This is a genomic window from Pseudomonas sp. NFX71 (assembly GCF_048079215.1).
Lineage (GTDB): Bacteria > Pseudomonadota > Gammaproteobacteria > Pseudomonadales > Pseudomonadaceae > Aquipseudomonas > Aquipseudomonas fluorescens_B.
Genome location: NZ_CP182230.1, coordinates 6,010,775 through 6,230,956 on the forward strand (window position 1 = coordinate 6,010,775; position 220,182 = coordinate 6,230,956).

Genomic DNA, 220,182 nt, shown 5'->3' on the forward strand with positions numbered 1-220,182 from the left:
GGTGGCAATGCCGAGGACGTTTCGCGAAACCTGCCGCAATTCTCCCGGGCGTTCCCCGACCACGCCCTCTACTTGCTGCACTACCGGGGTTTTGGCGGGAGCACCGGGTCACCTTCCGAGGAGGCGATTTCACGCGATGCCATGACCTTGTTCGACAAGGTCTACGACACACATCCGCACATTGCCGTGGTGGGTCGCAGCCTCGGTTCGGGCGTCGCCGTGCGCCTCGCGAGCCAGCGCCCGGCCGCGCGACTGATCCTGATCACACCCTACAACAGCCTCGAGGATCTCGCTGTCCGCCAATACCCGATTTTCCCGGTGAAATGGCTGCTGCAGGACAAGTTCGAATCGTGGAAATACGCCGCGCATATCTCGATACCGACGCTGCTGCTGGCGGCAGAGCAGGACGAAGTGATCCCGCACTCGAGCACAGAAAAGCTCTACGAACATTTCGCCAAAGGCGTGGCGACCCTGAAAGTGATTCCAGGCGTGGGACACAATTCGATCTCCGACAGCCCCGAATACCTGAAGCTGATGGAGGACGGGTTGTAGCTCACTCGATCATTTGCGCGCCAGCTTAAAGCGCACGCAATCTTCGTAGAAACTCTGGCGCAGCGCCGCAGGCTTGATCCGCGACGGGCTGTCGTAGGTTTGTTCGGTAATCCCCATTGCCGTCATGCGCATCCACGGCTTGCTGAACTTGTAGGTCTGGAGTTTCTGCCGGGCGGCGTAGAGCGAAACGCCCGCCAGTTTGAGTTCCTGGGCTCTTGCTGCAGTGCCCGCGCCCCAGCTGCACATGTACCGGTCATTACTTTGAAGCTCTTTGGCCTGGACGGCGACGGCGATACCTGCCAAGCCCAACGAAATCAGTGAGATCCATACATTGCGCATTTAAAGCCAGCCCTAACCACCTGAAATTAAAGTGATTCTGTCTGTAACTTTCGGGCTTCGGGGCCAGCAAAATGCCTTGATTCAAACCGCCTCAGTTTCCCGAGCCCCGCTTGAGGTCGATAACGCCGCCCAGGATGACGACAATTCACAACAACCGTAGCAGCGTGGTGGAGTCACTCAGCACCGCCATCGGGCCTGCGGCTTGAAAATGCGGTTCAACGGCTAGCTGTCTACCCGGTTACGCCCATTGCGCTTGGCCTGGTAGAGCGCGTCATCGGCGCGGGTCACCAGACTGTCCAGGCTCTCACCGGATTGCGCGAAGGCCACACCGAAGGACGCCGTGATCGTGTCGAGTACCTTGCCATCGATACGCGCCTTGATCCGCAACGCCTGGATTTTCACCCGCAGTTGCTCGGCAAACACCCCGGCACTCGCCAGGTCGGCGCAGTGTTCCAGAATGACGCAGAACTCCTCGCCACCGTAACGCGCCGCCGTGGCATGGGGTGGCAGCGAACTGCGCAGTACTTGCCCGACATGTTGCAGGACACGGTCGCCCAACGGGTGGCCGTACTGGTCATTGAATTGCTTGAAGTGGTCGATATCCAGCATGACCAGCGCCACGCCCCGGTCAGGATTACTCAGCGCCTGCTCCAGCAAACGGGTGAAGGCTGTCCGGTTGAGCAGTTCGGTCAGGCCATCGAGTGTCGCCGCCAGTTGCGCACGTTCAAGTTTGCTGCGCAGGCTTTTGATCTCGCTCTGGGCCGAGTGCAACTGAGAGAGGAAGCGTTCCTGCTGGTTCTGCATGAGCTGGGTGCTCTGTTGCAGCTCGCTCAGAATATCCGGCAAACGCTCGTTGGCAGGCAACTCGAGCATCTCCAGGCAACGTCCCAGACTGCTTTGAAAGTTGAGATTGCCCTCGACGCTGCGCGAAACGTCGCGCTGCATGTCATCCACCAGATTGATTGCCTGTTGCTGCCCGGCGCGGGCCTCCGCCAGTTCGTCGCGAATGATGTAGTCGCGAAACAGCCGCGTCGCGGACTCCGGCGGAAAATAATCAAAGTCCTTGACCACCCGGTCCAGCTGACGATTGAGCTCGGGGTCCAGGCCTTTGCTGTAGGTGTACCAGAGCGCGTAATGCACCGGATTGGGCGGGATGTTGTGACGCACCATCAGCGGGATGGCTTGTTTGAGCAGCGCCGCAGCTTCGCGGGAATCTTCCGGATACAGCGCAAGGGCAGTCGCACGCGTCTCTATTTGGCTCATGTCATCACTGTGGTTGTTAATGATTGGCAAATGCAAAACGCTGCGAGCATAACCAGACGCGTGGCAAACGGCTATCTCAACATTTAACACCGACCATTGTCGGAACGCCGGTCGTGATGCTCTGAGGAAGGCATCAAAAGTAACCACTGTGAATTCCTGGCGTGCAGGAGAGTCTGGTGGTGTCTCAGGGCGTGCTGGAAATCAGCGTCAACGATGAGCGCTCCTACTTTCAATAATCGTTCTAAATGACTGAGCGATTTTTCAATCGCAGCTTATTTCAGGCAAAAAAAATCCCGGGCAGCTGATGGACGCCCGGGATTTAAAAATGCATAAACCGTGGTGGTGAACGCGGGGCGGATATTACGGAATATTTCACCGTGTAACAAGATATTTTGGCTCACAATCTGGTTACTAAATCTCCTAACCCCTTAAATATCCACACTTTTTTTAAGGTCGCGCGACGATAAGCGGTCATCTACAAGTACCAGCGATATTCACGGGCACTGATGTCGTGCAGAAATGCCAAATGGTCCTGACGCTTGTTTTCGCAATATACATTCACGAACTCAGCGCCCAATCCCTCGCGCAATTGCGCATGGCTTTGCATTGAACGCACGGCCTCCAACATCTCCAGCGGAAAATCGATGCCACTGCCCCGATCTTCGTTGAGCGGTGCGATCGGCTCACGACCGGCTTCCAGTCCTTGTTCGAGCCCCACCAGAATCGCCGCCAGTACCAAGTAAGGGTTGGCGTCAGCACCGGCGAGGCGATGTTCGATCCGCAGGTTTTTCGCATCCGACTCCGGCACTCGCAGGCACGCGTCCCGATCTTCAAAACCCCAACTGGCGCGTGTCGCGACGTTCACGGTGCCGCTCAAGCGACGCATTGCATTGTGGTTCGGCGCGAAGATCGGCATGCAATGCGGCAGCAGTTCCAGGCAACCGGCCACCGCATGGCGCAGCGGTTGTTGCCCGTTGGCCGCCAGCAGGTTGTTGCCCGCCTCGTCATACAGGCTCACATGGACATGCATGCCGCTGCCGGGGTGTTGCAAGTAAGGTTTGGCCATGAAACTGGCGCGGTAGTTGTGCTTCATGGCCACGCCCCGGGTACTGCGGCAAAACAGGGCGGCCCAGTCGGCGGCACGCAGGCCGTCATCGAGGTGGCCGAAGTTGATCTCGAACTGGCCCGGGCCCAATTCGGCGGTGATCACCGTGGTGTCGATGCCTTGCGCCTGCGCGGTCTCGACCATTTCATCGAGCACCGGTGCAAACCGCGACAATCGTTCAATGTGCATGTTCGGTTGATCGTCCGCATCGTCGGTCAGCGGATCGCGCGCGAACTGCGGCAAGCCGTCACGCAACTGGCGATCGAACAGGTAGAACTCCAGCTCGAAGGCCACCACCGGAAAAATACCTTTGCGCGCGAGACGTTCCAGCACCTGCGCCAAGACTTCCCGCGGCTCGAAGACAATCGGTTTTTCAGTGCCGCTGGAGGTGATCAGCATCTGCCCCAAGGGTTGCTTTTCCCAGTTGACGATTTTCAACGTACCCGGCACCAGACGGCGCGGCGCATCCGGATCGCCGTCGTTGAAACAGTAGTCGCCAATCTTGAACAGCCCGCCCTGGGCGCCCAGCAACACACAATTCTGCGGCAGCTTGAGCGCGCTGCCCGCGGCGACTTTTTCGAGCATCTCGATCGGGTAGCGCTTGCCATAGAAATGCCCGGGGATGTCCAGGGAAATCAGGTCCACGTAGCGCACATCCGGGAAGCGCTGGCGAAACGCGCGAACTTCAGCGACCAGATCAGAGCAGACAGCATCCATCATGTTGTTCCTTTGTTTTTATCAGGTGTAAACCCAGAGCACCCGGGTGAGCTGATCGGAGAGATTGCCGTAGCGACAATGGGTATGGCTGGCGAGCTGAAAGCTGTCCCCGGCTCCCAGGGTGACCGGTTGATCGTCATCCAGCCAAAGTGTCAGTTGCCCTTCGAGCACGTAACCGCCCTGCTCCGAGCTGTCGCTCATGTGGCGGTCGCCGCTGCTGGCGCCGGGCTCGAGCCGGCTTTCGAGCATCGAAAACGACGCGCGCATTTTCGGCGATACCAGAATGTCGGTGATGCCGTCGGCGTAATACAGGGTGCGGCGCTCGTCCGGCCGGGTTACCCAGGGCAAGGCCATGGGTTTGGGCAGGCTGTAGAAATAAGTGGTCGGCACGCCGAGGGTTTCGCTGATGGCGGTCAGGTCAGCTACCGTCGGCCGTGACAGCCCGCGCTCGACTTGCGAGAGAAAACCGACGGAGCGACCGATTTTGTCCGCCAGTTCCTTGAGCGTGTATTTTTTGTGTTTGCGCAGGTCCTGAATCAGGATCGCCAACGCCGAGATTTCTTCTTGCCTGTCCATCTGAAAGCTTCCGGAAAATGTGCGAATCAAAGGCTGTCGCGCAAGCGATACCAGGCCTTGCCGATGGCTTCCAGCGGGGCTGCCATGTACTTGCCGCCGGGGAAACTGCCATTGACCAGGCCTTGATACAAGGCCAGCTCATCCGGCGCCCCCAATATCGCGTCGGACACGGCGCGGGCCCCGGCCAGGGTCGGCAGCACACCGTGGCCAGAGTAACCCTGAAGCCAGTAGAGATCGCCCCGGCGACCGATATCAGGTGTGCGCTTGAGGGTGAGATCGATGTGCCCACCCCAGGCGAATTCCAGCTCTACATCCTTGAGCTGTGGAAACACCCGTTGCAGAAAGGGTCGGGTCGCCGCGGCGATGTCCCTCGGCATGCCCCCCAGGTAGGTGCAACCACCGCCAAACAACAGCCGGTTATCCGGCGTACGACGGAAATAATCGAGTACGAATTGATTGTCGGTGACGCAGGCATTGCTCGGCAGCAGCGCAGTCGCCTGCACTTGCGGGAGTGGCGTGGTGGCCACCTGATAGGTGCCAACCGGCAACACACAACTCGACAGCTTGGGATCAAGCCGATCCAGATACGCATTGCACGCCAGTACCAGCACATCGGCCCGAATACGACTGTGCTCAGTGGTGACCACGTAGCGGCCACCCTCTTGGCGATAGTTCAGCGCCTTGCTTTGCTCATGAATTTTCCCGCCGGCGCGCTCGATGGCGGCGGCCAGGCCGAGCGCCAGTTTCAGCGGATTCAGGTGCGCGCCTTCCGGATCGAACAGCCCGGCCTGATAGCGTTCACTGGCGACCCATTGCGGCAACTGCTCACGCGGGATGAATTGCAAACCGTCGTGGCCCCACTTGTGGCTGGCCTCGTGTTGCCATTCGGTCAGCAGACTCACCCGACGCGGCAACACCGATGTCCAGAGGTGACCGGCCTGGTAGTCGCAATCGAAATCATGGCGTTCGGGCAATGCCCGCAGTTCCTGTGCAGCCCAACGCATGCCGTCCCACAAACGCCGCGCACGTTCGTAACCCAGCGCGGCCTCCAACGGAGGCATGTCGCACGACCAACCGAGAATGGCCTGACCGCCATTGCGCCCCGACGCCGCCCATGCCACCCGACTGGCTTCCAGCAAGGTCACGCGCTTGCCAGCCAAGGCCAGTCGCAACGCCGTGTGCAAGCCACTGAAGCCGGCGCCGACGATCAATACGTCGGTGTCCTGCTCGCCCTCCAGAGCCGCACGCTCCAACAGACGATCGGCGCAAGTGTGGGCGTAGTAACTGGCGACGTGGCGGTTGGATTGCTGGAACATGCAAGCCTCGTGAAATTTTCTATTTATAATTTCATGAAAAACTACACGTTAAATTTCACCATCGCAACCATTCCGGTCGCAAAAAAAATCCCGCCCAAGAAACTTGGACGGGATTTTCCCCATCAGGCAGTGTTATCGAACAACAGGCCTCAGGCGACAGGAATCATGGGATCAGCCGCCGCCAGCGCAGCGGCACGGTCAGCAGCCGGTGGGTAGATCCACACTGTGTTGATCTGCGTCTTGAGGTTCTTGCCTTCCTGTTTGACCAGTTTGACCTGGCGGTCCCAGCCCTCGGTGTACACCGCGCCCCAGCTCCCCAGATCCAGGCAGGTTACGTACTTAGGCTGGCTGTACGGTGTCGGATCGACGCCGAGAATGTGCGCGGCCACGTTATTGCCGGCGTGACGCCCCAGGGAAATGGCGTGTTGGCAGGTCATCAATGCGTAGTTGCCAATGTCGTCGGAAGCGGCGTAGGCAACGTCGCCCGTGGCATAGATATCCTCCTGACCAATGACTTTCAGGTGGCTGTCCACGTGCAGGCGGCCGAGGTGATCGCGTTCGGCCGGGATCTGTTCGGTCAGCGAGCTGGCGCGCACGCCGGTGGTCCAGACCACGGTTTTCGCATCGATACGCTGGCCGTCGCTCAAGTTGACACCGTTGGCATCGACGGAGAGAACCGACGCCTTCAAGTGCCATTTCACGCCGGTTTCAACGCTGGCCTCTTCGATCGACTTGGCGATTTCGGCGCCCATCGACCCGCCAATTTTCTCGCCGCGGTCGACGATGATCACCTCGACATCCGTTTGATCACCCAGGATGGCACGCAGTCGCGCGGTCATCTCGGTCGCCGTTTCAATCCCGGTGAAGCCGCCACCCGCCACGACGACGGTGTTGCGGGCTTTACTTTCCGGCAGGCTGGCCAGGGATTTCAGGTGGTTTTCCAGGCGCACGGCCTCTTCAATCTGGTCAACGTCGAACGCATGTTCGACCACGCCTGCGGTAGCCGGGATGGCGAGACGGCTGCCGGTGGCCAGAACGAGTTTGTCGTAGCTGCACACTTGTTTGGCACCCGATGCATCGATGTAGCCCACGCGTTTTTGCACAACGTCGATGGTTTCTGCAGCGCCCTTGATGAACTTCACGCCGACCGCATCAAACAGCTCACCAATCGGTGCAGCCAGCTGGTGCGCATTCGGCTCATAGAAGCGCGGACGCACGCGCAGCTCGGCCTGCGGGGCCAGAACGGTCACTTCAACGTCGTTGTGACCATGAATGTCGAACAGACGCGTAGCGCTCAAAGCTGTCCACATGCCACCGAAACCTGCGCCGATTACCAGGATGTGCTTTTTCATTTTTAACTCCGAGAGAAGGCGATCATTGAATTCATCAAAGGTCATGCGCTGCCAAGGCCGACCGAACAACTGCGAATATATTGATCCTAGTTATACGGCGCAATCGATTTTTTATGATGCTTGCTATCGAAAACTTTGATCCACGGCATGGCGCTACCAGGCAAGGCAGAAAGGCAGTACTGGAAGAGATGAGCGGCGGCGGGGGCTCGTTGCTCGGCTAACGCTCTGCTGGTAACATTTACGACAACATTAGTCGGAGATCAAAATGTCTCTTTATAGCGCGGGCGTTGAGTACGGCATTCACTGCCTGCTTTTTCTGGTAGGCAATTGCGGCGACACCCGTGAGGCGAGCGTGCGCGAACTGGCGGAGCTTCAAGGCGTGCCGCAAGACTATCTGGCGAAAATTTTCACCAAACTGGCCAAGGCAAAACTGGTGGTGGCCACTGAAGGCGTGCGCGGCGGTTTCAAGCTGGCGCGTCCCTCCGACGAAATCAGCGTGCTCGATATCGTCAATGCCATCGACGGTCAGAAACTCATCTTCGATTGCCGCGAGATTCGCGGGCGTTGCGCCGTGTTCGAAGGTTCCGCACCCGCTTGGGCGCTGACAGGCCCCTGCTCGGTGCATGCGGTCATGATGACTGCGCAAAAACGCATGGAGGATGCCCTCGCCCAGCAGACCATTCTTGATCTCGCCAGGAGAGTGGGACGAAAGGCGCCGGCCGAATTCGGTGCGCAGGTGGACAACTGGATCAACGATCGCCGGGAAAAGAAAAGCAGTGCCCAGGCATCTGACGACCAGACTATCCCGGTCACCGAGATTTCCGGCTAAGCCTCACAGACAGTCGCGAACGGCCTGGCGCAATGCGCCGGACTTGGCCCAGGGCGGGCCCTGATAAAGCGATACCCGGCTGCCATCCCTGGATTTCACGATATCGACAATCTCGTCAGCCGTGATAATGCTGGGGGCTGTTATCCGGTAGCCATTGGAAATCCCCGTTTGAGTCGACGCGGGAATTTCCTTCTGCCACGCCGGCAGCACGCAGGCGGCATAGTCTTTCGGTACCTTTTCGCTGTATTTGCTGACATTCGGCTCACCCGGCACCACGGAAGCCGGCAATGAACACCCCGCCAGTAACGCCACCACGACTCCCGCCATCAATGTCCGCATGACGCTTCCTTTTTCTGAAAAAGGAAATGTAGCGCGTCATTCAGCAGACATCCATTGATTGAACAGCTCTCACTGTGGGGCGTTTTCATCTTTTTTGGGGGACCTGGCGTTCAAATAGGTCATCCACCGTTCATACGCCTCGTGCTGCCATTGGTTCACCCGCTCCCATTCCGGGCCGCTCAGTTGATGCGCAGAGATCAGCGTCATCATTTCCGTGGTCGCCGCGTCCAGATCGACGATCAGCTCATGCGCGTGAAATCTAAAATCATCAGTTGCCGTCATTTGAAGTTGCCTCGCCCTAGCGAAAGTTGACCACTTGAGTACGACACCAGATCTGTCCGTTCCCGTTCAACTTCCCGACCAAAGGCTGCATCGACTGTTCAGACGAACAAAACGCCCTGATCCACGAATCGGGACTAAAATTCGTAGCAGAGATGTTCAGGAGGTTGTCATGTGGCTTAACAAATCTGAAAACCAACTTCGGCGCGACCTGCAAAGCGTTGCATCGGACTTGAGGTGGTCGGCGGTAGACCTTCTGCGACTGGAAGTTCAGTTTCGACAGGCAGGCAATGAAGTGGACGCACAAGCGGTGCGCAGACTGCACGACCTGTTTCAGGGGGACGAACAGCGATTGACGGGGTATGCCGAAGAGGTGAAGGCCAAGGTGATTACTCGAAACAAGCCTGCCACCTGCACCAATGGCGGGATGAGTGGAGGCGGAGGTTCTCCCAAGTCATAAAAGCCCCGGAAAACCGGGGCTTGAAGCTGACTATTTAGCGGCCGGCCTCTTCGCCCGTACCTTGTAACCGGGAAGAGACGCTGCAAAGGCCAGGGCTTCCTCCCTGCTGGCAAAAGCGGCCAACCGGTCGCCTTGGGTGCATACCCGCCAGGGGCCGTTGTTTACGCTGAGTACGTCATAACCGTTCATGTGCATCTTATTCAGCATCGGAACGCTCATAAGCTACCTCCATTTCGGTACTGATTTCAGAACAGACCTGCCTACCTTACACCCACCCTTCGCACAGATGCCGACCGGACGTCGCGACAGGATGCCGGCATCCGGTTGCACTTTCAGCCCCTGAGACACCTCCAACCTTCCAGGCGTCCGCTAAATCGGCGCCGGCCTGAATATTGCATTTTTATTACCAAAATATGACAACAGGCAATCAGGTAACACATGAAAGTACGCGCCACCGTCATTTGTGAGCAGGACCGCTACATTCTCCTGGTGCGCAAGCCAAGGAGTCGCTGGACGCTGCCCGGCGGAAAAGTCGAGCCCGGTGAAACCGCTGCAGCCGCGGCCATGCGCGAACTGTGGGAAGAAACCGGGTTGGGGGTCGACGATTTGCTCTACCTGATGGAACTGGATTCGGGCGGCACCCGGCACCATGTCTACGAGGCATCGGTGCTGAACTCGAATGAGGCGCGCCCGCAAAATGAAATCTTCGATTGCATGTGGTTTCCGATGGACGCGGTGCACAATCTGAACACAAGCGACGCCACGCTGAGAATCGTCAAAGCGTTTCAGCGGCGCCTGTAATTCTCAGCGTTTTTTCAGCCCTGATCGCCACCACCCACCGGCATGATCATGCCGGTGATGTAGGACGCTTCGTCGCTGGCCAGAAACAGAATAGCGCCTGCCTGTTCATCCAGTGTGCCGTAACGTTTCATCAAACTGCTGTCGAGCGTCTGGTCGACGATCTGCTGATACCACACCTTTTCCTCAGTACTTTGTTCGGCGCTGTTGCGCGGAATCACCCGCGGCGGTGCTTCGGTGCCACCGGGCGCCGTGGCATTGACCCGAACGCCACGGCCGGCGGTTTCGAACGCCAGGCAAGCGGTCAGCGCATTCACCCCGCCCTTCGCCGCACCATACGGCACACGGTTGATGCTGCGGGTGGCGATGGACGACACGTTGACGATGGCGCCACTGCCCTGCCCCAGCATGAACGGCAATGCGGCATGGCAGCACCACAGCGTCGGGAACAGCGAGCGACGAACCTCGGCCTCTATCTGCGGTGCTTCGTAATGTTCGAAAGGCTTGGCCCAGATCGTCCCGCCGACATTATTGATGAGGATGTCGAGGCGCCCGAAACGCTCGACGGCGGTTTGCATCACGCGGCTGCATTCGGCGTACTGCTCGAGATCGGCGGTCAGCGCGAGCACCTGGGCATGCTGGCCCAATTGTTGTTGCACCTCGAACACCAACTCGGAGCGATCAACCAGAACCAACCGCGCGCCCTCCGCCGCCATCCGTTCTGCGACGCGCCGGCCGATGCCTTGCGCAGCGCCGGTGATCAGCGCGACTTTTTCGTGAAATCTGTTCATACCCACCTCGTGTTCACGCCAACCCGGTGTTGACTCAGAGAATGCTCATGCCGCGCTGGCGGCAAACTTTTCGTAGTAGAAATTCACCGGCGCGATGCCTTGATCGCGAATGTATTGGCTGACGGCCTCGACCATCGGCGGCGGGCCGCACAGGTAGACGTCGACGTCACCATCGTTCAAATGCCTCGGCTCGATGTGCTGTGTCACGTAGCCCTTGAGCGGATGCTGGCTGTCGGGACTGGCCACGCAGGCGCTGAAGCTGAAGTTCGGGATGCGCGCGGCGAAAGCTTCGAGGCGATCCATTTCCACCAGATCGAAATCGTTGGTCACGCCGTAGATCAGATGCAGCGGATGCTCACTGCCCTGCTCGGCGATTTTTTCCAGCATTGCGGTGAACGGCGCCAGGCCGGTACCGCCCGCCAGCAGCAAAAGCGGGCGACGAATGTCACGCAGATAAAAACTGCCCAGCGGCCCGGCCAGACTCATGCTGTCGCCGGCCTTGGCCATGCCGGTCAGAAAACTGCTCATCAAGCCGCCGGGCACGTTGCGAATCAGGAAACTGACCTCGCCGTCACGTTGTAACGAACTGAACGAATAGGCACGGGTCTGCTCGCTGCCGGGAATTGCGAGATTCACGTATTGCCCGGGCAGGAACGCCAGTTTGCTCAGTGCCTCACCTTTGATCGACAGCGCGATGGTGCTGTCGGACAGCTGGCGCACGGCACTGATGGTCGCGTCGTAACTGGCCTGTTGCGTGCGACAGACCTCCGAGGAAGCCGGTACGCGCACCACGCAATCGCTCTGGGCGCGCATCTGGCAAGTCAGGACAAAACCTTGCTCGGCTTCGTCCGCCGTGAGGGCGTCTTCGATGTATTCCTCACCCAGGTCGTAGCGGCCGGCCTCGGCGAAACACTTGCAAGTGCCGCAGGCGCCGTCGCGGCAATCCAGCGGAATGTTGATGCCTTGGCGGTACGCGGCATCGGCCACGGTTTCGCCAACGTTGGCGTCGATGAACCGGGTGACGCCGTCTTCGAAATTGAATGCAATGGAATGAGTCATGACGGCCGCCTCACAGGTGGTAAACATCGATGACCTGGCGAACGTAGTCGTTCTTCAGGATCACTTTCTTGGCCTTGATCAGCGGGTTCTCGCCGCGCACATCAAGGGTGTAGAAACTGCTGCCGAAATAGCTGTCGACGGTCTTGTAGCGAAAGCTCAGCGTGTGCCAGTTGAAGCGCACCTTGCAGAGGCCGTCCGCCTGTTCCAGCAGCTCGATGTTGCTGATGTTGTGCGAGGTGCGGGTGTCCGGCACGGTGGCGCTGGAGCGCTCGGTCTTGATGCGGAAGATGCGGTCTTCCAGGCCGGTGCGATTGCCGTACCAGATCAACGAGATTTCCCGCTGCGGGTCTTCGGTCAATTCGTCGTTGTCGTCCCAGGACGGCATCCAGAAGGTCGCATCCGGGGCGTACAACTCCAGCCATTCGTCCCATTGCCGTTCATCGAGGTAACGCGCTTCGCGGTAGAGAAAGTCGCGCACGCTGTCGTAGGTAATAGTCATTGCACGGCCTCCACGGCAATCAGCTTCGATTGCTCGGCGGCCAGAGCCTTGAGCATGGTCTGCTGCCAATACTTGTGCTGCAACACGAACAGGCCTTCGTCTTCGGTGCGCACACCGCTGAGCAGTGGATGCAGGTCGATTTCTTTCGCCGCTTCGTCGGCCCCTTCGATCCAGTGCTCGGCACCACGGGACATGTCGTTCCAGGCGGTCACGCTGCCCTGGTAGCTGGTCTGGCAGGAGCGGAACTCCTCCAGATCGTCCGGCGTGGCCATGCCGCTGACGTTGAAAAAGTCTTCGTACTGACGAATGCGGCTTGAACGGGCGTGGTCGCTTTCGCCTTTGGGGGCGATGCAGTAAATGGTGATTTCCGTGCGATTGACCGAGATCGGCCGGGCGATGCGGATCTGCGAGCTGAACTGATCCATCAGGTACACGTTCGGGTACAGGCACAGGTTGCGCGAGTTCTCGATCATCCAGTCGGCGCGGGCCTTGCCGAAATCCTGGGCCAGTTCATCGCGGCGCTCATACAGCGGGCGATCTTCCGGGTTGGCCCAACGGGTCCAGAGCAGCATGTGGCCCTTGTCGAAGGAATAGAAACCGCCGCCCTGCTTGGCCCAGCTGCCAGCGCTCATGGTCGGATTGCTGTCGCCGGCCTCGCGCTGTTTGCGCTGGTTCTGGGTGGCGGCGTAGTTCCAGTGCACCGAGCTGACGTGGTAACCGTCGGCGCCGTTTTCGGCGGTGAGTTTCCAGTTGCCTTCGTAGATGTAGCTGGAGGAACCGCGCAGCACTTCCAGGCCATCGGCGGACTGGTCGACGATCATGTCGATGATCTTCGCCGACTCGCCCAAGTGCTCGACCAGCGGCACGACATCAGCCTTGAGACTGCCAAACAGGAAGCCGCGATAGGATTCGAAACGGGCGACTTTGGTCAGGTCATGGGAGCCTTCGCAATTGAAGCTCGCCGGGTAACCGGCCTCGGACGGGTCTTTGACCTTCAGCAGTTTGCCGGAGTTATTGAAGGTCCAGCCGTGGAATGGGCAGGTGTACGAGCTCTTGTTGCCGGATTTGTGCCGGCAGAGCATCGCGCCACGGTGACTGCAGGCGTTGAGAAAGGCATTGAGTTCACCGTCCTTGTTGCGCGCGATGAAGATCGACTGGCGCCCCATGGTGGTGGTGTAGAAATCGTTTTTATTGGGGATCTGGCTTTCGTGCGCCAGATACAGCCAATTACCTTCGAAGATGTGTTCCATCTCGAGATCGAACAGGCGCGGATCGGTGAACATCTCGCGCTTGCAGCGATAGATTCCTTGTTCTGGATCGTCCTCGAGCAGGGAGTGAAGATATTCGGGTCGCAGGGTCATGGCCGCCGCCTCCATTGTTATTGTTCAGGCAAGGCTCATGCTAGGACGGGGCAATGGGGTGGACTATCCGCGGGGTGCAGACCTTTATCCGTTTAGTGCAAAACGTATTTTCGGAATCGGACTACATAACTGCTTACAACTTCTGCCATAGACTTCGCGCCTGACGACAAGGAGTGGTTTCCATGGCTAATCACGGTTACATGACCATAAACGGAAAAGCTCAGGGATTGATTTCAGCGGGCTGTTCAACCCAGGACTCTATTGGCAACAAGTACCAGGCTGCGCACACGGACGAGATCATGGTGCTGTCCTACAGCCACAACATGACCACTATCGGGAACCTCAACAGATCCACACACAACCCGATCATCATCACCAAAGCCGTCGACAAATCATCGCCACTACTCGCCCAAGCGCTTTCAAACAGAGAGGAAATCAACTGCACGATCAGTTTTTACCGCGTATCGCCCTCTGGCTTGCAGGAAAAGTTCTATACCGTTTCGATCAATGGCGGAGTTATTACCGACCTGACGCTCGAAATGCCTCACGCCATTCTTCAAAACGACGCCGAGCCACAAGAGCAGGTGGCGATTCGTTATCGCGACATCGCGTGGACCCACCATCTGGCTAAAACCGCCGGTTACAGTTCGTGGGGTGAAGAGGGATGAATCCGTGGGACATCAACAGCGCGGCGGGAAAACTGGTGGGGCAAGCTCGCACGCTTGGCACTCGTCATCTTGCATACGGTAGGGCGCGGGAACAGTTCAACAGAGAAGTCGCTTTTTATGCAAAGCGTATTGCTGACGATGTTGGGCGAGGCCACAAAACTCCGGAACAGGGCTTACAGGCGCTTGTGCAAGAACAACGCGACCTGCTCATCCAATCGCAAGCCCTGACGGGAAAAGCTCCGGCCGCGATCACTGAACCTATTAAAAGATTGCCGGTATCAAGGCTCACACAGCCCGTTTCAAAACCTGACCCCGTTCGTTTACTGCGCTACGTCCATGCGCAAAATCTCAAGTCGACTGCCATGAACTCGCCCGGCGCCTTGAAGGCGGCTACCTCGCCGCATCCTGCCCCGGACTTGAAGTTTTTCCCTCAGGAGCAATGGCCAACGCCGGTCCCACAAGAAGAACCCGGGTTCTATGTCGTACCGAGAAGCACGACCGCTGACAAACTGCCGGCTCAGCTTTTTACTTCAGCCTCCCCCGCCGTCATCGCCAAATTCAAGGCGCTGAACCCGAATCTGGATCAGGTGAAAGCCGGGACGATGATTGTTCTCAGCGATCCGAACAATCATCTGTGTACTTTCGAAGAAGCGTTGTTGATGCAGGCGGCGGCTAATGTAAATAGAGCCTTGGAACCGCTGAGTTCGGAAGAGGCCGATTTCATGGCGCGGCACTATGACGAGATTGCCTTCCTTATTTCCAAGGGTTCACTCGGGGCAAGTGCGGGATTGGCCATGTTCTCGAAGAACCTGCACGACGTGGATATTATTCTCCGTGACATCGAAAATTTGCATACCCGGACTTTTCAAGCCAACGGTCACCTGAAGTCCGCCGAGTTTTATGCCGAACGCAAACGTCTGCTGACTCAGTTGAATGCTCAACTGACCAGGCTTACAAAAAAAAGCATTGGGTTTCCGGACCATCCCAATCTGAAAAACGTGTTGGGGATATCGACTAAAAGCCTTGTTCATCGCTGGAGAAAAGCAGGGGCTATTGGGCAGATTCCTGGTTATGCCACACATATTGACGCTGTTTCCAAAGCGGCGAAGTACGTCAAATATGGTGGTTGGGTTGGCACTGCGGTGGGTGGTGGAGCGTCAGTCATCAAGGTTCAGGATGTTTGTGCAGAAGGGAGTGTGGAGGCGTGCGAGAAGGTGAAATTTACCGAAGCTGGAGGCTTTTTAGGAGGGATCTTGGGCGGAGTGGCAATCGGAGCAACATTATCGGCACCCGCGGTAAGCAGTCTATGCGTTGCACTTTCTATACCGACGGGTGGGACGGCCGGTCTCGTATGCGGCGTGTTAATAGTCGGTGCTGGATCTTACGTAGGTGGTTCGGCCGGGGGAATTCTCGGAGAGAGTGCAGGGGAAATAGTCTACGAGAATACAAAATGAGCACTGCTCGGTTTGTTGTAGGTTTGCTATCCGCATCTGTATTTTTATGTATGTCTGTTTGGTGCGGGGTCGCGCTTTATATGGCTTATAAAAAAATCGAAATGCTTTTACATCTATTCCCAAAAAGCGTTGGAGTAAAAACTTTGACTCCTTTAAGGCATGCAGGAATCTGGGGAAAATTGATGTTGATTGGAGGGATAACCGGTTACGTTGCTTTTCCACGACTTTATCTGAAAAATGGTCAGTTAAGCAGTGAAGACCTACAAGCCATTCCAAACTCACTGAGACTTAAATTGGCAATTATGCACTGGCTTCTCGTAACACTTGTGTTAGCGATGTTTGCACTTTGCTTTATCAGCAAATCCGGATTGTTTTATTAGCGGCATCCTAAAAATTTACGCCGGAGAAAAAATTCATGAGATCGCTAAATGAGCCAGGGAACTGTTGACGTGTTGATCGCCGGCATCGGCCTGATTTACTTTGCAGCAGCATTAGTTTGGATCACTGTCGCATTGCACATGGCTTACACCAAGATGGACTGGATGCTTGAGCAGCTTAAAAATTGTACGGCGATCATGGTGCGAGCCCCTCTCAGGCATGGTGGTCCATGGGGACGGCTAATGCTCATAGGAGGCATTTCCGGGATCGTGACTTTCCCGAACTTTTATCTGAAAAGAGGCGAATTGTGTCCGGAAGATTTGGAAAAATTTCCCGCGAATTTAAAGCGAAAATTGGCCGTTTTGCAGTGGACCTTATTGGGGCTCTTATTTGTGATGTGCTGTCTCGCAGCCATAGCCAGGTTTGACCTCGCATAAAACATGCTAATTGGCCGCATGATTCACTCCCGCCGCTTCAACGTATCCGAAGGCAACTCCCCAAACTGCTTGCGATAGTTATCCGAAAACCGCCCCAAATGCAGAAACCCATAATCCATCGCCACCTCAGTGACGTTTCGCACATTGCAGGTCGGGTCGATCAGGCATGCATTGATACGTTCCAGGCGTTTCTGCCGGATGTAGTTTTTCGGCGTGGTGCCGGCGTTGCGTTCGAACAAACCGTACAGCGAACGCAGGCTCATCCGCGCTTGTCGCGCCAGTTCTTCGCTATCGATGTCCTGCTTGAGGTTGCGGGCGATGTAGTCGGCGATCACCTCGAACGTCGCCGTCTGTGAGCCAAGGCTGATACGGCTGACATTGGTCTGCATCAGGCTGAGCATCTTGCTGACAATGATCTGCGCGTAGTGCTCCTGCACTTTTGGAATCTGCTCGGTGGCTTCGGCTTCCTGGCAAATCATCGCCAGCAGGCCGACAAAACCTTCCAGCTCATTGAGCTGATAACGGTTCTCCAGGAACCGCACGCCCTGCGCCGGATAGCGCCAGCGTTGCTCGTCGCAGACCGATTCCAGCAACGACGTCGGGACTTTGAGGATGAATTTTTCGCAATCGTCGGAGTACGTCAGGTCTACCGGATCATCGGGGTTGATCAGCAGCAATTCGCCAGGGGCGAAGTAATGTTCCTGACCGTGACCACGCCACAGGCAATTGCCGCGCAGCAAAACTTGCAGGTGATAGATGGTTTCCAGCGCGCCGGAAGTGACGCGAACGCTGCCGCCGTAGCTGATGCGGCACAGGTCGAGACTGGCGAACTTGCGGTGATTGAGACTGGCCAGCGGGTGCCCGGCGCGGGGCATCAGGATGCAATGATTACCGACATGCTGATTGACGTAGCCCGACACCGCGTACGGGTCGGCATGGTCGAATACGGAGCTGCGCTGACTCAACAGTTGCGCTTGCATCATCGGGTCACTCTCATTGTTGTTATAGGTTGCGTCGGGCCATTCTAGGGCACTGCCCGAAACACACAAAGCCACGAGATAAACGGTCGGTTATCTCGTGGCCCGGTTCGGCAGTCTAGGTGATCAGTCCTCGAGTGCGCGAACCCGCTCGTGACGTTGCTGCTCTTCAGGCTGGGCAGACGACTGCAAGGTGAAATCGAATTCGATTTCGGCAAAGCGGCCGCTCACGCCGTAGGCCGCCGCACGTGCCTGATCATCGCTGAAGGTGATCTTCGCGATCAGCTCATCACGGGTGGCGTAGGCGAAATCGTCGTGCAGGTATTGATCGCCATCGAGGTTGATCTGGGTGGTCAGGTGACGATGATCCGGTGCCGAGATGAAGAAGTGCACGTGCGCCGGACGCTGGCCGTGACGGCCCAGTTGATCGAGCAGTTGCTGGGTCGGACCGTCCGGTGGGCAACCGTAGCCCGACGGCACGATGCTGCGGAAACGGTAACGGCCTTCGGCATCGGTGACGATACGGCGACGCAGGTTGAATTCCGATTGCGTGGTATCGAAGTACGAGTAAGTGCCGCCCGTGTTGGCGTGCCAGACATCCACCACGGCGCCGGCCAACGGTTCGCCAGCGGTATTGAACACTCGGCCCTGCATGAACAGCGTCACACCCGGATCGACGCCATCATCCAGACGCGCTTCGCCCTGGGACAACGGTGCACCGGCCACGTACAGCGGCCCTTCGATGGTCCGCGGCGTGCCACCCGCCTTGCCGGCCTGCTCGTCTTCGGCGTCCATCAGCAGGTCCAGGTAATGTTCCAGACCGAGCCCGGCCACCACCAGACCCGCTTCCTGACGCGCACCCAGTACGTTGAGGTAGTTGACGGCTTTCCAGAATTCTTCCGGGGTCACGGCGAGATCTTCGATGATGTTCACCGAGTCACGCAGGATGCGGTAGATCAGTGCCTTGACCCGCGGGTTGCCGGCGTCATTGAGCAGGCCGCTGGCCTCTTCGAGAAATTTCTGGGCGCTGGCAGTGTGGGAAATCTTGACGTTCATGGTGGTTCCTCATCTTGTAATTATTAGCGTAGCGAACTGAACAGGCTGGGTTCAGCGGTCATCCTCACGGATGGAAGAAGGATGCCGGCACATCGCGGTGACTTCGATCGCCATGTACGGATACAGCGGCAATTGCATCAGCAGGTCGTGGAGCTCTTGAACGCTGTCGACATCGAACACGCTGTAATTGGCGTAAAGCCCGGCGATGCGCCACAGGTGACGCCACTTGCCTTGTTCTTGCAGGCGCTGGGCGAGCGCTTTTTCGTCAGCCTTCAATCGGGCGGCTGCTTCAGGATTCATGTCGACCGGCAGGTTCACGGTCATTTTTACGTGGAACAGCATAAGGCTCTCCTCAAGCAAGATGAATGGCAGTAGAGGTTTTGTCGCGGCGGAAGAACGCCAGGCGCTCTTCATCGAGGCTCAGGCCCAGGCCCGGGGTTTTCGGTACGTGCAGCTCGAAATCGCGATAGACCAGCGGCTCGCTGAGGATGTCTTCGGTGAGCAGCAGCGGGCCGAACAGCTCGGTGTCCCACGCCAGTTTGTTCAGCGTGACAAATGCATGGGCCGAAGCCAGTGTGCCGATGCCACCTTCAAGCATGGTGCCGCCGTACAGGCCAATGCCGGCCGCTTCGGCAATCGCGGCCGTTCGCAGCACGGCACGCGGGCCGCCGTTCTTGGCGATCTTAAGGGCGAACACCGACGCAGCGCCTTCACGCGCCAGGTTGAACGCATCTTCAACGCACTCGATGGATTCGTCGGCCATGATCGGTGCCGGGCTCATGGTGTTCAGGCGCGCCATGCCGGCGCGATTGTTGCGCGAAATCGGCTGTTCGATCAGGTCGATGCCGTTGGTGCCGAGGATCCGGCAGGCACGCAGCGCGACGGCTTCGTCCCACGCCTGATTGACATCGACCCGCACGCTGGCGCGATCACCCAGGGCTTTCTTGATCGCGATGACGTGGGCCAGGTCGCGATTGACTTCGCCGGCACCGATTTTCAGTTTGAAGATGCGATGGCGGCGCAGGTCGAGCATTTTTTCCGCTTCGGCGATGTCCTTGTCGGTGTCGCCACTGGCCAGGGTCCAGGCCACCGGCAGTGCATCGCGAACCCGCCCGCCCAACAGTTCACTGACCGGCAGGCCGAGTCGTTTGCCCTGGGCGTCGAGCAACGCGGTTTCGATACCTGACTTGGCGAAGGTGTTGCCCCGGATGCTGCGCTCCAGGCGTAACATCGCGGCGTTCACGTTGGCGCTGTCCTGGCCCAGCAACAGCGGCGCGAAGTGGCGGTCGATGTTGGTCTTGATGCTGTCCGGGCTTTCGTTGCCATACGCCAGGCCACCGATGGTGGTGGATTCGCCAATACCTTCAATGCCATCGGCGCAACGCACGCGAATGATTACCAGGGTCTGGTTCTGCATGGTGTGCATCGCCAGCTTGTGCGGGCGGATGGTCGGCAGATCGACGATGATCGTCTCGATCGATTCAATGGCAGTTTCCAGCATGGCGATACCCGTCAGGTTCTTAAAGTTCTGGAACCGATTCTGGTACGGCTTTTTTCGGGAAGCCAATATAGAATTGGTCTGACTTGATACCTTAAAGGTATGCAACTGGATTGTTTGCGGAGGCCTCATGGAACTGCGTCACCTGCGGTATTTTCAGGTGTTGGCTCAAACCCTCAACTTCACCCGCGCCGCTGAATTGCTGCACATCGCCCAGCCACCGCTGAGCCGGCAGATTCAGCAACTGGAAGACGAACTCGGGGTGTTGTTGCTGGAACGCGGCAGGCCGCTGAAGCTGACCGACGCCGGTCGGTTTTTCCATGAGCACTCCACCGCCCTGCTCGAGCAACTGGGCAAGGTCTGCGACAACACACGACGGATAGGCGTGGGCGAAAAAACCTGGCTGGGCATCGGTTTTGCGCCATCGACACTCTATGGCGTGCTGCCGGAACTGATCCGCCGTTTGCGCAGCGGCGAGCCTCTGGAGCTTGAGCTCGGGCTCTCGGAAATGACCACGCTGCAACAGGTGCAGGCGCTCAAGGCCGGTCGGATCGACATCGGTTTCGGGCGGATCCGCATCGACGACCCGGCCATTATCCAGACTGTCTTGACGGAAGACCGCCTGGTCGCCGCCCTGCCCGCCGGCCATCCATTGCTGGCCGGACCGATCAGCCTGCGCGATCTGGCGAAGGAACCCTTCGTGCTGTACCCCGGCAATCCGCGTCCCAGCTACGCCGACCATGTGATCGCGTTGTTCGAGTCGTATGGTGTGAGCATCCATGTGGCGCAATGGACCAACGAGCTGCAAACCGCCATCGGTCTCGTGGGCGCGGGAATCGGTGTCACCCTGGTGCCGGCCTCAGTGCAATTGCTGCACCGCGACGACATCGGTTTCACGCCGCTGCTGGAAGACAACGCGACTTCGCCTATCATCCTTAGCCGGCGCGTAGGCGATGTCTCGCCGGGGTTGAATCATTGTTTGCGGATGATTGATGAGTTATTGCCGAGGGACTGACCGGCGAACGCACGACCAGAATTCAGATACATTTGGTCACAACTTCCTGCCCGACCCGACTTTGTCGGCTGCAGGGAACAGGTCATCATGCCCTGCGCAGAGAATGCGGCAACACCCTGTCTCATCTTTTTGCAGTCCGAATGGAATTCGGCAGTTACGGTTTTGCGACGGTAACGTTCAAGGAGTAAGGATGCTTCGCCCATCGACATTCAAGTCATCCATTCGCCTGTATGGTCTGCTCAAAAATGTGAGCGGTGCTCAGGCCGGACTCGCGCTGACGACCCGAAACAGCCAGGGGCACCCTGCCGTCCAGGCCTTCGTTTCCAGACTGGACGCTGAAATCATGGCCCGCACGTGCGGTGATGACGATCTGCAGGTGCGGCCTCTCTCGCAATTCTTTGACCCTGACTCTTTCCTCGCCGCCAATCGTGGTTGGCTGACCCTGCATATCGGTTGCGGTTTCGCCGCTCACACCGACAGGCTGATCGAAACCGATAAACGATTACGCCCCATGGGTTGGTTCATTCACGCCGATATCGGGAAGTGGACGCCTGACCACTACGTGTGTTGGGGCGAGCAACTTTCCCGCCAGCTCCAGGCGACTTACGACGCTGCCGGCCTGCATCACTACAACTCCCTGCTCAACGAACTGGATGACGCACCGGCGTACGATCTCCAGTGGCATACCACAGAAGCCCTCAACGCTTTACCGGGCGGTGCCTGCACCACCGCTCCCCCCACACAGGTTGCACTGTTTGACGCCATCGAATGTCGATGGTGTTTCGCAAAATCGAATGCTCAAGGAAACAGCTTGCACGATACACGCGTGCTTCAAGGAGGATTGTCATGAGTGGAAAACCTGCAGCACGGGTCACCGACCCTACGGCGTGTACACTTCCGGGTCACGGTACGAACCCTATTGTCAGCGGTTCGGCGGATGTCTTTTTCGACGGACTGGCCGCCGCCCGGCAAACCGACACAACGGCCTGCGGAAGCGCACTGACGAGCAACGTCGTTCCCAATGTGCTGATCAATGGCCTGCCGGCGGTGACCATCGGGACGTTGGGTAATCACGGAAACGTTGTGGTGGGTGGATCCGGCACTGTCATCATCGGAATGAGTGGTGGCGGGGCCGCGGTATCAGCGGTCGCTTCGTTGCTCAAACTTCCGACGCTGTGCCTTCCCTGCTTGCTGGCGGCAGCCAAAAGGAACGCGAGTTTTGTTCCGCTGGAAAATCTCGGGGCCTCCCAATGATCCCGGACGACCAGACAATTCTTGTCGATCCGCAAACCCGGAATTCGTTGCAGACGATTCAGCGTGCTCGCCGAGCGAATCCCGGTCTGCGTCACTATGCATTGGTTGACGGCGCGCGCTATCTGACGCTGACCAAACGCTTCGATGAGCCCGGTGACCGGGTTCAATGGCAATGGTTGCTGGAAGGCACCGAGCTGGATGAAATCAAGCACGCAGGCCCGGCACTGGTGACCTTTACCGATGAAGACCCGCTCAGCGATCAGCTACTGCTATGGCTGATCGGCAGGGACCAGCAATCGCCCCTGGTGTCCTGGCTGTGGAGTGAACAGGGGTTCGAAACCCTCGCCGCCCACCTGAAAAGCCAGTTGTTTACCCGCCTCCCGGACGGTCGTCGTGCGTTGTTCCGCTATTACAACCCGACCGTGCGCCAGGCCCTCGAACCGGTTTTGACCGAGACGCAACAGGCGGAGCTCATGTCCGGCATCCTTTTCTGGCAAACCTGGCGACCCTTGCAGCGGGATTACCTGACCTTCAATGCACCGAAAAAAACGGAGGTTACCAGTGCTTGAACTCAGTGCAGAACAACTCGAACAACTGGATCACATCCGTCAGGACGAAGTCATCGACAAGCTCCTGCTCGAAGTTCGCCAGCAAGACCCCGCGTGGTTCGCAAAAGTAGGTGAACCCAAGGCCAGCGCGTATCTCAGACAGCTACGTGATGAGGCCGAAGCGTTTGGTATCGTGGCCCCCGAAGAAACCGAACTGTTCATGCGCTATGGGTTGTACAAGCCGGGCTTTCAGACATCGCCAGGGTTTGTGGAATGGATGCAACGCCCTGTTGCCGATACGCCGGAACAACGTTTTCGAGATTACGACAGCGTCATGCAATACATTGACTCACTAAAGGAATGGCCACGCGCCAAGTAAACCAGGGACGACAATGAGCAACCTTCTGAAAACACCCGGAACCGCAGGCTCCGGCGAACAACTCGCCCGAGGGCCGTTTCCCGTCCCTCGCGGAGGCATGCGCGGTCCTTTCGAAGGAATCAGGGTTCCACCACCCACCCGTATGCCTGCGCCACCGCCCCGCCCTGCTCCCATGCCGGCACCGCAACCGGCGCCCAAGCCGATGCCAATGCCGCAGCCGCAGGTTCAACCGAAACTTCAAACCGACCAGAAAACCGACGCACCACCGGTGACTCGCGAACAAACGCGTCAGAAAGAAGAGCAGTGCAAGAGCGAGAAAAAAGATTGCGTGGACTGCCCTCCGGACAAAGGCGTGATGGCGATCGCCAACAACGGTAAAGGTCACAGCATGTCTGACCTGTCCTCTCGCTATCAGCAATGGGTGACGAACTTTCCCTACCCGAACGAATGGCGGTGGAGCAACACCTGGTGGGACGGCTTTGACAAAAGCCGATGCACATTACTGGAGGCCAAGGCACGCTACGCCTTCATGTTCTTCCCTGTCCTGAATACCCCTCGGCCTTGGGCCAATGTCAGGGAAGAATTGATTGCCCCCGCCAGAGCACATTCACAGAAAGCCAGGCCTACGCCTCCTGTTTCGGTGGAGTGGCATTTCATGCAACGCGTGGTCTACGAATACTGTTCAGAACAATACAGCGACCTTGGCCTGACCAACCTGAGGGCGTTCTGGAACCCCCTGCCCGGTACCAAGGACCAGGAGGAATACGACGAGCTGCGCAAGGAAGAAGAGAAGCAAATGGAGGAGTACTACAGAGATAACCCGGGATTGATCGCCTAGTCCGACCCGCAACGCATTCAAGGTGTCAGCATGACCAACTTCAAAAGCTTCATCTTCACACTCAGGTTCAACAAGCAGGCCATTACGTCACTTCCCCTTGAGCTGCAGATAGAAAAAGCGGCCAGGTTTTTGCGAGAGCTCGGGGCCATCAGCCCGCTTCTGGCCAACTGGTATCTGCAAGGGAAAAGCCTTAAGGACTCGCTTGCAACCAATGTCAGTACCGACACTCAAGCGCTGATCGACAAGGTTAAACGAGCTCATGATCCCGAGCTGCCTGACCTGACCGAATTTTCGGTGTGGAACGCCATCGAGGACCCGCTTGAGGGAGGCGTCGCTTTTCATTACAGCGCACACAATCTCGACTCCGTGTCCGCCCTGTCGTTCGAGGACGCCGGTGCCCTGTTGATGAAGTTTGAACACCCGCAGGAGATGTTCACGGAAATCATCAGCCTGGCCGTGAACATCTGGCCTGAAATTGACTGGGTCACCCTCGTACCGGCCCATTACTTCAGAAAAGGACGTGTCTTCAAGGACCGACAGACGATTGGATGGATCGGCTTTTGCCCCAAGTCGTTGAACCTCGCAGACTTCCCCCAGGCACACAAACTAATTCCTGTGCCAGACCGGGGAACCCTTGTCATCAGCTGCCCTGAGGTGATGAACGAGCAAAACCTCGACCACGTTGAACGGGTTGGGGATATCGATACAAAACTGGTGGAGCTGGGTTATTTGCCGATGTTTCTGAACTGAAGCCTGGCCGACGAGCGGATCAGTTCGCGTCCGCTCCCCAGATCCAGTTCCAGATCCCCGGCAATTTCACCGGTTGTGAACTGTCGCGAACAGTACGCGCCATCGCCGCCCGTTGCAGCTCGGCTTGATCGTCATAGAACGGCTTCTGCGCCGTTTTCAAGCCGGTCGCCTGTGCGCTATCCAGCAGGATTTGCAAGTACTCGCGGGCATGCCGGGCGGTGTAGCGATTGAGGTCGTGGAAGGTCACCACCACCGGGATCACGCCGTCCACGGTGGGCAGTTCGCCCAACGCAATGCGCTCTCGCACTTCCGACAGCTGTCGCAGCATGTTGGCCCGCCGCCGGGGACTGGCATTGAAGCCCCAGATCTTGCCGTCGTTGGCACTCAAGTCGGTCAGCAACACGTGCAAGCCGTGCTTTTGATAAGCCGCGAAGACCCGTTTGTCAAAGTTCCAGAATGGCGGACGCACCAGGGTCGGTGGCGTGCCGGTGATCGCGGCAATATCGGCACTGCCCTTGGTCAGCGACTGTTCCAGTTCTTCCGGGCTCAGGGAACGGTGATTGGTGTGCCAGTGAGTGCCCGTGTGAAAACCCAGTATCTGCCCGTCGGCGTGTTCGCGGCGCATGACCTCGCGGCCGATGTCGCTATCACCCGCCCGTGGCGCGCCGGTCTGTACGAAGAACACCGCTTTGAGGTTCGGTTGCACCGGGTTCGTGGCCAGGCTGTCGAGAATGGTGATCGTCGGATTCCAGAAACTCGACGCGCTGGGACCGTCATCGAAGGTCAGCAGAAAACGGATCGGCGGTTGCGCGCGCAGCCGCTGTTCCGTCTGCGCCGTCATTTCGATGGGAGCCGCAATGCAACCCGCCAGCCCGACGGCAATGGCGAGTGCGCAGAAAACCTTGAACAGCTGTTTCATGGAGTGCCCTGGACCAGACCGTTGAGCCCGCACACATGTGCAGGCGCCGGTTGGATCAGGTTACACAGTGTTTGGTTCCAGCGCTGCCGTGCAGCGTCGGTTACTGGTTGAGGGCCTGCTGAAACGAGCTGTCGATGATCGGCACGGTTGCCAGTGCCGAAGGCAGTGCCTTGACCTTGAACAGGACGTCCGCCGTGCTCTGCAGATCCTTGGCCGCCTGCGCGTCTACCGGGCCGACGGTCATGTGCGCCTCCAGTAGGCGACTTTCCTGCCCTTGAGGTCGGCGATGGTTTTCACCGGTGAATCCTTGGCGCACGTGATCTGAGGCACGACTATGCTGAAACCTCCGACGGGAGGATTCGGTCATGTGCGGACGACTGTCGCAGTACCGGGGCATCCACGATTTTGTCGCGGTACTGAGCATTCCCGATGCGCTGATCAACCATGTCGGCGACGAGCCGTTGGCCCGCTATAACGCGGCGCCGACTCATCAACTGGCGTTGTTTCACCAGGAGGACGTTGGGCTTGTGGCTGACAAGGTGCGTTGGGGCTGGCGGCCGCATTGGGCGAAGGATCGCGCGGCGCCGATCAATGCCCGCGTCGAAAAAGTCGCCCATGGCCCGTTCTTCCGCACGATCTGGCCGCACCGCGCAATCGTACCGATTGATAACTGGTTCGAATGGGTCGATGCGGGAGACTCGACCCGACAGCCGTGGCTCATCCGTCGACGGGACCGCGCGCCGATTTTCTGTGCCGCGATTGGACGGTTTCCTACGAATAGCGTGGAAGCGCGAGACGACGACGGTTTCGTGATCATTACCGCAGACAGCGCCGGCGGCATGCTCGATATTCATGACCGCCGACCGGTGGTTCTGTCGCCAGAACTGGCAAGGGAATGGCTCGACCCCGCCACTCCCCGGGAACGCGCCGAACAGATGGCCTTGTGGCAAGGCGAAGGCAGTGAGGTATTCGAGTGGTACAAGGTCGGCAAAGCCATTGGCAACGTCAGGAACCAGGGCGCTGAGCTTATTGATGAGCAGAGATGAAACTATCAATACCGAGACAAACGCAATCGTATTTAACACCTGTCGATACAGGCTAATAACTTGAACGTTACAAAGAGTGTTTCACCCAAGAAACACTTGTAGAAGTCTGGCGATTTGATCCTTCAACCGCTTGTCTGACATCTGCATCGACGTACATACATTTAGAATGACTACGGATAGCATGCGCGCCGCATTTCCATCGGCACCGCCCAGTTGACCAAAAAGTCAACAATTAAGGAAATCCCACAACTACAAGCCTTGCAGAGAACTAAATGCGCGACGATTTTGCAATTGATCAAGTCGTTAGTCTGGAGTGCGTTTATCTTTCGATGACAGAACACTTTCGACTTAACTGTTTTATCGAACATTACATCAAGACCCGTGACCTGCGATCAGTTCCGGGGATCGACGGCATCCTGCGTTCAACCCTCGGGCACTATCCGGGCAAGCCTCCGGTGATGGTCAACGAGCTGAGTGCATGGATCGACAAGACCTTGGGCTATCGGGCTTCCCATCCCGATGTGTTGCAGCTGGACGACGCTTGAAACCACACTCGGGGACCCGTTTGGCAAAAGAACTGAACGAACCCGCCGTCGAAAGACTCTCAACAACTGAGGCTCGCTGAGCCTCATCTGTTTTCAGCCGTCTTATTTCTGCACGAAGCTCGCCCCGCAGATCTCTATGAATGTCCTGTTCGACGACTAAGCCAACGACTTGGCTGGCTTCACGAGAAATACATGAGCGAACTCGTTCCTTATGCCGTGCATTACATGTTCGACGGTGTGCGAAAGCATTTTTTCAAACTGGCGGTGCATTTTTCTGATGTCGATGCCATACATTCGGCGTCTGCGCATGCTTATCCGGAATCCGATCGAAAGATCGCCGTACATGCCACCCTTGAAACGGCACGTATCAAGGCGCAGCAATTGGGTATTACCCAGATTCGCTGGAATGTGTCGATCTGATTGGCCTATACAACAAAGCCCCGGTTGATTCGGGGCTTTGTTGTAGGTGTAGATTGGTTGGGGTTGGGGGCATATCCGTTTCTGCGGTAACGGCGGCTATTGGTTCCGCCCTTACCCCAGAGCTCAGGGCTTCAACGGAAACTCCATATCACGGTCCGGCAATTCTTTCCCGTCATCAGGGTGCTTCCAGGTCGGCGACGAACGCCTCTGGCGCTCGAGCTCTTCTTCCGTCGGTTCATCCATGTCTTCATCATCCGGATCCGGACGCTTTGGTTCAGTAGCCATGCTCACCTCTCTTCCTAAGGGATCCGTCATCAACTTTAAGCGTAGATCAGTTTCGAAAACCCGGTTCAAAGCCACCAGCGCAGCAAAAAGAAAAACCCCATGCTCAACAGCATGCTGAGCAAGGTATTGCGGGTGTACAGCACCAGCCCCACCGCCACCAGCGAACTGATCAGATACGGATTGTCCCACTGCAAATTCAGCTGCTTGTCCGGCATGAACACAATCGGCCCGCAAATCGCGGTCAGCATGCCCGGCACCGCAAAACCAAGAAACTGCCGGGCGTTGCTGCTCAGGCGCAGCGGCAGGCGCGGTTCGAGAAACACGTAGCGGTTGAGGAATACCAGAATTCCCATACCGATAATCACGGCCCAGACCATCATGTGCGTCCACCGTAGAATTTATTGCAGACGAAGCCCGCCGTCATGCCCGCCAACCCCGACAGCACCAGCGCCGAGCCCCATTGCCAATAGCTGAACAACACCGAACAGAACAGCGACACCGCCACGCAAACCACGGTCGGTACGTTGCGCACCACCGGGGTGATCAGGGCGATGAAGGTTGCGGCGATGGAGAAATCCAGACCCAGATGCTCCAGCCCCGGAATGCTGGAGCCGAGCACAATGCCAGCAAGGGTGAAGAGGTTCCAGGCGATGTAAAACGTCAGGCCGACGCCCAGCGCGTACCAGCGGTTGAACTGCTGTTTGTCATGCTGGCTGGTCAGGGCAAACAACTCGTCGGTGAGCAAAAAGCCCAACCCTGCACGCCAGCGCCCCGGCAGCGGCGAAATCACCGAGCGCATGCTCATGCCATAGAGTAAATGCTGGGAGGTCAGCAGCAACGTGGTCAGCAGAATCGAAAATATCCCGGCACCGCCCTTGAGCATCCCGATGGCCACCAGTTGCGCCGCACCGGCAAACACGATGCTCGACAACCCCTGGCCTTGCAGCGGCGTGAGGTTGGCTTCGATGGCCATGGAACCGGCCAGCAATCCCCACGGTGCGGTTGCCAGGGATAACGGCATGATCGCCGCGGCGCCGCGGAGAAACGCGCTGCGCGGCACGAGTGAATTGGACATAACGCTCTACAACCAGAGAAAGACGTCAAACTGTGCCAGCAGTCGCCGCCGATGGCTTGAACAATCTTGCGCACTGCTGCAAACGGCAGGATGCGCGCCGGGTTAGCTGATTTTCGTGATTGGCACTCCGCCCGAGTACCATGGAGCGATCGCATCACGTGTCAGGGAGTCGACATGCTTTACCGAATCGCCGCCGACGGGCTGGTGCTGTTTCACCTGTTGTTCATTCTGTTCGTGCTGTTCGGCGGGCTGCTGGTGCTCAGATGGCATCACCTGCTCTGGTTGCACCTGCCGGCTGCGGCGTGGGGCGTTTGCGTGGAGTTTTTCCATTTGTTCTGCCCGCTGACAGACTGGGAAAACCGCATGCGCCAGGCCGCCGGGCAAACCGGCTATGGCGGCGGTTTCATCGAGCATTACGTGTGGCCGGTCATTTACCCGGCGGGCCTGACACCCGCTATTCAACTGGGCCTCGGCAGCGTGGTGCTGGCGCTCAACGTGCTGGTCTATCTTAGGTTGTTCAGGCTGCGCAAGTTACGCCGGGCCGCCTGAACACTTCCCTCAAAGGATCTGCACATGTTGTCCATCGAAGACCTGGCATTGCTGCAAGCCATTCGGGAAACCGGCAGCCTGTCACGCGCGGCGGCACATCTGGGCAAGGCGCCGTCGACGGTGTCCTATGCGGCGCGGCAACTGGAAGAGCGTTTCGACGCGCTGCTGTTCGATCGGCGCCGCTACCGCCTGCAGCTCACCCCCGCCGGGGAGCTGCTGGTGAATGAAGCGGCGCGGTTGATGCAGGATGTCTCGCGCCTGACCCAACGGGTGCAGCAAGTCGCCAACGGTTGGGAGAGCCGACTGTGGATCGTCACCGACGAGCTGCTGGAGTTCGAGGCCCTGATCCCGGTGATACACGAATTCGACGCGCTGCAATCCGGTGTACCGCTGCGCATCACCCAGGAAGTATTGAAAGGTGTGTGGGAAGCCCTGCGCGAGGGCCGCGCGGACCTGATCATCGGCGCCACCAACGAACCGCCGGCGATCCCTTCCTTGCGCTGGATGCAACTGGGGGAAATGGAATGGGTGTTTGCCGTCTCGCCCAGGCATCCACTGGCCAAGGTTAAAGAACCGATTTCCCGGACAACGGTGACGCAACACCGGGCGATCGTCGTGGCAGATTCGTCCAGAGCCACCGAAGGCAGCACCTATGGCGTCTCCGGTGGGCAACCGGTGCTCGCCGTGCCGACCATGCGCGCGAAAATCCTCGCCCAGTGCGATGGCCTGGGCGTGGGCTGGCTGCCCAGACATCGGGTTGGCTCGTTGCTGAAGAACGGCACGCTGGTCGAGAAACAGATGGCCGATCCCCGGGAACCGAACATTCTGTACGCCGGCTGGCGCGGCGATCATGACGGACGCGCCCTGGGCTGGTGGCTGGAAAAACTCAAGCAGTCGTACCTGGCGACCAGGCTGGTCCAGGGCAGCGACCGGTTCGTCTGAACCGGCAGACTCAGTTGGCAATGACGCTCATGTTCCGGCCGCTGGCCTTGGCAACATAGAGCGCCTTGTCCGCTGCGCCAATCAGGTCGTCAGCCTGGGCTTGTGAGGTCGGATCGTAAGCGGCGACGCCCAGGCTGACCGTCACCATGCCTTCTGCGCCTTCGCTGTGGCGAATACCGGCATGCAGCACCGCGCGACGGATTTTTTCCGCCACCAGAAACGCCCCGACATAGTCGGTCCCAGGCAGCACCACCGCAAACTCTTCGCCGCCGTAGCGCGCCGCCAGATCTCCGGGGCGCTGGATATTTTCGGTGATGATCGCACTGATATTGCGCAAACACTCATCACCGGCCAAGTGGCCGTAGTGGTCGTTGAACAGCTTGAAGTGGTCGACATCAAGCATCAGCAATGCGAGGCCGGTCAGGCTGCGCTTGGCACGGCCGATTTCCGAGTGGATGAACAAATCGAACTGACGCCGGTTGGACAGCCCGGTCAACGCGTCTTCCAGGGCCAGCAGTTCCAGGCTGCGATTGACCTCGATCAGCGTTTCCTGGGCATCCAGCAACTGGCTCTGGATGCGGTTCTGCTGCTTCATCAGATTGATGAGGCGATAACCCAGCACGCCAAGAAAAACCAGCAGCAGCGCGACAATGCCGGCACTGAGCAATGACTCCTCACGCCAGCCGGCCAGCACTTCATCCCTGTCGAGCGCAGCGAAAACGATCAGCGGGTACCCTTCGACCCGGCGAAACCCCACCACCCGCACAACGCCGTCCAACATGGACTTGACCGTTGACGTGCCGGAATTGGCCATGGGCAACAACTGTTTGAACAGCGGGCTGCTGGCGAGACTGGTGCCGACCTCCGCGTCCTTGAACGGCCGACGAACGACGATGCTGGCGTCGTCGGCGATCAGGTTGATCACGCCGTTGCGGCCCATGTCGATGCTGTCGTACAGAGACAGAAAATGGCTGAGATAAATCGTCGCCAGCGCCACACCGGCAAAACGGCCGTCGGCGTGATTGATCCTGCGCGACACCGTCATGATCCATTCGCCGCTGGAACGACTTTTGATCGAAGGACCGATGTGCGGCCCACGGTCGGGATGATCGCGATGGTAGATGAAATACTCACGGTCGGCGTTGCTGGCATCCGGCAGGACCGCGCCGTTGGAATTGGCAACCCAGCGACCCTTCTCGTCATAGACGAACAGGCCGTGCAACTGGCTCAGCTCACTGCGCTGGGCACTGAGCAAGCGTTCCAGGTGAGGCAACAAGGCCGGTTCGAAGCCGTCGTTTTCCAGGCGCTCCACCAGCGTAAACAGCAGCGTATCGGCCTGCTTGATCGTCGCCTGTGCTTGTGAGGCCAGGGTCTGCGCAAGGTTGGACATCGCCACGCCCTTGTCATGCAGATGGTACTGGCGCGAATTCCAGGCTTCCCAGATCACGATGGCGATCATGGACAGGCACACCGCCAGAAGCAAAACCACCGCGGAGCGGACCTTGAGTTTTGCCCCGGCCTGTTCGGTGACCAGGGACACGCTGTGGCGGGATTGTTCGATTCGGTCTTTGACGGACGGATTGCCCATGACGCTCCCTGAATCTTGATGAGTGGCGACTGATCCCGTTCGCCTTTTTATTATCGTGACGCCTCAACAATACACCGGTTAGCGCGGCGTCTGTTTCAATGCCTCAAGCCACGCCGGGTTCAATTGCGTCTGATCGGTCTCGATGCCCAGCGCTTCCATCCGGGCCTTGTGCAGGTCCATTTCGCGAATCAATTGGCTGTGATCACTGGAGTTGCCGTCCAGCTCGTGCATCTGGCTCAACCCCAGGTGATAGAAGCGCAGCAGCTTCATGGCGCCGGGATCATCCTTTTCCACCGCCGCCGTGACCTGATGCATGACGTTGGTGATGCTCATCAGGCTGCGCTTGAGCTGCCAGCCGTACACGGCGGGCGCCATCCACGCCTGATGCCAGAAGGTGCCGCGCATGAGTGCCACCATCAACAGCACCGCGACAAACACACCACCCACGTTGAAGCGTAGATTGTCCCCCCCCGGCTCGCCGAACATCGCCACCGCCGCGGTCGACAGGACCATCGCCAGGGCCAGGAAAACCACGGCGATAATGATCGTGCTGCGGCGCGTCTGGCTTCGATAAATCTCGGGGTTTTGCGGCTGGATTTCGAACATCGCGACGGGTTTCCTCGGGAACATGGGCAAAAAGACTGCGGGGCATTATCGCCTCTGCGGGGGATTTAGCTATGCTGGGGCTCCTTTTCATCTTTTCATCGTCAAAGGGGAACGTGGCGATAGCGCGCAGTTCGTGCCATCTTCTTTTATGGATACATACTATTCGGATGTCATGCGTCCTCGGCGGGTGACATCGTTTTAAGGATCATTGAATGTCCCAACGTCAAGTAATCAACGCTTCGGTCAGCCCGAAAGGCAGCCTGGAAACCCTCTCTCAACGTGAAGTACAGCAACTGAGCGAAGCCGGATCCGGCAGCACCTACACCCTCTTCCGCCAGTGCGCCCTGGCCATCCTCAACACCGGCGCCCATGTCGATAACGCCAAGACCATCCTCGAAGCCTACAAGGACTTCGAAATCCGTATCCACCAGCAGGACCGCGGCGTGCGCCTGGAACTGCTGAACGCCCCCGCCGACGCCTTCGTTGATGGCGAAATGATCGCCAGCACCCGGGAAATGCTGTTCAGCGCCCTGCGCGACATCGTCTATACCGAGAATGAACTCGACGCCCAGCGCATCGACCTGAGCACTTCCCAGGGTATCAGCGACTACGTGTTCCACCTGCTGCGCAACGCCCGCACGCTTCGCCCCGGCGTCGAGCCGAAGATTGTGGTGTGCTGGGGTGGCCACTCGATCAACACCGAAGAATACAAATACACCAAGAAAGTCGGCCACGAACTGGGCCTGCGCAGCCTCGACATCTGCACCGGTTGCGGCCCTGGCGTGATGAAAGGTCCGATGAAAGGCGCGACCATCGCCCACGCCAAGCAGCGCATTCATGGCGGTCGTTACCTCGGCTTGACCGAACCCGGCATCATCGCCGCCGAAGCGCCGAACCCGATCGTCAATGAGCTGGTGATCCTGCCGGACATCGAAAAGCGTCTGGAAGCGTTCGTGCGCGTAGGCCACGGCATTATCATTTTCCCGGGTGGCGCGGGCACGGCCGAAGAGTTCCTGTACCTGCTCGGCATCCTGATGCACCCGGACAACAAGGGCCTGCCCTTCCCTGTCATCCTCACCGGGCCGAAACACGCGGCGCCGTATCTGGAGCAACTGGACGCGTTCGTCGGTGCCACCCTGGGTGAGGCGGCGAAACAACATTACGAGATCATCATCGACGACCCGGCTGAAGTGGCACGGCAGATGACCGCCGGTCTCAAAGCGGTGAAACAGTTCCGCCGCGAGCGCAACGACGCGTTCCATTTCAACTGGCTGCTGAAGATCGACGAAGGCTTCCAGCGCCCGTTCGATCCGACCCACGAAAACATGGCCAACCTGAAACTGAGCCGCAGCCTGCCCGCCCACGAACTGGCCGCCAACCTGCGTCGCGCGTTCTCCGGCATCGTCGCCGGCAACGTCAAGGACAAGGGCATCCGCCTGATCGAAGAGCACGGGCCGTATCAGATTCGCGGTGATGCGGCGGTGATGCAGCCGCTGGATCAACTGCTCAAAGCCTTCGTTGCCCAGCACCGGATGAAATTACCGGGTGGCGCGGCGTATGTGCCGTGTTATCGCGTGGTTGCGTAACCCGGATAGAGTGTGAGCAAGCCGATGTGGCGAGGGAGCTTGGGTCGCGAAGCGGCCCCAAAAGCTTTTGCGACTGCTTCGCAGCCGAGCGGGAGCAAGCTCCCTCGCCACAAAGGTCGGTTCACACAGGTATCAGTATCCGACTTCCAGGCGATCAACCACCCTGGTTGCCGCATTCGGCAAACTTGCTGTAATCCAGCACTTTCTGCGTACCGCTGGAGTCCAGGTACGTCATCCGCGCATTGACGATCCCGCATTGGCTGCCGCCATTTTCTACCGTTGAAATAACCTTCTTGATGTCCAGATGGGAGCCAGCAGCGTGGGTCTGCGATGGGCTCTGGACATCGGCGTGGGCGGAAAACGCAGCGACGTTCAGAACGGCAAGGAAGCTGGCAGCGACGAGTTTGTTCCGGTTCATGGTGATGTCCTCAAGGTTTCAATGGGTAGTGGTGTGAGGCAAGTTGTCTTGTCTCGATGGAACCCATTCAATCGTCCCGAGGTATCTGCCATGTGTCGTAGCACCGGGCCTTTTAACGCGTAAGGTGTCATACGGGGCGCTCGATACACTTCGATACACCCGCCCCCGAAAAAAGCTGCCGTGTATACCAGTGTATCTATTACATCCTCAGATACAGTGAGATACAAAGGCCGGCAGGCAGCGGCGACGTGGCTCCTTAGAATGCGCAACGTGCGAATAAAAAGAGGGTTGAGTGATGGAACATGTGAACCACATCCTGATCGTCGACGACGATCGCGAGATCCGCGAGCTGGTCGGCAACTACCTGAAGAAAAACGGTCTGCGCACCACGGTGGTTGCCGATGGCCGGCAGATGCGCAGTTTTCTGGAAACCAATCAGGTGGACCTGATCGTGCTGGACATCATGATGCCCGGCGATGACGGCCTGCTGCTGTGCCGCGAGTTGCGCTCGGGCAAGCACAAGGCCACGCCGATTTTGATGCTCACCGCACGCAACGACGAAACCGACCGCATCCTCGGCCTCGAAATGGGTGCCGACGACTACCTGACCAAACCCTTCGCCGCCCGCGAACTGCTGGCGCGGATCAACGCGGTGCTGCGCCGCACCCGGATGCTGCCGCCCAACCTGCTGATCACCGAAAGCGGTCGATTGCTGGGTTTCGGTCGCTGGCGCCTGGACACCACCGCCCGGCACCTGCTGGACGAGGACGGCACCATGGTCGCCCTCAGCGGCGCCGAATATCGACTGCTGCGCGTGTTTCTCGATCATCCGCAACGGGTGCTCAGCCGCGACCAGCTGCTGAACCTGACTCAGGGACGCGATGCCGACCTGTTCGACCGTTCCATTGATTTGCTGGTGAGCCGCCTGCGACAGCGCCTGATGGATGACTCGCGGGAATCGACCTACATCAAAACCGTACGCAGCGAAGGCTACGTGTTTTCCTACCCGGTGGAATTGCTCGGCGCCGAGTCATGAAACTCGCCCTGTCCTGGCCCCCAACACTTATGCGGTGCACCTGGACGAAAAAAGGCCCGACCGAGGTCGCTCATGCGGCCAAGGTGTTCAATGCCATGCAGACACGCATTGCGGCCTATCTTAATGAGCGCATGCAACCGCTGGCAGCGATTTCCCATGACCTGCAAACACCGACATAGAGCGCTGTCCTTGATGATCTCACTATCCGATCTGCTGCGATTTTGCGCAGCGCTGCTGCTGGCCGCAACGCTCTGTGTCAGCCTTGACACCAGCGGCGCCATGGCCGCGGAACCGGGCGTGGCGCCACTGGAACTGGTGGTGCTCGGCTCGGGCGGACCAGGCGCCGGCGGCCGTGCCGGTGCCGGTTACGTGTTGCTGGTGGATGGCACGCCGCGAATCCTGCTGGATGCCGGACCGGGAACATTCGTGCGGCTCGGTGAAGCGAAGCTCGACATCCGCCGCCTGGACATCGTGCTGCTGACTCATTTGCACGTGGACCACGTGGCGGAACTGCCGGGCATCGTCAAGGCACGGGCCGTGGCTTCTCGTTCGGACATCACCTTTACAGTGTTCGGACCGGGTGCCGCGCAACCCTATCCTTCCACTCGTCACTACATCGACCTGATGTTCGGCAAGGACGGGGCCTTCAGCTATGTGCAGGACTTCGCCGGCACCGTGAGTTTCAACACCACTGACCTCGATCACCTCACTGCACCCAAAACCCTCCTCAGCCAGGACGGCCTGGTGATCAGCGCGGTGACCGGACACCACCGCGACGCGCCGGCGGTGATTTACCGCGTCGATTACCGGGGTAAAAGCATCACCTTCAGTGGCGATATCGATGCACAGGGCCATGCCGCGCTGACACACATCGCCAGGGGCTCCGACCTGCTGGTGTTCAACGCCCCGGTCCTCGATCCGCCCGACGCCCCACCCGCGCTCTACAACCTGCACACTGCGCCCGGCGACATCGGGAAGATCAGCGCCGCAGCACAAGTGTCGAGCCTGCTGCTTAGCCATCTGTCCCGAGACATCGACGAATCCCGCGATGCGGTCACGCAGTCGATCCACCGTGCTTACCAGGGCCCGGTGCAGTTCGCCGAGGATGGTTTGCACATTCGGCCCTGAACGCAAACGGCTGGTTCAGGCAGGCATCGCGGCTTTTTCATGGGGATTTGTATCCTTGTGTATAGGAGGCCACGACAGATACGCAAAAGCCGATTTCGCCCCGTTCAGGCACACATCTGCGATACACCCGAGCGTTTAACTGTGTTCACCGGATAGCAGCCGCTACCGCCTCACTCAAACACAAGCGCACGGAGAATCAATCATGTTCAACTTCTCGAAAGTCTCGTCCCTGGCACTCGGTCTGGCACTGGTAGGCGGTCTTGGCCTGTCAAACCTGGCCTCGGCCAACACCGCGAGCACCGCGTCCCACAGCCAGGTTCAGCAACTGCTGGTGGAAGGTGGTTCGGACCGCCTGCTACAGAATCGTGTGGCTGAAGGTGGTGCTGATCGTCTGCAAGAGCTGCGTGAACGTGTGGCTGAAGGCGGCTCTGATCGCCTGATCGAGAATCGCGTCGCTGAAGGCGGTGCCGATCGTCTGCAAGAACTGCGTGAACGTGTTGCGCTGGTCAGCCCGAAGAACGCCGTACAAGGGGGTGTGGTGGTTGCGGAAAACCGCGCCGAGTTCGGTTCGAAATATCAGCGGTATTGATTACAGGTTAATCCGCAACACCCCAAGCCCGGAGACCCCGGGCTTTTTTTTGCCTCATCGTTCCCACCGGGACGAGCGATACGCATAAATCCTCAGTTCTGACGCAAAAGCCCGACGATTGCGCGGGACAGTCGCAGCAGGCGCGTACTAAGATTTGCGCTTCATTTCATCAAGGACGATTCATGAAGCGCTTGGCCGGCTGTCTGCTGTCTTTCCTGACATTTACTGCGGTCGCGGCAGACCTGAACATGCTCACCGACAACCATCCGCCCCTGCATTTTCAGCAGGGCAACGCGATGGTGGGGTTCGGCGTGGATGTGGTGCAGGCGCTGGCCGACACTGCCGGCGATCAGGTGCACTTTCAACAGGTGCCGTTGCTGCGTGCCTTGCGCGTGGCGAGCACTGAGCCTGCCACCGGGGTATTCACCGTGTTGCGCACCGCCGAGCGTGACAGCCAGTATCAGTGGGTCGGCCCCTTGATGGAGGTGGAAACCGCACTGTTCTCCACGGACAGCAACCGGCAACGGGTGCGCAGTTTGCTGGAGGCCAGCCGTCAGGGTCGAATTGCCGTTCCACGGAAATGGCTGGTCTACGGCTACTTGCAGAAACAGGACCTGAGCAATCTGTACGGCGTGCAAACACCCGAACAAATGATGCGTCTGGCACGGCTGGGCCGTACCGAATTCGTGGTGGCCGACACGCTGTCCGTCACCCGCATGGCCCGTGAGGAAGGTGTACCACCCGAGCAGTTGCACTATCAGATCCCGTTGATGAAGCAAGCCACCTACATCGCCTTTTCACCGCGGACCGATGCGCGCCAGATCGCGCGCTGGCAGCAGACGCTGGATGAGATGAGCCGGGACGGGCGCCTGGAAAAACTCAAGCAGCGCTGGCTGGTGGATCGCACGCCGCGCTGACGATGGATCAACGTTCTCGATAACGACTATGCGTCAGGGTGTTTTTTCATTCTGAAGCTCCAGCACTACAGTGGGCCCATCTTCTTCCCACGCTTCTGGAGTTACATCATGAAAAGCATTATCGGTCTTGGTTTCGCCCTGTCGGTTCTTGGTGCTACGTCGGCCATTGCTGCACCTCACGCTACTTTGCCAGTGGTTGCGGCGGCAGCGAAGGTGAGTCAGCCGGCTACTTTGAATGTGAATACGGTGGGTGTTGATCAAAAAGACAGCCAGGCGAGCACACTTTACGTGGCTGAAAACCGTCCTGAGTTTGGGTCGAAGTATCAGCGTTATTGATTTGCCGGTTTGTACTGCTGGAAACAGGAACCCCCGGGAAGATTTGGTCTTTCCGGGGGTTCTTTTGTTTGTTCGGGTACATATCCGTTTCTGCGGTAACGGCGCCTTATGGTCCTGCCGCCCGCAGCCATCGGCCATCCTTGGCCGGGGGCGGCCTGTCATTTGAAGCGTACGCGTTCCCCCTGTGGGAGCTAGCTGTGTAAACCCACCACGTTGTTCACGGATGCTATTCGGCTAATTGGTGGCAAATAACTCAGGCTGGCAGTGGGCAACCCGCGGAGCGAGGGTATGGCTAGACACCCCCGTACGCCAGGGGCGAAATGCCCGCTACCTCGACCCCGCCAGACGCAGAGCCAGAGCCTTCGCCTGACTAGCCACATCAGTCACCGCCGTACTCTCCCACCACATCCCCCGCAACGGCGGCCCCATGGCAAACAACCGACCGACAACCCGCCCATCTCCCCCCAGCACCGCGCCATCGACCGTCGCCGCAATACCCAGCGCCAGCGGCCCCGGTCGCACCAGACCGCGCGCCAGCAACTGTTGCGGCAACGGTCGCGCCACTCGCCGCCAGTCGTACTCGATGCCACTGGAATTGATCAACGCTGCCCCGCTGACAACCACCGTTTCAGCTTCACCACGACGGCGAATCCGAATGCTCACCTGATCACACGAAGAAGGCTCAAGCCCCCTGTACGAAGCCGCCTGGATCCGCAACCGCCCTTCCCCGTGCAACCGCGCCACCAACTCCGCACTCAACGGCGGCGAACGGTGGTGATGACTCTCCCACCACGGCCGCACATGCCGTACAAACTGCCGACGCTGCACGTCCGTTGCCTGATGCCACAAACGGCCGATGTGCGCCCGCACCGTATCCAGCGGCGCCTGCCAGTCGATACCCTGCGCAATGGCATCCCGGCAATGCCGGCGCAGTTCGCGCACCAACTGTCGCGGCGTGCGAATGCTGTGATCCTCGGCCAGAAAATCCGCCCAGGCCGGCGGTTGCCGACGCACATGCGGCAGCAGCCCATGCCGGGAAAACACTTCGATCGGCCCGCGATGCCCGGCCTGTTCCAGCGACACCACGGCATCGACCATGGTCAGGCCCGATCCAATGATCAGCACCGTCGATTGCGGGTCGAGCTGACGCATGGCCGCGACATCCCAGGGATCGAGTGCCGCAGCGTTCAAACCGCTGGATTCTGTCTGCGGCGTACGAGCAGCAGGGAACATTCCCGTGGCCAGCACCGCATACCCACCCTGCAACCGCTGGCCGTCGCTCAAGCTCAGCCGCACCGAATCGTCCAGCGCTTGCAGGTCAACCACCTCGGCCCGTACATGTTCGACGGTCGAGCCATTCAAGGCGCCCCCCGCTTGCGCCTCGGCCAGGCGCTGCTGCACGTACAAACCGAAAATCCCCCGTGGCGGAAACAGTTCGCTGACCGGCACATGCTGCTCATCGGACTCCGGCCAGCCTCCGGCCACGATGTACTCGGTCAGCCACTGAGTCAGGTCATCGGCATTGTCCGGGTCGACACTCATGCGCGCCGCGTTGCCGTTGAGCGTATGGCCCAACTCGACCGCGCTGTACGCCTCGCCCCGGCCGAGTTCGGCGCGGGGCTCGATCACCAACAACGAGCGCTTGCCGGGCAAACGCAACAACTGCGCCGCGAGCATCGCGCCACTGAGGCCGCCGCCGATGATCAGGATGTCTGCGTGGCGGATGACGTCGGTCGTCTGTCCGCTTCGGGTTTCAGTCATGGCGTTCTCAATGTTCAGTGTTTACCTGGATAGAAGTCATGCAGATCGCCCCGCGCCAGCAACGCTTCGCGGCTGCCGGACAACACCACCCGGCCGGTATCGAGGACATAGTCCTGTGACGCGCACTTGAGCGCCACATTAATGTTTTGCTCGGCAATCAGGAAGCTCACCTGCTCGTCGCGATTGAGCTGGGCGACGATCTCGAAAATCTCCTGGACGATAATAGGCGCCAATCCCATGGAAGGTTCATCAAGCGCGACCGCGAAACTCAATCACCCCGCGATAGACCTCCACCCGCTCGGCCCGCACCAGCCCGGAAATCGCCTTCGTTCCACAGTGGCGAGCTCTTGCTCCAGCGGTTGAGCCGTTGCGGGGTTTCCACCGGTCTGTGCAAGTCGTTGAAACTGAGCAGGGATGGCCCTGAGCGAGCCAGAGTTGCTGCGCCAGACAAACCAAGAGGTTGTCATGGGCCGACTCCGGAATTCTGTTGAGTGGCGCCAGGGCTTTCCGCAGGAGTCATGTCTGAAAGTAATGACGTTTAATTTCAGCAGGTTGATGAGTTATTCGAGAAATCCGCGCAGCTTCAAACCAGCAATATGTCCATCCTTGATCGGCGAACAGTTAGATCACCACGTTTCTCACGAATCGTGCAGCCACCGGCCCATCGTTGCGATAGGCGTGCGGCTGGTTGCTGGCAAACATATAGAACTCACCAGCGGAAATGTTGTGGGGCGTATCGCCGAGCATCAGGGTCAGGCAGCCTTCAAAGACATAAATCTGCTCGCTCCAGCCATCGGCATCCGGTTGCGACGGGTAAATCTCGCCCGGTTGCAGGCACCATTCCCATTGTTCCACTTCGCGGGTGGCGGTGGCTTTGGACAGCAACACGGCCTTGCTGCCGGGAATCGTCCCCGCCCAGGCCACTTCGTTGATGCGGCTCGGGTCGCGGGCATCCGGGGCCTGGATCAGGTCGCTGAACGCGACGTCGAGCGCTTCGGCTACGCGGTCGAGGGTGGTCAGGCTGACGTTCTTCTCGCCGGCCTCGATGGCCACCAGCATGCGGCGACTGACCCCGGACTTTTCCGCCAGCGCAGTCTGGCTCATGTCGGCCGCGTGGCGCAGGCGCCGAACGTTCAGGCTGACGTGCTGAAGGACCGAAGCCCGCTGCGTTGAATCTTTGTGCACTATATTGCTCACTCGATGGGGTTGGGCAGTATACTGCGCAACATTCGGCGCATTGTGCGTCGCCCTCAGGTAGCGCGCAAGGTCATGACGTCGTTGAACTCCTCCCCGGCTTCTTCCCGATTCTCCCGGTTCAGCAAGGCCGAGTGCGTGCTGGTGCTGATTACCATGGTCTGGGGCGGCACCTTTTTGCTGGTGCAGCACGCCATGACCGTCAGCGGCCCGATGTTCTTCGTCGGCCTGCGCTTTGCGGCGGCGGCGATTATCGTCTCGTTGTTTTCCTGGCGTCATCTGCGGGAACTGACCCTGTTCGAACTCAAGGCCGGCGCCTTTATCGGTGTGGCGATCATGCTGGGTTATGGCTTGCAGACGGTCGGGTTGCAGAGCATCCCCAGCAGCCAGTCGGCCTTCATTACCGCGTTGTATGTGCCCTTCGTGCCGTTGCTGCAATGGCTGGTGCTGGGACGGCGTCCGGGGTTGATGCCGAGCATCGGCATCATGCTGGCGTTTACCGGGCTGATGCTGTTGTCGGGACCGGCCGGCGCGTCGTTCAACTTCAGCCCTGGTGAAATCGCCACGTTGATCAGCGCCATTGCGATTGCCGCTGAAATTATCCTGATCAGCACTTACGCCGGCCAGGTCGATGTGCGGCGGGTCACGGTGGTGCAACTGGCGACCACGTCGGTGTTGGCATTTTTGATGGTGGTGCCGACCCAGGAAGTCATTCCCGACTTCTCATGGTTCCTGCTGTGCAGCGCCCTCGGCCTGGGTGCAGCGAGTGCGGCGATTCAGGTGGCGATGAACTGGGCGCAGAAAAGCGTTTCGCCAACCCGGGCGACGTTGATTTATGCCGGTGAGCCTGTGTGGGCCGGGATTGTCGGACGGATCGCCGGGGAGCGGTTACCGGCGATTGCGTTGCTGGGGGCTGGGTTGATTGTCGCGGCGGTGATTGTGAGTGAGTTGAAGACCAAGGGTAAGGATCGTGAGGCAATTGAGGGGGAGCTGGAAAGCGAGCCTGTCGATTCAAATAAATGAAAATCTCGATCGACGTTCAAGCCTCCAACTCCCGACACACACCTATTCTGAATTTACTCTGGTAATGACCGGATAATGTCCGCGAGATCGTCCCGAGTAATTTCGTTCGATTTTATGGCGGCCACGACATCTTCCTTGGAAAGCGGGAAGCGTTTGAAGATTTCCTTTAGGGTATCTACATCAATGTTTGAAATCCAAAGAGGATCGATAAACGATCCCCCGTACTCCGGCTTCGTCGACACTTCATCATGTGCTATCGCACCTTTATGATTCAAATAAACGACATAGCGGTCATGTCCTTCGGGGAAGCTCTTGTCGTGATAGAGCGTGGTACCGAGTGGCAGTACATAGTAGTTTTCATCGCCATTCGGCCCTTCAATCAGCAATGGCTCTTTAGTCTTAATCATTTTCACATCATGTGACCTCGAACCGTTATTAATCACAACAAATGTCAAAACGGCTGCATAAATCAAAACCAGCCCGACCAACCAAAAAGCAATCCATTTATTAATAAACATTCTTTTTGTCATAACGCGCCTCGGTATTTCCTTCGAGCATAGCCTGCAAGTCTGCCGGCATAAAAATACCGTCCTGTGTCCATTTCTGCGTGCGAGCCGCCTGCCTCTCGGCCCAGGAAAGACCTCTCATCTCTCGATACTGTGCAGGGCTCAGCCTTGGAGCGCTCCAGATTATAAACAAAACCAGTCGTTGTTCGCCCGAGGCTATTCTTTCCGGAAATGTAAGTTTTGAAAGAGGTCCAGACGTTTAAAACGCCCTCACCTTCGCTATCAAAGGTTCCCCAGGTTTTACCATATCGTCCAAAATCGTATGTAATGTCTTTACTGCCAACGACCACACGCAGCGCCGCATGACCAAAAAGGTGCTCCTCTTTGTCACGGGTGTAAGGACCACCAACCAGTAACTCCATATAAGCACCAGAAACCACCAATTGATTGGTCTTGGTTGTTTTGCCTGGCGCCCCAGTTGTTTTGCAGCCTGCGTCGTGCCCGACGCCTTAGTAGACTCAGCCATTAAAGATGTTCCATATCTTCAAGTTATGGGAACTTATTGAAACCCGACAAACGTCTTTTCTTGCAGAAGTTTGCGGAAAACACTGCTGGCACCGCTGGAGCCGGTATTACCGACTAACGTGTCTGGAGAACCCACTATCGTCCCGGAGCGCGAGAAAATTCAGCGCCAGCGGGATTTTCGATCATTTGACGACCCGATCAAGGCTTGAGATCCCATCGATTTAAAGATCGTCTTCGCGAGCAAGTCAAAGGGGCCAGACTCGCTGAACACATCCCTCTGAAACAATGTGAACCAGGCCTTTTCCATCTACCGTGTAGGATTCTGCGACAGCTTGCCGTTTGGCGATCCGGGGAGTGGCACGTATGATGCTTCACAAACTTCCGCAGATTAGAAGCCTATGTCCCTGATAGTTCTACTGCTTCTGCCTTTTATCGGCAGCTGTGTTGCGGCTTTGCTGCCGCACAACGCGCGTAACACCGAATCGCTGTTGGCGGGTCTGGTTGCCTTGATCGGCACCATTCAGGTCGCTCTCCTGTATCCGCAGATCGCCCATGGCGGCGTCATTCGCGAAGAATTTTTCTGGTTGCCCAGCCTTGGCCTGAACTTCGTTCTGCGCATGGACGGGTTTGCCTGGCTGTTCTCGATGCTGGTGCTGGGCATCGGCACGCTGGTGTCGCTGTACGCCCGTTACTACATGTCGCCGGACGATCCGGTGCCACGGTTCTTCGCGTTTTTCCTGGCGTTCATGGGCGCCATGCTCGGGCTGGTGATTTCCGGCAACCTGATCCAGATCGTGTTTTTCTGGGAGCTCACCAGCCTCTTTTCTTTCCTGTTGATCGGCTACTGGCACCACCGCGCCGATGCGCGACGCGGCGCCTACATGGCGCTGATGGTCACGGGTGCGGGCGGCTTGTGCTTACTGGCGGGGGTCATGCTGCTTGGCCATGTGGTCGGCAGCTATGACCTGGACAAGGTCCTGGCCGCCGGCGATCTGATTCGCGCACATGCCCTCTACCCTATTTTGTTACCCCTGATTCTGATCGGCGCCCTGAGCAAAAGCGCGCAGTTTCCCTTCCATTTCTGGCTGCCCCACGCGATGGCGGCGCCGACTCCGGTCTCGGCGTATCTGCACTCGGCGACCATGGTCAAAGCCGGGGTATTTCTGTTGGCGCGCCTTTGGCCATCACTGTCCGGCAGTGAAGAATGGTTCTACATCGTCAGCGGCGCCGGCGCGTGCACCTTGTTGCTCGGCGCGTATTGCGCGATGTTCCAGAACGACCTCAAGGGTCTGCTCGCCTACTCGACCATCAGCCACCTCGGCCTGATCACCCTGCTGCTGGGCCTGAACAGTCCGCTGGCTGCCGTCGCCGCCGTGTTCCATATTCTCAACCACGCCACCTTCAAGGCCTCGCTGTTCATGGCCGCCGGGATCATCGACCACGAAAGCGGCACCCGCGACATTCGCAAACTCAGCGGTCTGATCAAGCTGATTCCGTTCACCGCCACCCTCGCGATGGTCGCCAGCGCCTCCATGGCCGGTGTGCCGCTGCTCAACGGCTTCCTGTCGAAAGAGATGTTCTTCGCCGAAACCGTGTTCATCAATGCGACCGCCTGGGTCGAGATGACCCTGCCGATCGTCGCGACTATCGCCGGCACGTTCAGCGTCGCTTACTCACTGCGCTTCACGGTCGACGTGTTTTTCGGTCCGACCGCCACCGACCTGCCGCACACCCCGCACGAGCCGCCACGCTGGATGCGCGCGCCGGTGGAGTTGCTGGTGTTCACCTGCCTGATCGTGGGGATTTTCCCGGCCCAAGTGGTCGGCTCGTTACTGGCCGCCGCGGCCCTGCCCGTCGTCGGTGGCACGCTGCCGGAGTACAGCCTGGCGATCTGGCACGGCTGGAACGCGCCGATGATCATGAGCCTGATCGCCATGTCCGGCGGCATCGTGCTGTACCTGCTGCTGCGCAATCAGCTCAAGCGCGGACGCTTCAAATACCCGCCGATCATTGGCCTGTTCAACGGCAAGCGCCTGTTCGAGCGCAGCCTGGTGATCATGATGCGCCTGGCCCGTCGCCTGGAGCGGCGGATCAGCACCAAGCGCTTGCAAACCCAGCTGTTCCTGATGGTGCTCGCCGCCGTGCTGGCCGGGCTGATTCCGATGCTCCACAGCAGCCTGAGCTGGGGTGACCGGCCGAAGATTCCGGGCTCGATCGTGTTCGTGACCCTCTGGCTGCTGGCGATTGCCTGTGCGCTGGGTGCGGCGTGGCAAGCCAAGTATCACCGGCTCGCGGCCCTGACCATGGTCAGTGTCTGCGGCTTGATGACGTGCATCACGTTTGTCTGGTTCTCCGCACCGGACCTGGCGCTGACGCAACTGGTGGTAGAGGTGGTGACCACGGTGCTGATCCTGCTGGGCCTGCGCTGGTTGCCGCGACGGATCGAAGAGGTCTCGCCGCTGCCAAGCACCCTGCGCAAGGCGCGCATCCGGCGTCTGCGCGACTTGCTGCTGTCGATTGCCGTCGGTGGCGGCATGGCGCTGCTGTCGTACGCCATGCTGACGCGCCAGACGCCCAATGATATTTCCTCGTTCTACCTGAGCCGCGCCCTGCCGGAAGGCGGCGGCAGCAACGTGGTCAACGTGATGCTGGTGGACTTCCGCGGCTTCGACACCCTCGGCGAAATCACCGTGCTGGTGGCCGTGGCGTTGACCGTGTTCGCCCTGCTGCGACGCTTCCGCCCACCAAAAGAAAGCCTGCAACTGCCCGCTCAACAGCGTTTGCTCGCGCCGGACGTGGTCACCGATCTGGTCAACCCGCGTCACGCCAGCGACACCGCGCTGGGTTTCATGATGGTGCCGGCGGTGCTGGTGCGCCTGCTGCTGCCGATCGCGTTCGTGGTGTCGATCTACCTGTTCATGCGCGGGCACAACCAGCCGGGCGGCGGTTTTGTCGCGGGGCTGGTGATGTCGGTGGCGTTCATTCTTCAATACATGGTCGCCGGCACGCAGTGGGTCGAAGCACAAATGAACCTGCGACCGCTGCGCTGGATGGGCACGGGCCTGTTGTTCGCCACGGTCACCGGGCTCGGGGCGATGGCGGTCGGTTACCCGTTCCTGACCACCCACACCTGGCATTTCGAACTGCCGCTGCTTGGTGACATTCACATCGCCAGCGCGCTGTTCTTCGACATTGGCGTGTATTCGGTGGTGGTCGGCTCGACGCTGTTGATCCTCACCGCCCTCGCCCACCAATCGGTACGCGGCCACAAAACTGCGGCCCTGCCCAGATCCGTCGCCACGAAAGGAGCCGTCTGATGGAAGAAGTCATCGCAATCGCCATCGGCGTGCTGGCCGCGTCCGGCGTCTGGCTGGTGCTGCGGCCACGGACATTCCAGGTGGTCATGGGCCTGTGCCTGCTGTCGTATGGCGTCAACCTGTTCATCTTCAGCATGGGCAGTCTGTTCATCGGCAAGGAGCCGATCATCAAGGACGGTGTGCCCCAGGATCTGTTGCATTACACCGACCCGCTGCCGCAAGCGCTGGTGCTGACCGCCATCGTGATCAGTTTCGCCATGACTGCCCTGTTTCTTGTGGTGCTGCTGGCTTCGCGCGGTCTCACCGGCACCGACCACGTGGATGGCCGGGAGCCTAAAGAATGAATGCGATGACACACCTGATCGCCGCACCGATTCTGCTGCCGCTGCTGACCGCCGCCGTCATGCTGATGCTGGGCGAGAAACATCGCCCGCTGAAGGCCAAAATCAACGTGTTCTCCAGCCTGCTCGGCCTAGGGATCTCCGTGCTGTTGCTGCAATGGACGCAAACCACCGGCGTGCCCGGTTCCATCGGGGTATACCTGCCGGGCAACTGGCAAGCGCCGTTCGGTATCGTACTGGTGGTCGATCGTTTGTCCGCGCTGATGCTGGTGCTGACCGGAATCATCGGCGTCAGTGCCCTGCTGTTCGCCATGGCCCGCTGGGACGGCGCCGGTTCGAGTTTCCACGCGCTGTTCCAGATTCAGATGATGGGCCTGTATGGCGCATTCCTGACGGCGGACCTGTTCAACCTGTTCGTGTTTTTCGAGGTGCTGCTGGCGGCCTCCTACGGCCTGATGCTCCACGGTTCGGGTCGGGCACGGGTGTCATCGGGGCTGCATTACATCTCGATCAACCTGTTGGCCTCGTCGCTGTTCCTGATTGGCGCGGCGTTGATCTACGGCGTCACCGGCACCCTGAACATGGCCGACCTGGCCCTGAAAATTCCGTTGGTGCCGGAAGCCGATCGCGGCCTGTTGCATGCCGGCGCGGCGATTCTTGCGGTGGCGTTCCTGGCCAAGGCCGGCATGTGGCCGCTGAATTTCTGGCTGGTGCCGGCCTATTCCTCGGCCAGCGCACCGGTGGCGGCGATGTTCGCGATCATGACCAAGGTCGGCGTCTACACCTTGCTGCGCCTGTGGACCTTGCTGTTCTCCGGTCAGGCCGGCGCTTCGGCGTACTTTGGCGGCGACTGGCTGATCTACGGCGGCATGGCGACCATCGTCTGCGCGGCGGTGGCGATCCTCGCCGCGCAACGGCTGGAGCGCATGGCCAGCCTGAGCATTCTGGTGTCGGCGGGTATTCTGCTGTCGGCCATCGGTTTCGCCCAGCCGAACCTGATCGGCGCGGCGCTGTTCTATCTGGTCAGCTCGACCCTGGCGTTAAGCGCGTTGTTCCTGCTGGCCGAGTTGATCGAGCGTTCGCGTTCGGCCAATGAAATGCCGCTGTTCGATGACGGCGACCTGATCGCCCGGCCGCTGGAGTCCCTGCAACCGCCCAAAGGCATCAACCTCGACGACGAACAGAAAGCCGTGGTCGGTCAGGTGATTCCCTGGACCATGGCGTTTCTCGGTTTGAGCTTCATCGCTTGCGCGTTGTTGATCATCGGCATGCCGCCGTTGTCCGGGTTCATCGGCAAACTGGGCTTGCTCAGTGCGTTGCTCAACCCGCTGGGCTTGGGCAACGGGACAGATGAACCGGTGTCGAACGCCGCGTGGGGCTTGCTGGCATTGCTGATTCTCTCCGGGCTGGCGTCGCTGATTGCCTTTTCGCGTTTGGGTATCCAGCGCTTCTGGACGCCTGAGGAACGCCCCTCGCCGTTGCTGCGACGGTTCGAATGCGTGCCAATTATCGCGCTGTTGGGCCTGAGCATCCTGCTGACCTTCAAGGCCGAGCCCCTATTGCGCTACACCCAGGCCGCCGCTCAAACCTTGAACAATCCGCAGCAGTACGTGATGGCGGTGCTCGGCACCCGGGCGGTCCCGAGTCCGGAAGCCAAAGGTGCAGTCGCGGAGGTGCAACCATGAAACGCCTGTTTCCTGCGCCGTGGCTGTCGCTTGCGCTGTGGTTGTTGTGGCTGCTGCTGAACCTGTCGATGAGCCCCGGCAATCTGCTGCTGGGCGCCGTACTCGGGTTTTGTGCGCCGTTGATGATGCGCAAGTTGCGGCCACTGCCAATCCGCATTCGGCGTCCCGGCGTGATCCTGCGGTTGTTCTTCATCGTCGGGCGTGACGTGCTGGTGTCCAACCTTGCCGTGGCCTGGAGTGTTTTGAACGCCACTCGGCGCCCGCCGCGCTCAAGGTTCATCAAAGTGCCGATGGATTTGCGCGACGCCAACGGCCTGGCTGCACTGGCGATGATCTGCACCGTGGTGCCCGGCACGGTCTGGTCGGAACTGGCGCTGGATCGCAGCATTCTGTTGCTGCACGTCTTCGATCTGGATGACGAAGCGCTGTTCATCCAGCACTTCAAGGCGACCTACGAGCGCCCCTTGATGGAGATCTTCGAATGAGCCCGATACTGTCGAATGCGGTTCTGCTGAGCCTTTTCTTTTTTTCGCTGGCGATGGTTCTGACGCTGATCCGCCTGTTCAAGGGGCCATCGGCCCAGGACCGGGTTCTGGCGCTGGATTACCTGTACATCGTCGCGATGCTGATGATGCTGACCCTGGGCATTCGTTATGCCAGTGACACGTACTTCGAAGCGGCGCTGCTGATCGCGCTGTTTGGCTTTGTCGGCTCGTTTGCCCTGGCAAAATTCCTGCTGCGTGGCGAGGTGATCGAATGAACGCAGAACTGTCTCTGTGGGTGGAAATCCCGGTGGCGATCCTGCTGGTGCTCAGCAGTGTTTTCGCATTGATCGGCGCGATCGGGCTGGTGCGTATGAAGGATTACTTCCAACGCATGCACCCGCCGGCACTGGCCTCGACATTGGGTGCGTGGTGCGTGGCGCTGGGATCGATCATCTACTTTTCCGCGCTCAAGTCCGGGCCGGTGTTGCATGCCTGGCTGATCCCGATTCTGTTGGCGATTACCGTACCGGTCACGACGTTGCTACTGGCGCGGGCAGCGTTGTTCCGCAAGCGTATGGCGGGGGATGATGTGCCGGCTGAGGTGAGTAGCCGGCGGACCGAGAGCGGAAGTTAGGTTTAGAGATTTGTGTTGATTGGCAGGGCCTCATCGCTAGCAGGCCAGCCCCACATTGGGATCTTCAGCGTTTACACGATTCCAGTGGGAGCGGGCTTGCCCGCGAAGGCGTCAGTCGAGGCAACTCACACCCAGGCAACGGCCAACAATCCCGCCCCCAACATCACACACAACGGCGAATAGACCCACGTGTCCAGCCGGGCAAATTTCGAGTCTTTGACGTCTTTGAAAAAGCCCACCAGGTTCGAATCGCCGATCGCCCGGGCGAACATCAGCATCGCGATGGCGCTGATCACCCATTGCAGCGACTGATGGGTCACCGCCGGCATCCACCAGCCGACCCGCAAACACACCAGCACAGCGATCAGCAGCAATCCTAAAGCCACCAGCAACGTCAGCCACCCCGAAGGCTTGAACGCGGGCCGCGATCTCGCGCCGTTCTCCCCCGGCACCTGCGGCACCGCCGCCACGGCAGCCCACTGGCCACCCAGCGCCCAGTAGACATGTATCAGGCTGATCACCGCGAAGATGGTCACCAGCCATTGAGCCAACACAAACGTCATGTCGAGGATCCTTGAAAGGCATTTAACAGAATCATCCTAGTCGGCATTTTTAGAAGTGCGCGGATGATCAACGGTGATAAAGTGCCGCCCCATGAAACTCGCCCGGACCGATCGCTCACTCATTGCCTGGATGCTGTATTGCTGCGTCCTGTTCAATGTGTTCGCCTGCAGCATCGGTCACGGGCAAATGGTCGGGATGCAGCTCAACGGCCTCGGCGGCCAGTTCTGTACGGTCGATCCGGCCACCCAGGCCCCGGTCGCCTCGAACACCTCCGAAGACAAACTGCCGACCCTCTCGAAGGCCTTCGGTTGCCCATTATGCTCCACCGGTGGCATGGGCCCGGCGCTCAATTCCAGCCTGACCCTGGCGATCCTCCCGGAACAACACAGCCCGCCCCTGACGGTCGTGGTCAACGCTGACCTCCCCGCTCGCTACACCTGGCCTTCGGCCAACCCCCGCGCCCCGCCGCTCGCCTGAATTCCTTCGCCTTTCAATCAGCTCACTTCGCCAACGCGAGGCGTTCGCCTGTGCGCTGCTTCCTAGTCAAGTCTTCAGGATTCATCGATGAAAACCATCTCTTTGCTGGCCAGCCTGTGCGGCTGCCTGTCCGTTAACACCTGGGCACATGCCACGGTGGACCTCGCACCGATCACCATTGACGGCCAAGCTACAGCCGAGCCGGGCCTGAGCCTGGATCAATCCAGCGGCATGGCCTCACGCCTTGGGCTGAGCGTGCGTGACACTCCGGCCTCGGTGGCGATCGCCAACCGCAACGACATCGAACGTCACGGTGCACAGAATTTCCAGGACGCTGCCAACACCCTGCCCGGCGTCAATGCCAGCGCGCCGCCGGGGTTCGGCGGGTTCGTTTCCTATCGAGGTTTCACCAGCAGCCAGATCACCCAGATGTTCAATGGCGTCAACGTCTCCGGTGGCCTTGCCCGGCCCGTGGATGCGTGGATCTATGACCGGGTGGAGCTGGTGGGCGGCCCGTCATCGCTGATCAATGGCGCCGGCTCGGTAGGAGGTTCGCTGAACTACGTGACCAGACTGGCGACCCGTGAAGAGCAAGCAGTCGAAGGTCGGGTCAGCTACGGCACTTACGACACCACCGAAACCGCATTCGGCCTCAACCATGCCCTCAGTGAAGCCGGTGCGGACGTGCAGCATTACGCCCGGCTCGACGTCAGCCACAACACCGGCAATGGCTACATCGATCGGCAGGAACGCGATGCGTGGAGCGTGGCGTTTTCGCTGCTCAGTGACCTGACGCCGAACCTGTCCCACACCCTGGCCCTGGAGTATCAGGATGAACACGAAGACAGCCCTTACTGGGGTACGCCGGTGCTCAACCCCAAGGCCGGTGAACTGAAGATCGACAAACACAACCGCTTCAACAACTACAACGTCGAGGATGGTCGCTACGAACAACGCACGATCTGGGTGCGCTCGATCATCGACTACCGGATCAACGACAGTACCACCCTGCGCAACACCCTTTACCATCTCGACAGTCAGCGTGACTACCGCAACCTGGAAACCTACCAGTACAGCGCTGACAACCGGGCAGTGAATCGCTCCACGGCGTATCAGGTCCGGCATCAGGGCGAGCAGAACGGCAACCAGTTCGAACTGCGTCACGACAACACGCTGTTTGGCCTCGATACGACCTGGTCCGGCGGCTTCGAGTACAAGGTCAACCAGACCACCAACTCACCGCTGAACGTCAAAGGCGCCAGCACGGTCGATCCGAACAACTTTCAGCCCGGGCACTTCTACGACATTCCGGGCACTCGACCGGGCTTTGTCAGCGACAAGACCAACGAAGTCACCACCCGGGCACTGTTCGTCGAGAACCGCCTGGCACTGACCGACAAGCTGTCGTTGCTGACCGGCCTGCGTTACGACGACATAGACCTGGACGTGACCAACCACCGGCAGGTGACCGCCAGCAATCCACGTCATCTCAAACGCAGTTGGGAACCGCTGACCGGCCGCGCCGGCCTGACCTGGCAGTTCATCCCTGACGCCAACGTCTATGTGCAATACAGCACCGCCGCTGAACAGCCCAATGGCACGCAGGATTTTGATGTCTCCACCGGCAAGCAATGGGAGGTCGGCAGCAAATTCGATTATCTGGGTGGTCGCGGTTCGGCGACAGTGGCGGCTTACACGATCGAGCGCAAAGACTTCGCAGTCACTGATCCGCTGGACCCGACCCTGAGCATTCCCGTGGGTCAGCAGACATCCAAGGGAATCGAACTGGCGAGTTCGCTGCGGATCACCGACAAGCTGTTGGCCGAAGGTAACTTTGCCTGGGTTGACGCTCAGTACGACGCGTTCACCGAGAAGAATGCAGCGGGTGTGGTGGTGTCACGCGAGGGCAACACGCCGACCAACGTGCCGGAGCGGGTCGGCAATCTGTGGCTGACCTATGACTTCGCGCCGCAATGGCAAGGTGGTGTCGATGCGCGATATGTGGCGTCGGTGTTTGCCGATAGCGCCAACACGATGACCGTGCCGTCTTACACGCTGTACGGCACGTTTCTCAGCTACAAGGTCGATCGGCACACCACCGTTACCGGCCGGGTGCGCAACCTGACCAATGAGGTGTATGCCGAGTTTGCACATGTGTCGCCGGCGTATTACCTGGGGACGCCGCGCACCTTCGAACTGGCTGTGCAGACCCGGTTTTAGTCGTAGCACCGGCTCCCTGTAGGCGCTGCCGCAGGCTGCGATCTTTTGATCCTGCCGTAACAAGCAAAATCAAAAGATCGCAGGCTTCGCCAGCGCTTACAGTCCAGCAGACACTTTATCCGCCACATCCTTCGGCACCCACGCCTGCCATACCTCCGGGTGCGCCTTCATGAACGCCTCCGCCGCCTGCCGTGGCGGGGTGTGTTTCTCGCTCATTTCAGCCAGCGCCTTGTTCAACGGGTCGATGGGAAAATCGACCTTGGCAAAGAACTCGGCAATCTGCGGGTACTGTTTCTGGAACGGAGTGGACACGCCAATCGACAGTTTCGAGGGCAATGAACGGGTCGGTTTAGGATTCGGGTTATCAGCGTCGGTCAGGGTCTTCCAGGCTTCGGCGTCAAACGGCGGCTCTTCCAGCTGAACCAGTTTGAAACGCCCGAGCAAGGGGGTCGGCGACCAGTAATAGAAAAGAACCGGCTTGCCACGACGAATCGACGAACTGATTTCCGCATCCAGCGCCGCCCCGGAGCCGCTGCGGAAATTCACATAGCTGTCATCCAGGCCATACGCCTTGAGCTTCTGCTTGTTGACCACCTCCGACGTCCAGCCGATCGGGCTGTTGAGGAACCGCCCCTTGCCCGGGGTTTCCGGGTCGTTGAACACGCCCTTGTATTTGGGCAGGTCGCTGACGCTGCGCAGGTCCGGCGCCAGCGGCTTGATGCCTTTCGCCGGATCGCCCTTGATCACATATTCAGGCACCCACCACCCTTCGGTGGCGCCCTTCACCGTATCGCCGAGGCTGACGACCTTGCCTTCGGCCTCGGCCTTGACCCAGACCGGACTGCGACCAGCCCATTCTTCGCCAATGACCTGGATGTCATCTTTGGCCAAGGCGGTCTCCAGCGTGATGGTCGTCCCCGGCAAGGTATCGGTCGGCAGCCCGTAACCCTTCTCGACGATGATCCGCAGGATATCGGTGATCAGGCTGCCGCTTTCCCAGTTCAGGTCGGCGAAGTGGGTGGGCGCCTGGGCGGCGAATACCGGAACGGGCGAACCCCACATACCGAAAGCGACCAGGACAGCGGTCAGCAACCGTCGAAATCCGTTCATGCTTTTGCACCTCGTGCTGTTCACAGCAATAGCAGGATGGCCTGATAAAGACCGCAAGCCTCAAAATACTCAGTCAACTGACTGTAGTAGAGGTTCCTGCTTTCGAGGGGTGAGGATTAAATTTCGGAAAGTTCCTGCAAGCCCGAAGCCATTACTCGCTCGCTTTGAACGTCACCAGTTCACCCTTGCGCCACTTGGCGGCCTTGGCCGTCACGGCTTTCAGGGTTTTGGTCAGGCCTTCCTGCAACTGTTGGTGAGCGGCAAACACCATCACCACGCTGTGACCTTCCTTGAACACGATCCCGTGACCGTCAGCCGTGGTCACGAACGCGTAATCGCCGAGGCCGTAGACCGTCAGTTTGATTTCGCGGAACTTGATCTCCAGTTTGCCGCCTTCACGGCTGGGCAATACCGATGCACTGAAATGATCGCCAACCTTGAGTTTCAGGCCGGGCTTGTCGTCCACCACCAGTGCTGATTCGGTGTCGAGTTCGGCAATGTAAATGCCTTCAGCGTTCTGTTCGGTGATGTAAACAAAACGTGACTGGAACTGTTTAACCAGCTTTGCGCGCAAATCACCCAGCACGAACAAAGCATGCATATCGAGATTACTTACTGCCAAGGAAACATCCCCACATCTGAAATGATGCTGCACGCTGACAGACAGCGCACAGCAGAAAAAAGCGGCAATGCCGAAAGTTGTAGCCAAGGGGCCCGGGTCGAGTCCGGAAACGAGCAGAGTGCTCATCCATCGCGAGGCGTGAGAAGACTACTGGAATGTCACTCGCGTCGTCTTGTCTGGCGTTCGTCAGAAGTTGAAGGAAAACGCACTTCTGTCCGCCAGAAAAACAGGATTACCCACCTTAGGGAAAAAACGCTGCAAAAAAAGCATTTTTCCGACATATCGCCCGTAAAAAATTGCTTTAGATGAGCAGCAATCGCCAACCCGTGACGGTGATTCTAGAGCAGCGATGCTCATCGAGACTACCCAAAACGACGTACACACGTCGGCAAAACCATGAAAAGGACTTCATATGTGCACCCCGACACACTTTATTTCTCACACACACCCTCTGTCCACGCTGTCTCCGGCGCTGTTCCCGCATACTGCGTTTGTCCGAGCAGAGCCTGCCACGCTGCGCTTCCAGGTGGTATTGGCCGGCACTGCTTTCTTCCATATCAAGGAAATTTCCACGGGCCACGTAAGAGGTTTCCGCAGTAACCATAACGCGGCCTGCGCGCTTGCCCGCGCGCTCGAGTTGCGGTGCTGAACGTTCTGCCTCACGCCTATAGACGTTTCGTCACGCCGACGAGTTAACTCAGCCGTCGGCAGGCAACTACTGCCATACTGCCGAACCAATGAAACCCGTTCCCAAGCCGGACGGCGTTCAACACAACAGAATATTTCCAAGGGAAGGCTGCTACGTGACGGAATTTGATATCGGTGAATTTTTTATCCGGGGCGAAGCCAGAGAAGTCGAGGGCGAATTCCAGGCGGTCATTATCATGCGCGCCAAACCGCCACTGACTACAGTGACGTATCACCAGGTCGAGAAAGATCGCTGGTTCAAAACCCCGGACGTCGCCGCCATCGCCGCTCAGGAAGCCGCCAAGGCCCTGAAGCTTGCCGTCGATGAAGGTGCGTTGAAAGCCTGATCAGCCGGTTCGCAGTCTATGCTCATTCCTGCTTTCGAACATCGCTATCGAACTCCTGAAGTGCGGCCGCCTCAGATGCTATGCAGCCGCACCTCAGATCTCGCACCCGTGCGACCAGCAAGGAGATGAAGATGGATTCACCTACACACGATTTGAAAGGCTTGTTCGACCAGCTCGGCCTGGATTCCAGCGAAAAGGCCATCGACGATTTCATCGCCAGCCATTCCCCGCTGCCCGATGATAAAAAGCTCATCGATGCCGAATTCTGGACTCCGCAACAAGCTGGCTTCCTGAAAGAGCGATTGCGTGAAGATGCCGATTGGGCGCGGGTGGTCGACGACCTGAACCTGCGTATGCATCAGGTTCACTAGTCAATGCAGGCTGTCGGGTGCTTCGGCGTTTAATTGCGCCAACCAGGCAGCCTTGCACTCTTGCGCTTCTTCACGACTGGAGAATGCCGTCCCCCGGCGTTCGCCGTTCAGCAACACGACCCAGCAGACACTTTGCCCCGCCGCACGCAAACTGGCGGGCACGCCGCTGCCAATCATGACCGCGACATCAACTTTGGTTTGCATGCTGACCTCTTGAGCTTCATTAACTACCTAACCGTAGACAGCGTAATGAGTTCATTGGCGAGGAAAAAGCGACTGCGCTGCATAGATTAATTGCCAGAATCGCAACAATGCCGTGATGCACATTGCTTGAAAAAATGGCTGCGGTTCAGTTCCCACAGGAGATCGGGGTACGGCTGTTGCTTTCACCACTCTTCAGGCCGAGCATTAGCTCGCCTGCAGCTTTTGATCTTGCGGTGTACGCCCCCTCACGCCCTGAGCCTGTCCGTCAACTTGTGAGCGCCTCCATCGGCGCTTCTCCAAGTGACTCGCCGTAAGGGCGAAACCAATAGCCGCCGTTACCGCAGAAACGGATATGTCCCCACCCCCAAATACCCAGCCGCTCAACGAGCACTCTCCGGCTTATACCCCAAACGCAACCCACCCCAATGCCGCCCCTTGACCATGATCGGCACCGAAAGGTCGTGCATCAGCTCTCCGGTATCCCGCGTATAGGTCTGCAACAGCACAGCCTGTTGATGGCTGCCACAACGAATCCCCGTCCGGTCGGCAAACTTGCGTTTGGTGCGGTTCTGCAACGTATCAACCTGCACATCCCCCGTCAGCGGCTGGCTGAACACCGTGTTATGGGTCGGCACATACCCCTGCTGCGTACAGGCGATGGCAAACACCAGGCCTTCATGACGCGGCAACAACGGTTCCTGAATCGCCGGCAAAACCTTATCGGTGTAACGGTCGAAACGCGTCTGAAACTTCGCCGGGCTCGTATTGGGGATGGCCTGATAACTGCGATCAAACAAATCATCAAGACTGACAACGCCCTGGTCGATATCAGCTTCGAAACGCGCCGCAATCTGACGCGCGCCTTCACGGGCCAGGTCATAAATCCGCTGGTGATAGTCATCCAGCCCGACCTCGGCGAGTCGCTCACTGATGGTTTCGGCCTGCCCTTCCATCTGCACCGCCGCCTGGGCCAGGCGCTGGGTCTGTTGATCACTGATCGCCAGGTCGCTGCGCATCTGCTCGATCGCGTGAAACAAGCTGTCGAGTTGCTCGCGATTGGTCTCCGCGCCCTTGGCAATTTCGCCGACCTGACTTTCGACACCGGCCGCCAGGCGCGCAATGTTTTCCAGGTGCTGACCGGTGTGCTCGACCTGTTCGACACCGATGTCGAGGTCGCTGGACAACTGGCGAATCTGCTCAACTACCTGCGCGGTGCGCTGCTGGATATCGGCAACCATCTCGCCGACTTCGCCCGTTGCCGTTGCCGTACGCGCCGCCAGACCGCGAACTTCATCGGCGACCACCGCAAACCCGCGTCCGTGTTCACCGGCCCGCGCCGCTTCAATGGCCGCGTTCAACGCCAGCAGGTTGGTCTGGCTGGCGATGGACTGGATCACCAGCGTGACCCGCTGGATGTCGTCGCTGCGCAGGCTCAGGGCTTCGATCAGCTCACGGCTGTTGCTGGCGCGCTGACTGAGTTGATGCATGCGATTGATGGATTCGATCAGCTCCGTGCGCCCTGCTGCGCTGCTCTGGTGAGCTTCACTGGCAGCACTGAGGGCGGTTCGACTGAGTGTCGAGGTGGCGTGTTCGGTGGCGATCATCACTTCGGCGTTGCTGACAATCTGTGCCGCGGCACCGAGTTGTGATTGCAGTTTGTCCGCCAGCTGCTTGACCGAATAGGCCACGCCAGCGGCTGACAGAGCGTTGTGACTGGTGGTGTAGGAAAGATCGCGAGTCAGCTCGGCGATGGCATTGGAACTGTCTGCGGAGGATGCTTCGGGGATGGCTCGGGAACGTAGCCGAGGCAGCCAGATAATCAGGACGGCCAGCGGCAGGCCGAGATAAAGCGACCAGCCCCCGAGCGTCATGCCGCACAGCAAGAGCATCACGGCGATGCTTTGCAGTGTGGGCGTCAACCAAAGGTTTTTCGGCGAAAGCACGGGTGCAGGCACTGCCCCGACCAGAGATCCGTCCCGCGTCATATCTTCACCCCACGCACTTCTAATTGTTGTACCCGCATTTAACGCCACTACAAGGCCATTATCCATGGTCCATTAGTAGTGGGCGTTGCAGCAGATCAATAGAAGTGCCCGCTGTTTTGCGCAGACGAAAAAAAGCATCGCGGGCCAGAGCCTTGCTCCTTCAGGAGTGAGGCTGGCCCGCGATGCGGGGCGCTACGAAATCAGGCCTGACGCTGGTGCTTGTCGATCTGTTCGTGACGCTCTTGAGCTTCGATGCAGTACTTGGTGGTCGGGCTGATCAGCAGGCGTTTCAGGCCAATGGCCTCGCCGCTGTCGTCGCACCAGCCGAAGCTGTCTTCCTTGATGCGTTCCAGCGCCTGTTCCAACTGAGGCAGCATGCGCTGGTCGCGATCGATCGCGTTCACCAGCCAAGTGCGCTCTTCTTCGACAGACGCCGCGTCAGCCGGATCGGCCGGGGTGTCCAGGCTCTCGATGGCGATGCGGTTCTGCTCGATGCGCTCATGGGTTTCGACTTTCATGTTCTGCAACAGCTCAGAGAAAAAAGCATGTTGCTCGGCATTCATGTAGTCATCCGCCGGCATGGCCAGCAACTTGTCCTTTGTCATTGATATCTCTATAAAAAAACGTGCATTAAGGCGAATTAGGGAGCGTTCCGGCGGACCTGGTCTGGCCATCGGAACGGCGCCGTTTATTCCAAGCGCCACCCGGCACTCAATTTACGAGGGGCGGCAGTCTAAGGCCGACTTGAGGCCCCAGCAACTGAAAAGTCAGCGAATTTGTCCGACAAAGCCCTGAAAGTGCTCTATGGCAGCCTTTGCGGTGGTTATCGGAGTGCGTTTATAGCAAGAAATTCAATCGAGCGGCTGTATATAGAAGACAAACGGCTGCGACAGTAGGGGTTATCGACCGCATTTGCCGGTTGATGAGCCGCCGGTGCAACACGTTTGCAGCGCGGGCAACCTCGGCTAAGGTTATCCATCCCGAAACGACCATCTGAGGAGCGGTGCAATGAAACTGATCGGCATGCTGAATTCGCCTTACGTACGGCGGGTCGCCATTACTGCCAAACGCCTGGGCATCGACCTTGATCACCAATCGGTTTCGGTGTTTCGGCACTTCGAGCAGTTCCAGCAGATCAACCCGGTGGTCAAGGCGCCGACGCTGGTACTGGATGACGGCGAGGTGCTGATCGACTCGACGTTGATCATCGATTACCTGGAAGCGCTGGCGCCAACGGGTAAAAGTCTGATGCCTGGCGAGCTGGATCAACGCCTGCGTTCGTTACGCCTGATCGGCCTGGCGCTGGCAGCGTGCGAGAAGTCCGTGCAGCTTTATTACGAACGCAACCTGCGCCCTGCGGAAATCCAGTTTGAGCCCTGGGTGGAACGGGTCGAAGGGCAATTGGCGGCGGCGTATTCGGCGCTGGAGCGGGAATTGGAAATGCAGCCACTGAAGACTGACGGTTCGATCGATCAGGACGGGATTACGCTGGCGGTGGCCTGGAGCTTCACCCATCTGGTGGTGCCGGATCAGGTGGATGATCAGCACTTTCCCCAGATCAGTGCCTTCACAGCGTATGCCGAAGGGCTTGATGAGTTTTTGAGCACGCCGATTGAGTAGACAGATGTGTTGTGACAGATCCCCCGTCAAAACAAAAACGCCGCGTCCACCAGAGGCAGAAGCGGCGCAGGCATGAGCCTCAGCGGATCAGTGCATGAACAGGGCGATCAGGATGATGATCGGGATCGGTACACCGAGAAAGAACAGCAGTAATGAGCGCATGATGATTCTCCAGGGTTAGCGAACAGGTGCAGTGGTCACATAAGCGTCGGATTCCAGATACACCACGGCATCCCGACGACGACCGCCGAATGTGGCGGCGAAGCTGGCGAAGAAAGCGCCGATCAGCAGCGCGATGAACATCCACAGCGACGTCCATGCCGCGACTTTGGCGGCGGTGTCCGCAGCTTGTTGGGCGGCCAGTTTCGCGTCGGCTACGGCTTTTTGGGTACGGGCATAGACTTCATCGACACGACGTTCAGCGTCCGCTTGCGTGAGGTTGGTCCGTTGCGCCACCAGTTGTGCCAGATACGTGCGGTCTTCGGCGGCCAGTTGACCGTCGTTGCCCAGCGAGCGCACGAAGATGCGGGTGACAGTGCCGCGGGCGGCGTCATCACTGACGGCAGCCGGGCGATCGTCGCGGAACAGGCTGTCGACGAAATAGCCGTACGGGTCGCTGTTGGTATTACCGGCTGCGGTTCCGGCCGCTTGCGTCGCGGCACTTGCGGCACCACCCATCACATTGGCACCGGCCTGCACACCGCCGCTGACGATGCTGCTGACTGAGCCGACCACCAGCGTCGCAGTCACCAGCGTCGCCACGCACCAGGCCAGGAAGCCATGGGCCGTGTCGCGGAAGTAGACTTCATCGCCATGCATGTTCGCCCATTTCACCCGCAGGCGGCCGGCGATGTAACCACCGAGCCCCGAAGCGACGATTTGTGTGGCGGCCAGCCAGATAATCGTTGAAATGCCCAGGCCCTTGGCGCTGACGCCTTCGTTGGCCCATGGGGAAACCGCCGAGAAACCCAGGCCGAAACCGAGCAGTACCAGGATCAACGACAACGCCGCCGCAGCAGCGGCCCCGGCGAAAATCGCACCCCAGGAAACGCCCGACAGCGTGCTTGACTCTTCTGCGGCAGGATAGAAACCATCAGAGGATCTATTCATTATTATGTCGCTCCAGGCAGGAAAGATGTTGTTACAACTCGTCAAAAGAGGAATTGCAGTCAACGTGCCAGTCGCCAATCCTAGATAAGTTGTTGAATTTCAATCACATAGAAAATCTGAACTTAAATTTCTCATGCAAATTGCAAGAAACCGGCAATATCAGCGGGTTTTCTGCATGCCACGGGAAGCACCGCCAAATGAAGTTTTATTTAAAAAGGTTGCAGCCATTTATTGGCAAAATGCCGCACATCGCTGTGAACCTTTAATCAGGCCAACCTATGACCCGCATCTTGACCATCGAAGACGACGCCGTGACCGCCCGGGAAATCGTCGCCGAACTGAGCAGCCACGGCCTCGACGTGGATTGGGTCGACAACGGCCGCGAAGGTCTTGAGCGCGCGGTCAGCGGCAACTATGACCTGATCACGCTGGACCGCATGCTGCCCGAGCTCGATGGCCTGGCGATTGTCACGACGCTGCGGACCATGGGCGTGTCGACGCCGATCCTGATGATCAGTGCCCTCTCCGATGTCGATGAGCGCGTGCGTGGCTTGCGTGCCGGCGGGGACGATTACCTGACCAAACCCTTTGCCACGGATGAAATGGCCGCGCGGGTCGAAGTGTTGCTGCGCCGGCAGAACACCGTGACCGCCCAGGCCACCACGCTGCGGGTGGCCGATCTGGAACTGAACCTGATCAGCCACGAAGCCAGCCGAGACGGTCAGTTGCTGACGCTGTTGCCCACCGAATACAAATTGCTGGAATTCCTGATGCGCAACACCGGGCAGATTCTGTCGCGAATGATGATTTTCGAAGAGGTCTGGGGCTATCACTTCGACCCTGGCACCAACCTGATCGACGTGCACATCGGCCGCCTGCGCAAAAAGATCGACCCGCCCGGCAACGTCCCCCTGATTCGGACCGTGCGAGGCTCGGGTTATGTCATTGCCGAACCCCTCTAAAGGCTGGCGTTCTTCCATCAGTCGCTTGCTGGCGCTCTACAGTTCGCTGTTCGTGCTCTGGAGCGGGATTCTCATGGGGGTCATGTACTACGAGGTGTCCGCCTACCTGGATAACCTGGCCAAGCACTCGCTGATGCAACGTCAGCATTTGTTCTCGCGCTTTTCCGGCGAACAACTGGTGGACGCCCTCGCCGTCAGCATGACCTTCGACATTCGTGGCATCGACGCCTACGGCCTGTTCGATGCCGAGCATCGCTACCTCAGCGGCGCCCTGCGCCACATACCCGCAGGCCTGCCACTGGACGGCAGGATTCACATGCTCAGCGACTGCGCCGACTCCGATGATCCGACCTTGCCCAGCGACAGTTGCGATGCGGTGGCGACCCAGACGCGTGATGGTCGCTGGCTGATACTGGTGCGCGACAACGGCTCGCTGTTCGCCGTGACCCGGATCATCCTCCACGCGCTGTTCTGGGGCGTGACCCTGACCATTTTGCCGGGCATCGTCGGATGGCACCTGCTGCGCCGTCGACCGCTGCGGCGCATTCGCGGGATTCAGGCCAGTGCCGAGGCGATTGTGGCCGGGGATCTGACCCGACGCCTGCCGCTGTCCAATCGCCGCGACGAACTGGACATGCTCGCCGCCATCGTCAATGCCATGCTCGAACGCATCGAACGCTTGATGAACGAGGTCAAGGGTGTGTGCGACAACATTGCCCACGACTTGCGCACGCCGCTGACCCGCTTGCGGGCGCAGTTGTACCGCATGCAGCAACAGGCGGGCGAAGGTTCCCAGGAAGCCGCGCAACTGGATTCCGTGTTGAGTGAAGCGGACACGCTGATGGCGCGCTTTCGCGGTTTGCTGCGCATTTCCGAGCTGGAAGACCGGCAGCGGCGCTCCGGTTTTGTGCAACTCGACCCGGTGCCGTTGTTGCAGGAACTGCACGACTTTTACCTGCCGCTGGCGGAGGAAGACGAGCTGGTTTTCAAGCTGCAATTGCCCGAATCATTGCCGGCGCTGAAGGGCGATCGGGCGCTGCTGTTCGAAGCCGTGGCAAATCTGTTGAGCAATTCGATCAAATTCACACCGCCGGGTGGCGAGGTGATTTTGCGCGGGGTCAATGAGGGTGGGCATACGCGGATCGAAGTGCTCGACTCCGGACCGGGCATCCCTGCAGCCGAACGCGAAGCCGTGTTCCAGCGTTTCTACCGCGCCGAAGGTGGCAATCAGCAAAGCGGGTTCGGGCTGGGGCTGTCGATCGTGGCGGCGATTGTCAGCCTGCATGGGTTTACGCTGGAAGTGGGTGACAGCGAATGCGGTGGCGCGCGGTTGGTGCTGGATTGTCGGCAGAGCCTCATTCCCCAGACCTGACGCAAATCTGCTGAACTGACACATGACCTGTGGGAGCGGCTTGTCCGCTACCACAGGTCATGTGTCGATCAGTCAGGCCGGGTAGTTGGCTCGAAGGGCTTCGAGTCCACCCTGGTAGATCCCGCCAAACAACGCCGTCACCTCCTCCTCACTCACCCCGACCGGCGCAAACCGACCCGACCAGGTCACCCGCGTACTCTCACCCTGCGCTTCAACGCGAATGGTCGCCAGATAATCAGTCGCCGGGAACGGCGCCTGCAAAATCGAGTAGCTGTATGTCTTCCCGGCGTTATCAAACGCCTCCAGCCGCTCAATCACTACGGCGCCATCCGCGGTTTGCAGACTGCGCACGCGCCCGCCTTCGCTCAGCTCGCTTTTGGGAATAAACGGCAGCCAGTCCGGCAGCGAATTGAAGCCACCGATCAAATGCCAGACCTGGTCGGCCGAAGCCGGGATGTCGATAAACGCTGATGCCGTTGCCATGTAATGTTCTCTCTCATTCAAAAATTTCAGATCGCCATGCTGTCGACGACGCCGCCGTCAACTCTAAGGGCTGCACCGGTTGTTGCCGACGACAGCGGCGACGCGATGTAGGCCACCAGGTTGGCGACTTCCTCGACATTCGCCACGCGCTGGATAATCGATGTCGGCCGGGCCTTGCGCACGAAGGCGTCGGCTTCTTCCCGGACACTGCGCCCCGATTCGGTCGTGGCGTCCTTGAGCATCTGCTCCAGGCCATCGGTCAACGTCGGGCCGGGCAGGATCGCGTTGACGGTCACGCCAGTGCCCGCCAGCCGCTTGGCCAGCCCGTGGGACACGGCGAGGTTAGCGCTTTTGGTCACACCATAGTTGAGCATGTCGGCCGGGATCGCGATCCCGGATTCCGAGGACAGGAAGATCACCCGCCCCCAGCCCTGCTTGACCATGTCCGGCACGTAATGCCGTGACAGGCGTACACCGGAGATCACGTTGACCTCGTAGAAGCGCGTCCACTCGCTGTCCGGGGTGTCGAAGAAATCCACTTCGTTAAAGATGCCGAGGTTGTTGACCAGGATGTCGGCACGCGGCTCGGCGGCGAACAATTGCTCGGCGCCTTCGGCGGTACCGAGGTCGGCGGTCAGGCCTCGCAGTTGCGCACCCAGCACGCTCTGGCGAATGCTCGCCAGCGCTTGCTCGACCTTGGCGGTTTCGCGTCCGATCACCACCACCGTGGCGCCGGACTCGGCCAGTGCCTTGCTGATGCCCAGGCCAATGCCGGCGGTGCTACCGCTGACAATGGCGAGTTTTCCAGTCAGATCGATCTTCATGTTCAAACTCCTGTGGCAGGCAATGGAGCGCGTTCAGACACCAGCTTCGCTTCGCGCATCGCTTGCCAGAACGCAGCGGGAATGACTGCCGACAACGCAGCCACATCTTCAGCAATCCGGTCCGGACGGCTGGACCCCGGAATCACCGCCGCGACGGCAGGATTGGCCAGGGAGAATTGCAATGCAGCGGCCTTGATGTCGACGCCGTGGGCCGCCGCGATGCGTTTGATCTGCTCGACTTTCTGGATGATCGCCGGGCTGGCCTTCTGGTATTCGAAGTGCGCGCCGCCGGCCAGAATGCCCGAGCTGTAAGGGCCACCGACCACGATCTCGACATTCTGTGCCAAGGCAGCGTCCATCAAACGTTGCAGGGCACGATCGTGATCCAGCAGCGTATAGCGCCCCGCCAGCAGAAAACCGTCCGGTTGGGCTTCCGTCAGATCAAGGGTCAGTTCGCACGGCTCGACCTTGTTCACGCCCAGGCCCCAGCCTTTGATTACGCCTTCTTCACGCAAACGGGTCAGTACCTTGAAAGCGCCGGTGCGGGCCTGGTTGAAGTATTCCAGCCATTGATCGCCGTAGAAATCCTGCGCGATATCATGCACCCAGACGATGTCCAGGCGATCGGTTTGCAGACGCTCGAGGCTGTCTTCGATGGAACGCATCGTCGCGTCGGCGCTGTAGTCGTTGACGATCCTGTTCGGGCGACCGTGCTCGAACACCCCGCTCTTCTCGCCCAGATCCCGGGCAGCGGCGTCTTCGATTTCGTCGAGAATCACCCGGCCGACCTTGCTGCTCAGTACGTAGTCGTCACGGTTGTAGCGAGCCAGCGCGGCGCCGAGGCGAATCTCCGACAGGCCCGAGCCGTAAAACGGCGCGGTATCGAAATAACGCACGCCAGCATCCCAGGCGGCGTGTACGGTGGCCATCGCCTCTTCTTCCGGGATGGCGCGGAACATATTGCCCAGGGGGGCAGTGCCGAAACCCAGCGCGCCGGGCAGTTTGTCTTTCAAGCTCATGGATGATTCCTCTCGATGTCAGTGGTCAGTCAGGTGACCGATGAGCCAATCCTAGATTGCGAGGATCGGACCGTCCAAGACATAATGCGCAGCACTTGAGTCCCTATAGGTCTGACATGATCGACATCCGCCAATTGCGCTACTTCGTGGCCGTCGCCGAGGAAGAACACGTCGGTCGCGCCGCCGAGCGCCTGCACATTTCCCAGTCGCCCCTGAGCCGGCAGATCGCCCAGCTCGAAGAACGGCTGGGCCTGACCCTGTTCGAGCGCAGCCAGCAACGCATTCGGCTGACCCGCGACGGCCAGACCTTTCTCGCCGAAACCCGCGCCCTGCTGACCCACGCCAATCGCCTGGAATCCCTCGGCAAACGCCTCGGTCGTGGCGAAGAAGGCGGCCTGTGCATCGGCTACATCGAAAACGCCATGCACGCCGGCGTCCTGCCGAATGCCTTGCGGGTGTTGCGGGTGGACCGGCCCAACGTGCACGTCGCGCTGTACAACCTCAGCTCCGCCGAACAACTCGAAGGCCTGCGTCAGCGTAGCCTCGATATCGCGTTGGTCAGCGAACCGCCCGTCGCCGACGATCCGGACTTGCTGGGTTTTCAGGTGCTCGACGACCCGATGCTGTTGGCGCTGCCCGAGCATCATCCCCTCGCCCATCAAGCGACGCTGGGCCCGGAAGACCTGTCCGACCAGGAATGGATCGGTGTGCAACACCGACAGAACTGCGCCAGCCGCGAAGACTTCGTCAGTGCCTGCATCCGCGCCGGTTTCACCCCGGACATCCGCATGGAGGCCACTGAACCCTTCACCGCACTGGGGCTGGTGGCGTCGGGGCTGGGCATCGCGATGATTCAGAAAGGCTTGAGCCGCAATGCGCCACCGGGCGTGGTGCTGCGGGAAGTGCCGTGGATTGCGTTCACCACGCCGCTGTGGGCAGCGTGGCACCGGATCAATTTGCGGCCGTTGGTGGAGACGTTCCGGAAGGTGCTGACCGAGCCCGTCAGCTAAACCACCATCCGTGTGGCGAGGGAGCTTGCTCCCGCTGGGTCGCGAAGCGGCCCCAATCAGGCGACGATGGTCAGTTCTGACAAACCGCGCATGCAGGTTTTACGACTGCTGCGCAGCCGAGCGGGAGCAAGCTCCCTCGCCACAGGAATCCTGTCATGACAAAGGTGTGCGGCTCCTGCCCCGGGAGTTCGGTGCTTTACTGAATAAACCCCGAAGCCCTGCGAGTAGCCCCGCCATGAATCGCAACGACCTGCGCCGCGTGGACATGAACCTGCTGGTGATTTTCGAAACCCTGATGTTCGAAAAGAACCTGACCCGGGCCGGGGAAAAGCTGTTCCTCGGCCAACCTGCCGTCAGTGCTTCACTGGCCAAGTTGCGCGATCTGTTCGATGACCCGCTGCTGGTGCGCAACGGTCGTGTGCTGGAACCGACCCAGCGCGCGCTGCAGATTCTCAAGGAATTGCAGCCGGCGATGGACACCATCTCCGGTGCGGTCAGCCGGGCCAAGGATTTCGACCCGGCCACCAGCCGCGACGTGTTCCGCATCGGCCTGTCCGACGACGCCGAGTTCGGCCTGTTTCCGCCGCTGCTCAAGCAAATCCGCGAAGAGGCGCAGAACGTTGTGGTCGTCGTGCGGCGAGTGAATTTCCTGCTGATGTCGTCGATGCTCGCCAGCGGCGAGATTTCCGTCGGGATCAGCTACACCACGGAACTGCCGGCCAACGCCAAACGCAAGAAACTGCGCGATCTGAGCGTGAAGATCCTGCGCGGCGACAACCGTCCCGGCGCCCTGACGCTGGATGACTACTGTGACCGGCCGCATGCGCTGGTGTCGTTTTCCGGGGACCTGACCGGCGCGATCGACAACGATCTGGCGCGTATTGGCCGCTCACGCCGCGTGGTGCTGGCGGTGCCGCAGTTCGCCGGCCTGCGCGCCCTGCTGGCCGGCACTGACATGCTCGCCACGGTGCCGGACTACGCCGCCTGTGCGTTGATCGAAGGCAGCAGCCAGTTGCGGGCAGATGACCCGCCGTTTGACATCAACCTGTCCGAGTTGTCGATGGTGTGGAACGGGGTCAACGATAACGATCCGGCAGAACGTTGGTTGCGCTCGAGAATTGCCCAACACATGTCGGCGCCACTGCCGGGGCATTGACCGCGTTGAAGCCCGGGTCGGTCTCGCGCAGAAAAATCGGCAGGTCTGTCATCGGCGGCATGGCCGGAATGTCGAAGTACATCTGGATCACCCAGCCACGGTGATAGCTGGCGTGATTGACCACGTGCAGCAACATCGCGCCAGCGCTCATGGTCCCGCTTTCGCCCGAGACAAACGTGAACTCGACAGGTTTATCCAGCGACGCCTCGGTTTGCCGGTCGCTCCAGTTGCAGTACCAATGATCGATGTCCTTTTGCGCCATGCGCAGGTCGGCAAGGTCGGGATGCAGCAGATCGTGGGAAGTCTTGAAGCCGTGCCCCCGGCCTTCGAGGTGAGCCTGCCAGATGCAGTCCACCACGTAGATGTGGTTGAGGGTACCGATCATGTTCTTGAACACCGAGACCCGCGCTTTGTTGACCTCGCCCGGCGGCAAATCGGCCAGGCTGTCAAAGAGGCGCTGATTGGCCCAGCGTTTGTAATCGGCCAGCATGCGGGCCGTGCGTACGTTGATCATCGCAGGTCTCCCATTGCAATGGGCGCACTGCAAAGCATAGCCCTCATCTCGCGGGGGCAGCTCAAACGCTGATCATCGGTCGCTCAGAGCTTGCGTTACCCGCCTGGCCAGCGCCAGGCAACTGGTCAGCCCCGGTGATTCGATGCCGAACAGATTGACCAGTCCGGGCACGCCATGGTCGTCGGAGCCGCTGATGATGAAGTCGGCGGCGGGTTCTGTCGGGCCGGTGATTTTCGGGCGGATGCCGCTGTAGGCCGGTTGCAGCCTGTCATCGGGCAGGGCTGGCCAGTAACGCCGGATGGCCTCGTAGAAACCCTCGGCACGGCGCGGATCGACGCGGTAATCGATGTGGTCGATCCACTCCACATCCGGTCCGAAACGCGCCTGACCGCCAAGATCGAGGGTCATGTGCACCCCCAGCCCGGCACTTTCCGGTGCCGGATAAACCAGACGCCGGAACGGCGCGCGACCGCTGAAACTGAAATAACTGCCCTTGCACAAACGAGCCAATGGAACGTGCAGCGACGACAAGCCTTCAATGCGGCTCGCCACTTCCGGTGCGGACAACCCGGCGCAGTTGATCAACTCACGACAGCTCAAGGTCATCGGCTGGACGCCCCCCATGTGCAATTGGAAACCGTGTTCACTGCACCGCGCCGATGCCAGCGGCGTATGAAATGCCATCGAGGCTCCGGCGGCCTCGGCGTCCGCCTGAAGCGCCAGCATCAGGGCATGGGAATCGACGATTCCGGTGGAAGGCGACCAGAGCGCGGCGACGCAGGACAGCGCCGGTTCAAGTTCGCGAGCCTGATTGGCGTCCAGCCATTGCAAGTCATCGACACCGTTGCGGACGCCCTGCTCCAGCAACTTCTGCAACGCCCCGCGCTGGTGATCATCAGTGGCGACGATGAGCTTGCCCAGTCGCTGATAGCCGACGCCGCGATCATCACAAAAGGCATATAGACGTTGTTTGCCTTCCACGCACAATTGCGCCTTGAGGCTGTCGCTCGGGTAATAGATGCCGGCGTGGATCACTTCCGAGTTGCGCGAACTGATGCCCACGCCGATGCCTTCGCCGGCTTCGACCAGCATCACTTCGCGCCCGCTCCGGGCCAACGCTCTGGCCACCGCCAGCCCGACCACGCCGGCCCCGACCACGACGCATTCGATATCGACGCTCACCTGCCCTGCGCTCCTTTGCAACGATCAAAACGTGCCGGGATAACTGCCGCCGTCCAGCAACAGGTTTTGCCCGGTGAGAAAACCCGCCTGGGCGCTGCAAATGAACGCGCAATAGGCGCCGAACTCATCGGGCTGGCCAAAGCGTTGGGCTGGCACGTTTTTGCGCCGCTGCGCACTGATGTGCTCGACGCTGGCGCCATTGGCCTCGGCGGCAGCACTCAGGGTCTTGTGCAGGCGCTCGGTCTCGAACGGGCCGGGCAGCAGATTGTTGATCGTGACGTTGTTCCCCGCCAGCCGCGACTGACGCGCGAGTCCGGCGATGAAACCGGTCAGGCCGCTGCGGGCGCCGTTGGACAGACCGAGCACATCGATCGGCGCCTTCACCGCGCCGGAGGTGATGTTGACGACGCGTCCGAAACCGCGCTCGGCCATGCCATCGACGCAAGCCTTGATCAGCTCGATGGGCGTGAGCATGTTGGCATCCAGCGCCTTCAACCAGTCCTCACGTTGCCAGTCACGGAAGTCACCCGGCGGTGGGCCACCCGCGTTGTTGATCAGGATGTCCACTTGCGGACACGCCGCCAATACTTGCTCACGCACGGCCGGCTCGCTGATGTCGCCGGCGACCGTGCGCACTTCGATGGTCGGCGCCAGGCTGCGCAATTCAACGGCGGCAGCCTGCAAAGTGTCGTTGCCGCGAGCGTTGATCACCAGGTTCACGCCCTCTTTCGCCAAGGCACGCGCACAGGCCAGCCCCAAGCCCTTGCTGGCGGCGCAGACGATCGCCCAGCGACCCGATATTCCCAATTCCATGACGATGCTCCCGACGGTTCGAGCGCCCTACGTTACCACCGTGCGCGGGACGGAGCCGAGGGGAAACAGCCCTGCCCCGGCAATTCAATTGTTCCGGATTATCACGAGTGGAAACGGGGGCAACGCGCAGGCAAAAAAACACCGGTTGTCCCGCGACAGAACGGCAGTAAGCCACCGCGCACACTGCCAAGCCTCGCGGGTCAAAGACTGCGAGATCGGGCGTGCCCTTGTCGACGCGGAGACTGTTCATGCGGGTTGAATAACATGCCATTACTGACACAAATGACAGGTAACGCTAATGAAGGCAGCACCTTGGAGCTTAGTGATGGGGTACGCCTCATGTTTCAGCACAGACCGAGGGTTCACCGCGGGAATATTGGAAGCGGTTTTCGCGATGAGCGAAAAGTCTGGGGCAAACTGACTTCATTCGAATATGGCTATTTCAGAGCACCATGTTTGCGCCGCTGATGTCGATTCCTGTCGCTGGAAACCGCAAAACACATATAGCAACTCGAACAGTCATAAGGCTTTTCCAGGGTGTGTTTTCGTCTGTGGCGCGTCAAAGAAGTACTTTCCGAAAAACTTTGATGGCAAAACTCGCAGACGTACGGCTTTTCTCCGGTGTGAGTTCGTCTGTGGCGCGTCAAAGCACCATTTGCTGCAAAACCTTGATGGCAAAACTCGCAGACGTACGGCTTTTCTCCGGTGTGAGTTCGTCTGTGGCTCGTCAAAGCATCGTTTCGCGCAAAATCTTTGCCGCAAGTCTCACAGTGGTACGGCTTTTCTCCGGTGTGGCTTAGCATATGTCTCGTCAAATTCATGCTGAACGCAAAACTTTTTTTGCAAACCAAGCAATTGAAAGGCTTTTCTCCCGTGTGGGTTTGCATGTGCCTATCAAAACCATGTTTTCCCTCAAACCCTTTCGGGCAATGCTGACAGCTGAACCGTATATTCCCGTCGTGCGCCTGCTCCGCGCCGGTCCCATATGCCGTACCGGGAAGGGCAGATGCAGATACGTATCCCGGGAACTGAACAGGCAATGCCTGCGTTTGGGAGGCCGCTTGCCCGGAGCGGCTCAGCTCCTCGGCAAGGCTTCTCACCCGAGGCCCATCGTCCGCAGGGTTGCTCGTTAACGTTTGGAGAAATGCGCTTGGATCGATCACGTTCTCGCTCACGTGCCCAGATAACCCCACCACAAGTTCCATCACCGTTTGGTCATCTCCCCCGGGGTTGTATTTCAAATTACTGATGAATTGATCCAAGGTGTCATCCATCATCCGCCCATCAGCATCGGCATATCGCATCGGCGAGTTCCCGACAAAACAGTACCGGTTCAACCCGTCCACCTCTCCCGCCGGGTCCGGGTTGAGCCAGCCGTGTTGCCACGGCGCGTAATAGCGATAACCGTAGTAACTCAACCCGGTCACGTCGCATTCCTTGCCCGAGTAACCCGTGGTCTTGTACGACGCCTTGGCGGCGTGATGGGCCACCCACCACGCCCGACCACCAAACGGCAAATAGCCTTCCTCACTGATCACTGCACCCTCTTCGTCAAGTTCCAGTTGGCTGGAACGCAGGTGATCGCTGACGCTGTAACTCAAATGGTTGTTGTCGACGCCAGTCGGGGGAGTGCCGACCCAATGCCGCAGCCGCACCGTGTTGCGCCCGGCCTCGATCTCCAGCACATGCCGTTCGGCGCCATTGGCGGCGCGGTGGATTTCCAGCCCCGGCAAGTAACGTACGTCGGCGATCAAGCTGCGGTGTGAGGCCAGTGCGCAACGTACCTTGCGCAGGCGCTTGCCACCGCCGCCGTAGCGATACAGTTCACAGTCGTCCGGGCCGTCTTCACGGGTGACCGGGGACACCTGGCTCAGCTGGTTGCGCGCATCCCAACCCATCGCTTGCCCCCGCAGCAAATGAAGCTGGTTGCCGTTACCGTCGAATTCGCGGGGGAAATCCGGCGCTGAATCGCCGTCGTACGCGATCACCCGACGGTTGCTGGCCGCGTCCACCGCCCAACGCCGGGTGAAGGGTTGCGCACCGAGGTGCCGCAGTTCCAGCAGGTTGCCGCTGGCGTCGTAATCGTATTCTTCGCGGTAGTTGACCAGCGCGTTCGGGTCGTTGGCGGCGCGGTAGACTTCGCGGCCGGTGGCGCGGGTCAGGCGGTACAGGCTGTCATAGATGTAGGTGCTGACGGGGTCGATGCGCTGGTTTTTGAAATGGGTGGTGGCTTTGGCCTGGTCGTCGATTTTCAGCGGGTTGCCAACCGGGTCGTAGGTGTAAAGCAGGTTTTGCAGCAAGGGTTGGTTGGGCAGGCCGGCGCTCAAGCGCAGCAGACGCGCGTCGTCCGGACTGAACTCGGCACGGGTAATCACGCCGTTGCCTGCCGTTTCCTGCTCGACCAGCCCCCCGGCGCTGTAGCCGAGATCGCTGACCAGCGTCACCTCGCCTGCACCTTGGCGCTGCAAGGAAACGGCGCGCAATTGCCCGGCGCAGGTGCGGCTGAACCGCCGGCGATTGAGCATGGCATCGGTTTGCGTCGCAACCTCGCCCAAGGCGTCGTAGGTCCAGCGACTGTCGAGGCCGGGCGCCGGTTCGAGCAAGGCATTGCGCGCGTCGATCTCCAGCGGCCAGTGCAACGGATCCAGCGACGTCAGAAAGTGGCTGCTCTCCAGCAACGGTTGGCCGCGCAGATCATAGTCGAGCATGTGCCGGGTAGTGCTCGGGTCGTCGTGGCGGATCAACTTGCCGCACTGGTTGCGAGTGCTGCCGCCGGGGCCGCCGTACTGGAAGCGTTCGACCACCCGCGGGGTTTCGTCTTCGAGTTGTTCGGTGACGGCGACCGGACGTAATTGCACATCGTAGTCGCGTTGCTGGCTGCTGCGACTGTTCCAGCGTTGCAGCCACTGCCCCGCCGGTCCGAACTGCAACAGAGTCCAGCCCGAATCAACGCTGACGTTGAGCAACTCGGTGCTAGACAATGCGCGGACGGAGGTTCGATTCGGCCCACGCTGCTCGGCCCACAATCGCGGATCGAAGCGCTCGACTTCACGGCCCAACGGGTCGAACACCCGCCGGGTGATCTGCGGCTGCACCGGTTGTCCCGCGACCGAACGGCAGTAAGCCACCGCGCACACTGCCAAGCCTCGCGGGTCAAAGACCGCGAGATCGGGCGTGCCATTGTCGATGCGGAGGCTGTTCATGCCTATTGAATAACATGCGGCGTTGATGGCGGCTACTGACACAAATGACAGGTCTTTCAACTGGGCGCGCCTGCTTCGGTTGATGCCCTGCTGTTGCGCTTTCTCAATGAATGCCGGGCTTCGCGTTGCGCCGTTCGCTGGGCATTGCGCAGCAGGTGTTGAACGCCGCGGATGTCGAACAACTTGAGCCCGAGTTGGCCAGCATAGCCTTGGCCGGGACTCTGTTTCCCGAGCCGTCGCATATGGATGTCCCGCGCGTGCGGCGAGGTCCGGCTCGCGGATCCAAGGCTGCTGGTTGAAGTGATAGTTTGTGCTGCAAGGAACTCCTGACCGTCGCTGCATATCCTAAACTGTGTGGTACTTCCTTTACGCTTCACGCTTTCGGAGGACACCGTCATGCGCCGTCTGATCATCATCTCTTCCCTTGTGTTGTGCTTACCCTTCGGCTCGGCTTTCGCGAAAGTGGATGCGGGCGATGTCGCCACCTCCGCCGGGGTTTCCGCTTCGCTGTACTCGACCTTCAAGGACGACAAACTCATGATTCCCGCCCGGGATGACGCCTCCAGCTTCGTGGCCAGCGGCGGTGCGATTCGAGGCGTGTATCTGGAATCGGTCATGAAGCAGATTCGCCAGGACAATCCCGGGCTGAACGCCAGTGACGAAGACCTCGCCAGAGCCATTCTGATCCAGGACAGTGCCGCTGCCGGGCAATGAGGGCTGAAACGGGCGCGGTGGGGCCTGTAACACCTGGACAGGTGTTAACGGCCCTGCTTTGCGGCTACTTTGCGCTTGTAGCGGATGAACGTGCCCATCCGGCAACGAGTTGTACGCTGACGCTGATGCCACCACACACCACGATCACCACATCATGGGCATCGGCGATTGCCGGGTGGTCCAGATAGCCGATGGCCAATGAAACACCGCACGCCGGCTCCACCAGCTGACGCAGGTCATTGGCGTAACGCACCACGCCCATGATCGCTTCGTCATCGCCGAGCACCACGCATTGGTGAGGGAAATCGAGGATGTGCTGCACCGGCCAGGCGGCCACTTGAGCGGCGCCGAGGGAGGTCGCCACGGTGTCGATGCGCGAAAGCCTGACGGGATGTCCGGCCTTGATCGCCGCCGAAAAAGACGCCGCTCCCGCGGTTTCGCAGGCGACGATACGGCAATCCAGGCGGTCATGCCGAGTCAATCCCGTGAGCAGGCCCGCCAGCAAACCACCACCCCCCACCGACGTCACCAGCGTATCGACTTGAGGGCAGTCCTCGAGAATCTCATCGATCATCGTGCTGTGCCCTTCCCACAACACCGGATGATCGAAGGCCGGCACGTATTCGGTGTCCGCCGCTTGTGAAAGCTCCTTCGCCCGTTGATTGGCGTCGTCCCAGACCTTGCCGTGAACGATTACTTCGGCACCGGTTTTGCGAATCCTCGCGCGGGTGCTTTCCGGGGTGGTGTGCGGCACCACGATGCAGGCTTGCAACCCCAGGCTGGCCGCCGCGACGCCGGTGGCGAAACCGGCGTTGCCCCCCGAAGGACAGACCACCTTGCGCTTGCCCTGGGCCTTTGCCTGGCTGCACAACAACCCCATGCCACGCAGCTTGAACGAACCGCTGGGTTGCAGGTTTTCCAGCTTGAGCCAGATCCGCCGAGTGGGGGTCGACAAGCCCGGGTGCAGGATAAGGGGAGTTCTGATGTGAAGCATGTTGGGCTCCTCGGTCGCACACCGACTTGTCGAGTGGTTCAACGAATCGGTGTGGAGCGCAATGCTGTTCACTTAAGCGCGCTCTTGGATCGTGCATACCTTTGTGGCGAGCGAGCTTGCTCGCGCTGGGCTGCGTAGCGGCCCCAAAAATCTGACAACTATTGCCGAGTTTTGTGATTGCTACGCACTCAAGCGGGAGCAAGCTCCCTCGCCACAAGTTTCCTTTGATTCAAGACACTCTTAAGTGAACAATATTGCGGTGTTGTACGGTCCTTATCCAAGCTTAGTTCACCGCGGCCCGAGCTTGCCGTTTCAACGATAACGCGGTGCCGCCATGGAGTTGCCGAACAAGCCCGACAGGGTTTGGCGCTGGGCTTCGTGACGGTCCCATTGCGAGCCGTCGTGCAGACCCGGAATAGTCACCACCTCTCCATTCGCGAGCCCTGCCAGCGCCGCATCGACCATGTCCTCGGCGGTCATGACGATTTCCTGCGGCAGGTTTTCCACCGGGTTGCCGGCCTCGCTCCAGAAATCGGTGGCGGTGGCGCCAGGCAATACGGCCTGAATACGAATGCCTTTGTCAGCCAGTTCATGGTGCATGGATTGGCTCAACCCCAGAACGAACGCCTTGGTCCCGCCATACACGCCATTAAGAATCTCGGGGGCAATCGCCACGATCGAGGAGATGTTGATCACGGTGCCGTTGCCACGGGCGACGAACCCGGGCGCTACCGCGTAGGCCAAACGCATCAGTGCGGTGACATTCAGGGTGATCATGTCTTCCATGTCATCCACCGGGCTCCCCAGCAGCGGCATGACAGCACCGACCCCGGCGTTGTTGACCAGCAAGGTGATGCTCGCGTCGGTGCGCAGAATCCCTTCGACCCGGCGCAGATCGGCCTTGTCTTTCAGATCGGCAGCGACGACTTCCACGGCGCGACCGGTTTCGTTGCTCAAGTGATTGGCCAAGGCGTTCAGCCTGGCCTGGCTGCGGGCGACCAGAATCAGATCGTAACCCTGACGCGCGAGACGATCGGCATAGACCGCGCCGATGCCGGAAGAGGCGCCCGTGATGAGGGCGGTGCCTTTGGATGAGAGAGCCATGTTCAGTGTCCTTCACAGTGAGGCGAGAGGTTCGCCGGATGTGACCGTTATAAATTGACTGACCTCCGTCTCAAATGACGTTTAAAGTACGCTTTTAGGACATGTCCATTGAGGGCCTATCGATGACTTCCGTGGCGTTTGTAGTGTTTGAGGGTTTTCAGACCATGGCGCTGGCGGCCATGCCGGTGTTCGAGTACGCCAACTTCAGCGCCGGCGAAGCGCTTTACGACGTCAGCGTACTGTCCGAGGACGGCCGTACCTTGCGTGCTTCCGGCGGTTTGAGTGTCGGCACCCAGGCGTTCGATGAGCGGGTGTTCGATACGGTGATCGTGGTCGGCGGCGATGCCATCCTCGAACAGGCGCCCGAGGGTGTGCTGGATTACCTGCGCGCCAGCGTTAAAACCGCGCGGCGCACGGCGTCGATTTGCTCCGGGGCGTTTGTCCTGGCCCAGGCCGGTTTGCTCGAGGGGCGTCGGGCGACCACGCACTGGGCTTATGCAAGGGAACTGCAAGCACGGTTTCCGTCGATCAAGGTGGAAGAGGACCGCATTTACGTGATTGACGGTTCGATCTGGACTTCAGCCGGGATGACGGCCGGTATCGACCTGGCGCTGGCGATGGTCGAGAAGGATCACGGCCCGCTGCTCGCGCGCTCCGTGGCACAGAAACTGGTGATGTACCACCGGCGGGCGGGCGGCCAGTCCCAGCATTCGGCGCTGTTGGAACTGGAGCCGAAATCCGACCGCATCCAGACCGTGCTCGGTTACGCCCGGGAACACCTCGCCGAGGCGTTGTCGGTGGAACAACTGGCGGACGTGGCGCGCCTCAGCCCGCGCCAGTTCAGCCGGGCGTTCCGGGCAGAAACGGGACAATCGCCGGCCAAGGCCATCGAAAACCTGCGCCTGGAAGCGGCGCGACAGATGCTGGAGCGCGGGCGACTGAACCTCGATCAGATCGCTGCCGAATCCGGCTTCAGTGATCGCCGGCGCATGCGCGAAGCGTTTCTTCGGGCGTTCGGGCAGCCACCCCAGGTGATTCGGCGCAACGCCCGTTCGGCCTGAAGCGTTTATCCGCGCAGCCTGCGGCAGCTCCTACAATGAGGGGGCAGGTTCGCGTGTGGAGGTACGGATGAACATCTCGGCCAGACTGGCGTTTTTCGCCATCGTGAGCACCCTCGCCTACCTTGGGTTCGCCGTGTGGGGGATGGGCTCGTTCGCGGCGTTTTTCTCTCATTCGGCGTTGGTGGTCGTTGCCTTGGCGACCCTGGTGATGGCGATCGCGGCGCTGTTCTCCGAGGTCAATCTCAGCTCCGGCGAACGGGAAGACCGGGCCAATCGCTGGGTGCTGCCGGCCTTCGGGGTGATCGGGACAGTGAGCGCTTTTCTACCGGCCTACACCGACCGGATCGACGTTTGGACCTTCGGCGGTGAAGGCGTGCGCTGGCTCGGGGCGTTGCTGTTCATCGTCGGCGGTGTATTGCGCCTGTGGCCGGTGTTTGTCCTGGGCAAGCGTTTCAGCGGGCTGGTGGCGATTCAACCGGGGCACCGGCTGGTCACCGACGGGATTTATCGAACGTTGCGCAACCCCAGTTATCTGGGGATGTTAGTCAATGCCGTGGGTTGGGCGCTGGCGTTTCGTTCAGGCGTTGGCCTGTTGCTGGCAGCGCTGACGGTGATCCCGCTGATCGCCCGCATTCACGCCGAAGAAGCGCTGCTGCGGGCGCAGTTTGGCAGTGAATATGAGGCGTATTGCAGCCGCAGCTGGCGGTTGATACCCGGTGTGTACTGAACAAACCCATTCCAACATGGGGGGGGATTACGAATATCGCAGACGGATCCGGCCATCGCCGTCGACACCGCAGGCGATCGCTTCATAACTGACCATCGTCGCATGCGGCGTCTCGAGCGGATGTTCATGGGTCGAGGTGATGATCACAAGGTCTGCCCCCGCCGCCTCCGCCGCGAGAATGCCCACCGTGGCATCTTCGAAAATCAGGCAATCGGTCACTTCGACGCCCAACCGCCTGGCCGCCAATCGATACCCCGCAGGATCGGGTTTACCCGCGCTGACATCTTCCGCCGTGACCATCACCGCAGGCTCCGGAATCCCCGCCGCCGCCATCCGTCGCAGCGCCAGTGCCCTGGGCGCAGACGTCACGATCGCCCACTGACCGGCCGGCAGCGACGTCAGGAACTCCGCCGCCCTGCCTACCTCGACAATCCCCTCGACGTCCTCGATTTCCGCCTGGGTAATCCACGCCGCCTCAGCTTCAGCATCGACACCCGGCAAGGCCTGGCGGTTGACCGTGTCGATGGCCCGGGCGCCATGAATGGTCGGCAGAAAAGCGTCGACATCTACCCCGTGGCGCAAGGCCCAGGTGGTCCAGATGCGCTCGGCGGCGGCGATGGAGTTGAGGACGGTGCCGTCCATATCAAACAGAAAGGCACGATAAGGCTTGTTGAAAACCGAATGTTGAGCTGACAAGGATGAGCGTCCTTTTACAAGAGCCAGGCGAGTTTTGCCGAGCAATGTAGCATTTGCGAGAGGGTTGGGCTCAACCGCGCGCTGATGTTCAGCCCACCGTCTTCGGCTTAAATGCAGCTGCCACGCCATCGAGCAATTGCCCCAGCGCCCAAGGCTTCTTGATAAAGGACACCTGATGCCTCACCCCGGACGATTCCGGCGTTTCGAAGCCGGACATGATCATGATCGGCTTGTCCGGCCAGCGGTCGCCAAACAGATTAGCCAGATCCGCGCCATTGAGTTTGCCGGGCATGGTGATGTCCGTGAGCAACAACCGTACCTCATCGGCGTGCTGCTCCAGGTAATTGGCGGCTGCATCCGCGCTGACCTGTGGTTCAACGACGAAACCCTCCTCCTGAAGAATTTCGCAGAGAAACTCCAGGATCAACGGGTCATCCTCAACCACAAGAATCAACCCGCCAGGAAGGTGCTCGCCCGCCATCGATTCTGGACACATGACTTTGCCACTCCCTGATCGCCTAATGATTTCGCGGGCTCAAACCCGCTGCTTACAGGTATGAGCAGCGGGCTCGGCGGAAATTCATTTTTGATACAGGCAAGTGAAAAAATCAGGCGTCCTGCAGAATCAGATCGGCGCCCTTCTCCGCCACCATCAGCACCGCTGCATGGGTATTGCCGGACGTCACGTTAGGGAAAATCGACGCATCGACAATGCGCAACCCGTCAATACCGTGGACTTTCAAACGCTTGTCCACCACCGAAGTCCGTTCATCCGCACCCATCGCGCAGGAACCGCACAGGTGATAGATCGAACCGCTGTTTTCACGGAAATACTGCAGCATCTGCTCGTCGGTTTCGACCACCGGGCCCGGCAGCACTTCTTCGACCGTGATGCCTTTGAGCGCCGGTGCCTGCATGATCTTGCGCATCAGCCGGCTGCCCTGGATCACCTCGTCGATGTCCTTTTGCGTACTCAGGTAATTCGGGTCGATCAAGGCCGCGTCACGGGGATTTTTCGACGCGATCTCGATGTGCCCGCGACTGGTCGGCCGGCACGGGTTGAAGCACAGCAGGAAGCCTGAATATGGTTCGGGCTTGAGGCTGGCCTTGTTGTTTTTCGGGATCTGGTACGACAGTGGGTTGAAGTACAGCTGCAGGTTCGGATGGCTCTGCTGCTCGCTACCCCGAAAGAAGCCGCCGGCCTGATTGACGCTCATCGCCAGTGCGCCCTTGCGGGTGAACAGGTATTTGAGGCCGAGTTTGAATTGCCCGAACAGCGAGCTCAGTTGATCGTTGAGTGTCGGGATGTTGGCCTTGTAGTAATAACTGGCGCACAGGTGATCCTGCAGATTCTGCCCCACCGCCGGCAGGTGTTTGACCAGCGCGATATTGTGCCTGGCCAGCAGCGCCTGATCGGCGACACCGGACAGTTGCAGAATCTTGGGTGTGTCCACGGCACCGGCACACAGAATGACTTCCTTGCTGGCGGTGAAGGTGCGCACCACGCCGTGCTGGGTCACCGATATACCGGTCGCCCGGCCGTTGTCGAACAGCACCCGATCCACCAGGGCGAAATGCTCGACGGTCAGGTTCGGCCGGCTCAAGGCCGGGTGCAGATGCGCAAAGCTGCTGGAACAGCGCTGGCCATTTTTGGTGTTGACGTCGTAGATCCCCGAACCTTCGAATGCCGGTCCGTTGAAGTCGTCGCTGTGCGGGTAGCCGAGTTCGTCGCAGCCCTTGATAAACACGTCGCAGATCGGATGGGTCTGGCCTTTCATCGGCGTGATGCTGATCGGGCCGCTGCCGCCGTGGTATTCGCTGTCGCCCAGGGGATGGTTTTCCAGTTTGCGGAAGTAGGGCAGCACGTCCTTGAAGCCCCAGCCCTCGTTGCCGTTGGCCGCCCAGTCATCGAAGTCATGGGCCTGGCCGCGGACGTAGATCATCGCGTTGATCGAACCCGAACCGCCCTGGACCTTGCCGCGCGGGGCATAGATTTCGCGGTTGTTCAGCTGCTTTTGCGGCTGGCTGTAGTACATCCAGTTGAACGTCGGGTTGTAATACATTTTGGCAAAACCGACCGGGACCTTGAACCACAGGGAACTGTCCTTGCCGCCCGCTTCCAGCAGGAGCACCGAATGTTTGCCCGAAGCCGAGAGCCGATTGGCGAGGATGCAACCTGCGGCGCCAGCGCCAGCGATGATGTAGTCGTATGTCATGCAGGGTTACCGCGTAAGTCGTTGTACAAAAAAACCGCCCGGCAGGTATGGCGTAAAACCTGTGGGGGCGAGCTTGCTCCCACAGGGACTGGGTTCACCCGCAGTGCCTGCCATGGGCGGCAAATCTTCAGCCTCGGGCTGGCGACGAGTCTTTGACGTCAGCCGGGGTCGGCGCCATTTGCAGGTGCAAACGCTCACCGGTGTACGGCGAATGCTTGCGCACCACGTCCATGTTCAGCTCTACGCCAAGCCCCGGTTCGGTGGACGGAATGATGTAGCCGTCCTCCCACTGCAACGGCTTGGTCAGGACTTCGGCGTGGAAACCGCCCCAGGTCATGATGCTTTCCTGGATCAGGAAGTTCGGCGTGCAGGTGGCCAGCTGGAAACTTGCCGCCGCGCCAATCGGCCCGTTGTAGAGGTGCGGTGCGATCTGCGCGTAATAGGCCTCGGCCATGCTGGCGATCTTTTTCGCTTCCAGCAGACCGCCGCAACGGGCGACGTTCATCTGCAGGATCGACGCACCGCCCGCCTGCAACAGCTTGAAGAATTCGTATTTGGTGGTCAGCCGCTCGCCGGTGGCAATCGGGATGCTGGTCTTGGCCGCGACTTGCGCCATGGCCTCTTCCTGGCCCGGTGGCACCGGCTCTTCGAACCACAGCGGATCGTATTTTTCCAGGCGCTTGGCGAGGCGAATCGCCGAGGACGGCACCATTTGCCCGTGGGTGCCGAACAGCAAATCGCACTTGTCGCCCACCGCTTCGCGGATCTTGCGACAGAAGGTTTCGCAGCGATCCAGCACCTCCAGCGAGATCTGGTGCCCGGAGTACGCCGTATATGGCCCGGCCGGGTCGAACTTCACGGCGGTGAAGCCTTTGTTCATGTTCTCGATGGCGCATTCGGCCGCCAGGTCCGGGTCGTCGTAGTCGTACTCACCCTTGCTGTTGACCGGGTACAGGTAGGTATAGGAACGCAGCCTTTCGTGGACCTTGCCACCCAGCAGTTCATACACCGGCTTGTTCGCCGCTTTGCCGATGATGTCCCAGCACGCCATCTCCAGACCGCTGACCACGCCCATCATGGTCAGGTCCGGACGTTGGGTGAAACCGCTTGAATAGGCCTGACGGAAGAAGCGTTCGATGTGGTGCGGATCGTGGTTGAGCAGGTAGCGTTCGAACACGTCTTCGATGATCGGCAGCATGGCTTTCGGGCCGAAGGTCGCAGCGTAGATTTCGCCCACGCCTTCGATGCCGCAATCGGTCTTGAGTTTGACGAACAGCCAGTACATGCCGCCGACGTGCGGTGGCGGTACAGCAACGATATGGGTTTCAAGGGCGACGATTTTCATCTCAGGCACCTGTCTTATTGAAAGTTTTACGATTGATACGAGCGCGCAGAGTCAGGGCCGCCAGGGTACCGAGCAGGCCGACGAAGGCGATGTAGCCGAAATACAGCTTGTAACCAAAGGCGCCGGGGAAATGCTCGGTGAGGTAGCCGTTGATCAAGGGAATGAACGCGTCGGGCATATAACCGACCACCGAGACAATGCCGATTGCCAGGCCGGTGATGCGCAGCGGGATGTTGCAGGTGTCGAGGATCGCCCAGTACAAACCGCGAATGGCGTAGGTCATCAGGCCGATGAAAATCACCGTGCCGATCAACAGGCCCATGCTGTTGAGTGCCGGGAACACGATCAGGCCGACCATCGCCAATGTCGCGAGGAACAGCGCCACGATCAGCACCGAAATGTTGGAAAACCTGTCACCGAGCCAGCCACCGCCGATCCCGCCAATCGGGCGCATCCACAACTTGATAGTCGTGATGGTGCCGGCCATGACGGCGGTCATGCCGCCGCCCTGCAGATAATCGGAGAAACTGTAGGTGGCCCAGAAGATGTGATAACCGCAGAACACGATGGCCGTCACCAGCCACAACTCGGGGATTTTCACCAGCGTGGCCAGGTCGCTGAGCAGGTTGTATTTGCCCTTCTCCACCGCCGCGGTGTTGTCCATCGACTTCGGGTCCTTGATCAGCACCAGCACACAGCCGATGGCGATACAGGTGAAGGCATAGAGGTAAACCACGTGCTTGAAGCCTTGCGCCGCCGACTCGCCACGGGTTTCGGTGGCGAAGGCAAACAACCCCAGCGCAACGGTCGCCAGCAACGCTTCGACCAGGCCGCGACCGCCATCAAGGATGCCGAAGAACCGGCCTTGCTCGGTGTGATGGGCGATCATCTTCACGCGCTTGAGCACCGAGGCCCAGAACGTCAGGCCGGTGGTCAGCCCCCAGCAACCGAAGATGATCATCAGCCCGGTCAGCGACGGCGCAGTGGAATACCAAAGGCCCAATGCACCGGTAGCAACCAGCGAGAAGAAAATCAGAAAACGCGGGGCGATACGGTCGGCCAGCCAACCGCTCGGCAAGTAGCTCAGGAGGAAAATCGTACCGAGCATCGAGTACAGATAACCCAGCTCGCTGTGGTTGATCTGGAACACCTCGAGCATGGTGGTCTGGTAGACCTGACGCAGGTACAGGATCGGGTAGATCGCACCGGCGGCCAGCACCAGGAGCATCAGTTGGACATAGCGACTTCCCTTGTCACTGTGGCTTTTTGAACCCGCGTTCGAACCCTGAACAGCGGCAGCAGTGGATGCATGCTTGGACATTGATGTGACCTCGGGCAGCCCGGTGACCGGGCGCCCCTGATAATTGTTTTTATGGGTGCAGCGTGAGGCGTTTTACCGGTGGATCAATACTTCATGACCACAAGCCGGGTCTGAGTGAATTCGAGCATGCCGTGCTTGCCGTCATCGCCGCCCAGGCCCGAGCGTTTCCACCCGGCGTGAAAGCCCTGGTACGGGTCCGCCGGGGTGCGATTGACGTACAACTCGCCGGCTTCAATGGCGTTGGCGACTTTCATCGTGGTGCGGTAGTTCTCGGTGTACAGCACCGACGACAGGCCAAACTGATGGTCGTTGGCCAAGGCCAGCGCTTCGTCGATGTCGCGGTACTTGAGCACCGGCAGCACCGGACCGAAGACTTCTTCCTGGACGATTTCCATGTCCTGACGGCAGCCACTGAGCAGGGTCGGCGGGTAGAAGTGACCTTTGCCCTGCGGAATAAATCCACCCGTTTCCAGTACAGCACCGGCGGCGACGGCGCGCTCGACCATGGCGTGGATGTTCTGCTGCGCACTGGCGTTGACCAATGGCCCCATCCGACTGGCGTCGGTGGCGCGGTCGCCGAATTTCACGGCACTGATTTTACTTTTGAGCAAGGCGAGGAATGGCTCGTAGATGCTTTCCTGCACGTAGACCCGCTCCACCGCCGTGCACAACTGACCGCAGTGGGTGGTCTTGGAGGCAACAATCGCTGTGGCGGCGGCTTCAAGGTCAGCATCGGCTTCGATGATCGCCGGGGTCTTGCCGCCCAGTTCCAGCGACGGCTTGGCGATGTTGGCCTTGCAGTAATCGAGCACGATACGCCCGGCGTTGACGCTGCCGGTCAGGGTGATCAAGCCGACGGCCTTGTGCGTGCAAACGGCAGCGGCGGTGGCGTGGTCCATGGTCAGGATGTTGATCACGCCCGCAGGCATTGTGGATTGCTGCACAGCCTTGGCGATTTCGAACGCGGACGTCGGTGTGTTGTTGCTTGGACGCACGACCACGGTGTTGCCGGCAATCAGCGCCGGGGCAATTTTGCGCAGCAACGTATAGACCGGGTAGTTGAACGGAATCAGGCACGCGACTACGCCAATCGGCTCGCGGTGCAGGAACAGGCTTTCGTTCGGGGCGTCGCTGGGAATGATCTCGCCTTCGATACGACGCGCCCATTCGGCGTGGTAGCGGGTGATCTGCGCGGCGTAACGGGCTTCGTTGCTGGCGTCAGCGACGCTCTTGCCGGATTCGGCGGCCAAGGCTTTACCGATGTTCTCGGCACCGGCATCGAGTGCATCGGCAAGCGAACGCAGGTGTTCGGCACGCTCGATGCTGGTGAGTGTGGCCCAGGCTTTTTGTGCCGCAGCGGCCGCTTCGACTGCGGCGGTGGCTTCATCGGCATTGGCCGCTGAAACATGGCCCACCAGCGCTTCGGTCGCGGGGTTGTACACCGCGATCAGCGCTTCGCTGGCGGGTTCGATGAAGTGGCCATTAACAAAATTTCGCTCGAGTCGCATGTGCATCGCCCATCGTTGTTTTTATCCAGTGAGATGCAGTCTTGGCATCTGACCGGCATTGAACAAACGATTTATTGAGCGATGTAACATTCAAAAAAAGAATGTTATATCCAGGTCGACGCAGAACCCTGCGGGAGAGGGCTTGCCCGCGATGGCGGCGGCACATCAGCCTCTTTTTGACTGACAGATCGTTACCGCGGGCAAGGGTGATCAGAGAGCAGCGGTCGAGGGTTCAAGCTGCCGTTGCGCCAACCAGATCTCCTCCTGCAACCACTGACTGAACACCTGCAATTGCGGCATCTGCGTCTGCTCCGGCCGGGTCACCAGCCAGTAGGACTGGTGGCCTTCGACATGCACGTTGAGCACCTGGGTCAACTGCCCGCTGGCCAGTTCCGGGGCGACCATGTGCCAGTCGGCAATAGTGATGCCCAACCCGTCGGTGGCCGCGCGGATCGCCAGGTCCAGCAAGTCGAACTCGTAGCCGCCCTGGGTATCGACGCCGGTGATTCGCGCCGCGTCCAGCCAGTGTTTCCAGGTCAGGTAGCGCTGGTCTTCCCGGGCGAGCACGTGCAGCAGCGTCAGGCGATTGAGGTCGATGCCCTGCTCGCTCCATTCCCGCGCATACAAGGTCGGTGCGCACACCGCGATATGCCGCTCCTGAATCAGCAGGGAGCTGTCCATGCCATCCCATTCCCCGTCGCCGAACCGGATCGCGCAATCCAGCGTGCTGGTTTCCGCAAGGCTGTCCTGCAAGCGCGTGGTGATGCTCAGTTCCAGCTCCGGATGCTTCTCGCGCAACCGGCCCAGACGCGGCATCAGCCAGCGATTGGTAAAGGTCGGCGGCGCGTTGATGTGCAGGCGATTGGAATGGGTTTTCTGCTGGATGCTGCGTACCGTCAGCTCGATCTTGTCGAAGGACTGATGCAGCGCCCGCAGCAGAATGCGCCCGGCGCTGGTCAGTTCAAGGTGATGGTGACGGCGCTCCAGCAAGCTTTCGTCGAGCTGTTCCTCCAGTTGCCGCACCTGGCGACTGACCGCACTCTGAGTCACGTTCAACAGTTCGGCGGCGCGGGTGAAGCTGCCCGTGCTGCCGGCCACTTCAAAGGCTTTCAGCGCGTTGAGGCCGGGCATTTTGCGTTTCATGGAAGGCTCTCAAGGTGGATGACAAGGCGTAAAGCATCCCACGCCGACGATGAATTGTCCTACAGGATTTTCCCAGTAACATGCGTTTGATGAAGGTTTCGACGCATTTTTTATCGTTTGTTCAACGCAGCGCTGATGGCAAGACTGGCCAGCATCTCTAATAAAAATAAACGAGAGCTGACCCATGCCCCTCCCTGCTTCCCTGCGCCTTAGTCCGTCGTACCTCGCTCTGCTCTGCACCTTTGCCGCGCCCGCCATGGCGGTACAAGTCACCGACAACCTCGACCTCGGCGGCGCCGTTCGCGCACGCTGGGATTACGACCCCGACCGCGACATCCAGAAGTTCGGCCTGGACACCGTGTTCCTTAGCGCCAAGTACAACTCCGACAGCTGGATCGGTGAGGCTCAGTACCGTTTCTACGGACGCTCCTACCCGTACCAGTACACCAAGGACTACGGTGATATTCAGTTCGCCAAGTTTGCGTGGGCCGGTTACAAGTTCAACCCCGACCAGCAAGTACAGGTAGGCCTGAACACAGTGCCATTCGGTTTGCAGCCCTATTTCGGCAGCACCTTCTACGAAACCCTGGGCAACGTCATCGGCCTTGAGGATGTGCAGCAGATCGGCGCCAAGTACATCCAGCAAAGTGGCGACTGGAACGTCCAGGCCGGCTATTACCTGCGCCCGGCGTGGCAAGGCAAAGGCACCAGCAAGGGCGTGACCTACTCCAGCGTGGTGTCCGGGGCCGACAGCTACGTCGGCGATGGCAGCGACAACCAGGAACGCAACACCGTGGTGCTGCGGGTGGCCAAGTCGCTGGACCTGGGGCCCTGGAAATCGGAAGTCGGGATCTCCGGCCTGACCTCGACCCTGGAAAACAAGGACACCGACAACGACGGCCGACGCAACGCCGTGGCCGTGCACTACCTGGGCAAGAACGGTCCGTGGGGCGTGCAATTGCAAGCGGCGCGGCAACAGATGTCGCCGCGCAACGCCGGCACTGATGAAGTGGTAACGCTGGGTGGTTATGACGGCACCTACAACGTCGCCAGTCGCGGCAACCTGTACGTGGCGGACCTGAGTTATGACGTGGCCGGCAAGTACCTGTTCGACCAGATCAGCGGCGTGAAGCTGTACGCCAACTACAGCGCCTTCGACAAATCCGCCGACGAGTTCAAGACCTCGCAACGGATGATTCTCGGTACCTCGTTTTCCTTCAGCAAACTGTGGATCGCGACTGAGTGGCTGTATGGCAAGAATGATCCGTACATTGGTGGCAGCAGCTACACCCAGAGCCTGGGCGCTGGCGGGACTGATCATTGGGAGAATCAGTTGTACATGAACATTGGGTATTACTTCTGATCCAGGATTTTTGTCGCCTCTAAGTACGCCATCGCGGGCAAGCCCGCTTCCACAGGTTCGGTGATCCTTGTGGGAGCGGGCTTGCCCGCGAAGACGTCCGCCCGAACACCACTTGCACCAGCCCCTTGCTAATAGTCAGATAGGCATTACAAAACCATCCAAAAACAACAAATCAGGCCTCTGCCATGCGTCAACTGCCCTCGCTCAACATGCTGCGCGTTTTCGAAGAGGTCGCGCGGCATCGCAGTTTCAGCCAGGCGGCACTCGGTCTGAACGTCACCCAGGGTGCGGTGAGTCGTCAGATCAAACAGCTCGAAGACTACCTCGGCGTCGCACTCTTCATCCGCACACCCCAGGGCCTGTCCCTGACCGAAACCGGCAGCGCCCTCTCCCCACACCTCGCGGAAGCCTTCGACCACATCGAACGCGCCCTGCAAGCCGTGCGCGTGCCCAACCTGCGTCAACGCCTGCGCATCCTCGCGCCACCGACCTGGGCCACGCGCTGGTTGTCGGCGCATTTGCGCGTGTTTTGCCAGCGCTACCCGGACATCAGCCTGAGCGTGACCAACCAGGCGAGCCACGACAGCCTCGCCGAAATCGACTGCCACATCCGCTTCGGCCTCGAAGCAGCCACCCACTGCAGCAGCCAATTGCTCGTGATGGAACGGCATATCGCCGTGGCCAGCCCGGAGCTGTTCAACGATGGCCAGCCACCGGATCTGCGGCAGTTTCCGTTGCTGCACATCCTGCATGACGGCAAGCGCCTGAAGGTCTGGGAAAACTGGCTGGCGGCGATGGGCCGGGATGATGTCGATGCGGACCAAGGGCTGGAATTCAGCACGCTGGATCAGGTGATCCACACCGCGCTGGCGGGCGGTGGCCTGGCGGTGATCGACCGGCAGATGATCGAGAAGGAACTGGCCAATGGCAGTTTGTTGCCGATCACCCCCGTGGAAGTGATCGGGCCGTATGGCTATTGGCTGGATGTGGCGAACGACAAACAGGGGTTGTCGAAAGTGCGGTTGTTTACGGACTGGCTGGGGTTGGTCAGTAATCCCTGAAACAGTGATATTCCCCCTGTGGGAGCGAGCCTGCTCGCGATGAGGGCATTACATTCAACATTGATGTTGACTGATCCACCGCCATCGCGAGCAGGCTCGCTCCCACATTTGATCCGTCGTAAACCTTTAGACCGGTGTCGCGACTTTTGCTGCCAGCGGAACGCCCGCTTCGACCGGACTCTGCGCCTTGCACGCCTGGCTCAACGTCAACGATTTGGTCTCCGGCGCCCAGGCCCAGGACAACAACGCGCCCAGAGCCAGAATCGCCGCCAGTATCCCCATGGTCGGACTCAAGCCAATTCCCGCCACACTCACCGGCAACAGGAACGTGCTGACCGCCGAGCCCAAACGACTCACTGCCGTCGCCAGGCCGATCCCGCTGGCCCGCACTTCGGTCGGGAAGCTCTCGGCCGGGAACACGCCCACCAGATTGCTCACCGCCGACAACACCAGGGTGAACAGTCCGAACACCAGCACCATCAGGAACGCTGCGCTACTCGGCAACACGGCCAACATGAACAACGCCACCGCCAGGATGATGAACGAGTTGATCAGGAACCCGCGTCGCGAGAACTTGATGGTGCACCAGATCCCGATCAACGCGCCGAGGATCAGCAACAGGTTCAGCATCAGCTCGGTGCCGAAGCCTTCGGCCAGGCCCATCTTCTGCAGGATCGACGGCAAGAAGGTGTAGATGGCGAAATACGGCATCACGATGCACACGAAGAACAGGCAGTTGAACGCGGTACGCTTGCGGTATTCGCGACTGAACAACACCGCATAGCCAGAACGGGTTTCGGTGGACTGGGTTTCGTCGAGCTCGACGTTGGCACCCAGGTGTTTTTTGACGATGGCTCGGGCCTCGGCAATCCGGCCCTGATTGACCAACCAGCGCGGAGACTCTGGCGTGCCGATGCGGGCGATCAGAATCAACGCCGCCGGGATCGCCGACGAGGCCAGCATCCAGCGCCAGGCATCGTCGCCAAGGCTGAGCATGGCGGTGCCGACGAAAGTTGCGGCGACATAACCGAAGGTCCAGATCACGCTGAACGAACCCAGCAATACACCCCGGTGTTTCTTCGGCGCGAACTCGGCGAGCATGGCGTGGCCGACACTGAAGTCACCACCCAGGCCGATACCGATCAGCACCCGACAGAGAAACAGGCCCATGGCCGTTTCAGCGTAGAACTGCATGACCGAGGCGATGGTGATCAACACGAAGCTGACCAGGAAAATTTTCTGCCGGCCGACCTTGTCGGAAATCCAGCCGAAAAACAGGCTGCCGAGAAACAGCCCGATCAGCGCCGATGCGCCGATCAGCCCCTGCCAAAATGCATCCAGCTGCATCTGTGGGCTCAGCAGGGTGAAGGCGATACCGATCAGGCCGAGAATGTAGCCGTCGGTGAAATGTGCACCGAAGGTCAGGCCGGCGATCTTGAGATGGAAGCGCCCGATGGGCAAGTCGTCGATTTTTACCGGTTGTACGGACATGTAAGTCTCCAATTGTTGTTATTGACGGAGAAATGAAACCGATCGTTTTTGCTGTGTGCGGACTGGTGTGGCGAGGGGATTTGTCCCCTCGCCACAAAAGCGCGTTCCTACAGGTGATGGGGTTAGAGACCACCCATCAACAGGTATTTGATTTCCAGGTAATCATCCAGGCCGTACTTCGAACCCTCTCGACCGAGGCCCGATTCCTTGACGCCGCCGAACGGCGCCACCTCCGTGGAAATGATCCCTTCGTTGATCCCGACCATGCCCGCTTCCAAGCCTTCGGCCATGCGCCACACTCGGCCGATGTCGCGGCTGTAGAAGTAGGCCGACAAGCCATACGGCGTGTCGTTGGCCTTTTGCAGCACTTCGGCTTCGTCCTTGAAGCGGAAGCAAGCGGCAACCGGACCGAAGGTCTCGTCCTGAGCAATCAACATGTCGCTGTTGGCTTCGGCGAGGATGGTAGGTTCATAAAACGTGCCGCCGAGTGCGTGGCGACGGCCGCCGCACAATAGCTTGGCGCCCTTCCCCAATGCGTCGCTGACATGCAGCTCGACCTTGGCCAGCGCCGCCGCGTTGATCAGCGGACCTTGCTCGGTTTCACCGTCCAGCGCACTGCCGACCCGCATCGCCGCCACGGCTTCGGCGAGCTTGCCGGTGAAGGCCTCGTAGACGCCGTCCTGAATGAAGAAGCGGTTCACGCAAACGCAGGTTTGCCCGGTGTTGCGGAATTTCGAGGCCATTGCGCCTTTGACGGCGGCGTCCAGATCGGCATCGTCGAAGACAATGAACGGCGCGTTGCCGCCCAGTTCCAGCGAGACTTTTTTCAGGGTGTCGGCCGCCTGACGCATCAGCAATTTGCCGGTGCGCGTGGAGCCGGTAAACGACAGCTTGCGCACGATGCCGGAAGCTTGCAGCGCCCCACCAATCGCCACCGCATCACCTGAAACGATGTTGAACACGCCCGCCGGAATCCCGGCCTGCTCGGCCAGTACCGCCAGGGCAAACGCCGACAGCGGGGTTTCTTCCGAAGGCTTGAGAATCATCGTGCAACCCGCCGCCAATGCCGGGCCGACCTTGCGCGTGACCATCGCCAGCGGGAAGTTCCATGGTGTGATCGCAGCGACCACGCCGATGGCTTCCTTGACCACGATGATCCGCGCATCCGCCTTGTGGCTCGGGATCACGTCGCCATAGGCGCGCTTGGCTTCTTCGGCAAACCACTCCAGAAAACTCGCGGCGTAGACCACTTCGCCCATGGCTTCGGCCAGCGGCTTGCCCTGCTCGCGGCTGAGCAGCGTCGCCAGCTCCTTCTGGTTGCTCAGCATCAGCTCGCCCCAGCGCTTGAGCTTCTGGCTGCGTTCCTTGGCGGTCAACTTGCGCCAGGCCGGCAAGGCACGGTTGGCGGCGTCGATTGCAAGGCTGGTTTGTTCGGCGCCGGCCTTTTGCACGTCGGCGATCAGTTCGCCATTGGCCGGGTTCAGCACCGGGTAAGTGACACCACCGCTGGACCATTGGCCATCGATGAAATTGCCGTGACGGATCAACGCGCTCATGCCACAGCCTCGGTCAGGTTGAAACGTTCCAGACCCGGGCGGGCCGAACGCAGGATACGTTTACCGGCGGTGTAATCGTTGATCACGTCGCACGGGGTGTAGTTGCGTTCCAGCTCATGCAGCTCTTCGGCATCGAGTCGGGTTTCCAGCGCGGCCAGGGCGCTGTCGAACTGCTGGGTGGTGTCGGCGCCGACCAGCATGCAATCCACGCCGGGATGATTGGCGACCCAGGCCTGGGCGATCTGCGCGTTGGATACGCCGCGAGCACGGGCCACACGCTGTACCGAATGCGCGATCTCGAACGAGGCTTCGTCGCTGTACATCTGCTGGGTGAAAAAGTCAGTCTGGTTGCGGGTCGATTGCACGTCGCCGGTCAACAGACCTCGGGCCAGCGGGCTGAAAACCGAGACGCCCAACCCCTGGTCGCGGCAGAACGGAATCATCTCGCGCTCTTCTTCGCGGTAGGCGCAGTTCAGTTGCAGTTGCATGTTGATCGGTTTGACCCAACCGTTGCGCTCGCAGGCCATGAGTATCTTCGCCAGCTGCCCGGTGAGCATGGTCGACACGCCGATGTAACGCGCCTTGCCGGACCGCACGATGTCGTTCATCGCGCTCATGGTTTCTTCGACCGGAGTGTTCACGTCGAAGTAATGCAGCATGAACACATCGACGTAATCCATGTTCAGTCGCTTCAGCGACGCGTCGATGCTGTCCATGATGTGCTTGCGCGAATGGCCGCTGGCGTTGATGCCGGCGCGGGTGCCATAGCCGACTTTGGTGGTGATCACCAGGTCTTCGCGGCGGGCCAGGCGCTTGACGATGCGCCCCACGACTTCCTCGCCGACACCGGCGGAATAGAAGTCCGCGAGGTCGATGAAATTCACGCCGTTGTCCAGCGCGTGCGCGACGATCGGCTCGCTTTTCTTCTCATCGAAAATCCAGGGTTTCCAGTCCGGGGTGCCCATGTTCATGGTGCCCAGGCACAGACGGGAGACTTGCAGGCCGGAGTTGCCCAAACGAATGTATTGCATGGTTCGGACCTCAGGCTTTTGGCGTGTAGAAAGGGTTGCTGATGTGATTGACCACATCCGCCAGTTGCGCGGTTTCCGGTTTGCCGGTCAGCGCGGCACGGATCGCCGTGCGGCAGGCGTTGTAGTTGTTCAGGTAGACCGCATCGAGGTCATCGCACGCCGGGTTGACCCAGTTCGCGGTGACGATGGCCCACTCGTCTTCGGCCTCCGGCGGCAAGGTGCCGTCGAGCAAGGCTTCCAGCACCGCCTTGGCGATCCCGGCCTGGGACGCGCCCCAGGTTGCGTTGCCGTGCAGGTCACTGCCGATCGCGGCTTTGTTCACGTAAAGGGTCATCGGCTTGACCGGAATGTTCGGCTGGGCGATCACCATGAACGGGCAATGGCCCTGGCTCGGCGATGCCAGACTATTGGCGAACGCCTGCCCTGCCGGGCCGTTGCGCGGGCCGATCAACATGTTGATGTGCGCGGCGTTCACGCCCGGGCCTTCGAAGCCTTCACCGATATACAGGTCGAGTTCTTTCATGAGTCGTTACTCTTCAGGGATTTGGGGTGATCAGAAATGCACGCAGACCGTGGCGGTCGCGTGGCAAATGTCGGGAGTCGAAGAGCGCGGGTCGTGGCGGAGAGAATCAGTCATGAGTGCAAACGCTCTTTTTTGTTGTTGATGAGCTGTGTTTGCGATTTTTTAACACTGGGGGTTGGCGGGGCTGTAACCATTAAAAGTCATGGGGGCATGACTTCAAGTCATACCCTGATAAATCTGCAGGAGCGAGCTCTTGTGGCGAGGGAGCTTGCTCCCGCTGGTTCGCGGAGCGGACCCAGAAAATGGGCCTGCTGCGCAGTCCAGCGGGAACAAGCTCCCTCGCCACAAGAGCTCGCTCCTGCAGGGGTCGCGCTGTGTTGGCTTATTGCGACATGTTGTCTTTCTTCATGGCGTCCTTGGACATCGCATCTTTCTTCATCCCGTCCTTGCTCATCGAATCCTTGGACATGGCATCTTTCTTCATCGTGTCCTTGCTCATGTCATCCTTTTTCATCGTGTCTTTCTTCATGGCGTCCTTGGACATCGAATCCTTGCTCATGCTGTCATTGCTCATGCCGTTGGTTGCTTCAGCGGCAAATACACTGGCAGCACCCATGGCGAGGCACATGGACAGAACGACGGTGGTCAACTTTTTCATGATGAAACTCCTTGAAGCACAGGTTGCGGGTGAGTGAAGTTGTCGGGCGCCATCAGCTGCCACCGAACCAGTTGTAGCCCTGGTCTTCCCAGTAGCCGCCGCTGTAGGTGTTGCTGACGAAAATCGCCTGGATGTGTTTGGGGTTTTTGTAGCCGAGCTTGGTGGGCATGCGCAGCTTCATCGGGAAGCCGTATTCACGAGGCAGCACCGCGCCGTCATAGGTCAGCGCCAGCAGGGTCTGCGAGTGCAGCGCGGTGGCCATGTCGATGCTGGTGTAGTAGTCGTCGGCGCATTTGAAGCCGACATATCTGGCATCGGTGTCAGCACCGACTCGTTTCAGGAAATCGCTGAACCGTACGCCGCCCCAACGCCCGATCGCGCTCCAGCCTTCGACGCAGATATGCCGGGTGATCTGCTCGTTCTGCGCCATCGCGCGCAGCTCTTCGAGGCGCCAGCTGCGTTTGTCGGCCACCAGCCCGGTGACTTCCAGTCGATAGCTTTCTTCCTCGACGGTGGGTGCCTCGTCGATGCCGTAAAAGGCATTGAACGGAAACGGCCGGGTGATCATCGACGCCGGATAGGTCGGCGCCAGTGCGTTGGGATTGAACAACCAGCCCTGCACCCGATCGTTGAACCGCGACATGGAGGACAACGCCGTCTCGACGCTTTCGTTGTCGGTGATGTTGCAGCCGGACAACATGGCCACGCCACCGAGGGTCAGCCCACGCATCAGGAACGAGCGGCGTGAGCGGTCCTCGATCTGCGGTGCAATGATTTTCCGGGCGTCTTTCAGGATGGACGACTCGTCCAGACCCTCGATGCGCTTTTTCATACGGACTCCTTGCGACCGACAATCATGGCCAGCAACGTTTTGGGAACGAGCGCGACCATCGCCAGATGCACCGCCACAAAGGCCATCAACAGCGCCATCGCGATGAAATGCACATGCCGCGCCGCTTCGTAGCCGCCCAGCAATTCACGCAACAGCGGAAACTGGACGGACTTCCACAACACCAACCCGGAGATCACCAGCAGCGTGATATCGACCATCACGAACAGGTAGGCCAGCCGTTGCACCTGGTTGTAATGACTCAGGTCGGCATGCCCCAGACGCCCGCGCAATGCAGCCCACAGGTCGTGCACAACACCTTTGGGTGACACCGGGAAAAAGCGCCGTGACAGACGACCGCTGGCGAGGTTGATGACCAGGTAAACGAGCCCGTTGATGGCGAGGAACCACATCGCGGCGAAATGCCATTGCAATGCACCGCCGAGCCATCCGCCCAAGGTGATGCCTTTGGGAAAACTGAAGTCGTAAAGCGGGGAAGCGTTGTAGATGCGCCAACCGCTGGTGACCATGACCAGCACCGCCAGCGCGTTCAGCCAGTGGGTGAGCCGGAGCCAGCGCGGATGGGATGAAGCAGGTATCGGCGACATGATGGGCTCCCGGCGGTGTTGTTATTCGTTGGAGCCGAGTATGGGAGCCGACAGATCGCCAAATCCTCACGTAAAGTTAAATTATTTGTGATAACTCCAAGGGCCAGAGCCGCTTGTTTTGTCCCGTGAGTTAATCATCGACACGATGTTTAGCTAGCTCCGCCTCAAAATCTTCTATCTTAGGGCCTAGAGATAAAAATCTATTCACGCTGTCCTCATAGAGTCTAAACGCCTCCTCTGCCCCTACAGTGCTTCTCGCTTCCGGAATGTCCATATGAGTTTTTTCGACCTGGACCAAATCAATATCTGATAGCTCTGGAGTATACTCACTCCTCAAGTCCAATATCTCCTGGTTTATATCAGCCGAAGTAATTGGCCCGCTACTAAAGGAACGACTCAAGCTACTCGATGAGCTGTAACCAGAATCAGAACTGTCAGTGCTGCTGGTGCGTTCCAAAGGCTTGTCGACATGGGTTTCCGGCAAACTTCTTTGCACGCTCCGCTGGCTATTTTCTTGCTCTTGTTTTCGCCTCTCACTACTTAGGTGTGCCTGATAAGTTTGCGACCGTCCAATTCCAGCAAGTACATTAGTCCACTCACGCCCCCTGACTGCGCGGGCATTCAGATAGTTTGTCTGTTTTTCTGCTTGCCCCCGACTCAGCATATCTTGGCGCTCATTCTCCTCTCGATCACGCTTATTCAAACTGGTTTGATAAGCCTGGGCACCCGCACGGACTGAAAATTTCGCCAGTTCAGCATCGTGCTGTTTGCGCTCTTGTTTCTTTCGCGCCACCTCATTTGCCTCATCGGCTATTCGACGGTTATCCGCTGCAATTCTTTCCTGGCGCTGCTCCCTGGTCCCTATCAATAAACTTATCTCGTGAACTGCCTGATCCTGCCTCCTGGGGTCGGCAAATATGTTGACGGACCCGGCTTGAGGACGCTCAAAGCCTGGAAACTTTCGAGCCAGAAAACCTCGTGCACGTTCCTCACTCAATGTCCCATTGCTTACACAGTTATTCAGAGACTGCATCAAACTCTTCGCTATTTGCCCAGGCACCCAACTTGCTTTCGACCCCAAGAGGCGACCATTGAAATACGAGACCGGAATTCTGAACAGTTCATCTGCTCGCTTAAAAAGATTCAAATCAATGACCGAGGCTTGTACGACAGGTGAAGACTTCGCCAGCAAAATGGCAAATTCCAACATCCGTTCAATTTGCACCGCCTTGATTTCTTCTCCTGAGTTCAAAGCCATTGTCAATTTATGTTGTAGTTCAACGCTAGCAGGACCAACAGTATCCAGCGATTTGCTCACTGGAGCAGTGGGCGGGGTCATTGCATTGGCAGAACCGGATGGCCTATCTGGCTTTGCGTCATCCTCACTATCGCTGTCAGATAAAATATCTGTTCGGTGAGGTGCCGAGAATGCCCCCGCACCGGCTCCGCCGTTATCAGAATCATCGTCACGAGGCTTCTTTTCCATAGCATTGAATACAGGAGCGCAGACGCCTTCCGATGTTTTTCGATCGGCTGCGCCCCCTCCTCTCAAACCCGTTTTTTTACGCTGGGCAATGAAGGCGGCGTTTTCATCGTCTTCGCTCAGACTGTCATCGCCATCATCTGAAACATCCTCTAATTCCTTCGGAATTATTTTATGCCTCTCCAGCGCCTGTATTTCCGTTCCAGTCAATTTATCGTGGTCCCGAAAACAGTCTTCCGGGAGTAGGCGTTTAGTCAAATCTGTGAGATTGCTAAAGCGGTGCTCGGCGTGAGGCTTATAATGGCCACTACCATTTGTCCAGAATTTTATTTTTCCTTCTTCAAATAGAATCTCGCCCGCAAAGAGTGTTGGCTTGCCGCCGCTTAACGAACTGTGACCGTCGACAAAGAACGGGTCTTTATATCGATGATTGTTGAGCTTTCCGTTTGAACTTCTTTCGTAATTTCTCGAACCGCAAATAATATGGTCAGGCTCCTCGGCAAGTATCACAAACGCGAGCACACCTTCCAGATCATACCTTTCCCCATTGTCTTGCCGAACAAACTCATATTCATTTTTGTCGTTTTTTCTGAGGTGAAAAACTTGATCAGGATAAGCTGGTTTCTGCATTTGACCATTGGGATCCTCCCTGAGCACTACTCGGCTTTTCTCCAGAACACTTGGGACTTCAAATGTTGACATTGCAGAAGCATTCAATGTCGTACCCGACGATGCCACACCGGGTGGAACTGTTTCTTTCGCGGGTACATAGCGAGCCCACAATTCTGGATCCTGCTCCCACGGCGAGGGTTCCGGCATGTTGTTTTTATAGAACCTGACGGTATCGCCCAGTTGCGCTCTGCATCGATACAAATGGCGCAGTTCTTCCGCCGTTATTCCGTTTGCTTCCAGCTCTTTATTATCAACCACATCAACCATCTGAATATCATCCAGCAGAACATGGAGGCAGGCCGTTGACACACCTTCACTTTTTTGCTGAATAAACTCATCGATCATACGTTTACTTATATTAGAAAAGAGGTAGGTGGCCGATTTATGAATCCGTTGCCATGCTTCTCCCCTGGTAAATTTTTCCCGTCCTTCTTCTGCATCGAGGAGGCCGTATGCATGAGCATAACCAGGATGCTTGCACAGATCTGAAAACAACTTATCCAGTTTATTGCTTGTACTATCCGGAATGTCTGAAAAAGCATTGTTAACACCTCCACTCTCTTGTGCTCTCTCTTCCAACTCGACAACACAATCAAAAAAACCGGTCACAAAATCTATAACACAATCCACGGGTACACTGGGTGTAACATCCGACAAAGCAACCTTGCCATCCTTGGCATTGTTATTGCCAAACGAATTATTATCCCTACTTGGCTTTTTTCGTTGTTTCTCTGCCGTCACGACAACTGCCAGCGCGTCTTCCACGTCGATTATCGTAGTAGGTTTGTCGTTTACCTCTGTGCCTGGCAGACTTTCAAAATTATAGGCTTCAGGCTGCTCAGCCATTATATTAAATGCAACCCTCAGACTTTCCAGGAGACGGACAGGCGTCCATGTAGAATTTTCCTTGCTGGTGATCGAAGACAGACCTAGTACGCGATCTCCTCTAGCTTCAGAAAAAGAAGAGCAGAAATACTGTTTGGATGCTGCTGTTGCAGAGGCTGTTTCGCTAACTTTCTGTCGAACACTTTGAGTGCTTAACAAGCTTGAAGAACCGCAAGAAGAGAACATGCTATTTGTTTCTACCGTCAATGTATGCAGGGGTCTAACGCTGCGAAATGGTTTGTCGCGCAGTTTGAACGTCCAGGCAATTACAGCAACGCCGGCATCGTAACTAAATATTTGATGGCTGCCACCTGTGTTGACTTTGATGAAAAGCCAGGCGGATACAAGCCAGCCCTGTATCTGGGAGTAGGACCTCCAAGCATAGAAACTCCCACATTGATTGCGTCATCCGCTCATTCGCTGCAATTGTGGTTAAAATGCCGCCCCCTCAAATCGCCGATCCGACCCGATGAACTCAGAAGCGCTGACCACCCTCCACGACCATCTGCTGACAGCCCTGGCAACGGCCCCCGCAGAAACCCGCCGGCTGTTCCACGGTCGCGGTCGCTGCTGGCCGGGTCTGGAGCAACTGACCGTCGACTGGCTGCAGGGCGTGGTGCTGGTGTCACTGTTCAAGGAACCTGAAGCAGCGCAACTGGATGCGTTGAAACAGCGGCTGATGGCGATCACCCGGTCACCCGAGTGGACGCAATCCGGCGCACATACCCTGGCGCTGCAGCATCGTTACCTGCTGCAAAGCACCACCGAATGGCTGGTCGGGGATGTGATCGAGGACATGACCATCACCGAGGGTGGCCTGCGCTATCGCGTGGACCTGGGCCGCAAGCAGAACACCGGTTTGTTCCTCGACATGCGCTACGGCCGCGATTGGGTGCGCGCCAATGCACAGGGCAAGCGGGTGTTGAACCTGTTCGCCTACACCTGCGGTTTTTCGGTGGCGGCCATCGAGGGTGGCGCTGAACACGTGGTCAATCTGGACATGTCCAGCCCGGCCCTGAGCCGTGGCCGCGACAATCACCGGCTCAACGGGCACGACTTGAGCAAGGTGAGTTTTCTCGGCCACGACCTGTTCAAGTCCTGGGGCAAGGTGATCGGCAAAGGTCCGTATGACCTGGTGATCATCGACCCGCCCTCCTTTCAGAAAGGCAGCTTTTTGCTGACCAAGGATTACCAGCGCGTGCTGCGGCGGTTGCCGGAATTGCTCAGCCCGCAAGGCACGGTGCTGGCCTGCATGAATGACCCGGCGTTTGGCGCGGACTTCCTTATCGAGGGCGTGATGCGTGAAGCGCCGAGCCTGCGGTTCGAGCGACGGCTGGAGAACCCGCCGGAGTTTCCGGATGCGGATGTCGAGTGTGGGTTGAAGGCGTTGGTGTTTACGCTCGGCTAACTAAAGATCTTTTGAAGTTGATATCAACGCGGCCGCAATACCAACGCGAACAACTCGCCATGCCCGTTCACATTGAGCTTGTGATAGACGTTGCGCCGATGCACCTTCACCGTTTCCGGCGAAATCCCCAGTTGCTGGGCAATCGCCTTGCTGGAGAAGCCCTGAAGAATCAGGCGCGCCGTTTCGATTTCCCTCACCGTCAAGCGCGCATCAAAGCGATCCAGCAGGGTCGCCAAATCCCCGGCCACAGCCTCGGTGGCCGGGCCTTCCGGCGGCATCAATTGCAGGTGACGACGCATCGCGGCCAACACCCAGTCACGCACACAGAGCAGACGGCCCTGCTCTTCCAGGGTAAAGCACGTCGAGCGACCCAGTGACAGACCGAGCAGGGCACCCTCGGCGTTGATCATGAACTGCAACTCATCACTGCCCACCACCGAGCGGAAGTAGCTCAGGTAATACTCGCTCTGCTGAAACTGGTCGGGGGCTACCGAATCGAGGCTGTGCAAACCGTCAGCGATACCGGCACAGGCCGCCTGATAAAACGGATCGAGCAGGTACATGCCGGCGCTGTAGCCGGCCAGTTCGTCAGGGTCGTCGCCGCTGCCCCTGGTGTCGAAATCAATCAGCAGGCGCGGCACTCGGCCAGGCGTCATCACCGCGACCAAGGCATTGTCCAGCGGCACCAGCAGTCGCAGCGTATCGAGCAGCGCACGCCAGAAACCGTCCTGCCCCAACGCGCCAAACACCCGCGCCAGGCCCTGGTGCACCGGCAACTCTTTCAGCAACGCATCCACGCTCTACCCCTTTCGAGTAACCCATGATGGGAATGGGTGAGTTCCCGGCCTGCCGATACGCTGCAAGCACCTGTTCATCACCGGCCTGCAGCAGGCTAGGAGTGCCGCATCATGAGTCGTCCCCGTCAACAGATCAATCTTGGGTTGAGCGCCTGTCTGTGCGTTTCGCTGGCGGCGGTGGCTGCCGAGGGCCCGACGGTTCACGTCTACAACTGGTATGACTACATCGGCCCCACGACCCTGCACGACTTCAAACGCGACACCGGCATCTCACCGGTTTACGACACGTTCGACAGCGCCGAAGTGCTGGAAGGAAAACTGCTGACCAGCCGCAGCGGTTATGACGTGGTGGTGGCCAGTAACTTCAGCCTGCCGACCTTGATCAAGGCTGGCGCACTCGCGCCCCTGCCCCATGCAAAGATGCCTGACTTCAAAAACATGGACGCTGATCTGTTGGCGAAACTGGCCAACAACGACCCAGGCAATCAGTACGCCGTGCCGTACCTGTGGGGCACCAACGGCATCGGCTACAACGTCGACAAGGTTCGCGCCGCGCTGGGCGACAAGGCGCCGGTGGATTCCTGGGAGCTGGTGTTCAACGAAGCCAACCTGGCCAAGCTCGGCCAGTGCGGCGTGGCCATGCTCGACTCGCCGTCCGAGATGCTGCCGGTCGCCCTGCACTACCTCGGTCTGCCGCCCAACAGCACCAACCCCGAGGACTACAAGAAGGCGGAAGCGCTGCTGCTGAAACTGCGTCCGCACATCGCCTACTTCAACTCGTCGAAGTTCATCAGCGACCTGGCCAACGGCAACATTTGCGTGGCGGTGGGCTGGTCGGGCGCGATGCTCGAAGCCAAGACCAACGCCGAGCAGGCCAACAACGGCGTGAAGATCGCCTACAGCCTGCCCAAGGAAGGCGCGCCGGTGTGGTTCGACACCCTCGTGTTGCTCAAGGATGCACCGCACCCGGAGCAAGGGCTGGCGTTCATCGATTACTTGATGCGCCCTGATGTGATTGCCCCGGTCAGTGACCACCTCAACTACCCCAACGGCAACCGCAGCGCCACGCCACTGGTGGCCGAAGCGACCCGCAACAATCCGGCGGTGTACCCGTCCGCCGAAGCCTTGGCCACGTTGTTCACCCTTCAGCCGCTGCCGCCGGCCACCGAGCGGGTGCGGACGCGGATCTGGAGCAAAGTCAAAAACGGTCAGTAATTGCGCCGCTCCCGCAGGGTCTGCGTCTAGCCCAGCCACTTTTTTCTGCCACGAATTGAAGATGAGAGAATCGATGAAACCACGTGCCCGCGACCTGAACCTCCAGTTCGGCCAACTGCAGCCTGGCCCGCTCAATGCCATCACCGATGTACCCGGCGTCCGGGTCGGCCACAGCAATGTGCGGGGCCGCAGCGCGCATGGCCGCGATATCCTGACCGGGGTCACCGTGATCGAGCCGCGAGCCGGTTCCACCAGCCAGCACCCGTGCTTCGCCGGTGTCCATGTGCTCAACGGCAACGGCGATGCGACCGGTCTTGAGTGGATTCGCGAAGCGGGTCTGTTGACCAGCCCGGTCGCCTTCACCAACACCCACAGCCTGGGTGTGGTTCGTGATGCGTTGATTGTCCTGGACCGTGAACAGCAACCCGACGACGGACGCCTTTACTGGAATATGCCGGTGGTGCTGGAAACCTTCGACGGTTTGCTCAATGACATCAATGGCTTTCACGTGAAGCCCGAACATGTGGCTGAGGCCCTGCGCACCGCAACGGGCGGGCCCGTGACCGAAGGCTCGGTCGGCGGTGGCAGCGGCATGATCTGTCACGAATTCAAGGGCGGCATCGGCACCGCTTCGCGACGTCTGAACAGTGCCCAGGGCGGCTGGACCGTTGGCGCCATCGTCCAGGCCAACCACGGCATCCGCAATGAATTGCGCGTCGACGGTTACCCGGTCGGGCGCTCCATGGAAAAAGCTGACTCGCCATTTCTCAAGGCCTCGTTGCCCCATCCGGGCATGGGCTCGATTGTCGTTTGCCTGGCCACCGATGCGCCGCTGTTGCCGCATCAATGCACCCGCCTCGCCCAACGCGCCAGCCTCGGCCTGGCACGCACCGGCGGCGGTAACGAAGACCATAGCGGCGACATCTTCATCGCGTTCGCCACCGGCAACGACGTCCCACCCGCGGCTTATGAAAGCAAGAAGGCGCCGACTACAGACCACCTGCGCATGGTCAACAACGACCACATCAGCGAGTTGTTCCTGGCCGCCACCGAAGCCGTGGAAGAAGCGATCATCAACGCCCTGCTGGCCTCCGACACCGCCGAAGGCAATGGCCATGCGGTGCCGGGGCTGGACGCCGAAACGCTGCTCAAAGCCTTGCGTCGGGCAGGCTGGCCGGGCGAACAGGCGTAACGGGATCGACCTGTGCCGAAGCCGCAAGGAGGCGGCGACCCAAGGCGCTAGCGGCCTCCAGATGCACCGTCGGGTTCTGGCTTTCCGACTCGAGGAACAGCTCGGACGTCAGCACCCGAGCACCGCAGTAATCGAAAATGCCGTGGTCGATCTGCGTTCTCATCGCCTCAGTGAAACCGTGTCGATCAAACGTGCCCGCATCGGCACCACCGACACCGATGAGGTGAACCCGCAGGTGACCCAGTTTTTTCTCCAGGCTGTCCGCCGTGTAATCGAACGCCCAGCCGTTGGTGAACACTCGATCGATCCAGCCCTTGAGAATCGCCGGCATTGACCACCAGTAGACCGGATAGACCAGCACCAAATGGTCGGCGCGGTCGATTCGTGCCTGTTCGGCGATCACATCGGCGGGCGGTGACGCTTCCCGGTGATGCACCGCAAAATCCGCGGCGCCGAACCTCGGTTCGAATCCTTGGGCGAACAGATCGGCAAATTCCACGGTGTTGGCGGGATCGCTGGCGGTCAGGCCTTCAGCGATCCGGACCGCGAGGCTGTGGGTAAGCGAATCGGGATTGTGATGAGCGACAACGATGAGGGTATGCATGATGGAAACTCCTGGTTGAGAGCACAAGGCGGACCTTATATACTCTTGGTAAGTTACGATCAGTAAGTTACTTTTGGTACATAGCCATGTCAACCTCCAAAACAATCGCGCAAGATTCCACCCCGCAACCACGACGACGCCTCTCCCGGGAGGACCGCCTGCGCCAGTTGCTGGACGTCGCCTGGCAACTCGTTCGGGAAGAAGGCACCGACGCGCTGACGCTGGGGCGGCTCGCCGAACAGGCCGGGATCACCAAACCGGTGGTGTACGACCACTTCACGACGCGCCCCGGCTTGCTGGCGGCGCTCTACCAAGACTTTGATGCGCGCCAGACTGCCGTCATGGATACGGCACTGCAGAACAGCGAACCGACGCTGGTCGGCACCGCCAGGGTGATTGCCTCGTCGTACGTGGACTGTGTGTTGCTGCAGGGCAACGAAATCCCGGGCGTGATTGCCGCGTTGGCCAGTTCGCCGGAATTGGAGAAGATCAAGCGCGAGTACGAGGCGATCTTCCTGAACAAATGCCGATCCGCCCTCGCCCCCTTCGCGGGCACGGGCGAGATCACGGCAGCGGGTTTGCGGGCGATGCTCGGTGCGGCGGAAGCCTTGTCCCAGGCTGCCGCGACGGGTGAAATCAGCGCCGTACAGGCGCAGGACGAGCTATTCGAAACCATCGTCGCAATGGTTGAAAGAGGCGCGCGTGGCAGGACTGGCACAGAGGCGACTAGCGGTACTTGAGTGCCAAACCTCATCTTCCTACGATGATTCTACGCAGCCGTTTGTTTGCTCAACTCAGCGGTTGCGTAGGTGGTGAGTGATCTGAACCCCTACCAAGCTCGCCGCTTGTTTCACGTGCATCTTGAGCCTCGAGAGCTCTACTTCCTCCCCATCAAAGAGCCTTGAGGCTCTTTTTCAAGTGCACGCATTCCAGACAGGAAAAAGCCCGGCTTCTGACCGCAATGTTGTTCACTTAAGAGTGTCTTGAATCAAAGGAAACTTGTGGCGAGGGAGCTTGCTCCCGCTTGAGTGCGTAGCACTCACAAAACTCGGCAATAGTTGTCAGATTTTTGGGGCCGCTACGCAGCCCAGCGCGAGCAAGCTCGCTCGCCACAAAGGTATGCACGATCCAAGAGCGCGCTTAAGTGAACAGCATTGGGCTTCTGACCGGGCTTTTTGCTGTTCAATCGCCGGAAACCGATCGCCACGCCGCGTGTGCAAGCGTGTCCCGGTACACCTTCGGACTGCCCTTTACCCGGCCCGACAGCCATGCCCTGCAATAGCTGTCTGCCTGGCCAATGATCAGCGACAGCAGCAACTCGGCCGGAGTGCCTTTCAACTCATCGCCTCTGGCCGAAGCCGACAGCCATTCCAGCAGTTGCTTGTTGCGCGCCTTGTTGCGGGTCGTCAGTTCGTCCTTGAAAGGCCCTTTGGTGACGGCAAATCGCGCGTGGTACTGGAAGCGCGCCCACTCGGGTTGGCTGTCGACCCAATCCACGTAACTGTGCACCAGCGCGTATACGCCTTCTTGCGTGGTTTTCGCGTCGCTCAAATAGCTGTCGCGCAACCTGGCCTGATCGTCCAGGGCGGTGAAAAACAGCGCGGCCACCAGACCTTCCTTGTTCCCGAAGTGGTGATAAATCGCGCCCACGCTGGTGTCGCATTCGGCGCGGATCATTTCAATGGTCGTGGCCTCGATCCCCTGCTCATTGAACAGTGTGAGGGCCTTTCGAAAAATATCGCGCTTGAGTTCAGCGCGTCTTCCGGGGTAGCAGCGCTCGAGTAAATCTGACGTTTCCATGTTTAACACAGACCCAAAAAACCAAGAGTGAAGGCAGGTGATCGCCATCGAACAAGGTTGACAGATTTCCCGCTGACAGAATACTGTTCCGTCACAGAACATTATTCTGTTACGGAACAACATTCTGTTAATCCGATCATCAATGAGGTTTCAAAATGAGTCAGTTCCTCAGCCTGTTTAACAGCGTGGGCCCGCAAGCCTTCAGCACAATGGTCTGCCAGGTGGCGCCCTACTTCAGCACCATCAACCCGCTGGTCACGGAGTTGCGCAAAGGCTCTGCGACGGTGCAGGTGCCGTTCGCCAAGGAAATCACCAACCACCTGGGCACCGTGCACGCCATCGCGATGTGCAATGCGGCTGAACTGGCGGCGGGGATGATGACCGACGTGTCGATTCCCGAAGGGGCACGCTGGATTCCAAAAGGCATGACGGTCGAGTACCTGGCGAAGGCAAAGACCGACGTCACGGCGGTGGCCGATGGGGGCGACGTCGACTGGACCACGGGAGGCGACAAAATCGTGCCGGTGGACATACTCGACGTTGAAGGCAGGAAGGTGTTCACGGCGCGGATCACCATGAATGTGAAGCTTTCTTAAACCCTGATTGGGTCTAATGTGGGAATGGGCTTTTTGTGGCGAGGGGATTTATCCCCGTCCGGCTGCGCAGCAGTCGTAAACCCTGTACATGCGGTTTAACAAGGAAATGCTGGGGCCGCTGCGCAGCCCAACGGGGATAAATCCCCTCGCCACAAAAGCTCGCTTGTACATTTAGAGCGCGGTTACTCGCCCAACCGCTCGCGGACAAACTCATTGGCCTTGTACGTCAGCTGGTCCAGATGCCGGTCACGCTGTTTCTCCGCATCGAGCATCGCGCGCTTGCCGTGTTTTTGCAGCAAGTAGGTATGAATCTGCCGCACCTCCAGCGAGCTGTAGATCGACGCCACATCCAGCAATCCCATCAAGCCGCCGGAACGATGATCGCGGGTGTTCATCAGCACCTGATTACCGCGCACGCCCACCACCTGAAAGCCCATCGACTCAAACCACGGTACCTTGGCAACCGCGCAGGTCAGCTCGGCATGCGGGTAGCGACCGACCATTTCCCGCAGCATCTTGCGCGCCACGCCCTGGCGCCGATGACCGGCCTGGACCGCCATGTACGCCACGCCGCACGCCTCGGGATCATCCTGGAACGGCAAGTACAGCAAGAAACCGATAACCGTTTCCGGATCGTCCACGTCCGTGGCGACGATCAACTCCACTGCAACCCCTTTCGACCCGTTCAACGCCTCCAGATAGAGGTGCACTTCGTAGCCGATCGCGTATTGGTACACGTTGTACAACAGGTTGCTCGGCGGGATGGCGACCATGCTGATGTCGGTCAGGTTGTCGACGACCATCTGCAGGATCTGGCTGGAGAGGTGCTCAGGGCACGGGGTCTTGAAGTGGGTGATCTGGGGCATTGAGGCTCTGGACTCTGGGAACGGACGGGCGTGCGTATCATAACGTGCTGGCGGGACCGAAGGGGGGAGCGGTGCTGGTTGTTCGGGCCTTGGCGCCGGCAAGCCGCGACGTGCACCCTACTGCTGCGGCGCAACCATGCGAAATCTGATGTTGATGTCGTCGGAAACCACCGTGTCCGCCCACTCGCCCTCACCTATGTTGAAGTCGCTGCGCTTGAGCGTCAGTTCGCCATCGAAGATGCCGATGGCGTTCTCGGCTTTCAGTTGCACGGGCACTTCCACCTCGCGGGTGATGCCCCTGAGCGTGAGTTGGCCGGTGATCGAATAGCGGTCGTTGCCCACTGATTTCACAGCGGTCGACTCAAACGTCGCCACCGGCGAGTTCGCGGTGTCGAACCAGGCGGGCTTTTTCAGTTCTTCGTTGGCGTCAATGCTGCCGGCATCGATGCTGTCGAGCTGGATGGTGAGCGCGGCATGGGCCGCTGAAGGGTTTGCGGTGTCGAAATCCAGCCTGCCTTCGAATTGGCTGAACGTGCCGTAAACCCGAGAGCTGAACTGGTTATAAGTGAAGGAAAGCGTGCTGGCGGTTGTATTGACTTGCGTGTATTCGGCGGCATCGGCGCCAGACAAGGCGCCAAAGGTGAGCGCAACAACCCATGCGGCGAAAGGTGGCAATCGAGGATTCATGGGACTCTCCGGGCGAGGCTCCCACTGATTTGATCAGGTTGTTGCACCGTTTCACCACCGTTTTTTTTTGCAACGGCGTGAACTCGTCCGGCGCCCGCCCGTGGCGCCGTCGAGTCCTGTCGCATCACTCGGTGATGACGTTCAGTGCCACGTCGATGTTGCCGCGGGTGGCTTTCGAGTACGGGCAGATCTGGTCGGCCGTGTGCGCCAGCTTCGTTGCAATCTCGTTCGACAGGCCTGGCACACGCAAGGTCAATCGAGCCTGCAGGAAGTACGCCTGACCGGTCTGGCCCAGATCGACCTCGATGTCCACGGACGTCTCCGCCGGCAGTGCCACGTTCAGGTCCTTGGCCACCAGCCCGACCGCTGCGGTGTAGCAGGCGGACCAGGCGCCGGCGAACAGTTGCTCGGCCGTCGGGTGCGGTTGAGTGTTCGAAAACACATGTGCCGGTGTGGCGCTGCCGGGCGACGACAGCACGATGTCGAGGCTGCCGCTATGTCCGCGCGAGGTCTTGCCAGCGGCGCTGACGGTGGTGTGGGTTTTGCCGGTGGCCAGTACTTTATCGATCTTGCTCATGATGATTCCCTTAAGATTTGTATTCGTATGCGCTTTTATCGCACGCGATATATATGAAATAAAAAAAGATTTAAACGGTGAGGACATTCAGCGCCACGTCGATGTTGCCGCGAGTCGCTTTCGAGTACGGGCAAATCTGGTCAGCGGTATGCGCCAGGGTCGTTGCAATGTCCTGCGACAGGCCAGGTACACGCAAAGTCAGCCGAGCCTGAAGGAAGTACTCCGCACCGCCCTGCCCCAGATCGACTTCGATGTCGACCGACAGATCCGCCGGCAGCACCACGTTCAAGTCGTTGGCCACCAGACCGACCGCGGCGGTGTAGCAAGCCGACCATGCACCGGCGAACAGTTGCTCGGCCGTCGGGTGCGGCTGGGTCGCGGCGAATACGTGGGCTGGCTTGGCAGTGCCCGGCGTCGACAAGGTGATGTCGAGGCTGCCGTTGTGACCGCGTGAGGTGTTGCCGGCAGCGCTGGCGGTGGTGTGGGTTTTGCCGGTGGCCAGGACTTTGTCGATCTTGCTCATGGGGTGAATCCTCTACGGTGCAATGGGGTTTGATTTCTTGTCGCGTTCGATTGTGTCGTGTGCGATGGATTAATATTCACTCAGGCACGCACCTGTGTCAATAGGTCGTAGCGCACATCGCTGACGAACGGTATTTATCGCCCCGGCTTCCCCCTGGCTTACATCCACGTCACACTTGCACCAAGGCCTGAAGCAATCGGCCCCGCTACGCTTCGTCTAACCTCACAAAGCGCCTTGCCGTCACCTGCGTGTGCCCGGCGCACCTCTATAGTGTTCCGTAAATGCACCGGAGAATTTCCATGTTCAAGCGTACCCTGGCATTGACTGCCGGCCTGGCCCTGTCTTTTTGCACCCTGCTCTCGCAGGCCGCCGACACCTTGAAGGTCAGTGCGATTCCCGATGAAGCGCCCACCGAACTGTTGCGAAAATTCAAGCCGCTGGGCGGCTACCTGGAACAGCAATTGGGCATGAAGGTCGAGTTCGTGCCCGTCAGCGATTACCCGGCCGTGGTCGAGGCGCTGGCCACCGACCGGATCGATATGGCCTGGCTGGGCGGCTTCACGTTCGTGCAGGCACGCCTGAAAACCGGCAACGCGATTCCGCTGGTACAGCGCGAACAGGATGCGCAGTTCACCAGCAAATTCATCACCGCCGACCCCGCCGTCAAATCCCTCGCCGACCTCAAGGGTAAGACCTTTGCCTTCGGCTCGGTGTCTTCCACGTCGGGCAGCCTCATGCCGCGCTACTTCATGCTCAAGGACGGCATCAAACCGGAAACCTACTTCAGCCGCGTCGGCTACTCCGGCGCCCATGACGCCACGGTCGCCTGGGTCCAGGCCGGCAAGGTCGACGCCGGGGTGTTGAACGCCAGCGTGTGGGAAAAACTGGTCGCGGCCGGCAAGGTCGACACCAACAAGGTCAAGGTGTTTGCCACCACCCCGGCCTACTTCGACTACAACTGGACGGTACGCGGGACCCTCGACCCGGCACTGGCGGCCAAGATCAAAGCCGCGTTCCTCGCACTCGACCCGGCGAATCCGAAGGACAAGGAAATTCTCGATTTGCAGGCCGCCAGCCGATTCATCGAAACCAGCCCGGAAAACTACAAGGGCATCGAGGAAGCCGCACGCGCCGCCGAACTGCTCAAATGACGTTGCATCTGACCCAGGTCAGCCTTACCCACGCCAACGGCGTTCACGCGCTGCGTGGCGTGGACCTGCACATCGAAGCCCACGAACAGGTCGCCATTATCGGCCCGTCCGGTGCCGGCAAATCGAGCCTGCTCAACCTGCTGGCCACCGCCCTGCGACCGGGCGCCGGCGAGCTGCAAGTGCTCGGCGAGCGAGCCTGGCAGTTGTCGGCCGGTCAGCGTCAGCGCTTGCGCGCACGCATCGGTTTGATCCATCAAGCGCCGCCGTTGCCACCGCGCCAGCGTGTGGTCACGGCGGTTCTGGCCGGCAAGCTGGGTCAATGGGGATTGGGCAAGAGCCTGCTGAATTTGCTCTATCCGCTGGACATTCCGGGCGCGCGAGCGGCCTTGGCCAGGCTGGACCTGAGCGACAAACTGTTCACCCGATGCCAGCAGTTGTCCGGCGGACAGTTGCAGCGCGTGGGCATTGCCCGGGTGTTGTACCAAGCGCCCGAGGTGTTGCTGGCCGATGAACCGGTCTCGGCCATGGACCCGGTGCTGGCCGAGCACACGCTGTCGGTGCTCTGCCGTCATGCCCGGGAGCAAAACGTCACACTGGTCGCCAGCCTGCACGCGGTGGAGCTGGCCCTGGCGCATTTTTCGCGGATCATTGGCCTGCGTGACGGGCAGATTCTGTTCGACCTGCCCGCCAGCGCCGTCGACCGTGAGCAGCTCGACGCGCTCTACGCCAACGAGCAACTGGAACGCTCGCCGGTGCCTCCCGCTCACTTGAGTGTGCAGATTCCCCGATGCTGACGTCCGACACCCGCGATCCGGCCACCCTGCCGCGCCTGCTGCTCAGCCTGCTGGCCATCGCCCTGCTGTGGCCGGGCATCCACTACAGCGAGCTGGACCTCGGTGTGCTGGTCGCAAGTGACAGCCAGAGTGAAATCGGCCGGTTCGTGTCCGCCTTCTGGCCCCCGGCCCATGACGCGGCGTTCATCGAGCTGTTGCTGCAAGCCACCCTGCAAACCCTGGCGATCGCCACGGCGGGCATGGCCCTGGCGTTGCTGTTGGCGATTCCCGCCAGCCTGCTGGCCAGTCGTGCGCTGTCGTTGTCGGCGGCGTCGCGTGCGGGGCGCCCGAGTTATGGGGGCCAACTGCTGCGCTGGCCGGTGCGCGGGCTGCTGATTTTCCTGCGCAGCGTGCCGGAAATCGTCTGGGCCCTGCTGTTCGTGCGGGCTGTCGGCCTCGGCCCGACTGCCGGCGTGCTGGCCATCGCCATTACCTACAGCGGCATGCTGGGCAAGGTCTACGCGGAAATTTTCGAATCGGTTGATCAACGTCCGGCCCATGCATTGCTGCAATCCGGCAGCGGTCGGCTGGCGGCGTTTTTCTACGGAATCCTGCCCAATGTCTCGGCAGAACTACTGTCGTACACGGTGTATCGCTGGGAATGCGCGATACGGGCCTCGGTGGTGATGGGTTTTGTCGGCGCCGGCGGGTTGGGTCAGCAGATGGACCTGTCGTTGCGCATGTTCGCCGGCGGAGAAGTGGCCAGTCTGCTGCTGACCTTCCTGGTTCTGGTGCTGCTCGCCGACCAACTCAGCCGCCTGCTGCGCTGGAGGCTGGCATGAACCGTCTGTTCAACCTGGCCCTGCTGCTCGGCATCGGCGCCGCCGTCATCGCCTCGTTCATCTACCTCGGCATCGACCTCAGCGAACTCGGCAGCACCGGCAACCTGAACCAGATGGGCGCTTATGCGCAGCGCTTTTTCAGCCCGGACCTGAGCCCCAATCACCTGCAAGCCATCGCCCATGGCGCCCTCGAAACCATCGCCATGTCCGCCCTCGGCACCTTGCTCGCGGCGGTGTTCGGCTTGCTGTTGGCATTGCCCGCGGCCGGGCGTTTCGGCTGGCCGTTGCAGAGCGCCTCACGACTGCTGCTCAACGCGTTACGCGCCGTGCCGGAACTGGTGTGGGCCGCGCTGATGGTGCTCGCCGCCGGCCTCGGCCCCAACGCCGGCACGCTGGCGCTGGCGCTGCACACCACCGGCGTGCTCGGCCGGTTGTTCGCCGAAGCGCTGGAAAACACCCCGTCGGAACCGGCCGATGCCATCCGGTTGCAGGGCGGCAACGCTGTGTGTGCCTTCTGTTACGGCACCCTGCCCAACCTGTTTCCGCAGCTGCTGGCCTACATCCTGTACCGCTGGGAAAACAACATCCGCATGGCCAGTGTGCTCGGCTTCGTCGGCGCCGGTGGCCTGGGGCAAATGCTCTATGTCAGCCTCAGCCTGTTTCAGGAAGCGCAAGCCAGCACAGTGATTCTGGCGATGCTGATCCTGGTCTTCGCCGTCGATACCTTGAGCAGTTGGAGTCGGCAACGCTGGGTCCAGGCCTGAGGTCAATCACGCACCGCACGCACCTTGCCGCTGAAGACGCGGAAGCCGTAGGTGTTGTAGATCAGCGTCACCGGTATCAGCACGGCAAAACCAATCAGCATGAATGTCTGACTGGTCGGGCTGGACGCCGCCGCTTGCAGGGTCAGGTGCGGCGGAACGATCAGCGGATAAAGCGCCACGATCATCAAGGCAAACGCCAACACGAAAACGCCCAATGCCGCGAACAGTGGCAACGCATGAAGGCGACTTCGAAAGCCCAGCACAAAGCCGGTCAGCAGCGCGACGAGCAACGTCACCGCCGGCATCCACACCCGCCAATCGGCCAGCCGTTGCGCATAACGAGTGTCCAGCGTCGCGGTCCAGGCCACCAACACGATCAACAACAGCACGGTGGCCCAGGCCAGCGCCTTCGCTTGAAAAGCCGAGCGCCGCTGGAGTTCGTCTTCAGTGCGCCAGTAAAGCCAACAAGCCCCCAACCACGTGTAGCCCACCACAAGCACGGCGCCACAAAACAGCGGAAACATATCCCGCCATTCCGAGCCGTCACCGCTGTACTGCCCGCCCTGTTCAGGTATGCCTTGAACCAGCGTGCCCAGCACCACCCCCTGGGTTGCACCAGCCAGCACCGAACCGCACATCAGCAAGCCATCGACCGCACGCTTGATGGCGGCATTGGGCGCGTAGTCGCGAAACTCCAACGCCACCACTCGCAGGATCAACGCCAAAAACATCAGGATAAACGGCAGATAAAGCGCCGGCAGCAGGATGGCGTAAGCCAGCGGAAACAGCGCCAGCAGACCGCCACCCCCGAGCACCAGCCACGTTTCGTTGGCGTCCCAGATCGGCAGGATCGTCACCGCCATGGTGCGGCGTTGCCGGCTGCATCGCGTAACGCCCATCAGCACACCGACGCCGAGGTCCGTGCCATCGAGCAGCACATAGTTCATGACCGAGAACGCCAGGGCCGCCGCCGACAGCAGTGTGATCCAGTCAGTGTCCATCAGGGTTCACCCGTCTCGTCCGCCAACGTCGGCTGCGGCCCGGGCTCGTCCTTATGCGGTGGCTCGCGCAGTAGGCGAAGCAGCACCCACAGCCCGATGCCGAAGATCAGCAGGTAAAACATCAGAATCAACCAGGTCGAGCCGACCACCTGCTGGCGAGACACCGACGACACACTGTCCGCCGTGCGCAGCAATCCATACACGGTAAAGGGTTGCCGTCCCACCTCGGTCACGACCCAGCCACTGAGCATCGCGAGCGAACCCGCCGGGGCCATCAGCACGCACACCCGCAGCATCCAGCGCGCTGCGTACAACCGGCCGCGCCAGCGCAACACCAGACTGGTCAGCCCCTGCCCCAGCATCAACAGACCCAGGCCGACCATCAAGCGAAACGCGAAAAACACCGCCGGCACCGGCGGGATGTCCTCAGCCGGGAACTCGTCCAGCGCGGCGATGGTGCCGCTCAGGTCGTGGGTCAGGTACAGCGAACCGATGCGCGGAATCGCCACCTCCCAATGATTGCGCCGCTGCGCCATGTCCGGAATCGCAAACAAGCGCAGCGGTTCGCCCGCGCCCTCCGGCGGTCGCGTCCACGAACCTTCGATGGCCGCCACCTTCTGTGGCTGCACCTTGAGGCTGTGCTGACCATGCAGGTCACCCACCACGATTTGCAGGGGCGTCAGCACGACAATCGTCCACAGCGCCATGGACAATTGCAGACGCGCGCGCGGGTTGTGCGGCGCCTTCAACAGTTGCCAGGCGCCGGCACCCGCCACCAGGGTCGCCGTGCCGAGCAACGCGGCCAGCGTCATGTGCGCCAGCCGATAAGGAAACGACGGATTGAAAATGATCGCCCACCAGTTCTCGGCCATGAAACGGCCATCGGCGCCAATGGCGTAACCGGCGGGTGTCTGCATCCAGGAATTGGCCGACAGGATCCAGAACGCGCTGATCAACGAGCCAATGGCCACCGCGCAGGTGGCGAAAAAATGCAGACGAGGGCCGACCTTTTTCAGGCCGAACAGCATGATGCCGAGGAAGCCCGCCTCCAGAAAAAACGCCGCCAGCACTTCGTAGAACATCAACGGGCCGAGGATATCGCCGGCCTGAACCGAGAGCCGCGACCAGTTGAGCCCGAACTGGTACTCCAGAATCAGCCCCGACGCCGTGCCCACCGCCACGTTGAGGGCGAATATTTTCAGCCAGTAACGGTAAACGTCCAGATAGCGTTGTTGGCCACGCCACAGCCAAAGCGCTTCAAGCACCATCAGAAAATTGGCCAGGCCGATGGTGAGCGCGGCCAGCACAATATGGAAACTGATGGTGAGCGCAAACTGCATGCGTGCGGCCATCAGCGCCGACTCACCCGCGTCCATACGGGTCCTGATGCTCGCGCACGTTGATGGAAATGCGGCAATGGCTAGGCATGACGACTGTCCGAAGGTGGCCTTACTGGTTGACCCCTTCGCTACGGGTTCATTCCGTGAGAGTGCAGCGTCACGCCTGTCGGTTTGCATCACCCTCGATTGCCAGGCTGAAGGAGGCCCACGACCAGCCCACCCTCTTACCCGAAACCCTGCTTTATTTTCCTGTTGTCTTCACGTGCCTGCCGAGGAAATCCCCCACCAATCGCGCAATGTCATCAGGCTTCTCATCCAGCGCAAAATGCCCCGCCTCCAGCACATGAATCTCGGCGTTGGGCAAATCCCGGCGATAAGCCTCCGCTTCCGCCACCTCGAACGACGGATCGAACTTGCCCCACACCACCAGCGTCGGCGGTTGATGCTCGCGCAGCCACGCTTGCCACTTCGGATAGCTGGCGACGTTGTTGCGGTAGTCATAGAACAGGTCGCTCTGGATATCTGCCTGCCCCGGCTGGTTGAGGAAATTGAATTCGTCGGTCCACAGGTCCGGGTTGAACACCTCGATCTGCGGGTTGGCGCCGACATGCCGTTGTCGGGTCGTCGCCAACGAGAAAAAGCTCGCTCTCAACCCCGCCTCGTTGGCAGCCCGGTTGGCCCAGAATTCACGACGCTTTTGCCACAGCGGCCCCAGGCCCGCCTCATGGGACACCGCATTCTGCACAATCAGCGCCTGCACGCGTTCGGGGTGGGCGAGCATCATCCGCATGCCAACGGGGCCGCCGTAGTCCTGCACATACAGCGAGTAATGATTCAGGCCGAGGGCTTCGGTGAAATGCTCCATCACACTGGCCAGATGATCGAACGTGTAGGCAAACGCCTTGGCCTCCGGCGCATCGCTATGGCCGAACCCCGGATAGTCCGGCGCCACCAGATGATAGTGCTGCGCCAACCGCGCCAACAGCGGGTCATACATGCGTGAAGAACTGGGAAAACCGTGCAGCAGCAGCAAGGTGGGCGCATCCACACGACCGGCTTCACGATAGAAAATGCTAAGGCCATCGACCTTGACACTGCGGTAGGCCACCGCCAACTGATCCGAGGAATAACCTGCCGGTTCGGCGGCTTGGGAAGTATTGACCAGTGACAGACCCAACGTGCAACCAAGGGCCAACGCAGACAGCAATTTATTCATCGGGGGCTCCGACTGAAGGGTGGAAAGGAGGTATGGGCAAACCTTGCCACCTCGATGTATCCCCCACGTATCGGTTTTGTAATGGCCTGTATCTCTCGCGGCCAATCTTACTTAGCGATACGTCTTCGTGCGCAGCCGTCCCCGGAACAGCGCCTACACCAACCGCTCAATCTTCTGATGCTTCCACACCAGCTTGTAATACAGCGTCTGCAACACCAGCATCCCCAGATACGCCACCGGAAACGCCATCCACACCCCCTGCAACCCGAACTGCCCGTCCAGCGCATACGCCACCGGCAACTGCACGCCCACCACACACACAATCGAAATCGCCATCGGCACCAACACCGTGCTGCTGGCGCGCATGATCCCGCCGATGATCGCCTGGAAGCCAAACAACAGCAGGCTCCAGAGCATGATGTGCAACAGATGCTCAGCCTTCGCCCGCGTCGAATCGTCCGTCAGAAACAGCCCCAGCAACCAGTGCGACAACAGGTAACCCAACAGCACCAAGCCACCGGTCAGGCACACGTTAATCAACAACCCGGTACGCAAAATCGGCCCGATCCGCTCCACCCGCGCCGCCCCAATCGCCTGCGCCCCAAGAATCGACGCGGTGATCGCAATCGACAACGCCGGAAACTGCACATAATTGACGATCTGCGTTACCGCCCCATACGCCGCCGTCGCCTGCGAACCGTGCTGATTCACCAGCGCCAGAATCACCAGCTCCGACACCGACAACACCACCATCTGCAACCCGGTCGGCAAGCCGATGCGCAACACCTTGCCGAGAATCACCCGATCCAGCCGCATTGCCGCAAACATCTCCCGATCCGGCGCCAACGGATGCCCCTTGCTGATCAACCGCCACGCCAGCCACCCCATCGCCGACAGGTTACCCACCAACCCCGCATACGCCGCACTCTGAATCCCCAACATCGGCAAGCCGAACCAACCGCGAATCAACGCCGGCGTCAGCGCCAACCCGATACAGGTCGACACCACCAACGCAATCAGCGGCGACACCGTATCGCTCACCCCGCGCAGCAGTTGGGTGAACAGCACGTAGACCAGCAGCGACGGCATGATCCACATCATCACGTGGGCGTAGGACACGGCGTCGTCGAGTACGTCGGCCGGGGTGCCCAAACCCTGCAAGGCTGACCTCGCGAACACGCTGCCCAGCACCGCCGCCGTCAGACCGATGATTGCGCCCAACAGCAAGGTAGTGGCAGCGATGGTTTTCACCAGATGCGGCTCCCGTGCGCCCCAGGCTTGGCCAATGAGCACCCCCGCCCCCGCGCCGAGGCCGATGACCAGGGCGATGAAGAAGAACACGATGGGGAACATGCCGGAAACGGCGGCCAGGGCTTGGGTGCCGAGCATTTGGCCGATGTAGATGCTGTTGACGGTGCCCGACATGGATTGGAGGAAATTGGAGAGGACCATGGGGGCGAGGAAAAGGAGGTAGGTTTTCCAGAGGGGGTGTTGGGTGGTGGGGGTTTGCATTGGGTGGAGGTCCGTCTCGGGGTGGGGGCTCGAGCTCTGAAAATTCTACGCTAGGGAGCTAGGTACCACGATCCAATTTCGCAGATTTGGTTAGCATGAGTAATGTCCGCTTTCGGCTGTAGATCCAACCGATCGATGGCAACACGCAGCTGCGCCTACAAGGTTAGAAGCGATTTAAGTTGATATAGATTTAGTGATGAATGGACATCCTAGAGGAACACAAGGAATATGGCACATCCAGCCCAACCCTTTTCTTAAAAGGAATTAGTTGTGATCACCATGCACACGGCGCGTACCAATCTAGAAAATCTAATCACCGAAGAGCGCGTTAAGCAGGTATCTCCAGATAGGAATGAGGCGGAGACCAGATTTCATATCATCGACTACATTATCGAGCATTGCCTAGATTGGAGTCGATCAGAAATCGAGGTGGAGCGTCATGAACGAGGGAAATTCACAGACTATGAGTTGGGATCACCCCGAATTGCAATTCTCGAAGCTAAGCGCGAAGGCATCGTATTTGAGATTCCTGCTGGAACAAATAAACTTAAAGTTGACATGCCATCGCTTTGTGCTATGAGCCCAGAGGCGAAGGAAGCTATCGTTCAAGCTCAAGAGTACTGCGGAAAACGAGGAGTACCGATCGGCATCGTATCCAATGGACACCAATTCATAGCATTCTTAGCGTCAAGGCAAGATGGTATATCCGTCTTAGATGCTGATGCGGTTCTTTTTAAAAGCCTAGATCATCTGTTAGAAAATTTCTCAGTCGCCTGGCAGCTTTTATCAAAAGAAGGTCTTAAAGAAAAAAACATTGTTAGGTATCTTTCCACAGGGGAAAACGTAATCCCTCACAAACTTTCCGCCAGACTTGTTGACTTCCCAAAGATTAGGTATGCGAGCGACATACAAGCCACGCTAAAGCAACTATCAGAACTATTAATACAAGACGTTCTGGAGACACAAGAGGTTGAAGCCCTATTCTTCAAGGAGTGTTATTGCGAAAGCGGTGCCTTATCAAAATATGCACTTCTCAGCAGAAATATTTTGGACGCACGCTATGCATCGATGTTCAGTACATCAGAACCACACCCGCATACTGCTTCAGTCAAAAACAAAAAGAAAGATACATTTGCATCCGACGTCATTGCAGAAGCGCTTTCCAGGCGACCAATTGTTCTAATCGGAGACGTAGGTGTAGGCAAAACTTCCTTCGTTAAAAACCTGGTTTACAACAGTGCCCATGAAGAATTTAAGAACTCATTATATATCTATATAGACCTTGGTTCAAAAGGTGCACTTACATCAGATCTTAAAACATTTGTATTGGAAGAAATAGAGCGCCAACTATTCTCTAACTACGACGTTGATCTTCACGAAGACGGCTTCGTTAGAGGTGTTTATCACCAAGAGATTTCACGCTTTGCTAATAGTGTATGGGGAAAAGCATACAAAGATGATCCTACAAAGTACGAGGAAGCACTTCTAACTGATCTGTCCAAAAAAATCGGAAGTAACGACCAGCACTTGAAAGCTTCAATTTTGCATATTTCCAAAGCAAGAAAAAAGCAAATAATAATTTTTCTAGACAATGCAGATCAGCGAGACTTTTTGATTCAGCAAGATGCTTTTATCATATCCCAAGAACTTGCCAATAGTTGGGCAGCAACGGTATTTATTGCAGTACGACCTCAAACCTTTTACAAATCCAAGCGCTCAGGAGCTTTAACCGCCTACCCTCATAAGATATTCACAATATCACCTCCCAGAGTAGATGTAGTAATCGATAAGCGACTTAAGTTCGCTCTTGATATGGCAGAAGGACAGATACCACTAGAGACTTTAGATTTTGTGCGAGTTAATGCCAGAAGCCTAGCATACTTTCTAAAAGCCTTAATAGTTTCGTTAGATCAAAGCGAGGCACTTCAGGAATTTCTAGTAAATATAACCGGGGGAAACATTCGAGCCGTTATCGAGTTTGTTACTGGCTTCATTGGAAGCCCCAATGTAGATGCAGAGAAAATAATAAAACACATGGAGGATCAAGGCTCATATGTTGTGCCAATACATGAGTTCACAAAAAGCGCCTTGCTGGGTGATTTCTCTCACTACAATGCCGACACTTCGCTAGCAATGAACGTGTTTGACGTGTCATCACCAGACAGGAGGGAGCACTTCCTCATTCTCATCATGCTATCTTTCTTAAATAATGACGGACCGCACAAAGACAGAGATGGATTCTGCGCAACCGGAAAACTAGTTAGCGAATTGCAAAACTTTGGATTTACTAACAATCAAGTTGAAGTGGCGTTAAGAAAGACCACAAATAAGAAATTGATCGAAACGTCTCAGAGACTCACATTCGAAGAAGACGAGAGTGGCCTAATAGGCGAAATGCCTTCAAGCTTCCGCATAACAAGTGTAGGAGCCTACCATCTTAAAAGATGGTGTGGGACTTTTACATATCTCGACGCAATGGTATTTGACACACCCATATTCGACAACGAGATTTTTAACTCCATGTTGCGAAAAGTTGAATCTTTGCGAATTGAAGACCGTTACGACAGATCGACCCTATTCAAAAGTTATCTTCTTCGTGTTTGGAGGGATTTTTCGTCGCCACCGACATACTTTAATTTCTCCGACTATGTACAACAGGAAAACTCAACATTTGAAAGAGTACGAACGGCTATTGTCAAAAATGGGGCTAAAGACTCTGGCTTTTGATTTTACTCAGATATAGCTGTGAGCGATGCGAAAAAACTCTTAAACAAACCTTGGATTCTTAAACTAGTGAAAAACGAGACATTTTTTTCGATCTATTTATACTTCGGGCTGTGACCACCGATAGTAAATATTGATACAAATAAATTGATCCCTTCTAGAACTTAAATCATAACTACCATACTGGAGAGCGCGCAAGCGCTCTCCAGCACATATCAAAACTAATCTGCAATTCTTTTTGAGTTAGAGATAAAATGAGTTCTTGATAGCGGGGACTCATAATAGTCCTCATCTAAGAACCGTAAAAGCCGTCGAAGCTCTGTACGATTTGTTGGAACCTGAATCCTTCCATCTTCGCTGAGATTTATAGCGAATTGAAATGTCGTAGCAACCGAGACAATTTCTTGAACTGTGAAGTTTTCCAAAACCGCAGACTGACTGATTAACGATATCTTCTTACGGACTTGCGGCCCTGCCAGCTCTAAAAAGCTTGCCACATCGCTCACTTCGAGCTTTTCATGCTCAGCAAAGCTCGCAACTTCTTCATTCGTAGCCTCTTTAAAGTACTCACTCAACTCAAAAACTCTGCGCGCGAAATGAAAGCTTTGAAACTTTAAAGTATCGCCCTCTATAACAGCCAAAATCTTTGTATCCAAAGACAGACCCGAATCTGTCATTTTCTGGAATTGATTACCTGCAAAGAACATCGCCAATCCACTACGAGCAATTAATCTTCGCCTTTCGAACAACTGTATAAGAATCTGGGGATTGTTCTGGAACACTCTCCCCATAAATAGCGCCTTCACAGAATCCAAACTATGAAACTCGGGATCATATTGATCAATAGCTAAAGGGTTAGCGACGGCATTTGACAAACCATCTACATCAACAAAATCATTAATTAAAAGTAATTCCCCCTCTTCAGGAACGTAGCGTCCATCGAAGGGAACAATTGTGTCTATACCTTCGAAAAAAGCATTTCCCTGACTTTCAAAAATTGCTGATATTTCATCTCTTAAATCTGCAGAGAGGGGAAACCTAATGATTCGAGATCCAGCAACATCAGTAAGAGCAAAAAGATTCATAACCTATCCCTTATGTCAGATTCTAATATTCCATATTCGGTTAGCTGAACAACTTTCTTTATACTAGTAACGTTATTTATTGTTCGCTTACTAATCAGCAAATACGTCACCCCCTCCTGAGTTTCCACCTCATAAAAATGAAAGCCCAACATACCTAAAACCGGGTTAACCTGCAGCGCATGAGTTGTCCATAGCACAAACACCAACATCAGAGATGCCAAAAGCCATGCGCCTACGTCGGCGTCAGCTTGACCTTTAAATATCAAAGGTAGCGCGTACGCAACAAAAAAACCCACAACTTCTTTGTCCGCGCTTTTTGCTTTCTTTATAACTATCGGCAACTGCTCAAATTTTGCAGAGGCTGAACTTATAATCCAACTTGAAATTATCCCGAGCAGGACACAGCCACATAGCGCCCATATTGCCATCAACCAATTATGGTCTCGAGTTGCGAAAACATATGCCAACGAAACTGACAACGGTGCTATCGCTGTGAGTGCTAGCACCACCCTAGTTGGTCTTCCTAACATTCCGTCTCCTTTGCATCTAGCTTCAATCATAGCTGAAGGAGCCCGTTCTGCCGCTGAGACGTATGCATTTACGTGAAAGCAAGGTGAACGGACAAAAAAATGAATTCAAAACTGTACATCCATACAGCATTTGAGGCTAATGCATTCGACGATTGGTAAAGTACTCGTAACACGCGTACGACCTACAAGCGTAAACGACGGCGACTAAGGTACGGCTAATTTTCAAAAATGCTGACTGCATGACACCATTCAAGCCTTTAGTATCCGTCCTACACAGATATCAGAATCGCCTGCCTATTTTCTCTTCAGCAGCAAAGCGTATAGTCCTTCCCGTCCCCCAAGGACCAGGTTTGGCGACCTGCAGATCGGGTCAGTTTTCATAAATCTGATTCGGAGTTCACCTATGGAAAGATACATGCCCCTCACCGGAATCGACCTGATCCCGGCCTCCCTGCTCATCGACACCGAAGCGCCACTCGACGTATTGCAAGCCGCTGCTGACTACCGAATTCGCGCAGTTACTCAGGTGCTGGAGAACATAGCCTTTCGCGCCGAGATCGGATGCGACACGGTGGTGTTGTCGGACTTCTCCAAGCTGCTGGCCATTCCGTTGCGCGACGGTTGTGACTTGATGGATGTGATCGGCCGACGATTGCGCGCCCAAGCAAAGGAATAAACAAAAACGGGCGCCTTGTAGGTGCCCGTTCCTCTGCGAGGTATAACGCGAGTCGGCCCCACCCTCGATGCGATTCGGTCGACTCAAAACTTACTGCTAATTGATATTGAGTCCGAACCGCCGTGTAAGCAGTTTCTCCTTCCACTCCCCTTCTCTGGCTATGATTTCTGTTTCTCCCGCAGCGGATGAAGACACCTCAAGTATTGCGACTTGAAAATCGTGATCTTCCAGCACCTTCAGCCCAATATTTCCGCCATGGCCGGTCGCAAAATAATCCTGCCAGCGGCCCCAAAAACCGTCCGAGCCGTACGCAGAGCCCACATAAAGTCGACCGGTTTTAAGGCACGTCAACGCATACACACCCCGAACCACTGATAGTGCAGTGCGCCAAGAGATAGGGATAGAACTCAGCTCTCGAACCGGCCAACGAAACGAGCCAAATCCCGGGAATGGAGGTTCGATCGCAACTCGACGCATTTCCAACACTTTTTTATCCTGGTTATCAGCTCGCTGCACCCAACTCCGCAAACCAGGTCCCCATTCAATCACCAGTCGTCCTATGTAATCGCAAAGACTTTCATCGGACTGCATGTCATACAGGTGCAATCCGCTGACATCTTCGCCACTCACTGGATCTTTCGTCTCCATCGGGACAGTGGATTGACCGACAACCCGATATAGCCCCACAAAAAGCGTTTCGTTAAGCGGAGTAGCGACAAACGCTGCCACCCAGTCAGCATTGCTAAAAACATCTCTTGATTGAATCGATTGGTATTCGTCAAATCGCCCATCACCCGCGACCCAGAGGTCGTAAGGTGTCTTACCGCGCGATGCGCGCTGATCCTGATGCCGTACAAGACGTACCCTTGATAAATCCAAACCTACGCTGTTCAAGAAAAAGTTGAATGTGACCACGCTAGATCTCTTTTTATGTGCGATTGGGGCCAATACGTATTGCTGACCAAACAGCTTTTTAGCGTATTCGGAATGCTCAGGCGACTCATCGCCAAATGATTCTCGCGGCGATAATTTCAACGACGTGCTTCTTACCCATTGTGCGTTTTCGCCAATAACTTTTTCTTTTTACGCCTCACCAGATCGGTTCTCACCATCAAACCTCCCCCGCGCAGCCCGAAAACCATCCGCATTCTCCAACAACCAACTCCACAACGGCACCATCCGCGCCAAAAAACTCCGCCCCAACGGCGTCAACTCATAATCAACCCTCGGCGGCACCTCGCCGTAATCAAAACGCACAATCAATCCATCACGCTCCAGTTGCCGCAAACTCCGAGTCAGCATGCGTTGCGTAACCCCCTCCAAGCGCCTTCCAATTTCAGCGTGACGCAATTTCCCCGCGCTCCCCAGGGTATGAACGATGCCCAGCGACCAGCGATTGCCCGCATGGGTCAACACTTCGCGCTTGAGTCCGTCGTCCTCGGCGCTGAGCGCATCGCACGCGGCTTGGGACTGGCGGATCACCTCTTCTTCACTCATTTCGTCATGCGGTATCACGCGTGTGCCTTCTTCTGAACGTTCGCCAAGGGTGACAGGATAGAAAAACAATCGTTGCCGATCATTCATTGGGAGTTGTCGATGCACCCGCTCAATCCTGCAATAACCGAAAACATTCTGGTACTCGGTGCCGGCGAGCTTGGCATGGCCGTCCTGCGAGAACTGGCTGCTCGGCCGGAGGCTCGCGTCACGGTGATGCTGCGGCCGTCGGCCATCGATAACACGCCCGCGCACAAACGCCAAACGCTCGAAGAACTGGACACGCTGGGTATCGAGGTGCTGCCGGGCGATGCGGCGAACGATTCCTTAGAGCAACTGGCCGCGCAGTTCAGCGGTTTCGATACGCTGATCAGTTGCCTCGGCTTCGTCGCCGGTAGCGGGACGCAAGTCAAACTCGCCCGTGCTGCGTTGCAGTCGGAGGTGAAGCGGTATGTGCCGTGGCAGTTCGGTGTGGATTACGACGTGATCGGCCGGGGCAGCCCGCAAGATCTGTTTGACGAGCAGCTGGATGTGCGCCAATTGCTGCGCGCTCAATCGCGGCTGCAATGGCTGATCATTTCGACCGGCATGTTTACCAGTTTCCTGTTCGAGCCCGCGTTCGGCGTGGTCGATCTGGCGCAGAACACCGTCCGCGCCCTGGGCAGTTGGAACACTGCCGTGACGGTCACCACGCCGGAGGACATTGGCCGGCTGACCGCCGTTATCCTGTTCGATCCAGAGCGGGTGAATCAGGTTGTCTACGTCACCGGTGACACCCTCACCTACGGGCAATTGGCCGACACTGTCGACCGCGTGCTGAACCGCACAGTCGAGCGTGTCGAATGGACAGTGCCCGCGCTCATGGCCGATCTGGCTGGCGCACCCGATGATCCGATGCGCAAGTACCGGGCGGTGTTTGCCGAGGGTAAAGGTGTCGCGTGGGCCAAGGCGCAGAGTTTCAACGGCGAACGGCAACTCGAAACCACCACCGTTGCACAGTGGATGGAGCGGCATTTGCCATCTCACCCTCGCCTTTGATCCGGCCTCCCCTTCAGAAGATCAACGCACCAACTGATAGGTAGACTGCACGAGCCCCGAAGGAAAGCACCGACTGGTGACCAGCTTCAAAGCAATGTCCTGCGTAAGAGCCCCGAACAATGGTCTTCCCGACCCGATCAGCACGGGAACGGTGGTGATCACCATATCGGCGACTAACCCGTCACGCAGGAATGATTGCACTAACTGCCCGCCATCGACATAGACTCGACGCACACCTTGGCTGGCCATTTCCGCCAACAGGTCTGAAGGCGTGAGGTTGGAAAAACGCACCTTGCCCTCTAGCGCCTCAGGCACCTGCGAGCCGGCCAACTGTTGAGACAACACCACCACTGGCCGGTCGTAGAACCAGGTGTCGAAGGTCAGCACTTTCTCATAGCTCCCCCGCCCCATCACGATCGCATCCTTGTCGGCGATGAAGGCCAGGTAGCCGTGATCCTCGCTCTGATCATCGCGCTGCAAAAGCCAGTCAATGTCACCGTCGGGTCGGGCGATGAAGCCATCCAGGCTGGTGGCGATGAAAACATGTGCAGTGGTCATCGGAGTCTCCTTGTTTAGACGACGCATGGCTGACCGCATCGAGGACAGCGAAACCAATATATAGCTAAATTTCCTGGCGGGTTTCCCGACTTGGCCGATAGATGCCCCTTCTCTACCAACCTCCGATACGTGAACGCCCCAACTGTGGGGCGTTCTTTACAGGTGCAGGCTCGTCTGGGCTAAGGCTCGGAAATGGTGAACCAGAAGTCAAACTGGTCGAAGTGGGTCAGCATTTCCTTGAATTTGGCCTTGTCGCCGTCGATGGTCACTTCGCCGCTTTCCGACAGATTGCCCAATTTCAGTTTGCCCAGGGCAATGTCGTCGAGGGTGGTTCGGTTAAGAGTGACAGTGCCATCGGCCTTATCCAATTGCTTGTCTTTGCTGTAGTTCATGACGCCGTTTTTTACGGTCAACACGTACTTGGCGTTAATGTCGGGGAAGTTGAGGTTGAAGAGGTATGACTTGTCTCCGACTCTAGGGCCGTTCAAGTGAATGGCCAGGAAGTCGAGAAACATTTCAGTGGTCATGCCGCGAATGATGTCAGGTGAACTGGTATTGGGCGTGACCATTTTTTTCACGCCACCACGCAGTTCCTGCGCACCGGACAGGTAAAAGTTTCGCGCCGGGCCGGACTCGGCCTGGTAACCCATCTGTTCCAGAGCATCGGCCTCGATGGCACGTGCCGCCTGGTTTTTCGGGTCCGCAAAAACCACCTTGTTGGCCACGGTTGCTGCCCAGCGATACTCGCCTTTGGCATAGGCCGCTGTGGCTGTATCAATCATTTTGTCGGCGCCGATCATCTCGACATACTTTTTCGCTTCCTCTGCTGGCGGCAGCGGGTCGAAGTTCGCGGGGTTACCGTCCCAGAAGCCTAAATACAGCTGATAGGTCGCGCGCACGTTGTGTTTGAGATTGCCGTAGTAACCCCGGTTATAAAACTCTTTGGCCAGGCTATCAGGCAGGACGAACGCCTCGGCGATCTCGTTCATGGTCATGCCCTGATTGGCCATGCGCAGCGTCTGATCGTTAATGTACTTGTAGAGGTCGCGCTGTTTCTCGAGATGCTGCACAACGCGATCATTACCCCACTGCGGCCAATGGTGGCTACCGAACGACACCACGGCATCCGCCCCCCACAGATCAAGGGTTTGCCCCAGAGCGCTGGCCCACTTCTGCGCGCTGCGAACTTTCGCACCACGCAGGGTAAGTATGTTGTGCAAGGTGTGGTTGGCATCCTCTGCCAGGTCAATGGCTTTGAATTGCGGGAAGTAGAACAGCATTTCCGCCGGAGCTTCGGTGCCGGGTGCCATTTGGAACACCACCTCGATGCCATCGACGCTAAGTGTTTCTCCGGTTTTCTCGATCAGTTTGTTCGGTTCGAGCAGCGTGATGGTGCCGGCTGCCGTGGTTATGCCCAAGCCACCACTGACTGTCCCTTTGGAGCCTTTTGGCAACAGGTTGCCATACATGTAAGAAGCACGACGGCTCATCGCAGTGCCGGCAAACACGTTTTCACTGACCGCTTCCTCCATGAAACCTTCAGGGGCGATCACTGGGACTTTGCCGGATTTCGCATCGGCTTCAGTGACAATGGCACGCACGCCAGCGAAGTGGTCGACATGTGAATGGGTGAAGATCACCGCAGACACCGGAAGTTTTTCAACCTTGTCATTGACCAGCGCCAGTGCCGCTCTGGCTGTTTCCGCCGAGGTCAGTGGGTCGATTACGATCCAACCGGTTTTGCCTCGCACGAAGGTGATGTTGGCCAGGTCGATATTGCGCACCTGATAGATGCCATCCACCACTTTGAACAAACCTCGAATCGCCAGCAACTGCGATTGCCGCCATAAACTCGGGTTGACGGTGGTGGGTGTCGGGCCTTCTGTCTTGAGGAAATCGTACTGAGACAGATCAATCACGGTGTTGCCCGCATCGCCTGTGATCACAGGGCTGGGTAAATCGGCAATGAAGCCGTGGTTCGCGTCTTCGAAGTCTTGTTTATTGGCAAAGGGTAAGTAGCTGAGCAAGGCGTCGTTGGCTTTTCGAGTGACCTCGGAGGCCTCATTGGGAGCGGCATGCGCTGCGCCGATGGCAACGCAGGTCGATAAAAGTGCGAGCGCTATTTGTTTGGGAAGCGGAGCTAGCATGTTTTTCTCCTCGTGTTTGCAAACACATTCCCGAAACTGCTTCTGACGTCGGGCATCATTTCGTACAAATCAACGAACAGCGCAGACCCTGAAATGGCGACAGCACGGTGCAGTGGCGTCATTCTGACTGTGCTTACCCTCACACCGTAATCAAGCCTGCCTCTATTATTTTCGTGCTCAGCACTGCTGAAGTATTACGAAGCCCGGGCGGACAGAGTTGAGATAAATCAACCAGTCAGTGATTGTGAATTTGTTTAGTGAGGATGGGGGAACGCCTGGGTTTCTACCCGACCGGATGACTGTTCGGCCAGTCAGTCGCTCATCGATAGGTGGAAAAGGTTGCGGGGGGCGAGAAATTTTCTTTCCATTTTTCAACTGCGGCCAACGCCAAATAATCCAGCTATACCTACCTGAAATTGTTGGTGGTGTTTAGAAGGCCAGTAGGTCGCGGACTGGGATCAAAAGATGGGGCTTGCAGGTGACGGAATACGCAGCGTCACTAATCTCCAGCCGGTACTCCCATTCAGTTTGAACGACGATTGGAACCTGATTTCCAGATTACCGGACAGATCCTTAGTGGTTTTACTCTTTGGATGAAATGGACGTTCTTTCGTTTACTGAGCATCAGAATCGCCAGGTCATGTTGCCGGTCAGCGCTTGAATCCAGGCATTGTCGAACTGACCGGAAGTTCGAGTGCCTGACACGGATTTGGTCTGGTCCACCGGCATGTCGCCCAGCCAGACCATGGCCCAGCTGAGATTGACATCGGTGTCCCTGTTCAGGGCATAGGTGGCTCCCGCGGCAATCCGCCAGGATTCGCCCATGGGCACGATTACGCTGCGTTTGCTGTCCGAGACTGCGCTACTGTCGTAGGCCACACCAACATTCCACAGCCACTGCTCGGCGGCTTGGTACTGCGCGCCCAGTGACAAGTGCCAGGTGTCCTTGAAACCGGCATCGACCGTTTTCGATTGCGTGCCGAGCGCGGTGGTGTCGACCTGCACTCCGATATCGCCGAATTCCGACCAGTCCTGCCAGTTGGCTGAGGCCAGCAACGCCCATTGCTGGTCCAGTTGTTGGAAAAGGCTCAGGGTCAGGGTCTGCGGCACTGTCGTGTCGAGTTTGATATTGGTGTTGTTGACGCGCTCCAGCAGACGGCCGTCGCCTTGCACATCCAGCCGGTCTTCGAAGTTCAAGTCGACTTTGCTGGTATAGGTCAGGCCTATGCGCGTGCCGGCTTGCGGGGCGTAGATCACCCCGACGTTGGCGCCATAGCCCCAGGTGCCATCCTTGTATTTGTACTGACCGTCCGTGCGGTCGGTGAAACCGAAGGGGGACCGGTCGATAGCCGTTTGCGCCTGCAACATGCCGTACATGGCCTTGATGCCCACGCCCACCGACCATTGCTCGTTGAAGCGATACGCCACGCTGGGCACCAGGGACAAGCCGAGCAGGCTGGAGTTTTGCGCGAAGTAACGCCCGGACCAGTCGTTGTCGTAATTGACCGCCAGACCGAAATCGCCGTACTGGCCGAAACCGACACTCCAGTGATCGTCAAGCTCATGCGAGATGAAGAAGCTGCCGCCGGGAATCGGATCAAGGGCATTGCCACTTCTGCTGCCAGGGACATTGGTGTCGGAATCTCGATCGAAGGTCAGGTCGCCGTAAAGCACTTGCAAACCGCCGGTGATCTGCGTGCCTGGCAGGTAGCTCATGCCCGCCGGATTACTGGATATTGTCGAAGGGCCTTGGGCGCGGGCGGCGGCACCGGCGTTGGCGAGGCCGGCGTTATCGGTGCCGACTTCGTAGAGCATGATGCCGCCAGCCCACACTTGCTGACAGCAAAACGCAAGGAGCGTAAGGGCGGGCAAGGTGGTTGTTCTGGCGTGCATTAGTACCTCGGCAAGTATCTATTCTTGATAGAGCGTAGCTAATGTCTACCTGTCGATGGACTTATCAATAGTTACCCCCATGCCCCCTCTTAAGTTGAAGCGCCACGCTGATAGTCGTCGAAATGCCGATATTCGCCGCACGCATGACTGGCACGGATTATCCAAACCCGGCCCTCGCGCCGGGTTTGCCGTTTTCGTGTGGCAGCCGCCATCTGTCCGGATCTAAACCTGCGGGCCGGCAGAGGCCTGGTCGCGGGTTTTCCAAAGCGATAGCAGCACGCCGCCCAGCAGCAAAGCCAGGGTCACGCTCAGGGAAATGACCGCCGGAATCTTGCCGATGATGCCGACCATGAAGATCTTGCCGCCGATAAACACCAGCACCAGCGCCAGGGCGTACTTGAGATAGGCGAAGCGGTGAATCATCGCCGCCAGGGCGAAATACAACGCACGCAGGCCAAGGATGGCGAAGATGTTGGAGGTGTAGACGATGAAGGGGTCCTGGGTGATGGCAAAGATCGCCGGCACGCTGTCCACAGCGAAGACCAAATCGGCACACTCGATCAGCACCAGGGCCAGGAACAACGGCGTCGCCCAGACCACGGACTTGCCACTGGCATCCGCCTGGCGGACGAAGAAGCGCCCTTCATGCAAGCGATCGGTCACCCGCATGTGTTTGCGCAGGAACTTCACCAGCAGGTTATCGCTAAGGTTGGGCTGGGCATCGATCTTGCTGAACAGCATCTTTACCCCGGTCAACAGCAGGAAGATGCCGAACACATAGAGAATCCAACTGAACTCGGCGATCAGCGCCGCCCCCAGGCCAATCATGACAGCGCGCAGCACTATCACACCGAGAATGCCCCAGAACAGCACCTCGTGCTGATACTTACGCGGAATGGAGAGAAAGCTGAAGATCATCGCCATCAGGAATACGTTGTCCATCGACAGCGATTTCTCGATCAGAAAGCCGGTGTAGAAATCCATCCCGGCGTCACCGCCCTTGACCTGCCAGACCCAGAGGCCGAACAGCAAGCCAGCGGTGATATAGCCAGCAGACAGCAGCAGGCTTTCACGAACGCCGATTTCTCGATGCCCGCGGTGTAGCACCCCGAGGTCGAAGATCAACAGGCCGCTAACGATGCTGATAAAAGCGAGCCACAACCAAGTGGCGGTGCCGAGAAACTCGGCAAGAAAGAACGGTTCCAGGGCAGTCATGAGCCCCTCCTCCAAGTGTCGAAGTTGTACAAACTGCAACTCCGACATGGCAGCTATTCGCTGTCAGAGGGGCCCGGCGTTGTGGGAAAAAATCTAGAGAGACGCGTGGAATTTCTCAATCACGCAAGGGTTGCAAGTTATTTCAATGTGCGAGGCCCGTCAGTCCTAAAGTTTTCGCCCTCAATATGGAAGACCTTCGGTTCTCCCGAAAAATATTCCTCTATGCCCATCATGAACAGCCGATGGTCTTCACTCGCTTCGAAGCCCGGCGTGTGATCTTCGAGTGATCGCCACCTCACTATCAGGTTGAACATCTCGGGGCTTTCGATCCCTTGCGCAAGCAAGTGGCCGCCGTAACCTTCGGCGCGGCTGAGCAAAGGAGCGACCTCGGCGAATGCACGTCGGAACGGTTCAATCCGTTCTTTGTGAACGGGGAGCAGAGCGATTTCATAAATCATGGCGTACCTCTGAATGGACGTGAACGATTGAAAGTGCGCACTTACGAGATGAGCGATGGCTCGACAGCAATCGCGATTTTTCCTTGAATACCGTTGTTAAGACTTTCCAGCCGGGCATGTGCGAGGGGAATGTCGGCAAGCGAATAGACGGCGCCAACGTGTGGCCGTAGCTGACCGCGCGCTATCAATGCGCTCAACTCATCGAGCTTGCCGCGGTTTTGCCGGGTGAAAACGAAGTGATAACTCGCGTTTTTGCCCCAGGCTTGAACGACGTTTTGTGGCTGCGCAATGTCTACGATCGTGACGACGCGACCCAGTTGTGCGAGCACGTCGGGGCTGCGTGACAATGTGTTGCCGCCGATGGTGTCGAACACAACATCAACGCCGCGGCCACCCGTTTCCCGAATGACGGCATCAACATAATCTTCTTTTTCATAGTCGATGATCACATCGGCCCCCATGCTGCGTGCGAACTCAACGTTTGCTTCACGCACGGTCGTGAACACCCTTGCGCCAATGGCTTTCGCCAGCTGGATCGCGACATGACCGACGCCTCCCGCGCCGCCGTGGACAAGAATGCTTTCCCCTACCCTGAGCGCCGCACGCACGACCAGTGCTTCCCACGCCGTTCCGCCAACCAGGGTCAGGCTTGCCGCCTCAAGATGGCTCAACGAGGGAGGCTTTTTCCCGACAATATTTTCGGCCGCGATGTGGTACTCGGCATAACTGCCTGGCCCTTCAAATATTTGCGGGGTGTACCAGACTTCGTCTCCTGGAGCGAAGGTCGTCACACCTGGCCCAACTGCTTCGACAACGCCAGAGACGTCGTGCCCGGTAATGGCCGGCAGTGGCACCAGGTCGGGATAATCGCCACGTCGAACCTGGTAATCCAATGGATTGATGGAGGTTGCGTGCACCCGGACCAGGACCTGCCCTGTTTGCGGCACGGGCTTGGGCACGTCGCAAAGTTCGAACGATTCAGGACCGCCGAATGATTTAAGCATCATCGCTTTCATAGTAAATCCTCGCATCGATAAAGTGGAATATCGAGATATCTCGATATGCTGCGGTAAAAAATTACAGATCTTTCCCGATGATCTCGGCAAGCGCGCTGATGGTTGCTTCATTGCGTTTGTAGTAGGTCCACTGACCGATGCGCCTGACTTCGACCAGGCCCACTCGTTGCAACGTGGCCAGATAACCGGACACCGTTGACTGCGACAGTCCGATCCCTTCTTGAATACTGCTGACGCAAACGCCGACCGTGAGAACGTCACCTTCGTCCTGCGGAGGGAAGTTCTTTGCGGGATCCTTCAAACCTTTCAGGATTTCAAGACGCGTCGGGTTTGAGAGGGCTTTGAATATTTCGATCAATTCCATGAGCTGAGGATATCGAGATTTATCGATATGTCAATACGAGAGCTTAAAACAATCTCGAGTTTCGCATTGCCAACGGTTTCTCAGGCTAGACCGAGTGACTGTTTATGGCTGTGGATTGATTTTTCATACAGAAGGCACAGGCATTCGAGCCTGTTCAAAACCGTGTTTTGCTAAACCCAAGCCTCTACAACTGCATCTCTGCAAGCGCTCTGCGCAACGGGGCATCTGAGATTTGTATCGGGCCGTGGAACGGAACATTCATGTCCAGTACAAGATAAACAGAGGCGGCTATGAGTAGCGCCGATACGGTGAACATGCCCACGACCATCGGGTTTCGCGGCGCCCGGTACCCCAAACTGGCGTAGATAAGTGTCATCCATGCCACCAGCATGCCGATCAGCGGGCCTGGGATGGCACCCTCTGATTGTTCAACGATCTTCCAGCGCTGTTCGATCAGAGAGTGATACTGCTGACGTATATCCACCATCATGGTCTCGTGAAAGCGGTCCACTGGCTTGATGGCGGTCAATGCCCCACCGATAGCGTCCAGATATTGGACCGCGAGACTTTTTTGGTGCTGTAGCGCCTGGTCACCCCGATAAGGATTGGCAATGGCCTCTTCGACATAAACCATCAGATGCCCCCGGGCCTTTTCTGCGGCGGTGCCATAGGCTCGGAATGATCGATCGAGAATAATCAGACTTGTTGCATAAGCATGCACATTGGAGTCGATGGCTTCGAATGTGTTTTTGGCCGAATTAATCATCAGGCCGAATACCAACGAAGTCATTACCACGAATATGTTCGCCACCAGACGAACCACGGCATTCGTGTCTTCGTCTTTGTGGCGCGCTGCCAGCTTTGGATACAGTTGCATCATCAGCAACGATGCTGCCAGCAAACAGGTGAAAATGGCTACCGCTACCCAGATAGAATCCATGTGTTGCCTTCGAAGTCAGCGATTTGCAAGAGTCTGGCGTCGAGCGATTTATAGCTTGATGCATCGAATCCTAGCCTATCTGCCATCGAATGGCATGGGTTGCTCAGTTCAAGCGAAGTTACTTCGCCGCATTCCGGGGATCATCATGGCTATCAATATATTCGAGGCCCAGCGGACCCGTTCCGTAAACCTGTGAGATGTACTCTCCTGATTTAGCCCAGTGAAAATGTGGCGTATTGGCCGGCAGTATCACTACGCTACCCGGACCGTAAGCCACCAGTTTTGCCGGATCGAAAACTGTACCGAAGCCAATGTAGAACACACCGGACATCACCGTGTAGATACGATCTTCAGGATGGGTATGGGGCATTAATTTGGTGCCACTGGGCACTTTGACTCTCACCACATAGGGTGCTGGCTTGCTCGGGTCGCCGGCCAACACAGCCAGTTTCACTTCTTTCGGGAACGCTGGAAAGCTGCGCCACTCCACGTCTTCATTATGCAAAGCACCGACTTTATCGAGTGGCAATGATTGTGCCTGGGCGAATGGCATTGCTGCGCTGGCGACAAGAAGTGCAGCCAGACCAGCAGTTTTCATCATGTTCTGAATCATGAAAGACACCTTAATTACGCAGTAAACACATTGAGATCGTCACCTGCTCCGCTAGTACATCCGGTGAGCAAATCGTGGCGAGTCACTGTATTTGTCACTGGCAGCGCTGAGAAAGACGTTGCCGCGCATTACAGTTGATACGCAATGTAATCAATGTGCTGGCACGTTCCGGTTGCCAGCGCTGCACCCCATCATCACGTTCACCAGAGGCAGGCCGTTCGCTCTATCAATGCCGTCGATGGTCACCATCACGTCAATGAAGTTCTCATAAAAAATCCGCGGCGTAACATTGGCTCCATACCAACCAACAACACCCCGGAGCACACGATCATGAAACGCCAAACCATCCTCAGCATCGCTTTCTCGGTTTTTGCAGTTAACGCTTTTGCCGCGACCTCGACTCACCCGGTTGTCGCTGAAGGCGGCTCGGATCGTCTGATTGAAAGTCGTGTGGCTGAAGGTGGTTCGGATCGTTTGATCGAGAATCGTGTGGCCGAAGGTGGCTCGGATCGTTTGATCGAGAACCGCGTCGCTGAAGGTGGTTCGGACCGTTTGATCGAGAATCGTGTGGCCGAAGGTGGCTCGGATCGTCTGATCGAAAACCGCGTTGCCGAAGGTGGCTCGGATCGTCTGATCGAAAACCGCGTTGCCGAAGGTGGCTCGGATCGTCTGATCGAAAACCGCGTTGCCGAAGGTGGCTCGGATCGTCTGATCGAGAACCGCGTTGCCGAAGGTGGCTCGGATCGTTTGATCGAGAACCGCGTTGCTGAAGGTGGCTCGGATCGCCTGATCGAAAGCCGCGCAGCATAAACAAATCGCGTCACCGCAATGCCCAAAAAGCCCGGCCTGATCAGCCGGGCTTTTTCGTGTTCATTGTCTCGATGCAGTCAGCGAACTCACCCTTGCCTGACGATATCAACCGAGATTTCCACCGCCGCAATGGTGCCTCTGTTCTCCAGCCAGTGCGTGGTGTTCCTGTCTTCGGGCCAGCCCACTCCCGGCCCATAGTCGGTGGCGACTCCGTCGCGGTGATCAGTGATCGTTCCTTGCAGTATGTAGACGGTGCCTGGTCTGTCCTTATGGTTGTGAATCGGCCCGAAGACGCCTCCAGGATCGATGGTCACCAAACGCATTCGAAGTTGGCGCCCTGCCATGCCCTCGATCTCGGGGCCGAGGTCGACCGTTGCCAGTAACTTCACCGCCACCCCTTTCGTTTCAGGGGCCACCTGTTCAATGCTCATCGCGCTCTTCTCTGTAAAGACAAGGGTCTGACTAGAAGTAAACACCCTTGAAGGCGTGATCGGTTGGGAGGCGACAAAGGGTCAAACCCGGACTCATGTGGCTAATGCCGGTCAGTCACGTGAAGTAAATAGCGAGCGGCCACACCTGTCTTTGAGGTACAACACACCCGATGAAATACTGACCGCCACGGAGCATGGAAGATATGTCAAACATCGTCGCATGGACCCTGTTCGCCCTGGGCGTCTTACACATCCCATTCGGTATCATCAAGTTCAAGACAGCATTCGCCGCCGCTGTAGGTGGCGGCTTCGTTGACCAGTTCAGAGCACACGAAGATCGGCGTGCTGCGCTCTGGTTTACCATGCTGGGACCGCTTTTCATGCTCGCAGGGCAGGCAGCGGTTCACGCCGTGGCCGTGGGCGATCTCGCGCTGCTGAAAATGGTTGGCATCTATGTACTTTTGATCTCGATCATATGCGTCGTTGCGGTTCCAAAATCGGGGTTCTGGGCAACGCTACTGATTTCTCCGCTGATCATTGCGGCCGGGTATGGCTTGTAAGGCTGACTGACGGTTCGAGTTGTTCACTTCGCTCGCTCAGCGCCCAGACAGACGACTGAAGAAACTCCGCTATCAGCGATATAACCTGCTGTTGAATCACTTCACGCGCACGACCGTTGTCGCCATCCAGGCAAATGATGCCATCGCCCGGTACTTCTTCTTCGAGCATTGCCTGCGCGCCAGGCTTGCACATCGACAAGAAACTGAAATGGCTGGCGTCGCTGATTTCGACGTAACGGCTTGACGCTGGAGGCAGGCGTTTGGCCAGGTTGGCAGACTCCAGCTCAGCGGGTAGATCGTGCGACGGCACGCCGGCAGCGATCACCAGCGCGGGTACCGGCAGCGCGGCCAGGCTTTCATCGGTCAGGCCCCGTGAAAGGCCCAGGTCCAATGTCACCACGGCCGTGACGCGTTTATCACGCAAATCGGCGGCCAACGCGGCCTTCGATTCTGCGGTGCTTGCCGGGTTTATCTTTCCATAGACGGAGCAACTGGCTAACTGCGGGTGTGCTTTGCACTGCTGAGCGAAGCGGTCCGGGTCGAAACGAGCACCGGCAATCTCCAGGGCGGTCATGCCGCCGAGTGAATGGCCCGCTACTGCAATTTGGCCATTGGCGACCACGCCGAATTTTTCAGGTTGAGTCGTGACGCTATCAATGGCGCGGCGCACATCAATGGGCCGCTGCCACAACTGCGCCGCTGCTTGAGGGCTACGGTCATGAGTGGTGGTGCCAGGGTGATTGATCGCAGCGACGATGTAACCCCTGTGAGCCAGAGCACTGGCAAGCCAGATCTGGTTGCTCCAGTTTCCCCTGTACCCGTGGGAGAGCACGACCAATGGATGCTTGCCGGCAGCGGGCGGCGCGTCACGAACGGCAGAAGCTCCGACAAACACCACATCATCGCCGATCAATTGCGTGGCGGCGGTCGTTGCACTGGGGTACCAGACGACCATCTCCAGTGAGCGGTCATTTTGCGCGTCCGGTAGTGTGGAAGACTGGAAGCCGATTGGGTTTTCGTCAGCGAGTGCGATAGTCGTCAGACAGGCCAAAAACAGGGCGTAGAAAGGTATTTTCAATGTCGATTCTTCCTTGATGAGACACGTGCATGGCCACCTGAACCCGCCGGTCGGCGCATTCCATCTTCGTACGGAGTCGAAGCTAACGAGGCTGCCTATGGGCACGACATTAAAGCCCACATTCGAACCGCCCGCTGATCGATTTAACCAACCTGCTGCATCGACCGGTTGAATCCACAGCCGATTGCCGTCTTCTGCACAAGGGACTAACGGTCTTGGGACCACTAGTGCTGCTTCTCGCGAGACGCAAAAAAAGAGTCTGTTCAAACGTGAACCGGCCCAGCAGGAGGCATCACCTCAGGAAGGCAAATACCGCCTGACTCTCACCTCCAACACCTTGACCAGCCCAGGCTCCATGTACTGATAAACATCCGGAATGTCCAAACAAACGACACGCTTGTCCACCAGCTCCGCACCAAATCGAGCCACCAGTTTGTTGCGATGAATCGGCTCCATGACACATACCAGATCAGCCCACTGCAGCAGCTCCAGGCTGACTGGAATATACGCATCGTTACTGATACCTGCCGATGCAGTTTTCACGCCCGGCCAGTCAGCGAAATGTCGTTCGGCCGTGGGGCTTCGCAGGCGGTTCTGGCTGCAGATGAAAAGCACGTTCAACATCGGATTAACTCCAAACAGTTAACGTGACCCGGGCTCAGCCAAGATCACCGATTGACTGCCGCGCTTCGCGTCCCCGCAAACGCACTCGTGCCCAGCCAACGCCACAGACATTCCGCATCCTTCACCGCGCCATCCACTCGCAACTCTCGCGACTGAAGCACTTCCCGCGGTGTGCGATCGCCCGACCACACTTCGGTCAATGCGCGCACGCTGGAATCCACGACCAGCGTCAGTTCACGGCCGGGGTCGTCGCGGCACAGGTCGGCCACGCCCTCCTCGACCACCAGCCACCACGCTTGCTCGCCGGGCCGGGCGTCGCGGAATTTGAAGTGGATGACCACCGGTCGAGGTGGGAATGTTTCGATTCGCACGAACCGGCGCACGTCCCACATCAGCAGGCCCGCGTCGAGTTGGTCATCGTGCAGGCGACTGCCGATCCAGCGTGCGCCCCAATGACCCAGTGCCATGATGATGGGGCGCAGTTCCTCGCCCGCTTCGGTCAGGCTGTACTCCCAGACTTTGCCGGTGGCCGAGCGGTGTACGACGCCGATTTCTTCCAGGTGGCGCAGCCGCTGTGCCAGCAGGCTGGTGGACATTCGGGGTACGCCGCGGTGCAGTTCGTTGAAGCGCTTGCTCCCGCACAACAGCTCGCGCACGACCAAAGGTGTCCAGCGTTCGCACAGTGCTTCGGCACCGCGTGCGACCGTGCAGAACTGACCGTAGCTTTCGTCCATTGCCTGGCCCCCGCGACTGAAACGCTTCAGATTGTGAACTAGCCCCGTCACTCCGCCACGCGCACGCTCAAGCCTTCGAAGCCAAGTGCAAACGGAGAACGCCATGACCAAGGTAGCCATTATTCAGCGCCCGCCCGTGTTGCTCGACCGCGGCGCGACGATCGCCCGGGCCGTGCAGTCGGTCGCCGAGGCAGCAGCGGCTGGAGCCTCGCTGATCGTTTTGCCCGAATCGTTCATTCCCGGTTACCCGTCGTGGATCTGGCGGCTGGCGGCGGGAAAGGACGGGGCCGTAGTAGGACAGTTGCACACGCGGCTGCTGGCCAACGCCGTCGATATCGCGAAAGGTGACCTGAACGAATTGTGCGAAGCCGCCAGGGTTCACGCCGTGACGATCGTGTGCGGCATCAATGAATGCGAACGGCAAACGGGTGGCGGCACACTCTATAACAGCGTAGTCGTTATCGGCGCGGACGGCGCAGTGCTCAACCGCCACCGCAAGCTGATGCCAACGAATCCCGAGCGCATGGTGCATGGCTTCGGTGATGCCTCCGGGTTGCGCACGGTGGACACACCGGTTGGCCGCGTGGGTGCGCTGATCTGCTGGGAAAACTACATGCCACTGGCGCGCTATTCACTGTATGCCCAAGGGGTGGAAATCTACGTCGCGCCCACGTACGACACGGGCGATGGCTGGATCAGCACGATGCGTCACATTGCGCTCGAAGGCCGCTGTTGGGTGCTCGGCAGCGGCACCGCGCTGCGCGGCAGCGACATCCCCGACGACTTCCCGGCGCGTGCGCAACTGTTTGCCGAGCCGGATGAATGGATCAACGACGGTGACTCGGTGGTGGTCAATCCGCAGGGCCGGATCGTCGCCGGTCCACTGCACCGCGAGGCCGGCATTTTGTATGCGGACATCGACGTCGCACTCGTGGCGCCAGCGCGGCGAGCGCTCGACGTTACCGGGCATTACGCGCGCCCTGACATTTTCGAATTGCAGGTGCGGCGCACGCCGGCGACGCCGGTGCGCTACATCGACGAATGAAGGCAAACCATTGATCAAGGAGTCACGCCATGAACATTGAACGCTCTTACAAGGGCAGTTGTTTTTGCGGCGCAGTCGAGTTCACCGTCAGCGGCGAGCCGGTCGGGATGGGTTATTGCCATTGCGAGTCGTGTCGGCATTGGTCAGCAGGGCCGGTCAATGCCTTCACGCTGTGGAAACCCGACGCGGTGCAAGTAACTCGAGGGGCTGACAACATCGGCACCTACAACAAGACCTCGCGCAGTTACCGCAAGTGGTGCAAGACGTGCGGCGGGCATCTATTCACTGAACACCCGGAGATAGGACTGATCGATGTATATGCCGCGGTCATCCCGGATCTCGCGTACTCGCCAGGCGTTCACGTTCACTATCAGGAGACTGTGTTGCGTATCAAGGATGGATTGCCGAAGCTGAAGGATGTCCCCAAGGAACTGGGAGGATCGGGCATCAACGTGGACGAATAGCACTTAAACCGGAGCCAATGAAAACGGGCGCCTTGTCGGGCGCCCGTTTTGTTCAGGGTTGCGTGCTGCGAATATCGCTGATCAGTGCGATTTCTTTGATACGGACGTCCCGGCTTTACTCAACCCTTTCCCGTTGTGGTCCCCTGGTGTCGAGTCCGAGATTGCCGTGGCTTTGGTCACGCCACGCGTATCTTTGGAATGGGCGATGCCTGAAGTCGTTGTGCCATGACCGCGCTCACCATTGCGATCATTGCCGTAGTGGTTTCCACTTTCGCCGTGGTCACGAACAGACTTGCCGGCATGATCGCTGCTCAATCCATTACCGCGGCCGTTGCTGTTAGCGTTGCCGTGATCTGAACCGCTGTGACCACCACCGGTACCGCCGCCGTGGCCACCGCCATTACCGCCGCCATTACCGCCGCCATTACCGCCCCCATTACCGCCTCCTCCGTTACCGCCTCCGTTACCACCACCATCCTTCGCGTAGGCGGCGCTCATGGTAGAGAGGTGAGCAGGGAGTAAGGGTGCGGCTGCAAGCATCATGGCGCATGACATGACAGCAACGAAACTCTTGTTTTTTAAAAGCATGATCGCTTCCATAGGGTTGATATCGCGTACGTTAAGACGCGTTTTTCCCTCCGCAGTTCAAGTCATGCGACAGACGGGATGCGGTGCGCACTGACCCAATCAGCATGCCGCCAGAACGATCGCCGAGTCTTCACTCATCCATTAATCAAACGCTCCGTTGAGCACTTCGTAGATGAGCCCGGTTGCCAGCGCGACCAGTATCAAATCGGTGCCCGCTTGCTGCCATTCGTATCCGTCGTAGTGCGGCAGCCTGCCAACCAACCGACCGTCCAGTTTTTTCGCAATGCCGGGTGGAAGAGGCTTGCCCCGAGCGAGGTTTTTTTGAATGCCGGGTGGCAAAGCAGGGCCGGGACTCCAGTAATCCCTGTAACCGCCAATGATTCCGAGGATGCTGCCTCGATTGATGCTCGGGCCATGATCCCAATCACCGCCTCCGGCGTTTTTGCCTTTGCTGCCCTGATTGCCATGTACCTGGCTGTTTTGCGGGTTTCCCTTGCCGTTTCCCTGGCCCTTTCCATTACCGGGATCGGCCAGTGCAGTCGCTGAGCCGCTGACCAGCGCAAGACATGTAATCGCGACAACCAATGAGCGTGATTTGAGCATGAGTCGTTCCTTCAGTGTGGCGGGACATCTCTCTGAATCTTAGACGCGATTGACAGCGCGGGTTCCGATCCTGCGAGCCATGGGCTGTATGCCTATGAACAATTGGAGCTTCCCGCATGAAGATTGGACGGGAGCGTCCTTGCAGAAAAAGTAATAGGAATTAGGACAAAAGAGTCATTTCGACAGGCAACAACCGCAAAAAAGCAGACACTCTTCCTCACGGGTCGCCCATGTCTCATCCATGGGTGAATGGCATCACTTGGATGACTTTTTATGACGCCATCGAGTTCCGAAGGTGCGGTAGTTACCATGGACATCAATTCGGAAGGAGGCATGCCATGGATCTGAAGCTCAGCCACATCGATGTACTGGTCGAGAATCTCGAAGAAGCCTGTGATTACTACGCACAGATACTGAAAGCCAGGATCTCCAAAACGCTCGTCTGGGAAAGAGGTGGCTTGCATGTACGCTACGCGATTGCGCTGATCGGTCAGGAGCGTTTCATGTTGGTACAGCCACTGGCGGGGAATCTACGGGAGCTGTTGGACGCCTCGGGCGAGGGAATGATTTATCGCCATTGCTACTCGACACCGGACATCGAAAAGACCTATGACGAATTGATGGCGGCGGGTGTTCAACCGGAAGACGAAAACGGAAAGCCATTGGCCCGTGCGAACCTGCAATCCCCGTCCGGGACACGCATCATCTGGTTGCCCAAGCGCTTCGGTCACTTCTCTATCGAGATCCTGGAAGCCAAGGCGCTGGAAGCATTTGTCGAGGCTGCATTTGCCTGAGCACGTTCAAACTCGTTGTCGTGCCCAGACCGGCCAGCTCACCCGGCAATGCTATCCAAACCACCCGCTCAGCAACCCTGCGCCCAACGCGACCAATGCCGTATTGAGGCAGACCAGCGCGAAGCCAAACCTTACCAGTTCGCCCTCTTCCGTTGCCTGGGTTTTGGCAAGACCCAGGATCAGCATGACGATCGACAGCGAGCCCAGTGCGGCATGCCCTGCCGCGCTGTTCTGTACCGCTGCCAGCAACAGCCGAGAGTGTTCGGGCAACATCGCGATGGCCGGCATGAAGATCGCGTTGCCGCCCACGTTCGACCCCGTCATGTAGCCTGACAACGCACCAAAGAGGGCCACCAGCGACGTCGCGGCGGTGGGCGACAAGCCCGCCAGCAGTTGCATCAAGCCCGCGAGGAAGCCGGCCTTCACCATCATCTGCGACATCGCGAGAAAGAAAAAAATGGTCAGCAATGGCCGCCTCGCACGCGCCGCCAAGGCAGCAGGCACACTGATGTCGGACGCTGTCTGGCGTGGTGTGTTGCGCGTGTAAAAACCTAACCCGATCAGCACCAGAACCAGCGCCAGGCCGGGTGATGCCAGTGGCTTCCAGGTGACTTGGGCACCTTGTACGATCCAGCTGTCCTGCCAAGAGGTGATCGTCCACACCATCTTCAACGCGACGATGTAGACAATCAGCAACAGATACGGCCAGGCCTGACGCGGCCATTGCACTGAACCGCGCTCACTATCGCTGCGACGCAAGCGCCAAAGCCCGGCCGATAGAACGGCAACGGCCGTCACCAGGCCCGCGGCAACACCGGCCACTTCCGGCCCCAACCACCGACTGGCACTGTAAAGCACACCTACAAACAGCAGCCAGAAAACGCCCAGCGCCCTCCACTCCCGCCACTCACGAACGCCTGCCAGATAGAGCGCTATCGCACTGAGGGCGAAAAAAACCGGTGCGCTGGTGAGTGCCGAGGTCGACGCCAGCGCGGCGGCGTCCAGGTGAGCCAGCGAGGCACCAATGACCGAAGCCAGGCCCAGCGTTCCCCACGGCATGATTGCCATGCCGGCGAGCGCTATGCGCAGCGCGACCCGGCGCTCGAAGAGGCTGAGCAACAGGGGCACCGTTGCGATCAATGACACGCCGAAGCCAGTCATCGCTTCCAGTAACGGTGCCAGCCCGAGGACGATGAACGCCACTTGATCGCCGCGTCGCAAACCCAGTGACCGCACCCATTGGCTCAGCGCCAGGTTGACGCCCAGGCGCTCGATAAAAATCACGAAGGCCAGACCCGGCACGATCACGAAGGCCGTGCTGGCAAACAGCACAGCGGTATCTTGAACGGCAGCCACCATACTGCTCGGCTGCCACGATTCGGCAACGCCGGCGAGCCAGAGCACCACGACGAGTAGAGTGCCGGCGATGGCGGCATGAACGGGCGGCCGGCGCAGCACGACGAGCATGGCTGTCACCAACAGGACAGGGGAAAGATGAAACAGTGCGAGCATGCCAATTATCCTGTGTGAATTCCCGATCAAGGCGGCGAGAGCCGTCTGCAGGCAAGATAATATTTCTCGCAGCTAGATAAAGGGCCGCAGTTTTCTGGTAGTTTTCGAGAAATTTTCTCGCGGGCCTGACATGGCAAAAATCGACGCAGCCTCTGAACCACTGGACAAATTCGACCGTGCCATCCTGGACCTCGTCCAGCGCGACAACACCACACCGCTGCGCCTGATGGCCGAGCAGGTCAATCTCTCCACGGCCGCCGTGCAGCGCCGCATCAAGCGGATGGAAGAAAGGGGTGTCATCACGGGCAATGTCGCCATCGTCGATCCCACCGCCGTAGGACGGCCGATCACGATCATTGTGGAGGTGATGGCCGAGCGCACGAGCATCGAGGCACTGGAGGCGATGAAGGCACACTTCGCGGTGCCCGAAGTTCAGCAGTGCTACTACGTCACCGGCGAAGTGGATTTCGTCCTGGTGTTAACCGTTGCCAGCATGCAGGAATACCAGGCGTTGGCGCGGCGATTGTTTGCCGAGAATGCCAACGTGACCTGGTTCAAGACCATCGTGGCGCTGGACCGTGTGAAAGTCGGGCTAGAGGTACCCAGCTTGCCGAGGTAATCGTTCCCTGAAGCTTTCAGTTGTCAGACCGATTGAAAACAACCTGGTACCCGGAAATCGACGAAGGACCGTCCGTGAGCCGCTTACCGGCCCTGCCCTTTGCTTCCATTGATCTGTTTGATGCATTAATGAATGCCAACAATGCACTTATCATATCGATCCCCCTACTCCACCATTCGCCCTAATAAGATCCGTGCGCCGCGTCCAGGCAGCGCACGTCATAAAAGCGGTGGAGTACAGGTCAATGACAACATCAAACCCTTCCGGGCGTTCACGCGCCAGTGCGATTTTTCGAGTTACCTCGGGTAACTTCCTCGAACAGTTCGATTTCTTCCTTTTCGGCTTTTACGCTACGCAGATTGCGGCTGTGTTCTTCCCGGCCAGCAGTGAGTTTGCCTCCCTGATGATGACCTTCGCGGTGTTTGGCGCGGGTTTCCTGATGCGTCCGTTGGGTGCGGTGGTACTCGGTGCTTACATCGACGATGTGGGTCGGCGCAAAGGCTTGATCGTGACGCTGTCGATTATGGCCAGCGGCACGATTCTCATTGTGTTGGTGCCCGGTTACGAAACCATCGAGTTATTTGCACCCGCCCTCGTGCTGATCGGTCGCTTGCTGCAAGGCTTCTCGGCCGGTGCGGAAATGGGGGGTGTCTCGGTGTACCTCTCGGAGATCGCCACTCCGGGCAACAAAGGCTTCTTCACCAGTTGGCAGTCGGCCAGCCAGCAAGTGGCGATTATCGTCGCGGCGGCTTTGGGCTACGGGTTGAATCAGTGGATGGCGCCCGCAATGATTGCCGATTGGGGCTGGCGGATTCCGTTTTTCCTCGGTTGCATGATCGTGCCGTTCATTTTTTTCCTGCGCCGTAACCTCGAAGAAACCAAGGAATTCGAAGCGCGCAAGCATCGGCCGAGTATGGGCGATGTGTTCCGCACTCTGGCGCAGAACTGGGTCATCGTGTTCGCCGGGATGATGATGGTCGCCCTCACCACCACGGCTTTTTACCTGATCACCGTGTACGCGCCAACCTTCGGCAAAACCGTGCTGCACCTGAGTACGTCCGATGCGTTATTGGTGACCTTGCTGGTTGGTGTTTCGAACTTCTTCTGGTTACCCATTGGCGGCGCGTTGTCTGACCGGATCGGTCGGCGTCCAGTGCTGATCGCCATGGCACTGTTAACCCTCGCCACTGCGTATCCAGCGCTGACTTACCTGGTCAACGCGCCCAGCTTCGTCAACATGCTGTTGGTCTTACTGTGGTTGTCGTTCATTTACGGTTTGTACAACGGCGCGATGATTGCGGCGCTCACGGAAATCATGCCGGTCGAAGTTCGGGTCGCCGGTTTCTCCCTGGCTTACAGCCTGGCTACGGCGGTGTTTGGCGGTTTCACCCCGGCGATGTCGACTTTCCTGATTCAGTACACCGGCGACAAGGCCGCACCCGGTTACTGGATGAGTTTCGCCGCGCTCTGCGCCCTGTGCGCCACGTTATATCTCTATCGCCGCTCGACTTACCGCCTCCAATCAGCGATGTCTTGAACCTGCACTTTCGAGAAAATGACCATGAAAAAACTATTCAATGTTGCCGCCTTCGCCCTGTTGACCAGCCTCAGTCTGAGCACCCTGGTCCAAGCCGAAGAAATCCGCGTGATGACCTCCGGTGGTTTCACCGCTGCCTACAAAATCCTCGGCCCTAAATTTGCCGCGTCTACCGGCCACACGCTCGACACCGCCCTTGGCCCGTCGATGGGCAAAGCGCCGGAAGCTATTCCCAACCGCCTTTCTCGCGGAGAAAAAGCTGATGTAGTGATCATGGTCGGCTACGCCCTCGATGACCTGATCAAGCAAGGCAAAGTTGATCCCGCTTCACGGGTTGAACTGGCCGATTCCCGAATCGGGCTCGTAGTGCGCGAGGGCGCGACGAAGCCGGACATCAGCTCCGTTGACGGACTGAAGAAGACCTTGCTCGACGCGAAGTCCATCGCCTATTCCGATAGCGCCAGCGGCGTGTACATCGAGAATCAGTTGTTCAAGCGCCTGGGCATTGAAGACCAACTCAAACCCAAATCGAAGATGATCTCGAAAATCCCCGTGGGCTCGGTGGTTGCCGCTGGCGACTACCAACTGGGCTTCCAGCAGGTCAGCGAATTGCTGCCCGTGCCGGGCGTAAGTTTTGTGGCAAAGATTCCAGAGTCGGTGCAATCGGTAACGCGTTTCGCTGCCGGCATTCCAGTGGGTGCGCAACACCCGGCTGAAGCCAAGGCGTTGCTGGAGTATTTGGCTTCCTCGACCGCTCAACCGGATGTAAAGGCCACCGGGCTGGATTCGGTCAGTCGCTGACCTGAACTTTCATTTCCACCACCAGCCGTTCCAGTTCCAACGCAGCCGGGGTCAACGTGCGACCCCGGCGCTTGATCAGGCCGACACTGCGCATCACCTGCGGGTCGGTCAGCGGCACCCGCGTCAGAATCGGGTGATCAGCTGCCGGCATCGCCATCAGCGGCACCGCCGCGACCCCCAACCCCGCTTCCACCAAGCCGATCATCGTCGTCACATGCCGGGTTTCACAGATGCTCTGCCGGTGCGGCACGATTCCGGTCAGCGCCTGATCCAGCAAAAAGCGATTGCCCGAGGTCTTGTCCAGCGAGATGTAATCCTGCTGATAGAACTCATCCCAGGTCACGCTGGTTCGACCCGCCAATGGATGATCGCGCCGACAGGCCAGTACATAACCTTCCTGCACCAATGGCTCGAACTCGACTTCAGTCTCCAGCGTACCCATAAAGCTCAGACCGAAATCGGCTTCGCCATTGACGACGGCGCTGAGTACGTCGTGGGCGCTCGAGTCGAGCACTTTTACTTTGATCCTCGGGAACTGCCGGTGGTAATGGGCGATCACGCGCGGCATGAAGTAATACGCCGCCGAGGGCACGCAGGCCACCGTGACATGGCCGAGCCGGGTCGAGGCGACTTCGCTGATTCCCAGCAGCGCCACGTCCAGATCGTCCAGCAAGCGCTCGACGCTGGGCATGAAACCGCGCCCGGCCTGAGTCAAGCTGACCTTACGTGTAGTGCGTTCGAACAATCGTACGCCGAGGGCGTCTTCAAGTTTTTCGATACGCCGGCTCAGCGCAGGCTGAGAGATACGCACGGTGTCGGCGGCTTTGCGAAAACTGCCCTGCTCGACCACGGCGCGAAAAGCTTGCAGGTCGTTGAGGTCGAAGTTTATGGCCATGGTGCGCACTCGGGATCAGACAGATTGATCAGCTTATCCTATCAATGTACAAAATTATTCCACAATGCAGGTTCCGGTGAGGTTGGAGACCGTGTGCGAAATACGCTGGCTACGATCATCAGGAACTTGGAATTCATCAATATGACGCAGCGGTGCCGATGACCCCGCAATGAGTTCATCCTGACAAACAGCAACCGGCGAGGAGCGGTCATTCGACACTCCCTGTGCCAACCGTTATCAATGGCCTCAGTCTCGATGACAGCTTCGGGGCAACGGCTACAGTCCTCGACAAGGCGCACGCGCTCAACGGCCAACCCAAACCTGCGACAATGCGGCCTCGTCGGGCTTCGTAACTTGCGTGACAGACGTTCAGGTATTTGAATAACAAATTCGCGGGGAGCAGCCACATTGGAATTGAGACAACTGCGCTATTTCGTAAAAATCATCGAGCTGGGCAGCCTGGGGCGTGCGGCACTTGAACTGGACGTTGGTGTGTCAGCCCTCAGTCAGCAAATCTCCAAGCTGGAAAGCGAACTGTGCACCCGCCTCCTGAATCGAACCTCCACCGGCGTGACGCCCACTAGCGCCGGATTTGCGTTTTTACACCATGCCCAATTGACGCTACGCCAGGCGGAAAACGCAATCATGGCCGCCCATCGCGGGCGAATGAGCGGTTATGTCAGCGTCGGCTTACCGCCGACTACCGCAACGGTGCTCGCGTTGCCGTTGATCAACGCAATGCGTGCGCGTTATCCGGACATACAACTGCATTTGGTGGAAATGCTTTCCGGCCACTTGGCGGCGCAACTCAACGCACGGCAAATTGATCTGGCCATCCTCTTCCAGCTCGAAGGGGGGAAACGCTGGAGCGTGACTCCGCTGCTGGATGAAAAGCTGTTTGTCATTGCCTCGCCCAGCCTGCCTCAAGCGCCTTCTGGCGACAGCGTGCAGTTAGCCGACCTCGGCGGCCTGCCGCTGGTGATGCCCAGCGTGCAGCATGGGTTGCGTTCAACATTGACCAGCGCGTTCGAGCGGGTCGGGCTAACGCCCAATGTCATTATGGAGGTCGACGGCCTCGCTGTTTTGATGAACGCCGTTCGGGCCGGTCATGCGGCAACGATACAACCGGGGGCCGCCGCTGCATTGAAAGACGGGTCCGGACTTTCACTGATCAGGATTGCCGATCCCCATGTGGGCCGGCGTAATCTTCTGGCGACGCTGGCTGACGACGAACTCTCTCCGGCGGCGCTGGCAACGCGGTTGGTCATTGTCGATGTGGCGCGACAGCTGGTCGTCGACAAACAGTGGCCAGGAGCGACATGGATAGAAGGTGTAGACGCGTAATCCTCCTTCACCCCGGACACATGAGTCCGTCTTGACGAAAAAGCCTTTAGAAAAACTAAACACCCCGCGTCAAATGCAGCCTTTCGGCCACTCCGTCCCCACCCTATCGTTCTCCCCACTCGCAAGGAGCACTTCGTTCCCGCTTCCTTGCAAATCGAGGAGCGATAATGATCGATGTCTTAATCATAGGGGGTGGCAACGCTGCCTTGTGCGCCGCTCTGATGGCGCGAGAAGCGGGCGCCAGCGTGATGCTGCTGGAAGCCTCTGCGAAAATCTGGCGCGGTGGCAACTCCCAACACACCCGTAACCTGCGGTGCATGCACGACGAACCGCAGGACGTGCTGATCGATGCCTATCCGGAAGAAGAATACTGGCAAGACCTGTTGAAGGTTACCGGTGGCCTCACGGATGAAAAGCTTGCACGCATTGCCATTCGGGCATCGTCTTCTTGCCGCGACTGGATGCGTTCGCACGGCGTGCATTTTCAGCCACCGCTGTCCGGCGCGCTGCACGTGGCGCGGACCAATGCATTTTTTATGGGCGGCGGCAAAGCGCTGGTCAATGCGTATTTCCGCAGCGCCGAGCGCCTGGGTGTAAAAGTTCGCTACAACACGCAAGTGACCGACATCGAGCTGGATGGGGGGAAATTCGTCGCCGCCCACGTGGGCGAACATGAGGTCGACGGTCAGCATTTCGCCGCGGAACGCATTGAAGCCCGAGCCTGCGTATTGGCGGCCGGCGGCTTCGAATCCAATCGTGAATGGCTGCGCGAAGCCTGGGGTCAGAACGAGCGCGGTGAATGGCCATCGGACAATTTCCTGATCCGGGGCACCCGATTCAACACCGGCATTTTGCTACGGCGCATGCTCGACCTTGGCGCAGATGTGATCGGCGATCCGACGCAAGCACACATGGTCGCGATTGATGCCCGCGCGCCACTCTACGACGGCGGCATCTGCACCCGTATCGACTGCGTATCGCTGGGTGTGGTGGTCAATCGTGATGGCGAACGCTTCTACGACGAAGGTGAGGATTTCTGGCCAAAGCGTTATGCGATCTGGGGGCGTCTGGTGGCCGGACAACCCGGTCAGCAGGCGTATTCGATCATCGATCAACAAGCCATCGGCCGCTTCATGCCGCCGGTCTTTCCCGGAACCACCGCCAATACCCTGCAAGACCTTGCCCGTCAGTTGCAGCTGCCTCAAGAAAAATTCGTCAAGACTGTCGAGGACTACAACAACGCCTGCCGCGTTGGCACGTTCGACCACACGGCGTTGGACGACTGCCACACCCAAGGACTGACGCCCGCCAAAACCCATTGGGCGCGGCCATTGGTGAAACCACCTTTCTACGCCTACCCGCTTAAACCGGGTGTCACGTTCACCTACCTCGGCCTCGCCACCGACGAAACCGCTGCCGTGCATTTCAACGGCAAAGCGAGCCCCAACCTGTTCGTCGCGGGAGAAATGATGGCCGGCAATGTTCTGGGCAAGGGCTACACCGCCGGCATCGGCATGGCCATCGGTACCGCGTTTGGCCGTATCGCCGGTGTGCAGGCGGCTGCTTCGGTGGGCTTTGGCGTTTCATCTGCAAACTCGGAGTCTCGACATGCAACTGTTTGATCCCCAAGCGTCGGGCGGGCTGATCCCGGTGTTGAATCTTGACGAAAGTGAAGTCCAGCGGCAGATGACCATCTGCAATGCCTGCCGTTATTGCGAAGGCTTTTGCGCGGTATTTCCGGCGATGACCCGGCGCCTGGAATTCACCCAGGCCGACATTCATTACCTGGCGAACTTGTGCCACAACTGCGGCGCGTGCCTGCACGCCTGTCAGTACGCCGCCCCACACGAATTCGACGTCAACATACCCAAAGCCATGGCCAAAGTGCGCCTGGATACTTACGCCGAATACGCCTGGCCGCCAGTGATGGGCAGGTTGTATCAGCGCAACGGCCTGACCCTGGCGCTGGCTTCCGGTGGGGGACTGGCCTTGTTTTTATGCCTGACCCTGATGCTCATGGGCAACCTGTTCACGGCCATTCCCGGGGGCGACTTCTACAAGATTTTCCCGCATAACACCCTGGCGCTGATGTTCGGCTCGGTGTTCGGCTTTGCGGTACTTGCCCTGACCCTGGGTGTACGGCGCTTCTGGCGCAACGTTTCACCGGTCGCAGCGCCACTGCCGTTGAAAGCGTCCGCTGCATTGGAGGCTACGGCCAACGTCGCGAAACTCAAATACCTGGACGGTGGCCATGGCGAGGGCTGCAACAATGCCGATGATAAATTCACCTTGTGGCGACGCCGATTCCACCACCTCACCTTCTACGGCTTCATGCTGTGCTTCGCCGCCACCGGTGTCGCCACGCTCTTTCACTATCTGCTGAAGTGGTCGGCGCCTTATCCGATCTTCAGCTTGCCGGTGATGTTGGGTATTGCCGGTGGCATCGGCCTGCTGATCGGCCCGGCGGGTCTTCTTTGGCTGAACCTGCGTCGCAACCCTGCGCACGGCGACGAGAACCAAAAACCCATGGATCGCGGCTTCATCGCGCTGCTGTTTCTGGTCAGCGCAAGCGGCCTGGCGCTCCTGGCGTTGCGCGAAACCAGCGCCCTGGGCTTGATGTTGGCTATCCATCTCGGCCTGGTCATGGCGTTTTTCCTGACCATGCCCTACAGCAAATTCGCCCATGGAATATTCCGCAGCGCAGCGCTGCTCAAACACGCCATCGAGAAGCGTCAACCCAACCCGATCAACGCCGGCAGCGACTGACGGCTGAAGCACTCATTCCAAAAACAATAGTGAGCATAACGGTAGCCATGATGAAAACGACAACGGCAACAACCCGAGCCAAGGGGTCCAAATTGGGCGCCATTTTGCGGGTCACCAGCGGTAATTTTCTCGAGCAGTTCGACTTCTTTCTGTTCGGGTTCTACGCGACCTACATCTCCCGGACGTTCTTTCCAGCCACCAGCGAGTTTGCCTCGTTGATGATGACCTTCGCGGTATTCGGCTCCGGATTCCTGATGCGTCCGTTAGGCGCCATTGTGCTGGGGGCGTACATCGACAAGGTGGGCCGTCGCAAGGGGCTGATCGTGACGCTGTCGATCATGGCCGCCGGCACCGTATTGATCGCCCTGGTGCCGGGCTATGCCGCCATCGGCGTGGCGGCACCGATTCTGGTGTTGTTGGGCAGGCTGCTACAGGGCTTCTCCGCCGGCGCGGAAATGGGCGGCGTTTCCGTGTATCTGGCGGAAATTTCCACCCCCGGTCACACGGGTTTCTACACCAGTTGGCAATCGGCTAGCCAACAGGTGGCGATCGTCGTCGCGGCCGCGTTGGGCTACACGATCAATGCCACGATGCAAGCCGCTGAAATCGCCGATTGGGGCTGGCGTATTCCGTTCTTCATTGGCTGCGTGATCATCCCGTTCATTTTCATTATTCGTCGTTCACTGGAAGAAACCGCTGCCTTCACGGCTCGCAGCCATCGTCCAACAACTCGCGAAGTTTTTCGCTCGATGCGTGACAACTGGCGCACCGTACTGGCGGGCGGTTTGCTGGCGTCCATGACCACCACCACGTTCTACCTGATTACGGTCTACACACCGACGTTTGGCAGGACAGTACTGAACTTGAGCACCACCGACAGCCTGGTGGTCACATTGCTGGTCGGCATCAGCAACTTTATCTGGCTGCCTATCGGCGGCGCCCTCTCCGACCGCATTGGCCGTCGGCCACTGTTGCTGGCGATATCGTTGCTGTGCATCTTCACTGCTTATCCCGCCATGCACTGGCTGGCAGAGGCGGCGAGTTTCGAACGACTGCTCGCTGTCCTGCTGTACTTCTCATTCTTCTTTGGCATTTACAACGGCGCCATGGTCGCGGCACTGACCGAAGTCATGCCACAGAACGTGCGGGTCGTCGGGTTTTCACTGGCCTTCAGTTTGGCCACCGCGGTGTTTGGCGGTTTTACCCCGGCAATCTCGACGCTGCTTGTCCAGGCCACGGGCGATAAGGCATCACCTGCCTACTGGCTGATGTTCGCGGCGGTGTGCGGGTTCACGGCGACGACGATTCTGTATCGTCGGCAAAAAGCTTTGGCAGTCAGAACCGTTTAGTTCCTCGATCGCCGACGCTTACCACGCGTCGATCCGCGGCGGAAACCGAATGAGAGGGGTTTGAGGTCGATTTCTGTCTTTCGTCAGGACAGTGATCGGCCTCAGCCCCCGGCATAACGTACCCAGGGCAGCGCCCAATAGAAGGTACATAGCCCAATCGATCATTTGAGGCTGTCCCGCCTTTGGCTCATGACTTGAATGTTCGAAATATAGCGCGCAGGCCATTGGCTCTAAAAAACCACATCAAACATAAAGTCCTCGCTGCGAGGCCGCACTGGCTGTTGTAGGAAATTCGCGGCCTCGAGCGAAATGAGATGACTAGTCACCCAGCTTGGCCCAGAACTCTTCCGCAGAGGGGCTGATTGGGGCCCTGGGACGAGTGAGATGAATCTCTAGGGGAATATCCCAGCTTTCGTCGAGTGCCCTGACCAGACGACCGTCAGCCATTTCCTGTTCTGTCAGGCTTTTCGGTAACCATGCGACACCCTTGCTTTCCAAGGCCATGGACATCAGTACCGCTGCAAGGTGGCTGCTGAAAAGTGGCTTTAGGTGAAGGTAGTCTTCCTTTCCGTGAAGTCGGTGAGCGACGATGCGGCCTAGACCCGATTCGTGGGTGTATGCCAAGTAGGGCAGCGTTTCAGGTGAGGTACCAAAATTGGCAGAGACGCTTGCCAAAGGCACTAGCACATCCTCTCCAACCTTTTTCCCAATGAACTGATCGGGAGCCAGTAACGGCGGAACGTCGGGGTGGCGATGGCAGAGCAGGAACTGAACCTGGCCCTGGATCAGCATCTGTTCACAAACAGCCATGCTATCTGAGTGCAGGCGTACAGCCTCTATCGGCGCGCCGTTTTCAGTACTTCTCAGCCATCTTGGGAAAAATGTAAATGACAGGGAGTGAGTTGCCGCGAATTGCAGTGTTTTGGCTGCCATCCCAGCCACTTCCTGTGCCTCTGTGCGCATTCTGTACAAGCGTCTGGCAGCCTCCTGTGCAGCGGGCAAAATCTGCCTTCCTGCCTCGGTAAGCGTTGCTCCTTGAGGGGTGCGCACAAACAAATCCACCCCCATCCAATTCTCCAGTGAACGGACTCTGCGACTGAATGCCGGCTGAGTAACGTGCCGCGCTTCTGCGGCACGAACAAAGCTGCCGTATTCCGCAAGAGCTGAAAAATCTTCGAGCCAGACGAGTTCCAAGGGCAATGCCTCCTGTGCATAGGGCGCGGCATTAATAGCATTGGGCGAGTGTCATCGCAAAGCATAACGTGGGGCCACCAACAACAAGAGGAACCCGTCATGCGTATCGTAGACATCCGTGAAAAAACAGTTTCGATTGCGTCCCCAATCGCCAATGCCTACATCGATTTTTCCAAAATGACCTGTTCGGTCGTCGCTGTTGTCACGGATGTGATTCGCGATGGTAAACCTGTCATCGGCTACGGCTTCAACTCCAACGGTCGCTATGGTCAAGGCGCATTGATGCGTGATCGCTTCCTGGCGCGAATCATGGAAGCTGATCCGGACACTCTAATCGACCATGAGAACAACAACCTGGATCCGTTCGCCATCTGGAAGACCCTGATGACCAACGAAAAGCCAGGTGGCCACGGCGAACGTTCAGTTGCAGTCGGCACCATTGATATGGCCGTGTGGGATGCCGTTGCCAAGATCGAAGGCAAGCCGCTATACCGCCTGCTGGCCGACCGTTATCGCGATGGCGTGGCAGATGACAAGGTTTGGGTTTACGCGGCGGGTGGCTATTACTATCCAGGCAAAGACCAGACCAAGCTCAAGGCAGAGATGCAGAGCTATCTGGATCGTGGGTACGACGTCGTCAAGATGAAGATCGGCGCTGTGCCACTGGACGAAGATATCCGTCGCATCGAAGCGGTACTCGAAGTGGTTGGCGACGGTCGTCGCCTCGCGGTAGATGCCAACGGTCGCTTCGATCTGCAGACAGGTATTGCGTACGCTGAAGCCATCAAAAAGTACAACCTGTTCTGGTACGAAGAGATTGGCGATCCGCTGGACTATGCACTCCAGGCCGAGTTGGCCAATCACTACGAACTGCCAATGGCTACTGGTGAAAACCTGTTCTCCCACCAGGATGCACGTAACCTGCTGCGCCACGGTGGCATGCGCCCTGATCGCGACTATCTCCAATTCGACTGTGCACTGTCCTACGGGCTCGTGGAGTACATGCGCACCTTGAAGGTGATGGAGGAAATGGGTTGGTCTTCTCGCCGCGTAGTGCCGCACGGTGGTCACCAGATGTCCCTGAACATCGCTGCGGGCCTGCACTTGGGCGGTAACGAATCCTATCCGGACGTATTCCAGCCATTCGGTGGATTTGCTGACGGCATACAGGTTGAAAACGGCTACGTAGGCCTTCCTGACATCCCTGGTGTTGGTTTTGAAGCCAAGTCAGCTCTGTACGCAGTTATGCGCGAGCTGGGCGAGGGCTGATAGCCCCGAACTGTGGCCTCTGCGCTTGAGGCCACAGTTATCCGGCGTCATCCACTGACGCCACGCCACACGCCCATCACAAAAATAAAATGAGGTGCTTCCGTGGAAATCTCCAAGTCCCGCTGGTACAGCCAGCTGTATGTGCAGGTGCTGATCGGCATCGTAATCGGTGCAGCAATCGGCCACTTTGAACCGCAATTCGGAGCCAGGCTTCAACCTTTTGCGGATGGCTTTATCAAACTCATCAAAATGCTGTTGGCGCCTATCATTTTCGGTACCGTCGTCGTTGGTATCGCTAAGATGGGCAGCATTAAGGAAGTCGGGCGGATCGGCGTCAAAGCGCTGCTCTACTTTGAAATCCTTTCAACCATTGCGCTGGTCATCGGCCTTATTGTGGTCAATATCGCAAAGCCAGGCGTTGGGATGAATATCAACGCTACCACGCTTGATGCCAGCGCTATCACCAAGTACAGCCAAGCCGCCAGTGAACAGGGCGGAACAATCGATTTCTTTCTCAACATAATCCCGAGCACCTTCATTGGCGCATTCTCGAATGGAGTCATGCTTCAGGTCATTCTGATTTCGGTTTTGATGGGCGTTGCCCTCGTTCAAATGGGCGAAACCAGCAAACCGCTGATCAATACCATCGATCTGTTTCTGCAAGGGTTGTTCAAGATCGTGGCAATGGTAATGCGCCTGGCTCCGATTGGTGCCGGTGCAGGGATGGCTTTTACCATCGGCAAGTACGGGATTGGTTCGTTGTTGTCACTCGGCCAGTTGCTGATCGCGCTCTACATCACGACCTTGATTTTCATCGTGGTAGTGCTGGGCACGGTTGCTAGATGGTCGGGCATGCCGCTATTGCAATTTCTTCGTTATTTCAAAGATGAAATTCTCATCACGCTTGGCACCTGCTCAACCGAAGCCGTGCTTCCGCGAATGATGGTGAAACTTGAAAAGCTGGGCTGCAAGAAGTCAGTGGTGGGCATGGTGCTACCAACTGGGTATGCCTTCAATGCGGATGGCACCTGCATCTACCTCACCATGGCCGCGATTTTTATCGCACAGGCAACCAATACGCCACTGACGTTTGTGGATCAAATGATTCTGTTGGGCGTGTTCCTTCTGACCTCAAAAGGCTCCGCTGGTGTGGCGGGTGCCGGGTTCATAACCCTTGCGGCAACGCTTACAACCATCCACTCCATTCCGCTGGTAGGCCTTGTACTGCTCTTGGGCATCGACCGTTTCCTGAACGAAGCGCGAGCCGTGACCAACCTGATCGGCAACGGCATCGGCACTATCGCGATTGCCAAGTGGGACAACTCGTTCGATGTCGAAGCCTGCGAGCGTGAAATTGCTGCAATGAAAAGCGAGAAAGCAGAGCGTAAAGCGTTGCTGGCGCAAAAGTAATCGCCATCGCTTACCGGTCATTCCTCTTCAAACAAGGCGTAATGACCGGTAGCCAATGCTATGTCTCGTTCTCACAGGACGATTCAGCGATGTACTCAGTTGAAATGTGATGGAGCCGAAAAATGATTGAGCGATCTCATCATGAACTACGACAGGCGTTCGGTGATTTGCTTCATGGAACAGCCTGTAAATTTGCCGCATCAGTATTTGATCCGATCTCTGTTCGAATGGCTGATGACCTTGGCTTTGAGGTCGCTATCCAGGGTGGATCGGTCGCCTCGCTTCAAGTGCTGGGTGCCCCGGATATCTCGTTACTCACGCTCGATGAGTATGTTGAGCAGGTTTCCAGAGTCGGGCGTGCCAGCCAAATCCCAATCATTGGGGACGCCGACCATGGATTCGGAAACGCGCTCAATGTGATGCGGACAGTTACGGAGTTACAGAAGGCCGGCGTTGCCGCCCTGACGCTGGAAGATACGCATCTGCCCGCCAAGTACGACGAACAATCGCACGTCCTCATCAACATGGAAGAGGCCGCGAGCAAGATCTACGCCGCACGATTTGCCCGATCAGATGATGCCCTTAGCATCATCGCCAGGACGAACGTGGCCGTTACCACTTTGGAAGATTCGATTGCTCGGACTACGGCTTATGAAAAGGCTGGCGCAGACGCTATTTGCTTCGTTGGAGTAAAGGACTTGCAGCATCTGGAAGCACTCACAGCGCATCTCACCGTTCCGATCATGCTCATCAATTACGGCAATCCTGCACTGGGCGATGTTGAGAAACTGAGCGCGGCGAATGTACGGATAGTGGTCAATGGACATGCCCCGTATTTGTCCGCACTTAATGCGACCTACGAGGCGCTGCGCGAACAAAGTGGCGCAGGGGGGCGCGAGCTTTCGCTCCCTGAGCTGCTTTCAAAATACACACTTTCGGACAATTACCGCGAATGGGCAAATACCTATTTGAAGTCGGATAACGGCTCCAATTGAACTTGAGACAGGTGGAATAAAGCGTCATGAAAAAGACAATCCTGGCCTTCAGCCGAGTTTCGCCCAGCATGCTAGAGCCTTACATAGATAAGTACGACATCGTCATCATGAGCCCCAAACTTGGTGACATGGATGTTCAGTTCGAGGCAGCCCTTCCCAACGCTCATGGACTGATCGGCGGGAATCGTCGCCTGGGCGAGGTTGAGCTGGCATCGGCTAAAAACCTTGAGATCATTTCCAGCATTTCGGTTGGTTATGACAACTATGACCTCAGCTATATCAATAGCAGGGGGATCATGTTGACCAATACACCGGATGTGCTGAACGAAACCACTGCTGATCTCGCTTTTGCCTTGATTCTAGCCTCAGCGAGACGTATCCCGGAGCTTGATGCCTGGACAAAAAATGGGAATTGGTCAACGACAATCGACACCTCCTATTTTGGATGTGATGTGCACGGAAAAACCTTGGGTATTATCGGTCTGGGCAAAATCGGAGAGGCCATCGCACGCAGGGGATGTTTCGGCTTCGGCATGAATATTTTGTACAGCGGCAAAAGTCGTAAACCTCAGCTGGAGCAAGAACTCGGTGCAAGATTTGTCCCGCAGGAACAGCTGTTAATTGAGTCTGATTTTGTCTGTCCGGTCGTGCCATTGACAGCAGAAACCAGAAACCTCATTGGCCAAAAAGAGCTGGCACTAATTGGCGCAGAGGGCATTTTGATTAACGTTTCTCGGGGCCCGGTGGTTGATCAGGACGCGCTCATCCAAGCGCTTGAGGAAAAGACGATTCGGGGGGCCGGCCTGGATGTCTACGTGGAAGAGCCGTTGACTGACTCAAGGCTTTTCAAGCTGAAAAATGTCGTGACGGTACCTCACATTGGCTCGGCAACAAATGACACTCGCGATGCGATGGCCAAGCGTGCCTTGGACAACTTGCTGATGGGGCTCGAAGGTCAGTGGCCTCGGGATCTCGTTAATTCGCATGCACTACGTCAGTCAGAATTGACTCGCTGACTGCTTGTGGATCGTCGGACACCCAGTCCCAGCCACTCTGCTGAATCGAAGGAAACCAATATGCCGCAAGTCATCGTCTATGCCGCCGCAGGTAAGACTGTAGAACAGCAACATCTGCTTTTGAAAAGGATCACCGAGGCCGTGGTGGAAAGCTACGAAATACCGGCGGAAATCGTAACTGTGCAGATCGTCGAGGCTCCAAGCCACTTGAAGGCCAAGGGCGGTATTCGCTTCTGTGATCGCTGAGTGGTACGACATCGATACGGGTACGTCAGCCCCCCCTACATTCGTCATCACAGCTTAGAAGGAGAAGGCAGTAATATTTCCGTTTATGATCAGGAGCAGATCGGTCAAGTCAGTACCCTCGTTGTGCCAGTTTCATAGGCGCTAACAGTCAATTGAATCGCAGATCGGTTCTAAAAAGTATCCATGGCGAAATGCGAAAGAGTTCTGAATGACCGCAATTGGGCTGTTTTCAGCCGGCCGCCAAAGGCAGAAAACGGCCAGAGGCGGACAATCCTGGGCTGAAACTCAAGGGCAACAGGCTCCTATCGAGCAATATACATACGCCACCCACCTTGACGTCGCCGCAGCGGTTGCAGCAACGGTTGATCAACCGGTTCTTACAATAATTGCGCCTCAGAGCGTTTCCTGACCGAGGCGCAAGTACCTTTATTACTAGTCACTTTTCAATCGATGAGTTCTTTAGCAGTGGTTGCCAGCTCACTGCCAACCTGATTTTTTAACACATCAATAAAGCGAGTTATCTTTGCGTCGACAAACTGTCGAGAGGTATAGACGGCATAAACGTTGCGCTCGTACGTGTGATAGTCAGGCAAGACCCGCACCAGCTTCCCTGAGCGCAAGTCGTCGATGGCCGTGAATCCTGCCAGCAAGCCGATCCCAGCGCCCTCCCGTATGGCAACCGCCATCGCGTCCATATCATTCACGCTGAAACTTGGCCCCGTGGGCGCAAATTTCGCGTCACCCGCCTTGCTCTTCAACTGCCACTCATCCCTCACATAGTCCACAGTGCCCAGCAGCAGGCATTGGTGATCGCTGAGATCCTCTGGGGTCAGCGGGGCCGCATGCCTCTTCAGATAGTCTGGAGACGCTACCAAGACACAATGGCTGATTCCAATCTTCTGACTGACATACGCGGAATCCGGCAGCGTTCGGGCAATCAGGATCGAGACATCCAGTTGGTCTTCCAGCAGGTTGGGCATTCGTTGGGACAGCATTAAATCCACGGTCACATCCGGAAATTCCTTGCGGTACTCCAGCACGGCGCCGGTGACCAGTTGCCTCGCCAGTCCGGGTACGCAATGCACACGTAGAGTTCCCCTGGGATTCAAGGCTGCATTGCTCGCTTCGGCTTCCGCACTCTCAAGGTCTGCCAAAATTTTCGTGCACCGCTCATAAAACCGTCGGCCCGCATCGGTCACCGAGAGACGCCGAGTCGAGCGTTGCAACAGACGGGCGTCGAGTACGTTTTCAAGTGCGGACACAGCACGCGATACGTTACCTACTGTGGAGTCCAGATGGTTTGCCACGGCAGTGAAACTGCCCATCTCGACAACCTTTACGTACACCGACATGTTCGAAAGTTTATCCATCCCGACCTTCCTGTAGATCTGACAATTACCCGTGAGAACGAGCGATTGCCCCAGATGCTACACGCTCCTCCCTGTGCTCGATATTACTTCTGGGTACAACAATGATTCCCTTTTGGCCGACTAAATCAAATGGCTCACCTTCCATAGACTTGGTTGCACAGGCCGCCTGAACAGGCCCTGCGGCACAGCCACTCAGGCGCCGATCTTCATACGAATCCCTGACAACCAACTGAAGGCCAAATCATGAACAGTTCATACGATCCGCTTTATCTTTTTATCGGTGGTGAATGGATCAGTGCCGAAGGGCGCGATTCAGCCTCTGTCGTTAACCCGGCAACCGGACGTGAAATCGGACGCGTCCCCCTCGCCACCGCAGTCGACCTTGATCACGCCCTTGAAGTGGCTCGACTGAGCTTCGAAGAATGGCGCCAGACCGTACCTGACAAACGCGCAAAAATCCTGAAACGGGCCGCCGATCTGATCCTGGAACGAGCACCTCACATTGCAGCGCAGATGACACTGGAAGAAGGCAAGCCGCTGGGTGAAAGCATGGATGAAGTTACCCGTGCATCTGAGTACTTTGAGTGGTTCGCCGAAAGCGCCCGTCGTATCGATGGCCGTGTTGTACCGGCCAACCGTCCAGGCGTACTGCAACTGGTAAAACGCCAGGCCATCGGACCTGTGGCGGCATTCACACCCTGGAATTTCCCGGCCATTACTCCCGCTCGCAAACTCTCGGCAGCTTTGGCTGCCGGTTGCAGTGTCATTCTCAAGCCAGGCGAAGAAAGCCCCTCCACGGCGCTGGCCCTGGCTCGCGCCCTCGACGATGCAGGATTGCCTAAAGGTGTACTGCAAGTGGTCTTTGGCGTCCCGGATCAAGTGTCCAGTCACCTGATCGCCTCACCGATCATTCGTAAGGTGACATTTACCGGCTCAGTGCCCATCGGCAGACTCCTGTCAGCCCGAGCAGCCGAGGGCGTCAAGCCAATCACCCTTGAACTGGGTGGCCACGGACCCGTGCTGGTCTTTGAAGACGCAGACATTGAAAAGGCCGCTGTTGAGGGTGTCGCGAACCGGTTTCGAGGGACTGGCCAGGTCTGTATCTCCTCCACCCGTTTTCTGATCCAGCGTGGCGCATATGAAAGGTTTGTCGATCATTTTGTCGCTGCAACCAAAGCCCTGAGAATCGGTAATGGCCTGCATCCGCAGACGCAGGTCGGTCCGCTCGCCAACCCAAGGCAGCTGGCAAAGATGGAAGAGCTGATAGCCGATGCCGTGGAGAAAGGTGCACGAGTATTGGTCGGTGGCGAGGCCTTACCAGGTGAAGGCTTTTTCTTCCAACCCACGGTTCTGGCAAATGTCCCCATGAACGCCCGCGTCATGCACGAAGAACCGTTCGGGCCCATCGCCGTGTTGATGCCTTTCGATGACCTGACTGATGGCCTGAAAGAAGCCAACCGCTTGCCCTACGGACTTTCAGCCTACGCGTTCACTTCCAGCGCTCGAACTGCAATTGACGTCGCTGACGGCTTGGAGGCCGGGATGATCGGGATCAACCAATACCGCATCGTCGCCACCGAGCTGCCTTTCGGTGGAATGAAAGAAAGCGGTCACGGCTCGGAAGGCGGCATTGAGGGAATTGAGCACTATCTCACCAACAAATTTATCAGCCAAGTTTAAGGAAACTGTCCCATGTCCAATATCAATTTCAGCAGTCCTCGCGAAGCGGCCCGAGCGTTTACACCGAAACTGTCGCAATTCGTCGACTCAACGCTCTACCCGCAGATCTGGAGCGATCCCGCGTTGTCCCCCCGTGACCGCAGTCTGATCACCGTGGCCGCATTGATTGCCGGTGGTCACTCAGAAGAGTTACCTGCACACCTACGGCGGGCGGTCAGCAATGGGGTTACTCATGACGAAATTGCGGCGGCGATTACCCACCTGGCGTTTTACGTGGGCTTCCCTGGCGCCATCACAGCGTCTGCTATTGCCAATGCAACGTTTACCGAATCGGAGCAAAGCTAAGATGAAAGCCATCAACATCAGAGAATTCGGCGCGGCGGACGTCCTGGAACTCGCAGATGCTCCCAATCCTGAAGTACGCCCTACCGACCTGCTAGTGCGTGTCTATGCAGCGGGTGTGAACCGTGCGGATCTGACTCATCGAACCGGTGGATATGGCCATCCGAATTTCGGCGACTCGCTGATTATCGGGTTGGAAATCGCTGGTGAGGTGATTGACAAAGGTAGCGCGGTTACGGGGTTCGAGGTGGGAGATCGAGTGATGGGCGTCGTCGGAGGCGGCGCCTATGCCGAACTGGCACGCATCGACTACCGCATGGCCATGCACATCCCTGCGCAGCTCGACTATGTGCACGCGGCGGCAATTCCCGAGGTCTTCGTCACCGCCCATGAAGCGATGATGCACCTGGCCCGGCTGAAATCCGGCGACTCAGTATTGATTCACGCTGCCGCTGGAGGCGTAGGGTCTGCCGCAGTGCAATTGGCATACGCCACAGGCGCCACGGTGTATGCGACAACCGAAGGCAGCAAGTTATCGCGTGTGGAGCACTTGGGGGCCGATATCGCTATTGACTACAAGAAACAGGATTTCGCCGAAGTCATTGCCGATAAAACCTATGGTCGAGGCGTCGATGTCGTTATCGACTTTGTTGGCGAGCCCTACTTCGCACGCAACGTCGCGTCTCTTGCTCACGGTGGCCGCATGATCCAGGTCGGTATCCTTGGCGGTGGCGGCAAAGTGACTGTGGAGCTGGAGCACATCCTCTACCGTCACTTGCAAATCATCGGTACGGTCATGAAGTCCCGCACGCAGCCAGAGAAACACGCCATGATCAAGCGCTTTCGCGAGCATTGGCTTGATCGCTTCGATGGCGCTGGAAGCCTGGAGCCGGTCGTTGATAGCACTTTCCCGCTGTCAAAGGCTGCCGATGCCCATCGCCGGATGGAGTCATCCGAGAACGTTGGGAAAATTATCTTGACGATGCAGCCTGAAGACTTGATTTAAAGTTTGGTCGATTCGTCGATAGACATGAAAACGGTGTCATTGGAGGACACCGTTTTCGGGTGGACAACTGCCTTGCTGGGCGTTCCTGAACGGATTCAGAGCCAGAACTGCTTCTCACGAGCGGACTGAATCAAAACGCCTCTCGCTGCACAGCTCCGCCGTCGACCCTGCTCACGGAACAGGGTCGGGCGAATCGACGGCCAGTCAGGCATTGATGTCTCTGGATAGCATCGATTTTGGAATCAGCAGGATCAACACACAGCTGACGAGCAGGCAACCACCCAGGACATAGGTGCCGTTGTTCATGTCGCCGGTCAGTGTCTCGGCCATGGCTGTAATCATGGAACCGGTGAACCCGGAGAGGTTGCCGATTGCGTTGATCATGCCGATACCCGCTGCTGCAGCCACACCCGATAAAACCGTGCCGGGCAATGTCCAGAAAATTGGCATCAGGCTCAGCAACCCTGATGCGGAGATGCTGAGGAAGAAAATCGACACCGGCAGGTTATGGGCGAAGAAGGCGCTGCCAATCAGGCCCATCCCGCCAATGAATGCCGGGATGGCCGCGTGCAATCGGCGCTCACCGGTTTTATTGGAGTGCCAGGCGTTGAGGGTCATGGCGACGATGGCGGTGGCGTAGGGAATCGCGGTCAGCAAACCGATGTGCAGGGTGTTGGAAATACCGGTGGACTTGATGATCGTCGGCATCCAGAACGCCAGTCCGTAAAAACCGGTGTTGAACGTCAGCAGAATCAACACCAGTAACCACACGCGACCGTTGAAGATCACATCCCGAAGGCTGGAAGCCTTCGCCGTGTTGTCTCGGTCGAGGTTGTTTTTGAGCATGTTCTTTTCTGCCGTGCTCAACCACTTGGCATTGTCGATTTTATCGACCAGCAACGTCACCACGACAACGGCCATGATCAACGACGGGATGCCTTCGATGATCAGCATCCACTGCCAGCCGGCCATGCCATGGACACCCTGCATCGCGCCCATCAACCACCCGGAAAGAATCCCGCCCAATGTCAGGCTGATCGGCATGGCCATCAGAAAGCCCGCCATTACACGGCTTTGGCGATGCGTCGGAAACCAGTAGTTGAGGTAAAGAATCACCCCTGGGAAGAAACCGGCTTCGCAGATTCCCAGCAGGAAGCGCAGCACGTAGAACATGGTTTCCGATTCAATGTGAAAGAACTTGGCCAGCGGCACGGTAAAGGCTACCGCCATGGAGACAATGCTCCAGCTGATCATGATGCGGGCGATCCAGAGGCGTGCACCGAAGCGATGGAGGAACAGATTGCTAGGGACTTCGAAGAGGAAATAACCCCAGAAGAAAATGCTCGCGCCCAGGGCGTAGACCGTGTTGCTGAATTGCAGATCGTTGAGCATGTCCAGCTTGGCAAAGCCGATATTCACCCGATCCAGGTACGCCGCCATGTAGCAGAACAGCAGGATCGGCAGGATGCGCAGGATGACTTTGCGGTAGGTACGATCCTCGGAGGTAAGCTCCGCCGAGCCCTCTCCTTCGAGAGGACGCTGAGATACTGATTCCATGTGTTGACCTCAAGGCATGTCGTCATGCCGATTGTTTTTGTTTTTGGCTTGCGACCTTGAGTTCCTTGGGCTGACCTAGGCCAATCCACAGGGAAAAAAGACGCTGCAAGTTAGTCTGTTACCGGTAACATTTTTAATCTAGCAATTAAATTCGACGCAAAGCAAGCGCGCCCGGTTAAAAAAATTCAGGTGCTTTCGCGCGCCAGGATTTTGAATTCGACGACATCGGACGCCTTCGGACGAGGCAGTCCAAGACGCTGGGCAGCGGCACTGGCAACCAGCAACTCACCTGCGCGGCGGCCAATTCCGTAGGGGTCGACCGAAACCGTGGTGATCGTCGGCGTGCAGTACCGTGAGACTTCGAAATCGCCAAAACCGGCGATCGCAATGTCCCCGGGCACCCGTCGACCTTGCCGATGGCATTCCATGATCGCGCCGAACGCTGACAGGTCACTGACGCACATGACCGCGTCTGTGTCCGGCCACTTCTCCAGCAGTCTCTTCACGGACTCTCCGCCATGGCTCATGGTGATAGGCGACTCGCCATATTCCATCACCCGGGGCTCACCTGCCCCCAACGCCGCGACAGCCTGAAGGTAGCCTTGCTGACGTTGCTGTCCTCGATGGTCGAGAACCGACGCGCCACCGATGTAACCAATTCGCCGATAGCCTTGCTGATACAGATATTCGTACAACGCCGCGGCGGCGGACACGTTACAAAATCCAACTGATTGCTCGATAGGATCGGTTGGAATATCCCAAGTCTCTACAACGGGAACCTGTGCTTGGCGTAGAAGTTTACGGGTTTCGTCCAAATGCGCGCTGCCCGTCAACATCACCCCTACCGGCCGGTGGCGTAGCAATGTGCGTACCAGCAATGCCTCCTGCTCCAAGTGGTAATCCGTGTCACCCAACAGCAGACAGAGCCCATGTTCGCTAACGGCATCATTCAGGCCGCGGACGGTGTCGGCAAAGTTCGAACTCGCCAAAGACGGCACCAGCGCAACGATAAACTCCGAACGTCCGGTGGCCAGGGTTCCTGCAGAGGCATCAGGCAGATAGCCGAGCGTTTCAATCGCCTCGTGGACCAGCTTCTGCGTGCGCTCTGAGACGTCGCGACCGGCCAGGACCCGGGAAACCGTCATTTTCGAAACACCGGCCAGTTTGGCGACGTCGGCCATTCGCGGCGGCGTGGTGGGTTTGCCTGAATCCTCGTAACTCATGAACGTCCTGTTTTCCTGAAAATGACCGGGCGGGCCCTGGAAATCAACGCCGCCAACACAGATGGTCGCTGATTATACATGGCCGTTGGCAGGCCGACCTCTGCTCCTTGCAATGGCGTCCAGCGCCCATTCGAACATCGAGATTGGGTCTTTACAAATAAAATGTTACCGGTAACATCAAGCCATTCGAACGCCGACGGCGGTGATGATTCGCCTGTTTGTCGTCTCCTGCGGTGGTTCACTTTCCGCTGATATGCCTCTAACAAGAGATAAAAACCATGCTCGAAAACACTCCTCTGCCTCTGCGAAGTCAACAATGGTTTGACGATCCCAGTCATGCTGACATGACCGCGCTCTACGTCGAACGCTTCATGAATTACGGTATGACGCGCGAGGAGTTGCAATCGGGCCGTCCCATCATCGGCATCGCTCAAACCGGTAGCGATCTCGCGCCGTGCAACCGTCATCACCTCGAACTCGCGCAACGCACCAAAGCAGGTATTCGCGATGCCGGCGGCATTCCGATGGAGTTCCCGGTGCACCCGATGGCCGAACAAACCCGGCGTCCAACTGCCGCACTGGATCGCAACCTGGCGTACCTGGGCCTGGTCGAGATTCTTCATGGGTACCCGCTGGATGGCGTGGTGCTGACCACTGGCTGCGACAAGACCACCCCTGCCTGTCTCATGGCGGCCGCGACGGTCGATATCCCGGCGATCGTCTTGTCGGGCGGTCCAATGCTTGATGGGCACCACAAAGGCAAATTGATCGGCTCCGGCACGGTGCTGTGGCATGCGCGCAACCTGCTCTCCAGTGGAGAGATCGATTATGAAGGCTTCATGGAGATGACCACGGCGGCCTCTCCTTCGATCGGTCACTGCAACACGATGGGCACCGCGTTGTCGATGAACGCGCTGGCCGAAGCGCTGGGTATGTCCCTGCCCGGCTGTGCGAGCATTCCGGCCGCCTATCGTGAACGCGGCCAGATGGCGTATGCGACTGGCAAGCGCATCGTCGACATGGTCCGTCAGGATATTCGTCCTAGCCAAATCATGACCCGCGAAGCCTTTGAAAATGCCATTGCCGTGGCGTCGGCTTTGGGGGCGTCGACCAATTGCCCGCCGCACCTCATCGCTATCGCGCGGCACACCGGAATCGATCTCAGCCTGGAAGAGTGGCAACGGATTGGCGAAGACGTGCCCCTGCTGGTCAATTGCATGCCCGCCGGGAAATACCTTGGCGAGGGTTTCCACCGCGCGGGCGGCGTTCCGGCAGTCATGCACGAACTGCAGAAAGCCGGGCGACTGCATGAAGGCTGCGACACGGTCTCGGGCAAGACCGTTGGCGAGATCGTCAGCCATACGGCCGCCAGCGATACCGATGTGATCCACGCGTACGAAAATCCCTTGATTCAACGGGCCGGGTTCATCGTGCTGAGCGGTAATTTCTTCGACAGCGCCATCATGAAGATGTCGGTGGTGGGCGAAGCATTCCGCAAAACCTACCTGTCCGAGCCGGGCGCGGAAAACAGTTTCGAAGCCAGAGCCATTGTTTTCGATGGCCCCGAGGACTATCAGGCGCGCATCAATGACCCGGCTCTGGACATCGACGAGCGTTGCATTCTGGTGATTCGGGGCTGCGGCACCGTGGGTTATCCAGGCAGCGCCGAAGTGGTCAACATGGCCCCACCCGCAGCACTGATCAAACGAGGCATTGACTCCCTGCCCTGCCTGGGTGATGGACGCCAGAGCGGGACCTCGGCCAGCCCGTCGATACTCAACATGTCCCCTGAAGCCGCGGTGGGGGGCGGCATCGGTTTGCTGGAAACCAATGATCGCCTTCGCGTCGACCTCAACGCTCGCCGCGTCGATCTACTGGTGGATGAGAGCGAAATGGCACGCCGCCAGGCGGCGTTCAAACCGTCCTTTCCAGCCTCGCAAACGCCATGGCAGGAACTCTACCGACAGCAGGTTGGCCAACTCTCGACCGGTGGTTGCCTGGAGCCCGCGACCTTGCACCTGCGGGTCATCGCACGCAGCGGCGACCCACGTCATTCCCACTGATTCGCCACTTCTGCCGAGGTTCTTTTCATGCCCCAAACAAACGTTGCCATCACATTGTCGGATTTGAACACTCCAGCCCAGGACCTCACGCAAGGCACCTGGATCGGACGCGTGTGGATTCCTGGCGCCACGGCAGGGCCTGCCATCGTCCTGCTTAAAGACCGCGAGGTCTATGACATCAGCGTTCGGGTGGCGACCGTTTCGGCCCTGCTTGAACTCGATGACCCCGTTGCTTACCTGCGCAGCCTGCCATTGGAGCAAGCGCTAATCAGCGTCGACGCGTTACTGCGCAACAGCGATGTCTCGATGCGCGACGAAACACTGCCGTGGCTGCTGGCGCCGATTGACCTGCAAGCGATAAAAGCCGCCGGGGTGACCTTCGCAACCAGCATGCTTGAGCGGGTGGTCGAAGAGCAGGCCAAGGGCGACCCGGCCAAGGCCGATAGCATTCGCGCAACTCTGGTAGCGAGCATCGGTACTGACCTCGGGGACATCGTGCCGGGCTCTTCCCAGGCCGCCGCGCTCAAGGAAGTGCTGATCAGCCAGGGCATGTGGTCGCAGTACCTCGAAGTGGGCATCGGCCCGGACGCCGAGATATTCACCAAAGCTCAGCCGTTGTCAGCGGTGGGTTACGGATCGGACATTGGTATCCATCCGAAGTCCAGCTGGAACAACCCAGAGCCCGAAGTGGTATTGGCCGTTTCCAGTCGTGGCAAGGTACAGGGCGCTACGTTGGGCAATGACGTCAACCTGCGCGACTTCGAAGGGCGCAGTGCGTTGTTGCTTTCCAAAGCCAAAGACAACAATGCGTCAACCGCGCTTGGGCCGTTTATCCGACTGTTCGATGAAACCTTCAGCATCGAGGAGGTGCGCTCGGCAGAAGTCGCACTGCGTGTCGTAGGCGACGACGGTTTCATCATGGATGGCAGCAGCTCCATGAACCAGATCAGTCGTGACCCGCTGGATCTGGTCGCCCAGACACTCAATGAGAACCATCAGTACCCGGACGGCTTTGTGCTGTTCCTCGGCACGCTGTTTGCCCCCAAGCAAGACCGCGATATACCCGGCGGAGGCTTCACCCATAAAGAGGGTGATCTGGTCGCCATCAGCAGCGCCAGGTTCGGCACGCTGGTCAACCGCGTGACGACAAGCGATCGCGCGCCGGCCTGGCAGATGGGTTATCGCGCCCTGCTCGACAACCTACACAGCCGTGGCTTGGTTTCTGCCGCCATCAAGCCACGCTAGCCAACACGAGAATCCCTATGAACGCTTACACCGGACACAACTTTATCAACGGCGGACGCAGTGCCAAGGGGCACTCTCGCCTGCAGAGTTTCGACGCCACCACTGGGCAGGAACTGCCGGGCTACTTTACTGAAGCCACGCGAGAGGAAGTGGATGCTGCCGCCCATGCGGCGGCAGCGGCCTACCCGCTGTACCGCACCCTGCCGCCCCTTCGACGCGCGGCGTTTCTCGACGCCATCGCGGATGAACTCGACGCCCTGGGTGACGAATTCATCGCGACGGTCTGCCGCGAAACGGCGCTGCCGGCCGCACGTATTCAGGGTGAACGTGCCCGTACCAGTGGTCAGATGAGATTGTTTGCCAAGGTGCTGCGACGTGGGGATTTCTTTGGTGCACGTATCGATCGTGCCTTGCCTGACCGTCAACCGCTGCCCCGTCCCGATCTGCGCCAATACCACATCGGTATCGGCCCGGTCGCCGTATTCGGCGCCAGCAATTTCCCCCTGGCCTTCTCTACGGCGGGCGGTGATACCGCCGCTGCGCTCGCGGCGGGTTGCCCGGTGGTATTCAAGGCCCACCCCGGGCATATGGCTACGGCGGAATGGGTCGCTCTGGCAATCATTCGCGCCGCCGAACAGACCGGAATGCCGCCCGGAGTCTTCAACATGATTTACGGCGGGACGGTCGGTGCCTGGCTGGTGCAACACCCGGCAATCAAGGCCGTAGGCTTCACCGGATCGCTCAAGGGCGGCCGGGCGCTGTGTGACATGGCAGCGGCAAGACCAGAACCCATCCCGGTGTTCGCCGAGATGTCGAGTGTCAATCCGGTACTGGTGCTGCCGGAGGCCCTCAAGACCCGTGGTGCAAACATTGCGGCCGAGGTCAGCGCCTCTGTGGTTCAAGGGGCAGGACAGTTCTGCACAAAACCTGGAATGGTGATCGGAATACGCTCTCCCGAGTTCGATGCGTTTCTCGATGACCTGACCTGGCAGATCAACGCTCAGCCTGCACATACCCTGCTCAACGCCGGCGGGCTGTGCAATTACTCCGATGGCCTGACCCGCCTGCATGATCACCCGCAGATCCACCATCGAGCGGGGAATCCTCAAGCAGGTATCCAGGCTCACCCACAGCTGTTCGAAGCGGACGCCGAACTGCTGATCAACCATGACGAACTGCTGCAGCACGAGGTGTTTGGCCCGGTTGTAGTCGTCGTTGCGGTCGATGACCGGCAACAGCTGCAGCACGCGCTGCACGGTTTGCAGGGACAACTGACCGCGACCTTGATTGCCGAACCCGCGGATCTGGAGATGTTTGCCGAATTGATTCCAGTGTTGGAACTGAAGGCGGGTCGCCTTTTGCTCAATGGTTACCCGACCGGTGTCGAGGTCTGCGATGCGATGGTTCATGGCGGCCCCTACCCCGCCACCTCGGATGCCCGAGGCTCGTCCGTGGGAACGCTGTCGATCAACCGCTTCCTGCGGCCGATCTGCTTCCAGAACTACCCGGACAGTTTGCTTCCCGACGCATTGAAAAACGCCAATCCGCTCGGCATTCAACGCCTGGTAGACGGCGCCAGCACAAATGAGCGTTTGCGTTGATGCGCCAGTTAGATCCCGTACTACGGTGATTAAATCGACCGTCTCCAGTGTCGAATGACTACTTCTGGCCAAACCAACCCTTCTCACCCCACAACAATCAACCAATTGCACCCGACACCGCTGTAGCGCCCTGCTGGTATTCACGGGGCGTACAGCCAAACTCGCGACGAAACACCGTGTGCAGGTACTGTGCGGATTTGAATCCGCACGTGCGGGCAACGTCCGCAATCGCTGTCTCGGTATTTTCCAACTCGCTCGTCGCCGCCGCCAGTTTGAAATGCAGAATCTCATCATGCACGCTGCAGCCCCTCACAGTGCGAAAGTGCGACTCCAGCGATGAACGCGAGACGCCAACATAGGCCGCCACTTGCGCGGTCTTGATGCCCTGGCAGGCATATTGGCGGATAAACAGCAGCGCTTGCATGACGTAGGGGTTGCCCAACGGTTGGTGCAAACTCGACACCTGCACGTTGATCGCATCCGGCGGGATCAGGATGTGCGTGCCGGTGGACGGCATGCCGTGTAGCATCTGGTGGAGCAGTTGCGCGGCAGTGCGGCCCATGGTTTCGGTGCCCTGAATGACTGAGCTCAAGGGGACCCGGGTCAGGCTGCGTGTCAGCGGATCGTTGTCGATGCCGATCAACGCCACCTGTTCCGGTACGGCGATTCCGGCGGTCAGGCAGGCCTGCAGCAACTGCCTTGCACGGGCGTCACTGACGGCGATGATACCTATGGGTTTAGGCAGGCTTTGCAGCCAGGCGATCAGTTGTTCGACGGCGCTGTCCCAGAGAGGTGCACTGGTGCCCATGCCGCGGTAGACCTCGGCATGCAAGCCGTCACGTTGCATCAGCCGTCGAAAGGCTTTTTCCCGCTCCTGCGCCCAACGATTGGCCTGCGCTTCAGGCAGGCTGAAGCAGGCAAAACGCTGCAGCCCCGCCTCGATCAAGTGCGCATAAGCCAGGGTAATCAATGCGTTATTGTCGGTGGCGACATAAGGGATTCCTTTCGGGTAGGCGCGCTCATCCTGATAAGAACCACCCACCGCGACCACCGGCAACTTGATGTCGGCCAGCGCCTCGCCAATCAGCGGATCGTCGAAGTCGGCAATGATCCCGTCACCCTGCCAGCGCTCGATCCCTTTCAACCGGCAGAGAAAGTCCTCTTCCAGGAACAGGTCCCAGGACGCGCGGGTGCTGCTCAGGTAGTTGCCGATGCCACTGATGATGCCCCGGTCATAGATCTTGCTACCGTTGAACAACAGTGCGATGCGGTGAACAGGCGGTACTGTTTTCATTTTTTTCAGGCTTGTTCCGGGGCCCCTTCTCACGGAGGCGGTTTGCACAGACTAGGCGCGCAGACCACGAATCTCAATACGCAAAATCGCACCCAGTGTTGGTGATTTTCATAATCAGCAGGCATGGCGCCGTTGCTAGTATCGAGACACCGCCAAGAACAACAAGGACATTGCCAATGCTGTACTTCCCCGATGTCGACAAGATTCGCTACGAAGGCCCTGCCAGCGATTCTGCCCTCGCCTTCCGTCACTACGACGCCGACAAAATCATCCTCGGCAAACCCATGCGCGAACACCTGCGCATGGCCGCCTGTTATTGGCACACCTTTGTCTGGCCCGGTTCCGATGTGTTCGGTGCAGGTACTTTCAAGCGCCCGTGGCAACACGCCGGCGACCCGATGGAGCTGGCGATTGGCAAGGCGGAAGCCGCGTTCGAGTTCTTCTCCAAACTGGGTTTAGACTATTACTGCTTCCACGACACGGATGTCGCCCCGGAAGGCAATTCGCTGAAGGACTACCGCAACCACTTCGCGCAAATGATTGATCATCTGGAGCGACATCAGGAGGAAAGCGGGATCAAGCTGCTTTGGGGCACCGCCAACTGCTTCAGCAACCCGCGTTTTGCCGCCGGCGCCGCCAGCAACCCGGACCCCGAAGTGTTTGCCTTCGCCGCTGCCCAGGTCTTCAGCGCCATGAACGCGACCCAACGCCTGAAAGGGTCCAACTACGTGTTGTGGGGCGGTCGCGAAGGCTACGAAACCCTGCTCAATACCGACTTGAAACGTGAACGCGAACAACTGGGCCGCTTCATGCGCATGGTGGTCGAGCACAAGTACAAGATCGGTTTCAAAGGTGACCTGCTGATCGAACCCAAGCCGCAGGAGCCGACCAAGCACCAATACGATTACGACAGCGCCACCGTGTTTGGCTTTCTCCAGCAGTTCGGCCTGGAAAAGGAAATCAAGGTCAACATCGAAGCCAACCACGCGACCCTGGCCGGTCATAGCTTTCATCACGAGATTGCGACCGCCATCTCGCTGGGGATTTTCGGCAGCATCGACGCCAACCGCGGTGATCCGCAGAACGGCTGGGACACCGATCAGTTCCCCAACAGCGTCGAAGAAATGACCCTGGCCACCTATGAAATCCTCAAGGCCGGCGGGTTTAAGAATGGCGGGTACAACTTCGACTCCAAGGTTCGCCGCCAAAGCCTCGGTGAGATCGATCTGTTCCATGGTCACGTCGGCGCAATGGATGTCCTCGCCCTGTCCCTGGAGCGGGCAGCCGCCATGGTGCAGAACGATCAGCTTCAACTGCTCAAGGATCAACGCTACGCCGGCTGGCAGCAGCCGTTCGGGCAGGCGGTGCTGACGGGTGAGTTCAACCTCCAGTCATTGGCCGAACATGCCTTCGCCAACGAACTGAATCCGCAGGCCGTCAGCGGCAGGCAGGAGATGCTCGAAAACGTCGTCAACCGGTTCATCTATCGCTGATCGCCCCGGCGTCTGCGGGCGCATTAACGCTGTGACATTCGCACGACAAATCTGTGTCCGCGGCGTCTGCCGATTCTCTACAGTTCTACCAGCCCGAGACTCATCGTCAGGCAGTGTCTTTCAAACAAAAACAAAAGGACGCACCACTATGAAGAATGTGAAACGCGCGCTACTGGCCAGCGCCCTGGCGCTGCTGTCGCTACCGGTGATGGCCGATGCTGCCCACCCGAAAATCGGTTTCTCCATTGATGATCTGCGGCTGGAACGCTGGTCGCGTGACCGCGATTACTTCGTCGCGGCGGCGGAGAAAATGGACGCCAAGGTCTTTGTACAGTCGGCCGATGCCAACGAGCAAAAGCAAATTTCGCAGATCGAAAATCTCATTTCCCGTGGCGTCGATGTGATCGTCATCGTGCCCTTCAACGCCACGGTCCTGACCAATGTAGTGGCCGAAGCGAAGAAAGCCGGGATCAAAGTCGTGTCCTATGACCGCCTGATACTCAACGCGGATGTCGACGCCTACATTTCCTTCGATAACGAAAAGGTCGGCGAGATGCAGGCCAGCGGCGTGCTGCACGCAGCGCCCAAGGGCAATTACTTCCTGCTCGGTGGTGCGCCTACCGACAACAACGCAAAAGTCCTGCGCGAAGGTCAGATGAAAGTGCTGCAACCGGCCATCGACAAGGGCGATATCAAGATCGTAGGCCAACAATGGGTGAAGGAATGGAACCCGACCGAAGCGCTGAGCATTGTTGAAAACGCCTTGACCCGCAACAACAACAAAATCGACGGCATCGTCGCTTCCAACGACGCCACGGCAGGTGGCGCCATCCAGGCATTGGCCTCTCAGCAACTGGCCGGCAAGGTGCCGATTTCGGGGCAGGACGCAGACCTCGCAGCGGTCAAGCGAGTGATCTCCGGCACGCAAACCATGACCGTGTACAAACCGCTCAAACTCATCGCCTCCGAAGCCGCAAAGCTCTCGGTGCAACTGGCGCGTAACGAGAAACCCGCCTACAGCTCGCAATACGACAACGGCAGCAAAAAAGTCGACACCATCCTGCTCACCCCGACTCCGTTGACCAAGGACAACATCGACTTGCTGGAACAGGACGGGTTTTACACCAAGGCGCAGATTGCCGGGCAGTGATCATCGCCCCGTAATGCCACCTGCAGGAGCGAACTTGCTCCTGCGGGACCGGCCTCGTACCTGCCGCTTATGAGTCTCTGCCATGTCCGACTATCTGCTGCAAATGAACGGTATCGTCAAAACCTTCGGCGGTGTCACAGCGCTCAATGGCATCGACATCAAGGTCAAGCCGGGGGAATGCGTCGGGTTGTGCGGCGAGAACGGCGCAGGCAAATCCACGCTGATGAAGATCCTTTCCGCGGTCTACCCCCATGGCACCTGGGACGGTGAAATCCTCTGGGACGGTCAACCCCTGAACGCGCAATCGATCAGCGAAACGGAAGCCGCCGGTATCGTCATCATTCACCAGGAACTGACCCTGGTTCCCGACCTGTCGGTGGCCGAGAACATTTTCATGGGCCATGAACTAACGCTGCCCGGTGGACGGATGAATTACCCGGCGATGATCCACCGCGCCGAAGCCCTGATGCGTGAATTGAAAGTGCCGGACATGAACGTATCGCTGCCGGTTTCGCAGTACGGCGGCGGCTATCAGCAACTGGTGGAAATCGCCAAGGCACTGAACAAGCACGCGCGCCTACTGATCCTTGACGAGCCTTCATCGGCCCTGACCCGTTCGGAAATCGAGGTGCTGCTGGACATCATCCGCGACCTCAAGGCCAAGGGTGTTGCCTGTGTCTACATCTCCCACAAGCTCGATGAAGTGGCCGCCGTGTGCGACACCATTTCGGTGATCCGCGATGGCAAACACATCGCCACGACTGCCATGGTGGACATGGATATTCCACAGATCATCACCCAGATGGTCGGACGGGAAATGAGCAACCTCTACCCCACCGAACCACACGATATTGGCGAGGTGATTTTCGAGGCCCGCCACATCACCTGCTACGACGTCGACAACCCCCAGCGCAAACGAGTCGACGATATTTCCTTCAGCCTCAAACGCGGGGAAATCCTCGGCATCGCCGGACTGGTCGGCGCAGGCCGCACCGAACTGGTGACAGCGCTGTTCGGCGCCTACCCCGGTCGCCAGGAAGGCGAAGTCTGGCTGGACGGCCAACTCATCGACACCCGCACGCCGCTCAAGTCAATCCGTGCTGGCCTGTGCCTGGTGCCCGAGGACCGCAAGCGCCAGGGCATCATTCCAGACCTGGGCGTCGGCCAGAACATCACCCTGGCCGTGCTGGACAGCTACTCGAAACTGACCCGCATCGATGCCGAAGCCGAACTGGGCAGCATCGATCGAGAAATTTCACGCCTGCACCTCAAGACCGCGAGCCCGTTCCTGCCAATCATCAGTCTGTCCGGCGGCAATCAACAAAAAGCCGTATTGGCGAAGATGCTACTGACCAAGCCCCGGGTGCTGATTCTCGATGAGCCCACCCGAGGTGTGGATGTCGGCGCCAAGTACGAGATCTACAAGCTGATGGGGGCGCTGGCGGCCGAAGGCGTGTCGATCATCATGGTGTCGTCAGAGCTGGCCGAAGTGCTCGGCGTTTCCGACCGCGTTCTGGTGATTGGCGAAGGCCAGTTGCGGGGTGACTTCATCAACCACGGACTCACCCAGGAACAGCTGCTCGCCGCCGCACTCAGCCAGCCTGATGGCCATAATAATAATGATCGGAAATCCGCGTAAATGAACCAGGTCAAACAACTCTTCACTCGCTACAAGATGCTCGCGCTGGTGTTTGCCGTGGCGTTTATCTGGCTGTACTTCAGTTGGCAGACCGAGGGCGGATTCCTGACACCGCGCAACCTTTCCAACCTGCTGCGCCAGATGTCCATTACCGGGATTCTCGCCTGCGGCATGGTGCTGGTCATCATCAGCGGAGAGATCGATTTGTCGGTCGGCTCATTGCTGGGCCTGCTCGGAGGCGTCGCAGCTATTCTCGACGTGGTCTACCACGTACCGTTGCTGGCGAACCTGGGCCTTGTGGCCCTGTGCGGGCTGCTGATCGGCCTCGCCAACGGCTACATGGCCGCCTACCTGCGTATTCCGTCATTCATCGTCGGGCTGGGAGGCATGCTGGCTTTCCGCGGCATTTTGCTGGGGATTACCGGCGGCACGACCATCGCCCCGGTATCGCCGGAACTCGTCTACATCGGTCAGGGTTATTTGCCCCACATAATCGGCACGGGCCTGGGCGTTCTGCTGTTCGCACTGACGTTGTTCCTGACTTGGAAACAACGACGCAATCGCGCCCTTCATGGCCTTGCGGCACATTCACTGGTGCGTGACGTCGTGCGTGTGCTGTTGATCGGCGCGGTGCTAGCCGGATTCGTCCAGACCCTCAACAGCTATGACGGCATTCCCGTGCCGGTCCTGCTTCTGCTGGTTCTGCTGGGCGGTTTCAGCTACGTGACCAGCCAGACCGTGTTCGGCCGGCGCGTGTATTCCGTGGGCAGCAACATGGAAGCGACACGTCTCTCCGGTATCAATGTGCAGGCCGTGAAGCTGTGGATTTTCGGAATCATGGGCGTCATGTGCGCCCTCGCCGGCGTGGTCAACACCGCTCGCCTGGCCGCCGGTTCACCCTCGGCCGGAAGCATGGGCGAACTCGACGCCATCGCCGCCTGCTTCATCGGCGGCACCTCCATGCGCGGCGGGTCCGGCACCGTTTACGGCGCCCTCCTCGGCGCACTGGTCATTACCAGCCTGGACAACGGCATGTCCATGCTCGACGTCGACAGTTACTGGCAGATGATCGTCAAGGGCAGCATTCTGGTGTTGGCCGTGTGGGTGGATGTGAGCACTCGGACTGGGCGACGTTGATCTGCTGTGTATGAAGTGATCCGCGGCAGTCTGCGTCTAGGGAGAGGCGATTTTTCGCGACGGTTGTCATGCGGCCACCGATGGTCAGCCACCCGCCGGAGTAAGTGCGGAGATGAGCTTGAATGTTCTCGCCTGCAACTTGAAACGGGTCATGAAAATCATTGGTGCCAACGGTTTGATGAAAGCGCTGACGGCCTGAAAAAAGCTGATTTTGGCCCATTCCAGAGGCTGTAAAAACAGCGTCGGCGTGTTCCAGGCTACGACTGATATGGCCCGTGACATGAACGTGCGATCGCTCAGTCAACGAACGTCACTGCTCCACTTATTGAGGTGTCCGAAAATCACATTGCTTGGTTTCGAATTCTTGAAAAGTATGAGATTCCGCAACCCACCGTCTGTGTACTCAATTAAGTGAATGGAGCCAACTCTAATCTTAGCTTTGCGCCTGGAACCGCCTCTCAACGAGCGTTAGTGCCGACCCGATGCGATTCGGAACCGGCAGCTGCTCACAATGATCGAGTCAAGTCAGACTTCTGTGTCATTCGCTCAGGTACTCGTCAAGCTTTAAAGCACTGGTTTGTCACTGCGCGCCTTGAGATTGGCTTTGAGCTGTTCGCTCATCGGCATATTCAGATTCATTCCTTTTGGAGGAATCGGTGATTGAAACCACTTGGTGTATAGCCTTACGAATTCGCCCGACTCCATGAGACGGGTAATGGTGCCATCGACCAATTGCTTGAACTCAGGATCATCTTTGCGAAGCATGCAGCCGTAGGGTTCGACTTGCAGCGCATCACCCACGACTTCGAGCGAATCGGGATTTTTGGAGTTCGCCATGAGGCCAAAAAGCAGAATATCGTCCATGGCAAACGCCACGGCACGATCATTTTCAACCAGCGCCAAGGAGTCGTCATAGTCTTTGCCCAAGACAACCTGTACGTCTAGATTGTTGTCGGTACTGTATTGGCGGAGGACTTTCTCGTTCGTGCTGCCGACGGTGCTGGCGACAGTCTTCTTTGCGAGATCGGCGTAGTTCTTTATGCCGGAGGTCTTCTTGGTCAATAGGCGCGTGCCGGTGTAGAAATGGCTAATTGCAAAAGCCACGTCCTTGCCACGCGCAGCGTTGTTGGTTGTGGATCCGCACTCCAGATCGTATGTGCCGTTGACCAGCAACGGAATGCGGGTTTGCGAAGATACAGGAATGTAAGCCACTTCTAAGTTCGGCTTGTTGAGCTTCCTGCGCACATCATCAACGATGGCATCGGTTAAATCGACTGAGAAACCCACGGCTTCGGTAGGACTGATCAAGTAGCTGAAAGGTACCGATGCCTCCCGGTAAGACACGGTGATTTTGTTTTTATCGGCAACTTTTTCGAGTGTCTGCGAGTTGACGGGTGCCATGGCAGACAAGCCTGCGGCGAGGATTGTCGTTGCTACGAAATATGAAGTTTTCATCGGACACCCTTTAAAGTATGAAAAAGGCAAAAACATCTCAAAAACACACTGAGAAACGTAAAGGACGTGAGCACTAATGTCCGGCATGTCTACGAAACGTTATTGCAAACACTACGCCCAAGGACGGTAGATACTTTGAGCCAGATCAGAAAACCGAGTCATGTGCGAAGTCGCACAAACTCCATCGCGACGGATCGCGGGCGCTTCAGCTTAAGACGCCACGCTGCCGATTGGAGTATTTGGGGGTGCGGAAATGAGGGAAGATATTTCGCTGACACTTAGGCGCATCTAAAGCCTGCGGCTTAAGGTATCGATCGATATGGGCGCCGGACGAAGAAGCCCCATCGCGAGGGGTTAGGCCAGACCTTGAATGTCTGCTCCCCACGCTGGCTACTTCAGCTTTTGGCCGACTTCTGTAACTTACCAGTGTCAGCTTTGGGTTGTTTTCTTCCTTTCGCCACCGTCAGCTAAGGGTCGATTGCTGCGCCTGGGCAGAGGCAGAAATCGGCCAAGAGGTTCCACCTCGCCAGCCACCTCAGGGACGAGCTGGTTGGGCGGCAACTGGCGAGGCGAACACATAGACAATAGCTTCCCTTGCTGAACACGCCTCACGCCGCTCATCAAATACCCCTGCTCGTCCGCCGCCTCCCTCCGCAGCTTTCGTTTAGACGTAAGCTCAACTACGGTGATTCCAAGACTGCTGTCCAACCGAGGAGCCCAGTGCATGTCCAGAATCTTCTCTCTGATGCTCGCCGGCCTGTTTCTGTACACCAGCCAGGCAATGGCAGACACCCTCAAGATCGGCGTGATCGGCGCCGGCAAACTGGACGGCAAAGTGATATTCAGCACCAGTAATCCATTCGGCGGCCGTGACGCAGGTGTCGGGCGCAAGGCGCTGGACATGGGCGTGGCCCTGGCGGATCAGCCGTATCTGCCCGGCGTGCACCTGGTGCAGGCGTTCAACGCGTGGTCTGGCTTGGGGCTCCACCTTGAGCATGGCGCGCAAAAAAACCTTGGATAATTGCATCCGCTATGCCGGCCGATCCGGTGGCACGCCGACTACTTGCCAAGTGGTGTTGGCGGAGTGCAGGCATTGAAACCTATGCAAAGCCGAGGAACGACAGGATAACCACGACGACCACCACTAACCCGACGATGTAGATGATGTTGTTCATGAAATCCACCTCTCAACCAGAATAGGACTGCGGCACGAGGGCTTGCACCTTCACGGTAGTGCAGCTTTGCTCGCAATGCCATTCAGCAAGAGACGATCGGGCAAGACAGTTTCCCTTGCTCACAGACTAGAGCCGAAAATGCTGTTGCATGGCTTGGGAGAGCAAATCCACCGCTTCATCCCCATCTGAAGACGGCGATCGGATAAACACGACCTCATGCTCCGGTATGACGGGCAAACCGTCGAGGATCTGCATACTTCCCGTCACCCTGGCGCGGTCTATCAGACTGATCGCCAACCCGGCCTCCACGCAGGCGCTGACGGCCTGGTTGGACGGACTGTCCAGCACCGCGCGCCACCGGCGGCCGCTTTGTTTGAGTGATGCCACCATGGCTTGCCGATAAGGGCATTGCGCCGCATGTACGGCCAGTGGCAGCGGATCCATCGAGGCCAGCGACTTGTTTGCCGGCCCCACCCAGATCGGCGTGGTGGCGACGAGAAATTGCGCCTGCATGGTCAACTGCCCCCTGGCTTGGGCAATCACCGCGGCCTGAAGCTTTCCACGCTGGACCTGCTCACGCAGCGAATCACTGGGGGCTGTCTTCAACTCCAGCACCACGTTGGGCCAGGCAGCGGCGAATGTCGGCAGGATGTCGCGGATGACATGGGCGGCGTATTCGTCGGGGACACCCAGGGTAATGCGTCCTGCCAGGTGGCTTCCATGCAGGTCGGCCAGCACCCGGTCATGGGTGCTCAGCAGTTCTGTCGTCGACAAAAGCAAACGCTTGCCCAGTGCGGTCAGGGAGACGGACTGATTATCGCGATTCAGCAAGCGCCCCCCGGCGACTGCCTCAAGCCGCTGGATATGCACGCTCACCGCCGCCGGGCTTTTATGCAACTGCTCGGCCGCCGCACTGAATTTGCCGATCCGCGCCACCGCATGAAATGTAAGTACCAGCTCGATATCGAGGATCGCCGTCATGATTTAATCTTCGTGAATGACTGCTGCACTTTATTTTGATTTATTAGATTAGGCCGATTTCGTAGCCTGTGGCAATGAACCAGCCCACACCGATCTCCTGTCAGCAGCAAGTCATCCCCCACTGGCGCCAGAAGCTGCCGCTGCCGCTGCTCGAGGCGGCTTTGATTCTGACCTGGAGTTCCGGATTCGTCGGCGCGCGATTCTCGATGGACTATGCGCCCCCCTTGTTGGTGGTGTTTTGGCGCTGCGTCGTGGTCACGCTGATCCTGTTTCCTTTCGTCGCCAGGCAATTGCGGCAAACCTCCCCTGCCGTGTTGCTGAAAAACGCTGGCATCGGTCTTCTGGCCATGGCCGGCTATCTGGCCGGCGTCATACAAGGCATAGCCCTGGGTGTACCGGCGGGCCTTGCCGCGGTGTTCGCCAACCTGCTGCCGATGGCGGTCGCATTGCTGGCCGCTGGCGTGCTGGGGCAAAGACTGGCCTGGCAAGTCTGGGCAGGGCTGGGCATCGGCCTGGTTGGGGTTGTGGTGGTGACGCTTGGTGCGCTGGCCTGGGGTAGCGCGCCCCTCTGGGCGTATGGCCTGCCGGTGCTCGGTACGCTTTCGCTCGCCATCGCGACACTCTGGCAGAAGCATCTGCACGCCTCTGAATCGCTGGACCTCCTGCCCAACCTGTGGCTGCAATGTTGCGTGTCGAGTTTTGCATTCGCCCTGATCGAGGGCACGCAAGGTAGCCTGGCGCCGATACCCGGCATGGGGTTTGCGCTGAGCGTACTGTGGACGGTGGGATTGTCTACGTTAGGCGGCTACGGGCTTTATTGGGTCTGCCTGCGCCGGGCGACAGCCACACGAGTGGCCAGCGTCTTGTACCTGAGCCCGCCCGTCACGATGCTTTGGGCCTGGGCCATGTTCAACGAACCGTTGTCATGGCAAATGGTGTCAGGCATGGCAGTGTCCGGGGTCGGCATCTGGATGGTGGTTCGGTCGGAGGCTCGGCAGGCCTGGCGGTAAAGCTGATGGATGTTGCGGGGCAGAAGATGCTCTTGCCGACAGACTGCAATCGGCTGTGGATTCAACCGATCGATGCAACACATCTAAATTCTGTGTAAGCAGAAGGAGTGTTGCAGATGGCCACGCTGGTTTACCAGCCCGGTATGACATGAAAATCCCGGTCTAGCACTGGTTATTAGATTATGTGCGCGACTCGGAAGAAATGAGGAGGACCAGATCAGTATCGCCTACGTCGACACCAGCTTGTGACAGCAAAGTAGTAACTTGGCCTCGGTGATGAGTCTGGTGGTTGAAGAAATGCATGACCAAGCCATAAAAGCTCCTGTCAGCGGGGGTTCCTTTCATGCTTGTGTAATTGAGGGTGTGATCTAAATCCGCCTCTGTAATCGAGCGAGACCACTCGACAATCACCTGATCGAGCCAAACGCGATGTGCCGAAAGTGCTCGGATATTTGAGAGCTGTAACTGGTCGAGACTTGTGGGGGCCGGGAGCTGTCGAATCGGCTCCAGAGCCAAGTGATTCGCCGGGTGCCTGGCAAATCGCTTTAGCCAGATAGTGTCCCCGGCCACCAGGTGATTCAACGTCCCGAGAATAGAACCAAAGAATGCTTTCCTATCCACTGACAGCTCTTCATCTGTCAGACTTCTGGCCGCCTCATAAACCTTTGCGTTCATCCAATCGTTATAGATAGCCATCAGGCAGATATGGTCGGTGCGGCCCATCGTGTTCATCCTTTGAGTGAATACTAGACAAGCGTTCCACGCTCATCTGGGGCCATTCTAGAGCAAGGCTTTTTGAATCACCCTTGATTTCGTAGACACGTGACCGGCTATATCGGGTCGGCTGCTGCTCTTCGCGACAGGCAACAATCGGCCAGGAGCGGCCATTGGCGTTCGTGCAAACTCCTCCGTACGCACTTTTCAAACTGCCAACGTTCGTGCAGCATGCATTGACTTTTAAGCAGAGGCTGAGCACCAGTTCAGTCACTCTCGAAGCTAACCCTACACATGGAAGCGAGACGGGAAATGAAGTTAATCGCTGCGCAGATCCTCCCTGTACCCGGGGAATATGAGAAAAACATCACCAGACACATTGATGTCATCCACCTGGCTGCAAGCCAAGGCGCCAATCTCGTGCTTTTTCCCGAGCTTTCCCTCACCGGTTACGAACCGAGGCTGGCTGAGGTCTTGGCGGTGCATCCGAGTGACGGCCGTTTTGACGAGTTCCAGAGGTTAAGCGACCTATATGGGATGACCATCGCTGTTGGCGCGCCAACGAAGGGAACTAAAGGCACCGAGATCAGCATGATCACCTTCCAACCCGGCCTGGAGCGCACGAGCTATTCAAAACAGCATCTACATTTCGACGAATTACCTTTTTTCACTCCGGGCACCGAGAAGCTTGTGCTGAGTCAGGCAAATTTTGTCCTTGCACCCGCCATTTGCTACGAGTCACTGCAACCAAGCCACGCCGCACAAGCCGCAGAGTCAGGCGCTCAGGTGTATTTGGCAAGCGTGGCCAAGTCTGAGAGAAGTATTGCATCGGCAAACAGTCATTATCCGATGATTGCTAAAAAGCATTCCATGACGGTGATGATGGCGAACTGTATAGGCACCGCCGACGACTTTGTAGCAGCAGGTTGTTCTGCCATCTGGAACAGTCACGGTGAACTCGTTTGCAGCGCCAACGCCTTTCAAGAGGCATTAGTTGCGTACGATGTACAGACTGGAGAAGCGAGCATTTTCAGCCTGGTTTGAAATCCCGCTCATGCTCACCCTCGCTGACAGCTACCTACCAACCGTTACCAGTATCGGTGAAGGTGGGACGGACTATCTATATTGGGTCGTTTTTTGCGCTCTCGCGATAGGCAGAAATCGGCCAAGAGCGGACGTTTGCGCGCTCCGAAACAAGCCGTCGTTCACTCCTGTGAGTAAGGCGCGTTATCTGCCGACTGATGCCAAATAGATCCATGGGCTCGGCAGAGCTCAACGGAATATCTGTCGCACAACATTTCGATGGCGGCTTTATCAAGTGCCTGATCTGAAGAGGAGATTGACCCACCACAGGTCAGGTACAAGTACAACGCAGCCAGGGCCTCCAGCCTCGACGAGTCGGACTGCACGGTAAACCTTGAGACATCTACCTCGCTCGCATGGATTTCGATGTAAGGGTCATCGCTCTCTCTGTCCTTCACATACAGGTATGTCCAAGAGCGGCTGTTCACAGGGTATGAATCACCATCCGTGTCTACGTTTCGCCCAGGGCCATAGAGCAAATCCAGAAAACATCTGAAGTCGGGCCGTTCGCTAACGACGGTCACTGTGTACATAGGTTCTCCGTATTGTCCGCTTTGGGTCGCTTTCTGCCTCGCGCGACTGGCAGAAAACGGCCAAAAACAGTCGTTGGAAAACTCTATGGGTTCAACAGTTTCCCCCACCATTGCTAGTTTTTCCAACTGTTCCGCGTTAGCCGTCTTCGTGCTGGCTATGCTCCATGGTAAAGCGATTCAAGCCAAGTCGGGCTTCAGTCGCGATACCCTGGACGCGGTAGTCGACCAAGCCTTGTAGCCTTGTTCATCAAAATCGACCGTTCCGTTTCGCTTAGCTCCATTGTCACGCTTCTGGATAGTTGCCAGCAAAATAAGGAATCACGTACTCACCCAGCTCCTGAACGACTTCGTGCGCAGGGCGGCGACCGTATTTGAGATTCAAGCCGACATGGTTGACCCCTATCTCTCTCAACGTTTGCAGGTAATGGATCAGGAAACGATGGCCTGACCTGAATCCGAGATGAATAGGCGTGGCTGCTTCTTCCGGATCTGGCGAGAGATCAACATAAAGTGACTGCGAGAATGGCTTGAAACCTTGAGTCAACGACCGCCATTTTTTTATCGTCACTGCCTGTTGCACCACGTCCTGCGGATAGTAGAGCCAACCGTCGGCATGATTGGCGATCCACTCCAGCGATTGACGCGAGTGTCCCGTAACCATAACAGGGATGGCGCCCAGTAGAGGCTTGGGTAGCAGGTCTGCGACGGAAAGTTCTACCCTAGACGTGGAGATCCTTGGCGACTCTTCGCTCCATACACGGCGCATCACCGTCAATGCTTCCTGAAACAATTCCTGGCGTTTTTCGAGAGAGGCGTTGAAGGCCGAGAACTCGGTTGGCCGGTCCCCTGTCGCAAGACCAAGCACGAGGCGCTGTCCCGACAGTCTGTCTACCGAAGCTGCTGCCTTGGCGAGATGCAAGGGATGACGCAAGGTCGAAACGATGCTGCCCGTCGCGAGCGCGATACGGGTCGTCTGCGCCGCCACATAGCCCATGAATACCCATGGGTCATAAATGTGGCCCACATCACCGAACGAAGGAACATTCAGAGGAACATCCCTGAAATACACGGCCGAAAATCCGTAGCGTTCCGCCATTTGTGCGGTACTGATCTGTCGCGCTAAATCCATCTCCGGGATAGCCCCTGCGTAGGATTCAATCGCGAAGTAAAGCCCAAGAGTCAGGTGCCCCTCGCGGTACATGGCCGAGTATCCGCGGTGATCTTTGAAGTCATGCATGTTTGACGATTGATCCAAGTGAAGAAGTGCCGCATGCATCATCCTGGCCAAGCCTGGTTGGGCAGAAGCTTGCTACATACGCAATGTATGCAGAGCAAAATACAACATACAACCCGTATGTCAATCGACAGATTTGCCCCTTCACCACAAAAAATCCCCTGCTGCTCAATCGATTTCTACGACAACCCAGCCTTCCATCGCTCCAGGTTTTACGAAAAAGCATTCGGTATGCATGCCGCTTGACATGCGTAGCGTATGTTAAATAGCATTACTAACATACGCCACGTATGAAAAATTCCGCCGCACGGACGCCATACCTTCATCACCCGCAGAAAAGTTCCAACACCACGTAAGCCAACAGGGAGTATTCATGATCGACAGTCTCGTTGGGTACCAGTCGCCCTCCATGATTTCCGACACCGCGACCCGGGAGTCACTCAATGCCTTTATCACGAAAGTCCTGCAGGGTTTTTCCACGCCTAGCTCGGACGTCGCCAAGTACTTCACCGATCCGGACGTCGCGATCGCCGGCTCAGGCCTGGACGAGTTCTTCATGGGGACCGAAGCGGTACAAAATGGCGTGACGTGGGTGACCACCCTGAACATCCGATGGGAACCACGACTGGTGGTGTCCTGGATACGCGGTGACATTGCCTGGGCGCAGATCCGAATCGACGGCCACACGTTTGAAAACGCTGAGCCAACGGTCGTCCAGTACGTTACGACCGGGGTATTCCAGCGCAAGGGCGACGGCTGGACCTGGTTGTACTGGGGTGGCAGCGAACCGCAAAAAGTAGCTCGGCTGTAATCAGATACTGCCGCAAGTTCGACCAGATCCGAGGCCGTTAACTCCTAGCATTCCTTTACAGATGGACGACAACGGTGGTCAACAAACGAGTGGATTACCGCCTACGGCCAAGGTTCGTAATCCCCCCAACCCAGCCTGTTTACCCAACCTCGATTTCCCGTCCCCTGCCCACCATCGGTATTGCACCGGAGGCCCAGATGCCTTTTTTCAGAACCTATGCCTTTCATCTCGACAATGCTTCGCTTGAGAAGTATTGCCGACCCGCTGATTTTTTTGCCTGCGATACGTTGATGCAGGAAGAGGTCGGCGAGCTTGGCGTCCCCCACGCCAATAAAACCTGCGAACAGGATCTGCAAACGCTGAAGCCTTCAGCCAACCATCAGCCTTCTCCATTTAAACTGGAGAGAGGCTGATAGCCTTTGCCGGCTACTCCAGCTAACGCGCTCTAAACTTGGGCACTCTTTTCAGAGTGCCTTGGCCCAATCGCGCAACAAGTACTTCTGGATCTTGCCTGTCGATGTTTTCGGCAACTCGATGAACACCACGGTTTTCGGCAATTTGAAGCCCGCCAGATGTTCACGACAGAACAGGATGATATCGGCTTCCCGGGTGTTCTGATAATCGACTTTGAGCTTGATGAAGGCGCAAGGAGTTTCGCCCCACTTTTCGTCCGGACGGGCGACCACTGCGGCCTCCAGTACTGCCGGGTGACGATAGAGAACGTCTTCGACCTCGATGGTGGAAATGTTCTCGCCGCCCGAGATAATGATGTCCTTTAGGCGATCCTTGATTTCGACATAACCGTCAGGGTGACGTACCGCCAGGTCGCCGGTATGGAACCAGCCGCCTTCGAACGCTTCACTTGTCGCTTCGGTGTTCTTCAAATAGCCCTTCATGATCGTGTTCCCGCGCATGAAGATTTCGCCGACACTTGTGCCGTCCAAGGGGACCGGTTCAAGGGTTTTCGGATCGGCAACCATCAGCCCTTCCAGGGTCGGATAGCGCACGCCCTGGCGCGACTTGATCCTTGCGCGCTCATTCAGCGGTTGCTCGTCCCACTGGTCATGCCAGGCGCAAACGGTCACCGGGCCGTAAACCTCAGTCAGCCCATAAACGTGTGTGACCTTGATGCCCATCTCCTCGACCGCACCGATGACTTTGGCCGGCGGTGCGGCGCCCGCCAGCATGGCGTCGACCGGATGATCGAAGGCAGCCTTGGACGAGTCTGGCAGATTGACCAACGCATTGAGGACAATCGGCGCACCACACAAATGGCTGACCCGATGTTGATGAATCAAAGTGAGGATTTTCTGCGGATCGACCCGACGCAGGAATACATGAGTCCCAGCCAACGCAGTCACCGTCCATGGATAGCACCAGCCGTTGCAATGAAACATCGGCAAGGTCCACAAATACACCGGGTGGTGCCCCATGGCCCAAGTCATCTGATTTCCCAGTGAGTTGAGATACGCCCCGCGGTGGTGGTAAATGACCCCCTTGGGATTCCCCGTGGTGCCGGATGTGTAGTTGAGCGAGATGGCTTGCCATTCATCCTCAGGCCATTGCCAGGCGAACTGTGGATCACCTTCAGCGAGGAAGGCTTCATAGTCCAGCGTGCTAACCGCGCTGCCTTCGCCGTACTCCGGGTCGTCCACATCGACAACCAGTGGCGGATGAGAGAGCAGGCTCAAGGCTTCACGAATAACAGCGTGGAACTCCCGATCGGTGATCAACACCTTGGCTTCGCCGTGCTCAAGCATGAAGGCAATAGCTTGCGCATCCAGCCGCACGTTCAGGGTATTGAGTACAGCGCCGATCATCGGCACGCCAAAGTGGGCTTCGAGCATGGCCGGGATGTTGGGGAGCATCACTGCCACGGTATCGCCCTTGCCGATACCCCTCTGGCTTAGTGCGCCAGCCAGGCGCCGGCAACGTTCATAGGTCTCTTGCCAGTTGCGGCGAATGGCGCCGTGGATCACGGCGGGATACTCACCGTAGACAGAGGCTGTGCGCTCGATGAAGCTCAGCGGAGAAAGGGCGATATGGTTGACTGCCGAGGGCGCCAGGCCCGTTTCGAAAATCGACATGAGGTTATCCTGTGGGGGAAATCACCAGCCTGTTTTACTGTGCTGGAAACCTCCGATGGCTGATTGTTAGCTCTGATCAGGTTTCAAAACGGCCCCGCCTGATCAACGGGGCCGCTGCGTGCAAACGCCAGGTTCAAGCAGTCTGTTGCTTGGTTTTGCGCAGGTGCGCACGCCAGGTCATGGCCCAATGAGCCGGGTCTTCCAGCGGTGCGCTCTTCAACCGGTGAATAGCCTGGTTGTGCGGCGAGGTCTTGACGATCACCGGATTCGAGTAAGCCTCGTCGGATATGTGCGCAAGCACCGCAATCCAGGTGTCCAGCGCCTCTTTACCGTACATCTCGCCTGCCTCGGGGGTGAACGGCTCCGGTACCAGCCACGGGTGGTGACTGCTCCACATCGGATCAATACCGAAATCGCTCATGCGGTTTTGCACGTCATGGACGTCGACTCCGGTTTCCTCCTTGAGTTGCTCAAGGCTGTAGCGCGTCATCTCCATCCGGTGGCTTTTAGCCTCAGGGTGTGAACGAGTCACGCCACGAATCGCCAGCAAGCCTTTTTCCATGTAGTTGTTGGCCAGTACCGAAATGTCCGACGCCTCAGCCATCCCTTTTGCGCCCATGGCGCGGGACCAAGCGTAGGCCTTGAGGATGACCGGAACGTTGCCCCAGAACTCGCGGATCTTGCCGGCACTCTGCGGACGGTCGTAATCCAGGCTGTATCGTTCACCGTCAAAGGCCACCACCGGTGCCGGCAGGAACGGTGCAAGTTCTGCCGAACAACCATAGGCGCCCACTGCCGGGCCTCCCACTCCACTTTTCGGTGCGCCGAACGTCTTGTGGAGCATGAACATGCACGCGTCGAAACCGAGCTCTCGCGCACGAATCTTAGTCATCGCGCCGTTGAAGTTTGCATGGTCGTAGAAGCACAGACCGCCCGCTTCATGCACCACGCGCACCCACTCACGAATTTCCGGGTTGTACACGCCCATGTCGTCGGGGTTGTTCACCATCAGCGCTGCCGTGCGGTTGGACACGGCGGCCTTCAGGGATTCGAGCGACGGGTAACCGTTCTCTTCGATCATCAGGGTGATGACCTTGAACCCGGCGGCAGCTGCCGTCGCGGCGCTGCTGGGGTGCGTCTGGATGGTGGTGATGATCTCGTCACGCTGCTCCAGTTCGCCACGGGAAGCATGGTAGGCACGGGTCACCGCGCAACTGGTGTACGCCGCGTCAGCACCGCCGCCTGCCTGGAAGATGAACTGGTCCATCCCGGACAACTCGCGCAGGATCGTGTCCATGCCATGCACGACTTCGAGCGCGCCTTGCAGGGTGTCCTCGTCCTGATGTGGATGCACGTGAGTAATTTCAGGGCGCCATGCCATCGCCTCGTTGATCTGCGCGTTGTACTTCATGGTGCAGGTGCCGAACAGGCTGATGTTCATCATGCCCAGGGTCTGCTGCGACAGGCGCAAGTAGTGATACAACACCTCGGGCTCGGACAGTTCCGGCAACGCCGGTTTGCTGGAGCGCCTCATGTTCGCGGGAATCAAATCGACGGCGCTGCCGACAGCCGCTTGCACGTCAGCCTCAACGTCGGAAAAGATCACACCGCGACGGCCGGGATAGCCCATCTCCAGAATGACGGGTTCGCTCCAGACGGGAGCATGGTATTCCTTGAGTGGAGTGCTCATTGTGCGATTACCTCTTTAAGTGCAGCAGTCAGGCGCTGAATATCGGCTTGTGTGTGAATCTCGGTGACGCAGTACAGGGCGCTGGCCCCAAGCGCCGGAAAGTCGTGAGTCAGATCTTTGCCGCCGAAGATTCCGAGCGCGAGCAACTGCTTGTTGATGTCCTTCACGCTCAGCCCGGTGGCGTCGAAATTCACCACGAACTCCTTGAAGAAACCGGAAGGGAATGTCACTGCCAGGCCCGGAACTTCACTCAGCAACTTCGCCGCGTAGTGAGCACGTTGCAGGATGAGATTGCCTACATCCTCGAAGCCCTTTGGTCCCATCATCGCCATGTAGACGGCATTGGCGATGGCCCACATGTAGACCGAATGACCGGTCCAGTCATTGCCCTTGTCACGCAAGCCGTAGGACGATTGTTCGAACAAGCTCAGGCCAAAACCATATTCGCCGGGCTTGGTGGTTTCGGCGATGCTGATGAACAGCGTCGGGTATTGGTGGGCGTACAGTTCTTCGTCGCGGGTTGCAATGAAGCCGCTGACCCCGCCACCACAGTTCATATGCACGCCGAGCGGCTGAGTGGTACCCACCACGATGTCGGCGCCGAAATCAATCGGTGCGGCCAGCACGCCGAGGGAGATCGGATCGACCCCAACGATGACTTCGGCACCCGCTGCATGGGCAATGGCGGCGATTTCGGCCCCTTGCTGTTCGATCACACCGAAATAAGACGGTGTTTCGAAATAGACCGCAGCCGTTTGCGCACCGATCGAGGCACGGAGGTGATCAATATCGAGCAAGCCGGTTTTCGGGTCAAAGTCGACGAGTCGCACGACGATGTGGCCCGGCATTTCCACGGGTTCGCAGTAGTTGCGGATGATGGAAAGCCGCTCAGGATCGATGGCACGGACCACCGCCACTTCGCTGCGCCCGGTAATTCGGGTTGCCATGCGAATGGCGTGACCCGCAGCGCAACCCCAGCTGCGCACCGGCAGGCCGACCAGATCCATGTTCAGCAGCTCGCCGAGCTGGCTGCAGAACTCGAACCAGGCTTGATTGCGACCGTGGTCGGAGCTCGGCTCACCAAACACCGAGGTCAGCCATTCATTACGGCGCACGACTTCGTCGCACGCTGCCGGAACGTGATGCTGCCAACAGCCGGCACCCAGGAAGTTAAGGTTTTGCTCGCAGGTCTTGTTTTTCGACAACGTGCTGAGCAGATGCCGACGCAGCTCGCTCTCGTTGAGCGCCGGCGGCAAATCAATCGGACGTTGCAGGCGGTGTTCATTGGGAATTTGCTGGAACAACTCCTCAATGCTGTCTACACCGATCGAGTCGAGCATCTCCTGTTTGAGTGCAGGAACAGAGTTCGCCATGTAGGGGTGGGCGACATGATTACTCATGGGGTTATCCTCGTTTTTATCGGATGAAACAATTGATCAGGATCGAACCCTGAAGAAGACGGACCGGTCAGGCCCTGTGTGCACGCGTATGTGGCCGCTGAGCATGGCATCGACTTCGGCGTCACCCGTGTCGACGCGCAAGCAGCCGGTATCGAGGGAAAGGAGCTTGTCCATCGAGGTGATCACGATGATGTGTTCGCGCCCTGCCCGGCGGATGACCTCGGCGCTGATCTGCTGGTTGCCACGGCCGAACAAGCTGCCGTGACCGCCCAGAACGCCAACGATGATGCGTGTCTCGTACCCTTCCATCAGACGGATCAACGCGTGTTCATTGAGGTCGGCACCCACCAGCGCACCGTCCATGACCGCGTCTACGCCCAACAGCGTCGACGGCAGGCCGAGCTCAGTCATAATGCGTCGCGTGGTGGTGCCTGGCCCCAGCAGGTATAGGCAGCCGGGTTTCATGTCCCTGACAACCTGTCGGGACACGGCGTCGAGCGCCATGTTTTCGTTGGCCAAGGAACCGGCCTTGGCGTTTTGCGTCAGGTGACGTTGGTGCGGGCTGCGGGCGTAGCCATACAGCCGCGCCGACACCTGATCGTTGCGCATGGCAGCCTCGTCGATGTCCATGACCTCGGCTTCGCGAAAGCGCACCGACGAGTCGCCGGCTACGAAGCGTGCCGCAAGATGTCCAGCGTTCTGCGGATTAGTGCCGAACACGGCGGAATACATCTTCACACCCGTAGGGATACCGAGGATCGGTACGCGATCACTAACCTTTTCCAGCACATCGCGCGCGGTGCCATCTCCGCCGGCGAACAAAAGCAGATCGACCGAGGCATGCGCCATGACGAGCGCGGCATTTCGGGTGTCATCGGGCCGGCTCGCTCCCGGCGACGACGTATAGACGACAATCGGGTCGAGACCGGCGGCGCGCGCGACATCTTCGCCCAGCTCACCCGAGCCGGTGATCAGCCGGAATGGCGTCGTCGAAGCCGCCAGACGCTTGAGCGCGATCAAGGCCCGATCGCTTGAAACGGGTTGCGCACCGCGGCGCCTTGCTTCCTGCAAAACCTCGACCCCGTCGGTGCCCTTTAGCCCCACGCGTCCGCCCATTCCGGCGACCGGGTTGAGGATAAATCCCAGGGTTTTCCCCTGACCTGCGGGGTGCAGTGAAATATCGGAATCGCGCTGTTCACGCATTGCTCGGTATCCTGTGCGAAATGGCGGGGCTCCCGAGGCTGAGAGCACACAGCTCAGACTCATTGCATACGCCTCGTATGTGATACACAATACGACATACGCGAAGTATGTCAACTTACATACGCAACGAATGTTAAATTCTTTATAGGGAACAAGACCGATGGCGCAGAAGCGTGCGGACATGATTGCGGAGACTCGCGGCAAACTGATCAAGGCGGCGCGAGACGCATTTGCTGCGAAGGGATATGCGGAAAGTTCGATGGACGATTTCACCGCTCAAGCGGGTCTGACCCGGGGTGCGCTGTACCATCACTTTGGCGACAAAAAGGGCTTGCTACAGGCCGTCATCGCCCAGATAGATGGAGAAATGATGGAACGGTTGTCGGTCATTATCGAAGAGGCCAGCACAACCTGGGACGGCTTCATCGATGAGTCCATCGCCTACATCAAGATGTCCCTGGAACCTGAAATCCAGCGCATTCTCTTCCTCGACGGGCCAGCGGTACTGGGCGACCCGTCGCAATGGCCGAGCCAGAACGCGTGCATCCGAAGTACCCAACGCAGCATTCAAAAGCTGATTGACGAAGGAACGATCCGCGTGGTCGACACCGAAGCGACGGCGCGCCTGATCATGGGTGCCCTGCTCGGCGCTTCCTTGTGGATTGCACATGCTGAGGATCCCCAGACCGCCTCTGAAAAAGCCGTCGAAAGTTTCCGGGCATTGGCGTCCGGATTGCTGCTGTAAGGACAAGTGACAGGCGTAACGGTGCCGCATGATGCACAGGCAGACTCAACACTTCGACGAAATCATCGAACACGCCGCATCACTGGCGCACTGGTCGCAACACTACGACAAGCTGACGCCCGGTGCTTTTCACGGTGCCCTGCAGGACGTGCAACTGAACGGCGTCCGATTGTTCCGTGAAACCCTGAGCAGCGCTGTTGCCCAGCACACGCACACGCCTGCCCAGTGCATAAACCTGCTGCTGCCGGTGAACCTGCCGAGTCAGCCCGACGTGGCGCCGAATCGAACCCTTCTTGCCGACGGGCTGAACTTCCTGCCCTACGACGACGATTTTTTCTTCGTCACACCGCCGGACACTGACTACATTGTGGTTTCGTTAAATTGCCAAGTGCTTGAACAACTGTTGGTCGCTGAGGACGTTGAACTGTTCTACCGTCGACCCAGGGGTTACGGGATGAAGCTGTGCGCCGGGGGTCTACAAGGTGCCCAGGTTGCCATGACCGGCCTGCTTGATCAGCTCCAAACCCTTGACGACCTCAATGATCAAGCCCTTCAGAACTGCGTACTCGATACGCTGCTCGACTTGCTGGAGCCGCAAAACCCGGTGCGCTTACAGGGACTGGGCGGCAGCCACCAGCACATTGTCAAATACTGCCATGAGCGCGTGCTGCAAAGCCCTGCAGGGGAATCGCTGTCGATCCTGGACTTGTGCAGGGAGTTGAAGATCCCCCGCCGCACGCTGCATTACAGCTTCGAAAAAATCGCCGGCAGCTCGCCTCTGACGTATCTGCGCGCCGTCCGTTTGAACGCCGCCCAGCGCAGCCTTACCGAGCACCCGGCCCCCAGCGTCGCCGATGTGGCGTACCGCTGGGGGTTCACCCATCAAAGCTATTTCAGCCAGGAGTACAAACGCCTGTTTGGCCATTCACCCTCGGCCCAACGGCGTTGATAGTCGGCCCAGGTTTGCGGTGCATAACACGATCGACCCACAGCAGAAGCAACGCCGACAGGCACATCAGCGCGCCCCCCAAAAACTGATCCAGTTGAGCACTCATGTTCCCGACATCGTGCATGTGCATCATCGAGTGACCGTGCATGGGATACAGAGGTGGACTGAGCAGCAGCATCACACCGACCAGCACTTGCGGTAGCGCCACTCCCAGGCTGAAGCTCCACTGCTTGCGCAAGGGAACATCCGCGCGCTGGCAATAACGCCCCATTACCCGGCACAACCACAACCCACTCACGGCCATGGCCCATTTCATCAGCGCATACAGCGTGGCATCGTCCATCAATCGTTGATGCAATTGCGGCAGCATCCATACGCCGCTCATTGCACCAAACGCGATCACCACCCAAATTCGCACCGCCCTCCCTTCCTTTGTGAAACCCGCTTCACTGGCCGGCTCCCGGGCGACGGCAAACAGTAAAAGGATCGGCGCCAGGTGATGAATCAAGGCGCTTTGCAGGCAGTGCAGCCAGACGCTGTGGCGCGCAGCGGCGTCCAGCGCCGGCTGCATGCCCAGCAAAAACACCAGCGCAGCACCGCCCAGCAACAACGGTTGACGCTTCCAACCCTTAGGCCCTCCGCTCACCCAGCAAACAAACACGGCTATCGGCAATAACTCCAGCCAGGCCCAACTCGAAAATCCAGACATGACAACCACCCTCGACCCAAGCGCAGAGCGCTTGGGCATTCATCGATAGAGACCTGATCAGGCGTTGTGTTTGCAGCAACTGGCCGGCTGACCGTCCTGGACACTGGCGTGGTCCCTGCTCGCCGGCAAGTCCATGGCCGGGTTGCCGTTGAAGAAGTTATTGGGCTTGAGTTTAAACCCGACGTATTCCACCGGCATCACCGGGAAATCCTCCGGTTTGCAGATGTGGGTATGGCCAAAGGTGTGCCATACCACCAGATCCTGGTTCTGGATCTCGCGGTTGTTCTGCGTGTACAGCGGGAGGCCGTCACCCCGATGCTGGTTGGGGTAATCGCCGGAGCCGTAACGCTCGCCGGGCGCGTAAGGCGTCACCCACAGGTGCTTGCTGGCAAACCCTGCACGTCGACCAAACGAGCTGTCGGGTTGGGCGAGCATGACCGGATTGTGCTCGGCCATCAGCTTGTAGCCGGGGTGATTGCCGACGGCGTTCTTGACGTTCGGATTGATGATTTTCCAGAAGCGCCCGGTCTGGCCGTTGGCCTCACGGGCGGCGTCCAGCTCATGGGTAAACGTGGTGGTCACACTGTCGAAGACGTTGCCCCAGGTATTTCCCTCGCCTTGCGGGCGCGACTGGAAATTGGTTTCGGTCACAGAGTTGTGCTCGCCATCCACCATCATGTGCAAACGCGCACTGAAAAAATGCTGGTGGGTCGGGCCATAGAACTCGGGCGTGACCATGCCGCCCCCGCTGGCGGGGCGTTGACCGGGAGCCAACGCGGCGGTCTGGATGATCCCGGTCAGCTTGGCTTCGAGTTGAATCGTACCGTCCTGATAGAGGTACCAGAAAAACCCGTAGTCGTAGTTGGCCACGGTGCAGAAGAAGCTGATCACCAAGCGCCGGGAGCGACGCATTTCGAACACACCGGTACGAAACTCATAGTGTTTCCACAGCGTGCCGTAATCTTCCTCGTGCATGCAGATAGCGTTCTTCATGACAAAAGGTTCGCCCTGATCATTGACCGAAGGCACATCGAAATAACGAATCGCCCCCAGGCAATCACAGCCCAGCTCCAGTTGGTTGGCCAGACGACCGAGCCCGTATTCGCCGCCATCGAACGCGCATTTCCAGTAATGATTGAGCTCGTTGTCCGAATAGGGAACGCCCATGTCGGTGACACTGGCGCGATAGAGGATCGGGCGCACGACGTCACCGTCCTTGTAGCCCAGTTGGTGCAGAACCAGACCTTCGCGCGGCGTGAAGCCGACGCGGAACTCCCAGTTCTGCCAACTCACTTTCCAGTCATCGACGGTGAAGCTCACGCCCTCGGGCTGCGTGATGTGCAACGGTTTGAGTCCGTCACGCGGCTGGCCCAGGGACGCGGAATCGTAGTTGATCGTGGCTTTGGGAATCGGCGTCAGACGACCGTCGTCCAACAGCTCGATGACCTCGCCTTTGTTCAGGTCGATGATAGCAACCAGTCCTTCGATCGGGTGGGCGTAGCCGTTGTCGGTCAGCTTGTCACGGTAGAACGCGACACCGCGCATCAACCGCTTGCCCTGATAACGTTCATCATCGCCGAAATGCCCGAATGACCAGGGATCGATCTGTACGTTTTCAATATCGGCATCGGTGAGGCCCCGGCGCTTGACAGCCGCACGCCACGCGGGGTCGTTTTGCACAGCTTCCACGCACAGGTCGAACTCCTCAATCATGATCGGTGCATGACCCTGGGTTTCAATGTCGACCGCTTGCCAATCGACAAGGGTTTGGCTGTTCAAATCAACCAGCGCTTCGAAGGTGTTGCCCGTCAATTTGTCCAGCACCAAGGCAAATGTACGCCTGGAAAATGCCTGGCCTGGCACATGGGCCAATACCTCACGCTTATCCGGCTCGGCGAGATGCAGGTACGGGAAGCGGCATTTGTCGTGAAGGTTTTTTTCCCGTTTCAGGATGCTGCTCGCCAAAGCAAGCTCCTCTAGCGAAAGCGGGTCAAGCGGGTGGGTCGCGGTGGTTATTTTAAGATTAAAGTTCATGCTTCGTACTCTTCCAGTCAAATGTACTTTTGGGTTTAAAGGCATTCAGACGATGAAGAAACTGCAGCACTGCGGTAAGTCGGCCTATAAAGACTACGACCAACTACCGCAGGCGCATTAACACAAATTGGCAGAAACATAGCGGGCACTCGCCAAACTAAAAGAGCTGGCATGTTTCTGGCTTTTTAATCGCTCAAGGCACAGCGGATAAATGATCCGGCAACGCTGCGGTCAGGTCGGCAACCCTCCTGCGCGTTCCAGTTATCCAGACTTTAGTCATCACTTCGCACTATCAAAGAGCAACCTGCACTAATGCGGTGCTTACAGCGTCCGACGGACTGTTGAATTAATTGTTCTTTGAACGGCCTTTAATCACGCCGTAAAAGAACAGCACCACCAGAAGTAATGGCGTTCCGTTCACCCAAGCGGATTCACTGCCGGTCAGCAGCCCGTAGTTCTCATAGATCAAGTAAACCGCCACGCTAAGCCCCGCCAGTGCAACCAGTGGGCTGACCAAGACTTTGAGATACTTGCGAGAGCTGACTTTCTTGAAATGGGCAACCACTGCCAGCGAAATGAATGCCTGAAGCCCGATGAGCCCAATCGTTCCCAAAGCCAGCGTCACCGGGAAAAGGAAGACAAACGCGTCGTAACCCAGCGACGATGGGACGGCGATGCAGACTGCAACCACCACCGTTACTAGAAGACTCGCATTGGCCGGGGAGTTTTTTTGCGCATGAATGTTCGATAGCACACGCGGCAAATGTTTATCTTTGGCCAGCACATGCACGTAGCGAGTGGCCGCGTTGTGCAGCGACAACAAACAGGCAAAATTGCTGGTGCACAGCATGATCGAAACAAGGGTGGCCGTTGTGCCTCCCAGGCGTGTCGAGAACAGGTTGATGATCAGTTCGCCTTGCGCCGATGCCGCTTCGCCCTTGATCGCTTCTACCCCGATGCCACCTACAATCAGCCAGATAATCACAAAGTAAGCGACAGCCACCAAGGCTACTGCGAGACGCGTGGCACCCGGAATGGATTTTTCCGGCCGCTTGGCTTCCATCGCATACAGCGCTGCGGACTCGACACCGAGGAACGCTGCCAGCGCGACCATCATTCCGACCCCGAGGCCGGGCGACGTTATTGCATCAATCGATACCGCTTCAACTGGAAACGCAGCGAGGCCTTTATCCATGAAAATGGAGATACCGAGCAGAAACAGCATGAAGAACTCAGCAAGCACCAATGGCACCAGGATCTTCGCGGCAAAATCAATGTTCGCCCGGCCGAGATAAGACGTCAGCGCCATGAGCAACAATGTCCATGACGTCCAGCCAATATCCACGCCAAATGTTTGCAAGGTCAAATTGGTGTAGTAGCCCGAAACAATGGCCAGGGCAATGGTAATTGCCAGGTAGGACGCCAATGCTACCCATGCCGCGCCCGCGCCAACTCGCGGGCCAAACACCACTGATAGATACTTGTAAAACGCGCCTGCACCCGGGATCGCGCGAATTAACTCGCCATAGCCGACCGAGAAACAAACCATCAAGAATCCGGCCACCAAAAATGTTCCGGCCAGCCCCGGACCGTTGCCGAGTTGAAAGCCGATGGGCGCGGCTGTGAGAACAGCGCCCAAAGGTGCGGCGGCGGCAATCACCAACAATGCGATCTGATAAGTACCCAGGTTGCCCTTCAGCTTTTCACTGACTATAGGCGCCTCTTCATGCAGGGATTCGGTTAGCTCTGTCATCACAAAAGCTCCACTCTTTTATTGTTATGGATCACGCCAATGGGTCGATGCAGTAGCGTCCTTGCTGAAAACTCAACGTGGGTTACATCCCGATGCTGACTGTCTCAGGCAGCGTGCTGGCACCATCGATCACGATTTGCGCACCGTTGATGTAACTGGACTCGTCGGACGCGAGGAATGCCGACAACTCACCGACTTCATCGGGCCTGCCCAGGCGTTTCATGGGAATGGCTGTGGCCAGTTCATCAAGAACCGACTTCGGATCGTCCGGATTGACTTGCCTGGCGACCTGCTCCGCCATCGGTGTCCATATGAAGCCCGGGCAAATGGCATTGACCCGAATGTGATGGGGAGCCATTTCCACCGCCAGCGCCTTGGTGAAGCCAATCAGCGCGGACTTGGACAAGGCATAGGCCACCTCACCCGGATCGGCCGTCAGGTCACCGGTGACGGACGACATGACGACCACCGCACCGCCGCCGGAGTTGATCATGTGCGGCAGAACCGCCCGGGCGGTATGCCATGCACCTTTGACGTTAACGTTGATGTGCAAGTCGAGATCGGCATCGCTGGAATCCAGAAACTTCGCCAGTCGGCAAACGCCGGCATTGCAGACCAGCGCATTCAAGCGGCCAAAACGCTGCATGCCTTTTTCGGCAATCAGGCGCATGGCCTGCGGATCGGTCACATCACCGACGTGCGCAAGTACTTCCACGCCGTAGGTATTTTGAATCTCTGCTGCCACTTCATGGATAGACTCATCAAGATCAACCAGGATCAAGCTGGCCCCATATTTTGCGTAGATGCTGGCATGAGATTTCCCCATTCCTTTTGAAGCCCCGGTAATCAAGGCCACTTTCCCGTTCAACTTACTCATGATGTCCTCCGGTTTTTTTGAACAAAAAAATCCCGTCATGCCCGGGTCGTGTCCCCGGGCATGCTGTTTCACAATCAGGTATTAAGTAATTACCGTCGAACGATGGTTTTTAAGTGTTTCGGACGGCCGTTCGCCAAACAGATGTTTGTAGTAGACGCTGAACATGCCCATATGCCAGAAGCCCCAATTGGCGGCCACTTCACTAATCAAGGTTGGCTTATCGCTGGAGACAAGTTCTGCCCTGACGCCGTTCAAACGTATGTAGCGCAGATAAGTCACGGGGCTGATCCCCAAGACTTTGTTGAAGGCATAATGCAGCGAACGATGACTGGTGCGCAGCCCCTCACACAAATCGGTCACCGTTAACGCTTCACTTTTTCTTGAAAGAATATAATTGCGTGCACTGTCTACAACATGGCGATGAATGAACTGCTCTGCGTGAGATTTCTTCGATACGGGCAAGTCTGCTGTCATGCCAAGGAGCAATTGCATGATGTCGAAGGTGAGTTGTTTTTTGGCTGACGCCGATTCGAGAATTGAAGGATTGTCCTCGACGGCACGGAAAAAGTTATCAAAGCCTTGCCGGAAGGCTGCACATTTTTCGGGCGCCAGTGCACTGACTTCCTTGGTCAGCGCGATGACACTCTTGTCATCAAACTCATCATCCAGCGAGTATTTCCTGAAGGCTTCAACATCGACGGATGCACCATAAATATCCGAATAGCCGGGGGTCTTGAATTTGAGTTCGGAATCCGGCCGGAGAAAGAACACGGAATCAATGCAATCGAGCTCTTTACCGCACCAGTAACCGTGGCCGCGCAACGCGATGGGAATGCCCAAGGCAAACTTGCCAGGCAGGGTTTGCCCATGTTGATCCACCGCTTGATTCATCACCTCACGGAAAATCTGCACCACACCCACGGAAATTTCAGTGACCGAACCTGCGAATTGCCCCGGGCTTATCTGCAGGTACTCTTGCTGCCACTCCGACAAAGAGTTCGCCAGCACATTGGCGTCGGTGACAGAAACGCTCTGTAATCCTGCTTGCTGAGATTTTTGCTGGACCGGTTGCGATCTCATGGCATATCTCCTGGGCGCATCAGTGTTCTTTTTATTATTCGAATGGCGGCTTTACCGACTATCGAGCCTGTGCCTCGCGTCCTATGCTCAATGGCTACAGTTTCAAATTTACACGATGCTTATTGAGCCGGGGGGCAAGGGGCCCGAGATTGCGCATTTTTTTGATAGCCGCGTCATCCGGTTGCAACGGCGGCACCACTCACTGCCCCCTCGTTCTCCCAATCCGCCAGATCAACCGGATGACTCTGCACATACCTGCCAACGGCATCGTCTAGCGTGGGAAAATCCGTGCCTCCCCAGTGACGTGTAAACCCCGAATCGCTTGAACTCACCTTGACTGGGGTCTTTCATCTCGGTCACGCACAATGTGATGCCCGCTGCGCGCTGGGTTTCGTCCACTTCGGCCAGAATGTCGGCCAAGCTCACATCCACGTAGGTTCTGGTCCGCGCCGCGTAGACGCGAGACAGTAGGTTGGTGTCGGCGAACGAAACCAGCGCCACGGCGCAACCGACAATCAGCATGGGAACGATATTGGCGTTGGTAATCCAAGGGATGGTAAATCCCGGCATCCCTTGTGGGAGAGAGCCGAGGACCGACAGCCCGGAGCTTGCTGCAAGGTCCGGCACAGCCAAGCCAGACTTCTTTCTCCCGAGGCATCTCTTGGCTGAATTTTGCAGTTGCTGAACGTCAACTATGGGTCGATGGCCGTCCTTGGTGTCAGACAACAATCGCCCAAAAACACTCACTCACCCATGCCGCCACTAATCATAAAACGGCTCAACCGACATCCGGCTCCCGACAAAAAAGCTGTCTGCAACCAAGCGCAGCGGCTGGAGATCCAGGTCGCTGGCCTTGTCGCCAATCAACTGCTGAAAATGTCGATACACCGCCGCGTACTCACCCTCCTCCGATACAGCCTGGCGCACGCCGTCGATACTCAACAGTGCGCCGCCGTTGTCCAGTCGCAGGAGGCCTTCGGTGCAGCGAATCTCGATGCTCCAGAGTTCGTCATGACCGTGGTCGAAATCGAACTCCGCGCGGACATCGAGGTGGCGCGCGTCGGACATTTTGATGGACGCGGCGATTGGCGACTGGCAGTTGCTCGGGACGCGCAGTTCGGCAGACTCGACAAACAGCGGCAGCGCCAGCAAATGGGTGGCAATCGACAAGGCGTTGATGCCGGGATCGAAGACGCCCAGGCCGCCGGGTTGCCAGATCCATGCCTGGCCGGGGTGCCACTTGCGCACGTCTTCCTTCCAGTCGATCTGTACGCTTTGCAGGGTGCGGGTGGCCAGCCAGTCACGGGCGGCTTCGATGCCGGGCGCGTAGCGTGAATGCCAGGCAAACAGACCGCTGACGCCTTGCTCACCGACCAGATTCACCAACGCCATCGCTTCGCCCAAGGTGGCGCACGGCGGTTTTTCGACCAGCACGTGTTTGCCGGCGGCCAGCGCTTGTCGCACCAGCGCGAATCGTCCTTGCGGCGGTGTGCAAAACGCAATTGCATCCACCGGCGGGCCGTTTTCGAGCAGCTCACCCAGAGACTGAAAGTTCTCTACCCCGGCGCAGGGCTGCCCTTGCGTTGCGACAGCGACCAACTGGAAGGCCGGGTTGGCGTTGATAGCGGGAACGTGTTGATCCTGGGCAATCTTGCCGTAGCCCACCAGACCGAGACGGATTGGTTGCATCAATGACTCCTGGTTTTATTCTTGTCTTGAGAAGCGGATCAGCAAGAGTACGTATGTCTGCCGGGGAAGTCATCGAGGATGTGCCGGGTTTTCGTGATCATTCCCTTCGCGCACAAAACGTCTGACTTCAGCCTGTATGGCATAAGCCGGCGCCTCCACCGCATTGAAATCCTGTGTATAGCGCTGGGCAAAACCTTCTACTCCCCATTCCTGAAACTGCTGCACATGCTTGAGTTCATGAGCCCAGAGCACGACGTTCTGTTCTGCGGTCTGGGCGTCCCGAAAAAGGATGATGTCGATCAGCGTCACGGCACCCACATCGGGGTTTTGCAGCATGGCAGTGGCGGCGCTGAACTGGCCGTTGTCGCTGACTTTGTAGTGCGCGGTATCGAGAATGCCGGGGGCGTACCAGCGCAGCAGTTGCTCGCGGATGTGCGGTGGCATGGGTTGAAGGCCGGCGTTGGCTGCCTCAGCGCGGGCCTGGGTCAGCCACAGCGCCAGGGCAGGTGCCGCGATCTGATAGATGCCATCAGGCACGGGGCCGAGCACCTGCCCGAGGTCTGGCAGGCAGATGCAGCCGTCCAGGCACACTTGTTTCTCGCCAGCCGGACAGGCGTTGTTCTGGGCTGGTACTTCAAGCGCCAGGCAAAGAACCAACAGCGCCGCCAGGCGCGTGGTGATAGACGGCATTCGGACCTCCAGGGACGGAAGCAGCGCGATCAGTGGATCACAAGTGATCGACGCCACGCACCCATTGGCGCCCCCTCCTAAACAACAGCCTGCAGATGCAAATGTATCCAGACCGCCATCGCCGCCACGGCCATCAGAACCAGGATGCCTTCACGCTTGAGCATGTGCCAGGGCAACCGCCCGACCTTCAGCTTGATTGCTCGCAATGCCCGAGCGCCCAGCGAGACCTTTCCGCCACTCAGCGCTGAATTCGTGAAATAAATCGTGCCGAGGAACACCACCACCGGGCTGACCCACCGCAGCCACGGCACATTACCGGACCAGGCGCACGCCAAGGCTGCGGGCACTGCACTGGGCAGTATGTGTCGAAGCACCAGGAGCCCGGCGCCTTGCCGGTACCAACGGCGCGGGAGTAACCATCGGCTAAGCAGCACATCCAGCCGCCCCGCTGCCACGGCCACCATGGCCCAAAACTGGTAGGCCTTCATGCCGAACCACATCAATACCGGCATCATCAGCGGCAGTATAACCACGGAGGCCAGCCCATTCCTTTTCGCCGGCACAGCAAGCAAGGAAGAAACAACCAAAGCGGACAGCGTCAGCCACAGGAAAAGATAGACCCCTCGATAGCTTGAGGCCGGCAACCAGTCCCGCCAGTTGTCGAGTGGTTGCAGCCCAAGACGTTGGGGCACCTCGGGGTATTGGTATTCGATGGTTTGAGCGAGCTGCGTAAAGCGTTGCCAGTCGAGGCCGGTAAAGTAGTCGGCCATTCCACGACGGCGGTGGTCACTCATGGGTTTGAGCAGCAAGGCGGCCGCCTGCCCATGGATTTTATCGGCGTCGAATCTGGCCAGATCGCCGCGTACGGTCTCCTCCATGGCTTGCACCTCGCACCGTCGGATCAGTCTGTCCCAACGCCAATACTCGCAAGGAAGGGTGCCCTGGGCCTCGTCCCACCCCATGACCTTGCACACGCCATCGAAGAAGGCTGGCGACCATTGCGGGGCGGATTCGAGCCAATCCAGTACGCTCTGCTCGAATTGCTGGCGGCGCTCGAAAGGTATTAGCCAGTCGCTGGCCATCCAAACGCGCAGCGCGTCCACGAGCTGACGGTCTTTACCCTCGGCCAACCACTGCTGCATTTGCCCCATGGACGGTTCCGGTGGGCTGATGGCCGGTGTGATATCGAGGCGTTCCAGGGGGATGGCTAGCGGGGAGACTTCCGCTGGCTGGGGGCATTCAGGGGTTGGCGCGCTGACGGCGATCGGGGCCTCAACGACTTCCTCATCCGCCTGCGCGCGCCAGCGAGCCTCGGCCAGCGAGGCTTCATAGGCTTCACGCAGGCGCTGGAACTCATCGGGGTTTTCGTCCGGGCGGTGGGTTTTGAGCAGCCGCGCATAGGCACGCTTGATGCTGCGTTCGTCCGCATCCGGGGTAAGGCTGAGCAATTGCCAGTGGTTCATGGTCGCTTAACCCTCTCGCTCGAAATGAGCAAGGCGTTGAGTAATGTCGCTGCGGGCTTCGCGTATCTGGCGTTCGTCCTGAGTGTCGAGCATTTGCTGGAAATGGTTCGCCAACCCGGCAATAAACTGCCGGCCATCGCCGAGGCTTTCCTGATACAAGCGGTCCAGTCGGGCCAGCAGCAGGGTGTTGATCTGCTGATCGCGGGGGTGCACTTTCAGCGCTTCGAGGGCAGCCAGACGCTGGGCGACTTCTTCTGGAGCCAGTACACCCGGGTTGTTCTCGATGACCAGCCGGCGGATTTCGCCGTTGATCGGCAGGTGCACCTGGGCTTCGAGCAAACCGTTGTTGTCGTAGGTGAAGCGGACATCCAGGGTGACTTCACCGGCCTTGCGCGGCGGCACGGAGATTTCCAGCTCACCGAGGAAAATATTGTGACTCACCAAGCGGTTTTCGCCCTGATAGATACCGAGGTTGACCACCTTCTGGTTGTCACTGAGGGTCGATACCGTACGGGAGCGGCTCACCGGCACCACGGTGTTGCGCTCGATGATCGGCAAGTAGTGGCCGCTTTGGAAACCGGCACCTGCCTGCACCGACGTCTCGATTCCCAAGGTATAAGGGCACACATCGGTGAGCACCACTTCTTCAAGGGAGGCATGGCGCGCCAGTAGCGCCGCCTGAATGGCCGCACCCTGCGCGACCACTTCGTCCGGGTTGAGCTGCATCGCCGGGATTCGCCCGAACAGCGCCGCGACCAGCTTGCGCACCAGCGGCATGCGCGTTGTGCCACCGACCAGCAATATTTCGTTCAGGTCCGCGACCTTGATCCGGGCGTCGCGGAGCGCGCGTTCGATCGGGGCGCGCAAGCGGTCCAGCAAGGGACGGACGATGTCCGCAAGGTCGGCCTGGGTCAGTTCAATGCTCCACTCACGCGCTTGCTCGCGAAGGGTAAAGCGTGCGGTCTGCGCCTGCCCCAGAGCGTGGCGAACCCGCTGCGCTTCTCGCCGCAACCGCTGTGCGGTGGCAGGGAGGGCCGTGTCTGGCAGGTCAGCGGCGCCGATTTTAGCGATGAAAAACTCCACGAGCAGGTCATCGAAGTCTTCACCGCCAAGGAAGTTGTCCCCCGCGCTGGCGCGAACTTCCATGACGCCTTCGAACAGCTCCATGACGGACACGTCAAAGGTGCCACCGCCGAGGTCGAACACCAGGAAGGTCGCCTCGTTTCGCTGTTGAAGCCCATAAGCCAGGGCTGCGGCGGTGGGTTCGTTGACCAGTTTTTCGACTTTCAGCCCCGCCAGTTCGCCGGCGATACGCGTAGCCTTGCGCTGAGCATCGCTGAAATACGCAGGCACGCTGATCACCGCTTCGTGAACAGGCTCGCCCAAGGCACGCTCGGCGTCGGCCTTGAGACTGCGCAGCAGCATCGCCGAGAGTTCTTCCGCGCGGTAGGCGCGCCCGCCGAGTAGGGTTTCACGGGCGCTGCCCATGTAGCGCTTGAACAGAGACGCGGTGAGGTGCGGGTGGGTGTGCAACCGCTCGCGGGCGATATCCCCGACCACCAGTTGGCCATGGTCGTCGAGGCCAACGACGCTCGGCGTGAGAAGGTTGCCCACGGCATTGGGGAGTATTCGGGCACGTTCGCCATCCCAGGCCGCCACGAGGCTGTTGGTGGTGCCCAGGTCGATACCAATGATCACAGTCACTTTTCCTTAAATGACGCGGCCGGGCAGCAGAGCGCATGGGTCGCAAGGTCAGTCATTACAGTCGTACCGGTGGTACGCAAGTCTATGGCTGGGGATATCGGCAACGCTGGCGCTAGCTTTAACATGCTCGAAGACGCGACGAAGCCCTCTCACTCCCTGGGCCTCGCACGCAAACCTCTGTCATCATTGAAGAACTGACAAGCCGGGTACAAACATGAATCGTCAAAAAAAAATAAAGCAGTTATTAAAGGCTCACGCCAAAAAGGCCAGCGCCAAACTGGCACCGAAAAGCAAGTCGAAATACATCAGCAAGGCTGACCGGTTGAAACTGGATGCTGAACCCAGTCAAGACTCGGACACTTCCCCTGAGAACTGATCTGCCTGGCTTGAACACCACCAACGCTATGGCAATGCTTTACCGCTCTCTGCAAGCGTGTGCCGCCGGCAGGATCGAGGTCGCCAATGCGACACCGGAATGCCAGGCGAAGCTCGATGCTGCGGGAGCGTTGATGTCTCTGTGTAGGTTCAATCAGCCGTGTCAATAACCAACACCGCGAACACCACCGGCAGCCCTGATGGATTCGCCTGTCACCCAGTGCGAGTCGTCGGACGCCAAAAACACGGCCAACGGTGCGATATCTTCGGGCTCGCCGAAGCGGCCCAACGGAGTTCCCGCGAGAAGTTTTACGCCCAACTCACCGGCAAAATTTCCGTCTGTCGCGGGTGTGTTCGTGTGCCCGGGCCGGATGGCGTTGACCCGGATGCCACGCGTTCCCAGCTCCCTGGCCAATGCGAGGGTCAAGGTATCGACGGCGCCCTTGGTCGCCGAGTACACACTCGAAGCCAGGTAGGGGTCGGTGCTGAGAATTGAGCTGATATTGATAATGCTCCCCTTGGGACCCAGCAGTTTGACAGCCTCTCGCACCGAGAGAAGGTAACCCAGCACATTCAGATTGAATTGCTTATGGAAGGCTTCCTCTGTCAGGTCATCGATCATCTGGAACACCGCGACACCTGCGTTGTTGACCAGGATATCCAAGGTCCCGAACTTCGTCCGGACCGTGTCAAACAGGCGCACAACATCGGCCGCCTGGCTCATATCAGCCTGTAGGGCGAAGGCTGAGCCGCCACGCTCCGCAATGTGAGCAACCACCGCATCGGCGTCGCCCTTACTCGAGGCATAGTTGACGATGACTGTTGCGCCCTGCGCACCCAGTGCCTTGGCAATTCCGGCACCTATGCCTTTGGACGCACCAGTGACAACCGCTATTTTTCCTACGAGCTTCATAAAGTGACCTTCTTTGAGTTAAGTGATATCGCATCGAGCGTTCGCTGCTATCGCGCCAACAACGGGAATGCAACGAACCTCGTGTCATCAGTATTCCGGCAACGAAGGGGCCGACGTTTGCCGGTTACTCGCGCATCCTTGCCTATTCTTCTCAGCTGGCTTGCTATGCCCCGGCATTTAGCCCACGGTGGGCCACATGGAAAAGTCGATGGCAGAACTGCGCAGTATCGTGATGCGCGCGCAAGACAAGTGGACGGAAACCGGATTGCCCCGGGTGGCGATGGTCCGGGCCGAGGCTTGTGCATCTCAGGTTTATCAGCCGATGTTGCATCTGGTGCTCCAGGGCACCAAGACCCTGTCCATAGGGGAAGAGGTTTCCCGGTACACGGCCGGCAGCTATTTTCTGGTGCCTGTCGATATACCCGCTACGGGCCAGATTCACTCCAGCGCCGTGGATCAACCCTATCTCGCGATCAGCCTGACCCTGAACCCCGACGTGCTCGCTACACTGCTGATGGACGAAGGCAAAGCGCCAAGGGCAGCGCAAAATTCGTGTTTTGAAGCCGTGCTCGCGCCTGCTGAAATGATTGACGCGTGGCTACGCATGATGCGGCTGATGGATCGACCGCACGAGGCTGCACTACTCGCCCCGATGATTGAACGTGAGATCTTGTTCCGCGCCCTGCAGGGCCCCCTGGGGGGTATTCTCCGTGACGTTGCACGACCAGATGGCCGGATGACGCAGATCCGCCGTGCCACCCAGTGGATACGTGAGCACTACACCGAGCCTTTTCGCGTCGAACCCCTCGCGGTCATGACCGACATGAGCGTTGCAGCCTTCTACAGGCATTTCAAATCCGTGACGGCCATGACCCCGATTCAATACCAGAAGCGCTTGCGCTTGCTGAGGGCGCGCTGGTTGCTGCTGTTCGATACGCTGGATGCCACGTCCATCGCCTACCAGGTGGGTTATGAAAGCGCCTCGCAATTCAATCGCGAATACGCGCGACTGTTCGGGCTGCCGCCTGTGCGGGACGCGGCGAGATTCAGGTCTCCCCAGCCCGTAAAGAGCCCTGTCAGTGAGCTGAAAACAACCTCTTGAGCAACAGTTATCGGTCCTGGAGATCGGTAATCACCGTCCCGGCAATACTCTGGGCAAATCCACCACCGAAGACCTGCGCCGGGGTTGCAAAACCCGGCCGCCGTTCGCCATTCAAAACCCGGCGCGCTGCTTCGACGGCGGCCAGTGGCGTGAAGGAATAGCCATTCATCGTTTCAATGACCGAACGTGCGATGACGCCGTCTGCTCCTGTAACCTCCACCGCCGCACGTGCCCGATGGCCATCCCTTTCCTCTGCGGTGGGGCCATCAGGAAGTAGCGACAGGTCGCCTTCGGGGAACGCATCGCCAGAGAGATGCACGAACATCGCAATATCAGGGATACCAGTCGAATGCCAGCCCGTCACCAGGTCACCGAAAGACAGCGGCGCGCAGAGGACCGGTCCCTCACCAAAATCAAAGTGACGTGGCTGGGCCTCAGGCGTTGCAACGAGTTCGCCATCGACCCTTGCGAGCACGCCGGCACCGATGATTTCGCTGACGCTCCTGGCCGAGCCACGGGACATCGACCCTGGGACCTGAAGCGCGATGTTCAGAGCGCGAGGCTGTTGGACCCGCTGAGCGACGTGCACCGCCAGCGAGTCCGTAGGGACAACGTCCCAGCCGACGCCTGGCAACAACAGGGTCTGTGCCCTGGCCGCTTCAATGTGCAGCGTTTCGGCCAGCCGGTAAACGTTGATCTCGGCGGTAATGTCCAGATAGTCGATCCCGGCCTTGATGCAGGCGCGCATCAACGCCTCTGCCGTTTGCGCAAATGGCCCCGCGAAGTTCAGCAATACCGTGATGCCAGACAAGGCATTCTCGGCATCCGGGCCCGCATCAAATACGCGAAAAGGCACGTCCAGATGCGCGGCGAGTGTCGCGAGTGGCGAGTGACTGCGCCCGCCGATTTCGAAGTTCAGACCCAGCGCTTTCGCGTGTTCTGCTGCCATGCGACCGGTATAACCTGTCGCTCCGTAGATCAGAAGTGTGCTCATTGGACGTGCTGCCCTTTTTTGTAGACCAATTCCAGGCTATTCCCATCCGGGTCCAGCACATTGGCGGCGTAGTAATCGGGGTCATACTGCAAGCGTGCGGTGATACCCAATGGCACCAGGGCAGCCTCGTAGAAATTCATGGAACGTGCGATGGCGCTCACCGACAGGAAAATATGATCCAGCATGGCAAACCCTCGCTTGTTCAGATGTTGTAGCCGCCTGCGACTTCGATGGTCTGGGCATTGATCCAGGCGCCCTCCTCGGACAGCAACATGGCGATCACTCGCGCGACGTCTTCCGGCTCGCCGACCCTGCCGAGCGCCGTTTGCGCCGCCAACATTGCCTCGAATTCATCATTCAGGCCGCCACCCAATTCGGTGCGGATAGCGCCGGGGGACACGGCATTGGCACGGATGCGTCGTTCGCCAAACTCTTTGGCCATGTAACGGGTCAGTACTTCGAGCCCGCCCTTGAACGCCGCATAGGGTGCCACTCCGGCAGTGGCTACGCGGGTGGTGGCACTGCTCAGATTGACGATACTGGCGTGCTCCGCCAGCAAGGGCAGCAAAGCCTGGGTGAGAAAAAACGGGCCTTTGAGGTGGACATTGAACAGGCCATCGAACTGCGCTTCGCTGACGGTTGCCAAGGGGTTGAACAGGCCGTAGCCCGCGTTATTGACCAGGCCGCTCAGCGTGGTGGAGCCCCAGGTTTCCCCCAGGGCCAGGCGCACTGACTCCCGAAACGCCTCGAAGCTGCCGACATCAGACACATCGAGCTTGAGCGCAACAGCCTTGCCACCATGTCGCTCGATGCGCCCCACGACCGTAGCGGCCGCCTGCGGGTCAGAGTTGTAGGTCAGGATGACCCCCATACCTCGTTGAGCCGCGTGTTCGGCTGTACTCGCACCGATGCCACGGCTGCCGCCAGTAATGACGATTACGCCCATATCAAATTTCCCCTGTGGTTCAAACGTGCCTCCACAGTACTCATCGTTCTCGCCAGGGACGTACCCGTTCCTGCTCGAAACCTGCCTGTTTCTGCTTTTTGCTTGCACGGCTTCGTGCTCCGCCCGCAACATGCTGCGCATGGACAATCAATTGAATGAACTCAGGTCGCTAGCGGCCAAGGCTGAAAATCGCCGCACTGAAACGGGCATCCCGCGAGTGGCCATGGTCCAGGGCAAAATCCCCGAGCACATGCTGGCGGCGGTCTATGACCCGATGATCAACCTGATCCTGCAAGGCAGCAAAAGCATGACGGTGGGCGACCGGACGCTGCGGTATGACCCGGCGACCTATTTCGTCATGTCCATTGGCTTGCCAGCGGTGGGGTCGGTGCACCCAGCGGTGTCAGGAGAGCCGTATCTGGCGGTCAGCCTGACGCTTGATCCTGCAGTGTTGTCCACGCTGTTCGCCGACCTGCCCAAACCTGCCGCACGCTACGAAAACAATGCCGGGTTTTCAGTGGCGTCGGTCACGACCGAGCTGATGGATGCGTGGGTGCGCATGCTGCGGCTGATGGGCGACCCGGATGCCATAGCCGCCCTCGCCCCGGTATACGAACGTGAAATTCTGTTCCGTGTCCTCAAGGGGCCCCATGGCTGGATGCTGCGGGATATAGCAGCGCCGGATACCGCCATGGCCCGAGTGAATATGGCTATCCAATGGATCCGCCGTGACTTTGCTGACCCCATCGGGATCGAGCGCCTGGCGGAACGCGCGTCGATGAGTGTCTCGGCGTTTCATCGCCACTTCAAGGCGGTCACCAACTTGAGCCCTTTGCAGTACCAGAAAAGGGTTCGCCTGCTCCAGGCCAGAACCCTGATGGTGGCCAGCGCGAAGAGCGTCATGGCTGCGGCCTTCGAGGTCGGTTATGAAAGCGCGACGCAATTCAGCCGAGATTACGTGCGGGTGTTCGGGCTTCCTCCCGCACAAGATGCAGGCAGAATCCTCAGGGAGACCCGAGCTTTCAGAAGTTAGTCCCGGCCTGTGACAGGCGGAACAAAACCAGGCGTGGTATTTCGACACGAGTGCCTCATACCCCGCCATCCGGGATCGACAATCAGGCTGCGGCCAGTCCTCCATCAATCAGGTAGATCGCGAAAGAAAAAGTCACGATCGACAGCACCGTACTGACCAGAATGGAGGTCGCGGCTTCACTCTGATAGGCGCCCGTCTGGTTCGCAAACATCGCCGGGATCGTCGCCGACGGCAGCGCGCAAAGCAGGATCATCTGTTGGGCGTAAAGTCCATGTGTGCCCAGCAATACAGTGGCGGCGAACATCAACACCGGGTGAATAAACAGCTTGAGCCCGAGGTTGCCCCACACTTCACCCGACATTTTCAGTTTCTCGGACGACATGATCAGTCCGAGGCACAGCAGGGAGACGCCAGGCGTCGCCTTGCCGAGAAGGTTGAGTGACTCCACAGCAATGGGCGGCATTTTGACCTGCAGCAGTGAGATCAGTATGCCAAGGGCCGGCGCCCACATCAGCGGACGGCGTACCGCTCCCGACAGGCTCGACACGAACGCCTGGGTGCCACTGCCCTTTCCATCGGCGATGGTCAGCAACATGGTCGTCAGCGGGATCATGACCAGGCTCGCAACCAGATTCAGCACAAGCACTGAATAGATGCTGCCGGCCCCGTACATCGTCGCGAGAATAGGGATGCCCATGAAGGCCGCGTCCGGGTAACCGTTGACGAAGCCCTTGAGCGTTGCAACCTTGAGATTGCGCGTGGTGAACCAGCCGATCGCCAGCGCTATCGTGTACATGCCCATGATGCCGATGAACGTGGCCACGACGAACTTGAAGTCGAACAACTGCTCACGGGGCGTACTCGCCATCCCGACAAACAACAGCGCCGGGAATATCCAGCCGAGTACCAGCCGGCTGATCAGCAGGCTGTCCGAATGGGTAAGCCGTCCGCGCTTGCCGGCGATATAGCCAAGCGCAATCACAAAGGCGACGGGCAAGATTGGCCCTACGATCCTGTCTAACATGTGCTCAATCCTCGTATTTATTTTTATCAAGAATGTCGTCGTGGCTGATCGAGGCCGACACGGCGGCGGCCGCATTGGCGTCGATCAAACGAGGCAATGACCTGGCGGTCTTTGCGATCAGGGTTTGAAGCGGTAGTCCTGAATGACGTCCTGGTCCGGCTCGATGCCAAGCCCCGGCCCTTGCGGTACGTCGATACGGCCATTGCGCGGAATGATGGCGTCGCCATAGAGCTGCGCTTCGAGATCGAAGTAACGCCATTCGACCAGTGACTTCGCACCGCCGAGGGCGGCACTTCCATGCACGGCGGCCAGCAGGCCTGGGCCGTCATAAAAGGCGTGGACCATCACGGTGACGCCGTGGGCATTGGCAAGCGCGTAGACTTTTTGCAGTTCGGTGATGCCGCCCATTTTTGCCGGGCTCGGTTGAATGAAGTCGACTGCACCGGCTTCAAGCAGATGCTGGAAGTCCATCAGCGTCGACGCATTCTCACCGGCCGCAACCGGAATGCCGCCTTGCTGACGTACCCTCGCCAGACCCGAATAGTCTTCCGGCGGCCACACCGGTTCTTCGATCCAGCGCAGGTTCAACGGGCGAAGCTTCTCGGTCATATCGAGCGCTTCGCGCACCGTCCACGGGGCGTTGACGTCGAGCGTGATTTCCACGCCAGGACCCGCGGCTTCGCACGCGGCACGGATGACATCGACATCAACCTCATGCAGCTTCAAGTGTCGAAAACCGCTGTTGACCGCGCGCTGCACATTGATGCGAATGAGCTCGGGGTCGGCATAGCGGATCAAGCTTGCATACGCCGCGAGTGAAGTAGCCTCGCTGCCGCCCAGCAGTTGGTAGACCGGTTTACCGGCCGCTTTGCCAGCGATATCCCAGAGCGCGATATCAATCGCCGACAGACCATAAATGAACGCACCGCTGCGACCGAAGACGTGGAACTTCTTCTGCAGATCGCCCTGCAATTTCTCGCGACGCGTGACATCACTGCCGATCAGCTCGGGCGCAAGGATCGTGTCGATCACGACTTTCACTGCAGGGATCGCGGTGAAACCGAAGGTCTCGCCCCAACCGACGATACCGTCATCCGTGGTGACTTTAACCACGAGGGAATCGACCATCTGAAGGTCTTTCGGCCCCCAGACTCCGCCGGCCGACCGCCCGCCCGTGGTGAAGGGAATCCGAAGCGGAATGGTTTCAATGCTGGCAATTTTCATAAGGCTGCGCCTCAAGCAGGTTGCGAAGGTGATGCGGCGTTTTGGGGGGTTCGCCCACATCAGACTGAGGACAACGTACATGACGTTCTGTTGTCCTTCAACTGAACAACTGCTGCCTTGCGTCAGACTTTGGTCTAGATCAAACCTAACTTATTGTTATTAAAGTGTTTTTTATTTCATGCGGTTAATGAAATTCAGTTTTAACTGACGGGAACAAGTCGGCTGATGTAGATTAAGAAGACAAGTGAAACGGATGAACACGCATGAGTGAAATGAATGTACAACCCGTAGCGCGGCGACCTCATCTTGCCGAGCACATCGCCCGCTCGTTGAGCGACGAGATTGCATCGGGACGTCTGCGGCCGGGCGACCGTTTGCCCACCGAGCAGTTTCTGTCGCAAAACTTCGGCGTCAGCAGGAACGTCGTACGGGAAGGGATCGCGACGCTTCGAGCGCAGGGGCTGATCCAGTCTCGCCAGGGCGTTGGCGTATTCGTCTCGGCCGCGACCCAATCGCCGGAGCCTTCCCCCCAGCGCGAGAACGTGCCGTTGCTTGACGGTGACAATACGATGCGCAACATGTTCGAAGTGCGGGCCGTACTGGAAAGCCAGGCTGCCGCGCTGGCGGCGTCGCACATGACGCCCCAAAAGCTGAAAATGATCCAGGCAGCGGTCCTGCGAATGCAGTACGTAGGCGAACCGACGCTGGACACTGTCAACGCCGACCTCGACTTCCATCGGGCTGTGGCCGCAGCGTCTGGCAACGACTATCTCGAGACGATGATTCGCACGGTGCTCGAGCCGATGCGGGCACTGATCACCATGAACTTTGCGCGGCGAGGCCCGGTGTTCAGCAACATTCCGCATGCGGCACGCGGTGAGCATGAAGACCTCGTGCAGGCTTTGACCGACCGGAACGCGACGGCGGCACGTCAGATCATGGGGCAGCACATCGTCAATGCAGCCTCACGATTCGGCTACGAAATCAATTTCTTCTGACGTGCACTGCCGACGGCGGTTGTTTCGTTGTCCTACAAGAAAGACAGGGGATGACACACCGCTATCGCGGTATTCCTAGAATGCCTTCTGCGCATCTTGCGACGCGTAAGCAGGATAATCGATGTAGCCTTGAGCGCCGCCGCCATAAAAGGCTTCACGACCTGCTTCGGCCAATGGCCAGCCATGCCGCAAGCGATCGACCAGATCAGGGTTGGCAATGAACGGACGACCGAAAACCGCCAGGTCTGCCAACCCGTCATCGATGGCTTGTTGCGCGGTTACGTGGGTGAACCCGCCCGACAGGATCAAGGTGCCGCAGTAAGCCGCGCGGATGGCTTTCTGAAAGTCTGGCGTGCCCAAGTGGCTGGCGTGCAGATAAGCGATCTCGCGTTGGGACAGGGCTCCAGCCAGTGCAAGCCACGTCGCCTCTTCTTCATCGAACGCGTGCAGATCGGCCAGCCGCGCAAAAGGCGATATGCGCACGCCCACCTTCGATCGGCCGATCTGCGCACTCACCGCGTCGACCGTTTCAAGTAACAAACGCAAGCGATTGGCAATTGTGGCGCCACCGTAACGGTCTTCACGGGTGTTGAAGCCGCCGTTGATGAACTGTTCAAACAGGTAGCCGTTACCCGCATGAATTTCGACGCCGTCAAAACCCGCGGTCATGGCATTTTTTGCGGCCAGTCGAAAGTCTGCGATGACCTGCCGAATACCCTCGGCATCCAAAGCAACGGGCGCGCTCACCGGCACCTGCGCAGGCTGACCTTCATTGTCATAAGCGTGTACCAACGTTTGCGCGGCAGACACCGCCACAGGTGCAACCGGTGCCCTCCCCTCCAGCAAGGACGAGTGCGAGACCCGCCCCACATGCCAGAGCTGAATGACAATGCGCCCCCCGGCAAGGTGAACCGCATCAGTGACGCGTTTCCAGCCTTCAATCTGCGCGGGTGTGTGGATCCCCGGGGTGTACAGGTAGCCACGCCCCTGCGCCGACACCTGGGCGCTTTCGGTGATGATCAGGCCTGCTCCCGCGCGCTGGGCATAGTAGATCGCCATATCCGCAGACGGCACGGTGTCCTTGACGCGGGCGCGGGTCATCGGCGCCATGACGATGCGATTGGACAGTCGCTGACCCGCCAGATCGTAAGACTCAAAAAGAGATGACATGTATCGATCCTCCGAGGGTGGGCCAAACCTCAAACATGCGACGGGAAGAACGGCAAGATGTGCTCAGCGAGCTCGTCAAGAATCTCGCCGTAGGGTTGCCGGCTGACCTTGGGGTTGAGCGCGATATGCGAAATCCCGGCAGCCTGCGCTTGCTCCAGGTAATTGCGCAGACCGTTACGCCCCGCCCGGAAGCCTCCCTGGATGCGCTGGAATGGCTGGTCCGGGTTGTCGCTGAGGTCGAAATAGCCGCCTAGCCCTAACGGCTTGAAAGCATTTCGGCCTTCGATTTCACGCACTCTGGCGTGCCAGCTCTCGCCCAACGATGCCAACCGCTCGGGGCTTTGCACGCCGGCCAGATAGCCATCAAGGTGTTCAGCCAGCCACTCAATGCTCTGCTGCGCCTGGCCGACAGCGATTGAAGGGACGCGTCCAAACGGCGCTTTCGGCACCAGGTCGAGGTTTCCAGGCGAGCCGCCGAATCGCTCAGAGCGAAAGCGCGGAAAGTCCTGCTCAATCAAAGTGCGAAACACCGAGAAGGCATCACGGTAGCGATCACCACGGGTTTCATAATCGATACCCAGCATCGGGTAGTCGCTGTATCGATCACCCGAGGACAACCCCAACACCAGGCGCCCTTCGCTCAACTGATCCAGGGACGTCGCTTGCTTGGCCAGATACATAGGCTCATGGGTAGGCAGCACGATGCCGGTGGTTCCCAGGACTATGCTGCGTGTAGCTGCGGCCAGGAAGCCGATGTAAACCAGGGGCTCAAAGATGTGCGCCACATCGTTGTAATCCGGATCGTAGAAAGGAATGTCACGCATCCACAGCGCGCCAAAACCAAGCGCCTCCGCGCGTTGCGCCATTTCCACGTGACCACGCATGGTGGGTGCCGCTCGGCCAGCATGGGTTTCGAGGGGCAAAATCAGGCCAACCGTCAGCGTCTGTGGTTGAAACAGGCGTTGAAAACCAGGGTGACGCTCAAGCGAAGGATCGGCGGTCGGTAAGGCGGCAGGTTGCACTTGTGGCGAGAGTTGGGTGGCGATAGTCATGATGGCAGTCTCGGTGAGTGACGATGACTGACATATTTATTGAATCCTCAAACCGGATAAACAACACCGGCAGACCATCACACGGTCCATTGAGTCCCCAATATGCTCAGGTTTCCCAAGGCACTCCTGATTCCCAACGCTCGATCAACAGATCAATAAATGCGCGGACACGCGGCGACAACTGACGCTTGCTCGGGTAGACAACCCGGATGGGGTCGGGCGCTGCTCGATAAGGCTTGAGTACTTCCACCAACGTTCCGTCGCGCAAGTCGTTACCGGTGATATAGGTCGGCAAGTGAATCAGGCCAATGCCCGTCAGCGCCGCTTCGCGCATGGCTTCAGAACTGTCGATGTTCAGCCGCCCGGGTTGTTCATATAAATAAAGGCCGGTGGGCGTCTGGTAACGCCAGACACTGGCCTGGCCACTGATGAACGCGATGGTGTCATGCCCTACAAGATCTGCAGGCGTTTGCGGTACACCGCAACGGGCCAGATACGAGGGCGAGGCACATGTTGCGAACTGCTGCCAACCCACGGTTCTGGTCAACAGTTGTGAATCGTCTTTGGGGGTGCCAATGCGGATGGCGATGTCGACACCCTCTTCGACGAGGTCGACAAAGCGATCGGTAAACCAGACGTCCGCACGCAGTTCAGGCCACTGTTTCAGATAAGCATCCAGAATCGGCAGGATATGGCGCTGACCGAAGGAAAGGGGCGCTGTGAGTTTAAAAGTGCCGGTCGGCCGTCCACGGCGCAAGGCCATGGTTGCATCCACCTCATCAAGATCCTCGAGAATCTGCTTCCAGCGTTCGTAGGCGACCTGCCCCTCGTCGGTCAGGCTCAGTTTGCGCGTCGTGCGATTCAGAAGCCGTGCTCCCATCCGGCCTTCAAGACGAACGATACTTTTACCGACAGCAGATCGGGTCAGACCCAGTGAAGCGGCCGCGGAGGTAAAACTTCCAGCCTTCACAGCGCAGACAAACGCGGCGATGTCACCGAATCGGTTGGCTTCCATGGGTAGCTTGACTCCAGTGCATGGATACGTTGTAGCGGGACATAAAGCCCGAAAGAGTGGTCTTTGCTGCCAGGCCGGGATCACAAATTATTACCCTGCCAAGGAGGTAATGTCACAGAATCACAAGCGGTGTCGAATCAAGACCTGTCTTGTGCTGATTGGCCATTGAGCGGTCCCTGGTGTCAGAATCCCTGAACTTGATCGTTTCGGTGACCACCATGCTTCGCGTATTTGAACAAAGACTCGACCCCTTCCCGCCCGACGAGGTACCGCCACCACCCGACGGCCTGGCTCGGTTCTTGTGGGCATGCACCCGGGGTGCGCGCGGCTACATTCTTGCGTTTGCGCTGCTCAGTGCCGCGGTATCGATCTACGAAGCCTGGCTGTTTTCTTTCCTCGGTCAGGTCGTGGACCTGCTCTCGACCTGGCAGGCCGGCGGTGAGGCGGCTGCGCAGGAAAGTCGCGTGTTGTGGGGCATGGGCATCGTGATGCTGACCAGCATCGGGCTGGTGGCGTTGCGTACCATGGTGCAACACCAGATATTGGCGATCAATCTGCCATTGCGGCTGCGGTGGGACTTCCACCGCCTGATGCTGCGGCAAAGCCTTTCGTTCTTTTCCGATGAGTTCTCCGGCCGGGTCACCACCAAGGTGATGCAGACCGCCCTGGCCGTGCGCGACGTGCTGTTCACCCTGATCGAGATCGCACCCGGAATCGGGGTGTACTTCATCGCGATCATCGCACTGGCCGGCGGCTTCGCACTGAAACTGATGCTGCCCTTCGTTGCCTGGATCGTGTTGTTCGGGCTGGCCATGCTCTACTTCGTCCCCCGCTTGGGGAAGGTCGGACAGGAACAGGCCAACGCTCGCTCCTCGATGACCGGACGTATCTCCGATGCCTACACCAACATCACGACCGTGAAGCTGTTCTCCCATTCCAATCGTGAAGCGCACTTCGCGCGCGCGGCCATGGAGGACTTCA

Annotated in this window: 222 protein-coding genes and 6 pseudogenes (2 of these 228 only partly in view); 103 read left to right on the forward strand and 125 right to left on the reverse strand. The window is 58.3% G+C overall.

What is annotated here, in order from left to right; translation table 11 throughout:
• Positions 1-552: the 3' portion of an alpha/beta hydrolase gene (locus ACM1ZW_RS27815; protein ID WP_414879046.1), read on the forward strand. 237 nt of this gene lie to the left of the window's left edge; 552 of the gene's 789 nt are visible here — the last part of the coding sequence; its start codon lies off the left edge, out of view; its stop codon occupies positions 550-552.
• Positions 553-561: 9 nt separating this feature from the next.
• On the opposite strand, the gene ACM1ZW_RS27820 is transcribed toward ACM1ZW_RS27815, so the two are convergent.
• Together ACM1ZW_RS27820 and ACM1ZW_RS27825 are read right to left on the reverse strand one after the other, a co-directional pair.
• Positions 562-891 carry a hypothetical protein gene (locus ACM1ZW_RS27820; protein WP_017339333.1) on the reverse strand — a complete coding sequence of 110 codons (330 nt, stop codon included), beginning with the start codon at positions 889-891 and terminating at the stop codon, positions 562-564.
• A gap of 222 nt (positions 892-1,113) precedes the next feature.
• Positions 1,114-2,154: a GGDEF domain-containing protein gene (locus ACM1ZW_RS27825; protein ID WP_017339334.1), complete on the reverse strand. Its 1,041-nt coding sequence runs from the start codon at positions 2,152-2,154 to the stop codon at positions 1,114-1,116.
• Between the two features lie 155 nt (positions 2,155-2,309).
• Between ACM1ZW_RS27825 and ACM1ZW_RS27830 the strand changes: the two are divergent.
• Positions 2,310-2,375: pseudogene (locus tag ACM1ZW_RS27830) on the forward strand (XRE family transcriptional regulator); the annotation flags it as partial.
• Positions 2,376-2,629: 254 nt separating this feature from the next.
• On the opposite strand, the gene ACM1ZW_RS27835 reads toward ACM1ZW_RS27830, so the two are convergent.
• From ACM1ZW_RS27835 to ACM1ZW_RS27850, 4 genes are all read right to left on the reverse strand, one after another.
• Positions 2,630-3,976 carry a glutamine synthetase family protein gene (locus ACM1ZW_RS27835; protein ID WP_017339335.1) on the reverse strand — a complete coding sequence of 449 codons (1,347 nt, stop codon included), beginning with the start codon at positions 3,974-3,976 and terminating at the stop codon, positions 2,630-2,632.
• Between the two features lie 21 nt (positions 3,977-3,997).
• The gene (locus ACM1ZW_RS27840) at positions 3,998-4,552 is read right to left on the reverse strand and encodes a helix-turn-helix domain-containing protein (RefSeq protein ID WP_084323106.1); all 555 of its coding nucleotides are present in this window, start codon (positions 4,550-4,552) and stop codon (positions 3,998-4,000) included.
• A gap of 26 nt (positions 4,553-4,578) precedes the next feature.
• Positions 4,579-5,868 (reverse strand): NAD(P)/FAD-dependent oxidoreductase, encoded by a 1,290-nt coding sequence (locus tag ACM1ZW_RS27845; protein WP_416739781.1) that lies wholly within the window; start codon positions 5,866-5,868, stop codon positions 4,579-4,581.
• A gap of 149 nt (positions 5,869-6,017) precedes the next feature.
• Positions 6,018-7,220 (reverse strand): NAD(P)/FAD-dependent oxidoreductase, encoded by a 1,203-nt coding sequence (locus ACM1ZW_RS27850; RefSeq protein ID WP_017339338.1) that lies wholly within the window; start codon positions 7,218-7,220, stop codon positions 6,018-6,020.
• A 265-nt stretch (positions 7,221-7,485) separates the two neighbouring features.
• Here ACM1ZW_RS27850 and ACM1ZW_RS27855 point away from each other — a divergent pair, with 265 nt between their 5' ends.
• Positions 7,486-8,049 (forward strand): RrF2 family transcriptional regulator, encoded by a 564-nt coding sequence (locus ACM1ZW_RS27855; protein ID WP_017339339.1) that lies wholly within the window; start codon positions 7,486-7,488, stop codon positions 8,047-8,049.
• Positions 8,050-8,052: 3 nt separating this feature from the next.
• On the opposite strand, the gene ACM1ZW_RS27860 is transcribed toward ACM1ZW_RS27855, so the two are convergent.
• Both ACM1ZW_RS27860 and ACM1ZW_RS27865 read right to left on the reverse strand, forming a co-directional pair.
• Positions 8,053-8,388 (reverse strand): hypothetical protein, encoded by a 336-nt coding sequence (locus ACM1ZW_RS27860; protein WP_017339340.1) that lies wholly within the window; start codon positions 8,386-8,388, stop codon positions 8,053-8,055.
• A 69-nt stretch (positions 8,389-8,457) separates the two neighbouring features.
• On the reverse strand, positions 8,458-8,670 hold the full coding sequence (locus ACM1ZW_RS27865) for a hypothetical protein (RefSeq protein ID WP_017339341.1): 213 nt from the start codon (positions 8,668-8,670) through the stop codon (positions 8,458-8,460).
• A gap of 169 nt (positions 8,671-8,839) precedes the next feature.
• Here ACM1ZW_RS27865 and ACM1ZW_RS27870 point away from each other — a divergent pair, with 169 nt between their 5' ends.
• On the forward strand, positions 8,840-9,127 hold the full coding sequence (locus tag ACM1ZW_RS27870) for a hypothetical protein (protein ID WP_017339342.1): 288 nt from the start codon (positions 8,840-8,842) through the stop codon (positions 9,125-9,127).
• Between the two features lie 30 nt (positions 9,128-9,157).
• On the opposite strand, the gene ACM1ZW_RS27875 is transcribed toward ACM1ZW_RS27870, so the two are convergent.
• Positions 9,158-9,346: a hypothetical protein gene (locus ACM1ZW_RS27875; RefSeq protein ID WP_017339343.1), complete on the reverse strand. Its 189-nt coding sequence runs from the start codon at positions 9,344-9,346 to the stop codon at positions 9,158-9,160.
• 219 nt (positions 9,347-9,565) lie between these two features.
• On the opposite strand from ACM1ZW_RS27875, the gene ACM1ZW_RS27880 reads away from it, so the two are divergent.
• Positions 9,566-9,928, forward strand: coding sequence for an NUDIX hydrolase (locus ACM1ZW_RS27880; RefSeq protein ID WP_416739782.1), 363 nt, complete (start codon positions 9,566-9,568; stop codon positions 9,926-9,928).
• Between the two features lie 14 nt (positions 9,929-9,942).
• Here the strand turns inward: ACM1ZW_RS27880 and ACM1ZW_RS27885 are convergent, their stop codons facing one another.
• The 4 genes from ACM1ZW_RS27885 to benA are packed head-to-tail and all read right to left on the reverse strand — an operon-like array spanning position 9,943 to position 13,635.
• A complete protein-coding gene (locus ACM1ZW_RS27885; protein ID WP_017339345.1) occupies positions 9,943-10,716 on the reverse strand; it encodes a 1,6-dihydroxycyclohexa-2,4-diene-1-carboxylate dehydrogenase in 774 nt (257 codons plus the stop codon).
• Between the two features lie 45 nt (positions 10,717-10,761).
• Complete coding sequence (gene benC, locus ACM1ZW_RS27890; protein ID WP_414879053.1) at positions 10,762-11,775, reverse strand: benzoate 1,2-dioxygenase electron transfer component BenC; 1,014 nt, start codon at positions 11,773-11,775, stop codon at positions 10,762-10,764.
• A gap of 10 nt (positions 11,776-11,785) precedes the next feature.
• Positions 11,786-12,274: a benzoate 1,2-dioxygenase small subunit gene (gene benB, locus ACM1ZW_RS27895; RefSeq protein ID WP_017339347.1), complete on the reverse strand. Its 489-nt coding sequence runs from the start codon at positions 12,272-12,274 to the stop codon at positions 11,786-11,788.
• Positions 12,271-13,635 (reverse strand): benzoate 1,2-dioxygenase large subunit, encoded by a 1,365-nt coding sequence (benA, locus tag ACM1ZW_RS27900; protein ID WP_031318997.1) that lies wholly within the window; start codon positions 13,633-13,635, stop codon positions 12,271-12,273. The genes benB and benA overlap by 4 nt, the downstream gene beginning before the upstream one ends.
• Positions 13,636-13,817: 182 nt before the next feature.
• Here benA and ACM1ZW_RS27905 point away from each other — a divergent pair, with 182 nt between their 5' ends.
• The 4 genes from ACM1ZW_RS27905 to ACM1ZW_RS27920 are packed head-to-tail and all read left to right on the forward strand — an operon-like array spanning position 13,818 to position 16,572.
• Positions 13,818-14,303 carry an Hcp family type VI secretion system effector gene (locus tag ACM1ZW_RS27905; protein ID WP_017339349.1) on the forward strand — a complete coding sequence of 162 codons (486 nt, stop codon included), beginning with the start codon at positions 13,818-13,820 and terminating at the stop codon, positions 14,301-14,303.
• Positions 14,300-15,757, forward strand: coding sequence for a hypothetical protein (locus tag ACM1ZW_RS27910; protein ID WP_416739783.1), 1,458 nt, complete (start codon positions 14,300-14,302; stop codon positions 15,755-15,757). The genes ACM1ZW_RS27905 and ACM1ZW_RS27910 overlap by 4 nt, the downstream gene beginning before the upstream one ends.
• Positions 15,754-16,137 (forward strand): hypothetical protein, encoded by a 384-nt coding sequence (locus ACM1ZW_RS27915; RefSeq protein ID WP_416739784.1) that lies wholly within the window; start codon positions 15,754-15,756, stop codon positions 16,135-16,137. Before ACM1ZW_RS27910 ends, ACM1ZW_RS27915 begins: the two co-directional genes overlap by 4 nt.
• 48 nt (positions 16,138-16,185) lie before the next feature.
• On the forward strand, positions 16,186-16,572 hold the full coding sequence (locus ACM1ZW_RS27920) for a hypothetical protein (RefSeq protein WP_017339351.1): 387 nt from the start codon (positions 16,186-16,188) through the stop codon (positions 16,570-16,572).
• Between the two features lie 23 nt (positions 16,573-16,595).
• On the opposite strand, the gene ACM1ZW_RS27925 is transcribed toward ACM1ZW_RS27920, so the two are convergent.
• From ACM1ZW_RS27925 to ACM1ZW_RS27940, 4 genes are all read right to left on the reverse strand, one after another.
• A complete protein-coding gene (locus tag ACM1ZW_RS27925; protein ID WP_017339352.1) occupies positions 16,596-17,555 on the reverse strand; it encodes an AraC family transcriptional regulator in 960 nt (319 codons plus the stop codon).
• A 120-nt stretch (positions 17,556-17,675) separates the two neighbouring features.
• A complete protein-coding gene (gene catA, locus ACM1ZW_RS27930; RefSeq protein WP_414879058.1) occupies positions 17,676-18,605 on the reverse strand; it encodes a catechol 1,2-dioxygenase in 930 nt (309 codons plus the stop codon).
• A 51-nt stretch (positions 18,606-18,656) separates the two neighbouring features.
• Complete coding sequence (gene catC / locus ACM1ZW_RS27935; protein WP_017339354.1) at positions 18,657-18,947, reverse strand: muconolactone Delta-isomerase; 291 nt, start codon at positions 18,945-18,947, stop codon at positions 18,657-18,659.
• Positions 18,948-18,957: 10 nt separating this feature from the next.
• A complete protein-coding gene (locus ACM1ZW_RS27940; protein ID WP_017339355.1) occupies positions 18,958-20,106 on the reverse strand; it encodes a muconate cycloisomerase family protein in 1,149 nt (382 codons plus the stop codon).
• Positions 20,107-20,233: 127 nt separating this feature from the next.
• Here ACM1ZW_RS27940 and ACM1ZW_RS27945 point away from each other — a divergent pair, with 127 nt between their 5' ends.
• From ACM1ZW_RS27945 to ACM1ZW_RS27975, 7 genes are all read left to right on the forward strand, one after another.
• On the forward strand, positions 20,234-21,118 hold the full coding sequence (locus tag ACM1ZW_RS27945) for a LysR family transcriptional regulator (RefSeq protein ID WP_416739785.1): 885 nt from the start codon (positions 20,234-20,236) through the stop codon (positions 21,116-21,118).
• A gap of 190 nt (positions 21,119-21,308) precedes the next feature.
• Positions 21,309-21,968: a hypothetical protein gene (locus ACM1ZW_RS27950; RefSeq protein WP_414879060.1), complete on the forward strand. Its 660-nt coding sequence runs from the start codon at positions 21,309-21,311 to the stop codon at positions 21,966-21,968.
• On the forward strand, positions 21,965-22,372 hold the full coding sequence (locus tag ACM1ZW_RS27955) for a PAAR domain-containing protein (protein WP_416739786.1): 408 nt from the start codon (positions 21,965-21,967) through the stop codon (positions 22,370-22,372). Before ACM1ZW_RS27950 ends, ACM1ZW_RS27955 begins: the two co-directional genes overlap by 4 nt.
• Positions 22,369-22,941, forward strand: coding sequence for a DUF4123 domain-containing protein (locus ACM1ZW_RS27960; RefSeq protein ID WP_017339359.1), 573 nt, complete (start codon positions 22,369-22,371; stop codon positions 22,939-22,941). The genes ACM1ZW_RS27955 and ACM1ZW_RS27960 overlap by 4 nt, the downstream gene beginning before the upstream one ends.
• Positions 22,934-23,299, forward strand: a complete 366-nt coding sequence (locus ACM1ZW_RS27965) for a hypothetical protein (protein ID WP_017339360.1) — start codon at positions 22,934-22,936, stop codon at positions 23,297-23,299. Before ACM1ZW_RS27960 ends, ACM1ZW_RS27965 begins: the two co-directional genes overlap by 8 nt.
• A gap of 13 nt (positions 23,300-23,312) precedes the next feature.
• On the forward strand, positions 23,313-24,137 hold the full coding sequence (locus ACM1ZW_RS27970) for a Tox-REase-5 domain-containing protein (RefSeq protein ID WP_031319001.1): 825 nt from the start codon (positions 23,313-23,315) through the stop codon (positions 24,135-24,137).
• Positions 24,138-24,167: 30 nt separating this feature from the next.
• On the forward strand, positions 24,168-24,887 hold the full coding sequence (locus ACM1ZW_RS27975) for an Imm52 family immunity protein (protein ID WP_414879062.1): 720 nt from the start codon (positions 24,168-24,170) through the stop codon (positions 24,885-24,887).
• 19 nt (positions 24,888-24,906) lie between these two features.
• Here ACM1ZW_RS27975 and ACM1ZW_RS27980 read toward each other — a convergent pair whose 3' ends face one another.
• Entirely contained in the window at positions 24,907-25,806 is a 900-nt protein-coding gene (locus ACM1ZW_RS27980) for a polysaccharide deacetylase family protein (RefSeq protein ID WP_416739787.1), read from the reverse strand.
• 100 nt (positions 25,807-25,906) lie between these two features.
• A pseudogene (locus ACM1ZW_RS27985) lies at positions 25,907-26,065 on the reverse strand (ABC transporter substrate-binding protein); the annotation flags it as partial.
• 106 nt (positions 26,066-26,171) lie between these two features.
• Here ACM1ZW_RS27985 and ACM1ZW_RS27990 point away from each other — a divergent pair.
• The 3 genes from ACM1ZW_RS27990 to ACM1ZW_RS28000 all read left to right on the forward strand — a co-directional run bounded on the left by ACM1ZW_RS27990 (position 26,172) and on the right by ACM1ZW_RS28000 (position 27,817).
• On the forward strand, positions 26,172-26,852 hold the full coding sequence (locus ACM1ZW_RS27990; protein ID WP_416739788.1) for an SOS response-associated peptidase: 681 nt from the start codon (positions 26,172-26,174) through the stop codon (positions 26,850-26,852).
• Between the two features lie 272 nt (positions 26,853-27,124).
• Positions 27,125-27,397, forward strand: coding sequence for a hypothetical protein (locus ACM1ZW_RS27995; protein ID WP_017339366.1), 273 nt, complete (start codon positions 27,125-27,127; stop codon positions 27,395-27,397).
• A gap of 192 nt (positions 27,398-27,589) precedes the next feature.
• A complete protein-coding gene (locus ACM1ZW_RS28000) occupies positions 27,590-27,817 on the forward strand; it encodes a DUF6555 family protein (RefSeq protein WP_017339367.1) in 228 nt (75 codons plus the stop codon).
• Between the two features lie 123 nt (positions 27,818-27,940).
• Here ACM1ZW_RS28000 and ACM1ZW_RS28005 read toward each other — a convergent pair whose 3' ends face one another.
• The 3 genes from ACM1ZW_RS28005 to ACM1ZW_RS28015 all read right to left on the reverse strand — a co-directional run bounded on the left by ACM1ZW_RS28005 (position 27,941) and on the right by ACM1ZW_RS28015 (position 29,177).
• Positions 27,941-28,102: a hypothetical protein gene (locus ACM1ZW_RS28005; protein WP_017339368.1), complete on the reverse strand. Its 162-nt coding sequence runs from the start codon at positions 28,100-28,102 to the stop codon at positions 27,941-27,943.
• A gap of 65 nt (positions 28,103-28,167) precedes the next feature.
• Positions 28,168-28,479, reverse strand: a complete 312-nt coding sequence (locus ACM1ZW_RS28010; protein ID WP_193393033.1) for an AzlD domain-containing protein — start codon at positions 28,477-28,479, stop codon at positions 28,168-28,170.
• Entirely contained in the window at positions 28,479-29,177 is a 699-nt protein-coding gene (locus tag ACM1ZW_RS28015) for an AzlC family ABC transporter permease (RefSeq protein ID WP_017339370.1), read from the reverse strand. The genes ACM1ZW_RS28010 and ACM1ZW_RS28015 overlap by 1 nt, the downstream gene beginning before the upstream one ends.
• 174 nt (positions 29,178-29,351) lie before the next feature.
• Here ACM1ZW_RS28015 and ACM1ZW_RS28020 point away from each other — a divergent pair, with 174 nt between their 5' ends.
• Together ACM1ZW_RS28020 and ACM1ZW_RS28025 are read left to right on the forward strand one after the other, a co-directional pair.
• Positions 29,352-29,726, forward strand: a complete 375-nt coding sequence (locus ACM1ZW_RS28020) for a DUF2784 domain-containing protein (protein WP_017339371.1) — start codon at positions 29,352-29,354, stop codon at positions 29,724-29,726.
• Positions 29,727-29,750: 24 nt separating this feature from the next.
• A complete protein-coding gene (locus tag ACM1ZW_RS28025; RefSeq protein WP_017339372.1) occupies positions 29,751-30,668 on the forward strand; it encodes a LysR family transcriptional regulator in 918 nt (305 codons plus the stop codon).
• 10 nt (positions 30,669-30,678) lie between these two features.
• Here the strand turns inward: ACM1ZW_RS28025 and ACM1ZW_RS28030 are convergent, their stop codons facing one another.
• Together ACM1ZW_RS28030 and ACM1ZW_RS28035 are read right to left on the reverse strand one after the other, a co-directional pair.
• Positions 30,679-32,256 (reverse strand): sensor domain-containing diguanylate cyclase, encoded by a 1,578-nt coding sequence (locus ACM1ZW_RS28030; RefSeq protein WP_017339373.1) that lies wholly within the window; start codon positions 32,254-32,256, stop codon positions 30,679-30,681.
• Between the two features lie 78 nt (positions 32,257-32,334).
• A complete protein-coding gene (locus tag ACM1ZW_RS28035; protein ID WP_017339374.1) occupies positions 32,335-32,862 on the reverse strand; it encodes a DUF3087 family protein in 528 nt (175 codons plus the stop codon).
• A gap of 212 nt (positions 32,863-33,074) precedes the next feature.
• Between ACM1ZW_RS28035 and ppnN the strand changes: the two genes are divergently transcribed.
• Positions 33,075-34,448, forward strand: coding sequence for a nucleotide 5'-monophosphate nucleosidase PpnN (gene ppnN, locus ACM1ZW_RS28040; protein WP_017339375.1), 1,374 nt, complete (start codon positions 33,075-33,077; stop codon positions 34,446-34,448).
• Positions 34,449-34,602: 154 nt separating this feature from the next.
• Here the strand turns inward: ppnN and ACM1ZW_RS28045 are convergent, their stop codons facing one another.
• A complete protein-coding gene (locus ACM1ZW_RS28045) occupies positions 34,603-34,866 on the reverse strand; it encodes a DUF2790 domain-containing protein (RefSeq protein WP_414879661.1) in 264 nt (87 codons plus the stop codon).
• Between the two features lie 295 nt (positions 34,867-35,161).
• Here ACM1ZW_RS28045 and ACM1ZW_RS28050 point away from each other — a divergent pair, with 295 nt between their 5' ends.
• The 6 genes and pseudogenes from ACM1ZW_RS28050 (at position 35,162) to ACM1ZW_RS28075 (ending at position 38,872) form a co-directional block, all read left to right on the forward strand.
• Entirely contained in the window at positions 35,162-35,902 is a 741-nt protein-coding gene (locus tag ACM1ZW_RS28050; protein ID WP_017339377.1) for a response regulator, read from the forward strand.
• A 53-nt stretch (positions 35,903-35,955) separates the two neighbouring features.
• Positions 35,956-36,075: pseudogene (locus ACM1ZW_RS28055) on the forward strand (hypothetical protein); the annotation flags it as partial.
• Between the two features lie 19 nt (positions 36,076-36,094).
• Positions 36,095-37,030, forward strand: coding sequence for an MBL fold metallo-hydrolase (locus ACM1ZW_RS28060; RefSeq protein ID WP_017339378.1), 936 nt, complete (start codon positions 36,095-36,097; stop codon positions 37,028-37,030).
• A 202-nt stretch (positions 37,031-37,232) separates the two neighbouring features.
• Positions 37,233-37,619 carry a hypothetical protein gene (locus tag ACM1ZW_RS28065; RefSeq protein ID WP_416739789.1) on the forward strand — a complete coding sequence of 129 codons (387 nt, stop codon included), beginning with the start codon at positions 37,233-37,235 and terminating at the stop codon, positions 37,617-37,619.
• A 182-nt stretch (positions 37,620-37,801) separates the two neighbouring features.
• Positions 37,802-38,536, forward strand: coding sequence for a substrate-binding periplasmic protein (locus tag ACM1ZW_RS28070; RefSeq protein ID WP_416739790.1), 735 nt, complete (start codon positions 37,802-37,804; stop codon positions 38,534-38,536).
• A 108-nt stretch (positions 38,537-38,644) separates the two neighbouring features.
• Positions 38,645-38,872, forward strand: coding sequence for a hypothetical protein (locus tag ACM1ZW_RS28075; RefSeq protein WP_017339381.1), 228 nt, complete (start codon positions 38,645-38,647; stop codon positions 38,870-38,872).
• 327 nt (positions 38,873-39,199) lie between these two features.
• On the opposite strand, the gene ACM1ZW_RS28080 is transcribed toward ACM1ZW_RS28075, so the two are convergent.
• The 3 genes and pseudogenes from ACM1ZW_RS28080 to ACM1ZW_RS28090 form a co-directional block, all read right to left on the reverse strand.
• A complete protein-coding gene (locus tag ACM1ZW_RS28080; protein WP_416739791.1) occupies positions 39,200-40,633 on the reverse strand; it encodes an FAD/NAD(P)-binding protein in 1,434 nt (477 codons plus the stop codon).
• 14 nt (positions 40,634-40,647) lie between these two features.
• A pseudogene (locus ACM1ZW_RS28085) lies at positions 40,648-40,893 on the reverse strand (ABC transporter ATP-binding protein); the annotation flags it as partial.
• A gap of 361 nt (positions 40,894-41,254) precedes the next feature.
• A complete protein-coding gene (locus ACM1ZW_RS28090; protein WP_414878405.1) occupies positions 41,255-41,818 on the reverse strand; it encodes a helix-turn-helix domain-containing protein in 564 nt (187 codons plus the stop codon).
• A gap of 15 nt (positions 41,819-41,833) precedes the next feature.
• Here ACM1ZW_RS28090 and ACM1ZW_RS28095 point away from each other — a divergent pair, with 15 nt between their 5' ends.
• Entirely contained in the window at positions 41,834-42,850 is a 1,017-nt protein-coding gene (locus ACM1ZW_RS28095) for a DMT family transporter (protein ID WP_416739792.1), read from the forward strand.
• A gap of 53 nt (positions 42,851-42,903) precedes the next feature.
• Here the strand turns inward: ACM1ZW_RS28095 and ACM1ZW_RS28100 are convergent, their stop codons facing one another.
• Positions 42,904-43,368 (reverse strand): hypothetical protein, encoded by a 465-nt coding sequence (locus tag ACM1ZW_RS28100; protein ID WP_416739793.1) that lies wholly within the window; start codon positions 43,366-43,368, stop codon positions 42,904-42,906.
• Positions 43,369-43,376: 8 nt separating this feature from the next.
• Positions 43,377-43,778 (reverse strand): hypothetical protein, encoded by a 402-nt coding sequence (locus ACM1ZW_RS28105; protein ID WP_416739794.1) that lies wholly within the window; start codon positions 43,776-43,778, stop codon positions 43,377-43,379.
• A gap of 501 nt (positions 43,779-44,279) precedes the next feature.
• On the opposite strand from ACM1ZW_RS28105, the gene ACM1ZW_RS28110 reads away from it, so the two are divergent.
• Genes ACM1ZW_RS28110 through ACM1ZW_RS28135 form a run of 6 tightly spaced genes read left to right on the forward strand, consistent with a single transcriptional unit; the run spans position 44,280 to position 50,343 of the window.
• Entirely contained in the window at positions 44,280-47,198 is a 2,919-nt protein-coding gene (locus ACM1ZW_RS28110; protein WP_416739795.1) for a monovalent cation/H+ antiporter subunit A, read from the forward strand.
• Positions 47,198-47,542 (forward strand): Na+/H+ antiporter subunit C, encoded by a 345-nt coding sequence (locus tag ACM1ZW_RS28115; RefSeq protein ID WP_003202835.1) that lies wholly within the window; start codon positions 47,198-47,200, stop codon positions 47,540-47,542. Before ACM1ZW_RS28110 ends, ACM1ZW_RS28115 begins: the two co-directional genes overlap by 1 nt.
• Positions 47,539-49,224: a monovalent cation/H+ antiporter subunit D gene (locus ACM1ZW_RS28120; RefSeq protein ID WP_416739796.1), complete on the forward strand. Its 1,686-nt coding sequence runs from the start codon at positions 47,539-47,541 to the stop codon at positions 49,222-49,224. Before ACM1ZW_RS28115 ends, ACM1ZW_RS28120 begins: the two co-directional genes overlap by 4 nt.
• Positions 49,221-49,709 carry a Na+/H+ antiporter subunit E gene (locus ACM1ZW_RS28125; protein ID WP_414884423.1) on the forward strand — a complete coding sequence of 163 codons (489 nt, stop codon included), beginning with the start codon at positions 49,221-49,223 and terminating at the stop codon, positions 49,707-49,709. The genes ACM1ZW_RS28120 and ACM1ZW_RS28125 overlap by 4 nt, the downstream gene beginning before the upstream one ends.
• Positions 49,706-49,984 carry a K+/H+ antiporter subunit F gene (locus tag ACM1ZW_RS28130; RefSeq protein ID WP_017339390.1) on the forward strand — a complete coding sequence of 93 codons (279 nt, stop codon included), beginning with the start codon at positions 49,706-49,708 and terminating at the stop codon, positions 49,982-49,984. The genes ACM1ZW_RS28125 and ACM1ZW_RS28130 overlap by 4 nt, the downstream gene beginning before the upstream one ends.
• The gene (locus ACM1ZW_RS28135; protein ID WP_008029177.1) at positions 49,981-50,343 is read left to right on the forward strand and encodes a Na+/H+ antiporter subunit G; all 363 of its coding nucleotides are present in this window, start codon (positions 49,981-49,983) and stop codon (positions 50,341-50,343) included. The genes ACM1ZW_RS28130 and ACM1ZW_RS28135 overlap by 4 nt, the downstream gene beginning before the upstream one ends.
• Positions 50,344-50,468: 125 nt before the next feature.
• Here the strand turns inward: ACM1ZW_RS28135 and ACM1ZW_RS28140 are convergent, their stop codons facing one another.
• On the reverse strand, positions 50,469-50,906 hold the full coding sequence (locus ACM1ZW_RS28140; RefSeq protein ID WP_414878401.1) for a DUF3995 domain-containing protein: 438 nt from the start codon (positions 50,904-50,906) through the stop codon (positions 50,469-50,471).
• A gap of 91 nt (positions 50,907-50,997) precedes the next feature.
• On the opposite strand from ACM1ZW_RS28140, the gene ACM1ZW_RS28145 reads away from it, so the two are divergent.
• Together ACM1ZW_RS28145 and ACM1ZW_RS28150 are read left to right on the forward strand one after the other, a co-directional pair.
• The gene (locus ACM1ZW_RS28145; protein ID WP_414878400.1) at positions 50,998-51,384 is read left to right on the forward strand and encodes a DUF2946 domain-containing protein; all 387 of its coding nucleotides are present in this window, start codon (positions 50,998-51,000) and stop codon (positions 51,382-51,384) included.
• 87 nt (positions 51,385-51,471) lie between these two features.
• Positions 51,472-53,604, forward strand: coding sequence for a TonB-dependent receptor (locus ACM1ZW_RS28150; RefSeq protein ID WP_416739797.1), 2,133 nt, complete (start codon positions 51,472-51,474; stop codon positions 53,602-53,604).
• Positions 53,605-53,700: 96 nt separating this feature from the next.
• Here the strand turns inward: ACM1ZW_RS28150 and ACM1ZW_RS28155 are convergent, their stop codons facing one another.
• Together ACM1ZW_RS28155 and ACM1ZW_RS28160 are read right to left on the reverse strand one after the other, a co-directional pair.
• Positions 53,701-54,714, reverse strand: coding sequence for an ABC transporter substrate-binding protein (locus ACM1ZW_RS28155; protein WP_416739798.1), 1,014 nt, complete (start codon positions 54,712-54,714; stop codon positions 53,701-53,703).
• 151 nt (positions 54,715-54,865) lie between these two features.
• Entirely contained in the window at positions 54,866-55,336 is a 471-nt protein-coding gene (locus ACM1ZW_RS28160) for a hypothetical protein (RefSeq protein ID WP_017339395.1), read from the reverse strand.
• On the opposite strand from ACM1ZW_RS28160, the gene ACM1ZW_RS28165 reads away from it, so the two are divergent.
• From ACM1ZW_RS28165 to ACM1ZW_RS28180, 4 genes are all read left to right on the forward strand, one after another.
• Positions 55,310-55,645, forward strand: a complete 336-nt coding sequence (locus tag ACM1ZW_RS28165) for a hypothetical protein (RefSeq protein ID WP_162491064.1) — start codon at positions 55,310-55,312, stop codon at positions 55,643-55,645. The two genes, ACM1ZW_RS28160 and ACM1ZW_RS28165, sit on opposite strands and share 27 nt — an antisense overlap.
• A gap of 103 nt (positions 55,646-55,748) precedes the next feature.
• Positions 55,749-55,985 (forward strand): hypothetical protein, encoded by a 237-nt coding sequence (locus tag ACM1ZW_RS28170; RefSeq protein ID WP_017339396.1) that lies wholly within the window; start codon positions 55,749-55,751, stop codon positions 55,983-55,985.
• Between the two features lie 154 nt (positions 55,986-56,139).
• Positions 56,140-56,370, forward strand: coding sequence for a hypothetical protein (locus ACM1ZW_RS28175; protein WP_017339397.1), 231 nt, complete (start codon positions 56,140-56,142; stop codon positions 56,368-56,370).
• 131 nt (positions 56,371-56,501) lie between these two features.
• Positions 56,502-56,741: a DUF2789 domain-containing protein gene (locus ACM1ZW_RS28180; protein WP_017339398.1), complete on the forward strand. Its 240-nt coding sequence runs from the start codon at positions 56,502-56,504 to the stop codon at positions 56,739-56,741.
• Here ACM1ZW_RS28180 and ACM1ZW_RS28185 read toward each other — a convergent pair whose 3' ends face one another.
• From ACM1ZW_RS28185 to ACM1ZW_RS28195, 3 genes are all read right to left on the reverse strand, one after another.
• A complete protein-coding gene (locus ACM1ZW_RS28185; RefSeq protein WP_017339399.1) occupies positions 56,742-56,945 on the reverse strand; it encodes a hypothetical protein in 204 nt (67 codons plus the stop codon). It lies immediately after the preceding gene.
• 380 nt (positions 56,946-57,325) lie between these two features.
• Positions 57,326-58,996: a methyl-accepting chemotaxis protein gene (locus ACM1ZW_RS28190; protein ID WP_416739799.1), complete on the reverse strand. Its 1,671-nt coding sequence runs from the start codon at positions 58,994-58,996 to the stop codon at positions 57,326-57,328.
• Between the two features lie 134 nt (positions 58,997-59,130).
• A complete protein-coding gene (locus ACM1ZW_RS28195; protein ID WP_007907888.1) occupies positions 59,131-59,535 on the reverse strand; it encodes a TraR/DksA family transcriptional regulator in 405 nt (134 codons plus the stop codon).
• A 403-nt stretch (positions 59,536-59,938) separates the two neighbouring features.
• On the opposite strand from ACM1ZW_RS28195, the gene ACM1ZW_RS28200 reads away from it, so the two are divergent.
• Positions 59,939-60,550, forward strand: a complete 612-nt coding sequence (locus ACM1ZW_RS28200; protein WP_416739800.1) for a glutathione S-transferase — start codon at positions 59,939-59,941, stop codon at positions 60,548-60,550.
• A gap of 177 nt (positions 60,551-60,727) precedes the next feature.
• Here the strand turns inward: ACM1ZW_RS28200 and ACM1ZW_RS28205 are convergent, their stop codons facing one another.
• Positions 60,728-61,660: a hypothetical protein gene (locus tag ACM1ZW_RS28205; protein ID WP_017339402.1), complete on the reverse strand. Its 933-nt coding sequence runs from the start codon at positions 61,658-61,660 to the stop codon at positions 60,728-60,730.
• Positions 61,661-61,938: 278 nt separating this feature from the next.
• On the opposite strand from ACM1ZW_RS28205, the gene ACM1ZW_RS28210 reads away from it, so the two are divergent.
• Positions 61,939-62,622, forward strand: coding sequence for a response regulator transcription factor (locus ACM1ZW_RS28210; RefSeq protein WP_017339403.1), 684 nt, complete (start codon positions 61,939-61,941; stop codon positions 62,620-62,622).
• The gene (locus tag ACM1ZW_RS28215) at positions 62,600-63,994 is read left to right on the forward strand and encodes a sensor histidine kinase (protein ID WP_416739801.1); all 1,395 of its coding nucleotides are present in this window, start codon (positions 62,600-62,602) and stop codon (positions 63,992-63,994) included. Before ACM1ZW_RS28210 ends, ACM1ZW_RS28215 begins: the two co-directional genes overlap by 23 nt.
• A 72-nt stretch (positions 63,995-64,066) precedes the next feature.
• Here ACM1ZW_RS28215 and ACM1ZW_RS28220 read toward each other — a convergent pair whose 3' ends face one another.
• Genes ACM1ZW_RS28220 through ACM1ZW_RS28230 form a run of 3 tightly spaced genes read right to left on the reverse strand, consistent with a single transcriptional unit; the run spans position 64,067 to position 66,320 of the window.
• Positions 64,067-64,477, reverse strand: a complete 411-nt coding sequence (locus ACM1ZW_RS28220; RefSeq protein WP_017339405.1) for an SRPBCC family protein — start codon at positions 64,475-64,477, stop codon at positions 64,067-64,069.
• 26 nt (positions 64,478-64,503) lie between these two features.
• Positions 64,504-65,301, reverse strand: a complete 798-nt coding sequence (locus tag ACM1ZW_RS28225; RefSeq protein WP_416739802.1) for an SDR family NAD(P)-dependent oxidoreductase — start codon at positions 65,299-65,301, stop codon at positions 64,504-64,506.
• 2 nt (positions 65,302-65,303) lie between these two features.
• Positions 65,304-66,320 (reverse strand): aldo/keto reductase, encoded by a 1,017-nt coding sequence (locus ACM1ZW_RS28230; RefSeq protein WP_416739803.1) that lies wholly within the window; start codon positions 66,318-66,320, stop codon positions 65,304-65,306.
• A gap of 116 nt (positions 66,321-66,436) precedes the next feature.
• On the opposite strand from ACM1ZW_RS28230, the gene ACM1ZW_RS28235 reads away from it, so the two are divergent.
• The gene (locus ACM1ZW_RS28235; RefSeq protein WP_017339408.1) at positions 66,437-67,330 is read left to right on the forward strand and encodes a LysR substrate-binding domain-containing protein; all 894 of its coding nucleotides are present in this window, start codon (positions 66,437-66,439) and stop codon (positions 67,328-67,330) included.
• A gap of 235 nt (positions 67,331-67,565) precedes the next feature.
• Positions 67,566-68,486, forward strand: coding sequence for a LysR substrate-binding domain-containing protein (locus ACM1ZW_RS28240; protein WP_017339409.1), 921 nt, complete (start codon positions 67,566-67,568; stop codon positions 68,484-68,486).
• Here the strand turns inward: ACM1ZW_RS28240 and ACM1ZW_RS28245 are convergent.
• The 4 genes from ACM1ZW_RS28245 to ACM1ZW_RS28260 form a co-directional block, all read right to left on the reverse strand.
• The gene (locus ACM1ZW_RS28245; RefSeq protein ID WP_017339410.1) at positions 68,407-69,000 is read right to left on the reverse strand and encodes a DinB family protein; all 594 of its coding nucleotides are present in this window, start codon (positions 68,998-69,000) and stop codon (positions 68,407-68,409) included. The two genes, ACM1ZW_RS28240 and ACM1ZW_RS28245, sit on opposite strands and share 80 nt — an antisense overlap.
• 72 nt (positions 69,001-69,072) lie before the next feature.
• Complete coding sequence (locus ACM1ZW_RS28250) at positions 69,073-70,182, reverse strand: NAD(P)/FAD-dependent oxidoreductase (RefSeq protein WP_416739804.1); 1,110 nt, start codon at positions 70,180-70,182, stop codon at positions 69,073-69,075.
• Positions 70,183-70,206: 24 nt separating this feature from the next.
• Complete coding sequence (locus ACM1ZW_RS28255) at positions 70,207-70,995, reverse strand: SDR family oxidoreductase (RefSeq protein ID WP_414884414.1); 789 nt, start codon at positions 70,993-70,995, stop codon at positions 70,207-70,209.
• A gap of 437 nt (positions 70,996-71,432) precedes the next feature.
• Positions 71,433-74,198 carry a C2H2-type zinc finger protein gene (locus ACM1ZW_RS28260; RefSeq protein WP_416739805.1) on the reverse strand — a complete coding sequence of 922 codons (2,766 nt, stop codon included), beginning with the start codon at positions 74,196-74,198 and terminating at the stop codon, positions 71,433-71,435.
• 396 nt (positions 74,199-74,594) lie between these two features.
• Here ACM1ZW_RS28260 and ACM1ZW_RS28265 point away from each other — a divergent pair, with 396 nt between their 5' ends.
• Positions 74,595-74,912 carry a DUF2388 domain-containing protein gene (locus ACM1ZW_RS28265; protein WP_017339414.1) on the forward strand — a complete coding sequence of 106 codons (318 nt, stop codon included), beginning with the start codon at positions 74,595-74,597 and terminating at the stop codon, positions 74,910-74,912.
• 64 nt (positions 74,913-74,976) lie between these two features.
• Here the strand turns inward: ACM1ZW_RS28265 and ACM1ZW_RS28270 are convergent, their stop codons facing one another.
• Both ACM1ZW_RS28270 and ACM1ZW_RS28275 read right to left on the reverse strand, forming a co-directional pair.
• On the reverse strand, positions 74,977-75,906 hold the full coding sequence (locus tag ACM1ZW_RS28270; RefSeq protein ID WP_416739806.1) for a pyridoxal-phosphate dependent enzyme: 930 nt from the start codon (positions 75,904-75,906) through the stop codon (positions 74,977-74,979).
• Between the two features lie 312 nt (positions 75,907-76,218).
• Entirely contained in the window at positions 76,219-77,010 is a 792-nt protein-coding gene (locus ACM1ZW_RS28275; protein WP_017339544.1) for an SDR family NAD(P)-dependent oxidoreductase, read from the reverse strand.
• A 122-nt stretch (positions 77,011-77,132) separates the two neighbouring features.
• Between ACM1ZW_RS28275 and ACM1ZW_RS28280 the strand changes: the two genes are divergently transcribed.
• Both ACM1ZW_RS28280 and ACM1ZW_RS28285 read left to right on the forward strand, forming a co-directional pair.
• Complete coding sequence (locus ACM1ZW_RS28280; RefSeq protein WP_017339545.1) at positions 77,133-78,071, forward strand: GlxA family transcriptional regulator; 939 nt, start codon at positions 77,133-77,135, stop codon at positions 78,069-78,071.
• Positions 78,072-78,138: 67 nt separating this feature from the next.
• Positions 78,139-78,798, forward strand: coding sequence for a methyltransferase family protein (locus ACM1ZW_RS28285; RefSeq protein WP_416739807.1), 660 nt, complete (start codon positions 78,139-78,141; stop codon positions 78,796-78,798).
• A 27-nt stretch (positions 78,799-78,825) separates the two neighbouring features.
• Here the strand turns inward: ACM1ZW_RS28285 and ACM1ZW_RS28290 are convergent, their stop codons facing one another.
• The 7 genes from ACM1ZW_RS28290 to ACM1ZW_RS28320 all read right to left on the reverse strand — a co-directional run bounded on the left by ACM1ZW_RS28290 (position 78,826) and on the right by ACM1ZW_RS28320 (position 87,027).
• Positions 78,826-79,494, reverse strand: a complete 669-nt coding sequence (locus ACM1ZW_RS28290) for an HAD-IA family hydrolase (RefSeq protein ID WP_414878389.1) — start codon at positions 79,492-79,494, stop codon at positions 78,826-78,828.
• A gap of 88 nt (positions 79,495-79,582) precedes the next feature.
• Positions 79,583-79,990: a response regulator gene (locus ACM1ZW_RS28295; RefSeq protein ID WP_031319014.1), complete on the reverse strand. Its 408-nt coding sequence runs from the start codon at positions 79,988-79,990 to the stop codon at positions 79,583-79,585.
• A 112-nt stretch (positions 79,991-80,102) separates the two neighbouring features.
• Entirely contained in the window at positions 80,103-81,710 is a 1,608-nt protein-coding gene (locus ACM1ZW_RS28300; RefSeq protein WP_416739808.1) for a GMC family oxidoreductase, read from the reverse strand.
• A gap of 127 nt (positions 81,711-81,837) precedes the next feature.
• On the reverse strand, positions 81,838-83,055 hold the full coding sequence (locus ACM1ZW_RS28305; RefSeq protein ID WP_017339550.1) for a mandelate racemase/muconate lactonizing enzyme family protein: 1,218 nt from the start codon (positions 83,053-83,055) through the stop codon (positions 81,838-81,840).
• A 1-nt stretch (position 83,056) separates the two neighbouring features.
• Positions 83,057-84,376 (reverse strand): MFS transporter, encoded by a 1,320-nt coding sequence (locus ACM1ZW_RS28310; protein WP_416739809.1) that lies wholly within the window; start codon positions 84,374-84,376, stop codon positions 83,057-83,059.
• A gap of 83 nt (positions 84,377-84,459) precedes the next feature.
• The gene (aldA, locus tag ACM1ZW_RS28315; protein ID WP_416740854.1) at positions 84,460-85,884 is read right to left on the reverse strand and encodes an aldehyde dehydrogenase; all 1,425 of its coding nucleotides are present in this window, start codon (positions 85,882-85,884) and stop codon (positions 84,460-84,462) included.
• 210 nt (positions 85,885-86,094) lie between these two features.
• Positions 86,095-87,027, reverse strand: coding sequence for a LysR substrate-binding domain-containing protein (locus ACM1ZW_RS28320; RefSeq protein WP_017339553.1), 933 nt, complete (start codon positions 87,025-87,027; stop codon positions 86,095-86,097).
• A 184-nt stretch (positions 87,028-87,211) separates the two neighbouring features.
• Between ACM1ZW_RS28320 and ACM1ZW_RS28325 the strand changes: the two genes are divergently transcribed.
• The gene (locus ACM1ZW_RS28325) at positions 87,212-88,390 is read left to right on the forward strand and encodes a hypothetical protein (RefSeq protein ID WP_017339554.1); all 1,179 of its coding nucleotides are present in this window, start codon (positions 87,212-87,214) and stop codon (positions 88,388-88,390) included.
• A 185-nt stretch (positions 88,391-88,575) separates the two neighbouring features.
• Positions 88,576-89,451 carry a LysR substrate-binding domain-containing protein gene (locus ACM1ZW_RS28330; RefSeq protein WP_017339555.1) on the forward strand — a complete coding sequence of 292 codons (876 nt, stop codon included), beginning with the start codon at positions 88,576-88,578 and terminating at the stop codon, positions 89,449-89,451.
• A gap of 126 nt (positions 89,452-89,577) precedes the next feature.
• Here the strand turns inward: ACM1ZW_RS28330 and ACM1ZW_RS28335 are convergent, their stop codons facing one another.
• The 8 genes from ACM1ZW_RS28335 to ACM1ZW_RS28370 all read right to left on the reverse strand — a co-directional run bounded on the left by ACM1ZW_RS28335 (position 89,578) and on the right by ACM1ZW_RS28370 (position 99,373).
• The gene (locus tag ACM1ZW_RS28335; protein ID WP_017337362.1) at positions 89,578-90,942 is read right to left on the reverse strand and encodes an MFS transporter; all 1,365 of its coding nucleotides are present in this window, start codon (positions 90,940-90,942) and stop codon (positions 89,578-89,580) included.
• A 122-nt stretch (positions 90,943-91,064) separates the two neighbouring features.
• Entirely contained in the window at positions 91,065-92,498 is a 1,434-nt protein-coding gene (locus ACM1ZW_RS28340) for an NAD-dependent succinate-semialdehyde dehydrogenase (RefSeq protein WP_416739810.1), read from the reverse strand.
• Complete coding sequence (locus ACM1ZW_RS28345; RefSeq protein WP_017338434.1) at positions 92,495-93,529, reverse strand: aldo/keto reductase; 1,035 nt, start codon at positions 93,527-93,529, stop codon at positions 92,495-92,497. The genes ACM1ZW_RS28340 and ACM1ZW_RS28345 overlap by 4 nt, the downstream gene beginning before the upstream one ends.
• Before the next feature lie 10 nt (positions 93,530-93,539).
• Entirely contained in the window at positions 93,540-94,052 is a 513-nt protein-coding gene (fae, locus tag ACM1ZW_RS28350) for a formaldehyde-activating enzyme (protein ID WP_017338433.1), read from the reverse strand.
• A 382-nt stretch (positions 94,053-94,434) separates the two neighbouring features.
• Positions 94,435-94,710, reverse strand: coding sequence for a pentapeptide MXKDX repeat protein (locus ACM1ZW_RS28355; protein ID WP_414884408.1), 276 nt, complete (start codon positions 94,708-94,710; stop codon positions 94,435-94,437).
• 52 nt (positions 94,711-94,762) lie between these two features.
• Complete coding sequence (locus ACM1ZW_RS28360) at positions 94,763-95,542, reverse strand: molybdopterin-dependent oxidoreductase (RefSeq protein WP_017338431.1); 780 nt, start codon at positions 95,540-95,542, stop codon at positions 94,763-94,765.
• Positions 95,539-96,147: a cytochrome b/b6 domain-containing protein gene (locus ACM1ZW_RS28365; RefSeq protein WP_414884407.1), complete on the reverse strand. Its 609-nt coding sequence runs from the start codon at positions 96,145-96,147 to the stop codon at positions 95,539-95,541. Before ACM1ZW_RS28365 ends, ACM1ZW_RS28360 begins: the two co-directional genes overlap by 4 nt.
• Positions 96,148-96,277: 130 nt before the next feature.
• The gene (locus ACM1ZW_RS28370; RefSeq protein ID WP_416739811.1) at positions 96,278-99,373 is read right to left on the reverse strand and encodes a hypothetical protein; all 3,096 of its coding nucleotides are present in this window, start codon (positions 99,371-99,373) and stop codon (positions 96,278-96,280) included.
• Between the two features lie 283 nt (positions 99,374-99,656).
• On the opposite strand from ACM1ZW_RS28370, the gene ACM1ZW_RS28375 reads away from it, so the two are divergent.
• Positions 99,657-100,595: a class I SAM-dependent methyltransferase gene (locus ACM1ZW_RS28375; protein ID WP_414884405.1), complete on the forward strand. Its 939-nt coding sequence runs from the start codon at positions 99,657-99,659 to the stop codon at positions 100,593-100,595.
• Positions 100,596-100,618: 23 nt separating this feature from the next.
• Here ACM1ZW_RS28375 and ACM1ZW_RS28380 read toward each other — a convergent pair whose 3' ends face one another.
• Complete coding sequence (locus tag ACM1ZW_RS28380) at positions 100,619-101,392, reverse strand: helix-turn-helix transcriptional regulator (RefSeq protein ID WP_416739812.1); 774 nt, start codon at positions 101,390-101,392, stop codon at positions 100,619-100,621.
• Between the two features lie 111 nt (positions 101,393-101,503).
• Between ACM1ZW_RS28380 and ACM1ZW_RS28385 the strand changes: the two genes are divergently transcribed.
• Both ACM1ZW_RS28385 and ACM1ZW_RS28390 read left to right on the forward strand, forming a co-directional pair.
• A complete protein-coding gene (locus tag ACM1ZW_RS28385; RefSeq protein ID WP_416739813.1) occupies positions 101,504-102,607 on the forward strand; it encodes a polyamine ABC transporter substrate-binding protein in 1,104 nt (367 codons plus the stop codon).
• 73 nt (positions 102,608-102,680) lie between these two features.
• On the forward strand, positions 102,681-103,799 hold the full coding sequence (locus ACM1ZW_RS28390; RefSeq protein ID WP_414878383.1) for a P1 family peptidase: 1,119 nt from the start codon (positions 102,681-102,683) through the stop codon (positions 103,797-103,799).
• Here the strand turns inward: ACM1ZW_RS28390 and ACM1ZW_RS28395 are convergent.
• The gene (locus ACM1ZW_RS28395) at positions 103,756-104,403 is read right to left on the reverse strand and encodes an NAD(P)H-dependent oxidoreductase (RefSeq protein ID WP_416739814.1); all 648 of its coding nucleotides are present in this window, start codon (positions 104,401-104,403) and stop codon (positions 103,756-103,758) included. The two genes, ACM1ZW_RS28390 and ACM1ZW_RS28395, sit on opposite strands and share 44 nt — an antisense overlap.
• An 86-nt stretch (positions 104,404-104,489) precedes the next feature.
• On the opposite strand from ACM1ZW_RS28395, the gene ACM1ZW_RS28400 reads away from it, so the two are divergent.
• Positions 104,490-105,143 carry a TetR/AcrR family transcriptional regulator gene (locus ACM1ZW_RS28400; protein WP_416739815.1) on the forward strand — a complete coding sequence of 218 codons (654 nt, stop codon included), beginning with the start codon at positions 104,490-104,492 and terminating at the stop codon, positions 105,141-105,143.
• A 442-nt stretch (positions 105,144-105,585) separates the two neighbouring features.
• On the opposite strand, the gene ACM1ZW_RS28405 is transcribed toward ACM1ZW_RS28400, so the two are convergent.
• Complete coding sequence (locus tag ACM1ZW_RS28405) at positions 105,586-106,203, reverse strand: TetR/AcrR family transcriptional regulator (protein ID WP_416739816.1); 618 nt, start codon at positions 106,201-106,203, stop codon at positions 105,586-105,588.
• A gap of 155 nt (positions 106,204-106,358) precedes the next feature.
• On the opposite strand from ACM1ZW_RS28405, the gene ACM1ZW_RS28410 reads away from it, so the two are divergent.
• On the forward strand, positions 106,359-106,799 hold the full coding sequence (locus ACM1ZW_RS28410; RefSeq protein WP_416739817.1) for a hotdog fold domain-containing protein: 441 nt from the start codon (positions 106,359-106,361) through the stop codon (positions 106,797-106,799).
• A gap of 182 nt (positions 106,800-106,981) precedes the next feature.
• Here ACM1ZW_RS28410 and ACM1ZW_RS28415 read toward each other — a convergent pair whose 3' ends face one another.
• The 4 genes from ACM1ZW_RS28415 to ACM1ZW_RS28430 form a co-directional block, all read right to left on the reverse strand.
• Positions 106,982-107,665 (reverse strand): GNAT family N-acetyltransferase, encoded by a 684-nt coding sequence (locus tag ACM1ZW_RS28415; RefSeq protein ID WP_416739818.1) that lies wholly within the window; start codon positions 107,663-107,665, stop codon positions 106,982-106,984.
• Positions 107,666-107,782: 117 nt separating this feature from the next.
• Positions 107,783-108,352: a YceI family protein gene (locus ACM1ZW_RS28420; RefSeq protein ID WP_414878379.1), complete on the reverse strand. Its 570-nt coding sequence runs from the start codon at positions 108,350-108,352 to the stop codon at positions 107,783-107,785.
• 124 nt (positions 108,353-108,476) lie between these two features.
• On the reverse strand, positions 108,477-108,929 hold the full coding sequence (locus ACM1ZW_RS28425) for an Ohr family peroxiredoxin (RefSeq protein ID WP_017338418.1): 453 nt from the start codon (positions 108,927-108,929) through the stop codon (positions 108,477-108,479).
• Positions 108,930-108,999: 70 nt separating this feature from the next.
• Positions 109,000-109,452 (reverse strand): Ohr family peroxiredoxin, encoded by a 453-nt coding sequence (locus tag ACM1ZW_RS28430; RefSeq protein WP_017338417.1) that lies wholly within the window; start codon positions 109,450-109,452, stop codon positions 109,000-109,002.
• Positions 109,453-109,751: 299 nt separating this feature from the next.
• Here ACM1ZW_RS28430 and ACM1ZW_RS28435 point away from each other — a divergent pair, with 299 nt between their 5' ends.
• Genes ACM1ZW_RS28435 through phnE form a run of 4 tightly spaced genes read left to right on the forward strand, consistent with a single transcriptional unit; the run spans position 109,752 to position 112,982 of the window.
• Positions 109,752-110,603, forward strand: coding sequence for a putative selenate ABC transporter substrate-binding protein (locus tag ACM1ZW_RS28435; RefSeq protein WP_416739819.1), 852 nt, complete (start codon positions 109,752-109,754; stop codon positions 110,601-110,603).
• Positions 110,600-111,397, forward strand: a complete 798-nt coding sequence (locus tag ACM1ZW_RS28440) for a phosphonate ABC transporter ATP-binding protein (protein WP_416739820.1) — start codon at positions 110,600-110,602, stop codon at positions 111,395-111,397. The genes ACM1ZW_RS28435 and ACM1ZW_RS28440 overlap by 4 nt, the downstream gene beginning before the upstream one ends.
• Positions 111,391-112,218, forward strand: coding sequence for a PhnE/PtxC family ABC transporter permease (locus tag ACM1ZW_RS28445; protein ID WP_017338414.1), 828 nt, complete (start codon positions 111,391-111,393; stop codon positions 112,216-112,218). The genes ACM1ZW_RS28440 and ACM1ZW_RS28445 overlap by 7 nt, the downstream gene beginning before the upstream one ends.
• Positions 112,215-112,982 carry a phosphonate ABC transporter, permease protein PhnE gene (gene phnE / locus ACM1ZW_RS28450; RefSeq protein ID WP_416739821.1) on the forward strand — a complete coding sequence of 256 codons (768 nt, stop codon included), beginning with the start codon at positions 112,215-112,217 and terminating at the stop codon, positions 112,980-112,982. The genes ACM1ZW_RS28445 and phnE overlap by 4 nt, the downstream gene beginning before the upstream one ends.
• A gap of 2 nt (positions 112,983-112,984) precedes the next feature.
• On the opposite strand, the gene ACM1ZW_RS28455 is transcribed toward phnE, so the two are convergent.
• From ACM1ZW_RS28455 to ACM1ZW_RS28470, 4 genes are all read right to left on the reverse strand, one after another.
• Positions 112,985-113,983 carry a cytochrome d ubiquinol oxidase subunit II gene (locus ACM1ZW_RS28455; protein ID WP_416739822.1) on the reverse strand — a complete coding sequence of 333 codons (999 nt, stop codon included), beginning with the start codon at positions 113,981-113,983 and terminating at the stop codon, positions 112,985-112,987.
• Positions 113,983-115,359 (reverse strand): cytochrome ubiquinol oxidase subunit I, encoded by a 1,377-nt coding sequence (locus ACM1ZW_RS28460; RefSeq protein WP_416739823.1) that lies wholly within the window; start codon positions 115,357-115,359, stop codon positions 113,983-113,985. The genes ACM1ZW_RS28455 and ACM1ZW_RS28460 overlap by 1 nt, the downstream gene beginning before the upstream one ends.
• 205 nt (positions 115,360-115,564) lie before the next feature.
• Positions 115,565-116,539, reverse strand: coding sequence for an alpha/beta fold hydrolase (locus ACM1ZW_RS28465; protein WP_416739824.1), 975 nt, complete (start codon positions 116,537-116,539; stop codon positions 115,565-115,567).
• 153 nt (positions 116,540-116,692) lie between these two features.
• The gene (locus ACM1ZW_RS28470; RefSeq protein WP_416739825.1) at positions 116,693-118,051 is read right to left on the reverse strand and encodes an MATE family efflux transporter; all 1,359 of its coding nucleotides are present in this window, start codon (positions 118,049-118,051) and stop codon (positions 116,693-116,695) included.
• Between the two features lie 270 nt (positions 118,052-118,321).
• On the opposite strand from ACM1ZW_RS28470, the gene ACM1ZW_RS28475 reads away from it, so the two are divergent.
• On the forward strand, positions 118,322-120,778 hold the full coding sequence (locus tag ACM1ZW_RS28475) for a hypothetical protein (RefSeq protein ID WP_416739826.1): 2,457 nt from the start codon (positions 118,322-118,324) through the stop codon (positions 120,776-120,778).
• 218 nt (positions 120,779-120,996) lie between these two features.
• On the opposite strand, the gene ACM1ZW_RS28480 is transcribed toward ACM1ZW_RS28475, so the two are convergent.
• Both ACM1ZW_RS28480 and ACM1ZW_RS28485 read right to left on the reverse strand, forming a co-directional pair.
• Positions 120,997-121,860, reverse strand: a complete 864-nt coding sequence (locus tag ACM1ZW_RS28480; protein WP_416739827.1) for a Kiwa anti-phage protein KwaB-like domain-containing protein — start codon at positions 121,858-121,860, stop codon at positions 120,997-120,999.
• Positions 121,857-122,390: a hypothetical protein gene (locus ACM1ZW_RS28485; RefSeq protein ID WP_416739828.1), complete on the reverse strand. Its 534-nt coding sequence runs from the start codon at positions 122,388-122,390 to the stop codon at positions 121,857-121,859. Before ACM1ZW_RS28485 ends, ACM1ZW_RS28480 begins: the two co-directional genes overlap by 4 nt.
• A gap of 403 nt (positions 122,391-122,793) precedes the next feature.
• Between ACM1ZW_RS28485 and ACM1ZW_RS28490 the strand changes: the two genes are divergently transcribed.
• Positions 122,794-123,066 (forward strand): hypothetical protein, encoded by a 273-nt coding sequence (locus ACM1ZW_RS28490; protein WP_416739829.1) that lies wholly within the window; start codon positions 122,794-122,796, stop codon positions 123,064-123,066.
• A 96-nt stretch (positions 123,067-123,162) separates the two neighbouring features.
• On the opposite strand, the gene ACM1ZW_RS28495 is transcribed toward ACM1ZW_RS28490, so the two are convergent.
• Complete coding sequence (locus tag ACM1ZW_RS28495) at positions 123,163-124,101, reverse strand: GIY-YIG nuclease family protein (protein ID WP_416739830.1); 939 nt, start codon at positions 124,099-124,101, stop codon at positions 123,163-123,165.
• A gap of 48 nt (positions 124,102-124,149) precedes the next feature.
• Positions 124,150-124,563, reverse strand: coding sequence for a winged helix-turn-helix transcriptional regulator (locus ACM1ZW_RS28500; RefSeq protein ID WP_416740855.1), 414 nt, complete (start codon positions 124,561-124,563; stop codon positions 124,150-124,152).
• Between the two features lie 99 nt (positions 124,564-124,662).
• On the opposite strand from ACM1ZW_RS28500, the gene ACM1ZW_RS28505 reads away from it, so the two are divergent.
• Positions 124,663-125,598 carry an aromatic alcohol reductase gene (locus ACM1ZW_RS28505; RefSeq protein WP_416739831.1) on the forward strand — a complete coding sequence of 312 codons (936 nt, stop codon included), beginning with the start codon at positions 124,663-124,665 and terminating at the stop codon, positions 125,596-125,598.
• Positions 125,599-125,619: 21 nt separating this feature from the next.
• Here the strand turns inward: ACM1ZW_RS28505 and ACM1ZW_RS28510 are convergent, their stop codons facing one another.
• Positions 125,620-126,156: a dihydrofolate reductase family protein gene (locus ACM1ZW_RS28510; protein ID WP_416739832.1), complete on the reverse strand. Its 537-nt coding sequence runs from the start codon at positions 126,154-126,156 to the stop codon at positions 125,620-125,622.
• A gap of 179 nt (positions 126,157-126,335) precedes the next feature.
• Entirely contained in the window at positions 126,336-128,303 is a 1,968-nt protein-coding gene (locus tag ACM1ZW_RS28515; RefSeq protein ID WP_416739833.1) for an alkyl/aryl-sulfatase, read from the reverse strand.
• Positions 128,304-128,753: 450 nt separating this feature from the next.
• Between ACM1ZW_RS28515 and ACM1ZW_RS28520 the strand changes: the two are divergent.
• Positions 128,754-128,861: pseudogene (locus tag ACM1ZW_RS28520) on the forward strand (transporter); the annotation flags it as partial.
• 66 nt (positions 128,862-128,927) lie between these two features.
• Here the strand turns inward: ACM1ZW_RS28520 and ACM1ZW_RS28525 are convergent.
• The 7 genes from ACM1ZW_RS28525 to ACM1ZW_RS28555 all read right to left on the reverse strand — a co-directional run bounded on the left by ACM1ZW_RS28525 (position 128,928) and on the right by ACM1ZW_RS28555 (position 134,802).
• Complete coding sequence (locus ACM1ZW_RS28525; protein WP_416739834.1) at positions 128,928-130,196, reverse strand: OmpP1/FadL family transporter; 1,269 nt, start codon at positions 130,194-130,196, stop codon at positions 128,928-128,930.
• A gap of 222 nt (positions 130,197-130,418) precedes the next feature.
• Positions 130,419-131,411, reverse strand: a complete 993-nt coding sequence (locus ACM1ZW_RS28530; RefSeq protein WP_414878362.1) for a TerC family protein — start codon at positions 131,409-131,411, stop codon at positions 130,419-130,421.
• A gap of 137 nt (positions 131,412-131,548) precedes the next feature.
• The gene (locus tag ACM1ZW_RS28535) at positions 131,549-131,869 is read right to left on the reverse strand and encodes an antibiotic biosynthesis monooxygenase family protein (RefSeq protein WP_414878361.1); all 321 of its coding nucleotides are present in this window, start codon (positions 131,867-131,869) and stop codon (positions 131,549-131,551) included.
• A 41-nt stretch (positions 131,870-131,910) separates the two neighbouring features.
• Complete coding sequence (locus ACM1ZW_RS28540; protein ID WP_416739835.1) at positions 131,911-132,885, reverse strand: zinc-dependent alcohol dehydrogenase family protein; 975 nt, start codon at positions 132,883-132,885, stop codon at positions 131,911-131,913.
• Between the two features lie 61 nt (positions 132,886-132,946).
• Entirely contained in the window at positions 132,947-133,249 is a 303-nt protein-coding gene (locus tag ACM1ZW_RS28545; protein WP_017338400.1) for an ArsR/SmtB family transcription factor, read from the reverse strand.
• A 184-nt stretch (positions 133,250-133,433) separates the two neighbouring features.
• Positions 133,434-134,189: a DUF4239 domain-containing protein gene (locus tag ACM1ZW_RS28550; RefSeq protein WP_017338399.1), complete on the reverse strand. Its 756-nt coding sequence runs from the start codon at positions 134,187-134,189 to the stop codon at positions 133,434-133,436.
• A 118-nt stretch (positions 134,190-134,307) separates the two neighbouring features.
• On the reverse strand, positions 134,308-134,802 hold the full coding sequence (locus ACM1ZW_RS28555; protein ID WP_017338398.1) for a cupin domain-containing protein: 495 nt from the start codon (positions 134,800-134,802) through the stop codon (positions 134,308-134,310).
• A 330-nt stretch (positions 134,803-135,132) separates the two neighbouring features.
• On the opposite strand from ACM1ZW_RS28555, the gene ACM1ZW_RS28560 reads away from it, so the two are divergent.
• Positions 135,133-135,612: a phage infection protein gene (locus tag ACM1ZW_RS28560; protein WP_150653215.1), complete on the forward strand. Its 480-nt coding sequence runs from the start codon at positions 135,133-135,135 to the stop codon at positions 135,610-135,612.
• A gap of 86 nt (positions 135,613-135,698) precedes the next feature.
• Here the strand turns inward: ACM1ZW_RS28560 and ACM1ZW_RS28565 are convergent, their stop codons facing one another.
• Complete coding sequence (locus tag ACM1ZW_RS28565; RefSeq protein WP_017338397.1) at positions 135,699-136,043, reverse strand: cupin domain-containing protein; 345 nt, start codon at positions 136,041-136,043, stop codon at positions 135,699-135,701.
• Between the two features lie 203 nt (positions 136,044-136,246).
• Between ACM1ZW_RS28565 and ACM1ZW_RS28570 the strand changes: the two genes are divergently transcribed.
• A complete protein-coding gene (locus ACM1ZW_RS28570; protein WP_414878358.1) occupies positions 136,247-136,603 on the forward strand; it encodes a DUF6463 family protein in 357 nt (118 codons plus the stop codon).
• On the opposite strand, the gene ACM1ZW_RS28575 is transcribed toward ACM1ZW_RS28570, so the two are convergent.
• From ACM1ZW_RS28575 to ACM1ZW_RS28585, 3 genes are all read right to left on the reverse strand, one after another.
• Positions 136,578-137,681 (reverse strand): alpha/beta hydrolase family protein, encoded by a 1,104-nt coding sequence (locus tag ACM1ZW_RS28575; protein WP_416740856.1) that lies wholly within the window; start codon positions 137,679-137,681, stop codon positions 136,578-136,580. The two genes, ACM1ZW_RS28570 and ACM1ZW_RS28575, sit on opposite strands and share 26 nt — an antisense overlap.
• Positions 137,682-137,978: 297 nt before the next feature.
• Complete coding sequence (locus ACM1ZW_RS28580) at positions 137,979-138,305, reverse strand: low molecular weight protein tyrosine phosphatase family protein (RefSeq protein WP_416739836.1); 327 nt, start codon at positions 138,303-138,305, stop codon at positions 137,979-137,981.
• Between the two features lie 44 nt (positions 138,306-138,349).
• Positions 138,350-139,039, reverse strand: a complete 690-nt coding sequence (locus tag ACM1ZW_RS28585) for a winged helix-turn-helix transcriptional regulator (RefSeq protein ID WP_017338394.1) — start codon at positions 139,037-139,039, stop codon at positions 138,350-138,352.
• A gap of 103 nt (positions 139,040-139,142) precedes the next feature.
• Here ACM1ZW_RS28585 and ACM1ZW_RS28590 point away from each other — a divergent pair, with 103 nt between their 5' ends.
• Together ACM1ZW_RS28590 and ACM1ZW_RS28595 are read left to right on the forward strand one after the other, a co-directional pair.
• Positions 139,143-140,084, forward strand: a complete 942-nt coding sequence (locus ACM1ZW_RS28590) for a carbon-nitrogen hydrolase family protein (protein ID WP_414878356.1) — start codon at positions 139,143-139,145, stop codon at positions 140,082-140,084.
• Positions 140,085-140,113: 29 nt separating this feature from the next.
• Entirely contained in the window at positions 140,114-140,548 is a 435-nt protein-coding gene (locus tag ACM1ZW_RS28595) for a GFA family protein (protein ID WP_017338392.1), read from the forward strand.
• Between the two features lie 81 nt (positions 140,549-140,629).
• Here the strand turns inward: ACM1ZW_RS28595 and ACM1ZW_RS28600 are convergent, their stop codons facing one another.
• Together ACM1ZW_RS28600 and ACM1ZW_RS28605 are read right to left on the reverse strand one after the other, a co-directional pair.
• Complete coding sequence (locus ACM1ZW_RS28600; RefSeq protein WP_416740857.1) at positions 140,630-141,136, reverse strand: hypothetical protein; 507 nt, start codon at positions 141,134-141,136, stop codon at positions 140,630-140,632.
• Positions 141,137-141,277: 141 nt separating this feature from the next.
• A complete protein-coding gene (locus ACM1ZW_RS28605; RefSeq protein ID WP_017338389.1) occupies positions 141,278-141,739 on the reverse strand; it encodes an anti-virulence regulator CigR family protein in 462 nt (153 codons plus the stop codon).
• 338 nt (positions 141,740-142,077) lie between these two features.
• Between ACM1ZW_RS28605 and ACM1ZW_RS28610 the strand changes: the two genes are divergently transcribed.
• A complete protein-coding gene (locus tag ACM1ZW_RS28610) occupies positions 142,078-142,533 on the forward strand; it encodes a VOC family protein (protein WP_416739837.1) in 456 nt (151 codons plus the stop codon).
• A 51-nt stretch (positions 142,534-142,584) separates the two neighbouring features.
• On the opposite strand, the gene ACM1ZW_RS28615 is transcribed toward ACM1ZW_RS28610, so the two are convergent.
• The gene (locus ACM1ZW_RS28615) at positions 142,585-144,045 is read right to left on the reverse strand and encodes a transporter (RefSeq protein ID WP_416739838.1); all 1,461 of its coding nucleotides are present in this window, start codon (positions 144,043-144,045) and stop codon (positions 142,585-142,587) included.
• Positions 144,046-144,175: 130 nt separating this feature from the next.
• On the opposite strand from ACM1ZW_RS28615, the gene ACM1ZW_RS28620 reads away from it, so the two are divergent.
• The 3 genes from ACM1ZW_RS28620 to ACM1ZW_RS28630 all read left to right on the forward strand — a co-directional run bounded on the left by ACM1ZW_RS28620 (position 144,176) and on the right by ACM1ZW_RS28630 (position 147,002).
• Positions 144,176-144,664 carry an Lrp/AsnC family transcriptional regulator gene (locus tag ACM1ZW_RS28620; protein ID WP_416739839.1) on the forward strand — a complete coding sequence of 163 codons (489 nt, stop codon included), beginning with the start codon at positions 144,176-144,178 and terminating at the stop codon, positions 144,662-144,664.
• 244 nt (positions 144,665-144,908) lie between these two features.
• A complete protein-coding gene (locus ACM1ZW_RS28625; protein WP_416739840.1) occupies positions 144,909-146,201 on the forward strand; it encodes an MFS transporter in 1,293 nt (430 codons plus the stop codon).
• Positions 146,202-146,225: 24 nt separating this feature from the next.
• Positions 146,226-147,002, forward strand: a complete 777-nt coding sequence (locus ACM1ZW_RS28630) for a substrate-binding domain-containing protein (protein ID WP_017338384.1) — start codon at positions 146,226-146,228, stop codon at positions 147,000-147,002.
• On the opposite strand, the gene ACM1ZW_RS28635 is transcribed toward ACM1ZW_RS28630, so the two are convergent.
• Positions 146,992-147,897, reverse strand: coding sequence for a LysR family transcriptional regulator (locus ACM1ZW_RS28635; RefSeq protein ID WP_414878347.1), 906 nt, complete (start codon positions 147,895-147,897; stop codon positions 146,992-146,994). The genes ACM1ZW_RS28630 and ACM1ZW_RS28635 overlap by 11 nt on opposite strands.
• A gap of 408 nt (positions 147,898-148,305) precedes the next feature.
• Here ACM1ZW_RS28635 and ACM1ZW_RS28640 point away from each other — a divergent pair, with 408 nt between their 5' ends.
• The 4 genes from ACM1ZW_RS28640 (at position 148,306) to ACM1ZW_RS28655 (ending at position 153,356) form a co-directional block, all read left to right on the forward strand.
• The gene (locus tag ACM1ZW_RS28640) at positions 148,306-149,241 is read left to right on the forward strand and encodes a LysR substrate-binding domain-containing protein (protein WP_416739841.1); all 936 of its coding nucleotides are present in this window, start codon (positions 148,306-148,308) and stop codon (positions 149,239-149,241) included.
• Positions 149,242-149,408: 167 nt separating this feature from the next.
• Positions 149,409-150,863 carry an FAD-dependent tricarballylate dehydrogenase TcuA gene (gene tcuA / locus ACM1ZW_RS28645; RefSeq protein ID WP_017338381.1) on the forward strand — a complete coding sequence of 485 codons (1,455 nt, stop codon included), beginning with the start codon at positions 149,409-149,411 and terminating at the stop codon, positions 150,861-150,863.
• Entirely contained in the window at positions 150,850-152,007 is a 1,158-nt protein-coding gene (gene tcuB, locus ACM1ZW_RS28650; protein ID WP_416739842.1) for a tricarballylate utilization 4Fe-4S protein TcuB, read from the forward strand. Before tcuA ends, tcuB begins: the two co-directional genes overlap by 14 nt.
• A gap of 47 nt (positions 152,008-152,054) precedes the next feature.
• The gene (locus ACM1ZW_RS28655; protein WP_031318821.1) at positions 152,055-153,356 is read left to right on the forward strand and encodes an MFS transporter; all 1,302 of its coding nucleotides are present in this window, start codon (positions 152,055-152,057) and stop codon (positions 153,354-153,356) included.
• Between the two features lie 318 nt (positions 153,357-153,674).
• Here ACM1ZW_RS28655 and ACM1ZW_RS28660 read toward each other — a convergent pair whose 3' ends face one another.
• Positions 153,675-154,550, reverse strand: coding sequence for a LysR family transcriptional regulator (locus ACM1ZW_RS28660; protein ID WP_414878344.1), 876 nt, complete (start codon positions 154,548-154,550; stop codon positions 153,675-153,677).
• A 99-nt stretch (positions 154,551-154,649) separates the two neighbouring features.
• Between ACM1ZW_RS28660 and ACM1ZW_RS28665 the strand changes: the two genes are divergently transcribed.
• The 5 genes from ACM1ZW_RS28665 to ACM1ZW_RS28685 all read left to right on the forward strand — a co-directional run bounded on the left by ACM1ZW_RS28665 (position 154,650) and on the right by ACM1ZW_RS28685 (position 159,486).
• Complete coding sequence (locus tag ACM1ZW_RS28665; protein ID WP_017338377.1) at positions 154,650-155,819, forward strand: mandelate racemase/muconate lactonizing enzyme family protein; 1,170 nt, start codon at positions 154,650-154,652, stop codon at positions 155,817-155,819.
• A 102-nt stretch (positions 155,820-155,921) separates the two neighbouring features.
• The gene (gene dctA, locus ACM1ZW_RS28670; RefSeq protein ID WP_017338376.1) at positions 155,922-157,229 is read left to right on the forward strand and encodes a C4-dicarboxylate transporter DctA; all 1,308 of its coding nucleotides are present in this window, start codon (positions 155,922-155,924) and stop codon (positions 157,227-157,229) included.
• 122 nt (positions 157,230-157,351) lie between these two features.
• Entirely contained in the window at positions 157,352-158,224 is an 873-nt protein-coding gene (locus tag ACM1ZW_RS28675) for an isocitrate lyase/PEP mutase family protein (RefSeq protein ID WP_416739843.1), read from the forward strand.
• Between the two features lie 26 nt (positions 158,225-158,250).
• Positions 158,251-159,240, forward strand: coding sequence for a 2-hydroxyacid dehydrogenase (locus ACM1ZW_RS28680; RefSeq protein WP_416739845.1), 990 nt, complete (start codon positions 158,251-158,253; stop codon positions 159,238-159,240).
• Positions 159,241-159,300: 60 nt separating this feature from the next.
• Positions 159,301-159,486: a tautomerase family protein gene (locus ACM1ZW_RS28685; RefSeq protein WP_017338373.1), complete on the forward strand. Its 186-nt coding sequence runs from the start codon at positions 159,301-159,303 to the stop codon at positions 159,484-159,486.
• 443 nt (positions 159,487-159,929) lie between these two features.
• On the opposite strand, the gene ACM1ZW_RS28690 is transcribed toward ACM1ZW_RS28685, so the two are convergent.
• On the reverse strand, positions 159,930-160,856 hold the full coding sequence (locus ACM1ZW_RS28690) for a LysR family transcriptional regulator (protein WP_416739846.1): 927 nt from the start codon (positions 160,854-160,856) through the stop codon (positions 159,930-159,932).
• A 243-nt stretch (positions 160,857-161,099) separates the two neighbouring features.
• Here ACM1ZW_RS28690 and ACM1ZW_RS28695 point away from each other — a divergent pair, with 243 nt between their 5' ends.
• The 3 genes from ACM1ZW_RS28695 to ACM1ZW_RS28705 are packed head-to-tail and all read left to right on the forward strand — an operon-like array spanning position 161,100 to position 163,884.
• Positions 161,100-162,536 carry an NAD-dependent succinate-semialdehyde dehydrogenase gene (locus ACM1ZW_RS28695; RefSeq protein WP_414884373.1) on the forward strand — a complete coding sequence of 479 codons (1,437 nt, stop codon included), beginning with the start codon at positions 161,100-161,102 and terminating at the stop codon, positions 162,534-162,536.
• Between the two features lie 12 nt (positions 162,537-162,548).
• Positions 162,549-162,881: a carboxymuconolactone decarboxylase family protein gene (locus ACM1ZW_RS28700; protein WP_017338369.1), complete on the forward strand. Its 333-nt coding sequence runs from the start codon at positions 162,549-162,551 to the stop codon at positions 162,879-162,881.
• A 1-nt stretch (position 162,882) separates the two neighbouring features.
• Positions 162,883-163,884 carry an NAD(P)H-quinone oxidoreductase gene (locus tag ACM1ZW_RS28705; protein WP_416739847.1) on the forward strand — a complete coding sequence of 334 codons (1,002 nt, stop codon included), beginning with the start codon at positions 162,883-162,885 and terminating at the stop codon, positions 163,882-163,884.
• Positions 163,885-164,088: 204 nt separating this feature from the next.
• Here the strand turns inward: ACM1ZW_RS28705 and ACM1ZW_RS28710 are convergent, their stop codons facing one another.
• Positions 164,089-165,441, reverse strand: coding sequence for an MFS transporter (locus tag ACM1ZW_RS28710; RefSeq protein ID WP_414884371.1), 1,353 nt, complete (start codon positions 165,439-165,441; stop codon positions 164,089-164,091).
• Positions 165,442-165,626: 185 nt separating this feature from the next.
• Positions 165,627-166,664, reverse strand: a complete 1,038-nt coding sequence (locus ACM1ZW_RS28715) for a LacI family DNA-binding transcriptional regulator (protein WP_414879643.1) — start codon at positions 166,662-166,664, stop codon at positions 165,627-165,629.
• Positions 166,665-166,942: 278 nt separating this feature from the next.
• On the opposite strand from ACM1ZW_RS28715, the gene ACM1ZW_RS28720 reads away from it, so the two are divergent.
• Genes ACM1ZW_RS28720 through ACM1ZW_RS28730 form a run of 3 tightly spaced genes read left to right on the forward strand, consistent with a single transcriptional unit; the run spans position 166,943 to position 171,573 of the window.
• On the forward strand, positions 166,943-168,727 hold the full coding sequence (locus ACM1ZW_RS28720) for an IlvD/Edd family dehydratase (protein ID WP_416739848.1): 1,785 nt from the start codon (positions 166,943-166,945) through the stop codon (positions 168,725-168,727).
• Between the two features lie 27 nt (positions 168,728-168,754).
• The gene (locus ACM1ZW_RS28725; protein ID WP_017338364.1) at positions 168,755-169,972 is read left to right on the forward strand and encodes a fumarylacetoacetate hydrolase family protein; all 1,218 of its coding nucleotides are present in this window, start codon (positions 168,755-168,757) and stop codon (positions 169,970-169,972) included.
• Positions 169,973-169,989: 17 nt separating this feature from the next.
• Entirely contained in the window at positions 169,990-171,573 is a 1,584-nt protein-coding gene (locus ACM1ZW_RS28730) for an aldehyde dehydrogenase (NADP(+)) (protein ID WP_416739849.1), read from the forward strand.
• A gap of 97 nt (positions 171,574-171,670) precedes the next feature.
• On the opposite strand, the gene ACM1ZW_RS28735 is transcribed toward ACM1ZW_RS28730, so the two are convergent.
• A complete protein-coding gene (locus ACM1ZW_RS28735; RefSeq protein WP_416739850.1) occupies positions 171,671-172,867 on the reverse strand; it encodes a XylR family transcriptional regulator in 1,197 nt (398 codons plus the stop codon).
• Positions 172,868-173,043: 176 nt separating this feature from the next.
• Here ACM1ZW_RS28735 and xylA point away from each other — a divergent pair, with 176 nt between their 5' ends.
• The 4 genes from xylA (at position 173,044) to ACM1ZW_RS28755 (ending at position 178,286) form a co-directional block, all read left to right on the forward strand.
• Positions 173,044-174,360 (forward strand): xylose isomerase, encoded by a 1,317-nt coding sequence (gene xylA, locus ACM1ZW_RS28740; protein ID WP_017338361.1) that lies wholly within the window; start codon positions 173,044-173,046, stop codon positions 174,358-174,360.
• Between the two features lie 148 nt (positions 174,361-174,508).
• Positions 174,509-175,510, forward strand: coding sequence for a D-xylose ABC transporter substrate-binding protein (gene xylF, locus ACM1ZW_RS28745; RefSeq protein WP_017338360.1), 1,002 nt, complete (start codon positions 174,509-174,511; stop codon positions 175,508-175,510).
• Between the two features lie 82 nt (positions 175,511-175,592).
• Entirely contained in the window at positions 175,593-177,149 is a 1,557-nt protein-coding gene (gene xylG, locus ACM1ZW_RS28750) for a D-xylose ABC transporter ATP-binding protein (protein ID WP_414884366.1), read from the forward strand.
• On the forward strand, positions 177,150-178,286 hold the full coding sequence (locus tag ACM1ZW_RS28755; protein ID WP_017338358.1) for a sugar ABC transporter permease: 1,137 nt from the start codon (positions 177,150-177,152) through the stop codon (positions 178,284-178,286).
• Between the two features lie 564 nt (positions 178,287-178,850).
• Here the strand turns inward: ACM1ZW_RS28755 and ACM1ZW_RS28760 are convergent.
• Entirely contained in the window at positions 178,851-179,741 is an 891-nt protein-coding gene (locus ACM1ZW_RS28760; RefSeq protein WP_416739851.1) for a transporter substrate-binding domain-containing protein, read from the reverse strand.
• A gap of 724 nt (positions 179,742-180,465) precedes the next feature.
• Between ACM1ZW_RS28760 and ACM1ZW_RS28765 the strand changes: the two genes are divergently transcribed.
• Complete coding sequence (locus ACM1ZW_RS28765) at positions 180,466-180,762, forward strand: hypothetical protein (protein ID WP_416740866.1); 297 nt, start codon at positions 180,466-180,468, stop codon at positions 180,760-180,762.
• 280 nt (positions 180,763-181,042) lie between these two features.
• Here the strand turns inward: ACM1ZW_RS28765 and ACM1ZW_RS28770 are convergent, their stop codons facing one another.
• Positions 181,043-181,897 carry a LysR family transcriptional regulator gene (locus tag ACM1ZW_RS28770; protein ID WP_416739852.1) on the reverse strand — a complete coding sequence of 285 codons (855 nt, stop codon included), beginning with the start codon at positions 181,895-181,897 and terminating at the stop codon, positions 181,043-181,045.
• Positions 181,898-181,971: 74 nt separating this feature from the next.
• Between ACM1ZW_RS28770 and ACM1ZW_RS28775 the strand changes: the two genes are divergently transcribed.
• The gene (locus ACM1ZW_RS28775) at positions 181,972-182,907 is read left to right on the forward strand and encodes a DMT family transporter (RefSeq protein WP_416739853.1); all 936 of its coding nucleotides are present in this window, start codon (positions 181,972-181,974) and stop codon (positions 182,905-182,907) included.
• A gap of 180 nt (positions 182,908-183,087) precedes the next feature.
• Here ACM1ZW_RS28775 and ACM1ZW_RS28780 read toward each other — a convergent pair whose 3' ends face one another.
• Positions 183,088-183,630 (reverse strand): DinB family protein, encoded by a 543-nt coding sequence (locus ACM1ZW_RS28780; protein WP_017338352.1) that lies wholly within the window; start codon positions 183,628-183,630, stop codon positions 183,088-183,090.
• A gap of 303 nt (positions 183,631-183,933) precedes the next feature.
• Between ACM1ZW_RS28780 and ACM1ZW_RS28785 the strand changes: the two genes are divergently transcribed.
• Entirely contained in the window at positions 183,934-184,665 is a 732-nt protein-coding gene (locus tag ACM1ZW_RS28785) for a carbon-nitrogen hydrolase family protein (protein ID WP_017338351.1), read from the forward strand.
• A gap of 855 nt (positions 184,666-185,520) precedes the next feature.
• On the opposite strand, the gene ACM1ZW_RS28790 is transcribed toward ACM1ZW_RS28785, so the two are convergent.
• Positions 185,521-186,474, reverse strand: coding sequence for an LLM class oxidoreductase (locus ACM1ZW_RS28790; RefSeq protein WP_416739854.1), 954 nt, complete (start codon positions 186,472-186,474; stop codon positions 185,521-185,523).
• 370 nt (positions 186,475-186,844) lie between these two features.
• Between ACM1ZW_RS28790 and ACM1ZW_RS28795 the strand changes: the two genes are divergently transcribed.
• Together ACM1ZW_RS28795 and ACM1ZW_RS28800 are read left to right on the forward strand one after the other, a co-directional pair.
• A complete protein-coding gene (locus ACM1ZW_RS28795) occupies positions 186,845-187,282 on the forward strand; it encodes a nuclear transport factor 2 family protein (protein WP_168758110.1) in 438 nt (145 codons plus the stop codon).
• Between the two features lie 197 nt (positions 187,283-187,479).
• Positions 187,480-187,695 (forward strand): hypothetical protein, encoded by a 216-nt coding sequence (locus tag ACM1ZW_RS28800; protein WP_414884361.1) that lies wholly within the window; start codon positions 187,480-187,482, stop codon positions 187,693-187,695.
• Between the two features lie 51 nt (positions 187,696-187,746).
• Here the strand turns inward: ACM1ZW_RS28800 and ACM1ZW_RS28805 are convergent, their stop codons facing one another.
• The 4 genes from ACM1ZW_RS28805 to ACM1ZW_RS28820 all read right to left on the reverse strand — a co-directional run bounded on the left by ACM1ZW_RS28805 (position 187,747) and on the right by ACM1ZW_RS28820 (position 193,662).
• Entirely contained in the window at positions 187,747-189,369 is a 1,623-nt protein-coding gene (locus tag ACM1ZW_RS28805) for an acyl-CoA synthetase (protein WP_017338345.1), read from the reverse strand.
• A 133-nt stretch (positions 189,370-189,502) separates the two neighbouring features.
• Entirely contained in the window at positions 189,503-191,059 is a 1,557-nt protein-coding gene (gene gcvPB, locus ACM1ZW_RS28810; RefSeq protein WP_017338344.1) for an aminomethyl-transferring glycine dehydrogenase subunit GcvPB, read from the reverse strand.
• The gene (gene gcvPA / locus ACM1ZW_RS28815) at positions 191,056-192,459 is read right to left on the reverse strand and encodes an aminomethyl-transferring glycine dehydrogenase subunit GcvPA (protein WP_031318813.1); all 1,404 of its coding nucleotides are present in this window, start codon (positions 192,457-192,459) and stop codon (positions 191,056-191,058) included. The genes gcvPB and gcvPA overlap by 4 nt, the downstream gene beginning before the upstream one ends.
• Before the next feature lie 36 nt (positions 192,460-192,495).
• Positions 192,496-193,662 (reverse strand): ATP-NAD kinase family protein, encoded by a 1,167-nt coding sequence (locus ACM1ZW_RS28820; protein WP_017338342.1) that lies wholly within the window; start codon positions 193,660-193,662, stop codon positions 192,496-192,498.
• Between the two features lie 160 nt (positions 193,663-193,822).
• Between ACM1ZW_RS28820 and ACM1ZW_RS28825 the strand changes: the two genes are divergently transcribed.
• Both ACM1ZW_RS28825 and ACM1ZW_RS28830 read left to right on the forward strand, forming a co-directional pair.
• Positions 193,823-194,407 (forward strand): TetR/AcrR family transcriptional regulator, encoded by a 585-nt coding sequence (locus tag ACM1ZW_RS28825; RefSeq protein WP_017338341.1) that lies wholly within the window; start codon positions 193,823-193,825, stop codon positions 194,405-194,407.
• Between the two features lie 31 nt (positions 194,408-194,438).
• Complete coding sequence (locus ACM1ZW_RS28830) at positions 194,439-195,356, forward strand: helix-turn-helix domain-containing protein (protein ID WP_416739855.1); 918 nt, start codon at positions 194,439-194,441, stop codon at positions 195,354-195,356.
• Here ACM1ZW_RS28830 and ACM1ZW_RS28835 read toward each other — a convergent pair.
• From ACM1ZW_RS28835 to ACM1ZW_RS28880, 10 genes and pseudogenes are all read right to left on the reverse strand, one after another.
• On the reverse strand, positions 195,301-196,065 hold the full coding sequence (locus tag ACM1ZW_RS28835) for a cytochrome c oxidase assembly protein (RefSeq protein WP_414884358.1): 765 nt from the start codon (positions 196,063-196,065) through the stop codon (positions 195,301-195,303). The genes ACM1ZW_RS28830 and ACM1ZW_RS28835 overlap by 56 nt on opposite strands.
• Before the next feature lie 57 nt (positions 196,066-196,122).
• Positions 196,123-198,030, reverse strand: a complete 1,908-nt coding sequence (locus ACM1ZW_RS28840; protein WP_416739856.1) for a primary-amine oxidase — start codon at positions 198,028-198,030, stop codon at positions 196,123-196,125.
• Between the two features lie 415 nt (positions 198,031-198,445).
• The gene (locus tag ACM1ZW_RS28845) at positions 198,446-199,852 is read right to left on the reverse strand and encodes an APC family permease (protein WP_416739857.1); all 1,407 of its coding nucleotides are present in this window, start codon (positions 199,850-199,852) and stop codon (positions 198,446-198,448) included.
• 82 nt (positions 199,853-199,934) lie between these two features.
• Complete coding sequence (gene ucpA / locus ACM1ZW_RS28850; protein ID WP_238588298.1) at positions 199,935-200,768, reverse strand: SDR family oxidoreductase UcpA; 834 nt, start codon at positions 200,766-200,768, stop codon at positions 199,935-199,937.
• A gap of 42 nt (positions 200,769-200,810) precedes the next feature.
• Entirely contained in the window at positions 200,811-201,809 is a 999-nt protein-coding gene (locus tag ACM1ZW_RS28855) for a helix-turn-helix domain-containing protein (RefSeq protein WP_017338335.1), read from the reverse strand.
• A gap of 426 nt (positions 201,810-202,235) precedes the next feature.
• Positions 202,236-202,442, reverse strand: a pseudogene (locus ACM1ZW_RS28860) (SulP family inorganic anion transporter); the annotation flags it as partial.
• A gap of 129 nt (positions 202,443-202,571) precedes the next feature.
• The gene (locus ACM1ZW_RS28865; protein ID WP_414880015.1) at positions 202,572-203,498 is read right to left on the reverse strand and encodes a Gfo/Idh/MocA family protein; all 927 of its coding nucleotides are present in this window, start codon (positions 203,496-203,498) and stop codon (positions 202,572-202,574) included.
• A gap of 69 nt (positions 203,499-203,567) precedes the next feature.
• A complete protein-coding gene (locus tag ACM1ZW_RS28870) occupies positions 203,568-204,188 on the reverse strand; it encodes an eCIS core domain-containing protein (RefSeq protein WP_416739858.1) in 621 nt (206 codons plus the stop codon).
• A gap of 77 nt (positions 204,189-204,265) precedes the next feature.
• Positions 204,266-205,651: a J domain-containing protein gene (locus tag ACM1ZW_RS28875; RefSeq protein WP_414880017.1), complete on the reverse strand. Its 1,386-nt coding sequence runs from the start codon at positions 205,649-205,651 to the stop codon at positions 204,266-204,268.
• Between the two features lie 6 nt (positions 205,652-205,657).
• Entirely contained in the window at positions 205,658-207,349 is a 1,692-nt protein-coding gene (locus ACM1ZW_RS28880; RefSeq protein ID WP_416739859.1) for an Hsp70 family protein, read from the reverse strand.
• A gap of 220 nt (positions 207,350-207,569) precedes the next feature.
• Between ACM1ZW_RS28880 and ACM1ZW_RS28885 the strand changes: the two genes are divergently transcribed.
• Positions 207,570-207,731 (forward strand): DUF2986 domain-containing protein, encoded by a 162-nt coding sequence (locus ACM1ZW_RS28885; protein ID WP_017338329.1) that lies wholly within the window; start codon positions 207,570-207,572, stop codon positions 207,729-207,731.
• Positions 207,732-207,893: 162 nt separating this feature from the next.
• Here ACM1ZW_RS28885 and ACM1ZW_RS28890 read toward each other — a convergent pair whose 3' ends face one another.
• The gene (locus tag ACM1ZW_RS28890) at positions 207,894-208,643 is read right to left on the reverse strand and encodes a glucose 1-dehydrogenase (RefSeq protein WP_416739860.1); all 750 of its coding nucleotides are present in this window, start codon (positions 208,641-208,643) and stop codon (positions 207,894-207,896) included.
• A 208-nt stretch (positions 208,644-208,851) separates the two neighbouring features.
• Here ACM1ZW_RS28890 and ACM1ZW_RS28895 point away from each other — a divergent pair, with 208 nt between their 5' ends.
• A complete protein-coding gene (locus tag ACM1ZW_RS28895; protein ID WP_416740858.1) occupies positions 208,852-209,745 on the forward strand; it encodes an AraC family transcriptional regulator N-terminal domain-containing protein in 894 nt (297 codons plus the stop codon).
• A gap of 7 nt (positions 209,746-209,752) precedes the next feature.
• On the opposite strand, the gene ACM1ZW_RS28900 is transcribed toward ACM1ZW_RS28895, so the two are convergent.
• Genes ACM1ZW_RS28900 through ACM1ZW_RS28910 form a run of 3 tightly spaced genes read right to left on the reverse strand, consistent with a single transcriptional unit; the run spans position 209,753 to position 211,685 of the window.
• Complete coding sequence (locus tag ACM1ZW_RS28900; RefSeq protein ID WP_416739861.1) at positions 209,753-210,739, reverse strand: saccharopine dehydrogenase family protein; 987 nt, start codon at positions 210,737-210,739, stop codon at positions 209,753-209,755.
• Positions 210,736-210,924 (reverse strand): hypothetical protein, encoded by a 189-nt coding sequence (locus tag ACM1ZW_RS28905; protein ID WP_416739862.1) that lies wholly within the window; start codon positions 210,922-210,924, stop codon positions 210,736-210,738. Before ACM1ZW_RS28905 ends, ACM1ZW_RS28900 begins: the two co-directional genes overlap by 4 nt.
• A 17-nt stretch (positions 210,925-210,941) precedes the next feature.
• Positions 210,942-211,685, reverse strand: coding sequence for an SDR family NAD(P)-dependent oxidoreductase (locus tag ACM1ZW_RS28910; protein WP_017338324.1), 744 nt, complete (start codon positions 211,683-211,685; stop codon positions 210,942-210,944).
• Positions 211,686-211,824: 139 nt separating this feature from the next.
• Between ACM1ZW_RS28910 and ACM1ZW_RS28915 the strand changes: the two genes are divergently transcribed.
• Positions 211,825-212,718: an AraC family transcriptional regulator N-terminal domain-containing protein gene (locus tag ACM1ZW_RS28915; RefSeq protein WP_416740859.1), complete on the forward strand. Its 894-nt coding sequence runs from the start codon at positions 211,825-211,827 to the stop codon at positions 212,716-212,718.
• Positions 212,719-212,800: 82 nt separating this feature from the next.
• Here the strand turns inward: ACM1ZW_RS28915 and ACM1ZW_RS28920 are convergent, their stop codons facing one another.
• Together ACM1ZW_RS28920 and ACM1ZW_RS28925 are read right to left on the reverse strand one after the other, a co-directional pair.
• A complete protein-coding gene (locus ACM1ZW_RS28920; RefSeq protein ID WP_017338322.1) occupies positions 212,801-213,742 on the reverse strand; it encodes an AEC family transporter in 942 nt (313 codons plus the stop codon).
• Positions 213,743-213,859: 117 nt separating this feature from the next.
• Positions 213,860-214,966 carry a mandelate racemase/muconate lactonizing enzyme family protein gene (locus ACM1ZW_RS28925; RefSeq protein WP_414880023.1) on the reverse strand — a complete coding sequence of 369 codons (1,107 nt, stop codon included), beginning with the start codon at positions 214,964-214,966 and terminating at the stop codon, positions 213,860-213,862.
• 263 nt (positions 214,967-215,229) lie between these two features.
• On the opposite strand from ACM1ZW_RS28925, the gene ACM1ZW_RS28930 reads away from it, so the two are divergent.
• Complete coding sequence (locus ACM1ZW_RS28930) at positions 215,230-215,964, forward strand: FadR/GntR family transcriptional regulator (protein WP_017338319.1); 735 nt, start codon at positions 215,230-215,232, stop codon at positions 215,962-215,964.
• A 75-nt stretch (positions 215,965-216,039) separates the two neighbouring features.
• Here ACM1ZW_RS28930 and ACM1ZW_RS28935 read toward each other — a convergent pair whose 3' ends face one another.
• The 3 genes from ACM1ZW_RS28935 to ACM1ZW_RS28945 all read right to left on the reverse strand — a co-directional run bounded on the left by ACM1ZW_RS28935 (position 216,040) and on the right by ACM1ZW_RS28945 (position 219,201).
• On the reverse strand, positions 216,040-217,134 hold the full coding sequence (locus ACM1ZW_RS28935) for an alkene reductase (protein WP_414884349.1): 1,095 nt from the start codon (positions 217,132-217,134) through the stop codon (positions 216,040-216,042).
• A 29-nt stretch (positions 217,135-217,163) separates the two neighbouring features.
• Complete coding sequence (locus ACM1ZW_RS28940; protein ID WP_017338317.1) at positions 217,164-218,186, reverse strand: LLM class oxidoreductase; 1,023 nt, start codon at positions 218,184-218,186, stop codon at positions 217,164-217,166.
• Between the two features lie 106 nt (positions 218,187-218,292).
• Entirely contained in the window at positions 218,293-219,201 is a 909-nt protein-coding gene (locus ACM1ZW_RS28945) for a LysR family transcriptional regulator (RefSeq protein ID WP_017338316.1), read from the reverse strand.
• A gap of 218 nt (positions 219,202-219,419) precedes the next feature.
• On the opposite strand from ACM1ZW_RS28945, the gene ACM1ZW_RS28950 reads away from it, so the two are divergent.
• Positions 219,420-220,182, forward strand: partial view of an ABC transporter ATP-binding protein gene (locus ACM1ZW_RS28950; RefSeq protein WP_416739863.1) — the start only. 1,097 nt of this gene lie beyond the right edge of the window; only the first 763 of its 1,860 coding nucleotides appear in the window; its start codon is at positions 219,420-219,422; the stop codon falls past the right edge of the window.

Bases quoted from the DNA above. Each gene is read 5' to 3' on its own strand.
- ACM1ZW_RS27820 (WP_017339333.1), bottom strand. From the start codon at position 891: ATGCGCAATGTATGGATCTCACTGATTTCGTTGGGCTTGGCAGGTATC.
- ACM1ZW_RS27825 (WP_017339334.1), bottom strand. From the start codon at position 2,154: ATGAGCCAAATAGAGACGCGTGCGACTGCCCTTGCGCTGTATCCGGAA.
- ACM1ZW_RS27835 (WP_017339335.1), bottom strand. From the start codon at position 3,976: ATGGATGCTGTCTGCTCTGATCTGGTCGCTGAAGTTCGCGCGTTTCGC.
- ACM1ZW_RS27840 (WP_084323106.1), bottom strand. From the start codon at position 4,552: ATGGACAGGCAAGAAGAAATCTCGGCGTTGGCGATCCTGATTCAGGAC.
- ACM1ZW_RS27845 (WP_416739781.1), bottom strand. From the start codon at position 5,868: ATGTTCCAGCAATCCAACCGCCACGTCGCCAGTTACTACGCCCACACT.
- ACM1ZW_RS27850 (WP_017339338.1), bottom strand. From the start codon at position 7,220: ATGAAAAAGCACATCCTGGTAATCGGCGCAGGTTTCGGTGGCATGTGG.
- ACM1ZW_RS27855 (WP_017339339.1), top strand. From the start codon at position 7,486: ATGTCTCTTTATAGCGCGGGCGTTGAGTACGGCATTCACTGCCTGCTT.
- ACM1ZW_RS27860 (WP_017339340.1), bottom strand. From the start codon at position 8,388: ATGCGGACATTGATGGCGGGAGTCGTGGTGGCGTTACTGGCGGGGTGT.
- ACM1ZW_RS27865 (WP_017339341.1), bottom strand. From the start codon at position 8,670: ATGACGGCAACTGATGATTTTAGATTTCACGCGCATGAGCTGATCGTC.
- ACM1ZW_RS27870 (WP_017339342.1), top strand. From the start codon at position 8,840: ATGTGGCTTAACAAATCTGAAAACCAACTTCGGCGCGACCTGCAAAGC.
- ACM1ZW_RS27875 (WP_017339343.1), bottom strand. From the start codon at position 9,346: ATGAGCGTTCCGATGCTGAATAAGATGCACATGAACGGTTATGACGTA.
- ACM1ZW_RS27880 (WP_416739782.1), top strand. From the start codon at position 9,566: ATGAAAGTACGCGCCACCGTCATTTGTGAGCAGGACCGCTACATTCTC.
- ACM1ZW_RS27885 (WP_017339345.1), bottom strand. From the start codon at position 10,716: ATGAACAGATTTCACGAAAAAGTCGCGCTGATCACCGGCGCTGCGCAA.
- benC (WP_414879053.1), bottom strand. From the start codon at position 11,775: ATGACTCATTCCATTGCATTCAATTTCGAAGACGGCGTCACCCGGTTC.
- benB (WP_017339347.1), bottom strand. From the start codon at position 12,274: ATGACTATTACCTACGACAGCGTGCGCGACTTTCTCTACCGCGAAGCG.
- benA (WP_031318997.1), bottom strand. From the start codon at position 13,635: ATGACCCTGCGACCCGAATATCTTCACTCCCTGCTCGAGGACGATCCA.
- ACM1ZW_RS27905 (WP_017339349.1), top strand. From the start codon at position 13,818: ATGGCTAATCACGGTTACATGACCATAAACGGAAAAGCTCAGGGATTG.
- ACM1ZW_RS27910 (WP_416739783.1), top strand. From the start codon at position 14,300: ATGAATCCGTGGGACATCAACAGCGCGGCGGGAAAACTGGTGGGGCAA.
- ACM1ZW_RS27915 (WP_416739784.1), top strand. From the start codon at position 15,754: ATGAGCACTGCTCGGTTTGTTGTAGGTTTGCTATCCGCATCTGTATTT.
- ACM1ZW_RS27920 (WP_017339351.1), top strand. From the start codon at position 16,186: ATGAGCCAGGGAACTGTTGACGTGTTGATCGCCGGCATCGGCCTGATT.
- ACM1ZW_RS27925 (WP_017339352.1), bottom strand. From the start codon at position 17,555: ATGATGCAAGCGCAACTGTTGAGTCAGCGCAGCTCCGTATTCGACCAT.
- catA (WP_414879058.1), bottom strand. From the start codon at position 18,605: ATGAACGTCAAGATTTCCCACACTGCCAGCGCCCAGAAATTTCTCGAA.
- catC (WP_017339354.1), bottom strand. From the start codon at position 18,947: ATGCTGTTCCACGTAAAAATGACCGTGAACCTGCCGGTCGACATGAAT.
- ACM1ZW_RS27940 (WP_017339355.1), bottom strand. From the start codon at position 20,106: ATGCTGGAAACTGCCATTGAATCGATCGAGACGATCATCGTCGATCTG.
- ACM1ZW_RS27945 (WP_416739785.1), top strand. From the start codon at position 20,234: ATGGAACTGCGTCACCTGCGGTATTTTCAGGTGTTGGCTCAAACCCTC.
- ACM1ZW_RS27950 (WP_414879060.1), top strand. From the start codon at position 21,309: ATGCTTCGCCCATCGACATTCAAGTCATCCATTCGCCTGTATGGTCTG.
- ACM1ZW_RS27955 (WP_416739786.1), top strand. From the start codon at position 21,965: ATGAGTGGAAAACCTGCAGCACGGGTCACCGACCCTACGGCGTGTACA.
- ACM1ZW_RS27960 (WP_017339359.1), top strand. From the start codon at position 22,369: ATGATCCCGGACGACCAGACAATTCTTGTCGATCCGCAAACCCGGAAT.
- ACM1ZW_RS27970 (WP_031319001.1), top strand. From the start codon at position 23,313: ATGAGCAACCTTCTGAAAACACCCGGAACCGCAGGCTCCGGCGAACAA.
- ACM1ZW_RS27975 (WP_414879062.1), top strand. From the start codon at position 24,168: ATGACCAACTTCAAAAGCTTCATCTTCACACTCAGGTTCAACAAGCAG.
- ACM1ZW_RS27980 (WP_416739787.1), bottom strand. From the start codon at position 25,806: ATGAAACAGCTGTTCAAGGTTTTCTGCGCACTCGCCATTGCCGTCGGG.
- ACM1ZW_RS27990 (WP_416739788.1), top strand. From the start codon at position 26,172: ATGTGCGGACGACTGTCGCAGTACCGGGGCATCCACGATTTTGTCGCG.
- ACM1ZW_RS27995 (WP_017339366.1), top strand. From the start codon at position 27,125: ATGCGCGACGATTTTGCAATTGATCAAGTCGTTAGTCTGGAGTGCGTT.
- ACM1ZW_RS28000 (WP_017339367.1), top strand. From the start codon at position 27,590: ATGAGCGAACTCGTTCCTTATGCCGTGCATTACATGTTCGACGGTGTG.
- ACM1ZW_RS28005 (WP_017339368.1), bottom strand. From the start codon at position 28,102: ATGGCTACTGAACCAAAGCGTCCGGATCCGGATGATGAAGACATGGAT.
- ACM1ZW_RS28010 (WP_193393033.1), bottom strand. From the start codon at position 28,479: ATGGTCTGGGCCGTGATTATCGGTATGGGAATTCTGGTATTCCTCAAC.
- ACM1ZW_RS28015 (WP_017339370.1), bottom strand. From the start codon at position 29,177: ATGTCCAATTCACTCGTGCCGCGCAGCGCGTTTCTCCGCGGCGCCGCG.
- ACM1ZW_RS28020 (WP_017339371.1), top strand. From the start codon at position 29,352: ATGCTTTACCGAATCGCCGCCGACGGGCTGGTGCTGTTTCACCTGTTG.
- ACM1ZW_RS28025 (WP_017339372.1), top strand. From the start codon at position 29,751: ATGTTGTCCATCGAAGACCTGGCATTGCTGCAAGCCATTCGGGAAACC.
- ACM1ZW_RS28030 (WP_017339373.1), bottom strand. From the start codon at position 32,256: ATGGGCAATCCGTCCGTCAAAGACCGAATCGAACAATCCCGCCACAGC.
- ACM1ZW_RS28035 (WP_017339374.1), bottom strand. From the start codon at position 32,862: ATGTTCGAAATCCAGCCGCAAAACCCCGAGATTTATCGAAGCCAGACG.
- ppnN (WP_017339375.1), top strand. From the start codon at position 33,075: ATGTCCCAACGTCAAGTAATCAACGCTTCGGTCAGCCCGAAAGGCAGC.
- ACM1ZW_RS28045 (WP_414879661.1), bottom strand. From the start codon at position 34,866: ATGAACCGGAACAAACTCGTCGCTGCCAGCTTCCTTGCCGTTCTGAAC.
- ACM1ZW_RS28050 (WP_017339377.1), top strand. From the start codon at position 35,162: ATGGAACATGTGAACCACATCCTGATCGTCGACGACGATCGCGAGATC.
- ACM1ZW_RS28060 (WP_017339378.1), top strand. From the start codon at position 36,095: ATGATCTCACTATCCGATCTGCTGCGATTTTGCGCAGCGCTGCTGCTG.
- ACM1ZW_RS28065 (WP_416739789.1), top strand. From the start codon at position 37,233: ATGTTCAACTTCTCGAAAGTCTCGTCCCTGGCACTCGGTCTGGCACTG.
- ACM1ZW_RS28070 (WP_416739790.1), top strand. From the start codon at position 37,802: ATGAAGCGCTTGGCCGGCTGTCTGCTGTCTTTCCTGACATTTACTGCG.
- ACM1ZW_RS28075 (WP_017339381.1), top strand. From the start codon at position 38,645: ATGAAAAGCATTATCGGTCTTGGTTTCGCCCTGTCGGTTCTTGGTGCT.
- ACM1ZW_RS28080 (WP_416739791.1), bottom strand. From the start codon at position 40,633: ATGACTGAAACCCGAAGCGGACAGACGACCGACGTCATCCGCCACGCA.
- ACM1ZW_RS28095 (WP_416739792.1), top strand. From the start codon at position 41,834: ATGGGGTTGGGCAGTATACTGCGCAACATTCGGCGCATTGTGCGTCGC.
- ACM1ZW_RS28100 (WP_416739793.1), bottom strand. From the start codon at position 43,368: ATGTTTATTAATAAATGGATTGCTTTTTGGTTGGTCGGGCTGGTTTTG.
- ACM1ZW_RS28105 (WP_416739794.1), bottom strand. From the start codon at position 43,778: ATGGAGTTACTGGTTGGTGGTCCTTACACCCGTGACAAAGAGGAGCAC.
- ACM1ZW_RS28110 (WP_416739795.1), top strand. From the start codon at position 44,280: ATGTCCCTGATAGTTCTACTGCTTCTGCCTTTTATCGGCAGCTGTGTT.
- ACM1ZW_RS28115 (WP_003202835.1), top strand. From the start codon at position 47,198: ATGGAAGAAGTCATCGCAATCGCCATCGGCGTGCTGGCCGCGTCCGGC.
- ACM1ZW_RS28120 (WP_416739796.1), top strand. From the start codon at position 47,539: ATGAATGCGATGACACACCTGATCGCCGCACCGATTCTGCTGCCGCTG.
- ACM1ZW_RS28125 (WP_414884423.1), top strand. From the start codon at position 49,221: ATGAAACGCCTGTTTCCTGCGCCGTGGCTGTCGCTTGCGCTGTGGTTG.
- ACM1ZW_RS28130 (WP_017339390.1), top strand. From the start codon at position 49,706: ATGAGCCCGATACTGTCGAATGCGGTTCTGCTGAGCCTTTTCTTTTTT.
- ACM1ZW_RS28135 (WP_008029177.1), top strand. From the start codon at position 49,981: ATGAACGCAGAACTGTCTCTGTGGGTGGAAATCCCGGTGGCGATCCTG.
- ACM1ZW_RS28140 (WP_414878401.1), bottom strand. From the start codon at position 50,906: ATGACGTTTGTGTTGGCTCAATGGCTGGTGACCATCTTCGCGGTGATC.
- ACM1ZW_RS28145 (WP_414878400.1), top strand. From the start codon at position 50,998: ATGAAACTCGCCCGGACCGATCGCTCACTCATTGCCTGGATGCTGTAT.
- ACM1ZW_RS28150 (WP_416739797.1), top strand. From the start codon at position 51,472: ATGAAAACCATCTCTTTGCTGGCCAGCCTGTGCGGCTGCCTGTCCGTT.
- ACM1ZW_RS28155 (WP_416739798.1), bottom strand. From the start codon at position 54,714: ATGAACGGATTTCGACGGTTGCTGACCGCTGTCCTGGTCGCTTTCGGT.
- ACM1ZW_RS28165 (WP_162491064.1), top strand. From the start codon at position 55,310: ATGCATATCGAGATTACTTACTGCCAAGGAAACATCCCCACATCTGAA.
- ACM1ZW_RS28170 (WP_017339396.1), top strand. From the start codon at position 55,749: ATGTGCACCCCGACACACTTTATTTCTCACACACACCCTCTGTCCACG.
- ACM1ZW_RS28180 (WP_017339398.1), top strand. From the start codon at position 56,502: ATGGATTCACCTACACACGATTTGAAAGGCTTGTTCGACCAGCTCGGC.
- ACM1ZW_RS28185 (WP_017339399.1), bottom strand. From the start codon at position 56,945: ATGCAAACCAAAGTTGATGTCGCGGTCATGATTGGCAGCGGCGTGCCC.
- ACM1ZW_RS28190 (WP_416739799.1), bottom strand. From the start codon at position 58,996: ATGGATAATGGCCTTGTAGTGGCGTTAAATGCGGGTACAACAATTAGA.
- ACM1ZW_RS28195 (WP_007907888.1), bottom strand. From the start codon at position 59,535: ATGACAAAGGACAAGTTGCTGGCCATGCCGGCGGATGACTACATGAAT.
- ACM1ZW_RS28200 (WP_416739800.1), top strand. From the start codon at position 59,939: ATGAAACTGATCGGCATGCTGAATTCGCCTTACGTACGGCGGGTCGCC.
- ACM1ZW_RS28205 (WP_017339402.1), bottom strand. From the start codon at position 61,660: ATGAATAGATCCTCTGATGGTTTCTATCCTGCCGCAGAAGAGTCAAGC.
- ACM1ZW_RS28210 (WP_017339403.1), top strand. From the start codon at position 61,939: ATGACCCGCATCTTGACCATCGAAGACGACGCCGTGACCGCCCGGGAA.
- ACM1ZW_RS28215 (WP_416739801.1), top strand. From the start codon at position 62,600: ATGTCATTGCCGAACCCCTCTAAAGGCTGGCGTTCTTCCATCAGTCGC.
- ACM1ZW_RS28220 (WP_017339405.1), bottom strand. From the start codon at position 64,477: ATGGCAACGGCATCAGCGTTTATCGACATCCCGGCTTCGGCCGACCAG.
- ACM1ZW_RS28225 (WP_416739802.1), bottom strand. From the start codon at position 65,301: ATGAAGATCGATCTGACTGGAAAACTCGCCATTGTCAGCGGTAGCACC.
- ACM1ZW_RS28230 (WP_416739803.1), bottom strand. From the start codon at position 66,320: ATGAGCTTGAAAGACAAACTGCCCGGCGCGCTGGGTTTCGGCACTGCC.
- ACM1ZW_RS28235 (WP_017339408.1), top strand. From the start codon at position 66,437: ATGATCGACATCCGCCAATTGCGCTACTTCGTGGCCGTCGCCGAGGAA.
- ACM1ZW_RS28240 (WP_017339409.1), top strand. From the start codon at position 67,566: ATGAATCGCAACGACCTGCGCCGCGTGGACATGAACCTGCTGGTGATT.
- ACM1ZW_RS28245 (WP_017339410.1), bottom strand. From the start codon at position 69,000: ATGATCAACGTACGCACGGCCCGCATGCTGGCCGATTACAAACGCTGG.
- ACM1ZW_RS28255 (WP_414884414.1), bottom strand. From the start codon at position 70,995: ATGGAATTGGGAATATCGGGTCGCTGGGCGATCGTCTGCGCCGCCAGC.
- ACM1ZW_RS28260 (WP_416739805.1), bottom strand. From the start codon at position 74,198: ATGAACAGCCTCCGCATCGACAATGGCACGCCCGATCTCGCGGTCTTT.
- ACM1ZW_RS28265 (WP_017339414.1), top strand. From the start codon at position 74,595: ATGCGCCGTCTGATCATCATCTCTTCCCTTGTGTTGTGCTTACCCTTC.
- ACM1ZW_RS28270 (WP_416739806.1), bottom strand. From the start codon at position 75,906: ATGCTTCACATCAGAACTCCCCTTATCCTGCACCCGGGCTTGTCGACC.
- ACM1ZW_RS28275 (WP_017339544.1), bottom strand. From the start codon at position 77,010: ATGGCTCTCTCATCCAAAGGCACCGCCCTCATCACGGGCGCCTCTTCC.
- ACM1ZW_RS28280 (WP_017339545.1), top strand. From the start codon at position 77,133: ATGACTTCCGTGGCGTTTGTAGTGTTTGAGGGTTTTCAGACCATGGCG.
- ACM1ZW_RS28285 (WP_416739807.1), top strand. From the start codon at position 78,139: ATGAACATCTCGGCCAGACTGGCGTTTTTCGCCATCGTGAGCACCCTC.
- ACM1ZW_RS28295 (WP_031319014.1), bottom strand. From the start codon at position 79,990: ATGTGTCCAGAATCGATGGCGGGCGAGCACCTTCCTGGCGGGTTGATT.
- ACM1ZW_RS28300 (WP_416739808.1), bottom strand. From the start codon at position 81,710: ATGACATACGACTACATCATCGCTGGCGCTGGCGCCGCAGGTTGCATC.
- ACM1ZW_RS28305 (WP_017339550.1), bottom strand. From the start codon at position 83,055: ATGAAAATCGTCGCCCTTGAAACCCATATCGTTGCTGTACCGCCACCG.
- ACM1ZW_RS28310 (WP_416739809.1), bottom strand. From the start codon at position 84,376: ATGTCCAAGCATGCATCCACTGCTGCCGCTGTTCAGGGTTCGAACGCG.
- aldA (WP_416740854.1), bottom strand. From the start codon at position 85,884: ATGCGACTCGAGCGAAATTTTGTTAATGGCCACTTCATCGAACCCGCC.
- ACM1ZW_RS28320 (WP_017339553.1), bottom strand. From the start codon at position 87,027: ATGAAACGCAAAATGCCCGGCCTCAACGCGCTGAAAGCCTTTGAAGTG.
- ACM1ZW_RS28325 (WP_017339554.1), top strand. From the start codon at position 87,212: ATGCCCCTCCCTGCTTCCCTGCGCCTTAGTCCGTCGTACCTCGCTCTG.
- ACM1ZW_RS28330 (WP_017339555.1), top strand. From the start codon at position 88,576: ATGCGTCAACTGCCCTCGCTCAACATGCTGCGCGTTTTCGAAGAGGTC.
- ACM1ZW_RS28335 (WP_017337362.1), bottom strand. From the start codon at position 90,942: ATGTCCGTACAACCGGTAAAAATCGACGACTTGCCCATCGGGCGCTTC.
- ACM1ZW_RS28340 (WP_416739810.1), bottom strand. From the start codon at position 92,498: ATGAGCGCGTTGATCCGTCACGGCAATTTCATCGATGGCCAATGGTCC.
- ACM1ZW_RS28345 (WP_017338434.1), bottom strand. From the start codon at position 93,529: ATGCAATACATTCGTTTGGGCAACTCCGGCCTGCAAGTCTCCCGTCTG.
- fae (WP_017338433.1), bottom strand. From the start codon at position 94,052: ATGAAAGAACTCGACCTGTATATCGGTGAAGGCTTCGAAGGCCCGGGC.
- ACM1ZW_RS28355 (WP_414884408.1), bottom strand. From the start codon at position 94,710: ATGAAAAAGTTGACCACCGTCGTTCTGTCCATGTGCCTCGCCATGGGT.
- ACM1ZW_RS28360 (WP_017338431.1), bottom strand. From the start codon at position 95,542: ATGAAAAAGCGCATCGAGGGTCTGGACGAGTCGTCCATCCTGAAAGAC.
- ACM1ZW_RS28365 (WP_414884407.1), bottom strand. From the start codon at position 96,147: ATGTCGCCGATACCTGCTTCATCCCATCCGCGCTGGCTCCGGCTCACC.
- ACM1ZW_RS28370 (WP_416739811.1), bottom strand. From the start codon at position 99,373: ATGTTCTCTTCTTGCGGTTCTTCAAGCTTGTTAAGCACTCAAAGTGTT.
- ACM1ZW_RS28375 (WP_414884405.1), top strand. From the start codon at position 99,657: ATGAACTCAGAAGCGCTGACCACCCTCCACGACCATCTGCTGACAGCC.
- ACM1ZW_RS28385 (WP_416739813.1), top strand. From the start codon at position 101,504: ATGAGTCGTCCCCGTCAACAGATCAATCTTGGGTTGAGCGCCTGTCTG.
- ACM1ZW_RS28390 (WP_414878383.1), top strand. From the start codon at position 102,681: ATGAAACCACGTGCCCGCGACCTGAACCTCCAGTTCGGCCAACTGCAG.
- ACM1ZW_RS28395 (WP_416739814.1), bottom strand. From the start codon at position 104,403: ATGCATACCCTCATCGTTGTCGCTCATCACAATCCCGATTCGCTTACC.
- ACM1ZW_RS28400 (WP_416739815.1), top strand. From the start codon at position 104,490: ATGTCAACCTCCAAAACAATCGCGCAAGATTCCACCCCGCAACCACGA.
- ACM1ZW_RS28405 (WP_416739816.1), bottom strand. From the start codon at position 106,203: ATGGAAACGTCAGATTTACTCGAGCGCTGCTACCCCGGAAGACGCGCT.
- ACM1ZW_RS28410 (WP_416739817.1), top strand. From the start codon at position 106,359: ATGAGTCAGTTCCTCAGCCTGTTTAACAGCGTGGGCCCGCAAGCCTTC.
- ACM1ZW_RS28415 (WP_416739818.1), bottom strand. From the start codon at position 107,665: ATGCCCCAGATCACCCACTTCAAGACCCCGTGCCCTGAGCACCTCTCC.
- ACM1ZW_RS28420 (WP_414878379.1), bottom strand. From the start codon at position 108,352: ATGAATCCTCGATTGCCACCTTTCGCCGCATGGGTTGTTGCGCTCACC.
- ACM1ZW_RS28425 (WP_017338418.1), bottom strand. From the start codon at position 108,929: ATGAGCAAGATCGATAAAGTACTGGCCACCGGCAAAACCCACACCACC.
- ACM1ZW_RS28430 (WP_017338417.1), bottom strand. From the start codon at position 109,452: ATGAGCAAGATCGACAAAGTCCTGGCCACCGGCAAAACCCACACCACC.
- ACM1ZW_RS28435 (WP_416739819.1), top strand. From the start codon at position 109,752: ATGTTCAAGCGTACCCTGGCATTGACTGCCGGCCTGGCCCTGTCTTTT.
- ACM1ZW_RS28440 (WP_416739820.1), top strand. From the start codon at position 110,600: ATGACGTTGCATCTGACCCAGGTCAGCCTTACCCACGCCAACGGCGTT.
- ACM1ZW_RS28445 (WP_017338414.1), top strand. From the start codon at position 111,391: ATGCTGACGTCCGACACCCGCGATCCGGCCACCCTGCCGCGCCTGCTG.
- phnE (WP_416739821.1), top strand. From the start codon at position 112,215: ATGAACCGTCTGTTCAACCTGGCCCTGCTGCTCGGCATCGGCGCCGCC.
- ACM1ZW_RS28455 (WP_416739822.1), bottom strand. From the start codon at position 113,983: ATGGACACTGACTGGATCACACTGCTGTCGGCGGCGGCCCTGGCGTTC.
- ACM1ZW_RS28460 (WP_416739823.1), bottom strand. From the start codon at position 115,359: ATGGACGCGGGTGAGTCGGCGCTGATGGCCGCACGCATGCAGTTTGCG.
- ACM1ZW_RS28465 (WP_416739824.1), bottom strand. From the start codon at position 116,539: ATGAATAAATTGCTGTCTGCGTTGGCCCTTGGTTGCACGTTGGGTCTG.
- ACM1ZW_RS28470 (WP_416739825.1), bottom strand. From the start codon at position 118,051: ATGCAAACCCCCACCACCCAACACCCCCTCTGGAAAACCTACCTCCTT.
- ACM1ZW_RS28480 (WP_416739827.1), bottom strand. From the start codon at position 121,860: ATGAATCTTTTTGCTCTTACTGATGTTGCTGGATCTCGAATCATTAGG.
- ACM1ZW_RS28485 (WP_416739828.1), bottom strand. From the start codon at position 122,390: ATGTTAGGAAGACCAACTAGGGTGGTGCTAGCACTCACAGCGATAGCA.
- ACM1ZW_RS28490 (WP_416739829.1), top strand. From the start codon at position 122,794: ATGGAAAGATACATGCCCCTCACCGGAATCGACCTGATCCCGGCCTCC.
- ACM1ZW_RS28500 (WP_416740855.1), bottom strand. From the start codon at position 124,563: ATGAGTGAAGAAGAGGTGATCCGCCAGTCCCAAGCCGCGTGCGATGCG.
- ACM1ZW_RS28505 (WP_416739831.1), top strand. From the start codon at position 124,663: ATGCACCCGCTCAATCCTGCAATAACCGAAAACATTCTGGTACTCGGT.
- ACM1ZW_RS28510 (WP_416739832.1), bottom strand. From the start codon at position 126,156: ATGACCACTGCACATGTTTTCATCGCCACCAGCCTGGATGGCTTCATC.
- ACM1ZW_RS28515 (WP_416739833.1), bottom strand. From the start codon at position 128,303: ATGCTAGCTCCGCTTCCCAAACAAATAGCGCTCGCACTTTTATCGACC.
- ACM1ZW_RS28525 (WP_416739834.1), bottom strand. From the start codon at position 130,196: ATGCACGCCAGAACAACCACCTTGCCCGCCCTTACGCTCCTTGCGTTT.
- ACM1ZW_RS28530 (WP_414878362.1), bottom strand. From the start codon at position 131,411: ATGACTGCCCTGGAACCGTTCTTTCTTGCCGAGTTTCTCGGCACCGCC.
- ACM1ZW_RS28535 (WP_414878361.1), bottom strand. From the start codon at position 131,869: ATGATTTATGAAATCGCTCTGCTCCCCGTTCACAAAGAACGGATTGAA.
- ACM1ZW_RS28540 (WP_416739835.1), bottom strand. From the start codon at position 132,885: ATGAAAGCGATGATGCTTAAATCATTCGGCGGTCCTGAATCGTTCGAA.
- ACM1ZW_RS28545 (WP_017338400.1), bottom strand. From the start codon at position 133,249: ATGGAATTGATCGAAATATTCAAAGCCCTCTCAAACCCGACGCGTCTT.
- ACM1ZW_RS28550 (WP_017338399.1), bottom strand. From the start codon at position 134,189: ATGGATTCTATCTGGGTAGCGGTAGCCATTTTCACCTGTTTGCTGGCA.
- ACM1ZW_RS28555 (WP_017338398.1), bottom strand. From the start codon at position 134,802: ATGATTCAGAACATGATGAAAACTGCTGGTCTGGCTGCACTTCTTGTC.
- ACM1ZW_RS28560 (WP_150653215.1), top strand. From the start codon at position 135,133: ATGAAACGCCAAACCATCCTCAGCATCGCTTTCTCGGTTTTTGCAGTT.
- ACM1ZW_RS28565 (WP_017338397.1), bottom strand. From the start codon at position 136,043: ATGAGCATTGAACAGGTGGCCCCTGAAACGAAAGGGGTGGCGGTGAAG.
- ACM1ZW_RS28570 (WP_414878358.1), top strand. From the start codon at position 136,247: ATGTCAAACATCGTCGCATGGACCCTGTTCGCCCTGGGCGTCTTACAC.
- ACM1ZW_RS28580 (WP_416739836.1), bottom strand. From the start codon at position 138,305: ATGTTGAACGTGCTTTTCATCTGCAGCCAGAACCGCCTGCGAAGCCCC.
- ACM1ZW_RS28585 (WP_017338394.1), bottom strand. From the start codon at position 139,039: ATGGACGAAAGCTACGGTCAGTTCTGCACGGTCGCACGCGGTGCCGAA.
- ACM1ZW_RS28590 (WP_414878356.1), top strand. From the start codon at position 139,143: ATGACCAAGGTAGCCATTATTCAGCGCCCGCCCGTGTTGCTCGACCGC.
- ACM1ZW_RS28595 (WP_017338392.1), top strand. From the start codon at position 140,114: ATGAACATTGAACGCTCTTACAAGGGCAGTTGTTTTTGCGGCGCAGTC.
- ACM1ZW_RS28600 (WP_416740857.1), bottom strand. From the start codon at position 141,136: ATGCTTTTAAAAAACAAGAGTTTCGTTGCTGTCATGTCATGCGCCATG.
- ACM1ZW_RS28605 (WP_017338389.1), bottom strand. From the start codon at position 141,739: ATGCTCAAATCACGCTCATTGGTTGTCGCGATTACATGTCTTGCGCTG.
- ACM1ZW_RS28610 (WP_416739837.1), top strand. From the start codon at position 142,078: ATGGATCTGAAGCTCAGCCACATCGATGTACTGGTCGAGAATCTCGAA.
- ACM1ZW_RS28615 (WP_416739838.1), bottom strand. From the start codon at position 144,045: ATGCTCGCACTGTTTCATCTTTCCCCTGTCCTGTTGGTGACAGCCATG.
- ACM1ZW_RS28620 (WP_416739839.1), top strand. From the start codon at position 144,176: ATGGCAAAAATCGACGCAGCCTCTGAACCACTGGACAAATTCGACCGT.
- ACM1ZW_RS28625 (WP_416739840.1), top strand. From the start codon at position 144,909: ATGACAACATCAAACCCTTCCGGGCGTTCACGCGCCAGTGCGATTTTT.
- ACM1ZW_RS28630 (WP_017338384.1), top strand. From the start codon at position 146,226: ATGAAAAAACTATTCAATGTTGCCGCCTTCGCCCTGTTGACCAGCCTC.
- ACM1ZW_RS28635 (WP_414878347.1), bottom strand. From the start codon at position 147,897: ATGGCCATAAACTTCGACCTCAACGACCTGCAAGCTTTTCGCGCCGTG.
- tcuA (WP_017338381.1), top strand. From the start codon at position 149,409: ATGATCGATGTCTTAATCATAGGGGGTGGCAACGCTGCCTTGTGCGCC.
- tcuB (WP_416739842.1), top strand. From the start codon at position 150,850: ATGCAACTGTTTGATCCCCAAGCGTCGGGCGGGCTGATCCCGGTGTTG.
- ACM1ZW_RS28655 (WP_031318821.1), top strand. From the start codon at position 152,055: ATGATGAAAACGACAACGGCAACAACCCGAGCCAAGGGGTCCAAATTG.
- ACM1ZW_RS28665 (WP_017338377.1), top strand. From the start codon at position 154,650: ATGCGTATCGTAGACATCCGTGAAAAAACAGTTTCGATTGCGTCCCCA.
- ACM1ZW_RS28675 (WP_416739843.1), top strand. From the start codon at position 157,352: ATGATTGAGCGATCTCATCATGAACTACGACAGGCGTTCGGTGATTTG.
- ACM1ZW_RS28680 (WP_416739845.1), top strand. From the start codon at position 158,251: ATGAAAAAGACAATCCTGGCCTTCAGCCGAGTTTCGCCCAGCATGCTA.
- ACM1ZW_RS28685 (WP_017338373.1), top strand. From the start codon at position 159,301: ATGCCGCAAGTCATCGTCTATGCCGCCGCAGGTAAGACTGTAGAACAG.
- ACM1ZW_RS28690 (WP_416739846.1), bottom strand. From the start codon at position 160,856: ATGGATAAACTTTCGAACATGTCGGTGTACGTAAAGGTTGTCGAGATG.
- ACM1ZW_RS28695 (WP_414884373.1), top strand. From the start codon at position 161,100: ATGAACAGTTCATACGATCCGCTTTATCTTTTTATCGGTGGTGAATGG.
- ACM1ZW_RS28700 (WP_017338369.1), top strand. From the start codon at position 162,549: ATGTCCAATATCAATTTCAGCAGTCCTCGCGAAGCGGCCCGAGCGTTT.
- ACM1ZW_RS28705 (WP_416739847.1), top strand. From the start codon at position 162,883: ATGAAAGCCATCAACATCAGAGAATTCGGCGCGGCGGACGTCCTGGAA.
- ACM1ZW_RS28710 (WP_414884371.1), bottom strand. From the start codon at position 165,441: ATGGAATCAGTATCTCAGCGTCCTCTCGAAGGAGAGGGCTCGGCGGAG.
- ACM1ZW_RS28715 (WP_414879643.1), bottom strand. From the start codon at position 166,664: ATGAGTTACGAGGATTCAGGCAAACCCACCACGCCGCCGCGAATGGCC.
- ACM1ZW_RS28720 (WP_416739848.1), top strand. From the start codon at position 166,943: ATGCTCGAAAACACTCCTCTGCCTCTGCGAAGTCAACAATGGTTTGAC.
- ACM1ZW_RS28725 (WP_017338364.1), top strand. From the start codon at position 168,755: ATGCCCCAAACAAACGTTGCCATCACATTGTCGGATTTGAACACTCCA.
- ACM1ZW_RS28730 (WP_416739849.1), top strand. From the start codon at position 169,990: ATGAACGCTTACACCGGACACAACTTTATCAACGGCGGACGCAGTGCC.
- ACM1ZW_RS28735 (WP_416739850.1), bottom strand. From the start codon at position 172,867: ATGAAAACAGTACCGCCTGTTCACCGCATCGCACTGTTGTTCAACGGT.
- xylA (WP_017338361.1), top strand. From the start codon at position 173,044: ATGCTGTACTTCCCCGATGTCGACAAGATTCGCTACGAAGGCCCTGCC.
- xylF (WP_017338360.1), top strand. From the start codon at position 174,509: ATGAAGAATGTGAAACGCGCGCTACTGGCCAGCGCCCTGGCGCTGCTG.
- xylG (WP_414884366.1), top strand. From the start codon at position 175,593: ATGTCCGACTATCTGCTGCAAATGAACGGTATCGTCAAAACCTTCGGC.
- ACM1ZW_RS28755 (WP_017338358.1), top strand. From the start codon at position 177,150: ATGAACCAGGTCAAACAACTCTTCACTCGCTACAAGATGCTCGCGCTG.
- ACM1ZW_RS28760 (WP_416739851.1), bottom strand. From the start codon at position 179,741: ATGAAAACTTCATATTTCGTAGCAACGACAATCCTCGCCGCAGGCTTG.
- ACM1ZW_RS28765 (WP_416740866.1), top strand. From the start codon at position 180,466: ATGTCCAGAATCTTCTCTCTGATGCTCGCCGGCCTGTTTCTGTACACC.
- ACM1ZW_RS28770 (WP_416739852.1), bottom strand. From the start codon at position 181,897: ATGACGGCGATCCTCGATATCGAGCTGGTACTTACATTTCATGCGGTG.
- ACM1ZW_RS28775 (WP_416739853.1), top strand. From the start codon at position 181,972: ATGAACCAGCCCACACCGATCTCCTGTCAGCAGCAAGTCATCCCCCAC.
- ACM1ZW_RS28780 (WP_017338352.1), bottom strand. From the start codon at position 183,630: ATGGGCCGCACCGACCATATCTGCCTGATGGCTATCTATAACGATTGG.
- ACM1ZW_RS28785 (WP_017338351.1), top strand. From the start codon at position 183,934: ATGAAGTTAATCGCTGCGCAGATCCTCCCTGTACCCGGGGAATATGAG.
- ACM1ZW_RS28790 (WP_416739854.1), bottom strand. From the start codon at position 186,474: ATGCATGACTTCAAAGATCACCGCGGATACTCGGCCATGTACCGCGAG.
- ACM1ZW_RS28795 (WP_168758110.1), top strand. From the start codon at position 186,845: ATGATCGACAGTCTCGTTGGGTACCAGTCGCCCTCCATGATTTCCGAC.
- ACM1ZW_RS28800 (WP_414884361.1), top strand. From the start codon at position 187,480: ATGCCTTTTTTCAGAACCTATGCCTTTCATCTCGACAATGCTTCGCTT.
- ACM1ZW_RS28805 (WP_017338345.1), bottom strand. From the start codon at position 189,369: ATGTCGATTTTCGAAACGGGCCTGGCGCCCTCGGCAGTCAACCATATC.
- gcvPB (WP_017338344.1), bottom strand. From the start codon at position 191,059: ATGAGCACTCCACTCAAGGAATACCATGCTCCCGTCTGGAGCGAACCC.
- gcvPA (WP_031318813.1), bottom strand. From the start codon at position 192,459: ATGAGTAATCATGTCGCCCACCCCTACATGGCGAACTCTGTTCCTGCA.
- ACM1ZW_RS28820 (WP_017338342.1), bottom strand. From the start codon at position 193,662: ATGCGTGAACAGCGCGATTCCGATATTTCACTGCACCCCGCAGGTCAG.
- ACM1ZW_RS28825 (WP_017338341.1), top strand. From the start codon at position 193,823: ATGGCGCAGAAGCGTGCGGACATGATTGCGGAGACTCGCGGCAAACTG.
- ACM1ZW_RS28830 (WP_416739855.1), top strand. From the start codon at position 194,439: ATGCACAGGCAGACTCAACACTTCGACGAAATCATCGAACACGCCGCA.
- ACM1ZW_RS28835 (WP_414884358.1), bottom strand. From the start codon at position 196,065: ATGTCTGGATTTTCGAGTTGGGCCTGGCTGGAGTTATTGCCGATAGCC.
- ACM1ZW_RS28845 (WP_416739857.1), bottom strand. From the start codon at position 199,852: ATGACAGAGCTAACCGAATCCCTGCATGAAGAGGCGCCTATAGTCAGT.
- ucpA (WP_238588298.1), bottom strand. From the start codon at position 200,768: ATGACGGGATTTTTTTGTTCAAAAAAACCGGAGGACATCATGAGTAAG.
- ACM1ZW_RS28855 (WP_017338335.1), bottom strand. From the start codon at position 201,809: ATGAGATCGCAACCGGTCCAGCAAAAATCTCAGCAAGCAGGATTACAG.
- ACM1ZW_RS28865 (WP_414880015.1), bottom strand. From the start codon at position 203,498: ATGCAACCAATCCGTCTCGGTCTGGTGGGCTACGGCAAGATTGCCCAG.
- ACM1ZW_RS28870 (WP_416739858.1), bottom strand. From the start codon at position 204,188: ATGCCGTCTATCACCACGCGCCTGGCGGCGCTGTTGGTTCTTTGCCTG.
- ACM1ZW_RS28875 (WP_414880017.1), bottom strand. From the start codon at position 205,651: ATGAACCACTGGCAATTGCTCAGCCTTACCCCGGATGCGGACGAACGC.
- ACM1ZW_RS28885 (WP_017338329.1), top strand. From the start codon at position 207,570: ATGAATCGTCAAAAAAAAATAAAGCAGTTATTAAAGGCTCACGCCAAA.
- ACM1ZW_RS28890 (WP_416739860.1), bottom strand. From the start codon at position 208,643: ATGAAGCTCGTAGGAAAAATAGCGGTTGTCACTGGTGCGTCCAAAGGC.
- ACM1ZW_RS28895 (WP_416740858.1), top strand. From the start codon at position 208,852: ATGGCAGAACTGCGCAGTATCGTGATGCGCGCGCAAGACAAGTGGACG.
- ACM1ZW_RS28900 (WP_416739861.1), bottom strand. From the start codon at position 210,739: ATGAGCACACTTCTGATCTACGGAGCGACAGGTTATACCGGTCGCATG.
- ACM1ZW_RS28905 (WP_416739862.1), bottom strand. From the start codon at position 210,924: ATGCTGGATCATATTTTCCTGTCGGTGAGCGCCATCGCACGTTCCATG.
- ACM1ZW_RS28910 (WP_017338324.1), bottom strand. From the start codon at position 211,685: ATGGGCGTAATCGTCATTACTGGCGGCAGCCGTGGCATCGGTGCGAGT.
- ACM1ZW_RS28915 (WP_416740859.1), top strand. From the start codon at position 211,825: ATGGACAATCAATTGAATGAACTCAGGTCGCTAGCGGCCAAGGCTGAA.
- ACM1ZW_RS28920 (WP_017338322.1), bottom strand. From the start codon at position 213,742: ATGTTAGACAGGATCGTAGGGCCAATCTTGCCCGTCGCCTTTGTGATT.
- ACM1ZW_RS28925 (WP_414880023.1), bottom strand. From the start codon at position 214,966: ATGAAAATTGCCAGCATTGAAACCATTCCGCTTCGGATTCCCTTCACC.
- ACM1ZW_RS28930 (WP_017338319.1), top strand. From the start codon at position 215,230: ATGAGTGAAATGAATGTACAACCCGTAGCGCGGCGACCTCATCTTGCC.
- ACM1ZW_RS28935 (WP_414884349.1), bottom strand. From the start codon at position 217,134: ATGTCATCTCTTTTTGAGTCTTACGATCTGGCGGGTCAGCGACTGTCC.
- ACM1ZW_RS28940 (WP_017338317.1), bottom strand. From the start codon at position 218,186: ATGACTATCGCCACCCAACTCTCGCCACAAGTGCAACCTGCCGCCTTA.
- ACM1ZW_RS28945 (WP_017338316.1), bottom strand. From the start codon at position 219,201: ATGGAAGCCAACCGATTCGGTGACATCGCCGCGTTTGTCTGCGCTGTG.